The sequence below is a fragment of the Mesorhizobium hawassense genome (assembly GCF_003289945.1).
GTDB lineage: Bacteria > Pseudomonadota > Alphaproteobacteria > Rhizobiales > Rhizobiaceae > Mesorhizobium > Mesorhizobium hawassense.
On record NZ_QMBP01000002.1, the window covers coordinates 400,274 to 624,118 of the forward strand.

Sequence of the window (223,845 nt, forward strand, 5' to 3'; positions counted from 1 at the left end):
CGGAGCAGGTCCTTGACCTCGTCATCGAGATTGCGGATCGTGATGCTGGCCATGTGATTGCACTCGCTTTTTCAGACAGCGCATGCAATGATAGCAATGCAATCAAATGGCGACAAGCCGATTGCCGGTCAGAGCAACTTCCACGCAATGTAGATCAGCGTCAGCGCGATCACCCACAGCGCCACGCGGCCAGAGCGGGTGTGGCGCGCTTCGGCCTTGCCGATGGCCCGCGCGGTCGCTTCGTCGAAGCGCAGGCCGTTCTCCGCCATCAGGTCGATCTCGCGCGACAGCCGGTCGGTGCGGGCTGCCAGGTCCGGCGCCTGCCTAGCCAGCGTCAACAATGCCTTGGCACCGTCGCGCGCATCGGTAAGCAGCCCGCGCGGCCCGAGATTGCCGGCGATCCAGTCGCCGACCACCGGCTCCGCCGTCTTCCACATGTTGAAGCCAGGATCGAGCGTGCGCGCGACGCCTTCGACCACGACCATGGTCTTCTGCAGCAGGATCAGTTCCGGCCGCGTCGCCATGTCGAAGAGCTCGGTGACCTCGAACAGCAGCGTCAAGAGCTTCGCCATCGAAATGGTCTCGGCCGACTGGCCGTGGATCGGCTCGCCGATGGCGCGGATTGCCTGCGCGAAGGCCGAAACATTGTGCTGGCGCGGCACGTAGCCCGCCTCGAAATGCACCTCGGCGACGCGCTGATAGTCGCGCACGATGAAGCCGTAGAGGATCTCGGCCAGGAAGCGCCGCTCCTTCTTGCCGAGCCGGCCGGCGATGCCGAGATCGACGGCGACGATAGTGCCGTTCGCCTCGACGAACAGGTTCCCCGGATGCATGTCGGCATGGAAGAAGCCGTCGCGCAGCGTGTGCCGCAGGAACGACTGGATCAGGTTGGCGGCGATCGCCTTGAGATCGTGACCGGCGGCGGCAAGGCCGGCGATATCGTTCATCTTGACGCCGTCGATCCACTCCATGGTGAGGACGTCGCGGCCGGTACGCTCCCAGTCCACCGCCGGCACGCGGAAGCCGGGATCGTCCTTGGTGTTTTCGCCAAGCTCGGACAGAGCCGCCGCTTCGAGCCGCAGGTCCATCTCGATCCTGGTGGTCTGCGCCAAAGTCTGGGTCACCTCGACCGGCCGCAAGCGGCGCGACGAGGGGACGTATCTCTCCTGCAGGTGGGCGGCGAGGAAATAGCTTTCGAGATCCTGGAAGAAGCGGCGGCGCACGCCGGGCCGGATAACTTTCACCGCCACCCGCGACGTCGCTCCGTCACGAGTCACGTCGGCGCCATGCACCTGCGCGATCGAGGCAGCGGCAACGGGATCCCCAAAGTTGGCATAGAGATCGTCTATTCTGCGCCCGAGCGAAGCTTCGATCGCATGGACCGCCTCCGCCTTCGGGAAAGTGTGCATCTTGTCCTGCAAAAGCGCGAGGTCGAGCGCCATGTCGTTGCCGACGACATCGGGCCGTGTCGCCAGGAACTGGCCGAGCTTGACGTAGGACGGCCCGAGCCGCACCACCGCGCGCGCCAGCCGGTCGCCGCGCTGATAGCTGAGCGCCCGGCGGCGGGTAAACAGCCGCGCCACGCGCCAGCCGAATTTCGGCATGCCGGAGAGTTCTTCGCCCGGCAATGCCGCGACGACGCCCTCGCGGACCAGCACCCAGCCGGCTCTTGCGAGCCTGAAGGCGGCGGCGACGCTGCTCATTGCTCAGCCTTGGTCAAAGAGGCCTGCTTCAAAGGATCCCGCCTCAAAGCTTCCAGCCGGAATGAAGGGCGGCGATGCCGCCCGAATAGTTGCGGAAAGTCACGCGGTCGAAGCCTGCGCGGCTGATCATGGCCGCGAAATTCCGCTGGTTGGGGAACTTGCGGATGGATTCGACGAGATAGGAATAGGGCTCGCCATCGCCGGTGACCGCCTTGCCGATCTTGGGGATCGCGTTGAACGACCAGGCCTCATAGACCTTGTCGAGCAGCGGCATCTCGACCTCGGAGAATTCGAGGCAGAGCAATCGCCCGCCCCGCTTCAGCACACGGTAGGCTTCGGCAAGGGCGACCTCGATTCGCGGCACGTTGCGGATGCCGAACGCGATCGTATAGGCATCGAAGGTGTCGTCCGCGAAAGGCAGGGCCTCGGCATTGGCCTCGACGAAGTCGGTGTTTGCCGCAAGGCCCAGCTTCTCGGCGCGCTCGCGGCCGACGGCCAGCATCGAGCCGTTGATGTCGAGCACCGTGGCATGGGCCTGGCGCTGGCTGGCCTCGACGATGCGGAAGGCGATATCGCCGGTGCCGCCGGCGACGTCGAGCACTTTCCAGCCCGGCCGTTTCGGCGGGTTCAGCCAGGCGACCATCGCGTCCTTCCACAACCGATGCAACCCGGCCGACATCAGATCGTTCATGAGGTCGTATCGATTGGCCACCTTATGGAAGACGTCGTTGACGAGAGGCTGCTTCTCGCCTTCCTCGACCTTCCTGAAACCATAGGAGGTTTCCATGCCGCCCGCGGCCGTGGTTCTCTCAACTGACATTATTTTGATCCGTCATAAAACCGGCGGGACCATAGCCGATCGATGGTGCCGACGCTATTGTCCAAGGCGCGGTTTTCGGCCGCGCTTTCAAAACCCGGCCGGGAAAGGATTCGCATGATTTTCCGGCCAGAATCTGTGCGCGAGCAGCATACCGGACGGGATGACCGCATGATTTTGAAGGCCGAATTGCACTGCCACATCGAAGGGGCGGCAGCGCCCGAGCTCGTCGTCAGCCAGGCCCGCAAATACGGCAAGGACCCCTCGCCCTACATCCAGGACGGCTCCTTCGTCTGGCACGATTTCACCTCGTTTCTTGCCGCCTACGATTTCGCTTCCGACCTGTTTCGCACCGAGGAGGACTATGCCCGCCTCGCCGACTATTACCTGACCAGCCTAGCCCGCGATGGCGCCATCTATTCCGAGGTCTTCACGTCGCCGGACCATGCGACAAAGGCCGGCCTCTCGCCGAAAGCCTATACGGATGCGCTTGGCGAGGGCATGGCCCGCGCCAAGGCCAAGACCGGCATCGAGGGCCGCATGATCGTCACCGGCGTGCGCCATGTCGGGGTCGAGGCGATCGAGCAGGCGGCGCGCTTCGCGGCCCGCTGCGGCCATCCTCTGGTGACCGGCTTCGGCGTCGCCGGCGACGAGCGCATCGGTGACTTCGAGGATTATGTCCGCGCCTTCGAGATCGCGCGCGAGGCGGGCCTCGGTATCACCATCCATGCCGGCGAACTGATGGGCTGGGAAAGTGTCAAGGCGGCTCTCGACCACATCCGCCCCTCCCGCATCGGCCACGGCGTCCGCGCCATCGAGAACCCCGACCTCGTCCGCCGCATCGCCGACCAGGGCGTGGTGCTGGAATGCTGCCCGGGCTCCAACATTGCGCTGAAAGTGTTCGACAGCTTCGCCGACCATCCTTTTCCGGCGCTGCGCGCCGCCGGCTGCAAGGTGACACTCAACTCCGACGACCCGCCCTATTTCTGGACCTCCTTAAAACGGGAATACGATATCGCGACCGAGCATTTCGCGATGAACGACAAGGCATTGGCCGGCATCACCAGAACCGCCATCGAGGCGGCCTTCGTCGACAAGAAGACCAAGACGGCCCTGCTTGCCCGCGTAAATGGCGGCGGCCGGTGAATGGTGAATGGTGAATGGTGAATGGTGAATGGTGAATGGTGAATGGTGAATGGTGAATGGTGAATGGTGAATGGTGAATGGTTTGCCGGCGCGCTCGGCCTGTCAATGGTGATCACCGGCCCATCAGGACTCGCAAACCCGCTCACTATTCACTATTCACTATTCACCACTCACTGGAGCAGACCATGCAGGGCGTGACCGTCGTCGACCACCCGCTTGTCCAGCACAAGCTGACCATCATGCGCAAGAAGGAGACCTCGACGGCCGGCTTCCGGCGGCTGCTGCGCGAGATCTCGCTGCTGCTTGGCTATGAGGTGACCCGCAACCTCGAGCTGACCACGACCATGATCGAGACGCCGATCGAGGAGATGGAGGCGCCGACGCTGGAAGGCAAGAAACTGGTCTTCGCTTCGGTGCTGCGCGCCGGCAACGGCCTGCTCGAGGGTCTGCTCGACCTGGTGCCCGCGGCGCGCGTCGCCCATATCGGCCTCTACCGCGACCACGACACGCTGGAAGCGGTCGAATATTTCTTCAAGGCGCCCAGCGATCTTGCCGACCGCCTGGTGATCGTCGTCGACCCGATGCTTGCAACCGCCAATTCGGCGATCGCCGCGATCGACAAGCTGAAAGGCCGCGGCGCCACCAACATCCGCTTCCTCTGCCTGCTTGCCGCCCCGGAAGGCATCGAGCGTTTCACCAAGGCGCATCCGGATGTGCCGATCTTCACCGCCTCGATCGACCGCCAGTTGAACGACAAGGGCTATATCATGCCTGGCCTCGGCGACGCCGGCGACCGCATGTACGGGACAAAGTGAGCGGCCTTCTTTACCGCCTGTTTACGCAAAGGTGCGGTTCCGACACGCGTTAAAGTCGCAAACACCATATCGACATAAGGATGCAGCTTCGCGAAGGGGCGTCATCCATGCTGCGCAAGCTTCTCATCCTTGGCATCTTTGCCGGAACCTCGGCTTCGATTCCGATCCTTTATCAGGCGAATCCGCATCTGGTGGACGGCCTGCTGAGGTCAACCGTCGCCCCGCAGCCGGCAACGCCGGAGGCTGTGCCGCAAGTCAATCTCGCTTCGGTTCCGGACAAGCTGGCGGCGCCGTTGCCGCTCGGCCGCCAGGTGCTGGTCGATGCGGACGAGCGCGGCCACTTCACATCACAGTTCAAGCTTAACGGCCGCCAGATCGACGGCATGATCGACACCGGCGCCACGCTGGTCGCCATCAACACCTCGACGGCGCGCAGGATCGGCATATCGCTCAACCCATCCGATTTCAATCATCAGGTGAACACCGCCAACGGCGCCATCAAGGCCGCCGTGGTGTCGCTCGACCATCTGCAGATCGGCAAGATCTCCGTCGACAACGTCCAGGCGATGGTGCTCGACGACAGGGCGCTACAGACCAACCTGATCGGCATGAGCTTCCTGCAGCGGCTGCAGAAATACCAGGTCCAGGACGGCGCGCTGCTGCTCGTGCAGTAAGTCCGATCAGCGAGCCAGTATCCGCCTGAGCACGGTCTTCTCGGCGGGCGGCTTGGAAACCCCGATCGCATAGGCGGCACGCACGGCGGCGGCAGCCGCTTCGGCCTCCGCGTCGGTGCGGGCATGCACCACCGCCAGCGGCTCGCCGGAGCGCGCCTCCGCGCCGACCGGCAACAGCCGGGTCAATCCGACGGCATGATCGATCTTGTCGTCCGGATGGGAACGCCCGCCGCCCAGCGTCACGACGGCAAGCCCGATATCGCGCGTGGCAATACCGGTCACGAACCCGTCCTGTCCCGCTTTGACGGCCAGTTCGACCGGCGCCGTCGGCAAATACTTCTCCGGGTTCTCGGTGAAATCGCCAGGACCGCCGAGTGCGGACACCATCCGCGCGAAGACGGCCGCGGCCCGGCCGCCGCCAAGCGCCTCGGTGGCGCGCCTGATACCGTCCTGGTTGGACGAGACCAGTCCCGCCGACTGCAGCATCTCGGCGGCCAGCGCCAGCGTCACATCCTCCAGCCGGCGGTCGCGATAGCGGCCGGTAAGGAAATCGACGGCTTTCTTCACCTCGACCGCGTTGCCGGCGGCGGAGGCCAGCGGCTCGTTCATGCCCGTCACCAGCGCCGACGCGTTCAAGCCGGCGCCGTTGGCGACCTCGACAAGGCTGTTCGCCAGGGCGACCGCGTCGCGCGACTTTTCCATGAAGGCGCCGTTGCCGACCTTGACGTCGAGCACCAGCGAGCCGAGTCCGGCGGCAAGCTTCTTCGACAGGATCGAGGCGGTGATCAGCGGTATCGATTCGACCGAGCCGGTCACGTCGCGGATCGCGTAGAGCCTGCGGTCGGCCGGCGCCAGATCGGCGGTCTGGCCGATGATGGCGCAGCCGGTTTCGAGCACCGTCTTGCGGAAAAGCGCCACGTCCGGCTGGCTGGTGTAGCCGGGGATGGCATCCATTTTGTCCAGCGTGCCGCCGGTATGGCCGAGGCCGCGGCCCGAGATCATCGGCACATAGGCGCCGCAGGCGGCGACGATCGGCGCCAGCATGAGCGAGACATTGTCGCCGACGCCGCCGGTCGAATGCTTGTCGGTGACTGGCCCCGGCAGATCGGACCAGTCGAGCACGTCGCCGGAATCTCGCATGGCGATCGTCAGCGCCACCGCTTCCTCGCGGCTCATGCCGTTCAGGAACACGGCCATGGCGAAAGCGCCGACCTGGCCCTCGGAGATGGTGCCGGCGGTCAGCCCTTTGACGAAACCCGCGATCTCGTCGGTCGAGAGCCTGTGGCCGTCGCGCTTGCGGCGGATGATCTCCTGCGGCAGCATCAGTCGGGCAAGCCGTCCTGGAAGACGCGCCGCAGGATCGTCGCCAGCCGCGCGCCGCCGATCGGCGCCATGTCCTTGGTTTCCTGGTGCGAAAGCTCTGCTCCCGTCATTCCGGCCGCCAGGTTGGTGATGACCGAGCAGGCGGCGACCTTGAGCCCGAGGAAGCGGGCGAGAATGACTTCGGGCACCGTCGACATGCCGACCGCATTGGCACCCATGACGCGCGCCATGCGGATTTCGGCCGGCGTCTCGAAGCATGGTCCGGAGAACCACATATAGACACCCTGGTGCAGCGCCGTGCCGGTCGACTTCGCAGCCTTCTCGATCGCGCCGCGCAGGCCGGCATCATAGGCCTCGGTGAGACCGACGAAGCGGCGGTCGCTCGGTTCGCCGATCAGCGGGTTGGACCCGGAGAAATTGATGTGGTCGGTGATCAGCATCACCGAGCCCGGTCCCATTTCAGGATCGACCGAGCCGGCGGCATTGGTCAGGATCAGGTGCGAGATGCCGATGCCGGCAAGCACCTCGAGTGCCGGACGCATCGCGGCGGCATTGCCGTGCTCGTAATAATGCGCGCGACCGGACAGCATGAGCACTGGCGTGCCGGCGAAATGCCCGGCGACGACCTCGCCGGCATGGCCGGAAACGCCGCTGCGTGGAAAGCCAGGCAACTCGGCGTAGGAGATGCGCCTGGCGTCCTTGACCTGGTCGACCAGCCCGCCGAGGCCCGAGCCCAGCACGAGTGCCGCCGTGGGTGCCAGCCCGTCCAGCTTCTCGACCAGATGATCCAATGCTTCCATCATTTCAAGCTATCGCCTCTGAAGCCGTAAGGCAGCATGTCGCCCATGGTCACGGTCTCTGCAACCCCGGTGTTGTCGCAGAGATAAAGCTTGGTGTCCGGCCGGCAGAATTCCGCCAGCCGCTGCCGGCAACCGCCGCAAGGCGAGCATTTGGCCATGCGTTCGGCAATCACCGCGATCTCCACGATCCGACCGCCGCCGCCCATGACATAGTGAGCGAGCGCCGTCGTTTCGGCGCACCAGCCTTCCGGATAAGACGCCACCTCGACGTTGGCGCCGGTGAAGACGCGCCCGTCATCGGTGCGAAGTGCCGCACCCACGGGGAATTTCGAATAGGGCGCATAGGCCTTGGCCATCGCCGTCTTCGCCGCCTCGAACAGATCATGCGACATCCGGTAGTTCTCTCCCACGATCTTGTTCAAATGCCGGTCGCCGCCGGACGAAAATCCCGCCCCGGTTCTGTCCGACCTCAGCGTTCCTTGACGTAAGGCACGCCACCGGCACGCGGCGGAATGGCTTTGCCGATGAAGCCCGCGAGCAGGATGACGGTCAGCACATAGGGCAGCGCCTGCATGAATTGCGCCGGCACCTTGCCGATGATCGGCAGCGGCGAGCCCTGCAGTCGGATGGACGCCGCGTCGAGGAAGCCGAACAAGAGGCAGGCGAACATGGCGTTGACCGGCCTCCATTTGGCGAAGATCAGCGCCGCCAGCGCGATATAGCCCTTGCCTGCCGTCATGTCCTTCACGAAGCCGCCATTTTGCACCATCGACAGGTAGGCGCCGGCAATGCCGGTGAGGATGCCGGTGCAGATCAGCGCGCGATAGCGCAACCAGGCCACCGAGATGCCGGCGGTGTCGACGGCGGCCGGATTTTCGCCGACGGCGCGCATCCGCAAGCCGAAGCGGGTGCGATAGAGCACCCACCAGGTGAACGGCACCATCAGGAAGGCGATATAGACCAGAATGGAATGGCCGGAGATCAGCTCGGAATAGACCGGGCCGATGATCGGCACATCCCTGACCGCGTCGGCGCCGGGCCAGATGATCGCCTCGAACCGTTCGCCCGGCTGCAGCGCCGGCGTGCGCCCGCCCTGCTGGAACCAGGCCTGGCCGAGCATGATGGTCGAGCCGGCGGCGATGAAATTGATCGCCACGCCGGAAACGATCTGGTTGCCGCGATGCGTGATCGAGGCGAAGCCGTGCACCATGGCGAAAGCGACCGACATCAGGATCGCCATGCCGAGGCCGATGAGGGCCGAATGAAAGACCGCGGCAGCCGAGGCGCCGGCGAAGGCGCCGACCAGCATCTTGCCTTCCAGCCCGATGTCGAACACGCCGGCGCGCTCCGAATAGAGGCCGGCAAGGCAAGCGAGCAGCAACGGCACCGACAGGCGGATGGTGGAGTCGAGGATCTGGACGATGGCGATGAAGATATCCATCTCAGGCGCCCTTTCCCTTGATTGCTTCGATGCCGACCGATTTGGGGCTGAACGAGGCGAAAATCGCCTGGATATAGGGCCGGAACATGTGCTCCAGCGCGCCGGCGAACAGGATGACCAGACCCTGGATGATGACGATCATGTCGCGGGTGATCGACGGCATCTCGAAGGAAAGCTCGGCGCCGCCCTGGTAGAGCATGCCGAACAGGATCGCCGCGAGCACGATGCCGACCGGATGCAGCCGGCCCATCAGCGCCACGGCGATGCCGACATAGCCGGCGCCGGAAACGAAATCGATCGCGACATTGTGCTGGTCGCCCATCACCGGGTTGAGCGCCATCATGCCGGCCAGCGCGCCCGAGATCATCATGGCGGTCAGCACGATGCGCGTTTCCGAAATGCCGGCATAGCGCGCCGCTTTCGGGCTGTGGCCATAGGTGCGCATCTCGTAGCCGAGCCTGGTGCGCCAGATCAAAAGCCAGACCAAAAAGGCCATGACCAGCGCAAGCAGGAAGCAGATGTTGAGCGGCGCCGAGCGGATCTTGGCGCCGAACAGTTCGATCACCCAGTTGAGCTTCGGCAATTCCGCACCGCCGACGAAATTGCGCGTCTGCGGCGCCTGTGAGCCGAGCGGCTTCAGCAGGCCGACCAGCAGATAGACCATCGTCGAGGCGGCGATGAAATTGAACATGATGGTGGTGATGACGATGTGCGAGCCGCGCTTGGCCTGCAGATAGGCGGGAATGAAACCCCAGAGCGCGCCGAACGCGGCCGAGGCGACGATGGCAAGCGGGAACAGCAGCCACCAGGGCAGCGTGCTGTCCAGGCTCAGGCAGACGAGCGCGATGCCGAGGCCGCCAATATAGGCCTGGCCTTCGGTGCCGATGTTGAACAGGCTGCAATGCGCCGCCACCGCCACGGACAGGCCGGTGAAGATGAAGGTCGTGGCGTAGAACAGCGTGAACGCTATGCCTGTCCCTTTGCCGAAGGCGCCTTCGACCAGAATGACGGCGGCGCGAAACGGGTTCTCGCCGACCAGCACGACCACGAGGCCGGCGACGATGAAGGCCACGGAGAGGTTGATCAACGGAATCAACCCATAATCGGCCCAGGCCGGCAACTTTGCGTAAGGCGTGCTCATTCGGCGGCCTCCTGGTGCTCGACACCGGCCATCAAGAGGCCAAGCTCGCCTTCGGTCGCCTCCGGCCCGCGCTCGCCGACGACACGGCCGGCAAACATCACCAGGATGCGGTCGGAGAGCGAGCGGATCTCGTCGAGCTCGACCGACACCACCAGGACGGCCTTGCCCTGGTCGCGCATGGCGATCAGCCGCTTGTGGATGAATTCGATGGCGCCGACATCGACGCCACGCGTCGGCTGGCCGACGATCAGCACGCCTGGGTCCTGCTCCATTTCCCTGGCCAGCACGATCTTCTGCTGGTTGCCGCCGGAGAAATTGGCGGTCTTCAAACGCGGATTGCCCGGACGGATGTCGTATTTCTCGATCTTGTCCTTCGCGTCGGCCATGATGGCGTCAACGTCGAGAAACGGTCCCTTCAGATAGCGCTCGTCGTCGTGATAGCCGAGGATCGAATTCTCGTTCTCCTCGAAGGCAAGCACCAGCCCGACATGGTGGCGGTCCTCGGGCACATGGGCGAGACCCCGGTCGCGCAATTCGCCGGGATCGGCCTTGCCGGTGAGATCGATCGGCTTGCCGTCCAGCGTCACCTCGCCGGACACCGCGTGCCTGATGCCCGAGATCGCTTCCAGCAGCTCGGACTGGCCGTTGCCGGCAACGCCGGCGATACCGACGATCTCGCCGCCGCGCACGTCGAAGGAGACGTCGTCGACCATGGTGACGCCGCGGGAATCCTTGACCGTCAGGTTCTTGACCGAGAGTTTTATCGCGCCGGCTTCCGACTCGCCCTTCTCGACCCTGAGCAACACGCGCCGGCCGACCATCAATTCGGCCAATTCGCCGACCGTGGTTTCCTTCGTCGTCCTGGTGGCCACCATCGTGCCCTGGCGCATCACCGAAACCGTGTCCGTGATGGCCATGATCTCGCGCAGCTTGTGCGTGATCAGGACGATCGTTTTTCCCTGGTCCTTCAATTGCTTGAGGATGCGGAAGAGGTGGTCCGCCTCGGCCGGCGTCAGAACGCCCGTCGGCTCGTCGAGGATCAGGATCTCGGCGCCGCGATAGAGCGCCTTGAGGATTTCGACGCGCTGCTGCAGGCCAACCGGCAGCTCCTCGATGAGGGCGTCGGGATCGACCTCGAGGCCGTATTCGCGCTCCAGCCGGTCGAGCTCCGAGCGCGCCTTGGCGATACTGCTCTTCAACAGCGCGTCGTTTTCGGCGCCGAGGATGACGTTTTCCAGCACCGTGAAATTGTCGACCAGCATGAAATGCTGGTGCACCATGCCGATGCCGAGCGCGATGGCGTCGTTGGAGGTGTGGATCGACACAGGCTTGCCGCCGACGCGGATTTCGCCGCTGTCGGCCTGGTAGAAGCCGTAGAGGATCGACATCAGCGTCGACTTGCCGGCGCCGTTCTCGCCGACAATCCCGTGGATGGTGCCACGCGCGACTTCCAGGTTGATGTCACGGTTGGCGCGAACGGCGCCAAAGCTCTTGTTGATGCCTATGAGCTCGATTGCGGCTTGCGCCATGCAGCCTGTTCCCACTGTTATTTTTTATCGCTTGGTCAAAATGCCTAGCATGATGCCCCCGCCTATGCCAATCGGCCCTTCACTCTCGACAAATCCCCGCACGCTTGTCAATTTCGAACGTGGCCGGGAGCCTCACATTCGCTAAAGCGCGTCGCGCCTGAACGGCCCCATGTGAGGCGTTTTAGGTTGTTGTTTTTATGAACACCGTTGTCCCAAAACCGCTGCGCACTTTTGGGCGACATGCATTAATATGGCGATGCTGCAATTCGCAGCATGGCGCTGGGAGCGAGCCCTCGGATGAACACGCCCGCCGACCGGTTGACGACGCTGGAAATCCGCGCCGCCGAGCAGGAAAAGACGATCGAGGAACTGTCCGGCCAGATCGCCGAACAGTGGAAGGTGATCGAGCGCATGGAGCGCAAGCTCGCCGCCCTGACCGACCGGTTCCTGGAATTGGAGGAGCAGACCGCCCCCGATGTGCCGGTGACCAAGCCGCCGCATTGGTGAGAAGCATGGGGGTGAGGAGCATGGGGAAAGACGGCCATGTCCAGTGAAAGCGACCGTGTCGCCCGGGCCGGCGACTACGTCTTCGGCCTGATGAACGACCGGGAACGCGCCCGCGCCGAGCGCGACCTCGAGGTCGATCCCGCCTTTCGCGACACCGTGCTGCGGCTGGCCGAGCGCTTGCGCGCCCTCGATCGCGCGGCGCCCGAAGGGCGCGACGATCGCTGGGAGCTGGTCGCGCACCGCCTCGCCGCATTGCCGCAGATGCAGACGCGCCTGGCCGGAATTGCCGCCGCCGAGGCCGAGCCGCCGCCGGTGATCATCCACCGGCTCGAGCGCAGGCCCTATGGCGTCGGCCTGCATTCGCTTGGCGGCAGGCTTCGCGTCGTCATGGCGCTTGCGCTGATCGCCGCCTTCGCGCTCGGCTATCTTGCCGGCACGCTATAGAGCAATTCCAGGAAAAGTGTGAGCGGTTTTCCGTCCGGAATTGCGTAAAAACAAGGAGATAGGGCGTTTCACCGTTTCCGTGAAACGGTGAAATGCCCTAGGTCACGCGACATCAGAAGCATCGGCGCGCCGTCCTGCTCGAAAGTTTCGATCGCGGACCAGCCGAGCGCTTCGTAAAAGCCGCGCGCTTGCCAGGTGTAGAGATAGAGCTTGCCTATCCCGGCCGACGCGGCATGGGCCTCGACGGTTCCGACCAGCGCCTTGCCGACCCCGTCGCCGCGATGGTCTTCCGCGACGACCAGCCCGGCCAGCCATGGCGCCAGATCGTGCGGTGAGTCGATTTCGTTGCGGACGAGCAGGCAGCTTCCGATCGGCCTGCCCCGATCTCGCGCGACGAAGGCCGCCTCGAAGCCGTCGCCGGCGATCAGCCCGCGCAGCCCGGCAACGTCTTCGCCGAGCGTCCGCCCGGCGCCTTCAAAGAAGGCCTCGATCCGAAGCCGCGCGATCGCCTCGACATCGCCTTCAGCCATGGCTTCGATTGTCGGTCGCATCGCACCCTCTCCAAAACGAAACCGCCGGGCGTTGGCCCGGCGGTTCAAACCTCAACTCAGCTGCCGATCAATAGGGGCAGGCGTTGTCGGTGGTGTAGTCGTGCACCTGGACCTTGCCGGAGATGATGTCGGCCTTGGCCTTTTCGACCGCCGCTTTCATCTCGTCGGTCACCAGCGCCTTGTTGTTGTCGTCCATGGCGTAGTCGACGCCGCCTTCCTTGAGGCCGAGATTTTGGACGCCACCCTTGAAGGTGCCGTTCTTGCCGTCCGTGAAGGCGTTGTAGACGGCGACGTCGACGCGCTTCAGCATCGAGGTCAGCACCTTGCCGGGCTGCAGGCCGTTCTGGTTGGAATCGACGCCGACGCCGAGCTTGCCGGCATCCGCCGCGGCCTGCAGCACGCCGACGCCGGTGCCGCCGGCCGCCGCGTAGACCACGTCAGCGCCCTGGTCGATCTGCGTCTTGGCGATCTCGCCGCCCTTGGCCGGGTCGTTCCAGGCTGCCGGTGTGTCGCCGGTCATGTTCTGGATGACGTCGGTCGCACCGGCCGACTTGGCGCCGCCGACATAGCCGCATTCGAACTTGCGGATCAGCGGGATGTCCATGCCGCCGACGAAGCCGACCTTCTTCGACTTCGACGCCATCGCCGCCAGGATGCCGACGAGGTAGGAGCCTTCGTTCTCCTTGAACACCAGCGAGCGGACATTGGGCAGGTCGACGGCATCGTCGATGATGGCGAAATTCAGGTCGGGATAATCTTTCGCGACCGCTTTCAGGGCGTCCTCCCAGGCAAACCCCGCCATCACGATCGGGTTGCGGCCGTCCTCGGCGAAGCGGCGCAACGCCTGCTCGCGCTGCGAGGCGTTGGAGACTTCGAACTCGACGTAAGCAACGCCGGTTTCGGTCTTGAATTTCTCGGCGCCGTGATAGGCGGCCTCGTTGAAGGATTTGTCGAACTTGCCGCCCAGATCGTAGAGGATGGCCGGCTGCACATCCGCGGCGAAAGCCGGAAGAACCATTGCGGTTGCGGCCAGAAGGCCGAGGACGATACGTTTCATGTGATCCACACCCTGTCGGTTATTTTTCCGTTGTGCGCCGCCTATCTGCCCGGTTCTCCGGCAGGCTTGCGACGCCAGGCAGGAAGTGTCTTGCCCTCCCGCTCGCGGTCAATCTGGCACGGCGCGAAACAAAATTCACGTGGAATTTTGACCTGTTGGAAAAAGCGGTTACCGGCGATCCGCCGCGCCTCTTCCCGGCGGCTTCAGGGGCTTGGGGCGAATTCCGCGCCGCGGCGCTTGCGCCGGTAGCCGATGGCGTAGAGCAGGAAGGCAAACACCGCGAACACCGCGAAACCGGGCTGCGCAAGCACCCAGGCAACGATGCCGTCCCACACCAGCGGGCTTGCCTTGGCGCGCACGAAGGTCTCGAAAGCCGCGCGTGTGTCCGGCGAGACCGCCAGCCAGCTTGCGTTGAGCGGTGTCATCACCAGCGACGAGCCTGCCACCGAGCGTGTCGTGTCTATCACCGCCATGATGACGGCAATCGACAGCGCAACCATGGCTGCCAGCCGAAAGATGAAACGCAGCATCGACTCTCTCCCCGGGAAAGCTCCCGTCTATCCCGCAACCGACATAGAGCCTGCACAGGTCCCGCGCAATCGCGATCCCGTGAAATCAGCGGGCCGGTGCCGGCCGGCGCCGGTTGACGCGCCAGACGGCGAAAATGCCGCCGGCGATCGCTCCGACGACCAGGCCACCCAGGCCGATGAAAGCCGCGAAGAATCCGCAGGCGCCCTCGAAACAGCTCATATGGGTCAGGTCCGCGATCAGCGAGCCGGCGAAGAATCCGGCGCAAGCACCGATCGCGCCGCCGATGACGATGCCGAGCAGCGCGGCAAGGATCGAGACGAAGACCGACGGCCGTTCGGTCTCCGGATTGGCGTAGACCGTCTCGGCGCCGCCGCTGTTGCGCAGGAGGTAGATGCAGAGCAGGCCGATGGCGATCTCGGCGACGGTGAAGCCCAGCGCCTCGAGCGAGAACGCCAAGCCGTAAAACACATAGGCCTCGCGCACGACCAGCCAGATGATGACGGCGACTTGCCAGATCGTGTAATGGCGTGGGAAACGCGCCGAGCGGTTGAAGGCGAGGCCAAGCAGGTGAAGCCCCCACAGGATGGTGATGACGCCGCCTGTCAGTCCGCCATAGATCAGGAAGAGGAGGTTATCCGGCAGGCTGAAGTCGCCGATCAGCCGCCAGTTCGAGAACAGCCCGTAAGCCGCCAGCCCCATGACGATGACGAGCCAGCCCACCGGAACGAAGGAAAGCCCGCCATCCGGTCGGCCCGCGGGTTGCTGATCGATCGATGCCATCTCAGGACGGTGCCCCTCGCAAAGCCCAAGGCAATCTCGCAGGGACCGTTCCCGCGCGATATCGCCTGAAACCAAGTGCCTGGAGCGATCCGTCGAAAGTCGAAGCGCTCCAAGGGCAGTCCACAGGCAGCCACGGCCGAAGTCAAGCACCGGCGACCTTTCGGGAGCCGACGATATCAGGGCGACTCGCGCATTTGCTCCTCGACCACTTTCAGCCGGACGACGGATACAGAACAAAGGGCTCGCGCCACGACCTTGGTCGAAACGCTGCCAAGATGCCGGCGAATTGCCGAAGATGATCGGGCACCGACGACGATATGGCCGACGTCGTTGCGTTCGGCGTAACTGAGGATCGCATCGGCGGGGCTGACGGCTTCGAGCGCGTGATAGCTTATGCGATCTTCGGGCAGATGCAGCGGACGCGCCCAGTCCTTCAACGCGACCAGCCGCTGCAGATAGACCAGGCGCCCCGATTCATCGACGCTCGGCGTTTCGGCGATGATCTCGGTCTTCAGCACCGTCACGCAAGCCAGCCGGGAATCCTCGCGCGCCGCGAGGACACGCGCCGTTTCGCTGAGAACCTCGCCCGCCAGCGCATCGCTTCCGTTGGCGAGGTCGACCGCGGCGAGGACGATCGGCGGTCCGGCCTTCGAGCCCGAGTTTGCAGCCTTCCCCACGAGCGATTTCTCATCCGGCCTACGCAGGAAATTCCTGATTGCGCCCCAGGCCCCCGCGTCCGACGGCGCGCGCCGCCTGGCAACCACGACCTGGTCCGGGTTCCTGAGATCGGAGAGAACGTGCGCCGCCTCGCCATACCGCTTGGATCTGTCGACTTCCATGCAGCGCAGGATGATGGCTTCCAGCCACCGAGGAATGGTCTTGTCGATATCTCGCGGCGGCTTGGGCGCGTGGTAGAGCCTGCGCTTCATGCCGGCGAGCGTGGCGGGGCGTCCGAATGGCTCCTCCCCGGTGACGAGTTGATAGAGGATGCAGCCCAGCGCAAACAGGTCGCTCGCGGGATCGGACCTCTCGCCCAGCACCTGTTCGGGCGCGATATAGGCCGGGGTACCCATCGGCACGGAACTCTCCTCGCCGAGAAGGTCTGGAAGCTCGGCATGGCGCGAGAGGCCGAAGTCCAAAAGCACCGCGCCGCGTTCGGCCAGGATAACGTTTTCCGGCTTGAGATCGAGATGGATGACCTTCTGGCGGTGTAGGGCCGCGAGCGCCGTTGCGATCTCGGCACCGATCCTTACCACCTGGTCCGGCGGCAGCGGCGCGCGGCCGGCCCCGTCCGACAAGCCAGACCCGGCGACGAATTCCATGGCTATGAACGGGACTTTCGCCAGGCCGCCGGATGCCGCGAATCTCGGCACATGCGGACCCGACAGTCGTTTGAGGATCAGTTCCTCGGCCTCGAATCCGAGAATGACCGAGACGTCCCCTCCCGGGTCCAAAAAAGGGATCTTCAACAGAAGCGGAAAATCGAACTTCGGATTTTTCGCGCGCCAGAGCGCCGCCATGCCGCCGGACGGAAGCTTTTCGACGAGTTCGAAACCGTCGATGCTTACCCCTGCTTCGAACCTCTCCATCGATCCTCCCCGGAAAACTAGCGGCCAATCTTCAAACGCATGCCAAGCCATGCAGGCAGGCCTGCCGCCTCGATCTTGCGGGTGGTCTCTGCGTGGTCATAGGGAACGCGAACCATCGTCACCTCATGCCGGTCGGTGTCGAGAAGCGCAAAACAGGCGGCAGGGTTGCCGTCGCGCGGTTGACCGACGGCTCCAACGACGACCAGATGCCGCCGCAGTTCCGACAAGGGCGCAGCCACGTTGCCCAGCGGCGAAAAATGGATCGGCCGCCTTTCGGGCAAGGCGTAGTAGATGGCCGGGATGTGGGTATGGCCACAGAAGATGAAGCGGGCGTCGCTCGAGGACAGACAGCGTTCCGCCGCTTCGGCATCGCGCACATATAGCCATTTCTCCGGTCGTTCCGCGCTGGCGTGGACATAGAGCCGATCCTCGGACCGGAACGAAAGCGGCAGATGCGCAAGGAAATCGAAATGCGCCGCCACAAGGCGTTTGCGGGTCCACTCCATGGCGGCCCGCGCGTTCTCGGTCATGTCGGTCCGGCCAGCTACCACCGCTTCGTCATGGTTGCCCGTGATGCAGGACGCGCCGCCTTCCACCAGATCGGCGGCCTTCTCGACCACATAGGCGGGATCAGGCCCGTAGCCGACCAGGTCGCCAAGCAAAACCAGTTGGTCCGGCGCCTGCGTCCGAACGACCCCGAGGACCGCGTCGAGCGCCTCGCGGTTGGCATGGATGTCAGACAGGATCGCGACGCGCATTCGACTTTTGTCCCGGCAGCGGCGCACCATAGCAGGCGGCCGGCTGCATAGCATTTGATCCGGCTCAAGGGCTGTGCATGAACCGGCAGGCGGGCGACGACGGACCGCAAAAATCGCCGCTACGCCGATATGGCTTGGCATTCGCTTTCGGATCGACTAGATGAGCCCCGCGCCTGTTTGCCTGGACGGCTAGCGGTGCCGGGAAAGGTTGCCCGCCGGTTGAAGGCAACCAGATGATCCGTCGAGGATTTCCCATGGGAGCATCTACCCAACCCGCGCGGCGAAACCGGCCGCGCGAGATGCTAAGGACGGAGAGGTGGCCGAGTGGTTGAAGGCGCACGCCTGGAAAGTGTGTTTACGGGAAACCGTAACGCGGGTTCGAATCCCGCTCTCTCCGCCATTTGCGCATTAAGCAGCAAATAAATCAGACACTTACCTTGTCAGAGCCTCAGCCCCACCGTTGGACCCGTCAAGCGATGGAGTCACTCGAACGTCTGAAGGCTGCGAAGCAGCGAAGTCGCCCCAAATCGAGGTTCATTGAATTCGCTTTGGCGGCGTCCTATAGGTCGAGACGATGGAAACCCTGACCAGCGCCCAGAAAAACATAACTCCGCTCTCCGTCCGCGGGCCTCATGCCGGACGGGCGGCACCGTTCCTGCCGATGAGCAGCGCCGAGATGGTGGCGCTCGGCTGGAATGAATGCGACATCGTGCTGGTGACAGGCGACGCCTATGTCGATCATCCGAGCTTCGGCATGGCGATCATCGGCCGCCTGCTCGAATCCCAGGGTTTTCGGGTCGGCATCATCTCGCAGCCCGACTGGCAGTCGGCGGAGCCGTTCAAGGCGCTGGGCAGGCCGAGACTGTTCTTCGGCATCACCGGGGGCAACCTCGATTCCATGGTCAACCGCTACACCTCGGACCGCAAGCTGCGCCATGACGACGCCTACACGGCGGGCGGCGAGGGCGGCAAGCGGCCGGACCGCTGCACGATCGTCTATACGCAGCGCTGCCGCGAGGCCTACAAGGACGTGCCGGTAGTGCTGGGCGGCATCGAAGCCTCTTTGCGCCGCATCGCCCATTACGACTACTGGTCCGACAAGGTGCGCCGTTCGATCCTGGCCGACGCCAAGGCCGACCTTCTGATCTACGGCAATGCCGAGCGCGCCGTCGTCGAGGTGGCGAACCGGCTTGCCGCCGGCGACACGCCACGCGATCTCGACTCCATCAGGGGCGTCGCCCTGTTCCGCCGCGTGCCCGAGCATTTCACGGAACTGCATGCCGACGATCTCGATTCCGCCGACGAGGGCGCGACCCGCAAGCCCGGCGACACCGTGATCCGGCTGCCATCCTTCGAACAGGTCGAGGGCGATCGCGACGCCTATGCCCGCGCCTCGCGCGTGCTGCACCGCGAGGCCAACCCCGGCAATGCCCGCGCGCTCGTCCAGCGCCATGGCGACCGCGACCTGTGGCTCAATCCGCCGCCCATCCCGCTGACTTCCGACGAGATGGACGCCGTCTACGACCTGCCTTACGCGCGCGCGCCGCACCCGTCCTATGGCGATGCCAAGATCCCCGCCTGGGACATGATCAAGTTTTCGGTGACGGTGATGCGCGGCTGCTTCGGCGGCTGCACCTTCTGCTCGATCACCGAGCATGAAGGCCGCATCATCCAGAACCGCTCCGAGGGCTCGATCCTGCGCGAGATCGAGAAGATCCGCGACAAGACCCCGGGCTTCACCGGCGTCATCTCCGATATCGGCGGGCCGACCGCCAACATGTACCGGATGGCCTGCAAGGACCCGAAGATCGAGGCGGCCTGCCGCCTGCCGTCTTGCGTGTTCCCCGACATCTGCCCCAACCTCAACACCTCGCATGACGACCTGATCCGGCTCTACCGCAAGGTGCGCGAGGTCAAGGGCGTCAAGAAGGTCATGGTCGCCTCCGGCGTGCGTTACGACCTGGCCGTCAAAAGCCCCGAATATGTCAAGGAACTGGTGACCCACCACGTCGGCGGCTACCTCAAGATCGCGCCCGAGCACACCGAGCGCGGGCCGCTCGACAAGATGATGAAGCCCGGCATCGGCACCTATGACCGCTTCAAGGAGATGTTCGACGCAGCCGCCAAGGAAGCCGGCAAGAAATACTATCTCATTCCGTATTTCATCGCCGCCCATCCCGGCACGACCGACGAGGACATGCTGCATTTGGCGCTCTGGCTGAAGAAGAACCGCTACCGCGCCGACCAGGTGCAGACCTTCCTGCCCTCGCCAATGGCGACGGCGACGGCCATGTACCACACCGGCGTCAACACGCTGAAGGGCGTGCGGCGCGGCGCGACCGACAAGGTCGAGACCGTTCGCGGCGGGCGGCAGCGCCGGCTGCACAAGGCATTCCTGCGCTACCACGACCCCGACAACTGGCCGCTGCTGCGCGATGCCTTGAAGGAGATGGGTCGCGCCGACCTTATCGGTCCTCGCCCCGACCAGCTCGTGCCTGCCCACCAACCGCCCGGAACCGGCAAGGCTGCCGGCACGAAGCGCCCGTTGCGCCCCATCGGAAGAGGGCAGAGATTCACCACCAAGGGCGTGCCGCTGCCAAAGAAGTGAGCCGCCTGCAAGTCAGGCGGTCTGCTCTTTGTTGTCCTTTGCCAGCGCGTTTGGTGGGGGCGAAGCCTCGCGCTGCATGACGGCGGCGAAGAAGCCGTCGGTGTCGTGGCGCGCCGGCGTCAGCGACAGGTAGTCGGGATGGGCTGAATTCGTCAGCCGCGGCGCGGCCTCGTTGAGCGGCACGGCGCGAAAGGCAGGATGCACTGCCAGGAAAGCCGCCACCTGTTCCTCATTCTCCTCGTACAGCATGGAGCAAGTTGCGTATACCAGCCGTCCGCCGGGCTTCACCAGACGCGCCGCGCTCGCCAGAATCCGGGCTTGCAACGACACGAGATTGTCCAGGCCCTGTTCCTCCTGGGCGCGCCAGCGTGCATCGGGATTGCGTCGCCAGGTGCCGGTGCCGCTGCATGGCGCGTCGACCAGCACGCGATCGAAACCACCCTTGTGGCGCTTGACCCAGCGATCCGTTTCGTTGGCCAGAAGCCTGGTCTGGATATTGTGCAGTCCTGCCTGCCGAAAGCGCTCGGCGCCGCGCTTCAAGCGGCCTTCCATGACGTCGCAGGCGACGACGTGGCCCTTGTTGTTCATCTGCGCGGCGATGGCCAGTGTCTTGCCGCCGGCTCCGGCGCAGAAATCGACCACGCGGTCGCCCGGCCGGGCATCGACCAGCACGGCGACGAGCTGCGAGCCCTCATCCTGGATCTCGACCTCGCTGCTTTTCAGCATCGGCAGGCTGGCCAGCGAGGGGCGTTCATGCACGCGAATGCCGTAGGGAGCCATGGCAGACGGCTCAGCCCGCAAGCCAAGATCGGTCAGCGCGCCAAGCACGGCATCGCGCGTCGACTTGATCGGATTGACGCGCAGGTCGAGCGGCGCCGGCGTCAGAAGAGCTGCCATCTCGTTCGCAAACGCCTCCCCAAAACGGCGCCGCAGCGGATCGGCCGCCCAGGACGGGCATTCGAGACGCACCTCTTCCGGCATGCCGGGGTGGTCGATCGTGCATCCCTGCAACTTGACCAGCAGCGCGCGCTCGTGATCCGTCAGGATCGCAGGCGCGAATTTCGCGCCGCCGAACAAGCGGTCGACCTGATCGGGCGTCTTGGCTTCCTTCAGCGCAAGCCATGCCAGCAGCCGGCTGCGGGGCGTATCCTTGCGCCCATGCCTGACAAGCCACCAGCCAAGCCGTGCTTGATGCCGCAGAAGCGCATGGAGCAATTCCAGGATCTGACCACGGTCCCCGTCGCCAATATGGCGTCGGGCGCGAAACCAGGCCGAGACGACAGCATCCGCGGGGCGCGCGACGCTGTCGACTTCATGCATCAGGTCGATTGTGGCTTGCAGACGGGCGGCGGGGGTCACGGAACGGCGATCAGGCTGAAAAACGCCAATATAGGCGACAGAGCTCCCCCTGACCATTGCGCGTGACGGCCTACTGCCAGCGGCACTACGCCGCCCATCGCGAGAGCGCTGGCCGATCCAGCCCCCACCTTGATGTCTATCATCACTATCGTCCGGGCGCCGGCATAGGCTGGCACCGGGACAAGCCGCATTTCGAAATGGTTGCCGGCGTCTCCCTGCTGGCGCCGTGCAGCTTCCGGCTGCGCCGCAAGAACGGCGCGGCATGGGATCGTGAAACGCTCGAGATCGAACCCAGGTCCGTCTATGTCATGGCCGGGCCAGCAAGAAACGAGTGGGAACATTTCATCCCGCCTGTCGACGCGCGTCCCCTGGATTGCCGCATCGGCGACTGCCCGGGAACCATCGTCCCGCCCCAGGGGTTGTGTCGTCAGATTTCGAGATCGAAAGGAAAGATGATGCGCACATTGACGATGGCCCTGACGCTGTCGGCGATGGCATTGGCGCAGCCCGCTTCTGCTCAACTCGCCGACCCGCGGCCGCAGCCCCCGCCGCCGGCCCAGCAGCCTGTCCCCGGCCAGGCCCAGCCCGGCCAGGACGACGCCGCCCAGAACGTCACCAACATCGTCGTGGTGGCGATCGAGGACCTGCCTTCGGAAGTGAAATCGCAGGCCGAAGCCATAGTCACCAGGACGACCGCCAAGGAATTGGCAAAGCTGCAGTACTCCGTCGACGCCTCACCCGAGGCGACATCGGTCCTGCGCGCCAACGGCCTCAACTCGTCACAGGTCGTTGCCGCCAACATCGACGGCGACGGCACGCTGACGCTGATCATCCAGACGACGGCATGACGCGGCCCGCCGTTTGGGTGAGTGCGCCATCATGCCGGCGCGATAACATACATCGCGGCCACCTAATGCATGAACACCGCTCTGAGCCAGGCAAGAATCCCTGCGCCCGGAGAGATCGCGGCGCGCACGCGCGACGCCGCCCAGCGTGCCGGCATGTTGGCGCCGACATGGCAATGGCATACGACCTCATGCAGTTGCCAGTCGCTCATTTCGAAGAACCGCCTGGCTTCGCCGTAAGTGTCGTCCCGCAAGCCGTGCGCGCGAAAGACCGTATCGGCGAAAGCGACGCTGATCGCCGATCCGTCGGTGCGCATTCTTTCGCGTACGTCGGGTGAGGCGTATTCGGTGCCCGCCAGCGCCGTCAGGCGGAGGTCGGGATTCCGTTCGAGGAGCTGCGCCCAGCGCTCAAGGCGCTGGCCCCGGCTGGCGATGAGATCCGGTGCTTCGGCATGAACGTCGGCAACGGCATTGATTTGCTCAAGGGTTTGGTGCTTCACGGCCGTCTCCTGTATCGACAGATGACCACCCGCCCAACAATGGGAATTAAGGCGCCGGCCAACACCGGCAAGAGCCGGAACAGCCTTGCTGAATGATTTGATCGCTACCCGCCGCCAGCGCGCGGCGCGATCGTGTTGGAACCATCCTGGTGCGCGATCGTTCCGCCAGCTTGTGCCGCCGATCGCTCCCGACGAAGCGTCCGAGTGCGGTGATCACCTCCATCATTTCAGATGGGCAGGACGTCCCGCTTGTCGGGATCGCAGCAGAGCTTGCCGAGGCACCGAGCGGAAGGAAAACGCGATGGCCATTCTCCCCAATCCGGACCAGGTTCCCACGCCGGTTCCCACGCCGCCGCCCATCCCGGAACCCAAGCCGATGCGCGAACCGGATCCGGATCGGCTCCCCGACGAGGCGCCGATCCCCAATCCCGACGAGAACGACGCGCCGCCCAGGCATTCGGCAAGGGATGCCGCACCGGCTTTGAGGCAAGGGGATAACCTCCGATAGTCGGCCTTCAACCCCAGTCGACCAATTTGAGCGGTGTCGTCGCCTGGCGCGGTCCCAACCAAGATCCGGCATTGACGCGCCCGCCCTCTGACTGCAATGTCTATTAACCAGCTGTTAACCTTGCGGCGGCTGAGATTGGGGGGCAATTTGGAACCGTTTCTGGACGCGAACCTCCTGAATTGGGACGATCGGGCCGAACTGCACGCGACCGACAGAACGGGCAGCTACCGGATCGAGAATGTCTTGACCGGTGGATCCAATCTCTATGAGCTGGAAACACGCGAGGTCGGTGACATTTTTGGGAAGGACATCGTCCACCTGCAATGCCATATCGGGCTCGACACAATCAGCCTGAGGAATCTCGGCGCGGGCAGCGTGACGGGCCTGGACTTTTCGCCAAGGGCAGTCGCCGCGGCGCGAGATTTCGCCTCCAAGGCAGGGAGCGACGTTCGCTTCGTGGAGGCGCCGCTTTACGAGGCTGTCGAAGCGCTCGGCCGAACCTTTGACATCGTCTACGTCACTTGGGGCTCGGTGAACTGGCTTGACGACGTCTTCCGTTGGGCGCGGGTGGTCGCCGATCTTCTGCGGCCCGGCGGCCGGCTCTACATGGCCGAAGGCCATCCCCTCATGTTCCAGTGCAATCGCAAGGCTGCCGCGCTCGAGTTGAAGGACGATTGGCGAACGCCGATAGCGCGGCCGCTCGTCTGGAACGAAAAGCTGACTTATACCGGCGACGAGCGCACCTTGAAGCATCCTCGCTACTACGAATGGATACATCCGATCAGCGACGTGGTGAACGCGCTGATCGCGGCAGGACTGTCGCTCGATTTTCTCAACGAGCATGACACTGTTTCCTGGAAGCACTTTTCATTCGCGGTGAGGGCCGGCAAGGATATGTACGGCTTGCCCGAAAACGCTCCCAAGATTCCGATGGCCTATTCGATTGGGGCAACCAAGCGTGGTTTGGGGACGTATCGGATCGTCCAGAAGAAGGTCGACAGCCACTAGTTTCGTGCACGGCAAGTTCTGGCGCGTGCTCCGCGCACCAACGCGGGACGCCAAAAAATTTCAGAGATCGTGAAGGCCAAAATTAAGTTATTGCGAACTAATATTCCCTTGACGAGGCTCGCCCAGAGAGCCTGAGAAGCATAGGGAATCTCGCTTTATTGGCCTTTTTCGCCAATATGTTCGCCCGAGTGAAGGGGGGCGTCTTTTCACCGGCGAGGATTCCGGTGGCGATCGCCGTTGTGGTTATTGCCGTTTGCGCGGTGCTCGCCGACCATCAAAACAAGATCGTTTCGGATCAGGTCGACCGCGCGGACGTCCTGGCCAAGGTTAATGTCGTTCGCGCCAAGCTCGAAGGGAAGATTAACGGCAACCTTCAGCTGGCAAGAGGATTGGTCGCAGCGGTGACGACCGAACCCTACATGGGGCAGCAACGTTTCGGTGAGCTTGCCAGCAGACTGTTCAATGAAGAGTCCCAGCTTCGCAATATTGCCGGCGCGCCCGATCTGGTTATTTCCTTGATGTATCCGATGGCAGGCAACGAGAAAGCAATCGGCCTCGACTACCGCAAGAACGACCAGCAACGTGAGGCGGCGCTACGCGCGCGCGACGAGCACAAGCTTATCCTCGCCGGTCCTGTCGATCTGGCACAAGGAGGACAGGCCTTCATCGGGCGATTTCCAGTATTCGTTAAAAGCGCGGGCAACACCGAACGGTTCTGGGGCATTGTTTCCGCGGTCGTCGACGTGCAGCGTCTGTATCAGGCGAGCGGTCTTCTCGACAAGGATCTCGGGATTGACATCGCCCTCATCGGCAATGACGCCCTTGGCGCGAAAGGAGCACAGTTCTTCGGTGACGAACGGGTCGTCAAAAGCGATCCTGTAATGACCGACGTTCTTTTTCCATCAGGCTCCTGGCAAATTGCCGCGATTCCCAAGGGCGGCTGGCCCGCCACGCCCGCCAATGCCGGGCGGCTCCGAGCGATCATGGCGGTAGCAGCGGCACTGATTTTGATTCCATTCCTGGTGGCGGGCCGTCTGATCAATGAAAGGCAGCGAAATTACTGGGAACTGAATCGGCTGTCGCGACGGCTGGAGCTTGCTCTGGAGGCGTCGGCCATCGGAGTGTGGGAGCACGACCTCGAAACCAATTATCTTGCATGGGATGATCGCGTTAACGAGATATACGGCAGGGAGGCTGATGGCAGCCCGCGCGGATATTCGGACTGGGCCGGAGCCATTCATCCGGCCGATCTGCCCCGCGCGCTGGCAGATTTCGACAAAGCCGCGGCCGACCGCGGCACATATTCATCGGAATACCGGGTCGTCCGTCCGGACGGTGAAATTCGTCATGTCCGATCCAGGGCGATCTTTTACCAAACCGCGAACAATTCGCCTCGAATGGTCGGCGCGGAATGGGACGTGACGGCGGACGTTTTGCTGAACACCGATCTGGTTCGCGCAAAACAGCTTGCCGACACGAAAAATATGGAACTCGAAACTGCCAAGGTGCGCATAGAACACATCGCCCTGCACGATTCGTTGACGGACTTGCCCAATCGGCGTTACCTGGACCAGGTTCTGGAGGATTACGCGGCCAAGGCAAGACTGGGCGGCGGCTATGCGGCACTGCTTCACGTCGATCTGGACCGCTTCAAGCACATCAACGATACACTTGGCCATGCGGCGGGCGACGCAATGCTGGTGCACGCGTCATCCGTTCTCAAGTCCAATGTCGGCGACCGCGATTTCGTAGCTCGGGTCGGAGGAGACGAGTTCATCGTGCTTTGCACTGTGCACGGTGATGTCAGTCAGGCAGCTGTGCTCGCTGACCGCATCATCGAGCAGATGCGCAGACCCGTTTACTATCACGGTCACCAGTGCCGTTTTGGTGTCAGCGTCGGAATCGCGATCGACAATGGTAGCGGTGCCGATGCCAGGCAGTTGCTGGTGAATGCGGATATCGCCCTCTACCGGGCAAAGAGGCGGGGTCGCAACCGCCGTGAATTCTTCAGTGGCGAGTTGCAAAGCGAGATCGTCAACACGAAGAGAATTGCCGACGAGATTCTCGCCGGCCTCGAGCGAAACGAATTCGTCGCATTCTACCAGCCTCAATTTGACGCCAAGACGCACGAGATTGTCGGCGTTGAAGCGCTGGCGCGGTGGAGGCATCCGGACAGAGGTATTCTGGCTCCGGACGTGTTTCTGAAGACTGCCGAGGAACTGAACGTCGTCTCAACGATAGACCGCAAAATCCTCCAACAATCGCTTTTGGATTTCGAAGCGTGGTCCGCCGACAAGGTCGGCATTCCGCGCGTGTCGGTCAACGTTTCGGCTCGGCGTCTTCAGGATGAGGAACTCCTGAAAAGTTTGCGGGACCTGAACATCAGGTCGGGAACCTTTTCCTTTGAGCTCGTCGAGTCGATCTTCCTCGATGACAATGACGATCTGGTCACATGGAATGTCGAGCAGATCAAGCAACTCGGCATCGACATCGAAATTGACGATTTTGGCACCGGCTATGCGTCGATCGTCAGTTTGCTCAAGTTGCAGCCGCGCCGCCTGAAGATAGATCGCCAGTTGGTGGATCCCATCGTGAACTCACCCCAGCAAAGGCAAGTCGTTTCCTCGATCATAGAAATCGGCAAATCGCTAGGCATCGAGATCATTGCCGAAGGCGTCGAGACGATGAAGCACGCCCGTCTGCTCAAAGGGCTTGGCTGCGACATTCTGCAAGGCTACGCATTCGGGCATGCGATGGATTCCGACGCCCTCAGAAGCTTTGTTCGATCTCGTCGCTTGCGCGTCGCAAGCTGATCACCGATCCGAAATCGCATGCAGTCCGGCAAGGCATCGCTTTGCCTCAGCGAAACCTCGCTGCCGTCCACGCTCCGCTCGCCGCGTTCGACTCCACCGCCGCGGCCACGAACTTCACGCCGCGCGCGCCATCGACGACATCGGGCACCTGTGCCGCGCGCCCCGCATCGACCGTTCCGCCCGAGCGATGCGCGCGAATAATGTCCGCCGCGTCGCGGTAGAAATTGGCGAAGGCTTCGATGTAGCCTTCCGGATGCGCCGCCGGCATACGCGAGACACGCCGGGCTTCCGCCGTCGAGCCATGGCCACCGCGCACCAGCGTGCGCGTTTCCTCGCCATAGGGCGAGAAGCGCAGTTCCTCCGGGCGCGATCCAAACCATTCGAGCCCGGCCTTCTCGCCATAGATGCGCACCGAAAGGTCGTTGTAGTGGCCGGGCGAGGTCTGGCTGGCGAGGATGGTGCCGCGCGCCCCGCCCGTCCAGCGCAGCAGCACATGCGCGTTGTCGTCGAGCCGCCGCCCAGGCACCGCGGTGAACAGGTCGGCTGAAACCGCCTCGGCCTCGAAACCGGAAATGAAACTCGCCAGGTTGAAGGCATGCACGCCGATATCGGCAAGTACGGCCGATTGGCCGGCGCGCGCCGGATCGGTGCGCCATTCCGCCTGCTTCTGGCCCTCGGCGTCGATCGCCTTGGTCAGCCAGTCCTGGATATAGGCGCCGTGCACGGAGACGATGCGGCCGAGTTCACCCGCCGCCACCATTTCGCGCGCCTGGCGGACCATCGCGTAACCGGTGTTGTTGAGCGTGACGACGAAGCGGCGCTTCTTGGCTTTGGTCAGCGCCACCAGCGCCTCGGCCTCGCCGAGCGTCGTCGACAGCGGCTTGTCGCAGATCACGTCTATGCCGGCCTCGAGGAAAGCGGTCGCGATCGGCGCGTGCAGATGGTTGGGCGTTACGATGACCACCGCCTCGATGCCGTCCGGCCGCGCTGCTTCGGCTTTCGCCATGGCGTGGTAGTCGGCATAGCTGCGCTCGGGCGCGATGCCGATCTCGGCGGCCGAGGCCGCGGCATTGTCCGGATCGGAGGACAGCACGCCGGCGACCAGCTCGATCTGGTCGTCGAGCCGCATGGCCAGCCGGTGCACGGCGCCGATGAAGGCATTGCGGCCGCCGCCGACCATTCCGACCCGCAGGCGTTGGCGCGTGGTTCCGTCCGCGGTTGCATAGACCATGATTGAGATTATCCTCCCGATAGCAACGGTGTGGCGCGGACCATAGGCAGTCCACCAACGTTTTTCGAATGATATTTCTATTTTTTGTTTTGTAAAACAATCGTGCCGCGCTAGCGTTTCTCGTGGCCCAATTGATGGGCCGCATCCGGAGGGAGGGTTCGGGTGTCTCAAGTCGCCTTTGGGTACGTCGTATGAGCGGGCATCGCCGGGCGGCCAACGAACCGTCTGCGAACAGCCTGGAGACGGTGGCGAGAAAGCGGAGCCGTTCATTGGCGGCACTTGGCTACACCAAACCACAAACCTACGAGGAATTGCGGGCGGTGCTTTCGTCGGGCACCGTGCATTTCCCGAAGCGGCTTCGCCAGGTCGCGATCTTCCTCTGGCAGCACCCGAGCGAAGTGGCGCTGGGCACGATCGCGCAGGTGGCCGACCAGGCCGGCGTGCAGCCCTCGACCCTGGTGCGCTTCGCGCAGATTTTCGGCTATTCCGGCTTTTCCGATTTCCAGGCCTTGTTCAAGGACCGCATGAAAGGCTCCTGGCCGGACCCGCAAGGCAGCCAGGAGAAGGCCCCGGAGCCGAACGCGAACCTGCATTTTCTCAACGGCATGGTCGGTGCCTGCCAAGCCTCGCTCGGCCGCATCGGCACCGGGTTCGACGTCGACAGTTTCGAGACGATGATCGACCATCTGGCGGCGGCGGAGCTGATCTATGTCATTGGCAGCAAGCGCGCCTTCCCCGTCACCACCTATCTGTCGCTGACGCTCTCGCAGCAGGGCGTGCGCAACGTGCTGGTCGACAATGTCGGCTCGACCGCGCTCGACCAGGTCGGCTGCATCACGCCGCGCGACGCGGTGCTCGCCGTCTCCTTCAGCCCCTACAATTCGATCACGCCCGACCTCGTCGCCGTCGCGCATGAGCGCAGGGCGCGCATCGTCACCATCACCGACAGCACCTTTTCGCCGCTGGTAAAACTCTCCGACACCTGGCTGGAAGTGGTCGAGCAGGATTTTGGCGGTTTCCGCTCGCTTGCCGCCTCGCTTGCCGTCGGCATGGCCTTGGTCCACGGCGTCGTCGCGCAGCGGACAGGCTGACCGGCGCGGTTGACTATCGGGAACTATCGTTCCATATTTGAAAAAATAGAAACTTTGTTCCGGGAGGAGGAATGGAGGTTCGTCTCGACGGCAGGATCGTGCTGGTCACCGGCGCGACGCAAGGCATCGGCCGGGCGGTCGCCGAGGCGCTTGCGCGCTCGGGCGCCGCCGGACTGCTGATCACCGGCCGGGACCGGAAGCGCGGCGATGCGGTCGCCGCCGAGCTCTCGACTATCGGCACCGCCACCGTCTTCGCTGCCGCCGATCTCGCCGATCCCGAAGCCCCGGCGCGGCTGGCTGGGGCCTGCATCGAACGCTTCGGCCGCATCGACGGCCTGGTCAACGCAGCCGGCCTGACCGATCGCGCCTCCTTCGTCGATGCCACGCTCGACGATTGGTCGTCGCTGTTTGCGGTCAACGCGCGCGCGCCCTTCTTCCTGATGCAGGCGGCGATCGCCGACATGAAGAGGCACGGCCAGGGCGGCGCGATCGTCAACATCCTGTCGATCAACGCGCATTGCGGCTCGCCGGAGCTTGCCGTCTATTCCGCCACCAAGGGCGCGCTGGCAACGTTGACCAAGAACGCCGCCAACGCCCATCGCTTCGACCGCATCCGCGTCAACGGCATCAATGTCGGCTGGACCGACACCCCGGCCGAACGCGTCATGCAGGCCGAGACGCTCGGCCAGGGTCCGGGCTGGCTCGACGCGGCCAATGCCACGCAGCCGTTTGGCCGGCTGTTCTCCGTAACCGACATAGCCAACCTCGCCGTCTTCCTGCTCTCCGACGCGGCGGGCCCGATGACCGGCACGCTGGTCGACCAGGAGCAATGGGTGATCGGAGCCAACCGGTGAGCCCCGAGAAGCTCAGCCCCGCTTTGCTCCGCCGCCTGCAGTCCGCGGTCCGCAAGCCGGCCTATGATCGTGCAGCGCTCAAACCCGGCATTGCCCATATCGGCGTCGGCGCCTTTCATCGTTGCCATCAGGCCGAATACACAGACGACCTCCTGGCAGATCAATTCGACCGCTGGGGGCTGGTCGGCATCAACATAAGGCCGCCTTTGCTTGGCCGGTCGCTCGGCCGGCAGGACGGCCTCTACACACGGCTCATTCGCCAGAACGACGAGGTCGAAGCGCGCATCATCGGCAGCATCGTGCGCGTCGTCGACAGCCAGGAAAGTGCCGAGCCGGCGCTGGACGTGCTCGCTTCGCCCGACATCGAGACGATCACCATGACGGTGACGGAGAAAGGCTATTGCCACATCCCGTCGAGCGGCGCGCTCGACCTCGACAATCCCGACGTCGTCCACGATCTCGCCAATCCCGAAACGCCGCGCGGCGTGCCCGGCATTCTGGCACGGGCGCTGGAACTGCGTATGGCCTCGCATGGCCGGCCGGTGACGCTGCTGTCCTGCGACAACATCCCGGCCAACGGCATCATCCTCGGCAATGTCGTGCGGAAACTCGCCGAATGGCGCGGCGGGAAACTGGCCGACTGGATCGAAGCCAATGTCGCCTTCCCCTCGGCCATGGTCGACCGAATCGCGCCGGCGACGACCGCGGCCGACATCGAGACGGTCGAGCAGCGTTTCGGCTATCATGACGGCGCCGTCGTCGTCGGCGAGCGTTTCCGCCAATGGGTGATCGAGAACCGTTTTGCCGGCCGCGTGCCGCGCTGGGATCGCGTCGGCGCCAGTTTCGTCGACGACGTGACGCCATTCGAGCATCTCAAGATGAGGGTGCTGAACGGCGCCCAGACGACGCTCAGCTATCTCGGCGTTCTGGCAGGCTTCGAGCACACGTCGGACGCTATTTGCGACCCGTTTCTGGCAGGCTTTGTCCGCCGGATGCTGAGCGAGGAAACGCTGCCGACGCTGGTGCCGGTGTCCGACATTTCGCCGGCGGCCTATGTCGAGCAGAGCCTGTCGCGCCTCGCCAATACGGCTATCCGCCACCGCAACCACCAGATCGCCACCGACGGCTCGCAGAAGATCGTGCAGCGCCTGCTGAACCCGATCCGCGACCGCCTGGCGAAAGGCGGAAGCATCCGGCTTCTCTCGGTGCCTGTGGCCGGCTGGATGGCCTATCTGATCAAGGCGTCCGCGCGGTTCGGCCGTGCCTGGCAGGGATCCGACCCCTTTGCGGAGAAAATTGCGGCGATTGCCGACCGCATCGGTTCGGACAGCCAGGCACTCGCCGATGCGATCCTCGCCATCGACGCCATCTTCGATCCACAACTGGCCGCCAACGCCATATTCCGCGCGCATGTCGTCGCCGGCCTCGACGGCCTGCTCTCGAATGATCCGATGGGCTTTGTCAGACAAGTCTGTTCTGGGCCAACAGATGCGCGGTTGAAGCAGCCGGCTCGATCTGCATAGTTATGTATGGGAGGCGTCATGAAACTTGGACTGCTCACGGCACCATTTCCGGATACTGCCCTCGGCGAGGTTGCCAACTGGGCGCGCTCGGCCGGTTTCGAGGCGCTGGAAATCGCCTGCTGGCCGAAGACTTCCGGTTCCAGTCGCCGCTATGCCGGCACCAGCCACATCGACGTGGACATCCCGGCCGCGCAGGCGAAGGACATCGCCACCGAGCTTGCCGGCAAGGGCCTGACAATCTCCGGCCTCGGCTTTTACCCCAATCCCCTGCATCCCGATCAGGCGAATCGCCAGGCGGTGATCGACCATCTGAAGAAGGTGATCGTGCTGGCAAGCCGCATGGGGGTGACGCTGGTCAACACCTTTTGCGGCGGCGACGCCTCGAAGACGGTCGACGCCAATTGGGAAGATGCGCAGAAAGTCTGGCCGGCGATCATCGCCCATGCGCGCGAGCATGGCGTGAAACTCGCCTTCGAGAATTGCCCGATGATCTTCAGCTATGACGAATGGCCGGGCGGGCACAACATCGCCTACTCGCCCTATGTCTGGCGCCGCATCCTCGAGGCCTGGGGCGGCGACGTCGGCATGAACTTCGATCCCTCGCACCTCGTCTGGCAAATGATCGACAAGGAGCGCTTCATCCGCGAGTTCGGCGCAAACATGCTGCATGTGCATGCCAAGGACCTGATGATTGATCATGATGGTTTGTACGAGCGCGGAATTCTTTCGGCCGGCATAGGCTGGCAGGTGCCGCGCATGCCGGGACTTGGGGATATCGATTGGAGCAGGATTTTTTCGGGCCTCTACCGGGCCGGATATGACGGGCCGGTCATCATCGAGCATGAGGACCGGCGCTTCGAGGGAACGGATGAAAAGGTCAAGCGCGGCTTCCTGCTTGCCCGCGACGTGCTGCGCCCCTTCATCAAATGACTAAGCTTGGCGCCGACCGCGTCGGCGCCCTGGAACTGAACTGAAAAATCAATGTGGAGGAGTACAGACATGAACAAACATCTGACCGTGGCCTCGCTTCTTGCCGGCGCTGCCCTGCTTGCCTCGGTGGGCGTCTCGGCCGCCGCCGGCAAATACACGATCGGCATTTCCAACACCGTGCAGGGCAATGGCTGGCGCGAGGAGATGATCTGCGCCATGAAGGCGCAGGCGCTCGCTTCCGGCGAGGTGGCGAAGCTCAACATCGCCCACCGCAACACCGACGCCGCCGGCCAGCTCGAGGACATCCGCAACCTGATCAGCGCCAAGGTCGACGCCATCGTCGTCAACCCGGCCGATCCCGCCGGCATCAAGGCCGGCCTCGAGGAAGCCACGAAGGCCGGTATTGTCGTCGTCGCCGTCGACCAGGCGGTGACCGAGCCCTCCGCCTACATCATCTCCAACAACCAGGAACAGTACGCCTATCTCGGTGCCAAGTGGCTGTTCCAGCAGATGGGCGGCAAAGGCGAGGTATTCTACATGCGCGGCGCCGCCGGCGCTTCGGCCGACAGCGATCGCGACAAAGGCTTCAAGAAGGCGCTGGCCGAATTTCCCGACGTGAAGGTCGCGCAGGAAGTCTTCACCGGCTGGCAGCAGGACCAGGCCAAGCAGCAGATCCTCTCCTTCCTCGCCACCGGCACGCCGATCAACGGCATCTGGACCTCCGGCATCGACAACGTCATCGTCGACGCGCTGGTCGAGCAGCAGGCGCCCATGGTGCCGGTCGTCGGCGCCGACAATGCCGGCTTCGTCGGCCAGCTGAACACGGTCAAGGGTCTGGTCGGCGCTGCCGTCACCAACCCCGGCTCGATCGGCGGTGCCGGCGTGACGCTCGCTTTGCAGATCCTCGACGGCAAGAAGCCGGCGCAGCAGACCGTGCTGGTCAATCCGGAACTCTGGGAAAACGCCACCGACGCAGGCAAGGCCAAGCTGAAGTCCGCCGCCGATCCGTCGCTCAGCCCCGAATGGCCGGTCTCGATCTCGATCCCGGACTGGACCACCTACACCAAGGACCAGATCGTCGCCTGCAAGGGGCCGGGCGAATAACCACACCATTGACTTCAACCGCGAGGACGGCAGGTATCAAACCTGCCGTCCTCGATGCTTGAGCCGAGAACACCTGTTTTGACGACGAACGAATTGCCGAAAAGTCCATTGCTGGACGCCACTGGCGTCGCGAAAAACTACGGCGCGGTTGCAGCGCTGCGCAACGCCTCGCTCTCGGTGCTGCCGGGCGAAGTGCACGCGCTGATGGGCGCCAACGGCGCCGGCAAGTCGACGCTGGTGAAGATCCTGACCGGGGCGATCAACGCCGATGCCGGCCGCATCCTGATCCGCGGCCAGCTGCTCGATGTCCGCTCGCCCGCCGCCGCCCGCCGCGCCGGCCTGCTGCCGGTCTACCAGGAACCTTCGCTGATCCCCGATCTCGATGTCCTGTCCAATCTCAGGCTGACCGGCACGCCGGTCGAGCCGTTCCGCGCCTGGGTGCGCGAGCTGGGTATTCCGAACCTCGACATCCGCGATACCGCGCGCGACATCCCCTTGGCCATCCTGCGCGTGCTCGACCTGGCGCGCGCTTTAGCCGTCGAGCCCGACGTGCTTCTGCTCGACGAGATGACCGCCGCACTGCCGGCCAACCTCGCCGAGAAGGTGCTCGAGGTCGTTCGCCGACAGGGCGACGCGGGCCGCTCCGTCATCTTCATCTCGCACCGTTTCGTCGAGATCTCCGCGCTTTGCGACCGCGCCACCGTTCTGCGTGACGGCTCAACGGTCGGCGTCGTCGACATCGAGCCAGGCATCGAGGAAAAAATAGTCGAGATGATGCTCGGCACCCGCATCGAGAAGACACGTGTCGCCGCACGCGCGGCAAATGATGTCGCGGTTGTCGGCGGCAGCCGCCCTCGCCTGTCGGTCCGCAACCTGCAGCTCGGCACCAAGCTCAACGATGTCTCCTTCGATCTCGCCAATGGCGAGGTCGTCGGCGTCTTTGCGCTCGAGGGCCAGGGCCAGGACGAGCTCTTCGCAACGCTTGCCGGCTCGATCCGCCCGACCGGCGGCACCATCGACGTCGATGGCGCGCCGGTGAAGTTCTCGCATCCGAGCGATGCCATCCAGGCCGGCATCGCCTATGTACCCGGCGATCGCACCGAGGCTTTGGCCATGCAGCGTTCGGTGCGCGAGAACATTGCCCTTCCCTTCAGCGCCGGGCTGCGCAAATGGGGACCGATCCGCATGCGGCGCGAACAGGTTGTGGTTTCCGGCGCCATTGGCAGATTGCAGATCGACACCCGCGCGCAGGGCGAAGTGCAGCGCCTTTCCGGCGGCAACCAGCAGAAGGTGACCATTGCCCGCTGGATCGCGGCCAACGCCCGCACCATCCTTTGCTTCGACCCGACGCGCGGCATCGACGTCGGTACCAAGCAGGAGATCTACAAGCTGCTGCGCGAGCTCGCCGGCCAGGGCAAGTCGGTGCTGTTCTACACATCCGAAATGGAAGAGGTGCAACGTGTCTGCGACCGCGTCATCGTCATCTTCGGCGGCCGCGTCGTCGACACCTTTCCCGTCGAAGAGGCCGACGAGCCGGCGCTGATGCGCGCCGCCTACGGCCTGCCGCGCGGCGCCAGGGCCGATGTCGGCATTCTTGCCGACGTCAGGCCCGCTTCCGACGCGGAGGCCGCGTCATGAGCCGCTTCATCCGCAATCAGGGTTGGGTCGCCGGCCTGTTCGCCCTGCTGATCTTTCTCTTCGTGACCACCAAGCTGATCCAGCCGGGCTATGGCAGCGGCGACTTCGGCTCGCTGGCGCGGGCGGTTTTGCCTTACGCCTTCGCCGTCGCTGCCCAGACCGTCGTCGTCATCGCCGGCGGCATCGATCTCTCGGTCGCCGCCATGATGGCGCTGACCAGCGTGACCGCGGCCTCGATGATGAACGGCGCCAGCGAGGAATATGCGCTCTTCGTCGTCCCCTTCGTGCTCGTCTTGGGGTTCGTGCTCGGCGCGCTGAACGGCGTCCTCATCGTCGTCACCCGCGCGCCGGATATCGTGGTCACGCTCGCGACGCTGTTCGTGCTGCAGGGCGCGGCACTGCTCGTGCTCGGTGCTCCGGGCGGCGCCGCCGCCGAGTGGCTGAAGGCAAGCGTCATCGGCACCGTGCCGATCCCCGGCCTGCCGGATTGGGCAGATGCCTGGGCCCCGAAGGCGCTGGTGCTGCTGGTCGTCTGCCTGTGCATCATCTGGATACCGCTCAGGCGCTCGCGCCTCGGCCTCTCCATCTACGCCATCGGCAGCAACGAGCTCGCCGCCTTCCGCAGCGGCGTGCCGGTGGCGCGCACCAGGATCATCGCCTATGCGCTGTCCGGCCTGTTCGCCGCGATGGGCGGCCTGTCGCTCACCATCAGCACCGGCATCGGCGCGCCGATCCCCGGGCCCTATCTGCTTGCCAGCGTCGCGGCGGTGGTGCTGGGCGGCGTCGCGCTCGGCGGCGGCAAGGGCGGCCTGCTCGGACCGATCATCGCCGTCTTCGTGCTTAGGCTGGTGCGCACCGACCTGACGCTTCTGGCCATCGATCCGAACGTCACCGCGATCATCGAAGGCCTGATCATGGTTGCGGTCGTGATGTTCGGCGCCTTCATCACCATCCGCGGCCGCCCGGTGGGAGCAACGCCATGACCGACATCGCGACCATGCCCCAGCCGGTCTCGTTCGGCCGCCGCATCAAGCGCTTCATGGCGGACCGGCCGCTCATCCCGCTGATCATCCTGCTGGTCATTCTCGTGGTGATCCTGCAGATCCTGCGCCCCGGCATCGTCAACGAACGCTGGCTCGCCAACACGGCGAAATTCGCCATCCCGCTGGCGATCCTCGCCGGCTGCCAGACGATGACCATGCTCACCGGCGGCATCGACCTTTCCGTCGGCACGGTGGCGACGATGAGCGCCTTCATCATGGCCACGCAGATCGTCAACCAGGATCCGGCGGTGGCTTTCCTGCTCGCCATGCTGCCGGCCGTGCTGATCGGCCTCGTCAACGGCATCGGCGTCGGCGTGTTCCGGGTGCACCCGCTGATCATGACGCTCGGCACCAGCCTGATCGGCACCGGTTTCCTGCAGGTCTACCAGCGCACGGTCATCGCCTCCGGCGCCAAAATCCCGGATTTTCTGAACTGGCTCGGCACCGGCGTCACTTACGGCTTTCCCAACGCGCTTCTGCTGTTCGTGCCGGTGGCGGTGCTCATCGTCTTCATGCTGAACCGCACCGGCTTCGGCCGCCTGCTCTACGCCGTCGGCGACAATGAACGCGCGGCGCGGCTGTCAGGCGTCCGCTACTGGCAAGTGATCGTTGCACTGTACGTCCTCTCCAGCCTGCTCGCCGGCATCACCGGCCTGCTCTATATCGGCCTGATCAAGGCGCCATCGCTCTCGCTCGCCGAACCGCTGGTGCTGCCATCCGTGGCTGCAGCGGTGATCGGCGGCACCTCGATCTTCGGCGGTCGCGGCGGCTACACGGGAACCATCATCGGCGCGCTGATCCTGACCGTGCTGACGACGCTGCTCACAATCCTGCAGATGCCCGAGGGCGGCCGCCGCATCCTGTTCGGCTTCATCGTGCTGTTCGTGACCGCGGCCTATCTGCGGATCGTCGAGGATCGGTAGAACCGGGCAGTGACGCAACCAGCTATTCCGCCGCCTGCACCTGGCGGGCATCGATGATGGCCCTGATCTCGGAGCGGCATGAGCCGCAATTGGTGCCGGCTCGCAATGCCGAGCCGATCGCTTCGAGACTGTCGCATCCCGACGCGACCGCCGACGCGAGCTGGTTGGCTCCGATGTGGAAGCACGCGCACACGACACGGCCAATGGCCGGCATCGGAACCGGCGAGCGCCCGGACAGAAGCGCATGGCGATCGGCCATCGACAGCGGGTGGCGCGTGGCGAGCAGCGACACCAGCCAGTCCCGCGCCGGCAACTGGTCCAGGGCGGCGACCAGCAGGGCCTCGGCCATGGCTCCGCCATCGTCGATGGCCGCCGCGCGATAGGCGAGCCCGCGACGGTCGGTGTATTCGAGCAGTTGGTCCCGCCGTTGGACACCGAGCAGCTTGCGCGCCAGGAGAATGCCCTGGTCCGGCGTCTCGGTTCCGGTGAGCTCGTAGACCCAGCCGCCCTCGACCGCCAGCCTGCTCCAATGGACGAAGCCGGTCGGCCTGAGATCGCGCCGCGTGATCAGCACGCCCGCCCAGCCGGTGTTTTCGCGCTCGATCCTGACCGGGACATGCTTGAGTTCCGGCTGGCCGGAATGCGGATCGGTGATGGGCGAGGACACCAGGCCTGCCGCGGCCTTGGCCGCGAAATGGCCGCTCCAATGCATGGGCATGAAGGCCTGGCCGCGCCTTTGCGCCTCTGTCAGGTGCACTCTGGCGCGAACGAAGCCGAAGCGGGTCGAAAGATGCGCGAGGTCGCCATCCTTGAGATGATGCGCGGCCGCGTCCGCCGGATGGAGATCGACCGCCGGCTCCGGCGCGTTTGCCATCAAACGGGGCACGTTGCCGGTGCGCGTCATGGTGTGCCACTGGTCGCGCAGCCGGCCGGTGTTCAGGGCGAGCGGATAGTCGGCATCGACGGTGAAGGCCGTTGCCTCCTGCCGCACCGGCACGAAGCGCGCGCGGCCGTCTGGCGTCGGGAAGCGGCCGTCGGCGAACAATCTTGTCTGCTGCTCGCGGTTGTCGAGCGCGGGCCAGTGGCGTGGCGCGAAGGCGCCGTAGTCCGTGTCGCTGAGACCGGTCAGTCCACCAAGGTCGAACAGACGCTCGCCGTCATTCTCGAAGGCCGAAAGCGCGGCGTGTTCGCGAAAGATCTCTGCCGGTGACTGGTAGGCGAAGGCATCGCCGAAACCCATGCGGATCGCCACGTCGCAGATGATGCGCCAGTCGGCTCTCGCTTCGCCCGGCGGCGGCACGAACGGCCGCTGGCGCGAGAGGAGCCGTTCCGAATTGGTGACCGTGCCGTCCTTCTCGCCCCAGCCGGCGGCTGGCAACAGCACGTCGGCATAGCGCGTGGTGTCGGTACGGGTCACATCCGAGACGACGACGAAATCGCACTTGGAGAGAGCGGCGCGCACGCGCGAGGCGTCCGGCATACTGACGGCTGGGTTGGTGCCCATGACCCACAGTGCCTTGATGCGGCCCTCGGCCACCGCCTGGAACATGTCCACGGCCTTCAGGCCGCCGCGCCGCGCGATGTTGGGCGCGTTCCAGAAGCGGCCCACTCGGTCGATGGCCGACGGATCCGCGAAGTCCATATGCGCTGCAAGCTGGTTGGCCAGGCCGCCCACTTCGCGGCCGCCCATGGCATTCGGCTGGCCGGTCACCGAGAACGGCCCCATGCCGGGCTTGCCGATGCGGCCGGTGGCCAGATGGCAGTTGATGATGGCGTTGACCTTGTCGGTGCCATGCGCCGACTGGTTGACGCCCTGGCTGTAGACGGTGACGGTCCGCTCGGTCTCGGCGAAGAGATCGTAGAAGGCCTCGACGTCGGCCGCCGCCAATCCGCAACCCTTCGCGACGCGCGCGACCGACGGCGCGTCGGCGCCGGCGAGCGCGGTTGCGGCATCGAAGCCCGAGGTGCTGTCACGGATGAAGGCTGCGTCGATCTTTCCGGCCTGCACCAGACGCGCGAGCAGCCCGTTGAACAAAAGCACATCCGTGCCGGGATCGAGCGGCAGATGCAGGTCGCATTCATCGGCAGTCGCCGTCCGGCGCGGATCGATGACGACCAACTTGGTACCGCGCTCCCTGCGCGCCGCAAGCATGCGCTGGTAGAGCACGGGATGGCACCAGGCGGTGTTGGAGCCGGTGAGCACGATGAGATCGGCGCTCTCGAAATCCTCATAGACGCCGGGAACGATGTCCTCGCCGAAGGCGCGGCGGTGGCCGGCGACAGACGACGCCATGCAGAGCCGCGAATTGGTGTCGATGTTGGCCGAGCCGATGAACCCCTTCATCAGCTTGTTGGCGACGTAATAGTCTTCGGTGAGCAATTGCCCGGACACATAGAAAGCGACCGAGTCCGGCCCGTGCTCGGCGATCGCCCGCGAGAATTTTTCGGCCACGAGGTCGAGCGCTTCGTCCCAACCCGCCGGCTTGCCGAGAATTTCCGGCCGCAGCAAACGGCCTTCGAGGCCAAGCGTCTCGCCAAGCGCAGCGCCTTTCGAGCACAGCCGGCCGAAATTGGCCGGATGCTCGGGGTCGCCGCGGACGGTCGTCGTGCCGTCCGCGGCGACCTCGGCCAGCACGCCACAGCCCACCCCGCAATAGGGGCAGGTGGTCCTCACCTCGCGCGCTTCTTCCATGCCTCAGGCCGCTTTCGAGGCCAGCGCTTCGAGCGCGATGAACAGCCGTTCTCCCTCGACCTTGACCGGGATCGTCCTGACCAGGCCTTCATCGGCGCCGAGCGCCTTGCCGGTCTCCAGCGAGATCACCCAATTGTGCAGCGGGCAGGTCACCGCCGCGCCATGGACGATGCCCTGGCTGAGCGGCCCGCCCTTGTGCGGACAGTGGTCGTCGATGGCAAAGACCTGGTCATCCGTCGTGCGGAAGACAGCGATCTTGCCTTGCGGAGTTTCAACGCAGCGCGCACCGCGCGGCGGAATATCGGTGATGGAGCCGATGGCGATCCAATTCATGTTGATCACTCCGCCGCCTCCGCGAACCCGACCGAAGCCATTGGCCGGAACTCATGCTTGTCCTTACCGGACACGCGCTCCGACCACGGATCGACCTGGGCGAATTTCTGGCTGAAGACGAAGCGCTCGTAATAGGCCTTGCGCTTGTCGGCATCGTCCAGGATCTGCCGTTTGATCTCGGCGGTGCCGATGCGCTTGGCCCATTTGTAGATGCGCTCCAGGTAGCGGGCCTGCTCACGATACATCTGCACGAGCGCCACGATCACCTCCAGCGCCTCGTCCTCGGTCTTCACCAAGCCGAGCACTTCCGTGCCCTTGATGTCGAGGCCGGCCGCACCGGCGAAGTGGATCTCATAGCCGCTGTCGACGCAGACCACGCCAACATCCTTGCAGGTCGCCTCCGCGCAGTTGCGCGGGCATCCCGACACCGCCATCTTGACCTTGGCCGGCGTCCAGGACCCCCACATGAACTTCTCGATGCGGATGCCGAGGCCCGTCGAGTCCTGCGTGCCGAAGCGACACCAGTCGGTGCCGACGCAGGTCTTCACCGTGCGCAGGCCCTTGGCATAGGCATGGCCCGAGACGAAGCCCGCCCTGCCGAGATCGGCCCACACCGCCGGCAGGTCCTCCTTGCGGATGCCCAGCATGTCGATGCGCTGGCCGCCGGTCACCTTGACCATCGGAATTTCGAACTTGTCGACGACATCGGCAATGGCACGCAATTCGCCGGCGCTTGTCACCCCGCCCCACATGCGCGGCACCACCGAATAGGTGCCGTCCTTCTGGATGTTGGCGTGCACGCGCTCGTTGATGAAACGCGACTGATAGTCGTCGGCATATTGATCCGGCCAGTCGCAGACGAGGTAGTAATTGAGCGCCGGCCGGCACTTGGCGCAGCCGCAGGAGGTCTTCCATTCGAGCTCCTGCATGACGGCGGGGATCGTCTTCAAGCCCTTCGCCTTGATCAGGCGGCGCACGTCGTCATGGCCGAGGCTGGTGCAGCCGCACATCGGCTGCACCGCCGCCGGATTGTAGGCTTCGCCGAGCGTGAGCCTCAGCAACTGCTCGACGAGGCCCGTGCACGAGCCGCACGAGGCCGAAGCCTTGGTGTGGGCGCGCACGTCGTCGAGGCCGGTCAGGCCCTTCGTTGTGATCGCGCCGGTGATCTTGCCCTTGCAGACGCCGTTGCAGCCGCAGATTTCCGCATCATCCGCCAGTGCCGCAACGGCCGCCAAAGGGTCCGAGGAAACGCCTCCCTGGAACGCCTGGCCGAAGATTAGCGTGTCGCGCATCTCCGATATGTCGGTCGCCTTCTTCTTGAGGTCGTTGAACCAGGCGCCGTCGGCCGTCTCGCCGAACAGCACCGTGCCGATGATGCGGTTATCCTGCAGCACGACACGCTTGTAGATGCCGGCGGATGCGTCGCGCAGGATGATCTCCTCACGGTCCTCGCCATCGGCGAAGTCGCCCAGCGAATAGAGGTCGATGCCGGTGACCTTGAGCTTGGTCGGCGTGTCGGAGTGGACGAAGCGCCTTTCCTCGCTATTCGCCAAACCGGCCGCCGCGACGCGCGCCATCTCGTACAGAGGGGCGACCAGTCCATAGACATGGCCGCCGACCTCGGCGCACTCGCCGAGCGCCATGATGGCGGGATCGGACGTCCGCATGCGGTCGTCGACGACGATCCCGCGATTGACCTCCAGCCCGGCCTCCTTGGCCAGGCCGATGCTCGGACGGATGCCGACCGCCATCACCACCAGCGTCGCCGGGATGATCGTGCCGTCCATCAGTTCGACGCCCTCGACCTTGCCATTGCCGAAAATGGCCTTGGTGTTGGCCTTGGTCATGATCTTGATGCCGCGCGCCTCGACGGCCTTCTGCAGCAGATAGCCGGCGGCCGGGTCGAGCTGGCGCTCCATCAGCGTCGGCATGACGTGCAGCACGGTGACGTCCATGCCGCGCTCCTTCAGCCCGGCCGCGGCTTCGAGCCCAAGCAGGCCGCCGCCGATGACGACCGCCTTGGCGCGCGATTGCGCGGCAAGCAGCATCGCGTTGACGTCGTCGAGATCGCGATAGGTGAGCACGCCGGGCAGGTCCTTGCCGGGCACCGGAATGATGAACGGCACCGAGCCGGTGGCGATGACCAGCCTATCGTAGCTCTCGGTCACGCCGTGGTCCGAGGTGACGGTCTTGGCCTCCCTGTCGATGGCGACGATCCGGTGGCCCTTGTAGAGGGTGATGCCGTGCTTGATGTACCAGCCGTCGCCGTGGATGACGATTTCCTCGAACGCCTTCTCGCCCGACAGCACCGGCGACAGCATGATGCGGTCGTAGTTCACGCGCGGCTCGGCGTTGAAGATGGTCACGGCATAGCGGTCGGGCGCTGCCTCCAGCAGGTGCTCGAGCATCCTGCCCGGCGCCATGCCATTGCCGATGATGACGAGTTTTTCGGTCATGTCGGTCTCCGGTCTATTCGGCGGCATAGGAGAGGGACGAGGCCTTTACCTCGGCCGCGCGCTCCATTCGGCGGATGGTGAGATGCATCCAGATCAGGCACGAGACGACGATCACGAAGAGCAGCATGAAGCAGCTCGACCACACGCCGGTGAGGTCGTTCAGCGCGCCGAAGGCGATCGGCAGGATGAAACCGCCGAGGCCGCCGATCATACCGACGACGCCGCCGACCGCGCCGACGCTCTGCGGATAATAGGCCGGGATGTGCTTGTAGACGGCGGCCTTGCCGAGGCTCATGAAGAAGCCGAGCACGCAGGCGACGCCGATGAAGGCGAGCGGGCCGATCTCGAAATGGAAGGGGATCGGCCCGCTGATGCCCCGCACGACATAGTCTGCCGAGGGGAGAGACAGAACGAGCGTCGCGACGGCACAGACGCTGAAGGTCCAGTAGAGCACGGTGCGGGCGCCGACGCGGTCGGACAGCACGCCGCCATAGGCGCGGAAGATGCTGGCGGGAATGGAATAGGCGGCGCCGATCATTCCGGCCGTGGCGATGCCGAAGCCGTAGACACCGATCAGGTAGCGCGGCAGCCAGAGCGACAGCGCCACGAACGCGCCGAAGGAGAAGAAATAGTAGAAAGCGAAGCGCCAGACCTGCAGGTTTTTCAGCGGCGCGAATTCCTGCCAGAAGCTTCTCACCGGCGTCGCCTTGCCGGCACGGCGCTCGCGGATGACCGGATCATCGCCGGTGGTGAGCCAGAACACGAGGGCCATGACGACCAAAGCTGCCGCCCAGATCAGCGCGACCGACTGCCAGCCCCAGGACAGGAGCACGAACGGCGCCAGGAACTTGGTGACCGCCGCGCCGACATTGCCGACGCCGAAGATGCCGAGCGCGGTGCCTTGCTTTCCGGCCGGGAAGAAGCGCGAGACATAGGCGACGCCGACGGCGAAGGAGCCGCCGGCGAGCCCGACGCCAAGTGCTGCGACCAGCATCTGCCCGTAGGTGTGCGCGAAGGCGAGGAGGAAGGTCGCGACCGCCGCCGCGAGCATGGTCGCGGTGTAGACGAGGCGGCCGCCATAGCGGTCGGTCCAGACGCCGAGCACCATGCGCACGAGCGAACCGGTGAGGATCGGCGTGCCGACCAGCAGGCCGAATTCGGTCTCGTTCAGGCCGAGCTCCTGCTTGATGCGCACGCCGATGATGGAAAAGATCGTCCACACCGCGAAGCAGACGGTGAAGGCGATGGTGGACATGACGAGCGCCTGCCGGGGAGCACTGTCCTGGCTGGGCGCGGCTGGGAGGTTTACGGTCATGGCTGGCTCCGGTTTGCGGCGTGGGAGGCGCCGTGCGGTGTTGATATGGTCAGCGCGGGACTTGCACGGTTACTTGCGGACCCGTGCTTTCGGTTTCGTGACTGGGCGGGAACAACAGGAGTGCCGCGGCGAACAGCACCGCCGTCAGGATGCTGCTCGCCAGGAAATCGCGGCGGGTGAAATCCTTGAGCGAAGGTCCGATCCGTTTGGTCATCGTCGTCTCCGGTCCAAAACAAAAAAGCTGCCGTCCAGATCTCGCGCGTCCGTACATCCGGGATCGCGCATCGACCTGAGCGGCAGCTTTGCCTGTGGCGCCCGCCATTGGACGCCTGTTCTATTGCCCCGCGAGGGGCTCGGTTATTTCAAAGCACGAAGCGTGCCAGTTTTGCTGCGACCATGAATTTCTATTAAAATCAATATGATATGAGAATCAGCCTGCGACAGGGCCGAGCGGCGGCGCGGTCAAACATTGATCAACAGCACAGACATCGCGCATAAATTTTGTGCAGCGCACAAGAATGACGCGCAATTGATCAAGCGCGCTTCTGGCCGGCGATATAGGCCTCTATCCGGTCCGGATCGAAGATCTGGCCATCGAAGAATCCGTCCGGACCAAGCACGAGACTCGCCCCCGCCGAGCCGACCGGCGTGGCGACCTTCAGCGCCCCCTCGACCTTGGCATTGGCGCCCGGCAGTGCCACGCCGAGCGGTTTCAGCGCCGAGCGGTAAAGATCGGGCCGGTAGCAGTCGCGGGCGATGGCGAGGTTTTGCGGCGTGTGCGGCAACTGCCCCCAGCGAACCATCTGCGTGTAGAACCACAGAGCATGGCTCTTCCAGGGAAAGTTCGCCGCCTTGTCGAAGGGCAGGAAGAAATCCTCGACGCGCCGTTCCGAGCCGCCGCCGAGTTGAAGCTGTCCGGTCAGGACCGGCATCTGGATCGCTGCCGGCTGCCCGAGGAAAGCGTGCCTCGCCATCAGCGCCGCCAAGTCGCCGCGATTTGCTGGATCCTGGCACCAGCGTGCGGAATGATGCAGCGCTCGGAGCAGCGCCGCCAGCGCGTCCGGGTGCTCCTCGGCCCAGGCCTTGCGCACGCCGAGCACCTTTTCCGGGCTGTTGCGCCACAGCAGAGCCTTGACCGTGACGATGCGGCCGATGCCCGCCGCGACCGAGGCGCTGTTCCAGGGCTCGCCGACACAATAGCCGTCGATGCGGCCTGCGGAGAGCGCATCGGCCATGAAGGGCGGCGGCACGATGACGATCTCGATGTCGCGGTCGGGATCGATGCCGCAGGCGGCGAGCCAGTAGCGCAGCTCGTAATTGTGCCCGGAATGCGGATGCACGACGGCGAAGCGCAACGGCTCCCGGCCGGCGGCCGTCCGCTCGCGGACAAGCCCGCCAAGGGCGACCCCTGCCCGCGCCGGATCGAGGTCCGGCGCGGCGCCGTGGGCTGCCATGCCCTCCCACACCGCGTTGGAGACGGTGACGCAATTGCCGCCGAGCCCGAGCGAGAAGGGCACGATGGTCTCGGAGGCGAGCGGCGTGAGGCCAAGGCTGCAGGCAAGCGGCATCGGCCCCAGCATATGGGCGACGTCGAAATGGCCGATGGCGATACGGTCGCGGATGTTGGCCCAGGAGGTTTCGCGCTGCAGCTTGAGCTCGATGCCCTCGCGGGCGGCAAAGCCCATCTCGCCGGCCGCGACCAGGACGGCGCTGTCGAAGAGCGGCATGAAGCCGGCGGTGATCTGATGCGCGGCAGCCATGCTCATTCGCCCTCCAGGGGTCCCAGCAGCCCCGCCGCCGTCACCAGGCTCTGGGCGATGTCGGCGATCTTGCGGTTCTGGTTCATGGCGGTCTTGCGCAGCAGCGCGTAGGCCGCTTCCTCGCTCAAACCGCGCGACTTCATCAATATGCCCTTGGCTCGATCGATGACCTTGCGGTTCTCCAGCTCGCTGCGCGCCTCCTCCAATTCGCGCGCCATGCGCGAGAAAGCGTTGAAGCGGCTGATCGCCATGTCGAGGATCGGCTTGATGCGTTCCTTCTTCAGCCCGTCGACGACATAGGCGGACACGCCGGCATCGACCGCCGCCTCGATCGACGCCTGGTCGGAGCGGTCGACGAACATGGCGATAGGCCGCTTCACCGCGCGCGACAGCTGGAACATGTTCTCCAGCATGTCGCGGTTGGGATTTTCCAGGTCGATGACGATGACGTCCGGCTCGATCTCGGCGATCCGCCGGGCGATGCCCGCCACGTCATGGATCACCGTGACATGGCGATGGCCAGCGTCTCGCAATCCAGCCTCGATGATCGAAGCGCGGATGCGGTTCTCGTCGATAACAAGGATGGTCAACGAACCGGTGGACATGCGCCTATTGTGCAGGCGAACCGGAATTGTGCAATGCGGTAGTCGGCTGGAAGCGAATTCAGCCCAACGTTTTCCGGATCATCGAGGGTCGCCGGCCTCGACCTCACCAAAACCCGACCAGCGACCTCAGCATAGCTCTGACGCCAATCGCTTCGAGGCAGGTTTTGCGGAAACCGGCTCGCCCCGTTGCCTCGAGCACGTCGTCATCGATGCCGCGCAGAATGACGCTCGCGTTGCGCCAGCCGATCCTGGCGAGCGCTGACGCCAGTTCCGCGCGCGCGGGATCGAACCGGCTCTGATCGATGGTCGGGCTCTCGCCCCGCTCGATGTCGTTACTCGCGCCGAGCTTGTGCTCCGGCATTGCCACGACCGTGCTGGCGTCGAAGGCTCTCGAAGGATCGAGGAAGCGCGAGATCGAATTCAGGCAAGCGGCCGGCTCTGAGACGAGCTGCTCATAGCGCAGGAAATGCACCGGGATGTCGGTGCGTCGAAGCGCATCCATGGCGAAGTAGAACTGGTTCCAGTAGTCCGCGGGCGTTCGGAACCTGTACTCCATCTTGCGCGGTTCGGTAAAATCCTGCCTCAGCTCGAACGGCTTGCTGAGAAAGGCCGCGAGATTTCCGCTCGGTTTGAAGAGCGTGTCGTTCCTTGCCTGGCGGTACCATGACAAGAGCTGGGTGACCGGGTCCTTGCTGACGACGACGATCGGCAGCTCGCCATATCGCATGTCGCGGCCATCCATCAGCGCCGGAAAAATCCCGTGCTTCCAGAAGCCCCGATCGAAGACGACCGGCACTTCCAGATAGCGCGCGATCAGGTGCTTCGCGAGATTTGTTCCGGACCTCGGCGTCCCCATGACGCGAACGCCAACGGCATACTGGCCAAAGCGCGTCGGGGAGCCGATGGGCGTTGAAACATTCATGATGCTCACGGTTCCGCCCGCCGAAAAGCCGGCTGCTCGGCCATCAGCTCGCCCGGCCTCGAGCTTACCCGTGTCGCCTGGCGCTGCGGCCGACGGATCATGGGTCCTGGATCGCCGGAATCGAGAGCGGCGACATGACCGACTATGGTCGCAAAGAAATCCCGCTCGCGGATCGGGCGATAGCGCGACGCGATCGTTGCACGCAATTCGGCGAGCCAGCTCGGATCGGTGCAGGCTTTGGCGACGGCGGCGCACCAGGCTTCGACATCGTGCGCGGGAAGCGTCGGCATCAGCCCTTGCGTCGCCTCGGTCAGTGACGGGGCATCGGAGATCAGAACCGGCAGGCCGAAATCGAGGCACTCGGCGGCTCCCAGGCCCCAGCCTTCCACCGCGGACGGGTAGACGCTGAATTCGGCATCCCGATAGAGTTCCGCGAGCTGCCGATCGCTGAGATTGGAGCGGAACTGAACATGGTCGCGAAGCTGAGGATTGGCGTCCATGAAGGCCACCAACTCGTCATACATCCACCCCCAGCGACCGCAGAAAACCAGCGTCGGCAGCCGATCGCCCAGCACAGGCAGAAGCCGATGCCAAACCTTGAGCAGCAGGATGTGGTTCTTCCTGATCTCGATCGTCGAGCAGTAGAGAACGAACTTCCGGGCCGGGTTCTGTCTTTCCGGGCACATCTGTCGATCAGCGAGGCCTTCCTTGAGAAAGGCGCCGGGCGACGCGACCGCCACTTCCGGAACCCGATCGGGATTGGAGGCCCTTGCATGGCATCGCACCCTGTCGGCCGTGTATTTCGACACGCAGACGAGCAGATCGGAATTTTCCAATTGCCATGCCGTGTTGCGGACGAAGCCGCGCGCATGATGAGGCCCGACAAAGTGCGGGAAGTCGATCGGGATAAGATCGTGCATGATGGTGAAGATGCCGCAGCGGGTTTTTTCCGCGAGCTTCTTCGCTGCAATCTCATGCACGCTTGCGCTCGACAGGAAGCATACCGCGTCGTCGTCCCTCAGAGGATCTTTCGTCCCGGTCCTCCTCGCGCGCAGGCACGATTTCACGGCCTTGAAGAGACGAATGGTCGTCTTGGAGAGTTGGAACTTGATGCCGCGCCGCCTTTCCGAGCCCGAGACGAAGATCGCCGCCACCCGGTCGAACTCGCGTCCGAAATCGAAGGGCGCGTCGCGCAGGATTGACAGCACCGTCCAGAGGCGAGCCAGATACGGGCTATCCTCTCCGCCGACGACGCGCGGCAGCTCACCCTCGACCAGGCGCCTCAGATAGCGAAGCTCCGCTTCGCCCAAAATTCGGCCGCGCCCCTGCGCGTCGACGATGAAGAAGCCGACCGGCGAGGCGCGCCATCGAAGCGCCTGGCGGACAAGTGCCGTCTCGACGCGCGGTATGCCTACGGGCGGATGAGGTCCCCACCGAAAAGGCAAGCTCGCGTCTATGTACAGTTTCTTCAATGGATTACCTTCAGATCTACTTAGATTTCGCACGCAAAACGGATGACAAAAGCCGGCCGCAGCTCACCGTTGCCAAACTTGCACTCGGCGAGACCCCACGCCTGACCTCAGGGCTAGGCAAAATGTTCATTTCTGATAGGCTGAATGCTTACGTGGGAAAATTACCCACGTCATGAGAATGGGCGCAAAAATGCTATTGGGCATGCGAGCCGCTTGACATGTGGGCAATATTCCCACAATCATCGACCATTGAGTTTCAAGCCACTTCGACCGGGCCCGCCGCGCGCAGACCCGGATCGAATTTCGGCGGATCACCTGCCCCCCGCATGATCCGCGGAAAAGCAGCCGTACCGAAAAAGCTCGAACCACCCACCCCGGTACAAGAGCACGTGCGACTGCGCCGGCCGGTTCTGTCCCCTCGCAAAAGACAGACCGGCCGGATCCCTCGCCATGGCGAGACAGCGGTGATTTTCGAGAGGTGGGCGACTAGGGCAATTCCAGGAAAAGTGTGGGCGGTTGAGTTCGGCGCCTTCGCCGTAACCTTCCGTCCGGAATTGCGTCAAAACAAAGAGATAGAGCGGTTCGCCGTTCCGTGAAACGGTGAAACGCTCCAGTCGCTGAGCACTCAGCATTGCCGCTGGGCAAGGTCCCGGCGATCCTTTGCCCCTCGGCTTCTCCGAGCCCTTAAGGCGAGCCAGGGCCGCCCGGTCCACCGGGACCGCCTGGCCCACCCGGTCCGCCATTGGGTGCGCCACCCGGCGCCCCGGGAATCCCGGGAGCTCCCGGGCCGTTCGGCGGACCTGGCGGCTGACCGGGCATGCCACGCTGGCCAGGCGAGTGCGTGCCGACATTCGCCTGACGTGAGGCTGATACGATATTGCCCGACCGGTCGAATCCGACGGCAAGGAACGCGCGCACGACAGTTGTCGATTTCGAATCGTCGTCCTCGACGGAGACCCCCAGGCCCGATTCCAGCCGGCGTCCCTGACGCTGTAGGAAGGTCTCGTAGAGCACGCTGGCGACATCTGCCTGTGGAACCGGAGCTTCCGCCTCGATGCGCACCACCTTGTAGCCGCCGGTTGCCCTGGCCAGCGTCAGTTCGACGCGGCGGTTCGCAAGCTGCGACGATCGTGGCCCTACATTCAGCCGTCCCACCTGCAGCGAGCCCGACTTCAAGACCGCCAGACCGCGAACCAGGTAACGTGTCTCGGATGGCCTGGCCTCTATCAGGCTTGCGACGATTTTCCCGTCCGGCCGGCGAATGCCTTGGACGGCCACGATATCGCCCTTCCTGACCGGCGGCATTCCTACAAGGTCGCCTGTGTCCACGCTCTGTCCCAGAACCAGGATCGAGCTCCGACTTATGCGCTCCACCGGCCCGACGACCTCGCTAGTGACATGGATGCCACGGGTAACAACGCGATCCGCATCCTGTGTCACAACTACACGCACGACATGCCCTACCTTGAGGCTGCTCGCGGTCGTGGCGACGCCGTCAATCCAGACGGGCACATCCGGACCGTAGGCGACCCGCACATCGTTGACGAAAATGCTGCCGAAGCGCTGTATGGTTCCCACTATGCCGGTGCCGCCGATGCCGTGATCGTCCCCTGTTCCGGCCGTCCAGCCGGTGCCGCCGATACCCCGGTCGCCCGAACTGTCCGTCGCCCTCGCGAAAGCGCTGAACAGCACCGCTGGAAAGGCGGCGCCGAGTGCTAGGAAACTCCGCCTCGTCAACCTCCAGTCCATCAGGCGTCTCCGCCGGCAGGCTTGGAAGAGTCCTCGCCGGCGAACGATGCGCCGTCGGCCGTCAGAATGTAGACGCCGCAATTCCACCGGCTAGTCCCGCCGGGATCGCGCTTCACCGCCTGGTTCGCATGCTTGTTGAGGTACAGCAGCGTCTCGACCACGACCTTGCGGCTATAGGCTTCGAGCGACCTGGCAAGGTCCTCCGAGAGACCGTCATAGTGGACGGCCCGCTCGATGAAAGGCGGTTTGTCCGCCAGGATGTTTGCGACGGCGGCGGTGGCATGGTCCTGAAGATTGCGGGCAAAGTAATAGAGCCTGACCTCGCCGTCGTCGCGCGGCGCCATTGCCGCTTCCATCAGGACGACGCGATCCTCTTCATCGATTTCCACGAGCTTGCGATCGAGCCAATCGTCCAGAACCGCCCTCGGCCGCAAATCGCGCGTCACCGACTCCACGAGCCCAGCGAACGACGCTTCGCCGGTCTCGGCCATTCGCGGCAAGGGCAATGGCGCGCCCCTGGCGTCGGTGAACATCGGATCGGCAAGCCAGCGCGCGACGATCGCGCTCGTCCTCGAAACGGATTCGGGTATGACCCGGACCGGAGCGCCGGCGCCACGCAGGCGGCTGACCTCCTTGCGATGGACGCCCGTCAGCAGGCTTACCCTGCTGTCCGTCTGCGGCTTGTCGGGTAGCGCGAATTCATGCTCCGCCACGTTGACGTAAATCTGCCGCAACAGGTCGACGAAGGTGGGAAACGTCACCCCGCACTTGATCGCCAGTCGGACCAACGGGCGAAGCACCCGGTTCAACGCGCCTTGGACGCCCGCGGCGTCCAGATATTGTTCCGCCGATTTGCTCATCGCCGTCCTTCACCCGTCAATCAATTCACCTATGCCCCGAAAATTCCTGCCGAAAATAGCCCGTGGGAAATGCTTCCACAATAGATGGGCCGGCAACGCTGGCTGTCCACCCGATGTGCTGCAGTCGCAATGAGGGTTCATATCCAGTCGTCAACCTCCGGTTTCGCAGGTCGGCAATCCTCCTGAGGTTGACACGTGTGAAATTTTCCCACAATACTTGACCGAGGCAGAATCTCGCATCGATCATCGCCAGGACATGACCTGCAAGAGGAGAGCACTTTTGAAAAGGCCTTATGTGAAGCCGGCCATAAGCAAGGCGTCGGATGGGTTCGACCAGCCAGCGGGCAATTTTGACCGCATCGACCTCGCGCACCGCAACGGGAAGAACCTTTCGGACCAGGGCGCCATCGCCCCGAGCAAGGACGGCGTCGATTCAGCCGTCTCCCTGACCGCGAGCGTCGTATCGGCCTATATTGCAAACAACCCGCTGCCCGCGGCCGAGCTGCCGGAATTCATCGGCAAGATATATGCCTCGATCAAACTCATTTCGATCGGATCGCTCGATGTCCAGCCCGACGAAATCAAGGGCGTCGCCCGGGCGAAAAAATCCATCACGCCCGAATTCATCGTCTGCCTGGAAGACGGCAAGCGCTTCAAATCGCTGAAGCGGCACATCAAGGCTCAGTACGGCCTTACGCCGGATCAGTATCGAGCGAAATGGAACCTGCCGTCCAACTACCCGATGGTCGCGCCGAACTATTCGGCGACCCGCTCGAAACTGGCCAAATCCATGGGCCTCGGCCGAAGGATAAAATAGGCTCCGGAACGCACTGCGACGCTACGGGCGTTGCTGGCGGGCGGTGGGAACACTATAGGTGTTCCATCGTGCGCGAAGACATCCACACGGCAGGCGTCCCAGTGCTCTGCGTTTCATGCGAGGCGCGGCATCGCGGTATATGCGGCGCGCTCAATTCCGAGCAGCTTGTCGCCCTTGCCAGGTCGACGAAACGGCACAAGGCCGACGCCGGCAAGGAACTGATCGGCGATTCCATGAGCGTCGAGCGCTTCTCGAATGTGCTTTCGGGCATCGTGAAGCTCACCAAAACGCTTTCCGACGGCCGGCAGCAGATCGTCGGCTTGCAGTTCGCTCCCGACTTCCTCGGCAGGCCTTTCCGGAGCGAGAGCACGCTCACCGCCGAGGCCGCGACCGACGTCGAATTGTGCTCGTTCCCGCGCCAGGCGCTGGAACAAATGATGAAGGAGCAGCCTGACCTCGAGCATCGCCTGCTCGAACAGAAGCTGCGCGAGCTCGACCAGGCCCGCGACTGGATGGTGGCGCTCGGCCGCAAGACCGCCGCCGAGAAGATCGCGAGCTTCCTTTTGATGATCGCGCGCAATATCGATCCGGCGACCGGACCAGAGCGGCGCGGCGCCGCTTTCGATCTGCCGCTGTCGCGCGCCGAGATCGCCGATTTCCTGGGCCTCACCGTCGAGACTGTAAGCCGGCAGATCACCCGCCTGCGGGGCGAGAACGTCATCCGCATCGAGAACAACCGCCACGTCATCGTCGACGACATCGGGCGCCTCGCCGCGCGGGCCGGGGACTGATCCCCGCCGCGTCCTTTATTGATCGCCGAGAACCTCGGGCAGCACATGGTCGTGCTCGAAGGCGATGTGGCGGCGCATCGATTCGAAAAAAGCGCGCAGCATGTAGCCGAACGCCTCCGGGTTCTCGATCGGCCGCCCGTGGCCGTAGGCCAGCAGCGCCTCGCCGAGGTCCGCGGCCGCGCTTTCGTCCTCCAGATGCTCGAGCTTCAATCGCGCGACCGTGTCTTCCTCGCCGGTTCGTCGCGCAAAGGTGGGGAAGACGACCTCTTCCTCGAAGCGGTGACACTCCCGCAGCAACGGCAACAGGTCGGCCGCCACGGCGAGACATTGGAGCCGGTCGACGCGCGACGGCAGATCGTCGGCAATGCCTTCGAGAATGTGGCAGAGCGCGAGCTTCTGCACATGCGCCCGCCTCATGTCCGCCGGGCTGAGCAGCGGCTCTGGCTTTTCGCCCGTCATGATGGCTCCTCCGTCAGGCCCGGCTCAAGGCGTGGGCAGGGTGACCGTGTCCTCGACGGGTTCTTCGCGGACGGTGCGCAGTTCGTACCAGAGCGCGTTCAGGATACCGACGGAGGCGGCCAGTCCAAGGCCGAGAATCCAGGAAAAATACCACATGGTCAGAACCTCAGGTTGGATCAGTAGGCCGACGAGCCAGCTTTTTCGACGCTCTTCTCGCCGACCTTGCCCCACAGCACGCTGTAGACCCAGGCGGTATAGGCAAGGATCAGCGGCAGGAAGATCACCGTGGCGATCAGCATGTTGCGCAGTGTAGCGCGGCTCGACGAGGCGTCGAAGACCGCGAGCGAATGGCTTGGGTTGCTGCTCGACGGCAGCAGGATGGGGAACATGGCAAGCCCAACCGTTGCGATGATCATCGCAACGCCGAGCTTCGATGCAATGAAGGTCCATCCTTCGAGCCGCGCCTGGAAACCGGCAGCCGCGAGCAAAGGTGCCGCGATGCCGAGCGCGGGCACGATCCAGAGCAAGGGGTGAGCGTGGAAATTCGCCAGCCAGGCGCCGCCGTCCGCCACCACCGTCTTGACGAGCGGATTGGAAGGCCCGTCCCAGTCGATCGGCGACGTCACGCGGTAGCCGCCGAGCAGACCGAGCCAGACCAGCACGCCGCCGCCGGCAAAGAGCGCCGACGTAACGATGGCGGAGCGGGCGCCGACAGCGCGGGCGCGGTCGGCGACCGTGCCTTCCGCCTTGAAGGTTAGCCAGGCCGCGCCATGCGTCACCAGCATGGCCAGCGAAACCAGACCGCAATAGAGTGCCAGCGGGTTGAGCAGCCCGAAGAGACTGCCTTCATAGATCGGGCGCAGGTCCGGCGTGAAGTGGAACGGCACGCCCTGCAACGTGTTGCCGACGGCAACGCCGAAGATCAATGCCGGCACCGCGCCGCCCACGAACAGCGCCCAATCCCAACGCGTGCGCCAAGCCGGATCCGTCCGCTTCGACCGGTACTTGAAGCCCACCGGGCGCATGATCATCGCCAGCAGCACCAGGAACATCGCAAGGTAGAAGCCGGAGAAGCTCACCGCATAGAGCGCCGGCCATGCCGCGAAGATGGCGCCGCCGCCGAGGATGAACCATACCTGGTTGCCTTCCCAGACCGGACCGATGGTGTTGATCGCCACGCGCCGCTCGGCATCCGTCTTGGCGACGAAGGGCAGCAGCGCGCCGACGCCCATGTCGAACCCGTCGGTCGCGGCAAAGCCGATCAGAAGCACGCCGAGCAGTATCCACCAGATCACGCGCAGCGTTTCATAGTCGAAGAGATATCCGATCATCGTCGTGATCCTTTCACTCTGCCGGTTGCATTGCGGGGCCGGCGCTCGGGCGCAGATCGTCGATGACCTTCGCGATCTCCGGCCCCTTGCGGATGGCGGCCAGCATCAGCCGGACCTCGATGACGGCGAGCACGCCGTAGACCAGCGTGAAGCCTGCGATGGTGAGCAGAAGATCGCTTACGCCGAGTTCCGACGTGGCAAGGAAGGTCGGCAGCACGCCGTCGATGATCCAGGGCTGGCGACCGAACTCAGCCACGAACCAGCCAACCTCGATGGCGACCCACGGCAGCGGCATGGCGATGAGCGCGGCGCGGAACAGCCAGCGTGGCGCCTCGGTCTCGCGCGTCGTATGCCAAAGCGATACGGCAAACAGCGCCAGCAGCGCGAACCCGCAGGCGACCATCAGGCGGAAACCGAAGAAGAGCAGCGGCACGTAGGGCACCGTCGACCAGGCGGCGTCCTTGATCTGCTGCTCGTTCGCCTGCCTCGGGTCGGGCAGGTACCGCTTGAGCAGCAGCGCGTAGCCGAGATCCATGGAGCTGGCATCAAACACCGCGCGGGCGGCGGTGTCGCCGCGGTCCGACTTGATCTTCTCCAGCGCGTCATAGGCAACGATGCCGTTGCGGATGCGGGCTTCCGCATGAGCCACGAGCTCGTCGATGCCGGCGATCTGCCTGTCGAGCGAGCGGGTGCCGATGATGCCCATCACCCATGGGATGCGGATGGCGAAACGCGTCTCGCGGCTGTTCTGGCTCGGGATGCCGAAAGCCGTGAACGAAGCCGGCGCCGGCTCGGTCTCCCACATGGCCTCGATGGCCGCGAGCTTCATTTTCTGGTTGTCGGTGAGCGCATAGCCGCTCTCGTCGCCGAGCACGATGACCGACAGCGCCGATGCCACGCCAAAGGCCGACGCGATCACGAAGGAGCGCTTGGCGAGCTCGACGTGGCGTCCCCTGAGCAGATACCAGGCCGACACGCCGAGCACGAAGGTGGCGGCGCAGACATAGCCGGCGGAAACGGTGTGGACGAACTTGGCCTGCGCCACCGGATTGAAGATTACCGCCATGAAGTCCGTGACTTCCATGCGCATCGTGTCCGGGTTGAAGGCCGAGCCGACCGGGTTCTGCATCCAGCCATTGGCGATCAGGATCCACAGCGCGGAGAAGTTGGTGCCGAGCGCCATCAGCCAGGTCACGGTCATGTGCGCGCGCGACGAGAGCCGATCCCAGCCGAAGAAGAACAATCCGACGAACGTGGCTTCCAGGAAGAAGGCCATCAGCCCCTCGATGGCGAGGGGCGCCCCGAACACGTCGCCGACATAGTGCGAATAATAGGCCCAGTTCATGCCGAACTGGAATTCCATGGTGATGCCCGTGGCGACGCCAAGGGCGAAGTTGATGCCGAACAGCACGCCCCAGAATTTCGTCATATCGCGCCAGATGACGCGGCGGGTCATTACATAGACTGTCTCCATCATGGCGATCAGGATCGAAAGGCCAAGCGTCAGCGGCACGAACAGGAAGTGGTAGAGGGCCGTCAGCGCGAACTGCAGCCGCGACAGGTCGACGAGGAGAAAGTCGGACATGGGAGCATCCTTTCTGGACACCGTCTCATAGCGCCGCACGAAGATCGACGGCTTGATCTGGATCAATTCCCTTCCTTCCCAGGCATGCGAAAGACGGGCCATGAAAACGCCGGTCGTTCCCGCACCAGTTCCTGATCCCGCCGCCGCGTCGCCTGGCGCTTTCCAGGCGCTCGCCTCGGCCAGCCAACTGGCAAAACGCGGATTGCGTCGGCTGCTCTGCCTACAGATTGCCCGCTCCGCGCTGCGGCTTGGCTTCGCCGCCACGGCGGCCATGGCGGTGGGGCGGCTCGTCATGGCCGAGCCCATCGCCTCCTGGCTCGTCCCGGTCACGATTGCCCTTCTCCTGGCGGCCTGCATCGCCGGGTTTGCCGCCGACAGGGCGCAAGCCTCCACTGAGACCGCCGTATCGATCGGTCTGCGCGAACGGGCGGGCAAGCGGCTGGACGAGACGCCTGCACGCCGGTTGCAATCGCTCTCGGTCGGCGGCGTCATTATGTCGATGCAGCGTCATCCCGAAGCGATCGCCGGCCTTGTCGTCGGCCACCGCGCGGCAAGCACCATGATGGCGGCCGGGCCGCTGCTCGCGGTGGCGGCACTTTTCCTCGTCTCCTGGCAGGCGGCCCTGCTGGTCATCTGCCTGACGCCGGTGATGATCCTGTTCTTCGCGTTGATTGGGCGTGCCATCCGCCGGCGCGCCGATGCGCAGGAACGGGCCTACGGACGGTTGGCGGGCCAATTCGCCGACCGCATCCGCACCCTGCCGACGATCCTCGCCAACCATGCCACGAGCGGCGAAGAGGCCAAGCTTGCCCGGCGCCTCGAAGCCTATGCGGACAACACGATGGGCGTGCTGCGCATCGCCTTCGCCAATGCCGGCATCATCGACTTCTTCGCCTCGCTCTCGATCGCCATCCTTGCCGTCTTGCTCGGCCTCGGCCACCTCAAGCTGGCGATGGTCCCCGGCTTCTCGAATCTCGAGCTCTGGCAGAGCCTGTTCATCCTGATGATCGCGCCGGAATATTTCGCGCCGTTCCGGCGCTTCTCGGAGCAGTATCACGCCAAGGCGGAAGGACTGGCTGCGGCCGGCGCGCTCGACCGGCTGCTGGACACCGAAGAGGTCGTTGCCAAGCCCCTGCCGGTGCTCGACGTGCTTTCCCTGGAACTGCCGGCGCATGGCCTCGTCGCCATCACCGGCCCCAGCGGCTCAGGCAAATCGACCTTGCTGCGCCGTCTCGCCGGCATCGAAGCAGGCGGAATACCGGCGTTGGGTTCCCGTCGATTGACCGCTGAAGACATCGCATGGGTTTCGACGGACGCATACGTGCCCGAAGGAACACTGGCCGGAGCGATTTCGTGGAACGCCGGTGCGGTAGACCCGAACCGGCTTCAACATGTCGCCCGCGCGATCGGGCTGCTCGACGACGCACTGCTGCCGGGCGGCCTCGCTGCCAGGCTGGACAAGGGCGGCGCCAATCTTTCAGGCGGCCAGCGGCTCCGTATCGCGGTCGCCCGCGCGCAACTTTGCGGACGAACCGTGCTGGCCGACGAGCCGACGGCAAAGCTCGACCCAGGGACGGCGGGGGCCGTGCGGCGGATGCTGCTCGAGATTTCGACGAGGCGGCTGCTCGTTGTGGCGACACATGACCGAAGCCTCTCCGGCGCCGCCGACATCACTTTCGATCTGACCCACGGCGATACCGTCGAGGTGGCGGCATGAGCGCGGCAATACGGTCATCGAGCCGGACCTCGTGGCGGCTGGCGGCGGGCTTCGCCTTTGCCGCCCTGGGCTGCGCCATCTTGCTGGGCGGCGTTTCCGCATGGCTGCTCGGATCGGTGGCGATCGCCGGCCTTTCCGCCGCCGCCTTCACTTTCAACTTTCACATGGCGGCGGCTTTCATCAGACTGTTCGCCGTCGGCCGCACCGCTGCCCGCTATGGCGAGCGCCTGACCGGTCACAAGGCGGCGCTCACCGATCAGATAGCGCGTCGCGTCGAGCTCTTCGCCGCCATGGCGGCGGCGCCGGCGGTGCTCAGGACGGGATGGCAGCTTGGCGATGATGCTCGCCTTGCCGACTACCTCGACGACGTCGAGGACCTCGACTACGCCAGGCTGCGCGCCGGCCTGCCGGCGCTGACGCTCGCCTGCGGCCTCGCGATCCTGATCGCGGCCTCGGCGGTCCTCGCGCCTTTGTCCCTCCTACCGATCACCCTCTTGCTGCTTGCCATCCTGTTCGCGGGGAACCGGGTGGCCAAGGCTGGCGCCATGGCATGGGAGCGGACCAGGTCGCTGCGTCGCGGGGGCGCAAGCCGACTTGGCGCGGCCATGGCGTCAGCCGTGCCTTTGAAGGCGGAGGGCGCATGGAGCCGCGAATGCGCCGAAGCCCTCGCGGCGTTCTCCCGCGCCGATGGGGCGCTGCTTGGGCTTCGCCAGCTGCAGGCCGTGCTGGACATGATCGGCACGACCTTCGGTCCGGTTGCCGGCATCAGCGTGATGGCGGCGGCCTGGCATGCCGGCCGACAGGGCACGGAACTCCTCCCGCCCATGCTGCTCGCCTTCTCCTGGATTGCGCTGGGCGAAGCCATGAATGGCGCATCGCGCATAGCGGTTGCCATGCTTCGCCGCAACGCGGCTCGCAACGAGATCGGACATTGGATGCAAGCAGCGCCGGCCGGCAGACCCAGTTCGGCGCTGGACGAGACCTTGCCGCGCCTCCTGCGCCACGGCGCCCTGCAGCGCCGGGCACCTGACGGCCGGGCGATCGGAACGCCCATCTCCCTGCTTCTCGCGCCGGGTCAGACGACGATGCTCGTCGGAGCTAGCGGTTCGGGCAAGACCAGCCTGCTCAAGCAGATCGCCGGCTGGATCGGCGACGACGCCTTCGCGGCAGGCGACCGCATTCTTTCGGCCAGCGAGCGACGCGCGCAAGCCACCCTCGTCCTGCACGACGCGGTCATCATCGAAGACACCGTCCGCGCCAACCTGTTTGCCGGCGATGCTCCGGACGCCGCACTCTGGCGAGCGCTGGAGGCCGTCGAGATGGATGGTCGCATCCACGAGGCCGGCGGATTGGACGCCTGGATCAGGCAGGACCGGTTCTCGCTTGGCGAGGCGCAGCGCATCAATCTCGCGCGCGCCTGGCTGTCATCCCGGCCGCTCATGCTGCTCGACGAGCCGACGGAGCACCTGGACTACGAACAGGGCCAGCGCATCCTCGAGCGTCTGCTGGCGCATCTCGGCGACAGGATCGTCGTCATCTCGACCCACCGCGCATCGTCGCTTCGCGACGCCCGCACCATCGAGCTGCAACCCTAGGACGTTTCACCGTTTCACGGAAACGGCGAGCCGCTCTATCTCTTTGTTTTGACGCTATTCCGGACGGAAGGCTACGGCGAAGTCGCAGCCTACCGCTCACACTTTTCCTGGATTTGCTCTAGTCACGCCGCCGAGCTGTCCTGCTCCCCGGCGTTCGGGTCGCCTGGCGCCGTCGCCCAGGCGAGTTCGACCAGCGTCACGGTGCGCCTGCCGGTGCCGTCGACCTGGCAGACGATGAGGCCCTGCTCCTCGATATAGTCGAGCAGCCGCCGCGCGCGGCGCAGCGAATGCGATCCGTAGGCACGCGCGATCGCCGCGTCGCTCGGACAGGGCCAGCCTTCCTTGGCCGCCCGGGCGATCATCATGAACACGCCCTGCATGTCCTCCGGCAGCAGCGAGGCGCGTACGGAGACGTCGCGCCACGCATCGTCCTCGGCCATGTCCGAACCGACGCCGGCGCGCGCCCGCGTCAGCATGCGGCGGAATTCCGAAAGATCGGGCACGACCGAAGCCAGACCCTCGATGCGGCAGCGAACCACGAACTCCTGATAGAGCACGCCGATGACACGGAACCCGGCATCCGGCTCGGCCAGGATGGCGCGCAGGATGCGGTCCATGCGCTCGCGCCGCTCGGCCAGATCCTCGGCACTGGGCTGCGGCTCCGCCGGCTCGGGTCGGATATCCAACGGCGCGGCCTTGGCCGCCATCAACTGATCGAGAAGGTCCGGCGAAGGCCGGCGTTGCGGCCTGACCGTCTCCGGCGGCGGCGCCGCCAGGATGATCGAACGCGCATCCTCCAGCGTCGCCTCCGGCAGCGGCATCAGCCGCGGCGTGCCGTTGCGCGGACTGGTTTCGGTCTGGCCGATGCGCACGCCGAGCGGACGGCGCGACAGCGCCGGACCGAGCGCCATGAAATGCCCGCGCTCCAGGTCGCGAAACGCCTCGGCCTGCCGCCGTTCCATACCGAGCAGGTCTGCGGCGCGCGCCATATCGATGTCGAGGAAGGTGCGGCCCATCAGGAAGTTGGAGGCTTCCGCCGCGACGTTCTTGGCGAGCTTCGCCAGCCGCTGCGTGGCGATGATGCCGGCAAGCCCGCGCTTGCGGCCGCGGCACATCAGGTTGGTCATGGCGCCGAGCGAGAGTTTTCGCGCTTCGTCGGAAACCTCGCCGGCGGCGGCGGGCGCGAAGAGTTGCGCTTCGTCCACCACCACCAGCATCGGATACCAATGGTCGCGCGCGACCTCGAACAACCCGCCGAGGAAAGCCGCGGCGCGCCGCATCTGGTTCTCGGCGTCGAGCCCCTCGAGATTGAGCACCGTCGAGACGCGGTGGATGCGCGCCCGCTCGCCCGCCGCCTGCAGGCCGCGCTCGGTATGCTCCTCGGCGTCGATCACCAGGTGTCCGAAGCGTTCGCCGAGCGATACGAAGTCGCCTTCGGGGTCGATGATGGTCTGCTGCACCCAGGGCGCGCTCTGTTCGAGCAGCCGGCGCAGCAGATGCGACTTGCCGGAGCCCGAATTGCCCTGCACCAGCAGGCGGGTCGCAAGCAGTTCCTCAAGGTCGAGGGCCGCCGCCGCGCCTGCCGTGGTCTGGCCCATCTCGATTGCAACGGTCATGTCTCGACTCGGATCGTCTCCCTGCGCGCGACGGGCTTACCAACCCGAGCGCGGCGCGTCGAGCATGGCCTGCCACCGGCCAGGCAATGTTCCACATCTAAGGGCGGGCGTCGGCCCGTCCCTAGGCGAGCGTCAGCTCGTCCCTATGGGCGAGTGGCGGGAGCCTGTCGCCAGCGTAACTGGTCCGACCACCATTTCGCTGGCGCCGGCCGGCCATTGGCGTATCATCGTGGCGGGACAGGGTTCATGGCAGGAGGAGGCCGATGGACGTCGCTGCCGAAGTGCCCGTCGCCGAGTTGACGGTGCAAGACCTTGTTGCGTCTGCCCTTTCGAAATTTCGCGCCGGCGACACCGTCTCGACGCGCGCCATGCTCGACGCCGTTCGTCGTTCCGATCCGGCCTGCGATGACAGCGACGACCATCTCGTCGAAGTGATCGTCATGGCGGCAATTGGTAAGACCATGGGCGTTGTCTTCGACCATCGCTCACCGGACGAGCGTCTGCCGCTTCCTCAAGGTATTTCCCTGCGGGCCTAGAAAGTCACCGAGTTCTGGGTCGGGCGAGCCGCCATACGCAGGCCGGCCTCACCTGAATATCGGCAGATCTAGCTGCCCGATGGATGCGGCATATAACCGACGAAACCGGCGATCTTCCAGCGTCCGCCGACCTTGCGGCAGAAGTAGAGCGTCTGCCATTTGAGCCGGTCGACGCTGCCGTCGGCCTTGGCGATCGAGCCGTCGAACTTCTTGTGCAGCACCGCGCGGTCGCCGTCGACGTCGATATCGCGCATGTTGGTGACGCGGAAAATCGCCTCGCGCAGCGGCTCGGCGAATTTCGTCGCGGCTGTCTCCTTGGCCTGGCGCAGCCATTCGTCGCGGTAGATGTCCACCCTGGGAAATTGCAGCCGCCAGCCATCGGCATTGGGCAGGAAATGCGCATGCATACCGAAAAAACTCTCGGCGATGAAATCGTCCTCGACCATCGACCAGTCCTGTCCGAGGAAGGCATCGATGTCGCGCCGCACCAGCATTTCCCACAGCGCGTGGCGATCGGCATCGCCTTCCGGGAAAGGATTCTCGTCGAAGGTCATGTTGGTTCTCTCCTGGATGGGATGCCGACGGTCGAGCGCCGCGCACCATGCTGAGCTTCCTGTAACAAAGCAACATCAATTCTGAAATTCTGTTGCTTTCCAACAAGCCTCTATGAGGATTGCGCCGGGAGGCGTAGAGGGGCACGAGAAGCCCCGACCGCAAAGCGGTAATCCTCGATTTCCGAACAGGAGGCCTTTCTTGCCCAAGCAGTGTTTTGGAACTTCGCATGTCCCGCTGTCGCCAGCAGTGCGCGCCGGCGATTTCGTCTATGTCTCCGGCCAGGTGCCGGTGGGCAGCGACGGGCTTGTCGTAAAGGGCGGCATCGCAGACCAGGCCGAGCAGGTGCTGCAGAACATCAAGGCAGCACTTGCGCTCGCCGGCTGCACCATGGACGATGTGGTCAAGACCACCGTCTGGCTGGAGGACGCCCGCGACTTCGGCACGTTCAACGCTGTCTACGCCAAGCATTTTCCAAAAGATCCGCCGGCGCGCACCACGGTCGAGTCGCGCCTGATGATCGACATCAAGATCGAGATCGAAGCCGTCGCCTACCGGCCGGTCTGATCGCCCGGCGCAATCCCAGGAAAAGTGTATGGCGGTTTTCCGTTCGGAATTGCGTAAAACAAACAGGCAATTCCAGGAAAAGTGCTTAGCGGTATTCCGTCCGGAATTGCGTGAAACAAACAACAGGGAGGCACCGATGCAGTTCGATCTTTTGATCAAGGGCGGGCGCGTCATCGATCCCGCATCGGGCCTGGACGCGCAGTGCGACATTGCCGTCGCCGACGGCCGCGTCGCCGCGATGGACGCGGCCATCGACGCCGAAGCCGCGGCTGAAGTCGTCGACGCCAGGGACTGCATCGTCACGCCCGGCCTTGTCGACCTGCACAGCCACGTCTATTGGGGCGGCACCTCGCTCGGCGTCGATGCCGACCGGCTCGCCGCCAAGAGCGGCACCACCACCTTCATCGACGCCGGCAGTGCCGGTGCCGGCAATTTCCTTGGCTTCCGCAGGCACGTGATCGAGCGCTCGAAAGTCCGCATCCTCGCTTACGTCAACATCTCCTTTGCCGGCATATTCGGCTTCGCGAACACAGTGTCGGTCGGCGAGTGCAGCGATCTCAGGCTTTGCGAGCCGCGCGAGGCGGTTGCCGCTGTGCGTGAGCACGCCGATGTCGTCGTCGGCGTCAAGGTGCGCTCGGGCAAGCATGCCGGCGGCACTAGCGGCATCGCCCCGGTCGACCTCGCGCTCGAAGCCGCCGACAAGGCGGGCTTGCCGCTGATGGCGCATATCGACGAGCCGCCGCCCGGCCGCTCGGAGGTGCTGCCGAGGCTGCGCCGCGGCGACATCCTCACCCATTGCTTTCGTCCGTTTCCCAACGCGCCGGTCTTCGCCTCCGGCGCGGTGCGGCCGGACATGCGGCTGGCGCGCGAGCGCGGCGTCATTTTCGACATCGGCCACGGCATGGGCTCCTTCGACTTCGAGGTCGCGAAAGCGATGCTCGCCGAGGGTCTTGCACCCGACGTCATCTCGAGCGACGTGCATCTCTACTGCGTCGACGGCCCCGCCTTCGACATCCTGGTCTGCATGTCGAAGCTGATGGCGCTCGGCATGCCGCTGGTCGAGGTGCTGCGCGCCGCGACGGCGAATCCCGCGCGGGCGATTGCCCGGCCCGAGCTCGGTACGCTGAAGGTCGGCGGCATCGGCGACGTCGCGGTGCTGCGACAGCAGCCGGGCCGCTTCACCTTCGTCGATGCTGTTGGGGCATCCTTGGTTTCGGATCGGCGGCTGGTGTCCAACGGCATCGTCATCGCCGGCAAATGGTGGTCGAACGACGCGCCCGACCACAACGAGACCGAGCGCTTCGAGCAGCATGCGCATCACACGCATGTGGATGTGGCGGCCAGGCATCTTGGGCGGTGATTGGCGGCGTCACCGCCTCGCGTTGCTCGGCTCGCCATAGACCGGCGTCGCTATTCCCTCCATCCGCGCCTTGAGCTGCAGCGCCACATATTTCGAATAGAAGCGCGACAGCGCCAGGTTGCCGCCGTGGAACCACAGCGCCTCCTGCGCCGTCGGCTTCCACATGTTGCGCAACTCGCCCTGCCAGGGTCCGGGATCGCCCTTCACGCCGGAGCCGAGGCCCCAGCACGGGCCGACCTTGGTGGCCACCTCGCGCGAGACGATCCCCGCCACGGTCTCATTCATCGACTGGTAGCCGGTGCAGCAGACGATCGCGTCGACGGCCAGATCGCTGCCGTCATCGAACAGGATGCCGCTCGGCGTCAGCGACTTGATGCCGACGCCGCTCTTGACCTTGATTTCGCCGCTCAGGATCAGCTCGCAGGCGCCGACGTCGATGTAGAAGCCGGAACCCGTGCGGTAGGCCTTCATCAACAGTCCGGTCTCGTCCTCGCCGAAATCAAGGGCGAAACCGGTATCGGCGAGACGCCGGTAGAAATCCGCGTCGCGCGCCCTGATCACGTCGTAGAGCGCGCGCTGGCCCTTCGGCACCAGCGCGAACGGCGTCGAGGCGACGATCATGTCGGCCTTGTCGGTGGTGATGCCGCGCGCCAGCGCCTTTTCCGAGAATATCTCGAAGCCGACATCCATCAGCGTGTCGGACTTCACCACGGTCGTCGGCGAGCGCTGCACCATGGTGACCTTGGCGCTCGCTTCCCAGAGATCGACGCTGACATCGTGCCCGGAACTTGCCGCGCCGATCACCGCGACGCGCCTGCCGCGGAATTTCTCGCCGGTGGCATACTGGCTGGAATGCAGAAGCTCGCCCTTGAAGCTGTCGGCGCCTGGCAATTCGATCTGCCGTGGCGGCCCATAGGCGCCGGTGGCGAAGACGACGTGCTTCGGCTTCAGCGTGATGCGCTGGCCGACGCGGTCGACCACGACGGTCCAGACCTTTTCGACCTCGTCATAGGCGGCGCTGATGCATTTGGTGGCGACCCAATAGTTCAGCTCCATGACGCGGGTATACATTTCCAGCCAGTCGCCCATCTTGTCCTTGGGCGTGAAGACCGGCCAGTTTTCCGGGAACGGAACATAGGGCAGATGGTCGTACCAGACCGGGTCGTGCAGCACGAGCGAGCGGTACCGGTTGCGCCAGGAATCGCCGGCGCGCGCATTCTTCTCGATGACCAGCGTCGGAACGCCGAGTTGCCGCAGCCGGGCGCCCAGCATGATGCCGCCCTGCCCGCCGCCGATCACCAGGCAGTAGGGCTGCTCGTGCATGCCGAGATCGCGCGCCTCGCGCGCCCTTTTCTCCGCCCACGTCTCGCGCTTGGGGTCTGCCTTGTGGCGGATGCCGAGCGGGCGGGCCGGGCCCTTCTGCTCTTCGAAACCCTTGAGTTCGCTCATCGCTGTGAAAAGCGTGTAGCAGCGGCCGTCCTTGAGCCGCAGGATGCCCTCGCCCCGCGCAACTGCCGTCTCGAAGCTGAACCAGGCCTCGATGATGCCATCGTCGACGCTTGGCTCCCCGGACAGCCGCCAATGCGACGGCTGCGCCAGAGACAACGTCGCCTTCAGCATCTCGCGGATCGCGGCCTGCCCCTCCATGGTCTTGATGTTCCAGGTGAAGGTCAAAAGATCGCGCCAGTAGCAATCCTCGGCGAACAGGCCGGTCGCCGCCTCGATGTCGCCAACCTCCAGCGCCTGGCCGAAAGCGCCGAGCCAGGTTGCCGCCTGTTGCGATGATGCGATGTCGAGCATTTTTGTCTTTCTCTCCGAATATGACGAATGACATGACCACCTTTCTAGGCCTTGCCGAAAACTCGCCTTGAGGCAGTCGAGATTCAGGTCAGGCCGGGCCGAAAATGGTGACTTCCGAGAACCGGAGCGGAGCGTACTTAACGTACGTGAGCACCGGAAGCGCAGGAAGCCGCCATTTGCAGGCCGGCCTCACCTGAATATCGGCTGCCTCAATCCCCGAGCGGCTCCATCTCCTTGCCGGTCCGATGGATCTGGGCGTTGTACTTGATACGGCGCACGGTCTCGCGCGCCGGGCCGTCAATCCTGTAGGCGGTCGCCACCGCGAGCAGATCGATGGCCGCAAGGAATGCGTAGCGCGATGCGGTCGGCTTCAGCGTGTCGGGATATTCGGGCACGGCAACCGTCAGCCGCACGTCGCAGGCCCGCGCGAGCTCCGTGTCGGGCGCGGTCACGCAGATCGCGTTGGCGCGGTAGTGCTTGGCGAGCTCGACCGCCTCGATTACTTCGCGCGTGCGGCCCGTGGCCGAGATCGCGATGACCAGGTCTCCGGGCTTGAGCGTCGAGGCCGTCATGCGCATCAGGTAGGGATCGCATTGCGAGCTGATGGTGATGCCGTAGCGGAACAGGCGATACTGCGTCTCCTGCGCCAGCGACGACGAGCTGCCGCCGAGGCCGAACACCGTGACCTGCCGCGCCTTGGCGATCAACTCCGCCGCCTTCTGCAACTGCCCCGGATCGATCTGCCGCTCCGCCTCCTGCAGCGCCCGCCGCGCTTCGCCGAACACCGCGTTCCAGAACGGCATGCCGCTGTCGCTGCCGGCAGGCTGCGGCTTGGTCGCGAGGTAGAGCCCGCCGACGACCAGGCTCTGCGCCAGCTTCAGCTTGAAGTCGCGCACGCCGTCGCAGCCGATGGCGCGGCAGAAGCGGGTGACGGTAGGCTCGCTGACCCCGGCCCGCTGGGCAAGCGCGGCGTTGGAGGCATCGACCGCATATTTGACGTCGTCGAGCACGACGTCGGCGACGCGGCGCTCGGCCGGACGCAACTCCGCATAGCTGTCCTTCACCTGCGAAATGATGTCGGGAATGCGCCTGACAGAGTCATGCCGATCGCCGTCGTCGTCCGTCGTTCGCAGCACCCGGCTGTCAGCTTCGGTCATTGGCCAGTCCTCCCAGCCCGCTTCGGGAGCCATCATCTTCGCGATTATCCGCCCGCTGACCATAGGCAATCAACCGGCACGAGTATGTAGGAAAGTAACAGACATCGCAAGCGGGCAGAAAACAACATGAAATCATGGCTTTAGATAAGGTGTCTGTCTAGCTGAATCGCTTCCGTGGTTCGCCGTTTTTGGGGCAGCGAAGTAGGATAGTTACAGGCCGATTTTGCGGAGTTACAGGAGGGCGAATCCCGTCCGTTTGCGTATGACTTGTTCGCCGGGCCTGACCCAGCGAAGGCGGTGAATTGGCCGACAAGGCGATCCCATCAGAGGGAGGCGCTTCCGGCGTCAAAACCCCTATAGAATTCCTATATCTTTCCCATCCGCCCCGTCTCGAACCTTTATGGCGATCGGGTCCATATTTCTCCCGAAAACGCTTTGCCCGCCGTCACCACCAAGATGACGCGCGCCCGCGTGCAGTTTTAAACCCGCTAGGGCGGGCCGCAGACACAAGTGGAAATAAGGAATAGCTCCTATGGACATCATTGTTCTCGGGATCGAAGTTTTATTCTTCGTCCTGTCTCTCGCTTACATCAAAGTCTGCGACAGAATCTGAGCGGAAGGATCGGACCATGCTTCTCGATTATTTTCTCGGCGGCGCGGTGACTCTGTTCCTGCTGGTCTACCTGACCTACGCCCTCATTCGCCCAGAACGTTTCTGATCGCATCTGGCACTCGGCACGGAAAGCTTATTCCCATGACTCTCATCGGATGGATGCAGATCCTTCTCTACTGCGCGATCGTCCTTCTACTGGTGAAGCCGCTAGGCGGCTACATGTACCGCGTTTTCAGCGGCGATCGCACCTTCCTCTCGCCGATCCTTGGCCCCGTCGAGCGGGTGCTCTACCGCATATCCGGAACCAGTGAGAACGAGGAGCAGCACTGGACCGCATACGCGGCCGGCATCATCTTCTTCAGCCTGGTCTCCTTCCTCGCGGTCTATGTCCTGCAACGTCTGCAGGGCGTTCTGCCCTCCAATCCGGCCGGGATGCCGGCGGTGGAACAAGGACTTGCCTTCAACACCGCCGTCTCTTTCGTCACCAACACCAATTGGCAGAATTACGGTGGCGAGAGCACGATGTCCTATCTCGTGCAGATGGCCGCGCTCACCGTGCAGAATTTCATGTCGGCCGCGGTCGGCATCGCCATCGCGGTGGCGCTGATCCGTGGGTTCGCAAGGGCTTCCGGCAAGTCGATCGGCAATTTCTGGGTCGATATCACCCGCTGCACGCTCTACGTGCTCCTGCCGATGTGCATCGTGCTGACGCTGGTCTATGTCTGGCTCGGCATGCCGCAGACGCTTGGGCCCTATGTCGATGCCACCACGCTCGAGGGCGCCAAGCAGACCCTGGCGCTCGGACCCGTCGCCTCGCAGGTCGCCATCAAGATGCTCGGCACCAATGGCGGCGGCTTCTTCAACGCCAACGCCGCGCACCCGTTCGAAAATCCCGACGCGATCTCCAACCTGATCCAGATGGTGACGATCTTCGCCCTCGGCGCCGCGCTCACCAACGTCTTCGGCCGCATGGTCGGCAATCAGCGCCAGGGCTGGGCGATACTCGCCTCGATGGGCGTGCTGTTCGTCGCCGGCGTCGCAATCTGCTACTGGGCCGAGGCCGCCGGCAACCCGCTGGTGCATGCGCTGGGCATCGACGGCGGCAACATGGAAGGCAAGGAGACACGCTTCGGCATCGCCGCCTCGGCGCTGTTCGCGGTCATCACCACGGCCGCCTCCTGCGGCGCCGTCAACGCCATGCATGACAGTTTCACGGCGCTTGGCGGCCTGATCCCGCTCATCAACATGCAGCTTGGCGAGGTTATCGTCGGCGGCGTCGGCGCCGGCTTCTACGGCATCTTGATGTTCATCGTCATCGCCGTCTTCGTTGCCGGCCTGATGGTCGGCCGCACGCCGGAATATCTCGGCAAGAAGATCGAAGCCAAGGAAGTCAAGATGGCGATGCTCGCCATCCTCGCTTTGCCGCTGGTCATGCTGGTCTTCACCGCCATCGCCGTCGTGCTGCCGAGCGCCGTGGCCTCGATGGCCAATGGCGGTCCGCACGGCTTCTCCGAGGTTCTCTATGCCTATACGTCGGCGGCCGCGAACAACGGCTCGGCCTTCGGCGGCCTCTCTGGCAACACGCCCTGGTACAACCTGACGCTCGGTGTCACCATGTGGGTGGGTCGCTTCTTCGTCATAATCCCGGCACTTGCCATCGCCGGCTCGCTGGCGGCCAAGAAGACGGTTCCGGCTTCCGCCGGCACCTTCCCGACCGACAGCCCGCTGTTCGTCGGCCTGCTCGTCGGCGTCATCCTGATCGTCGTCGGCCTCACCTTCTTCCCCGCCTTGGCGATCGGCCCGATCGTCGAACATCTGGCGATGATCCATGGCCAAACCTTCTGAGATGACCATGCCCCGCCTCAACGACATCCATCGGAACGATCCTCACCAGCCTGGTGGCGGAGCGCCCGACAACGGAAGGGACGAGAAGCCTCGTCCTTTCCCCACCCTTTCAACATTCCTTGGCATGGCAGCCGTGCTGCTCGTGCTCTGGCTGCTGGCCACCGGCCTTCCGCATCTGCTGCCGAAGACCGAGCACCCGGCGCCGTCCAACATCACCGATACTGGAGCCTCAAAATGAGCCAGTCCAAATCCGCGAGCATTGTGGATGCCCGCATCCTGGTGCCCGCAATCGGCGGCGCCTTCCGCAAGCTCGACCCTCGCACGCTCATCAAGAACCCGGTGATGTTCGTCGTCGCCGTGGTGTCGCTGCTGACCAGCGTTCTTTTCATCCGTGATCTCGTAACGGGCGGCGGCGATCTCGGCTTCACCTTGCAGATCATCATCTGGCTGTGGTTCACCGTGCTGTTCGCCAATTTCGCCGAGGCCGTCGCCGAAGGCCGCGGCAAGGCGCAGGCCGACTCGCTGCGCAAGGCGCGCACCGAGACCCAGGCCAAGCTGCTCAACGGCGAGGACCGCACCAAGTTCAAGCTGGTGCCCGGCACCAGCCTGAAGGTCGGCGACATCGTGCTGGTCGAAGCCGGCGACATCATCCCGTCGGACGGCGAGGTGGTCGAGGGCGTGGCCTCGGTCAACGAGGCGGCGATCACCGGCGAGTCCGCGCCGGTCATCCGCGAATCCGGTGGCGACCGCTCGGCCGTCACCGGCGGCACCCAGGTGCTGTCCGACTGGATCCGCGTGCGCATCTCCGCCGCATCCGGCCACACCTTCCTCGACCGCATGATCTCGCTGGTCGAAGGCGCCGAACGCCAGAAGACCCCCAACGAGATCGCGCTCAACATCCTGCTCGTCGGCATGACGCTGATCTTCGTGCTGGCGACCGCGACCATCCCGAGCTTCGCCGCCTATTCGGGCGGCTATATCCCGGTGACGATCCTGGTCGCTTTGTTCGTCACGCTGATCCCGACGACGATCGGCGCCTTGCTGTCGGCCATCGGCATCGCCGGCATGGACCGCCTGGTGCGCTTCAACGTGCTTGCCATGTCGGGCCGCGCCGTCGAGGCCGCCGGCGACGTCGACACGCTGCTCCTCGACAAGACCGGCACGATCACGCTCGGCAACCGCCAGGCGACAGAGTTCCGGCCGGTCAAGGGCGTCAACGAGCAGGAGCTGGCCGACGCCGCGCAGCTTGCCTCGCTCGCCGACGAGACGCCGGAGGGACGTTCGATCGTCGTGCTGGCCAAGGAAAAATACGGCATCCGCGCCCGCGACATGGCAACGCTGCACGCGACCTTCGTGCCCTTTACGGCGCAGACCCGCATGAGCGGCGTCGACATCGACGGCTCCTCGGTGCGCAAGGGCGCGGTCGACGCGGTGCTGGCCCATGTCAACCAGGCGACGGTGGCGGCCCACGGCACGCGGCCGACGAGCGACACGAACCGCGATCTGCAGGCCATTGCCGATGAGATCGCCAAGGCCGGCGGCACGCCGCTCGCCGTCGAGCGTAACGGGCGCCTGCTCGGCGTCGTCCACCTCAAGGACATCGTCAAGGGCGGCATAGCCGAGCGTTTCGCCGAGCTGCGCAAGATGGGTATCCGCACCGTGATGATAACCGGCGACAACCCGCTGACCGCGGCAGCGATCGCGGCGGAGGCCGGCGTCGACGACTTCCTCGCCCAGGCGACACCTGAGAACAAGCTGTCGCTGATCCGCGAGGAGCAGGCCAAGGGCAAGCTGGTCGCCATGTGCGGCGACGGCACCAACGACGCGCCGGCGCTCGCCCAGGCCGATGTCGGCGTGGCCATGAACACCGGCACGGTCGCCGCGCGCGAAGCCGGCAACATGGTCGACCTCGACAGCGATCCGACCAAGCTGATCGAGATCGTCGAGATCGGCAAGGCGCTGTTGATGACGCGCGGCTCGCTGACGACCTTCTCGATCGCCAACGACGTGGCCAAATACTTCGCCATCATCCCGGCGATGTTCGCGGTCTTCTACGTCGCGCCCGGACAGAAGAACGGACCGCTGGAAGCGCTCAACATCATGCATCTGGCAACGCCGCAGAGCGCCATCCTGTCGGCCATCATCTTCAACGCGCTGATCATCATCGCGCTGATCCCGCTGTCGCTGAAGGGCGTCAAATACCGCGCCATAGGCGCCGGCGCCCTGCTCAGCCGCAATCTTCTCATCTACGGCCTTGGCGGCATCATCGTGCCGTTCGTCGGCATCAAGGCGATCGACATGATCGTCACCGCCCTTGGCCTCGCATAAGGACAGCTCCGATGCTCAAGCAACTCAGACCCGCGATCGTTATGATCCTCTTCTTCACGGTGCTGACCGGCCTGGTCTATCCGATCGGCATGACGGGCATCGCCCAGGCGCTGTTTCCGAAACAGGCCAATGGCAGCCTGATCACCAGGGACGGCAAGGTCATCGGCTCCGAGCTGATCGGCCAGGCCTTTGCCGGCGACCGTTACTTCCACGGCCGCCCTTCGGCCGCCGGCGACGGCTATAATGCCACCGCCTCAAGCGGTTCCAACCTTGGCCCGACCAATCCGAAGCTCATCGAGCGCATCAAGGGCGACGCCGAGAAGCTGAAGGCGGAGAACCCGAACGCGCCGGTGCCGATGGGCCTGTTGACCACGTCCGGCAGCGGCCTCGACCCCGACGTCAGCCCCGAGGACGCCTACTTCCAGGTGCCGCGGGTGGCCAAGGCCCGCAACATCGACGAAGCCAAGGTGAAGTCGCTGGTCGACAACCATGTCGAAGGCCGCGAGCTCGGCGTCCTTGGCGAGCCGGTGGTCAATGTGCTGGCGCTCAACCTTGCCCTCGACGACTTGAAATAATCCCAGCCGCGCGCCGGGGATCGACACGATCCCCGGCGCAATTATGATTGGACCTGATGCCCGAAGACCGTAGCAACGATTCCAGGCCCTCTCCCGACGCGCTGCTCGAGCATGCGGAGCGGGAAGGCCGTGGTCGTCTGCGCATCTTCCTCGGCGCCGCCCCGGGTGTCGGCAAGACTTACGAGATGCTGATGGCGGGCCGCGCGCGGCTGGCCGACGGGATGGATGTCGTCATCGGCATCGTCGAGACGCACGGCCGCAAGGAAACCCAGGCCCTGGTCGACGGCTATGAGGTGATTCCCCGTCGCCTCGTCGACTACCGCGGCCAGACGCTCGACGAGATGGACATCGACGCCATCCTGAAGCGGCGCCCGGCCTTGGTCCTGGTCGACGAGCTCGCCCACACCAACGCGCCCGGCAGCCGGCATCCCAAACGCTATCTCGACGTGCAGGAGATCCTTGCGCAAGGCATCGACGTCTACAGCACCCTCAACATCCAGCATGTCGAAAGCCTGAACGACGTCGTCGCGCAGATCACCCGCGTCAGGGTGCGCGAGACGGTTCCCGATTCCATCATCGACGAGGCCGACGACATCGAGATCATCGACCTCACCCCTGACGACCTGATCAAACGCCTGCAGGACGGCAAGGTCTATTTCCCCAACACCGCCCAGCGCGCCATCGAGAACTATTTTTCGCCGGGCAATCTGACGGCGCTGCGCGAGCTGGCGCTGCGCCGCACCGCCCAGCGTGTCGACGAGCAGCTGCTCAACCACATGCAGTCGCATGCCATTCCCGGGCCGTGGGCGGCGGGCGAGCGCGTGCTCGTCTGCGTCGACTCGCAGCCTGGAGGCGCGGCCCGCATCCGCTATGCGCGCCGGCTCGCCGACCGGCTGCGCGCGCCCTGGACGGCGCTGCATGTCGACACGCCACGCCTTGCCGGCCTCTCGGAAGAGGACAAGGACCGGCTGGCGGCGAACCTGCGACTTGCCGAGCAGCTCGGCGCCGAGATCACCACCATTCCGGGCCAGAACGTCGCCCAGGACATCGTGCGCCATGCGACGGCGAACAATTTCACCCATATCGTCATCGGCAGGCCGACCCGCTCGCGCTGGCGCGAGCTGATCGAGGGCTCGCTCACCTATGATCTGATCCGCAATGCCGGCGACATCAGCGTCCATGTCATTTCGGGAACGGAGCGCGACACCGACGCGCCGGCGCGCCGGGTCAAAACGGCGGAGGCGCCGAAGCCGTTCCAGGTCGGGCCCTATCTGTTCTCGACGGCCTATGTCGCCGGCGCGCTGGCCGTCAGCACGATCCTCGATCAATTCCTCGATTTCCGCAATCTCGCCAGCGTCCTGCTTCTGGCGGTGTTGAGTTCGGCGGCGACCTTCGGGCTCTGGCCGGCGCTCTATGCCTGCTTCGTGAGTGCGCTTGCCTTCAACTTCTTCTTCCTCGAGCCGCGCTATACGCTGACGATCAGGGATCCCGAAAGCATTGTTGCCTTCCTGGTCTTTCTCGTGGTCGCCATCATCGCCAGCAATCTGACGGCGCGCGTGCAGCGTCAGGCCGTCGCCGCGCGCTCGCGAGCGCGCGCAACCGAGGACATCTATTCTTTCTCCAAGAAGCTCGCCGGTGCCGGCACGCTCGACGACGTGCTGTGGGCCACCGCCTTCCAGATCGCCTCGATGCTGAAAGTCCGCGTCGTGCTGCTTCTGCCGGAAGCCGGCACCATCACCGTCAAGGCCGGCTACCCGCCGGACGACACCCTGGCCGAGGCCGATATCGCGGCCGCGCGCTGGGCCTGGGAGCACAACCGGGCGGCTGGGCGCGGCGCCGACACCTTGCCCGGCGCGAAACGTCTCTATTTGCCCTTGCGCACCGGACGGACCGCGATCGGCGTCGTCGGCCTCGACAACGACAAGCAGGGTCCGCTGCTGACGCCCGAGCAGCAGCGCCTGCTCGATGCCTTGGCCGATCAGGCCGCCGTCGCCATCGAACGCGTCCAACTCGTCGCCGATGTCGACCGCGCCCGCCTGGCGGCCGAAGCCGACCGGCTGCGCTCGGCGCTGCTCACCTCGATCTCGCATGACCTCAAGACGCCGCTTGCCGCGATCATGGGCGCGGCCGGCACGCTGAAGGAATTCGCGCCGGCGCTGCCGGAGAAGGATCGCGCCGAGCTTCTTTCGACGGTCGTCAGCGAGTCGGAGCGGCTGAACCGCTTCATCGCCAACCTGCTCGACATGACCAGGATCGAGTCGGGCGCGATGGAGCCGAATTACGCGCTGCATTATGTCGGCGATGTCGTCGGCTCGGCGCTGAACCGGGCGCAGAAGATCACCGCCGAGCACAAGATAGAGACCGACATTCCGGCTGAGCTGCCGATGCTGCGGCTCGACCCTGTGCTGTTCGAGCAGGCGCTGTTCAACCTCCTCGACAACGCCGCCAAATATGCCGCGCCCGGCTCGGCCATCCGGTTGCAGGCCTGGGTCGACAACGGCGCCGTCATCCTGCAGGTGATGGACGAAGGGCCGGGCATTCCGCCCGATGACCTGGAGCGGATATTCGACACCTTCTACCGCGTGCGCAAGCGCGACCAGGTGCGCGCCGGCACGGGTCTCGGCCTGTCGATCAGCCGCGGCTTCATCGAGGCGATGGGCGGCACGATCGCGGCCGCCAACCGCACCGACCGGGTCGGCGCGATCTTCACCATCCGCATGCCGGTGCCGGCCGACTTGCCTGCGCTCGGCGCACCCCTTACGGACGATGCGGCATGACCAACCAGACCGTCTCCATCCTGGTCGTCGACGACGAACCGCCGATCCGCAAATTGCTGCGCGTCGGCCTCGGCAGCCAGGGCTATACGGTCTCCGAGGCGCCGAATGCCAAGGTGGCGATCGACCTCATGCAGACCGAGCGGCCCGACCTGATCCTTCTCGATCTCGGCCTGCCCGGCATGACCGGCCTCGAGCTGCTCGGCAAGTGGCGCGGCGACGGCCTCGACATCCCGGTCGTGATCCTGTCCAGCCGCACCGACGAGGCCGGCATCGTTTCGGCGCTCGAGCTCGGCGCCGACGACTATGTGACAAAGCCCTTCGGCATGAACGAGCTCGTCGCCCGCATCCGCGTGGCGCTGCGCCATAAATTCCAGCAGCAGGGCGAGAAGCCGGTGTTCCATACCGGCGACCTCTCCGTCGATCTTGTGAAGCGCATCGTCAAGGTCGAGGGCAAGGAAGTGAAACTGTCGCCCAAGGAATACGATATCCTGCGCATGCTCGTGCAGTACGCCGGCAAGGTGCTGACCCATCAGTTCCTGATGAAGCATATCTGGAACGACTCGACCGACGTCCAGTACCTCAGGGTCTACGTGCGCCAACTGCGACAGAAGATCGAGAAGACCCCGGACCAGCCGCGCTACATCATCACCGAGACCGGCGTGGGGTACCGTCTGCGCGAGGTCGACGGAAACGAATAGGGCGACCGGCGTCCGCCGATCGCCCTGCTCCGGATACCTTTTTTCGCCGGTCAGTTCGCCGACAGATCCGCCGTCCTGGCCAGCGCGCTGCCGAAGCCGTTGAGCGAGATGGTGAAGGAGATCGGCTGCGTCGTGTCCGCCGCGATGGCGTTGATCTTCAGTGTGGTGCCGTTCTGCAGAAGCGGCGTGGTATCGGCATCGAACGCCACCGGCACCAGGCAACCGACCGCCTGGCAGGTGTTGAACTGCAACGTGCCATCCAGCTTCTTGTCGTCGATCTCGAGCGAGATGCCGTTGGCCAGGGCAAGCCCGAAGGGCAGCGCCAGCGTGCCGGCGGCATCCTGGCCGGTCTTGGTCGTCAGTTCGATCGCCAGCAGCCGCTGGCCGCTCTGCTTGTTGAACTGCTGATGCGACAGGCTGCAAATCTTGTTGTTGCCGGTGACCTGGCAGTTGACGGTCCAGTCGCCATGCGTTTCCGACAGCGCCGAGGCGCCGCCCGGCAGTTGCGGCTTGGCCGCCGCGTCGGCCGCCTGAGCGACAGGAGCAGCCACCTTGTCGCCCTTGTTCTGCGCGGCAACTCCGGCCGCCGGCACAACGGCGATGCAACCGGCCGCCAGCATCGCCGCGGTCAACTTGTACCTTCTTTTCATCTAATCCCTCTTCACCAGCCGGCCAGTCACGCGGACAGGGCGGGCCGCGCGATAGAGCCGCCAAACACTCGCCGCCGTCAAGTGCGATGCTGACGCAAGGGCCAGATTTTATTTGGCATGACAATCGGTCAACTAGCGCCTTGGGAAGCGGTGGACGATGGCACATCCGGGCAAACGCCCTATATTATGACGAGGTTCGGTTTTTCATGCGGGAAGGAAGCGATGTCGCACCTTCACTTGTCGGCGGTTTTGATCAAGGGGGCTATGGTGACCGCCGCCCTTTGGGGGACAGCGTCCTATGCCTCGGCGCAGGTCGTCATCCCGACGAACCGCAACGCATTGGTGGAGCAGAACCAGCTGCAGCAGTTGCGGAACAGCTTGCAGCGGCAGCAATACCAGCAGCAGCAGCAATTGTATCGCGAGCTCGACCGGCAGGCGTCGCCAAAACCCCAGCCGAATGTGCCTGTCTATGACCAGACGTGTCGGATGGAAGCGGTCGGCAACACGATTTCTCGGGTTTGCCGCTGACATTTTGGTTTTTTCGGTTTATTAGCCGACTTACTTGCTGGCAAAATGCCGGATTGCAAGGGCGGTGGTTTTAGAGCAATTCCAGGAAAAGTGTGACACGGTTTTCCGTCAGGAATTGCGTCAAGACAGAAAGATAGAGCGGTTCGCCGTTTCCACGAAACGGTGAGACGCTCTAGGGTTTGCAGGGACAGGGTTTTTGCCCGTGCGTCACGGCGTGCGGCAGGGATGCTGCTCTCACCGGAATTTGGGATGGCAACAACCAAGAAGAAAGCAGTTCGCAGGGCCAAGAAAGGGCAACGGATCCGCCAGGTGGCGGCCATTCCGTTTCGGTTGCGCGAGGATGGCGGCCTCGAAGTGTTGCTGGTCACCTCCCGCACGACGCGGCGCTTCATCGTGCCCAAGGGCTGGCCGATGAAGGGCAAGAGCGGGCGTAAGGCGGCAACGATCGAAGCCCAGGAAGAGGCGGGCGTTCTCGGCAAGGCGCTGAAGCAGCCTGCCGGCGGCTATTCCTATTGGAAACGCATGACCAACGGTTTCATCCGCGTGGACGTGGCGGTCTATCTGCTCGAGGTCACCGAGGAGCTTGCCGACTGGCGGGAAGCCGCGAACCGGCAGCGTGCATGGCTGCCGGCGGCGGACGCCGCCTTGCTCATCGACGAGCCGGAGCTTTCGACGCTGCTAAGGGATTTGACCATTCCTGCGGCTCCCCCAGCATAGATAGCCACTCTATTCAGTGTCGTTCGGGAAAGGCCGTACCGGCTTGCCGGTATAAGCCCACAGCCATTCCCTGGGCAGCGGCCCTTTGTTGCGGTCGCTTTCCTGCGACTGCTCCCATGCGTGCGCCAGGATGCCTACCGACCGCGATAGCACGAACAGGCCGCGCGTCAACGCCGGGGGAAAACCGAGCTCGCCATAGATGACGGCCGTAGCGCCGTCGATGTTGAGCGGGATCATCTTGCCCTTGCGCGCCGCGACCTCCGCCTCGATCGCACCGGCAATATCGGCAAACCGCCCGCCGACCACGCCGCGCGCGGCGAATTCCCGCGTCAGCTCGACCAGGCGCGGGGCGCGCGGATCGACCGGATGGAAGCGATGCCCAAGCCCCGGCACATAGCCTTTCTCCTCGGCGAAGAAACGATCGAGCCGCGTCTTCACTGCTTCCACGAGGGATATGCCGCCATCTATCGCAGCGGCGATATCGCCATAGAAGGAAAGCGCCTGCTCGCCGGCGCCGCCATGTACGTCGCCCAGCACGTTGATGGCGGATGCCATCGCGTTGTTGATGCCGACGCCGCAGGTGGCGGCCATGCGCGCGATCGCTATCGACGGCGCCTGCGGACCGTGGTCGACGGCCGCGCCCAGCGCAATGCCGAGCAGCGCCGCCTGCTCCTCGCTCGGCAATTCGCCGCGCAGCATCAGCCAGATCATCGCCGGAAAGCTGACGCGGCCGATCAGGTCCCGGATCTCATAGCCGCGCAGTCGGATGACGCCCGGCCGCATCTCGATGATGGACGTCTGCCACCATTCCTCCGCGCGCTCGCGGCCGGTCTTTTTGTCGCCGCTCATGCCCGCGCTCGCGGCTTGTCGCGGCCGGGCAAGGCAGCGAACACCTCGTCCATATGCTCGCCGAGGCGCGGTGGGGGCGCGGCGGGCATGGGCGCCACCCCGTCGACCATGAAGCCGCCGCGCACCACCGTCAGCGGCCGGTCCATGCCGGGAACGCCCTCGAATGCGGTCGCCATGCCGCGCTCCGTGACCTGAGGCTCCTCGAGCACCTGCGGGATCGTCAGCACCCGTCCCGCCGGCACGCCGGCCCGGTTGAGTTTCTCTTCCCAGATCGCCGCCGAAGTGCCGGCAAGCGCGTCCTCGACCAGCCCCTTCAGCGCCACCCGGTTCTGCTTGCGTGTCTCGCGCTCGGCAAAGCGTATGTCCGCCGCGAGCTCCGGCCGGCCGATCAGCCCGCAGAGGGTCACGAACTGCTCCTGCTTGTTGGCCGCGATGTTGAGCAGCCCTTCGCCGGTGCGGAAGGCGCCGGAGGGCGCCGCCGTCATGTTCTCATTGCCCATCGGCTTCGGCTCGACGCCGGCCGTCAGGTAATTCGACACCGGCCAGCCCAGCGCCGACAGCGTGCATTCGAGCATCGAGACGTCGAGGAAGGCGCCCTCGCCTTTTGTCTTCTGCTTGACCAGCGCCGCGGCAATGGCGAAAGCGCCGACCAGCCCGCCCAGCGTGTCGGCAACCGGATAGCCGACGCGCAGCGGCGCCGTTTCCGGCGTGCCGGTGATGCTCATGATCCCCGAGAGACCCTGGATGATCTGGTCATAGGCGGGATTGCCGCGCATCGGCCCGGTCTGGCCGAAGCCGGATATCGCGCAATAGACGAGGCTCGGCCGGATCTCCTTCAGCTTTTCATGGCCGAGACCGAGGCGTTCCATCACGCCAGGCCGGAAATTCTCGACCAGCGCGTCGGCCGTCGCGACGAGATCGAGGAACCGCTCACGGTCTTGCGGCTTCTTCAGGTCGAGCACGACCGATCGTTTGCCGGCGTTCTGCGCCAGGAACGATGCCCCCATGCCAGCCTGGTTGAGCTCCGGCGAGGCGCCGAGCTGGCGCGCGAGGTCGCCTCCCGGCGGCGCCTCGACCTTGATGACGTCGGCGCCGAGCAGCGCCAGCTGGTAGGCGCAGTAAGGGCCGGCCAGCACATTGGTCAGATCGAGGACGCGTATCCCGGAAAGCAGATCTGTCATGACAACTCAGGCATCGCCCGGCACATGCTCCGGCCCGCGCGTACGCTTATGCTCGATCCAGGCCCAGATATGCGGCCCGACGAGACCGACGAAGGCCAGCGTCAGAAGCGTCAGCGACAGTGGATGCCGGAAGAATACCGTCCAGTCGCCGTTCTCGATCGTCATCGCCCGGCGGAACTGCGTCTCGGCGAGCGGCCCGAGGATCATGCCGATGATCACCGGCGCGGTCGGGAAATCGAAGCGCCGCATCAGAAAGCCGGCCGCGCCCAGAAGATAGAGGATCGCGAGGTCGATCGGCGACTGCGAGATGCCATAGGTGCCGACGGTGGCGAACACCAGGATGCCGGCGTAGAGCTGCGGCGCCGGGATCTTCAAGAGCCGCACCCAAAGCCCGATCAGCGGCAGGTTGAGGACGACCAGGATGACGTTGGCGATGAACAGGCTGGCGATCAGCCCCCAAACGAGATTGGCCTGTGCCGTCAACAGCAGCGGACCAGGATTGATGCCGTAACTCTGGAAGGCCGACAGCATGATCGCGGCGGTCGCCGAGGTCGGCAGGCCGAGGGTGAGCATCGGCACCAGCACGCCGGCGGCCGAAGCGTTGTTGGCGGCTTCCGGTCCGGCGACGCCCTCAATGGCGCCCACGGTGCCGAACTCCTCCTTATGCTTCGAAAGCTTCTTCTCGATCGCGTAGGAAAGGAAGGTCGGGATCTCGGCGCCGCCGGCCGGCATCGCGCCGATCGGGAAGCCGATCGCGGCGCCCCTGAGCCAGGGCTTCCACGAGCGCGCCCATTCGGCCGCCGTCATGTAGAGCGAGCCTTTCAGCGGCACGATCTCGTCCTTGCCGGCATAGCGGCGCGAAGCCATGTACAGCGTCTCGCCGACCGCGAAGAGGCCGACCGCGACGATGATGACGTCGACACCGTCGAGCAGCTCGGCCGTGCCGAAGGTGAAGCGCGGCTGTCCAGTCTGCAGGTCGACGCCGATCATGCCGATGACGAAGCCGACGAACAGGCTGGTGAGCCCCCGCACCGACGACGAGCCGAGCACCGCCGAGACGGTGATGAAGGCCAGCACCATCAGCGAGAAATATTCCGCCGGCCCGAACTTCAGCGCATATTTGACCACCGTCGGCGCCAGGAAGGCGACGCCCATCGTGCCGAGCGTGCCGGCGACGAAGGAGCCGATCGCCGAGGTGGCGAGCGCGGCGCCGCCGCGCCCCGAACGCGCCATTCGGTTGCCTTCGAGCGCGGTGACGATCGTGGCGCTTTCGCCGGGCGTGTTGAGCAAGATCGACGTCGTCGAGCCGCCATACATGGCGCCGTAATAGATGCCGGCAAACAAAATGAACGAGGCTTCCGGCGCCACCTGGTATGTGATCGGCAAAAGCAGCGCGATGGTCAGCGCCGGGCCGAGGCCGGGCAGCACGCCGATGGCCGTTCCGAGCGTCGTGCCGACCAGACACCACAACAGGTTGGTCGGCGTGAAAGCGACCGCGAATCCATGCGCGAGATGGCTGAGCGTGTCCATCGTCTCAGCCCCTCCCCAACACGGCGCCGATCAGCGCGTTGAGCTGGTTCTCGATCAGGCCGGCGCCGATGTTGACGCCGAGCGCCTTGGCAAAGCCGAAATAGGCCGCAAGCGCCAGCACCAGGCCAAGCATTGCGTCGCGCAGCGGGTGCCGGCTGCCGAAGCCGAAGCACACCAGCACGAACATGATCACCGAGGCAGCGGTGAAGCCGAGCGGCTGGATGAGCGCGAGGTTGGCAACGAGGCCCGCCGCGACCAGACCCATCGCCTTCCAATCGGTCGGCGTTTCCTTTTCCTCCTGAGGCTGCCAGCCGCCGCGCAAAGCCGCGAGGACAAGCAGCAGCGAGAGCACGATCATCCCGGCCATGGTGATGTAGGGGAAGACCGTCGGGCCGACCTTGGAATAGAGCGGCGATACCGGGATCGCGAGCGTTTGCCAGGCTACGGCGCCGGCACAGGCGAGAAGCCCGACGCCGGTCAGCAGTTCGGGTAAGGCAAGACGCGGCGGTGACGCGTGCTGCTCGCTGGTGCTCATGATCTCCTCCCCGGATGGCCGGCTTGCGGTCGCCGGCATCGCCGCGGTTCATTTCCTGCTTGCATGCTGTCACGGAGGCGGAGCCGCCTCCGTGATCCGGTGGAAGCGGCCTCAGGCGAGGCCGAGATCCTTGAGAATGGCGCCGATGCGGGCCGTGTCCTCGGTGACGAACTTGGCGTAGTCGTCGCCGGCAAGCAGGATCGACGTCCAGTTGCGGTTCTTGCACTCGGTCGCCCAGGCGTCGCTCTTGGCCATGGTCTCGACCAGCTTGATCATCGCCGCCTTGTCGTCGTCGGATACGCCGGGCGGAGCGAAGACGCCGCGCCAGTTGAACAATTCGACATCGATGCCGGCCTCCTTCAGCGTCGGCGCGTCGATGCCGTCCTGACGCTTGTCGGCCGAGATGGCGAGCAGCCTCAGCGCGCCCGCCTTCACCTGTTCGGAGAACTCGCCATAGCCGGAGATGCCGGCCGCGACCTGGTTGCCGAGCAGCGCCGACAGCGCCTCACCGCCGCCGGCGAAGGGCACGTAGGAAAGGTTCGCCGCCGGCACGCCGGCCGTCTTGGCGATCAGGCCGAACAGGATGTGGTCGGAACCGCCGGCCGAACCGCCGGCGACCGGAACCTTGGTCGGATCCGCCTTAAGCGCGGCAACAAAATCGGCGGCCGTCTTGAACGGCGATTCCGCCGGCACCACCAGCGCCTCGAACTCACCGGTGAGGCGGGCGATCGGTGTCACCTCGGTGAGGTTGTTGGCCGCCTTGTTGGCGATGATGGCGCCGACCATGACCATGCCGGCCACCATCATCGAATTGCCCTTGCCCTTCCACTGATTGACGAATTGCGGCAGGCCGACCGTGCCGCCGGCGCCGCCGACATTGGTGATCTGCGAGCCCGAGATGAGCTTCTCGGAGCGCAGCACCTGGTCGATCGTGCGCGCCGTCTGGTCCCAGCCGCCGCCGGGCGCCGCCGGAACGAAAATCTGGATCTGCGGCGCATCCTGCGCCAGGGCGGGCGTGAAATGCAGCGCGGCGAAACCGGCGGCGCCGACCGCGGCCGTGCTCGTCAGGAATTTGCGTCTGTTCAGCATGGGGGATTCCTCCAAATCACGACACCTCCTCCAGGTGCCTGCCAAGACGAGGCCCGATCACGGGCCTTCACGTCGAGTTCAAGCAAATGTTATCGCGTTCTGTCAATAGGAATACCATTTTGCTAGACAGAACGATCTCTGCCAGACTAAATCCGCATGTCCGGATGGGCGACTGCGATGAAATCACCCTTGAAATGACCGACACACCTCCCAACTCGGCCCCGGCCGACGGCGTGGCAGCGCTCGACCGCGCCATCGCCATCCTCGATGCCTTCACCACGGCGGATCGCTCGCTCGGGCTCGCCGAAATCGCCGCCCGCACCGGCCTCTACAAGAGCACGATCCTGCGGCTCGCCAATTCGCTGATGCGCGGACAATTGCTGGAGCGCCTGGATGACGGGCGCTATCGCATCGGGCCTGCCACCTTCCGCCTCGGCGCACTCTATCAGCGCTCGGTCGTGGCGATGGATATCCTGCTGCCGATCATGCGCGACCTTTCCGAGCGGAGCTGGGAAAGCGTGGCTTTCTATGTCCGCTCCGGCGACCTGCGCACCTGCCTTTATCGCGTCGAATCCAAGCATCCGATCCGTTACACGATCCGCGAGGGCGACGTGCTTCCGCTGCTCGCGGGCTCAGGCGGCCGGGTGCTTGCCGCGTTCTCCGGTCAGGAAGGCGAGCCCTACGAGACGATCCGCAAGACCTACAATTACATCTCGATCGGTGACCGTGATCCGCAGACCGCCGGCATATCCGCACCCGTCTTCGGACCGGGGCGGACACTGCTCGGCGCGCTCACCCTCGCCGGCCCGAGCACACGCGTCGATGCGGCTTTCCTCAAGCGCATGAAACGCCCGCTGCTGGAAGCAGCCGCGCGCGCCACCCGCGCCTTCGGCGAGGATGCCTTCATGTTGGACGTGGCAGCCCTCAACGCGGACACCTCCAGCTAGGGTCAAACACATTCAAGCTTTCCGCTTGACTCACATATATCCCGGTGGTTATACGTCAATCAATAGCCAATGAGTTATCGATCTGAGATGCCGGCCACGCACGATATGCTGTTCAGGACGCTTGCCGATCCGACGCGGCGCGCCATTTTCGAACGTCTGTGCCGCCAGGGTGAGCAGACGGTCGGAGCCCTCACGGCCGAGGCCGGTGTCTCGCAGCCGGCGGTGTCGAAGCATCTTGGCGTGCTCAAGGAGGCTGGGCTGGTGCGCGACCGGCATGAAGGTCGTCAGACCCACTATAGCGCGCAGCTCAAGGCGCTCGCGCCGCTGATGGATTGGACGCGCGACATGGCGGGGTTTTGGGAAAGCCGGTTCGACGATCTGGAGGATCTGCTTAAAAGGATGGATCAATGAATGCAGTGCAGGCCGGAACGCGTTCCGTCGTCATCGAGCGCGAGATAGCTTTTCCGCCGGAAAAGATCTGGCGCGCACTTACCCAACCGCATCTCATCGAGGAGTGGCTGATGAAGAACGACTTCAAGCCGGTCGTGGACCATCGCTTCAACATGAGCGCCGAATGGGGAGGCGTCGACTGCCAGGTGCGGACGGTCGAGCCCAACAGGACCCTGTCCTACAGCTGGGACACAAAAGACCTCGAAAGCGTCGTCACCTGGACGCTCACGCCGACGAGCACGGGCACGCATCTGCGCATGGAACAGGTCGGCTTCCGCGCCGACCAGGAGCCGTACTATCGCGGCGCCACAGTGGGCTGGAAGCGCAACATCACGGCCCTGGAGCAGCTGCTTTCGCGGATCGATTGAGGTCCGCCAAAGCTTCAAACGACAGACATGGTCCTGGCGGCGTTGCAAGCCGCGGGCGTAAGCAATGGAGACACCGAAATGAAGATCAAGCTGACCAGCATCTATGTCGACGACCAGGAGAAGGCTCTCGGTTTCTACACCGACGTTCTGGGCTTCACCAAGAAGGCCGACTTCACCAACGGACCGTTCCGCTGGCTGACCGTTACCACGCCCGACGACCCCGACGGCACCGAACTGCAGCTGGCGCTCAACGACAATCCGGCCGCAAAAACCTATCAGCAGGCCATCTTCAAGCAGGGCCAGCCGGCGCTGATGCTGTTCACCGACGACATCAAGGCCGATCATGAGCGCATCAAGGCCAATGGCGGCAATTTCGCCATGGCGCCGACCGCGGTGACGGGCGCGACCATCGCGCAGCTCAACGACACCTGCGGCAACCTCATTCAGCTTTCGCAGCTGGCGCGCTGGTGACCCATCGATCTCGTCTTACAAGGGAGGCTAGAATGAACTTGAGCAAATGGATACGTCAGGCACACCGTTGGCTGTCGATGATCTTCACGCTGACCGTCATCGCCAACTTCGTCACCATGGCCTTCGGCCAGCCGCCTGCGTGGATCGTCTATTCGCCGCTCCCGCCGCTCTTCCTGCTGTTGTTCAGCGGGCTGTACATGTTCGTGTTGCCCTACACGGCAAGATCGCGCGGCCGTGTGGCGCAGGAACAGGCGGGATCGGCCTGATGGCGAAGGCGAAATCGACGCAGGCGCCTTTGAAAGCGGAGCCCGTCCTGCTTTCAGGCGGCAACCCGCGGATCGCCAAAGGCTATAGCGACGCCCCCGTCCAAGCCTATATCGCGGCGATGCCCGGCTGGAAGAGCGAGGTCGGGCGCCGTCTCGACCGGCTCATCGTGCGGGCCGTTCCCGATGTGCGGAAGGCCGTCAAATGGAACTCGCCATTCTACGGCACGGAAGGCGAAGGCTGGTTCCTCGGCATCCATTGCTTCGCCAAATACATCAAGGTGGCATTCTTCCGTGGGCTGTCGCTGAAGCCAGTGCCTCCCGTCGAGTCCAAGAGCAAGGACACGCGCTATGTCCACATCCATGAGGACGGCCGGCTCGACGAGGAGCAATTCGTCTCCTGGGTGAAACAGGCAAGCCAACTGCCCGGCGAACGGATGTAAGCGCACCGATGATCAAGCGCCGTCTCCCTGAAAGGGCCACGGTGGCAATCTCTTATTCCCAAGGAGAATGGCATATGCAGGAAAGCAGCGCACAGAACGGTAAGTCTCCGTCCGAGCTGATCGACGGACGGATCAAGGAACTGGGCGACTGGCGAGGCGACACACTTGCCCGGCTCCGCGCCCTTATCCGCCAAGCCGCGCCGGAAGCCATCGAGACATGGAAATGGCGCGGCGTCCCGGTCTGGGAGGACGCCGGCATGATCTGCACCGGCGAGACCTACAAGGCCATCGTCAAGCTGACCTTCGCCAAGGGCGCGGCGCTCCCCGATCCGAAGAAGCTCTTCAACTCCAGCCTCGAAGGCAACACTAGGCGCGCCATCGATTTCAAAGAAGGCGACGAGATCGACGACGCCGCACTGAAGGCGCTCGTTCGCGAAGCCGTGGCCCTCAACAAATCCAAGGCCAAACGGCTCTAGGCAGTCACCCCTCCCGCCTGCCGTTCCAACAGGATCGTCGGGTTGTCGTGATAGGTGGTGCGCAGGATTTCTCGATAGCCGTTCTTCTCGGCCACCTTGAGCGAAGCGCCGTTTTCCGGATCGATGATGCAGACGGTTCTCGCCTGCCCGAACGCCTGGTCGCTCCAGGCGACGATCCGCCCGACGACTTCGCTGGCGAGCCCCCGGCCGTGCGCCTCCGAAGCCAGCGCCCAGCCGGCTTCCGGAATGCCTTCGAGCGAAGGCTCGATGTCGCGCTTCAGGTCATGGAAGCCGACCTCGCCGATGAAGCGCCCCGTCGCCTTGTCCTCGATCGCCCAGAATCCGTAGCCGATCAACGACCACAGGCCGGCATGGCGCAGGAAGCGCATCCAGCTTTCCTCGCGCGTGCGCGGCTTGCCACCGATGAAACGGGTCACGGCGGGCTCCGCCCACATGGCGGCATAGGTGTCGAAATCGCCCAGCCGGTGCGGTCGCAAAATGGTGCGCGTCGTTTCCAGGATCGGCACGCCGGCTTCCTTTTCGATGCTCATGGCATTTCCTCAATTGAGGCGGCAGCGCTTAGCAAACCGACGCGTTTGAGCAAGGGCCAGAACGGCACGATGCATCTCCCAGCGCGGACAACGGACTGTCAGCAGATGGCGCCAACCGCGGCGAGCGCGGCTATGGGCTTTTCACCCGACGATGCTAGGTTGCGAACCGGGCACGGCCAGTCGACCGGAGGAGAAAGCATGGACACCACCGACCTTCTGCTGGCGATCGCCCATCACCTCCTGGTGTTCTCGCTGGCCGGCATCATCGGCGCCGAATTCGTGCTGGTGCGCGGCGATCTGGGGGCGGCCACGCTCAAGCACCTTGCCGGCATCGACCGCCATTACGGCATCATCGCCACGCTGATCGTCATCGTCGGTATGGGGCGCGTCTTCTACGGCCTGAAAGGCTGGGAATTCTACGTCTACAATTGGGTCTTCTGGGCGAAGATGATTGCCTTCGTCATCGTCGGCCTGCTGTCGATCGTCCCGACCATGCGCTTCATCTGCTGGAACAGGCAGGCGAGCGGCAATCCCTCCTTCGTGGTGCCCGCGGCGGAACTCGCTTCGGTGAAGAATTACGTCCGGGCCGAGGGCTTCATATTCCTGCTCATCCCGGTTTTTGCCGCGGCGATGGCGCGCGGCTACGGGGACTAGACAAAGCCGCTCTAAGCCTCGACCGGAAACCTCTCATCCAATGGCGCGATCGGCACCAGCGGCGCCGGTATGTCGGTGGTCTTTTCCTTCGACTTGCAGATGTCGGCGATGACGCAGGCCGGGCAATCGGGCTTGCGCGCCTTGCAGACATAGCGGCCATGCAGGATCAGCCAATGATGCGCATGGCGCATGAATTCGGCCGGGATGACCTTGAGCAGCCCCTGCTCGACCTGCTCGGGCGTCTTGCCGGGCGCCAGCCCGATCCGGTTGCCGATGCGGAAAATATGCGTGTCGACCGCCATGGTGTGCTGGCCGAAGGCGACGTTGAGCACGACATTGGCGGTCTTGCGCCCGACGCCGGGCAGCTTCACCAGCTGGTCGCGGTCCTGCGGCACCTGGCCCGCATAGTCGTCGATCAGCGCCTTCGACAGCGCGATCACGTTCTTCGCCTTGTTCCGCCACAGACCGATGGTGCGGACATGGTCGCCAACCTTGGCCTCGCCAAGCGCCAGCATCTTGGCCGGCGTGTCGGCCGCCGCGAACAGCGCCTTGGTCGCCTTGTTGACGCCGGCGTCGGTCGCCTGCGCCGACAGCACCACCGCGACCAGCAGGGTGAAGGCATTGACGTAGTCCAGCTCGCCCTTCGGCTCCTGCCGCTGCACGGAAAAGCGCCGGAATATCTCATGCACCTCGGCGGGCGTGTAGAGCGAGCGGGAAGCGGCTTTTCGCGGCCGCCTCGCACCGAGGCTGCTGCCGTCCGAGACGAGCGGTCGAGGCTTTTTGACAGCTATGGATTTTTTCGACTTGGGAGGCGCCATGTCCCTTCCTATAGTATCCCCTCATGAGCGACACAAACGCCTCATTCGAAGCCGACGAGCCATTTTTCCAGGCCCTGCTGACGCCGCACCGCTCGCTGGGCCGCACCGGCTTCCTGATCCTGATGGGCGCGCTTGTCTTCGGCTGGATCGTCACCGGCGCCTTTTTCCTGGCGCATGGCGCCTGGCCGGTGTTCGGCTTCTTCGGCCTCGACGTGATCGCCGTCTACATCGCCTTCCGCGCCAATTACCGGGCCGCGCGCGCCCGCGAGGAAATCTCGGTCTCGCGCACCAGCCTCGACATCCGCAAGACAGCACCGTCCGGCCGTTCGGAAGCGCATCGCTTTAATCCGTTCTGGACCAAGTTCTCGATCGCCCGCCACAGCGAGATCGGCATCACCAAAATGGCCGTCGAAGCGCAGGGCAAGAGCGTGGCGATCGGCGGCTTTCTTAACCCCGACGACCGCGAAAGTTTTGCCACCGCCTTTTCGCGCGCACTGGCCACCGCCAAGACGCGCTGAGCAGGCAAAGCAGGCGCCTCAGAACCGGTACCGCAGCAGCCTGCCGACCTTGCGCATCGCCGGGATGAGCTTCCAGAGGCCAACGAACAATCGCGCGGACCAGCCGAGGCGTGTCCCTCGCACCGGCTTGTAGGACGGGATCTCGCCGATGAAGCGAAGCTTCGGCACCGCGCGTTCCAGGTCGCGCGGATCCTCGATGGCCCAGTGGACTTCGGCGCCCGTCGCCTTGATGGCCGGGCTGAGCCGCATCAGCTTCAGCCCGAAATTGCTGTACGCGTCGAACATCAACTCGCCGCCGGCGAGATGCGCGACCAGCCGCGCGAACAATTGCGGCCCTTCATCGGCCGGAAGGTAAGGCGTCAGCCCTTCGGCCACCACCATCGCGGAGCGGTTGCGCGGCACGTCCGCCAGCCATCCCGATGCGGTCACAGACGAGCCGACCAGATGATAACGCTGGCGCGACGGATAGAGCCTGCGCCTGAGTTCGATGACATCAGCATAGTCGACATCGAACCAGTCCACGCCCGGCGGCGGATCGACCCGGAAAATGCGTGTGTCCAACCCGCATCCGAGATGCAGCACGATCGCATCCGGATTTCTGGCGAGGAAGTCCTCGACCTGGGCGTCCAGCGTCCTTGCCCGAATGGCGAAGCCGATACCGAGATTGCCGTCGACCTTGAGCCTGGAGAAATCGTAATCGATCTTCTTCACCGCCTCGTCGGCGAAGCGATCCTGGAGCAGCGAATGCGGCAGCCGGCTTTCCAGCGCCTTGCCGTAAAGCGTCATCAGCAAGGTTTCCTTCGCCCCGGTCAGATCGACCTTCTCGCCGGCCATGATTGTCCTTTTCGCCTCGAAGCCAGCTCTATCTGGGTACCGGCGGCAGGAAGGCAAGTTTCGGGTGGAGGCAAAACTTGGGAAGACCGATATTCGGGACCAAGGAGATATTGCCATGAACGCTCAGATGACCATGAATACGCGGATGAAACCGACCGCGATCCTGCAGAACGACATCACGCCGGAAGGCAGCGACTATGACGTCGTGCGCCGCGCCATCGAGAAGATCAGCCTCGACTACCGCGACCAGCCCTCGCTCGAGGTTTTGGCCGAGGAAGTCGGCGAGACGCCGACCGGCCTGCAGAAACTCTTCACCCGCTGGGCGGGATTGTCGCCGAAGGCCTTCCTGCAGGCGGTGACGCTCGACCATGCGCGCAGGCTGCTCGATTCCGGCATGCCGCTCTTGGAGACCTCGTTCGAGCTCGGCATGTCCGGGCCCGGCCGGCTGCACGACCTCTTCGTCACTCACGAGGCGATGTCGCCCGGCGACTACAAGACCAGGGGCGCGGGTCTCACCATCCGCTACGGCTATCATATCTCGCCTTTCGGCATCGCGCTGATCATGGTCACCGACCGGGGCCTCGCCGGTCTCGCCTTCTGTGATGCCGGCGGCGAGCGGGCTGCTTTCGCCGATATGTCCGGCCGCTGGCCGAACGCGACTTACGTCGAGGACATGTCCGCCACGCAGCCTTATGCCGCGCGAGTCTTCGACCCGACGCAATGGCGCGCCGACCAGCCGCTGCGCGTGGTGATGATCGGCACCGATTTCCAGCTGCGCGTCTGGGAAGCGTTGCTGCGCATCCCGATGGGCAGGGCCTGCACCTACTCCTCGATCGCGGCAAGCATCGGCGCGCCGAGCGCCAGCCGGGCCGTGGGCGCGGCGGTGGGCGCCAACCCGATGTCCTTCGTGGTGCCATGCCATCGCGCTCTCGGCAAGTCCGGCGCGCTCACCGGCTACCACTGGGGCCTGACGCGCAAGCGCGCCATCCTTGGCTGGGAGGCCGGGCAGGTGTCCTGAAACAATCGATTTTTTTGCACCCTATTGCGAAAAACCGTGTATCATAGTACAAATCGGTACAACCCAAATAAATAAACTGTTTTATCCGCAAAATGCAACCGGCGACAACCTGTGGTTATCGCCGGTTTTCTTTGAAGTTGCTTTCCGAAACTAGTTCACTTAACGCTAAATTAACCACGATAAAGGGAAGATGACCCCAAGATTGAGCCGCACCATCCGGCTCGAAAGAGGGGTCCAATGAAGTTCCTTCGCGCCGCCATGGCTGCGAGCCTGCTGGCCGCCTGGGCCGGCCAGACGGCATCGGCCGCCACCGGAAATGTGCTGTTCAACGGCACGATCACCGCGACCTGCACGATCACCATAAATTCCAACGGCACGATGACCGTAAGCAGCAATCTTCAGTCGCTGAGCTCGCACAATGCCGGCGGCTCGGCCGGCAGCGCTCAGGTCGATACCACCGGCGGCGTTTCGCTCAGTGTCGATCCGGTGACCACGACGACCGTGCCGGCCTCGGACACCACGGCCACGACATGGACCCCGACCTTTGCCACCTCCGGCGCACAGACGATCGCCGAAACCGGCACAGCGACCGCGCTGACGGCGCCGGGCACATCGACGGTCGCGGTCAATCTTGCCGGCACCAAGGGCGGCACGAACCGCTTCTCCGCCGGCAACTACCAGGCAACGGTGACGCTGCGCTGCGAATAGCCATCTCGCGAAAGGAGCGGTCCTTGAGAACGATTGCAATTCTGGCGGCGGGCCTGACCGCCGCGCTGTCTCCTGTCGCAGCGACCAGCCAGTCGATGACGCCGATGCGAGGCGAGGTGCGATCCTTCACCGATGCCTTCGCCGTCCGCGTTTTTCCGGGCAATCCGTACAACCAGCGCATACGCGTCGAGGTTCATGTCTACGACCAGGATTTCCAACCGGTCGCCGCCAGGATCACACCGAGCGCTTTCCTTCTGGCCGGCCAGGCGTCGCGCCCTGTCCTGGTGGTCGTCCCGTTCGACGGCGCGAACGAGCGTAAAGTGCGTATCTGTACCGAGAGTATCCCCTTTCCAAGCGAGCAGACCCAGATAAGGGCACAGATATGCGGAAAGTTCTTCGGGCATCGCAGGTTCTGACCCTGTCCTTGCTGCCCGTCCTGGCTGTCGTAAGTCAGGGGCTCGCCGAGGATATCCTGAACCTGAATCAGAACCAGACCGGTTTCAGCCTGCCCGGCGTGACCTTGCCTCAGGGCCAGGACGAAGTGCATGCCAGCGACGGCACGACCTGCCGGTCAGCCGTTTCCGGCAGCGGCGCCTATCTCGACCTCGGCATCATCCGGGGCAACAACAGCACCAGCCAGGCCAACAGCGACATCGCTACCTATGGCCGGGTGGTGATCCCGATCGGGCGGACGCCGAAACGTGTCGATTGCAGCCGCCTCTACGAGCTGGAGGTCGAGCGCCTGCAGCTGGAATTGAAGCTGCTCAAAATGGGCCTTGGCACCGACGGCCAGACGACGGGGAGCACGACGAGCACCGCTGCCACGGCTGCAGCAGCTTCAGCGGCTCCCGCGGCTCGCCCGGTGACGTCGGCAGGATGGGCCAATGAAGGCTGGAGCATCAGAGGCACGACCGGCAATGAGAAGAAAAAGAAACGCAAATAGCCGCACGCTGTTGGCAATGGCAGCGCTCGCCTGCTTCTGTCACCCGGCGCAGACGGCGATCATCGGCACCTGCACGATCATGATCGGCGCCTCGGGGACGATGAAATCGAACCCCTCCATCAACATTCTCGGCTCCAAGCAGGCGGGCGGGTCGAGCGCCGGCGCCACCATCACCGCAAGCTCGCTTCTGTGCACGATCCTCAACCTGTTGGACTGCTACTCCGTCTCCGCGCCGGCGCCGATCGCCTTCACTTCGGCGCCGAGCGGCGGCGACACCGACGTCACTTTCGCCACCGTCTTTCGTCTCGACGGCTCGGGGGTGGACGTACCAGGCAGCTCGCCGCAGCGGGTGATCAACGGCACCCACACCATCCAGGTCGACCTTACCGCCACCAAATCGCCCGGTATCTTCCCGGCAGGCAATTATCAGGGCACGGTGACGGTGCGCTGCGAATGATGCCTGTGGGCTCAAGGCGCCCGCAACCGGCATGATCTGGCAACCGTCGGTCTTTCCGGCTAGCTTCCGGCGCAATCAATTGCGTAAAAGCAAAGACTTGGAGTTGGTCGGCCCTCAATCGAAGGTTGGACCGCTCCGGCAGGAGGCGCTTCTTGATCATCGTCGTCGGCTCGATCAACCTCGACCTCATCGCCAATGTCGACCGCTTGCCGGAACCCGGTGAGACGGTCCGTGGCTCCAGCTTCGCCACCGCGCCCGGTGGCAAGGGCGCCAACCAGGCGCTGGCCGCGGCGCGCGCCGGCGCACAGGTGCGCATGGTGGGCGCGGTCGGCAAGGATAGTTTTGCCGCCGAGGCGCTCGCTTTGCTCAAGACCGGCAATGTCGATCTTTCCGGGGTCGGCCAGAGCTTCGCCTCCACCGGCACCGCCTTGATCCTGGTCGGCGCCGACGGCGAAAACGTCATCGCCGTGGTGCCGGGCGCCAATGATTCTGTGGTGCCGGGCGATGTCGCCAAGGCTTACCTCAAAAAGGGTGATGTCGTGCTTCTGCAGCACGAGATCCCGCTGCAGACGGTCGAAGCCACGCTGGACGCGGCGCGCGCGACAGGCGCCGTCAGCGTGCTGAACACCGCCCCCTTCCGCGCTGAAGCCGCCGGCTTCGTCGGCAAGGCAGACTATGCCGTCGCCAACGAAACCGAGTTCGACCTCTATGGCGAGGCGCTTGCGCTTTCCGGGCGCGACCGCCCTGCCCGCATGCGGGACTATGCCCAAAAGACCGGCCGCGCCATCGTCGTCACGCTGGGTGGCGAGGGCGTGCTCGCCGCCACGCCGGACGATTTCCTCACCATTCCAGCGCTGAAGATCACCCCGGTCGACACCGTCGGCGCAGGCGACACTTTTTGCGGCTATTTCGGCGCCGGCCTGTCGTCCGGCCTGTCGCTTCAGGATGCGCTCACCCGCGCCGCCGCGGCCGGCTCGCTCGCCTGCCTGAAGCCCGGCGCGCAGCCGGCAATCCCGCTGGGCAAGGATGTCGACGCGGCCTTGGCGGGCATGCACTAAGCCATGCGCCCCGTCACCAAACATGCCGTGCCGCCGGCCGGCGATATCTGCCACCTTTCCGCCGTCGAGCTCGCCGGCAGGATCAAGCAGCGACAATTGTCGGTGTGCGAAGTGGTCGGCGCCTTCCTCGACCGCATCGAAGCGGTGAACCCGCTGGTCAACGCCATCGTTTCGCTGCGCGAGCGCGCCGATATCCTGGCCGAGGCCGAGAGCGCCGATGCCGATCTGGCGCGGTGCGGCGAGACCGGATCGCTGTTCGGCCTGCCCATCGCGATCAAGGACCTCGCCCTGACCAAGGGGCTCAGAACCACCTTCGGCTCGCCGATCTTCGCTGATTTCGTCCCCGACATGGACGATTTCTTCGTCGAGCGCATCCGCAAGGCCGGCGCCATCATCATCGGCAAGACCAATGTTCCGGAATTCGGCCTGGGCTCCAACACCTACAATCCGGTCTTCGGACCAACCCTCAACGCCTTCGACCCGGCGCTCACCGCCGGCGGCTCCAGCGGCGGCGCGGCGGTGGCGCTGGCGCTAGACATGGTGCCGGTTGCCGACGGCAGCGACTTTGGCGGCTCGCTGCGCAATCCGGCCGCCTACAACAACGTCTATGGATTCCGCCCCTCGCAAGGCCTTGTGCCCGCCGGCCCGGACTTCGATGTCTTTCACGCCCAGATGGGCGTCGAAGGGCCGATGGGCCGAAATATTCGCGACATCGCGCTGCTGCTCGACGAACAGGCCGGCTATCACCCGCAGGCGCCGCTGTCGCATGCCAAGGAAGGCTCATTCCTCGACGGTTTGGGCGCGAAGGCATCCGGCGGCCGCGTCGCCTGGCTGGGCGACCTCGGCGGCCATCTGCCGACGGAACCGGGCGTGCTCGACCTGTGCGAGGCAGCGCTTGCCCGCTTCGCCGACGCATCGTTCCATAGCGAAGCCTTGGTGCCGGATGTCGACTTCGAGGCGCTGTGGCAGGCTTTTGTCACCTTGCGCCAGTCAAGCAGCGGCTGCGGGCTGAAGGCGCATTACGACGATCCGGTAAAACGCAAGCTCTTGAAGCCCGAGGCTGTGTGGGAAGTGGAGCAGGCGATGCGCCTGTCCGCGCCGCAGATCCATGCCGCAGCCGTCCGCCGCACCTCCTGGCACAAGACACTGCTTGCGCTGTTCGAGCGCTTCGACCTGATCGCGCTGCCCAGCGCGCAGGTCTTTCCCTTCGACGTCTCGACCCCCTGGCCGCGTGAGGTCGCGGGGCGGACCATGGACAGCTATCACCGCTGGATGCAGGTCTCGGCCTTCGCCACGCTCGGCGGTTGCCCGTCGCTCAACGTGCCGGCCGGCTTCGACGACAAAGGCCGGCCGATGGGTATGCAGTTGATCGGCCGCCCGCGCGGCGATTTGGGCGTGCTCAAAGCCGGCGCCGCTTATGAGGCGACGCTGCCCTGGCCCACGGGCGCGGCCTGAGCCGGTTGAGCGATCTTTGTCGGCAACGCGGGACGGCTTGCGCCGACAGCGGCGCCGTGCATTGATCCGCGGCCACCGCCGCATCACCTCTATCCCGTTCGAGGAAGACCATGTCGCTGGAACTCTACGCAACCTATGTCGTCGCCTGCATCGTCATCATCCTGGTGCCCGGTCCGACGGTCACGCTGATCATCGCCAACAGCATCCGCCACGGCTCGCGCGCCGGGCTTGCCAATGTCGCCGGCACGCAGGCGGGTCTCGCCATCATGATCGCCATCGTCGGCATCGGCCTCAACACGCTGATCGCCGGCATGGGCCACTGGTTTGAATGGGTACGCCTGATCGGCGCCGCCTATCTGATCTGGATGGGCGTGCAGATGTTCCGCGCCAAAGGCACACTCAACCCCGACGGATCGGCCCGCAAACCGCGCGGCGGCTTCTTCCTGCAGGGCTTCCTGGTGGCGATAAGCAATCCGAAGACGCTTGTCTTCTTTGGCGCCTTCTTCCCGCAGTTCATCGCGCCGCAGGGCAATTATACGCTGCAGATCGTGGTGATGGGCCTGACCGCGATGATCTTCGCCGCCATGTCGGACTCGACCTACGCGCTTGCCGCCGGCCGTGCCGGCCGCCTGCTGTCGGCCAGCCGCGTCAGGCTGATGTCGAGGATCAGCGGCAGTTTTCTCGTCGGCGGCGGCCTCTGGCTGGCGTTCTCCAAGGCGAAGTAACAGCAGCCGAAAGCCCAGACCACAAAGTACTTTTCCGCAAGCGGAAAGGCGGATTGAAAGTCAGCCTTTCCGTCTCCACATGACTCGCGAGCAGGGGATTCATGCTGGTGTCGTGGACTTATGCGAATGTGAAGAGAGACGTCCCTGGCGTGATCTTCATCATCGCCATGTTCGCTGCGATTTATGTATGTGGGCGCCCCAGCAACACCATCCCGATCCGGTCGGTCGACCCGGTTGACGCTACGGTCAAAAGTCTCGCTTGGGACGGTATCAAGACATATGCGCTGCTGCTCGAAAACGATTCGATGGTGTTCGTCCAGGACGATCGCCCGTATTTGCTAGGCTCGCACGTGGCAATCGAGCGCGTCACCCGCAACGACGGCTCCGTCTTCTACCGATTTCCAGAATGAGCGGCGGCGAGGATCGTTCAATGGGGCATACACGGATTTCGCTTCTGCATCGCCTGCTTCTGTTCACGGAAGTGTACCGTGACACAATTATTCGTGCCGCGTGCTTAGGCGTTTTTGCATTGGTCGCCGTTGGCTACGTCGCGCGGATGGAAGCCAATCCAGTTGTTGCGACGGAGCGCGTGACGGGCGTGGTCGAATCCATCAGAGTGCCGATCAATCCGAACGGCAGTGCCGGCCGCGCGCTTTACTACAGCTACGATGTCCGTCTCGACGACGACAAAGCGCTGATATTCATCGATGACGATGTTGGAACACCGCATCCCGTGGGCTCGGTGCTCCCTCTTGAACGCCAGCACCATAAGAGCGGCGCCGACACCTATCGATTGCTCGATGGGTGACGACGCACGCTCGGTTGGTTTGCTTTGACGTTCAGTTGAGCCGCCCGAGCCGCTCCACCAGCAGCGCGAAGAAGCCATCATGGTCGATGTCGCGCATCACCATGGCGTTCTTCTCGCGCTTGGTGACGCCCCACCAGTCGATCACCGTCATGCCCATGGTGAGCTCCGACGCAGTCTCGACGCTGACATTGCAGCGGCGTCCCTTGAACAGCTCAGGCTTGAGCAGATAGGTGATCACGCACGGATCGTGCAGCGGCCCGCCATCGGTGCCATATTTTTCCTCGTCGTAGCGCTCGAAGAATTCCAGCATCTCGGCGGTCGCGGTGCCGACCTTGGTGCCGAGCTGGCGGAAAGCCTGGATGCGCGTTGAGGTGGTCAGCGCCTTGTGGGTGACGTCGAGCGGCATCATCACGATCGGAATGCCCGATTTGAACACCAGATCGGCCGCCTGCGGGTCGACATAGATGTTGAATTCGGCGGCCGGCGTGACGTTGCCGCCTTCGAAAAAGCCGCCGCCCATCAAGACGATTTCCTTGATGCGCGGCGCGATCCTCGGCTCGCGGATCAGCGCCAGCGCGATGTTGGTGAGCGGGCCGAGCGGGCAGAGCGTGATCGTGCCGCTTTCCTCGCGCATCAGCGTCTCGACGATGAAATCGACGGCATATTGTTTCTGCAACGGCATGGTCGGCTCAGGCAGTTGCGGGCCGTTCAGCCCAGTCTTGCCATGCACTTCCTCGGCGGTGACGAGTTGGCGCGCCAGCGGGCGGATGGCGCCGGCATAGACCTTGACGTCGGGCCTGCCGGCCAACTCGCAGATCTTGCGGGCATTGTTCTGGGTCAGCTTCAGCGGCACGTTGCCTGCAACCGCGGTGATACCGAGGATCTCGAGCTCCGAACTGCCGAGCGCCAGCAATATGGCGACGGCGTCGTCCTGGCCGGGATCCGTGTCGATGATGATCTTTCTGGACTGGGGCATTTCAATTCCTTTTGGGAGTCTTTTTGGGCGGGGTCTAGGGCATGATCCCGAACCGGTTTTCGGACAAGATCATGCTCCAACTAAGAGCTGAAACAGGGTGGCGGTTCAACGAAACGTCATCCTGATTTCAGTGGCTTGAACTTGATCGCGCGGCGGACCATATCAAGACCATCGGGAAAAATGCCATCCGGGTTTTTCCAGTTTGTGTCGCTCTTCAGAGGACAGTGTAACAATGAGTCGAATGACGCCCTTCTCCAGCCCGCTTCTTCTGGGTTTCGATGCCATGGAAAAGACGCTTGAGCGTCTGGCGAAGTCGGGCGACAGCTACCCTCCCTACAACATCGAGCGCCTGAACGCTGCCGACGGCAACGCCGAGAGGCTGCGCATCACGCTCGCCGTGGCGGGTTTCGCCGAAAGCGACCTCGATGTCACCACGGAGGAAAACCAGCTCATCGTGCGCGGCCGTCAGACCGACGACACCGAGCGCGAATTCCTCCACCGCGGCATCGCCGCGCGCCAGTTCCAGCGCTGTTTCGTGCTGGCGGACGGCATGCGGGTGATCGCGGCGGAACTGAAGAACGGGCTGCTGTCTATCGATCTCGACCGGCCGGAGGCCGAGCGGCTTGTACGGAAAATAAACATATCGGTGAAAGACTGATCTTCGCCGATGGCTCTTTGCGAGGCGGCCAATCCTGGCGTCCTCGCGCCAAGGAGGCTTGTAATGACCAGAACTGACGAAGTGAACACCATGACCAGCGGCGAACTCGCCCATCTCGGCGAAGGTTCGGTCGCTTATCTCAGGAAAGTGTCGAGCGACGACCTGCGCGGCCGCTTCCCCGGCCTCGAGGAAATCGCTCCTGGCATGGAGCTGTGGGCGCTGTTTGCCGCCAACGGCCAGCCGATCCTGCTTTCCGATGCCCGTGACCGGGCGCTGGCGGGTGCGCTGGAGAACGACCTGACCACAGTCGCGATCCACTAACGCGACTTCAGGCCTTCGAAATGAAAGGGCCGCTCGCGGCGGCCCCCGAAGGATTCAATCCAAAAGACAGGAAACTTCAGGCCGCGTGCGAGGCCTGCGTGTCCGACAGGAGAGCGTGGATCGCCACCGCATCGCGCGTGCCCCTGATCTTGGCGACCGTATCGGCATCGCGCAGCACGCGCGCGATGCGCGACAGCGCCTTGAGATGGTCGGCACCCGCGCCTTCGGGCGCCAGCAGCAAAAACACAAGGTCCACCGGCTGGTCGTCCAGCGCCTCGAAATCGACCGGCGTTTCCAGCCGGGCGAAGACGCCCGCGATCCGCTTCACGCCGGCGAGCTTGCCGTGCGGAATGGCGATGCCGTTGCCGACGCCGGTCGAGCCCAGCCGTTCGCGCTGCAGGATGGTGTCGAACACCTCCCGCTCCGGAATCCCCGAAATCGCCGCGGCCCTCTCCGACAGCAATTGCAGAAGCTGCTTTTTGGAATTCGCCTTCAACGCCGGCATGATCGCCGGAACGCTGATGAGATCACTGAGATCCATGCTTGAAAAATCCCTTGCTCGCCTTGCCGCGCCAGTCGTCGCCCCCTCGCGCGGCCGGCTTCTTATCCCTGCGCGACTTTGGTCGTCGACGGATCGATCCAGCCGATGTTGCCATCCGGCCGGCGGTAGACGATGTTGAGATGGTCGTTCCCGGCATTGCGGAACAGGAAGACCGGGCTGTCGCTGTTGTCGAGCTCGATGACAGCCGACGCCACCGACATGGTCCGCAGCGTCATGCTTGATTCGGCGACGATGGCCGGAGCGAAATCCTCCGGAATGTCTTCCTCATCGTCGGTGAGAGGCGCCATCACGGTGTAGGCGATGTCGGTCGGCTCCTCGCCATTGCCGGTATTGCGCGACTTCAGCCGGCGCTTGTAGCGCCGCAGCCGCGTTTCCAGGCGATCGGCCGCCGCCTCGAAGGCGAGCGTCGGGTCCTGGGCATCGCCGGTCGCCTGCAAGGAAGCGCCGGAATCGAGCCGGATCATGCAGTCGGCGGAGAAACGCGACCCCGATTTGATGACCGTGACATGTCCTGAAAAACCCCGATCGAAATATTTCTCGATCGCTTCGCCGACACGGTCGTTGATGCGCGTGCGAAACGCATCGCCAATGTCCATGTGTTTTCCCGAAATGCGTAGATTCATCTGAAAACTGACCTTCCTTGCCCAGGCTTCAAACTGTTCCCGAGTTTATACCCGTGGTGCGCGCGCACAAGCTTCGCAGCGGCATGCGCGCCGATTTTAGACCCGAACTTTTCGGTTGATCACAAGTCGCCTTCTCGGCCGTCCATGGCCTTGTCTGACGGACCCATTCGCAAGCTGGCATTACCGCCCTGCTCATGCGGGCGGGCTTCTAGACACTTCATTGCGGCTTGTCAATGAAGCTTGAGAATTGTGGAAAATCAGCCATCCGGCGGGCTTTCAACGCCCAGCGTTAGCCAGCGCCCTTTTTTCCCGCCGCCGCTGCACCGATGATGGAATGTTCATGCCTTCGCGATATTTCGCGACGGTGCGGCGCGCGATATCGACGCCGCTTTGCTTGAGCATGTCGACGATGGCGTCGTCGGAGAGCACGTCGGCGGGCTTTTCCTCGTCGATCATCTGCTTGATGCGGTCGCGCACGGCCTCGGACGAATGCGCTTCGCCGCCTTCCGCCGAGGCGATCGACGCGGTGAAGAAATAACGCAGCTCGAAGACGCCGCGCGGCGTCAGCATATATTTGTTGGCGGTGACACGGCTGACCGTCGATTCATGCATGCCGATGGCATCGGCCACCGTGCGCAGGTTGAGCGGCTTCAGATGGCGCACGCCGTGGACGAGGAAGGCGTCCTGCTGCCGCACGATCTCGGACGCCACCTTGAGGATGGTCTTGGCCCGCTGGTCGAGGCTGCGCGTCAGCCAGTTGGCGTTCTGCAGGCATTCGGCGAGAAAGTCCTTTTCCGCCTGATCCTTGGCGTGGCTCGAAACGCGGGCGAAATAGACATTGTCCACCAGCACGCGCGGCAGCGTGTCGGCGTTGAGCTCCACCGCCCAGCTGCCGTCATTGGCGGAGCGGACCTCGACATCGGCGATGATCGCATCGCTGGCGCCGCCCGAAAACGCCAGGCCTGGCCGCGGATCGAGCGCGCGGATCTCGGCCAGCATGTCTAGAATATCCTCCTCGTCGACGCCGCAGATGCGTTTCAGCGTCTGGAAATCCCGCCGCGCTAGAAGCTCGAGATTGGCGACCAGCGCCTTCATCGCCGGATCGAGCCGGTCGCGGGCCGCCAGTTGCAGCGACAGGCATTCGGCAAGGTCGCGCGCGAAAAGTCCGGCCGGCTCGAAGGTCTGGCAGACGCCAAGCACGCGCGATACCGCCACGCCGTCCGTACCGAGCCGGGCCGCGATCTCATCGAGGTCGGTGCGCAGATAACCGGCTTCGTCGAGCCCGTCGGCGAGCTCTCCCGCGATCAGGCGCTCGCCCGGACTGAGCGAAGCAAGCGCGATCTGCTCGCCGACATGTTCGCGCAGCGTGACGACCGCCGCGGCCATGTCGCCGACATCGAACCCTTCCGATGATGCCGTGCCCGCGCCGCCGCCAGCGGCCGACTTCCACTGCGCCGTGAGATCCGGGCCCAGCCTCTCACTGGTGCCGGGATCGTCGGGAAACAGGTTCTCCAGGGAAGAATCGAGCTTTTGCGAGATCGCTTCCGCGCTCCACTCGGTCTCGCCCTCGAACCAGTCGCCATCGGCATCCTTTTCCGGGGCGGTCTCGCCCTTCTGGGATTGATCGCCGGTGGCATCGTCCTGCGGTTCTGCCCGCTCCAACAGCGGGTTACGTTCGATCTCCTCGTCGATGAAGCGTTCGAGTTCGACATGGGTGAGCTGCAGCAGCCGGATCGACTGCATCAGTTGCGGCGTCATCACCAGCGACTGGGATTGTCTGAGCTGCAGTTTGGCTGCCAGCGCCATGGTGTGATTCAAACGCCTCGTCTACGCATCGGACCCTTGCCGAAGCAGATTTTCCCGGCCAGTCATAAAAACTGGCCCGGCTTTTGCTTGTCAAGGAAAACGCTAGCAGGAGCGGCTTACCGGAGCGTTATCTGGTGCAGAATTCGCGCCAAACCAGTCGAAATTCACCCCAGGGAAACGTATTTCACGCTCAGAGCGTGAAACCCTCGCCGAGATAGAGACGCCGCACATCGGCATTGGCGACGATCTCGTCGGCCCGGCCATGCGTCAGCACCTGGCCGGCATGGATGATGTAGGCGCGGTCGATCAGGCCGAGCGTCTCGCGCACATTGTGGTCGGTGATCAGGACGCCGATGCCGCGCGCCGTGAGATGGCGCACCAGCTGCTGGATATCGGCGACGGCGATCGGATCGATGCCGGCGAAGGGCTCATCGAGCAGCATATAGGCCGGCCGCGTCGCCAGCGCCCGCGCGATCTCGAGGCGCCGCCGCTCACCGCCCGACAGCGACATCGACGGCGCCTTGCGCAGGTGGCTGATGTGGAATTCCTCGAGCAGTTCGTCGAGGTTGCGTTCGCGCACCTTGCGATCCTTTTCGACCACTTCCAATACTGCGCGGATATTCTGCTCGACATTCAGGCCGCGGAAGATCGACGCTTCCTGCGGCAGATAGCCGATGCCAAGACGGGCGCGCCGGTACATCGGCATCGAGGTGACATCGAAACCGTCGATCTCGATCGAGCCTTCGTCGACGGGCACGAGGCCGGTGACCATATAGAAACAGGTGGTCTTGCCGGCGCCGTTGGGACCGAGCAGGCCGACCGCCTCCCCCGCGCGCACGCCAATCGTGACGCCGCTCACCACCTTGCGGCCCTTGTAGCTCTTGGTCAGGCCCTTGGCGATCAGGGTGCCCTTGAACTTTTCCTTGTCGGCGCCGACCGTCGCCGACGCAGCCGGCCGAGCGGCCGCCCGCCCCGGAAGACGGGCAAGCAGCGATGTTACGCCGGCCATTAGTTGCTCGACGCTCCCTGCTGCTGCGCGTCCTGCTTCTGCGGCTTGAACATCATGATGACGCGAGGGCAACCTTCCACATTGCCGAGGCCGCTCTTCATCTGCACGGTGAGCTTGCAGCCCTTGAGCACGTTGTCGCCTTGCGACAGAACCACTTCCTTGCCCGAAAGCACCAGCACCTGCGTCTTCATGTCGAACTTCCCGGTGTCGCCGGTGGCGATCTGGTCGTTCGATTTGATGTAGACTTTGTTCTCGACCTCCAGATGGTCGATGTTGGCGGCACCCGTCATCGCCGACGCGCCGGCCGCCGCGCTTTTGTCGGCCTTGGGATCCTTGACGTAGTAAACTGTCATCTTGCCGGCCTTGAGCAGGGTCGGCCCCTGATTGACGGTCACATTGCCGCTGAACACGGCCATGCTGTCGGCCTGCCGGACCTCGAGCTTGTCGCTCTCGATCTGGATCGGCTGGTCGCCCGACAGCTTCAGCCCCGGGATCTGGCTGGTCGCGCTCGATTGCGCGAACGAATGCGCCGTTCCCAGAAACAGCAATGCGGAAGCAGCGCCCAGAAGCCATGCGGATTTACTGCGACGCATTCTGTTCTCCACTGTTCACCCCCGCTGCCTTCAGCGCAGCTGGATCGATGTTGACCCGCACCCGGTTCTCGAAGACCACGAGCCTGCCATTGTCCTCGACCGACATCGAATCCGCGGTGATGCGCGAACCGCCACGGCTGACGTCGACCGGATTGCTCGTCTTCATAGAGCCTTTGCCCATGTCTAGGAAGATCGATTTGAACTTCGCCACCAGGCCGTCCGTCGTCGTGACGCTGACCTCGCTGGTGAGGTCCATCGTGTTGGCGTCGCGGTTGTAGATGCCGTGCGCGGCATCTACCGAAACGATGTTGTCGGAGGCGACGGGCAGTTTGGCGTTGATGCCATCGAGGTCGATGACGGCCTGCTGGCCGACATCCTGCGTCGCCCTGGTCGCCGTCAGTGAATAGGGCAGCTTCTGCTTGGTGAAGCCGTTGAGCTTCGGATTGGCCATCACCAGCTTGCCGTCCGAAAACGCCGTGCCGTCAGCCTGCACGGAGATCGACACGGGCGCCTTGAGGTAGGAATAGACCGGAAAGGCGACGGCAATCGCGACCGCGAGCAGCGGCACGGCAAATTTCAGCACGCGCACGCGGCGTGAGTGCCGCTGCGCGCGGTTGAAAGCCTCGCCACGCGTGCCGCCTTCGGTCGCGGCAGCCGATACCGTTTCGGCATCGCTCGTTTCGTCAGATCGCGCCAACATGACTTTTCTAATGGACCTTTGTCCGCCCAAACACCGCCTATAGGTGGTATGCCGACACCTACAAGCAAGCACAAGCGAACGAAAACTGCAAAAATGTGACGGCTGCCGCCCGCAAAATCGGGAGCAATTTTGCGGCTCGGCCTGTACTTCATAGCAGATACGAACTGCTTGCGTTAATTTTTCGTCAAAGGTCGGAGTCAACGCCGAAGCTCGAAGCCGGGCCTTTCAGGAAACGGTAGCCGCGCGCAAAGGCTTGCTTTAAAAGCGTGCTTTCCCACGACCCATGAGGCTGAGAATGGCAATGAGAGCCGACGACCTGATCGACCGCCGCCGCTTGCGCCGCAAGCTGACCTTCTGGCGCGTGGCAGCATTTGTGGTTCTGGCGGCCGCGGTCATCGCCTTCTCTACCTGGTTCTATGACGACAATTTTACCGGCAGCGCGGTGCCCCATATAGCCAAGGTCAAGATCGAAGGCACCATCACCGAGGATGAGGAACTGCTCAAAAGGCTGGAGGCGATCCGCACCTCGCCGGAGGTCAAGGGCGTCATCCTGTCGATCGATTCGCCCGGGGGCACCACGGTCGGCGGCGAATCCATCTTCGAGGCCGTGCGCAAGCTTGCCGGCGACAAGCCGGTTGTGGCCGAAGTCGGCACTCTGGCGGCGTCGGCCGGCTATATGATCGCAAGTGCCGCCGACCATATCGTTGCCCGCAAGACCTCCATTGTCGGTTCGATTGGCGTGCTGATCCAGTATCCCGACGTCAGCGGCCTGATGGACAAGCTCGGCATCAAGCTGGAGGAAGTGAAATCATCGCCGCTCAAGGCTTCGCCGTCGCCCTTCAAGCCGACCAATGACGACGAGCGCGCCATGGTACGCAAGCTGATCCTAGACAGCTACGACTGGTTCGTCGGCATCGTCGCCGACCGCCGCAAGATGACGTATGACCAGGCGCTTGCCCTGGCCGACGGTTCGATCTTCACCGGCCGCCAGGCTTTGGCCAACCATCTCGTCGACGCCGTCGGCGGCGAGCAGGAGGCGATCGACTGGCTGGCGACCAAGGGCGTGGACGGCAAGCTCAAGGTCGTCGAATGGAAGGATAAGGACCGGCATGGCGGTTTCCTGTTCTCGCAGTCGATGGCAAAAGTGGCCGCCAAGGCGCTCGGCCTGCCGGATGCCGGCGGCGATGTCATCCACGAGCTTGGCGCCGACCGCTTGTTTCTTGACGGTCTCGTTTCGGTCTGGCACCCTTGAGGCGCCGTTGGTACGAGCCAAAAAAGCAATAAAAATCATCCTGATAATCGATAGCAGTGGTTTTACGGGGAACGTTCTATGATCAAATCGGAGCTTGTGCAGATCATTGCTGCACGCAACCCGCACCTTTTCCTGCGCGACGTCGAGAACATCGTCGGCGCGATCTTTGACGAGATCACCGACGCGCTTGCCGAGGGCAACCGGGTCGAACTGCGCGGTTTCGGCGCCTTTTCGGTGAAAAACCGCCCCGCCCGCACGGGCCGCAACCCGCGCACCGGCGAGTCCGTCGAGGTCGAGGAGAAGTGGGTACCGTTCTTCAAGACCGGCAAGGAGTTGCGCGAAAGGCTGAACGGCGGCAAATAGGCGCCGCGCCGGCGGGTTGAAACGGCGTCTCGGCGCTCAAAGCATGTCTCCCGAAAGTGGAGACCGGTTTTCGGGACAAAGACATGCGCGCTTCAAGAAGCCTCTCAGTGGAGATCTGATGTTCAATCGCTTCATCCTCGTCGTGGTCTTCGTGCCGCTGGCCATCATCCTGATCGCGCTCGCCGTCGCCAATCGCGGCTCCGTCGCCTTGACGCTCGATCCGTTCCATCCCGGCAACCCCGCGCTGACGCTGAACCTGCCGCTGTTCATCTTCCTGTTCCTGGCCCTGGCCGTCGGCATGATCGTCGGCAGCATGGCCACCTGGGTGAAGCAGGGCCGCTACCGCAAGCTCGCGCGCCAGCGCGGTCTCGAAGCCGAAAACCTGCGTCAGGCGGTGAGCCGTGCGCCGGCGGCGCCCAAGGGGCCGGCGCTGCCCAAGCCGACGAACTGACCAAACAGCGCCCAGGGAGCCATCGATGCTGACCATTTCGGCCGACGAGGTCGACCGCGCGCTGACCTTTCCAGGTCTGGTCGAGACATTGCGCACTGCATTCCGCGATGGCGCCGTGCAGCCGGTTCGCCACCACCATGGCGTCGAGCGGCCGGATGGCGCCGCCTCGACCCTGCTTTTGATGCCGGCCTGGACCGACTTCAACGCCGCGGGGACTTCCGCGGGCGGCCATATCGGCGTCAAGATCGTCACCGTGTCGCCTGACAACAACGCCATCGGCAAGCCGGCGGTGATGGGCCTCTATCTTCTGCTCGACGGCGTCACCGGCGAGCCGCAGGCGCTGATCGACGGCCAGCGGCTGACGCAGTGGCGCACGACCTGCGCCTCGGCGCTCGCTGCCTCCTATCTCGCCCGCAAGAATGCCTCGCGGCTTCTGGTGATCGGCGCCGGCGCGCTGTCGCCCTTCCTCGCCAAGGCGCATTCGGCGGTGCGGCCGATCACCTCCATCCGCATCTGGAACCGCACGCCGGCCAACGCCGAAAAGGTCGCCGCCGCCTTGCGCGCCGAAGGCCTCCCGGCAAGTGCCGCCGGCGATCTCGATGCGGAGCTTGCCGAGGCCGACATCGTCGCCTCGGCGACGATCTCGAGCACGCCGCTGGTCAAGGGCGCGCTACTGAAGCCCGGCGCGCACGTCGATCTCGTCGGCGGCTTCACACCAACGATGCGCGAGAGCGACGACGACGCGATCAAGCGCGCCCGTGTTTATGTCGACACCCGCGCCGGCGCCACCAAGGAGGCTGGCGACATCGTCCAGCCGCTGGCCTCCGGCGTGCTGAAGCCGGACGCGATCATCGCCGACCTGCACGAGCTTGCACGCGGCGAGAAGCAGGGCCGGCAGAACGACAGCGAGATCACCCTTTTCAAGTCGGTCGGCGCCGCGCTCGAAGACCTCGCCGCCGGCATCGCCGTCTACAAGGCGCTCAAGTAGCAGCCGTCTCCAGCCTTGAGCATGATCCCGAAAAGTGGGAACCGGTTTTCGGGGTCATGATCCAACGAAGAGTTAGATCAGGATGACGATTCACCGAAACGTCATCCTGATCTGGCGTCCATCGTTTCGCCGATCAGCCGGAAATCACGTTCGCTGATCTCGAGCAGGCCGAAGCGCAGCTGGTAGCCCCAGCTCGGCTTGCCGGCGGTGAAGTCCAGCCTGTCGAGCAGCGGCTTGATCGGTGCTTCCCTGGCGTCGCACCAGTCGACGTCGCGCCGCGCGGGCGTGAAACCACCGCCCATGACGCCCTCATAGACGTCCCCTTGCCGGACCGTTCCGATCGCCGTGAAGGATTGCAGCCCGTCCTTCTCGCCGAGCACGGTGCTCGGCGAGTAGTAGACGATGCCGTCGCCCGGCTTGATGCGGCGGAGCGGCGCCGCCTTGCCGTGGTTGACCTGCATGAAGCCATTCTTGCGGCCGATCCGCACATGTTCGGCCGATGCGACGGCGACCCAGGAGGCGCTCATCCCTGCACTCCCTCGAACGGCCAGTAGACGCGCAGGCGATGGTTGTCGGGATCGAGCGCGACGAAGGTGCGGCCGAAATCGAGATCGGTCGGCGCCTGCAGGATGTTCAGGCCTCTGCCGATCCAACCCGCATGCGTGGCATCGACCGCCGCCGCATTCTCGACCGCGAGCACCAGCTCGCCGCCACCGCGTGCTGCCGCCGCGGCAGGTTCAACCGTATGACGCGACCACAGGCCAAGTTTGAAGCCCTTGTCGAGCACGAACATCACGAAGGTCGGCGAGGCTTCGACCGGCTCGTGTCCAAGCAACGAGGCGTAGAACGCACCGCTCTTTTCCGGGCTGTCGACATAGAGGATGACGAAATTCGGCGTGGTCATATCTGATCTCCAAAGTCTGTCTGAACCTTGGTGACCATACGCACGACCACTGTCAAATTCTGGCAGCAGCGATCAGCCAGAAGTTTCCGTCGCGCCGTTCTGGCCGGGCGCGCCGAGCGTCGCACGCCACTCTTTCAGCATGACTTGCCGGCGGCGCGGATAGCGGATGGCGGTGGCCGTCAGGCCGGACATCCGGTCGGCGCGGAAATGCCGGAAATCCTGGCGCATCTCGCACCATGCCACCATCACCCGCACCTTGTCGAAGAAGCTGAGGGCGAAGGGCCAGACTAGGCGCTCGGAAGCCGAACCGCCGGCATCGCGATAGAGGAAGCCGAGCTTATGCTCGTCGCGGATCGCCTGCCGCACGACACCGAGGTCGATGGCTTCGGCGCTTTCCGAACGCGGCCCGACGAGCAGCGTCGTCGCGTCGAGATCCTCGCGCAGATCGTCCGGCAGCACCGCCGCGATCTTTGCCAGCGCATCCGTCGCGGCAGTGGCCAACCTTTTGTCCGGCTGCTTTGCCACCCAGCGCGAGCCGAGCACGATCGCCTCGATCTCCTCGTCGGTGAACATCAGCGGCGGCAGCATGAAGCCCGGCTTCAGCACATAACCAAGCCCGGCCTCGCCTTCGATCGGCGCGCCTTGCCCCTGCAGCGTCGCGATGTCGCGATAGAGCGTGCGGATCGACACGCCCATCTCGTCCGCGAGCGTATGGCCGCTCACCGGCCGTCGGTGGCGGCGCAGTATCTGGATCAGGTCGAGCAGGCGTTCCGAACGGGACATCGCGTTTACGATAGAGACTCGAGGGCGCGACCGGAAGCCGCGCCCTCTGCTCTCAAAGGCGGAAAACCTTCACGGCATTGCCGCGCTCCAGCGCTTTGTTTGCCATGAAGAGCTCCGTTTTCGACGCCGCGACCTCGCGGTCGGCCAGCACGCGCAGCATCGCCGCGAGCCGCTGCAAAGCGATCGCCTTGTTGCGGTGCTGCGACCGCTCGCTGCGCGCGACCACCACGATGCCGGTCGGCAAATGAACCGCACGCACGGCGCTGTCGGTGGTGTTCTGGTGCTGGCCGCCTGGGCCGCCGGCGCGAAGTGTTTCGAAGCGTACCTCGCCTGCCGCGATCGCCGGTCCGGCCTCCGGCGTGTCGGCCAGATCCACCCGCTTCACCCCGACGAACCAGTTCTGCCGCTTGTGGCCCGGGCGCACCTGGCTCTTGAAGATGAACTTCACCGAGCCGCAATATTCCGCCGCCAGGGCATTGGCGCCCTGGCCTTCCAGGCTGATCAGCGCCGATTTCGCGCCGTGGCGATCGGGTGCATGGCCGAAGGCGACTTCGGCCGCGCAGCCGCGCTGGCCGCATTCCGCCTCGATGATGCGAACCAGCGCCATCAGCGCGATGCGGCATTCGACCGGGCCGCTGCCGGAGGTGACGAGGAGGTCAACCGCGCTCATGGCGACCTCCCCTGTCACGCCCTCGATCACTTCGATAGGCGTGGCCCGGCTTTGCACGCGTGCGGTCGACGCTGCCGTCGACCGCCTTCTTGTACGTCACTAGCGGCTTCATCGCCGCCAGCGGCGAGACGAGCCCGGCATCGGCAAGGTCGCGGACCACCTGACCCGCGTCCTTGTAGGCGGTTGCGGCCTCCTCGATGACCAGATCGCGGTCGCCGCAGATCAGCTGCCCGCCCCAGGCGTTGCGGAGCAAAGCCTCGCGTTCCGACCTGTTGCGCCCGACACGGCCATGCATGGTCGCGCGGTCGTATTTGCGGCCGGCGCCATGCGAGATGCCGCCCAGCGAAGGACCGGCCCCGTCCAGCGCCTCAACCACATAGCTCAGGCTGGCGCGCGAGCCGGCGATCGGCGCGATGCTTCCCGTCTCGACCGCCGCGGAACCCTTGTGGTGGACGAAACCGCCTCCTCGCCGGCGCACCAGATTGTGCGGCACGTCGACGACGAGCTTCGCCTCGCAACGCAATGCACTCGCCGCCCGCGCGGCAATCATACCGCGGTTGAGCGATGCCCAGGCAACGCAGATATCGTGCTGGCCGAGCCACACCTTGCCCGCTTCCGACGCCGGATCGAGGCCGGTCGCGATTGCGGCCTGATGATCGACCTCGCCGAACACCTGCGCACCCAAGCCACGCGAGCCCGAGTGAACGAGCAGGTACAGGCCCTGGCGGTCGACGGCTTCCGCGTTCCCGGCATTCAACAGCTGTTCGACTGCCTGGAGCTCGCAGAAATGATTGCCGCCGCCGATCGTGCCCAGCGCCGCCGGAAACAGATCCGGTGCAAGGCCCGAAGCCGCGAGAGCCGCCTGCGGGTCGAAGCAATCCTGCGCTTCGATCTCGCCCATGCGCTCGACCGCCCCATCGACCTTGAGCTTGCGCAGCGGCATATCGAGCGCAAACAGCGACATGCCGCAGCCGATATCGTTGCCGATGAGCTGCGGATGCAACCGCTCCGACAGGACGGCGATCCCGGTCGGGCCGTATTTGCCGGGATGCAGGTCCGGAAAGGCCGCGACCGAGCTCACGCCTGGCAGCGCCGCGACGGATTTCAGCTGCTCGAGCGCGGCGCCCTCGATCCAGCTTTGCGGCGAGAAATAATGTCGGATTTGCGCTGCTTGCGCGGCGCAAGAGGAAGAGGGGCCGATGGCCCCGAACGAATTGCCCATGATGGAACACTTCTGGAAATGGTCAGGTATCCGACGCCGTCAGGCGTCAGTCGACCGGCGTCAAGACAGCAAAACCTGCCTTACGCCGGAACCCTCGAGGGGCGCGCGGTGGAGATGTTCGTCATCTGTCGCTCCCTTTCCAGAACCCAAGAATGCCGCTCCCATAGAGCAACCCTGGCAACCTGGCAAGGCTGAAGGGTTCAGCGTGGCATATCGCACCCTTTGTTGCGCCGGTGGGCTGAGCTGTGGCAGAAGCGGGCCGAACCGCCGGAGATGATCCTTCTTGAAATCTTTTCGCGACAAGCGCCGCGATAACCGACCGCAGCACGCGAGGCCGGAACAGGTCCGCCCGCGCGATGCGTTTGCGGCTGGACGGCAGCAGGCCGCGTCCGAGCGCCGCGAAGCGAACCCGGCGGACCGACAGGATGCCAAACAGGCGCCGCGCGTGCTGGCACGCCGTGAGGGCGTGTTGCCCGCCGAGCGCCTGCCGCTGATCCTCGAGGTCGCGCCCAATGCCGACTACGCGCTGCTGGACAGCGGCGCCGGCGAAAAGCTCGAGCAATACGGCCCTTACCGCATCGTTCGCCCCGAGGGCCAGGCGATCTGGCAGAGAGCCCTTCTGGCGAAGGAATGGGAGCGCGCCGACGCAATCTTCACCGGCGACACCGACGAGGAAGGCATCGGCCGCTGGCGCTTTCCAAAGCAGCCGCTCGGCGAAACCTGGCCGATGAAGCATGACGACATCGACTATCTTGGCCGCTTCACCTCGTTCCGTCATGTCGGCGTCTTTCCGGAACAGGCCTCGCACTGGGACCATATGGCGGGGCTGATTGCGGCGGCGAAGCGCCCGGTCAAGGTGCTCAACCTGTTCGGCTATACCGGCCTTGCATCGCTGGTGGCGGCCCGCGCCGGCGCCGAGGTCACTCATGTCGATGCCTCGAAGAAGGCGATCGGCTGGGCGCGCGAGAACCAGGAGATGGCCGGCCTTTCCGACAAGCCGATCCGCTGGATCGTCGAGGACGCGGTGAAATTCGCCGAGCGCGAGGAGCGTCGCGGCAGCCGCTACGACATCGTGCTGTTCGATCCGCCGGCCTATGGCCGTGGCCCGAAGGGCGAGGTCTGGCAGTTGTTCGAGGACCTGCCGAGCCTCACCGACCTTTGCCGCTCGATCCTGACGCCGAAACCGCTTGCCGTCGTTCTCACCGCCTATTCGATCCGCGCCTCCTTCTTCGCCATCCATGCGCTGATGCGCGATACTTTCGCCGGCATGGGCGGCACGGTCGAATCCGGCGAACTGATCATTCGCGAGAAATCCGCAGGCCGCGCGCTATCGACCTCGCTGTTCTCGCGCTGGGTGGCTTGAAATGAACGCACATGACGGCGCCCGCCCGGTCGGGCAGGTCAAGGAAGTCACCAGCCTTGCCAATCCGCTGGTCAAGGACATCAAGGCGCTGGCGCTCAAGAAATTCCGCGACCAGCAGAACGCCTTCATTGCCGAGGGCCTTAAGCTGGTCATCGACGCCCTCGACCTCGGCTGGTCGATCAAGACCCTGGTCTTCGCCAAGGCCGGGCGCGGCAATGCGGCCGTCGAGAAGGTCGCCGCGCGCACCGTCGCCGCCGGCGGCACCGTGCTTGAAGTCTCGGAAAAGGTACTGACCGCGATCACCCGCCGCGAAAACCCGCAAATGGTGGTCGGCGTCTTTGCGCAGCGTACCGTGCCGCTGACGGACATCCGCGCCAGGGACGGCGATGTCTGGGTGGCGCTCGACCGGGTGCGCGACCCCGGCAATCTCGGCACCGTGATCCGCACCGTCGATGCCGTCGGCGCCAAGGGCGTCATCCTGGTCGGCGACACCACCGATCCGTTCTCACTGGAGACGGTGCGCGCCACGATGGGCTCGATCTTCGCCGTGCCGGTCGCCAGGGCGACAGAGCAGGCCTTTCTCGCCTGGCGGCGCGATTTTTCGGGTCTTGTCGCTGGAACGCACCTCAAAGGCGCGGTCGACTATCGGTCTGTCGATTTCTCCAGGGGACCGGTTCTGTTGCTGATGGGCAATGAGCAGCAGGGCCTGCCGGACAGCCTTGCCGAAAGCTGCGATCGCTTGCTGAGGATCCCCCAGGCCGGCCGGGCGGATTCGCTCAATCTGGCCGTCGCCACCGGCGTTATGCTGTTCGAGATCCGGCGCGGCGCATTGAAGCTCGATCCGGCCAACGACATTCGATGAGGACTGCTTCGTGAAATCCTGGTCCCCTTATGTCGTGCTGGTCGTCATTGCCATTGCGCTCGATCAGTGGATCAAGCATTTGGTCGAAAACGGTCTCGCCTTCCAGGAGAAGGTGGACCTCTTGCCGTTTCTGGCGCTGTATCGCACCTACAACACCGGCATCGCCTTCTCGATGTTCCAGTCCTTCGGCGATACCGGCCTGGTGGTCGTCGCCGTGCTGGTCGTCGCCTTCGTGCTCTACCTCGCCACGCGCACGCCGGCCAGCCATGTCATCGCCCGCGTCGGCTTTGCCCTGATCATCGGCGGCGCGCTCGGCAACCTCATCGACCGCGCCGTCTACGGCCACGTCATCGACTACATCCTGTTCCACACCCCGGTCTGGTCCTTCGCGGTGTTCAACCTCGCCGACGCCCTCATTTCGGTCGGCGCGGCGCTGGTCGTCTTCGACGAACTGATCGGCTGGCGGCGCGAAGCCAAGCCACAGGATCCAGGCAATTGACCTCACGCGGTTGAAGCCGCAGAGTTTCTTCAGCCAGAACCGAGGAGAAAAACGTGTCAGACACTTTCAAGGCCATCCTCGTTTCGCGCGATGCGGAGAAGAAGCAGTCCGTCGATGTCGTGGACCTCACCGAGGCCGATCTGATGGAGGGTGACGTCACCGTTGCCGTCGAGGCGACGACGGTGAACTACAAGGATGGGCTGGCCATCACCGGCAAGGCGCCTGTCGTGCGCCGCTGGCCGCTGGTTCCTGGCATCGATTTCGCCGGCACGGTGATCTCCTCTTCGCATGCCGACTGGCGCAAGGGCGATCATGTCATCCTCAATGGCTGGGGCGTCGGCGAGACGCACTACGGCGCCTATGCCGGCCGCGCCCGAGTCAACGGCGACTGGCTGGTGCCGCTGCCCGAGAGCATGAGCGCGCACGACGCGATGGCCGTCGGTACGGCGGGCTACACGGCGATGCTCTCCGTCATGGCGCTGGAGCGGCATGGCATCGTGCCGGACCGCGGCCCGGTGGTGGTGACGGGCGCCGCCGGCGGCGTCGGCTCGGTCGCCATCTCGATCCTGTCGAGCCTCGGCTACCATGTCGTCGCCTCGACCGGCCGCAACGCCGAAAGCCCCTATCTGATCGACCTCGGCGCGGCCGAGGTAATCTCGCGCGAGGAGCTCAGCCAGCCGGCGAAGCCGCTTGCCAAGGAGCGCTGGGCGGGCGGCGTCGACTCGGTCGGCAGCCATACCCTGGCCAATGTGCTTTCTATGACCTCCTATGGCGGTGCGATCGCCGCCTGCGGCCTGGCCGGTGGCATGGACCTGCCCTCGAGCGTCGCGCCCTTCATCTTGCGCGGCGTGTCGCTGCTCGGCATCGATTCCGTGATGGCGCCGAAAGCCGTCCGCCTGGAGGCCTGGCGCCGCATCGGCGCCGATCTCGACTTGAAGAAGCTGTCGACATTGTCGCGCACGATCGGTTTCGAGGGCATTACGGCTGCCGCGCGCGACATCGTCGAGGGCAAGATAAGGGGCCGCATCGTCGTCGATATGTAGCCGACAACCCTTCTGGAGCGCTGGTTTCGTCCGGGCCGGAGCCCGGATTCCGCGAAGATCGCTAAAATTCGAACGATCCGCCGCAGCCTTCCATAATCTCTGTCTGGCATGGTTTACGGATGGTCGCGGACTCCGACATCAGACAGGGCAGCAAAGCCGCGGACGCTGACAGGCTCATCCTCGATGCGCCGAGGCGGCAGGTGCTCGTCGCCCCGCCGCTGGCCCCCGATTTGCCAGCCGACAGGCACGAAGGCCTGCCTTTCCTGACGATCGTCGCTATCGCCGTTCTAGCGGGTCTGGCGCATCTTACCGGCGCGCCGATCATCGTCACCGTCGGCCTCGCCGCCGCCGCTCTTGCCGGCCTTGCCATGCATCTGCGCAACCGGCGCGACGAGCGGCGCACCGCGACGCTGCTCGACGAGACCGCCGCCCGCAGCCGCGCCGAGATCGAGACCCTCGCCGACCGCATGTGGGAGATGCAGGAGAGCGAGGAGCGCTTTCGCGGCCTGATCGATGCGCTTGGCGACCTCGTCGTCCACCGCGATCGAGACGGCCATATCGTCTATGCCAACAGTGTCTTTGCCTCGCTCGTCGAGGTCGACGCGCGCGATCTCGCCGGCAAGACCTTGTCGGAGCTCGGCATCGACGTCGGCATCGTCCCCGATGCCGCCTTTTCCGATCATGAATGCCTGAGCTCAACCGACGTCGCGATCCGCACGCCGGGCGGGCCGCGCTGGTTCTCCTGGATCGAATTGTCGGTGCGCGACAAGGACAGTGGCGCGGTTTCGCACCGGGCGATCGCCCGCGACATCACCGCCCGCAAGCGCGCCGAATCCTCGCTGATCACCGCGCGCGAACGGGCCGAATATGCCAGCCAGGCCAAGTCGCGCTTCCTCGCCACCGTCAGCCATGAGATCCGCACGCCGATGAACGGCATCATGGGCATGGCGAAGCTGCTCGCCGACACCGACCTGTCGCCGGAGCAGCGCACTTATGTCGGGGCTGTTTCCACCTCGGCCAGCGCGCTGCTCGCGCTCATCGAGGACCTGCTCGACTATTCCAAGATCGAGGCCGGCCGCTTCGAGCCCGAGCCGCAGCCGACGTCGCTGCGCGAGATCGCCGACAACATCATCGAGCTCCTAGCCGCGAAAGCCTTCGCCAAGAACATCGGCCTCGGCTGCCATGTCGAGCCCGACGTGCCGCAGATGATCACAGCCGACCCCGGCCGCGTGCGCCAGGTGCTGCTCAACCTCATCGGCAATGCGGTGAAATTCACCGACACCGGCGGCGTGCTGCTCACCGTGGCGCGCGCCCGCACCGACACCACCGACCGCATCTGCTTCACCGTCGCCGACACCGGCCCGGGACTGCGTGAAAAGGACATGGAGCGCATCTTCGAGGAGTTCGAGCAGTCCGACGGCACCTCGACCAGGGTGCATGGCGGCGCGGGGCTGGGCCTTGCCATCTCGAAGCGGCTGGTGGCGGCCATGGGCGGCACGATCTCGGTTTCGAGCCGGCTCGGCGAAGGCTCCGAATTCGTGCTCGAGATCCCGGCGGTCGCGGCCACCGAACCGCCGCCGCACCGCCACAACATCCTCGCCGACCGGCGGGCGGTGATCGTCTCGAAGAACGCCATCGAGGCCGATGCCATCGCCCGCACGATCAGGGCTCATGGCGGCATCGTCGAGGTCGCGGCGACGCCGAGCCAGGCCGCCCCGTTTGCCGCCGGCTGCAACGTGCTCCTGATCGACGCGGCCCTTGAAAACGCTGACGGCAGATTGCTCAAGCGGCTACGCGAATCGGGCTTTGTCGATTGCGAAGCCATCACCCTGATCGCGCCGACCGATCGCGGCATGCTCGGCGAATTCCGCGCCAGCGGCTACGCCACCTTTCTGGCGAGACCCGTGCGCGGCGAAACCCTGTTGCGGGTGCTGCTGACCAGCCATGGCTCGACGCTCGCCCAGCCGCAACCACAGCCGCGCGGCGCCGCTTCCGCGCGCAGGCGCGATCAGGGCCTGTCGGTGCTGATCGCCGAGGACAACGACATCAACGCCATGCTGGCGCGCGCCACGCTGCTCAAGGCGGGGCATCGCGTCAAGATCGTCGGTAACGGCAAGGCTGCGGTCGATGCCGTTACCGATGCCGGCCTCAAGTTCCGCTTCGACGTGGTGCTGATGGACCTGCACATGCCTGTCATGGATGGGCTGGATGCCATCGCCGCCATCCGTCGCCATGAAGAATCCATGGCCATGCCGCCGATCCCCATCATGGTGCTTTCGGCCGACAGCCAGGAAAAGACCCGGCATGCCGTGCTCGCCCACGGCGCCAGCGGTTTCGTGACCAAGCCCCTCGATCCTGACGCGCTTGTCCAGGCGGTCGAGGGCCAGGTTGCGGCCTGAGGAAATTTTTGACGCTTGAAAGCCTTGGGTCGCTTGGCTTTGGCCGTCACAAGATAGCCGGTTGAGGGTATTGCCCAGCCGACAAAGTATTGCCCGCCACGCCGTATCACGGTACTGTCACAATCCTGTTGCACCTACACCGTATCCCCGTGCCAAGAGGGATGGCTCGAAGGAGAATCACTCGTGCATACAGTCATGCCTGAATGTGACACTCGGCCGAATGCCGGCGGCGCCCTGCTCGCCGCCCGGACCGCCGACGCCGTCGCAAGCGGTGCTCCGCTGGGCCGCATCGGCAACCTCGAAGTGCGGCTGGCCCGCAACGAGGCCGAGATCGCCGCCGCCCAGGAAGTCCGCTATCGGGTATTCTATGACGAGCTTGGCGCGCGGAAGGACCTGTTCCAGGCGCAGGACCGGCGCGACGCCGACCGCTTCGACCCGCTCTGCGATCACCTTCTCGTGTTCGACACGTCCCTCCCCGGCCCTGAACACCGCCGCATCGTCGGCACCTACCGCTTGCTGCGGCAGGAGATCGCCACGGCCGCCGGCGGCTTCTATTCCGAGGGCGAGTTCGAGTTGACCAAGCTTGTCGCGCGGCACCCCGGCCAGCGCTTCCTCGAACTGGGCCGCTCCTGTGTCCTCAAGGAATACCGTTCCAAGCGCACCATCGAGGCGCTGTGGCAGGGCATCTGGGCCTACATCAATCATTACAACATCGGTGTGATGACAGGCTGCGCTTCCTTCCACGGCATTGTGCCGGCAGCGCATGCCGAGGCGCTGACCTATCTTGCCCATCATTGCCGCACCGACTCCGCCTGGGATGTCCGCGCGGTTCCGGGGCGCTACTGCTCAATGGATCTGATGCCGATCGAAGCGGTGAACACCAAGGCGGCGATCGCCGCCATGCCGCCCCTGGTCAAGGGTTACCTGCGCGTCGGCGCCCGCATCGGCGACGGCTGCGTCATCGACCACGAATTCTCGACCGTCGACGTCTTCGTCGTCATGCCGGTCAAGGAGATCGGCGCCCGCTACGTCAACTACTACGGTGGCGAAGGCCAGCGCTTCGCGGCGTGATGCCGGTGAATGGTGAATAGTAAATGGTGAATGGCATGCAACCAGTGCTGCTGCTACTCCGCCACTGAACATTCACTATTTCACCATTCACTATTCACCATTGCTCACGGAATATCCTCGGGCCTTCGCCCAGGCCGGCTCTTATAGGCCGGAAACGACCAGCCGAATTTGAGCGCACCGCCGCGCACCACGAATGCGCCCGCGAAGCCGAGCAGGCTGGATGCCAGCGCCGGCAGGCCGGCAAGATCGCCAAGGGTGAAGATGGTGGCGCCGGCAAGGGCGGCGGTGACATAGATTTCGGGCCTGAGCAGCACCGAGGGTTCGCCGGCAAGCAAGTCGCGCAAAATACCGCCGAAGGTCGCCGTCAGCACGCCCATGATGACCGACACGACCGGCGAGCCGGTGATCGCCAGCCCCTTGGCCGCGCCCATCACGGAGAACGCGGCAAGCCCGATGGCGTCGAGCCAGAGCAGCAGCTTGTAGCGGGATTCGAAGCGGTGGGCGCTGAAGAAGACCAGCACCGCGACCACGGCGCAGATCAGCACATAGCCGCTGCTGGCGACCCAGAACACCGGCAGGTTGAGGATGACATCGCGCAGCGTACCGCCACCGATGCCGGTGACGCTGGCCAGAAACAGGAAGCCGATAATGTCGAGCTGCTTGCGCGATGCGGCAAGCGCGCCCGTCGCCGCGAAGACGGCGACGCCGGCATAGTCGAGCAACGCGATGGGGTTCATAGGATGAGGCAGTAGGAATTAGGGAATAGGCAGTAGGTCAAAATAGCACGAAGCCGCTGAATTGGTACGACCCTTACTACTGCCTACTGCCTACTGCCTACTGCCTATTCCCTAATCACGCATCCTTCTCGGCCTGCTCGTTCACCGGACCCGGCTCGACCTTCGCCTCGGCGGCCGTCTTCGGGCCACCCTTGGCGACGCCGACCATTGCCGGCCGCAGCACGCGCTCGCCGATCGAATAGCCCGGCTGCACGACCTGGACGACGGTGCCGGCCGGAACCTCCGGATTGGGCACCTCGAACATCGCCTGGTGGAAGTTCGGATCGAACTTCTCGCCTTCGGGCGCGAGCTTCTTCACCCCGTGGCGCTCCAGCGCCGAAAGCATGGCGCGCTCGGTGAGATCCACGCCTTCGATCAGCGACTTGAAGCCGGCGTCGCCGGCGGCCTTCGCCTCGGCCGGGATCGCATCCAGCGCCCGGCGCAGGTTGTCGGACACCGACAGCATGTCGCGCGCGAAATTGGCGACCGCATAGGCACGGGCGTCCTGGACGTCGCGCGCGGTGCGCCGCCGCAGATTCTCCATTTCGGCCGCGACGCGCAGCGCGCGGTCCTTCAATTCCTCATTTTCCTTCAGCAGCCGCACAAGCGCTTCATAGTCGCCGTCGACGCCACCTTCCGCACGCTCGCCGGAAGCCTGGGTGGCTTCCATATCTTCGGGCGTGCGTTCGTCTTTTGCCTGGTCGCTCATCGCGTTTCCCGTCATTCGGATTGCTCTGGATTTGCGCCCGATATCGAGGTTTGGAGGCCAAAAATCAAGGGGTAAGCGCAGCCGCGGGATATACGCGATCGTTCCAGATTAATTCAAATTTTACCCTATCACGGAGCTTTGCTTGCTCTCGAATGACGTTGCGGGAACCATAGGCGGGCTGCAGGAGTTTCGAAGCCGACACAGGATTTGGGACGATGAACGGCAAAAACGGCAACAGGCGCGCCGAACTGGCCAACGATATCAGGCGGCAGGCGGGCAGCGAGGCGACCAAGCGCTTCCTGCGCACCTTGCCGGGATTTCGCTTGGAAAAGGAGATGCCGCAGCGGTTGAGCGACCTGCTTGACCGCCTCGATGGCGCCGACGCCAAGAAAACGGGCGGCGAACGGCGTCAATAGCCGCCCGCCGCAAAGAGGGCGATCTCAGGAAAAAATGAGCGGTCTAAGCCGCTTTCCTGTCATCGCGCATCAGCGCTTCGCCGTGGCGGATTTCGGTGCCGAGCACCTTCAAGCATTCCCGCATGAAGGCGGCAAGGCCCGGCCAGCCCTTGGCCGAAACCAGATTGCCGTCGACATGCGCGCCGGTCGGGGCGACGTCGATATAGATGCCGCCGGCAAGCGTCACTTCCGGCTCGCAATAATGCAGCGCCGCGACTTGCCTGCCGCGCACCACGCCATCGACCGCGATCAGGATCTGCACGCCGTGGCAGATGGTGAAGATCGGCTTGCCGACCTCGTGGAAATGCCTGACCAGCGCCTGTACGCGCTTGTCGATGCGGATATATTCCGGTCCGCGCCCGCCCGCCGCATACACCGCGTCATATTCGGCCGGGTTCACCTCGGCGAAGGTCTTGTTGAGGATGTAATCGTGGCCAAGCTTTTCGGTATAGGTTTGGTGGCCTTCGAAGTCGTGCAACGAGGTCTTGAGCACGTCGCCCGCCTTCTTGTCCGGGCAGACGACGTGGACGGTGTGACCCACCGCGTGCATGGCCTGTTCAAAGACGAAAATCTCGTACTCCTCGCTGAACTCGCCAACGAGCATCAATATCTTCTTGCCTGCCATGCCGTTTCCTCCCTTTGCCGGCTATTTATTTCGAGGTACGAAATAATAACCCTATCCTAAGGGCAAGACGACGGAAGGGAAAGCACAAATCGCCAAATTGGTCTGACCAGATGGATTCGATCCGGTCGACTTGCAGGCAAGGGCCGCACTGCCACGACAGAACCGAAGAAGCTGGTCGGACCAAGATCAACATTAGGCAGCTGCCCGGATCATGTCCGCGGCCTTCTCGGCGATCATGATCGTCGGCGCATTGGTATTGCCGCCGATCAGGGTCGGCATCACCGAAGCATCGACCACACGCAACCCTTCCAGCCCACGAACCTTGAGCTTCGGGTCGACCACGGCCATGTCGTCGACGCCCATCTTGCAGGTGCCGGCGGGGTGATAGATCGTGTCGGCGCGCGCCCTGATATGCGCCATCAGCTCCGCATCGCTGGACGCGCCGGCGGTGTAGATTTCCCTGGCGCGATATTTCGCCAGCGCCGGCGCCTCCAATATGGCGCGCATCATCCGCACGCCTTTGAGCAGAAGGTCGCCGTCACGCTCGTCCTCGAGGAAACGCGGATCGATGCGCGGCGGCGCCAGCGGATCGGCGCTGTTCAACCCCACGTCGCCGCGCGAATGCGGCCTCAGCACGCAGACATGGCAGGAAAAGCCATAGCCCATATGCAGCTTGCGGCCATGGTCGTCGACGATGGCTATGCAGAAATGCAGTTGCAGGTCGGGACGCTCGATCGACGGGTCGGATTTGAGGAAAGCGCCGCCCTCGGCATAAGGCGTGGCGATCATGCCGCCGCCGTCCTTGCGCCAACGCAGCATGTGCCTGATCAGGCCCGGCATGCCGGTGAGGCCGATGCCCATCAGATCCGTCTGCCGCGACTTCCAGGCGAGGATGAAGTCTAAATGGTCCTGGAGGTTCCTGCCGACGCCGGGCAATTCGTGGACGAGCGGAATGCCATGCGCCGCAAGCTCGACCGCCGGACCGATGCCGGAGAGCAGGAGCAGTTGCGGCGAGCCGAACGCTCCGCCGCAAAGGACCACTTCCCGCCTGGCCTCCGCCACGGCTTCGCTCTTGCTGGTGCGATAGCGCACGCCCGTGGCGCGCTTGCCGTTGAGCACGACGCCCGTCGCATGCGCGCCGGTGATCACGGTGAGGTTCGGCCGGTTCATCGCCGGATGCAGATAGGCGGCAGCCGCCGAACAGCGCTCACCGTTGCGGCGCTCGCCCCAGAACTGCGTGACCTGATAAAGCCCCGCCCCTTCCTGCTCCGGCCCGTTGAAATCGTCGTTCAGCCTGATCTGGTTTTCGCCGCAAGCCTCGACGAAGGCCCTGGAGATCGCACGCGGCTCCTGCTGCTCGCAGACCCTCAGCGGCCCATCGCCGCCATGGAGCACATCGGCGCCGCGCTGGTTGCCCTCGGCGCGGCGGAAATAGGGCAGCACCTCGTCCCACGACCAGCCGTCGCAGCCGAGATCGGCCCATTCGTCATAGTCGCGGCGGTTGCCCCGCGTATAGAGCATGGCGTTGATGGCACTGGAGCCGCCCAGCGCCTTGCCGCGCGGCTGATAGCCCCTGCGGCCGTCGAGACCTTGCTGCGGCACCGTCTGGAAGGCCCAATTGTTGATCTTCGGCCGGCCGGGCAGCAGCGCGATGATGCCGGCCGGCGCACGGATCAAGAGATCCTTGCCGGCCCCGCCCGCCTCGAGCAGGCAAACCGTCTTCGACGGGTCTTCGGATAGCCTGGCAGCAAGGGTAGAGCCGGCGGAGCCGCCGCCGGCGATGACATAGTCGTAACGCATTCTCTCCTCCCGGCGGATGTTTCCGTCCGTTCTGCCGAGAGAATGCCTACCGATGTGGCTTGTAAAGATGCCGCTGCGTCAGTCAGAGCATGATCCCGAAAACTGGGAACCGGTTTTCGGAGAAGATCATGCTCCAACAAAGGACTGGACCACGATGACGGTTCGACCGAACGTCACTCTGTTCCAGCGCGCTTGCGCCGCCAGGAATATTTCGGACCCTTGGGCTCCGCTTCCACGGCCGGCTGGTAATAGACCGGCAGGCCGCCGGTTCGTCCCTCCTCCAGCCGCTTCAAAAGCACCGGATTGGAGACCTCGAACTCGTCGAAGCCGAGCCGCAGCATATGCGGCAGTTGGTCGACCAGCACCTGCCCCGTGGCGCGCACCGCGCCCTTGAAATTATGCCGGGCGCGCAGAAGTTCACCCTTGGAGAAGGAGCGGCCGTCATTGAAGGCCGGGAAGGCCAGCGCCACCAGCGACAACTGGTCCAGCAGGCCGACGATCTTGTCGAGCTCGTCGCCGGGCTGCAGCAGCACGCCGATGCGCTCGCGCGCCGACTTGCGGGCCTGGTCGTCGAGCCCGAGAAAGACCTGCAGCGGCAGGATGAAGCGGCCATTGCCGGCCAGCGCCTCGGCGCTTTCGGCATGCGTCCACTCATCCTCGCGAAAGCCATCCGGGGTCCAGAGGCGGGTCCCCGCTGTCGTCGATCCAGTCATCAAAAATTCCTAAAGTCCCAATTTTCTCAGCGAGCAAGCAAGCCGCCAGCGACCAGAAGCCGCTTGCGGCCCGGCATCACGTGAATAGCGATATACCCTAAAGCGAGGCGTCGGTCAGCGACTTCTCTAACCCCGACAAATGGATGCCACACTCGACCTTGGCGTGACCGGCCCAGCGGCCGCTGCGCGCGTCCTCACCCGGCTGCACCGGCTGCGTGCAGGGAAAGCAGCCGATCGACAGATAGCCATAGGCGACCAGCGGATTTTCGCGCAGCGCGTGCGCGCGCATGTAGTCGGCCTGGTCCGACGTCGTCCAGTGCGCCAGCGGGTTGATGCGGATGCGCGAGCCGACCGCCTCGAAGGCCGGTAGCGCCGCCCGGGTCGAGGCCTGGAAGCGCTTGCGCCCGGTGAACCAGGCGCGGAACGGCTCGACGCCGCGCGCCAGCGGCTCGACCTTGCGCACATTGCAGCAGGAATCGGTGTCGGTCTCGTTCAGATTGCCGGTCGGATCGACGCGTTCGAGCGCGGCCTCGTCCGGCTTGATCACGCGGACGTCGGTCAGGCCGAAATCGGCGACCAGCGCGTCGCGATAACCCAGCGTCTCCTCGAAATGCTTGCCGGTGTCGAGAAAGATCACCGGCAGGGTGCGGTCGATCTCCGAAATCATGTGCAAGAGCACTGCGGAGTCGGCGCCGAAGGACGACACGGCGGCAATCGCGCCACGGAATTCGCGCGCCGACCGCTCGATGATCTCGATCGGCTTCAGATGACCATGCAGCGCATCGAGGCCCGCCGCTTCCGCGGCGATCCCGGCCTCGACGGCTCCGGTCAGGTCAAGCGGCCTTGGTTTCGCCAGCATAGAGCGCCTCCTTGAACGGCGCGGGACCGACTCTGCGGTAGGCGTCGATAAAACGTTCTTCGGGGTTGAGCCGAAGGCCGAGATAGGTATCGACGATCTGCTCGATGGCATCGGTGATCTCTTCCGAGGAGAAGCCGCGGCCGATGATCTCGCCGACCGAGGTGTTCTCGTCGGCCGAACCGCCAAGCGTCACCTGGTAGAGCTCGGAGCCCTTCTTCTCGACACCGAGAATGCCGATATGGCCGACATGGTGGTGGCCGCAGGCATTGATGCAGCCGGAGATCTTGAGCTTCAGCTCGCCGATCTCGCGCTGACGCTCCAGCGAGGCGAAGCGCTGCGAGATTTCCTGCGCGATCGGGATCGAGCGCGCGGTCGCCAGCGCGCAATAATCGAGGCCGGGGCACGAGATGATGTCGCTGATCAGGTTCGAGTTGGCCGTCGCAAGCCCGATCTCGACCAGCGCGTCATAGACCGCCTTCAAATCGGCGCGCGCCACATGCGGCAGGATCAGGTTCTGCTCGTGGCTGACGCGCAATTCGTCGAGCGCGTATTTCTCGGCGATGTCGGCGACGGCCTCCATCTGGCTGTCGGTGGCGTCGCCGGGCACCTCGCCGATGCCCTTCAACGAGATCGTCACCGCCGCATAGTCGGGATGGCGATGCGTCACGACATTCTGGTCGAGCCACTGCGAGAAGCCTTTGGAATCGAGCCGCGCCTGCTTCACCTCAGCGTCGCCTTCAGGCCGATCCGTCAGTGCCGGCGGCGCGAAGTAAGCGTTGATGGCGTGAATGTCGGCTTCCGGCAGCTTCAGCTCGGCGTCCTTCAGCTCCTGCCATTCGGCCTCGATCTGGCGCGTGATTTCTTCTTCGCCGGTCTCGTGGACGAGGATCTTGATGCGCGCCTTGTACTTGTTGTCGCGGCGGCCATAGAGATTGTAAACGCGCAGGATCGCCGTGCAGTAGGAGAGAAGATCGGCCTCCGGCAGGAAGTCGCGGATCTTCTTCGCCACCATCGGCGTGCGGCCCTGGCCGCCGCCGACATAGACGGCGAAGCCGAGCTCGCCGGCCGCGTTCTTCTTCAGGTGCAGGCCGATGTCATGCGTCTGGATGGCGGCGCGGTCGCGCTCGGCGCCGGTCACCGCGATCTTGAACTTGCGCGGCAGGAACGAGAATTCCGGATGCACCGACGACCATTGCCGCAGGATTTCGGCATAGGGGCGCGGGTCGGCGACCTCGTCGGCGGCGGCACCGGCGAAATGATCGGCGGTGACGTTGCGGATGCAGTTGCCGCTGGTCTGGATGGCATGCATCTCGACGCTGGCGAGATCGGCCAGGATCGTCGGGATGTCCGACAGCGCCGGCCAGTTGAACTGGATGTTCTGGCGCGTGGTGAAATGGCCGTAGCCCTTGTCGTATTTGCGCGCGATATGGCCGAGCATGCGCATCTGCTTGCTGTTCAGCGTGCCGTAGGGCACCGCGATGCGCAGCATATAGGCGTGCAGCTGCAGGTAGACGCCGTTCATCAGCCGGAGCGGCCGGAACTGGTCCTCTGTGATCTCGCCGGCAAGCCGGCGCTGCACCTGGTCGCTGAACTCGGCGACACGGGCGTGAACGAAATCCTGGTCGAACTCGTCGTAACGGTACATGCTTCGTCTTTCAGGGCGCGTCCGCCCGCTGCTTTCCTTGAACCCTTAAGCCACCCCGGCCACTGCCGGGCTGGCCTGCTTGCCGAGATCGGTGCGAATGGTGGGACCGGCGGCGCGGATCTTCTCGCGCAGCCGCACCGGTTCGACCAAACCATTGACCACGGTGACGTCGATCAGGTTGACGTCGACCACCTCATTGTTGGCGCCAGCCGCGGCGCCGATCGCTTCCAGCCGGTCCTCCGCCGCCTTATCATGCGCGAGATCGGCATGACCGACCGTCTCCGCCCAGCCGCCTTCGGCGTACCAGACGGCGATGCCGTCGGAGAGCCTGTTCGCGGTCAGAACCTTCATGGTTGAACTCCTTCGGCAACGGCTGAAGCCGCGCCCTCATGCCTATGTGCCGCGAGCGGCTCGGATTGTTCAAAATTGGCGCCGGCGACCGCATCACCGATGATCGTCATCACCGGACCGGTAAGGTCGGCGCGCTCTTCCAGCGACGGCAGATCGGCCAGCGTGCCGTGGAAACGGCGGCGGCTGCCGAGGCTGGCATTCTCGACGACGGCGACGGCCGTGTCCGGCGACAGTCCCGCTTCGATCAGCCGGCCGGCGACTTCGGCGGCGACCGAACGGCCCATATAGACGGCAACGGTGGCGCCCGAGATGGCGAGCTTGGCCCAATCGGGCAGCGAGTTGCCCTTGAGGTCGTGGCCGGTGGTGAACACCATCGAGGACGACACACCGCGCAGCGTCAGCGGCAGCTCGAAATCGGCGGCGGCGGCAAAGGCGGCGGTGACGCCCGGAACCACCTCATAGGCGATGCCGGCCTCACGCAACGCCGCCATTTCCTCACCGGCGCGGCCGAACACCAGCGGGTCGCCTGACTTCAGCCGTACCACGCGCTTGCCGGCGCGGCCGAGTTCGATGAGCAGCGCGTTGATCTCTTCCTGGCTCTTGGAATGGCAGCCCTTGCGCTTGCCGACCGGCAGGCGCTCGGCGTCGCGGCGGCCCATGGCCACGATGCCTTCAGGCACCAGCGCGTCATAGAGGATTGCGTCGGCTTCCATTAGCAGGCGGTGCGCCCGCAGCGTCAGCAGATCCTCGGCGCCGGGGCCGGCGCCGACCAGCGCGATGTGCCCCGCGGCCGGCGCATTCGCGCTCAAAAGGTCGAGCGCAGCGCCATGTGCCTCGTCGAGCTCGCCGGCTTCGACTGCCTTGGCCGGCGCTCCGGCGAAGAAATCGCTCCAGAAGCGCCGGCGGCGATTGCCCTTTGGCAAGCCCTCTGCGGCGGCGCGGAACGACGCGGCCAGCGCCGCAAGCCGGCCGAGCGACGGCGACAGCATGCGGTCGATGCGTCCGCGCAGCATCTGTGCCAGAACCGGTCCAGCGCCTTCAGTTCCGATGGCGATGGCGACCGGCGCACGGTTCACCAGCGCCGGCGTGAAGAAATCGCAAAGCTCCGGACGGTCGACGGCGTTGACCGGAATGCCCAAGCGCCGCGCATCCTCGGCGACGCGGCGGTCGAGCGACTCGTCACCGCTAGCCGCGAACACCAGTGCGGCGTCTTGGAGATGCGCGGCCTCATAGGCTGCATTGACGTGAACGGCGCCGGCCGATGCGATGAAATCCAAAAGGCCGTTGCTGGCATTGTCGGCGACGATGCGCAGCACCGCGCTCGATTGCGAAAGCAGCCTTGCCTTGGCAAGCGCCTCCTCGCCATTGCCGACGATGGCTACGGCTTCGCCGTCGACCCGCATGAACACGGGAAAGGCATTGAGCTTGGCATTGGCTTGCGGCATGGCGATGAGCGATACTGGAACAGTTTGGCAGTTTTACGCGGCCACGCCAAAAACCAGAAGGTAAGCACTCGCGCGCCGCCGAACGGCAGGCAATCGCTTTTTCGCAACCGCGAAGGGCAAGAGAAAAAAATTCTACTTTGCGAGAGAGACGGTCAGAGCGGCAGGGGAAACCACCTTGATCGGCCGCAATTTTTAGCGCCAAGACCACAAAGCCGCAAAACAGTTTTTCTAAATTCTACTAAGTTAGTAGATTAAAGCCGATCTTGCCGGGTCGGCTCGGCCGGGAGCGATCGAGGCGCCCCGCCAGATCGGAACAATCATGCTTCGCGGTTCGTTTGCCTAGCAATCCATCCTGTCGATCCCAGGCTCGACGGATCGGCAACCCTGCAAGCAAGGAGGAACCCCATGGGCATCATTCTGAAACACGGATTGTGGGTCGTCGTGGCCGATGGCGAGAAGGCGCTCTTCCTGCGCAACCAGGGCGACAACAAGTTCCCGAACCTGGAAGTGGTGCAGAGATGGAGCAGGACAATCCCGCCACGCGCGACCAGGGCACGGACAAGCCGGGCCGCTATGGGAATGAGGGCCCGCGCAGCGCCATCGAAGAAACCGACTGGCACGGTCTCGGCAAGGAGCGCTTTGCGGTCGACATCGCCGACCGGCTCTACAAGCTGGCGCATGCCGGCGAGTTCGACGCGGTCGTGCTGATCGCGCCACCGCGCGCGCTTGGCGAGATGCGCCAGAGACTGCATAAGGAAGTCGGCGAGAAAGTGCAGGCTGAAATACCGAAAACGCTGACCAACCACACCATTTCCGACATCGAGAATCTGCTGCAGGCGGCATAAGCCGGCGGAAAGAAAGCGGCTTCGAGGCCGGATCGCGTCTCCAAGCCGCCTCTTTGGCGGCACGGCGCGGATTTTGCGCGGCGCGCCCTGCCTCGGCGTCGATTTCTGCGCGGCGGCGGTTGCATCATCGCCGCTCTCCCCACCATATTGCCGAGGGCGGCAGCCTCGGCGGGCGCCCATCCGACATCGCAGTTTTCGAAAGGCGCTCCATAGACAATGCCGCATGACACGCCCCTTATCGCCACCATCGTCGCCGGCCTGGGGCTTGCATTCGTCTTCGGGGCTTTAGCCAACCGTTTCCGCATCCCGCCGCTCGTCGGCTATCTGGTCGCCGGCGTGCTTGTCGGCCCCAACACGCCCGGCTTCGTCGCCGATGCCGGTCTTGCCAACGAGCTGGCCGAAATCGGCGTCATCCTCTTGATGTTCGGCGTCGGCCTGCATTTTTCGCTGAAGGACCTTCTGTCGGTGCGGGCCATCGCCGTGCCAGGCGCCATCGTGCAGATCGGCTTCGCCACGCTGCTCGGCGTTGGCCTGTCCTGGATGCTCGGCTGGTCGCTCGGCGCCGGCCTGGTCTTCGGCCTGGCCCTGTCCGTCGCCTCGACCGTCGTGCTGCTGCGCGCCTTGCAGGAACGGCGGCTCATCGAGACCGAGCGCGGCCGCATCGCCGTCGGCTGGCTGATCGTCGAGGATCTGGCCATGGTGCTGGCGCTGGTGCTTTTGCCGGCGCTGGCCGGCGTGCTGGGAGGCCAGCCGCAGGTCGACGACCATGCCAGCCTGCTTTCGCTGCCGGCCAGCTACGGCATATGGGGTGTGGTTGGCATCACGCTTGCCAAGGTCGCCGCTTTCGTCGTCGTCATGCTGGTGGTCGGCCGCAGGGTGATCCCCTGGATCCTGCACTATGTCGCCCATACCGGCTCGCGAGAGCTGTTCCGGCTGTCGGTGCTGGCCATCGCGCTCGGCGTCGCCTTCGGCGCGGCAAAGCTGTTCGGCGTCTCGCTGGCGCTCGGCGCCTTCTTCGCCGGCATGATCATGAGCGAGTCCGAGCTCAGCCATCGCGCGGCCGAGGAATCGCTGCCGCTGCGCGATGCCTTCTCGGTGCTGTTCTTCGTCTCGGTCGGCATGCTGTTCGACCCGTTCAGCCTGTTCAGCAACGGCCTGCCGATCCTGGCCACGCTCGCCATCATCGTCATCGGCAAGTCGATCGCCGCCTTCGTCATCGTCATCGTCTTCCGCTATCCGATCGCGACGGCGCTGATGATTTCGGCCAGTCTCGCCCAGATCGGCGAATTCTCCTTCATCCTGGCCGAGCTCGGCGTCGGTTTAAAACTGTTGCCCGAGCAGGGCCGCGACCTGATCCTGGCCGGCGCGATCCTGTCGATCCTGCTCAACCCGCTGATGTTCCTGGTCATCGACTGGATGAAGCCGTGGCTCGAAAAACGCGCCGGCAAGGATGCCACGCCGGCCGCGGAGCAGAAGCCGCTCGGTCCGGCCACCGAACCCGGTCAGGTCGCTTCGGTGGTGGCGGCCCCGGCGGAGAAAGACGACGGCCCGCCGCCGAAAACCGCCCTGAGCGGCCATTCCATCCTGATCGGTTACGGCCGCGTCGGCAGTCTTGTCGGTGCGGCGCTGAAAGACGCCACCCTGCCCTTCCTGGTCATCGAGGACGCCGACAAGACGCTGGCGAAGTTGAAGAGCGACGGCGTCGAAACCGTAGCCGGCAACGCCGCCAATGCCGAAGTCTTCGCGGCCGCCAATCCGGAAGGCGCCAGGCGCTTGATCCTCGCCATCCCCAACGCTTTTGAGGCGGGGCAGGTTGTGCTCAGGGCCCGCGCGGCCAATCCGGCGATCAATGTCATCGCCCGCGCGCATTCCGATGCCGAGGTCGAGCATCTGAAAGGTCTCGGCGCCGACACCGTCATCATGGGCGAGCGCGAGATCGCCCGCGGCATCGTCGAGGTGGTGACCGGCAAGGCTCCGGTCGAGCCCGCCATCGAGATCAAGCCGCAGCCTGCTTGATATCACGCCGCGAAGGCGGAACCGCCCTGCTGCGCGATATCGCTGAGATATTTCCCCGGCGGCTTGCCCAGCGCCTTCTTGAACATGGTGATGAAGGCGGTGACGGATTCGTAGCCGAGATCGCCCGAGACCTGCTGCACGCTGGCGCCCGCCGCCAATTCGCGCAGCGCGACGATCAAATGCAGTTGCTGGCGCCAGCGCCCGAAGCTCAAACCGGTCTCCTTCATCACCAGCCGCGCCAGGCTGCTCTCGCTGAGCGCCACGCGGTTCGCCCACTCCGCCAGCGTGCTGCGGTCGGCGGGATCCTCGGCCAAGGCCTCGGCGATCAGTCTCAACCGCGGCTCGGCCGAAATCGGCAAATGCAATTGCTGCACCGGCATGAGCGGCAGCTCGGCGAGCAGGACCTTGCCGAGGAACTCGCCTCGCGCATCGTCCGGCGCGCAGTCCGCCAGTTCGATGATCAGCTCGCGCAGCAGCGGCGAGATCGACAGCGTGCAGCAGCGGTCCGGCATCTGCGCCGCGCCCGGCTCGACATAGACGAAGAAAATCCGCGCGTTTGCCGTCGCGATGTTGCTGTGCTCCATGCGGCTCGGCACCCACACGCCGCAATGCGGCGGCACCATCCATAGCCCGCTCGGCACTCGGCAGGTGACGCCGCCGCCGAGCGCGAAGACGAGCTGCCCCTTGCGATGCCAATGCATCGGCACCTCGGCCTTGGTCTCGGTGACGTCGACGCCGACGGCGATCGCCGGCGCGCTCACGTCGTCGACGTCGAAGTTCAACCAGGGCCAGCGGAGCGGTTGTCTCATACTTGACTGCTTTTAGCGATCATTTGGCATTATATCTAAATTCTTCAAGCAGGGAAGTCGATAGGTTCCAGCCCCTATCGTCGCGATCGGTCGCGGCGTGGAACGTCAAAGGTGGCTTCATGCTTGCGCTTGCCATTTCGTCCGACAGCCCGAACCGGCTGAAGCTCACCGAGATCGACGAGCCAAACTGCAATGCAAATGAAGCATTGGTGGCAGTTCATGCAACATCGTTGAATCGTGGCGAGCTGCGCCTGCTCGCCATTCGGCCCGATGGCTGGATCCCCGGCCAGGATATCGTCGGCATTATCGAAAGGGCGGCGGTCGATGGCTCCGGGCCGGCCGCGGGCGCCCGCGTCGTGGCTCTGGTCGACGAGGCCGGCTGGGCCGAACGCGTCGCCGTGCCGACGGACCGGTTGGCCGTCGTGCCGGACGAGGTCGGCTTCGCCTCGGCGGCAACGCTCCCGGTTGCCGGCACGACGGCGCTGAGGACATTGCGCCATGGCGGCGACCTCGCCGGCCAACGGGTGCTGATCACTGGCGCCAGCGGCGCGGTCGGCCGTTTCCAGATCCAGATCGCCCGCGAGCAAGGCGCATCGGTGACCGCGGTCGCCGCTGCCAGGCATGCCGAGGATCTCCGCCAGCTTGGCGCCGGGCAGGTTGTCGGAGCGATCGAGCAAGCCAAGGGGCCGTTTTCGCTGATCACGGAGTCGGTCGGCGGGACAAGCCTCTCGCACGCCATTGAGCGCGTCGCGCCGGGCGGCACCATCATCATGTTCGGATCGAGCAGTGGCGAGCTGACGCCGGTCTCCTTTCGCCAGTTCGTTCCGGGTCACGAAGGCGCGAGGCTGCAGACCTTCGCCTACTACACCTCCGGCCCGGCCATCGGCGCTGATATCGCTTGGCTGCTTGGGCTGGCCGCGGCCGGCCGGCTGGAAACCCGCGTCGCCTTGACCATGCCGTGGACAGACATCGGCCAGGCCCTGGATGCGCTCAGGCAGCGCAGCTTCAGCGGCAAGGCCGTTCTCACCATGAAGGAATAAGGCGCCTTTCCGCGATCGCCGCCGCCGTGAACCGCGGCGGCATCGCGAAGCGTCGACAACACTCAGGAGCATGACATGACGGTAAGAGAAGTTATTCGCACGTCGAGCGGCCAGGGGCTCCTCATCCTCGGCATCCTGCTGATCGCCTCGACGCTGCGCGCCCCGTTTACGGCTGTCGCGCCGATGCTCGGCATGATCCGCGGAACCACCGGCATCAGCGCCGCCGAGGCGGGCGTGCTGACAACTCTTCCCCTGCTGGCGTTCGCGGCGATCTCGCCCATCGCGGCCGGCCTGGCCCGGCGATACGGCATGGAGCGGTGCCTGTTCGGCGCGCTGCTTGTCATTGCGACCGGAATTGCGATCCGCTCGACCTGTCCGACCTCAGCGCTGTTCGCCGGCACCGGCGCGATCGGCGCCGGTATTGCCGTGGCAAATGTCCTGCTGCCCGGCCTGCTCAAGCGCGATTTTCCCGACCGGGTCGCCAGCCTGACCGGCGCCTATGCCATCATGTCCGGGCTCGTCCAGGCCGTCGCATCGACGGCGGCGATCCCGCTTGCGCAATTGCCGGGATCGAGCTGGCACCTGTCGCTGGCCGCCACTCTGGTCTTGCCGGTCGCGGCGCTGATCGCGTGGGCGCCTCAGCTGGGAATGCCTTCCACCGGGGCAACACAGGCCGCGTCCGCGCAAGACCGCGGCCGCATTTGGCGCTCGGCCCTCGCCTGGCAGGTGACCGGCTTTCTCGGCCTGACCTCGGTGGTCTTCTATGTGATCGTCGGATGGCTGCCCGCCATCCTCGCCGAGGCCGGCTATCCGGCGGCGACCGCCGGCTCGCTGCATGGCCTGTTGCAGCTGGCAACCGCGATCCCCGGCGTGCTGCTTGGCGCTGCCGTGCGCCGCACCAAGGACCAGCGGGCGCTTGCCGTCGGCGTGGCGCTGACCACCTGCCTGTCGCTCTTCGGCCTGTGGCAGTTGCCGGCCCTCGCCGTGCTATGGATCGCCCTGTTCGGCTTCGGCGCTGGCGCGGCCTTCCTGCTCGGCCTTTCCTTCGTCAGCCTGAGGGCCTCTCATGCCCGAGAAGCCGCCGCACTCTCGGGGATGGCACAATGCCTGGGCTATTCGCTGGCCGCCGCGGGTCCGCCGCTGGCCGGGCTTGCGCACGACGCAACTGGAAACTGGGGCCTTGCGCTTGGAGCCTGCGCTATCGCCACCTTGCTGATGGCCGTGCTGGGCAGTTTTGCCGGCCGCGCGAGAACGATCTGACTAAACGTGCTGGCCGCCGTTGATGTGGATCTCCGAGCCGGTCACGTAGGACGATTGCCCGGAGCACAGGAAGTAGATGATGTCGGCCACTTCCGAGGTGGCGCCGAGCCGCCGCAGCGGGATCGTCTCGACGATCTTGTCGGTGCCGGGCGACAGGATCGCGGTGTCGATCTCGCCCGGCGCGATGGCGTTGACGCGGATGCCGTGCGGGCCGAAATCATGCGCCATCTCGCGCGTCAGCGAACCGAGCGCCGCCTTGGATGTCGCATAGGCCGTGCCGGCGAAAGGATGCACCCTGGTGCCGGCGATCGAGGTGACGTTGACGATCGAGCCTTTTGCCGCCGCGAGTTCCTTGAACAGGCCGCGCGCCAGCATGATCGGCGCGAAGAAATTGACCTGGAAGACGTCGCGCCAGACATGCATCGGTGTCTCGATCGAATCCATGCGGCTGCCGGTCTTCAGCTTCGGCGAGATGCCGGCATTGTTGACCAGCGCGTTGAGCTGGCCGCCATGCGCTTCCAGCCGGTGACGGATTTCCGAGACGGCGATGCCGACGTCTTCCTGGTCGGCAAGATCGACCTTGATGTGGTCCTCGGGGCCGGCCGGCCACGGGCAATCCTCGGCAAAGGCCTGGCGCGAGCAAGTGATGACGCGCCAGCCCTCGCGCGAAAAGCGCTTCACCGTCGCATGGCCGATGCCCCGGCTGGCGCCGGTGAGCACGATGGTTTTTCTGCTGTCGGTCTCGGCCATGTCGCGGTCTCCGGCGCGTGATCTAGCCGAATATGGTTACAATGGCGAGGGGTCGCTAGGAGATCGCAAGATCGGCCGCATAGCTACCGGGCAACCGCTGTTCAATAACAGGTCGGGCACTCCGCATGCAGACTGAGACTGAGAAGAAACATCAGACCTGCCAATGTCCAGAGAACCCCCAAGAACGTGCCACGCGAGCGCCCGGCTAAGCGCCCAACACCCCAGGCGATCCCATAGGGCAACAAAAGCCCCAGAATGACGGAGGCGTATATCGCGCCGATTCTTTCCTGATCGAGCTATCGAGGGTCCGGGTAATAGAGATATGGCAGATGCCGAATTGCCACGACACTGACCGTCATCCCCGCCAGCAAGAGCCACTGCCACGTGCTTAGACGCTTGTATGCTTTCCCATCAGTCGGCCCGGCCGGTTCGCCTGCCATTGTCTAACCCCCGCCGAGGATATCGAGGATCGAGGTCTGCCGCTTCTTGGTCGGACCGCCGACATTGCCGGGCGGCACCGGATGCTTGATCGAGGCGGTCGATCCGCCGTCGCTGGGCATGTCGAAGCCGCCGGCGTCCACGGTCTCGGCCGGTTGCGCCTGCCGTGCTGGGGCCGAGCGAGCCGGCGCCGGAGCCTGGGCAACAGGCTGCGATTGAGCAGCGGGCTGAGACTGGCCGACGGCTGCGGGCGGCGCAGGCGGCGGCTGCGAGGCATCAGCCGACGGGATCTCGTCCGGAACGATCGTGTCGGACGGCGTCGACTTCCAGGTGCCGGGCAGCGGCCTGACCGGCACGCCCTCATGCGCCGCCACCATGAATTCGTGCCAGGCCTGCGCCGGCAAGGCGCCGCCGGTCACCTTCTTCATCGCGCTGCCATCGTCATTGCCGAACCAGACGCCCGTGGTGAGGTTGGCGGTGTAGCCGACGAACCAGGCGTCGCGCGAGTTCTGGCTGGTGCCGGTCTTGCCGGCCGAGGGCCAGTTGAAGGCCGCTTTCTTGGCGGTGCCGACCTCGACCGTGCCGGTCATCATCGAGTTCATCATGCCGACGATATCGGCCTTGATGACGCGCGGCGCGCTGCCGGTGCTGCCCTCGTAGAGCACCTTGCCGTTGGCGGCCGTGATGCGCTGGATGAAATGGATGTCCGGCTTGTAGCCGCCATTGGCGAAGGGCACATAGGCCGAGGTCAATTCCAGCGGCGTCACTTCCGAGGTGCCGAGCGCGATCGAGGTGTTGGCCTGCAGGTCCGACTGGATCCCCATGCGATGCGCGGCTTCCACCACGGCGTCGGGCCCGACCTCCATGGTGAGCTGCGCCGCCACCGAGTTGAGCGACTTGGCCAGCGCCGTCGCCAGCGTGACCTTGCCGTAGTATTTGCCGCCGTAATTGTCCGGCGTCCATTTGCCGATCTTGATCGGCGCGTCGTTGCGGATGCTGTCCGGCGTGCGGCCGGCCTCGAGCGCCGCCATGTAGACGAAGGGCTTGAAGGCCGAGCCCGGCTGCCGCCGCGCTTCCGAGGCGCGGTCGAACTGGCTGGTCGAATAGTCGTAGCCGCCGACCATGGCGCGCACCGCGCCGGAATCGTCGATCGAGACCAGCGCGCCTTGCGTGACGTTGAGCTTCTTGCCGCTCTCGTCGATCAGCCGGCGGATCGACTGTTCGGCGAGCTTCTGCAGGTTGAGGTCGACGGTAGTGTTGATGACGATGTCGCCGCGCACGTCGCCGATGAGGTCGGGAAGCTCGTCCATGACGGTATCGGCGACGTAGTTTTCCGAGCCGGTCCAGTAGGACGGCGCGCGCGTCGCCGGCGCGCTCAGCGCGGTCTTGTATTCCTTCTCGCCGATCTTGCCTTCCTGGCGCATGGCGGCAAGCACCAGCTGCGCCCGTTCCTCGGCCGCCTTCGGGTCGCGCGCCGGCGAAAGCTTCGACGGCGCCTTGAGCAGGCCCGCCAGCAGTGCCGCCTCCGAAAGCGACACGTCGCGCGCGCTCTTGCCGAAATAGCGCCGCGAGGCCGCCTCCACGCCATAGGCGCCCGAGCCGAAATAGACCCGGTTGAGGTACATTTCGAGGATCTGGTCCTTGGTGTGCTTGTGCTCGAGCCAGAGCGCGAGCAGCACTTCCTGCACCTTGCGCTCCAGCGTGCGGTCCGGCGTCAGGAACAGGTTCTTCGCCAGCTGCTGCGTCAGCGTCGAGCCGCCCTGCGAGAAGTGACGGCCAAGCAAATTGGTGACCATGGCGCGCGACAGGCCGATCGGGTCGATGCCGAAATGCGAATAAAAGCGCCGGTCTTCGATGGCGACGACGGCTTCCGGGATGTAGGGCGACATTTCGTTCAGGCCGACTGCCTCGCCGCCCGACGCGCCGCGATTGGCGATCAGGTTGCCATCGACCGAGACGATCTTGATGTTGGGCGCGCGGTCCGGGATCGACCACGTCGTCGCCGCCGGCATTTTGGCGCCGTAATAGACGACGATGCCGGCCACCGCGATGCCGCCCCAGATGCAGAGCACGAAGCACCAATAGACGAGCCGCGTGGCGATGCCCAGCAGCCCGCGTCGGTTGCGGTCGCGGCCACGCCCACGTGATTTCGCCCTGGCGGACTTGCCCTTTGCAGCGGATTTGCGGGTGCGCGGCACGACGCGATCCTCCTCGCTCACCGAAAAGCCCTCGGAGGATTTCGCCCGCGGCGTGTCCTCGAAGCTCGGTTCGATGCGACTGTCTCTGCGGTTCGCCATGCGCTCTAGTCTGTCTGTCCCCGATGCCGATGGCGTTTGGGTTGCAGAGTAGATGCGGCGGTTTAAAGGCGCGTTAAAGCAGGGTTTATGCAGCCTTTTGAAAGTCCTGAGGATTTTCTCGATCCGCTGCCGCTTTCGACACCTCAGGGAGCGTAAGGAAGGGCCAGGAGACCGAAAGCAGCGCGTCTCGGCAATTTGCCGGCTGTGCCGCGCAACCGGTCAGGCTCAAAGCGGTTCAAAACGCACATCCGGCTGGTCCGGTCCGCCGGCCTGGCGCAACAGCGCGATGAACTGCTCGCGCCTGTCGACCTGCGGCGCTTTCCAATGCGAGGCGTTGCCGGCGTGCAGCCAGCCGTCGACGGACAGGAAATAATCCCTGAATTCATCGCGGCCGTCGCCGAAACGAAGCCATCGCTTGTCGGCAAAGCGGACCTTGTCCGGATCGCACGCGCGGTAAAGCCTTGGCCAGTTGCCGCCGCCGGAATCCATGTGGAATCGGTAACTCGGCGAAAAATCCAGCCGTCGCGGCGATACGCTGCCGTCGAAGAAACTGAAGCCGGGCCACAGGAACCAGCCGCCAGGCGTCGGCGTGTCGGTCCGCTTCCTTCCGTAAAGCAGCTTGCCCTGCATTCTTTCGCGCACGGAAAAGGGACCGGTCGGGAAGATGTCGTGGTCGAGGAAGCCGAAGAGCGACGGTCTGAAGACCACGACGAAATTCCTGGCGATCCAGTTCAGCGCCAGGCCATGCGAGGCGCTGACCAGCATCCTGTTCCTCGGCAGGCCGACATAGGGGACCTGAAGCCGCCGGCAGAGGTCGCGGATCGCCACCCGGGCTTCGTCGCGGCTGCTGTTGTCGAAGACGACATAGCCGTCCTTCTCGGCAAGATGACGCCGGATCAGATGGATCTGCCATTCGATCATATCTGGGCGGTTGAAGGCCACCGAGGCGATGACCGCATCCGAAAACGCCCTGCCGCCGCCGGGCAGCAGCGTCTCGCGTGCCGGCGAACGCAGGAAGCGAAACGTCCGCATGCGATCGCGCAACCAGTTCCTGGCCTTCGGCGGCGCGTTGAGCCTGCGCCACGCTTCGACGCTGATGTCGGGATCGTCATGGCTCTCGGGCGCGATATCATCGGGAATGATCACGCGGGCCTCGCCTGCTTCTCACCGGGCGCTCGCATCCGCCGCCGGACCGTTTAATTCTGCTGGATCGAAATACCCTTGTCATCGATCTTGAGCTCGACGCCTTTCGGCCTGGTCTGCTCGCGATAGACATAGATGCCGAGCGCGATGACCACCGCGATCAGCGCCCCGATGATGAGATAGAGCGTGTTCTGCCTCATTGCGGCCCTTTCGTGAGGTCGAGCCTCACGCTCGTTTCAGGACCTTGACGACGAGCAACAGGATGATCGCGCCGATCGTCGCATGGATGATCGATGCCAGGATGCCGCCGCCGATGGCGAAGCCGAGCCTTGGGAAAAGCCAGCCGGCGATGAACGCGCCGATGATGCCGACGACGATGTTGCCGATCAGGCCGAAGCCGAAGCCCGACACGATCAGCCCGGCAAGCCAGCCGGCGATGGCGCCGATGATGATGAAGACGAGAAGACTTTCGATACCCATGCTGATTCCCTCCAAGCAAATGGTGACCACGGAGCAAGGCTCCGAATCGGCCTTCGATATCAACGGTTTCACGCTATGCCAAAGCCGCCGGCTCCGCCAGCGACGGCGTCATTGGCCGTCGTCTTCGTCGCCCGATGCAGGCCGCCAGCTCGTCGGATCGACCTTCTTTTGCGTGTCGCTGTCGGTGTAGACCCACCAGCCGCCGTCGCGGTACTGGCCGATGGATTCATTGACGACGCCGTCGCCGTCCTTCCACGTGATCGTGACTTTCGAGCCGTCCCTCGGCGCGCTCGCTATCGGTTTGCGCTCTGTCATCTCACTGCCTCCATGGACCGGTCCCCTCCAAGAACCGGCAACGACGTCCTCCGACGCGCCGGGTTCCGTCAGCTATGCGCGAAGATGTCTTCCTCCGCCCAGCCCATCAGGTCGAGCTTGGCGCGCGTCGGCAGGAAACGGAAGCAGGCTTCCGCCTCCTTGGTGCGGTTCTCGCGCGCCAGCCGACCGGCCAGCACCTCGCGCAAGCGGTGCAGGTAAAGCACATCGGAGGCGGCATATTCGAGCTGTTCGGGCGAGAGCGTTTCCGCCGCCCAGTCCGAGGATTGCTGCGCCTTGGACAGGCCGATGCCGAGCAGCTCGTTGCACAGGTCCTTCAGACCGTGCCGGTCGGTGTAGGTGCGGACCAGCCGCGACGCGATCTTGGTGCAGAACACCGGTTCCGCCATCACGCCGAAGGCGTTGTAGAGCACGGCGATGTCGAAGCGGCCATAATGGAACAGCTTGGTGATCGCTCGGTTGCGGAGCAGACTGACGAGGTTCGGCGCTTTCTTCTGGCCAGGCGCGATCTGGATGACGTCGGCGCTGCCGTCTCCGGGCGAGATCTGCACCACGCACAGCCGGTCGCGATGCGGGTTCAAGCCCAGCGTCTCCGTGTCGATGGCCACCGCCCCGACATTGTAATGGGACAGGTCGGGCAGATCGTTCTTGTGGAAACGGATATCTGTCATTCTCTTCTCCGGTCGAGACGCGACGTTTGCCGCGCCGCGAGGTATTTGCACCAGTTGGTTCGTCCTCGCCGCGAATCCGCGAAAAATCAACAGTAAGTTGAATTCGCGCCGTTCGCGATCTCGGCCTCAGCGGGTCAGCGCATCGAGGATCCGCGCCCAGGAGCGCTGGCCCTTGTGGAAGGAGCTCAGCTCGTATTTCTCGTTCGGCGAATGGATGCGGTCGTCGTCGAGGCCAAAGCCGACCAGCAGCGATTCCATGCCGAGATAGGTCTGGAAATCGCCGACCACCGGGATCGAGCCGCCGCCGCCGGTGGTGACGGCCTGCTTCTCCCATTCATCGGATAGCGCGTCCTTGGCCTTGGCCAGGAATGGCGAGTCGTAGGAAAGCTGGATCGCCGGCGAGCCGCCATGCGGATGGAACTCCACCGAGCAGTCGCCGGGGATGCGCTCGCGCACGAAAGCCTGGAAGGCGGCGCGGATCGTCTTCGGGTCCTGCTTGTGGACCAGGCGGAACGACACTTTCGCCGACGCCTCCGCCGCGATCACCGTCTTGAAGCCCTTGCCGGTATAGCCGCCGATGATGCCGTTGAACTCGGCCGTCGGCCGCGCCCAGGTCAGCTCGAGCACCGATCGGCCCTTCTCGCCGGCCGGAATGGAAAGGCCGACCGGTCCGAGTAAGGTCTCGGCGGTCTCGTCGAGCCCCTCCCAGGACTTCAGCACCTGCGAAGGTGTCTCCTCGACGCCGTCATAAAAGCCCGGAATGGTGACATGGCCGTCCTTGTCGTGGATGTCGGCCAGAGCCTTGGCCAGGATGCGGATCGGGTTGGCGGCCGGGCCGCCATAGAGGCCCGAATGCAGGTCGCGGTTGGCCGCCTTGACGGTGACCTCCTCGCCGACCATGCCGCGCAGCGACACGCAGATCGACGGCGTCTCGCGGTTCCACATGCTGGTGTCGCAGACCAGCGCGAAATCCGCCTTCAGTTCGGCGGCGTTGGCCGCGAGGAACGGCTTCAGCGACGGCGAGCCGGACTCCTCCTCGCCTTCGAACAGGATGGTGACGCGGCACGGCAGGTTGCCGTGCACCTGCTTCCAGGCGCGGCAGGCCTCGACGAAGGTCATCAGCTGCCCCTTGTCGTCGGCCGAGCCGCGGCCGGTGATCACCGTGCGGCCAGGCTCGATCTCCTTGATCGATGGCGCGAACGGATCGGTGTCCCACAATTCGATCGGATCGACCGGCTGGACGTCGTAGTGGCCATAGAACAGCACATGCGGGGAGCCGACCGGCCCCTCGTGATGCGCCACTACCATCGGATGTCCGGGCGTGTCGCGCACACTCGCGTCGAAGCCGATCAGCTTGAGCTCTGCGACCAGCCATTCGGCGCCCTTGCGGCAGTCGGCGGCAAAGGCCGGATCGGTGGAGATCGACCTGATGCCGAGCAGGCCGAACAGCCGCTCCAGGCTCTGGTCGAGATTCTGGTCGAGACGGTCGAGGACGGGCGAGATTCTGGACATTGGCGGGCCTTTCGATTTTCCGGGCCGACCCTAAAGGCCCGGACCGGAAACGAAAAGCCGCGATTGTTGGACCAAGCCGGCAAACGCTACCGCAAAATAAAAGAAGACCGCCGTGGTGGAGGGGGAACCACGGCGGTCTTTACTCGAAACGTTGCGGCAGCCCGGAGAGGGGGGATAGGCTGCCGCAGTTGCCCGGTATAGGCGGGGGACGGGCCTTACTCCGGACTTCGGCGAAAACTGCCGATGACGTCTATTTGGGTCTTTGAACATGGCGATTCAAGGGCATGAAAATTACACTTTTGTAACATGCCCGTGAGCGGCAAATTTCCGGCTCGGACAGGATCTGTCAGGGGTGTTGCCCGAACCGGCGGGTTCCTCCGCCTTTGGCATGGACCGCGAAGGCTGGCCGCGCTATCCCTGCCGGCATGAAAAAAGGCGATCACCTCTTCCTCGTAGACGGCTCCGGCTACATTTTCCGCGCCTATCACGCTCTGCCGCCGCTCAACCGCAAATCCGACGGCCTGCCGACCAACGCCGTGCTCGGCTTCTGCAACATGGTGTGGAAGCTGATGCAGGACGCCCGCAACACCAATGTCGGTGTGGTGCCGACGCATTTCGCCGTCATCTTCGATTATTCCTCGAAAACCTTCCGGAGCGATCTCTACCCCGAATACAAGGCCAACCGCTCGGCGCCCCCGGAGGACCTGATCCCGCAATTCGGCCTGATCCGCCAGGCGACCGTCGCCTTCAACCTGCCCTGCATCGAGATGGAAGGCTTCGAGGCCGACGACATCATCGCGACCTATTCCCGGCTCGCGCGCGAAGCCGGCGCCGACGCCACCATCATCTCCTCCGACAAGGATCTGATGCAGCTGGTCGGACCGACGGTCGGCATGTACGATCCGATGAAGGACCGCCAGATCGGCATTCCGGAAGTAATCGAGAAATGGGGTGTGCCGCCCGAAAAGATGATCGATCTGCAGGCGCTGACCGGCGACTCGGTCGACAATGTGCCCGGCGTGCCCGGCATCGGCCCGAAGACCGCCGCGCAGCTTCTGGAACAGTTCGGCGATCTTGACGGGCTGCTCGCGCGTGCCTCCGAGATCAAGCAGGAAAAACGTCGCGAGACCATCATCGCCAATGCCGACAAGGCGCGCATCTCGCGCGAGCTGGTGACGTTGAAGAACGACGTGCCGATGAAGGAAGGCCTGGATGACCTCGTCCTGCATGAGCCGGACGGACCGAAGCTGATCGGCTTCCTGAAGACGATGGAATTCACCACGCTGACGCGGCGTGTCGCCGAGGCGACCGCGACCGAGATCGGCGACGTCCAGGCATCCGCCGTCACCGTCGAGCGCGCCGATACCGCGCATGGCCCCGATGTCGGCGCCGGCGCGCCGCCGCGGCAGCCGATACCTGAATCGAACGGCGCCGCGAAGCCTGCCGTGAGGGGCGAGGACGCGCCGCCGCAAGGCGATACCCCTTCCCTGCTTTCGGCGCTGCGGCTGGAACAGGGGACGGCGCGCAAGATCGACCCGTCGGCCTATACCGCCATTCGCGATGCGGCGACGCTCAAGGCCTGGATTGCCGAAGCCCGCGAAGCCGGCGCCCTCGCTCTCGATGCCGAGACCACCTCGTCCGACCCGATGCAGGCCGATCTCGTTGGCGTTTCGATCGCGATCGCGCCAGGCCGCGCAGCCTATGTGCCGCTCGCCCACACGAGCGGCAATGGCGACCTGCTCGGCGGCGGCCTGCTGGAGAACCAGATCCCGGTCCGCGAGGCGCTGGCGCTCTTGAAGCCGCTGCTCGAGGACCGGTCGGTTCTCAAGATCGTGCAGGACATGAAATACGACATCGTCGTGATGAGCCGGCACGGCATCGAGGTAGGGCCGTTCGACGATACGATGCTGATCTCCTACGTGCTCGACGCCGGCACCTCCGGCGGCCACGACCTCGCCTCGCTGTCGGAAAAATGGCTCGGCCACGCGCCGGCGGTGAAAAAGGAACTCGCAGGCTCAGGCAAGAACGCCATCGGCTTCGATCAGGTCGATATCGAGCGCGCAACGAAATACGCTGCCGAACAGGCCGACATTGCGCTGCAGCTCTGGCAGGTGCTGAAGCCCAGGCTCGCCGCCAAGGGCCTGGTTTCCGTCTACGAGCGGCTGGAACGGCCGCTGGTGCCGGTGCTTGCGCGAATGGAGCAGCGCGGAATTTCGGTCGATCGCCAGATTCTGTCGCGGCTTTCGGGCGAGCTGGCGCAGGGCGCGGCCCGCGCCGAGGAAGAAATCTATGGGATCGTTGGCGAGCGCATCAACATCGGCTCACCGAAACAGCTCGGCGACATATTGTTTGGCAAGATGGGCCTGCCCGGCGGCTCCAAGACCAAGACCGGCCAATGGTCGACCTCGGCGCAGCTTCTGGAAGACCTCGCCGCCGAAGGCCACGAGCTGCCACGCAAGATCGTCGACTGGCGCCAGCTGACCAAGCTGAAATCGACCTATACGGACGCGCTGCCCGGCTTCATCAATCCTGGCACCAACCGCGTCCACACCTCCTACGCGCTGGCCGCGACGACGACCGGGCGGCTGTCGTCCTCCGATCCCAATCTGCAGAACATCCCGGTGCGCACCGCCGAGGGGCGCAAGATCAGGACCGCCTTCATCGCCGAGAAAGGCCACAAGCTGGTCTCGGCCGACTACAGCCAGATCGAATTGCGCGTGCTTGCCCATGTCGCCGAGATCCCGCAGCTCAAGCAGGCCTTCGCCGACGGCGCCGACATCCATGCGATCACCGCTTCGGAAATGTTCAACGTGCCGGTGGAGGGCATGCCTTCGGAAGTGCGCCGGCGCGCCAAGGCGATCAATTTCGGCATCATCTACGGCATCTCGGCCTTCGGCCTCGCCAACCAGCTTTCGATCCCGCGCGACGAAGCCGGCGCCTACATCAAGCGCTATTTCGAGCGCTTCCCGGGCATCCGCGATTATATCGAGGAAACCAAGGCCTATGCGCGCGAGCACGGCTTCGTCGAGACGATCTTCGGCCGCCGGATCCACTATCCGGAGATAAGGTCCTCCAACCCGTCGATCCGCGCCTTCAACGAGCGCGCCTCGATCAACGCCAGGCTGCAGGGGACCGCCGCCGACATCATCCGCCGCGCCATGGTGCATATGGAAGAGGCGCTGGACAAGGCCAAGCTCTCGGCCCGCATGCTGTTGCAGGTGCATGACGAACTGATCTTCGAGACGGTCGACGAGGAGGTCGAAGCGACGCTCCCCGTCGTGCGCAAAGTGATGGAAAACGCGCCGATGCCGGCCGTCTCGATGTCGGTGCCGCTGCATGTCGACGCGCGGGCGGCCAACAACTGGGACGAAGCGCATTAGCCGGCACCCACGCCGGGAAGTGCGTCGAGATTCAGGTCAGGCCGAATCGGAGTCGAAGACGGGCGCGAAGCGACCAAACTGGGCGGATTCCGAGAACCGGAGCGGAGCGCACTTTTCGTCCGTGAGCACCGGAAGCGCAGGAAGCCGCCATTTGCAGGCCGGCCTCACCTGAATATCGGCGTACTTACGCCGCTTCCGCCCTGCACTTGGCGCACACGCCGCGAAATTCGATCACGGCCTTCTTGGCCGCAAATCCCGTCGAGCGCACCCACTCATCCAGCCGGTGGTCGACATCGTGGTCGGACATCTCGGTGACCTGGCCGCAATTGTCGCAGATGGCGAAGGCGGTCATCGAGTGACTGTGGTCGTGCGGCTCGGCGCAGGCGACGAAGGAGTTGAGGCTTTCCAGCCGGTGCACGAAGCCGGACTTCACCAGCGTATCGAGCGCCCGGTAGACCTGCAGCGGCGCGCGGAAGCCGCGCTCGCGCAGCTGGTCGAGCAGCGTATAGGCGCTGAGCGGCCCGCTGGACGCCTCGAGCTTCTCGAGCACGCAGAGCTGGTTCTTGGTCAGCGCATCTCTTGCCGTCATCTTGCTCGCCCAAACGACGCCCGCACGGAATCTTGCGTGCTGGCGACCTCAATTCCCTGAGATAGCGACGAACGAAGGTTTTTGCCACTGTTTCCGCAGCGCGTGCCATCTGGCGTGCGCCGCGCGGCGATGCTTCGCCGGCTAATCTCTACTTGCGCGGCGGCCCCTTGCGCTCGGCGGAAGCCGCCCAAAGGTTGATGTCGGATTCGCGCGCATAAGTATCGATCTCGGCGAGCTCGGCATCGCTGAAGTCGAGCGCCTTGAGCGCGCCGACACAATCCTCGACCTGCTCCGGCCGGCTGGCGCCGATCAGCGCCGTGGTCACCCTGCCCTTGCGCAGCACCCAGGCCAGCGCCATCTGCGCCAGCGTCTGCCCGCGCCGGCCGGCAATGGCGTTGAGCGCCTTGATGTTGGCAATCGACTTGTCGTTGATGAAAGCCGGACGCAGCGATTTGCCTTGGGATGCCCGGCTGCCTTCGGGAATGCCGCCGAGATATTTGTCGGTCAGCATGCCTTGCGCTAGAGGCGAGAACACGATCGAGCCGATGCCCAGCCCCTCCAGCGTGTCGAGCAGCCCATCGTCCTCGACCCAGCGGTTGAGCATGGAATAGCTCGGCTGGTGGATGAGGCAGGGCGTGCCGAGCTGCCGCAATATGTCGGCCGCCTCGCGCGTGCGCTGCGAATTGTAGGACGAGATGCCGGCATAGAGCGCCTTGCCCGAGCGCACCGCATGGTCGAGCGCGCCCATCGTCTCCTCCAGCGGCGTCTCCGGGTCGAAGCGGTGCGAATAGAAGATGTCGACATAGTCGAGCCCCATGCGCTTCAGGCTCTGGTCGAGGCTGGCCAGCACGTATTTGCGGCTGCCCCACTCGCCGTATGGGCCAGCCCACATCTCGTAGCCCGCCTTGGTCGAGATGATCAGCTCGTCGCGATAGGCGGCGAAATCGGTGCGCATGATCTCGCCGAACGCGGTCTCGGCCGAGCCGGGCGGCGGACCGTAATTGTTGGCGAGGTCGAAATGCGTGATGCCGAGGTCGAAGGCCTTGCGCACGATCGCCTGCTTGGTCCTGTGCGGCGTGTCGTTGCCGAAATTATGCCACAGCCCGAGCGAGATCGCCGGCAGCTTCAGGCCGGAGCGTCCACAACGGTTGTAGATCATCTTCTCGTAGCGGTTCTCGGCGGCGACATAGGGCATGGGAAATCCTCGGGATCGAACCGGCGCGACGACCGCTGCCAGGAAAATTGAATCGATGCTTGCCCCTCTTCCTTACCCTCTCCCCGGCGGGACGGGGAGAGGGAGATGGAAAAATTATCGATAATCGCTGCCGGCTATTTTTTCTTGGCCAGCAGCGCCTTCGCATCCTTGACGCCGAGCGCGGCCGGCCGTTCGCAGCTCGTCTGCATGGCGACATATTTGCCGCTCTCGCCCGAACGCAGGATGCCGGTCATGACGTCGACGGCGTGCAGCGCCAGCTCCATCGAGCAGCGGTGCGGCCGTCCTTCGGCGATCGCGATCGCCATGTCGGCAAGGCCGGCGGTGCGGTAGTTGGCCATCATGCCTTGGCCATGCATCTCGTTCGGCACACCGAAGGGATGGTTCCACTTGGGCAGCTTCTTCACCGGCTTGGCGCTGTCGGTGAAGCGCACCTCGCCGCCGAAGAAATTCGGATCCGGCACGAAGACCGTGCCCGCTTCGCCGTAGAGCTCCATCGGCGCGTGCCCGTGGCTCCAGACGTCCCAGGAGGTGTTGAGCGTGATCACCGCGCCATTCGCGAATTCGAGCAGCGCATGGATGGTGGTCGGCGTGTTCACCGGGATTTTTTCACCCGCGCGCGGTTGGGAGCTGATGGTGCGCTCCTTGGCCGGGGTCGTGGCAAAGGCCGCAACCTGTTTCACCGGCCCGATCAGCTGGATCAGGTTGGTGACGTAATACGGACCGATGTCCAGCACCGGACCGGCGCCCGGCTGGAAGAAGAAGTCGGGATTGGGGTGCCAGTGCTCCATGCCGTGGCCCATTACATGGCAGGTGCCGCTGGTGATCTTGCCGAGCTTGCCGCTGTCGATCAGCTCGCGCACCAACTGGTGCGCGCCGCCGAGGAAAGTGTCCGGCGCCGAACCGATGCGCAGGCCCTTTTTCTCGGCCCGTTTCTTCAGATCGAGCCCTTCCTCGATCGACAAGACGAACGGCTTTTCCGAATAGACATGCTTGCCGGCGTCGAGGACCGCTTTCGAAACTTCGTAGTGCACGGCCGGGATCGTCAGATTGACGATGATGTCGATCTCATCGTCCTTCAGCAGTTCGTCAACCGTCTCGGCGCGGAGCTTGAACTCCTTCGCCCGCGCCTTGGCGGCGTCCAAGTTGATATCCGCGCAGGCCCGCATCTTGATGCCGCGAAACAGCGGCGCGAGCGAGAAATACGCCTTCGAGATGTTGCCGCAGCCGATGACGCCGACGCCAAGTTTGTCTGCCATTTCGATTACTCCTGCCAGCTCTTGGCCGCTGCGATCGAGCGCCGGGCATAACGCTCGATGTCGTTGGGATTGTCCTGTTCCATGATGAAATACTTCGCCGCGCTCCTGGCGCGCAATGTCTTGAACAGGCCCGCCCAGTCGATTGTGCCGTGCCCGACATCGGACCAGCCGTCCTCGTCCAGCCCCTCGCCCGGCTTGGCCATATCCTTGACGTGGACGGCGGTGATGCGCTTGCCGTGCTTTTCGATCCAGGGCAGCGGATCGGCGCCGCCGCGCACCACCCAGGCGACGTCCATTTCCCAGCCGATATCGGGTGCGGCGGACAGGATGTGGTCCTGCGGCAGCGTGCCGTCGGCAAGCGCCTTGAACTCGAAATCGTGGTTATGCCAGGCAAAGCCGTAGCCGGCCTTTTTCGCCACCTCGCCGACCTTGGCGAGGCGTTCGCCGAAGCCGCGCCAGCCGGCCGTGTCGGTCGGGCGCTGGTCGGGCATCAGATATGGGCAGATCAAGAGCGTGATGCCGAGCGCGTCGGCGATTTTGCGCACGCCGTCAAAATCATTTTCCAGCGCGTCTATCGAGAAATGTCCGGTCGGCATCGCCAGCCCGTTGTCGTCGAGCTCGGCTCGGAACGCTTTCGGGTCGTCATAGACACCGCCGAAGCCCTCGACCTGACTGTAGCCGAGCTCGCCGAGCATCTTCACCACGCCGTTCCATGGCTGGAAATTGCGGGCGCTGTAGAGTTGGAATGACCAGTTCATCTGTCCTGTCCGTTCTGCTTGGGGGATGTCTTTCGGAGTTAGAGGCGATTGTCGGTTTGAGCGTCGAACAGCGAGGCGCGCGCCGGATCGAAGCCGATGCGGATCGCATCGCCATTGCGCAGCGTCTTGTCCGCTTCGACGCGGAAGGAGATGATCTGGCCGCCGAGCTTGGTCCACACCAGCGTGTCGGAGCCCATCGGATCGACGATCTCGACCGTCGACTCGGCGGTGAACGGCATGGCTCCGGCGGCGTCGCCGAAGGCGATGTGCTCTGGCCGGATGCCGAAGATGCAAGGCTTGGCCGCCCGGCCGCCGTCGCCGTCGAATTGATAGCGGCCGAGCGGCACCGACACGCCGTCCGCTTTGAAGACGGGGACGGCGCCCGCCTCCAACTCGCCTTTGAGGAAATTCATCGCCGGAGAACCGAGGAAGCCGGCGACGAAGCGGTTGACTGGCCGGTTGTAGATCGTTTGCGGTGCATCGAGCTGCTGGATGACCCCGCCTCTCATGACCGCGATGCGATCGGCCAGCGTCATCGCCTCGATCTGGTCGTGGGTGACGTAGATCATCGTGTTTTGCAAGCGACGGTGCAAAAGCTTGATCTCGACGCGCAGTTCCGAACGCAGCTTGGCGTCGAGATTGGAGAGCGGCTCGTCGAACAGGAAGACGTCGACGTCGCGCACCAGCGCCCGCCCGATCGCCACGCGCTGGCGCTGGCCGCCCGAAAGCGCCGACGGCTTGCGCTGCAGCAGCGGCTCGATCTGCAGGATCTCGGCGGCGCGCGCGATGCGTTTGGCGATCTCCTCCTTCGGCACGCCGGCGACGCGCAATCCGAAGGAGAGGTTCCTCTCCACCGTCATCTGCGGGTAGAGCGCGTAGGACTGGAACACCATGCCGATGCCGCGGTCCTTCGGCTCCTCCCAGGTGACGTTCTTGCCCTTGATGAAGATGCGGCCGTCCGAAATGTCGAGCAGCCCGGCAATGCAGTTGAGCAAGGTCGACTTGCCGCATCCGGATGGCCCGAGCAGCACGATGAACTCGCCCTCGGCTACATCCAGATTGAGCGTCTGCAGCACCGAGACGGCGCCGAAATTGAGCGACAGGTCCTGGATCGAAACGCTGGGATTGGCGATGTCAGCTTCCATCATCATCCTTTCACCGCGCCGGCGGCGATGCCGCGCACGAAGAGCTTGCCGGAAATGAAGTAGACGATGAGCGGAACCAGGCCGGTGAGGATCGTGGCGGCCATGTTGACGTTGTATTCCTTCACGCCTTGCACCGAGTTGACGATGTTGTTGAGCTGCACCGTCATCGGATAGGTGTCGGGGCGCGTGTAGACGACGCCGAACAGGAAGTCGTTCCAGATGCCGGTCACCTGCAGGATGATGGCGACGACGAAGATCGGCAGCGACATCGGCAGCATGATGCGCAGATAGATGCCCCAGAAGCCGGCGCCGTCGACGCGCGCGGCGCGGAACAATTCCTCGGGCATCGAGGTGAAATAGTTGCGGAAGAGCAGCGTCAGGATCGGCATTCCGAAGATCGAGTGCACGATCACCAGGCCGGTCAGCGAGCCGTAGATGCCGATTTCGCGCAGAATGATGACGATCGGATAGATCATCACCTGATAGGGGATGAAGGCCCCGACGATCAGGATGATGAAGAAGGTGTCGGCGCCCTTGAAGCGCCAGTTGGCGAGCGCATAGCCGTTCACCGAGGCGATCGCGATCGACAGGATCACCGACGGCACGGTGATGCGCACCGAATTCCAGAACCCGCGCGAGAGTCCGTCGCAGTTGAGACCGGTGCAGGCCGTCGCCCAGGCTTTCACCCAGGGCTCGAAGGTGATCTCGACCGGCGGCGAGAAGATATTGCCGAGGCGGATCTCCGGCATGCCCTTCAGCGACGTGACGATCATCACGTAGAGCGGCAACAGGTAATAGAGCGCCACGACGATCAGCGTGCCGTAAAGGAAGATATTGCGGCGCGACAGGGCGTGCCGCGGCTTCGGTCCGCTCGGGCCGGCGGCGTCGCGCCGCAGCGCTTGCGCCCCGGTGGACAGGGAGGCGACGTCAACCACGCTTGCGGCCTCCGAATTCGAGATAGGCCCATGGCACGATGACGATCACCACCGAGAGCAGCATCATGGTCGAGGCGGCGAAACCTTGGCCGAGATTCTGCGCGAAGAACATGTAGTCGTAGACATATTTCGCCGGCACTTCGGAGGCGATGCCGGGGCCGCCGCTGGTCTGCGCCACGACAAGGTCGTAGACCTTGACGATGCCGGCGGCAATGATGACCAGCGTGGTGATGAAGACTGGCCGCATCATCGGGATGACGATGAAGAGATAGGTCTTCCACATCGGTATGCCGTCCACCCGGGCGGCCTTCCAGATGTCCTCGTCTATGCCGCGCAAGCCGGCGAGCATCAGGCACATGATCAGCCCGGTGCCTTGCCAGAGCGCCGCGATCGAGATGCCATAGATGACGATGCTGGAATTGTAGAGCGGGTCGAAGCTGAAGCTCGTCCAGCCAAGGTCGCGCACGACGCGCTGCACGCCGAAATCCGGATTGAGCAGCCATTGCCAGACCAGCCCGGTGACGATGAATGACAGCGCGAAGGGATAGAGGAAGATGGTGCGGAACGTGTCCTCGAAGCGGATCTTCTGGTCGAGAAGCGCTGCAAGCACGAAGCCGATGACCAGCGAGAACACCAGCGAGATCGCGCCATAGATCAAAAGGTTCTCGATCGAGACCAGCCAGCGCGAGGTCGACCAGAGCCGGTGATACTGGTCGAGCCCGACGAAGTTGAGCCGCGGCAAAAGCTTCGAATTAGTGAAGGAATAGAGCACCGTCCACGCCGTGCCGCCGACGAAGACCACCAGCGCGGTCAGGATCATCGGGATCGATGCGATTTTCGCGTTGAGGTTGCGGAAAATCTGGTTGGGGCGTTGGCTATTGCTCATCTCGGCAGCCGGGCTGGGACAATGAGGACGTCATGCTCCCGACCCCGATAGGCAAGGGGCCGGGAACCGGCGGGGGCGCCGTGGATCAATCCGCCGAGGCGATGATGTCGGCGAAGCGCTTCTGCGCCTCTTCGAGCGTCATGTCGGGCTTGGCGAAGAATTCGGAGAACAGGTCCTCCTTCTGCTTCTGGGTATCCTGCGAGAGCAGTTGGTCCGTCCACGGCATGACGGCGCCCTTGGCCAGGATGGCGAGACCTTTCTTCATGCAATCGTTCGCCGTGCCGAGGTCGACGTCGCCGCGCACCGGCAGCGAACCCTTCTTGAGGTTGAAGGCGACCTGGGTCTTCGGGTCGAGCAGCGTCTCGGCGAGCACCACCTGCGCCTTGGACTTCGCTTCGTCCTTGAGCAGCGGGAAGTAGAAGGCATCGCCGCCGGTGGCGATGACCTCGTTCAGGCCAAGGCCGGGCAGGCAGGTGTAGTCCTTGCCGGCGGTCTTGCCGGCGACCTGGAACTCGCCCTGCGCCCAGTCGCCCATGATCTGGCCGCCGGCCTTGCCGGTGATGACCAGATTGGTCGCCTGGTTCCAGTCCTGCACATTGGTGTTCTTGGCCATCTTGCGGGCATCGTCGGCCGCCTTGAACACCTTGGCGATCTCGGGACCGGCGGCGAACTTGGCGTCCTTGTCCTTGTAGACCTTGAGGAAGGTGTCGGTGCCGCCGACCGCGGCCATCAGCACGTCGAAGGCGCCCGAGGCCTGCCAGGGCTGCCCGCCCACCGCCAGCGGAATGATGCCGGCCTTTTCCAGCGCCGGAGCGTCGGCGACGAACTCGTTCCAGTCCTTCGGCAACGGCACGCCGGCCTTCTGGAAAGCCTCGTTGGACAGCCACAGCCACTGCCAGGAATGGATGTTGACCGGCACGCAATAGATCTTGCCGCCGATGGTGCACGAGTCGAGCAGGCTCTTCGGCCGCACGACCTCCGTCCACTTGTCCTTGGTGGCGATGTCGGTGAGGTCGCGCATCAGCCCGGCTTGCACCAGTTCCTCCGCCTGGCGGCCATGGTTGAATTGGGTGGCGCCCATCGGATCGCCGCCGGTAATGCGGCTGATCATGATCGGCCGCGCCGTGCCGCCGGAGCCGGCGATGGCGCCGTCGACCCAGTGATTGCCCGTCGCGTCGAACGCCTTGGCAAGCTCGGCCACCGCCGCCGCCTCGCCGCCGGAAGTCCACCAATGGGTGACTTCCAGGTCGGTCGCGGCCGCCGGACCGGCGAAGTTGAGCGCGACCGTCGCGGCAAAGGCAGCAGTCAGGAATTTGTATCGCATTTCGGCTTCCTCCCAGAATCTGAAACGTTACAGATTTTGGATACGGCAAATGATCCGCCTAGGCAACCCCCTCGTTCAAAGCCGATCGAAGTTTTTTCGACACGCGAACAAAATACTCCTTTCGAGACTGCTAATTCAGCACTGGAGCGGTCGACTGGCGCCAAAATTACGCCGGAGCCGATATTCACCTGTGATTCCAGTGGCTTTACCTCATCTCCACACCCGGAGCACACGGGTTGCGAACCTTCCGGGACAATCACGAATATTGGCAACCTGTAACGTTTCAGTATATTGAGCTGGCCGCAGGCTGGAGGTCTCGCAAAGTCGACACTGTACGATTGCCGGCCAGCCCCGCGGCTGCTATGCGCCTGACGGGCGGGACGAATGGATAGACGGGTAACGAAGAAGGGCGACGACGCGTCGGGCAAGGAGCGGCCGACGCTGAAGACGCTTGCCTTTATGACGGGGCTTGGCGTCACCACCGTCTCGCGCGCGCTGAAGGATGCGCCGGAAATCGGCGCCGAGACCAGGCGCCGCGTACAGCTCGTCGCCAAGCAGATCGGCTATCGCCCCAACCGCGCCGGCGTGAGGTTGAGGACCGGCAAGACCAACGTCATCAGCCTGGTGCTCAATACCGAGCGCGAGATCATGAGCTTTGTCTCGGACATCATCTACGGTGTCTCGGAAGTCATTGCCGATACGCCCTACCATCTGATCGTCACGCCCTATTCGCGCTCGCAGGATCCGTTGGATCCGATACGCTACCTGGTGGAGACAGGTTCCGCCGACGGCGTCATCATTTCGCGCGCGCAACCCAACGATCCGCGCGCCCGTTATATGTTGGAGCACGGCATTCCCTTTGCCACGCATGGCCGCACCGAGATGGGGCTCGCGCACCCCTTCCATGATTTCGACAACTACGCCTTCGCTGGCGAAGCCGTGCGCCATCTCGCTCGCATCGGCCGGCGCCGCCTCGCTTTGGTGACGCCGCCGGTCGGCCTCACCTATTACGGTCACACCGTGAACGGCTTTGCCGATGCGCTGAGCGAGGTCGGCGCCAGCGAGGTGCCGTTCAACACCGTCTCCATCGACCACACGATCGAGCAGATCAGGATGCGCACCGCGCAGCTCATGCGCCGCGACGATCGCCCGGACGGCATCGTCAGCAGCGCCGCCGCAGCGACGCTCGCCATCGTCGCCGGCATCGAGGATGCCGGGCTGAAGCTCGGCCGCGACGTCGACGTGGTGTCGAAGCAGTCGTCGGAATTGCTGCATCTTTTCCGGCGGGAACTGCTCGTCGTAAACGAAGACTTCCGGCTCGCCGGCTCCGAGCTTGCCCGCGCCGTGCTCGGCTGGATCGGCGGCACGGAACCCGGCTCGCTGCAATCGCTGAGCAAGCCGAGCGAGGTTTTGCCTTACCGGGTTTAATGCCCCGCGCCGCTGCCCCACGGGCCGTGGAACGCGCCCTCTTCCCCGATGCGCTCAAAACCGTGCGCGCCGAAGAAATCGCGCTGCGCCTGGATCAGGTTCGAGGTGCCGCGCCCCTGACGGTAGCTGTCGAAATAGGCGAGCGCCGATGACAGCGCCGGCACCGGCGAGCCGGCCTCGGAAGCGCGCGCCACGATGCGCCTGAGCGACGGATGCGCCTCCTTCATCATGGCGATGAAGGCCGGCGCCATCAGAAGATTGGTCGAAGCGCTGCCCGAACCGAATGCCTCGGCCATCGTGTCCAGCATCTGCGAGCGGATGATGCAGCCGGCGCGCCAGATCTTGGCGATGGTCGGCATCGGCAGGCTCCAGTTGAATTCCTTCGAGGCGCCGCTCATCACAGCAAAACCCTGCGCGTAAGCGGCGATCTTGCCGGCGAACAAGGCCAGCTCCAGATCCTTGAGCAGCGCGGCCTTGTCGCCGGAGATCTTCTCGACCCCGATATTGCCATAGGCCTTTTCCGCCGCCTGCCGTTCCTCCTTGATCGAGGATAGAACGCGCGCCGCGACCGCAGCCTCGATCGCCGTTGCCGGAATGCCGAGCTGCTGCGCCTCGATGACCGACCATTTGCCGGTGCCCTTCTGACCGGCGCGATCGAGGATGATGTCGACCACTGGCTTGCCGGTCTTCGGATCGTCGGCGGCCAGCACCTTGGCGGTGATCTCGATCAGGTAGGAGTTGAGCCGGCCCTGGTTCCACTGTTCGAAGACCTTGCCGATCTCCTTCGGCTGCATGCCGAGGCCGTCGCGCAGGATGCCGTAGATCTCGGCGATCATCTGCATGTCGGCATATTCGATGCCGTTATGGATCGTCTTGACGAAATGGCCGGCGCCGTCATGCCCGAGCCAGGCGGCGCAAGGCTCGTCCTTGAACTTGGCGGAGATCGCCGTCAGCACGTTCTCGACGCGCTTCCAGGACTCTTCGGTGCCGCCGACCATGATCGACGGCCCGTGCCGCGCGCCTTCCTCGCCGCCCGACACGCCCATGCCGATGAAGGTAAGGCCGGATCCGGAGAGTTCCGAGAAGCGGCGCATCGTATCGCGGAAATTGGCGTTGCCGGCATCGATGACGATGTCGTTGTCGGAGAGCACGCCGCGCAGCGCCGCGATCTGCTCGTCGACCGGCTTGCCGGCCAGCACCATGATGATGATCGGCCGTGGCGGCCGGATCGCCGCGGCGAGCTCCTCAAGGCTGTAGCACGGGACGACCATGTCCTTCAGCGGACCGGCGCTCTCGACAAAGGCGTCGGTGCGCGACCGCGTGCGGTTGAAGACGGCGATGCGGTGCCCATGCTCGGCGATGTTGAGGGCGAGGTTGGAACCCATCGTGCCAAGGCCGATCAGGCCGATTTCGGCTTTTTCCATCGTTTCTTCCCTGCTTCGGATTTGTAGGACTTTTGCCCGGATGTTTGACGGGCCTTCGCGACGACGTCAACCGCCTCGACGAATTGTGTTGCGTCCGCGCTTTGTGAGGTTCAGGCCAAGCCGAGTCAGAACTTCCCCGGAGTTCCCGGAGGTCAAGTAACGTTCCGACATCGGGTAATATCCTCTTACCAAGGACGATGACTAGGGCAACTCCCCCGACGGTATGTGGCCAGGACTGCGTCCATGGCTTTTCGGTATTCGGAAAAATCTGGAATGAGCCCCAATTCTTTGGCTTGGGCGACGCATCTGTCGCCGGCAGCCGGGGATTTTGCCTGAGACAGGCAATCTCTCAACTTTGTCATTAAGACCTGAGGGGGAGGCTTGATTGAGCTATAACTGATCGAACCTGAACGAATGGATACAACCGTGACATCGCCCCTGTTCCATCGAGCAGGGTCAAAGATGTAGTTGAGCATGCGTTTGTCGTCAGGGTATTTTGACATGCCGTAGATTGCCATGACAAAGACATTTGCAAGTGCCTTGTCACCCGGATCAATTTTCATATCCGAATCTGAGGCAGGGAACTCGAGGTCTCCCCCAAGCTCCAAGGCAAGCTCTGAAAGGACTTCGCCATCGCCTTCTCGCGCCATGGGCCAAAGCAGCGCCCACTGCTTTTTACATTGGTTTTTGTAGTAGGACTCTACGGTAAACCTCAGACGCTCCTCGCGCGTCAAACTAGGCTGCATCAAGCTTGTTTTGCCTGTGAGATCGCATCCGCAGACAAGAAAAAAGACCAGAAGACCGCAACATACTTTCACAATAGACCGGGTCGACGTGACCACTGATTCAATTTTTCTTTGCCAAGAAATGCGCTCCGTCAACAGCATCGCTACGATCCCGAACACCTCAACGCATTGGTAAAAACCAGTGAGCCGCAAAAGGCAGCCCGCAGCTTATGTGGAAAATAAAAGCATAGCCATCTGGTATATTATTCGGCGCGAATATCGATCGGCGCCTCGATCTTCACCATCTCGAAATCCGAGACGAGGATGTCGAGCCGCACATTCCACCGTCCGGGCAGTGGGATGACGAGATTGTCGACCCGCCATGTGCCGTCGCCCGGCTTGGTCGCCGGCCGCTTGATCGGCTCGATGCCGGAATCCGGCTTCGACAGCACCAGCGTCACCGCCTTGGCGTCCAGCGGCCCGAAATCGCCGGTCATGATCATCACCGAGGCCGCGACCTCGCCGGCATGTCCAGGCGTGATGCTGAGATCGGCCATCGCCTGCAGTGTGTGGATGTGGATCGATACCGGCTGCGCGGCGGCGATCGCCAGCGCGCGAGGCGGCGGGGTGAAGCGCCAGCCGGCGGCGACGCCGAAGATGGCGAGCACGATCAGCATCTCGATGCCGATCGAGCGCATCAGCCGCCGTTGCACCTCGGTGTCGCCGGCCTCGGCGGGCGCCGTCAGTGTCCAGCGGTTGACCGCGGCAAGCGTGAACAGGAAGAGCAGCAGAGCGAGCTTCAGCAGCAGCAGGCGGCCATAGGCAGTGTGGACCAGCGCCGCAGGAGCCTGCACCTGGATGATCGCCAGCACGATGCCGCTGGCGGCAAGCACGGCGACGACGGGCAGGATCGCGCGCGAAAACCGGGCGAGGAACGTGCGCGCTTCGGCCGGCTGCTTCCGCAGTGCGAGGCCGAGCGGCGCCAGCGCGCCGGCCCAGAAGGCGATGGCCGCACCGTGAAGGAATACCAGCGGCCGCGTCAGCCATTGCGGTTCGGCGGCGCTGGCATGACCGCTCGCGGCAAGAGCAGCGCCGACACCGAACAGCGCAGCACTTGCCGACAGCTTGCGAAGACCCGGCGGCCCGGCAAGCGACAACAGCGCAAGACCAAGCGCGATCAGGCCGATCAGCACCGTCCAGACGAAGCTCGTCTCCAGCGCGGTCTTCCAGACCACCGGTGTCGCAAACCGCGCGAGCGGCGCGCCAAGCCCGTCCAGCCCTTGCAGGCCGAGCGACACGGGCGCCGCGACGAGGCCGAAAAGCAGTGCGACGGCAACAAAGCGTTGGCCGCAGCGCCGGTCCTTGGCCAGCCAGGCGAGCGCGAACGCGCCGCCGACGCCGAGAAGGAGGCCGGCGTAGAGAAGCAGCTTGGCTGCCCAGATCGCCGTGCGCAGCGTCCAGTCGACGGCTTCGCCCGCCACCGGTGCAGCGCTTGGCGCGCCGATGGAAAACAGCACCGACCCACCGACCGGATGGCCATCCTCTGAAATCACCCGCCAGCTCAGCACATGCGTGCCGGATTTGAGCGCCTCGGGATTGTCGATCGCGAGTGTCTGACCGTCCAGGCGATAGGAGTTCAGCGGCAGTTGCGTACCGTCCGGACGCACCAGGGTGAGCACCAGCGGCGAGACCGGCTCGCTGAAAGTCAGCGAGAACTGCGAGGGACTCTGCGCCAGCACTGCGCCGTCAGCCGGATCGGTCGCGACCAGCGCCGCATGCGCGAACGCACGGCCAGGCAGGATCAACAGCGCCATCAGCACAAAAGCAGCGAGCAGGCCGCTCGTGAGGAACCTGATGTGGACGCCGTTCAGGCGGACTGGGAAAGATGCGTTCATGCGGTCTTTGCGAGACGAAGCGGCGCGCCCTGATGGAGCGCGCCAACAGGAGATCATTTCTTGGGCAGCAATTTGATGCCGGGCGCCGGAGTTTCCAAGGCATCTTCATCCTGGCCGGCGGCCGGGATTTCGATCCAGCGATCGGTGGCGTCGCCGCATTCCTGCACCACCGGGAAATAAAGCATCTGGCCCGCCGGCAGATCGGCAGCCAGCGAAGCGCGGAAGACGAACTCGTCATAGAATTCGTCGGGCAGGTTGCCGCCGCTCCAGTCCACTTCCTTGACGCCGGTGGTCAGCGTCTCGCCATAGAGCTGGTAGGATTTCTCGTACTTGCCCTTCTTGGTCTGCAGCGTCCAGCCGGGCTTTGGCATCGGCTTCACCGAAATCACACCTTCTGGAATCTGCACGCGCAGGGCGGTCGTCGCCTTGCCCTCGCAGCCATGCGGCACGCGCAGGACCGCCTTGTAGGTCGAGCCGACAGGCGCTTCCTGCGTTTCGAGTGTGATGTGGGCGAATGCGGCGTTGGTTCCGAGCGCAAGCAGCGCGCCCGCCGCCAAAAGATATTTCTTCATGAAATGTCCCTCTGATTTCGAATTGGCGGATTACTCAGCGTGATCCATGTCCATCTCGCCGGTCTCGCCCATGCCTTCGACCAGGAACTCGACTTTGATGCTGCCGGCCTTCTCGAAGGTCAGCGTCGCGGGAAATTTCTCGCCCTGCTTCGGCTGCCGCTTCAGGCCGGTGAACATCAGGTGGTAGGCGCCCGGCTTCAGCGCGACCTTGCCGCCGGCCGGGATCTCCAGGCCGCCCTCGACCGGCCGCATGGTCATGACGCCGTCCTTGACACCCATCTCATGCAGTTCGGCCTTGTCCGAGATGTCGGAGGAAATCGACAGCAGCCGGTCCGGCGCGTTGCCCTTGTTGACCACGGTGAAATAGCCGCCGGCCACCTTGGCGCCTGGCGGCGTCGCCCGCGACCAGGGATGCTCTATCTCGAGATCGCCGATCTTGAATTCATGCGCCAGCGCGGCGGGAATGCAGGCGAAGAGGAGGAGAAGGGCGAATGCGGCAAGGCCGACAGATTGCAGGCCGAGCGTCGGCGCGCCGCGAAGGGCATAGGCCTGTGCCCTGGGAAGAAATTTGGACATGGTTGCTCCATGAATACGTGGGTCGCGCCGGGATGCGGCCGCGAACAGTCTGATCGTTGGATGGATGCGTCCGCGAAAAGGTTCCGCGGTATCAGACCATTGCCGGCGGCGCGCGCGGATTGGCGGGAGAACGGTCGCGGGCGAAATCCTGGTGTCGGAAGGCCGGAAGCTGGAAGGCGACGGTCTCAAAAACCCGGGTTCCGGCCAGTGCGCCGGCGTCCGGCGGCGGCGGATGCGCCGCCGAGACCATGTTGCAGCCAAGCGAGCAGCAGGCCGGCATATGCTGCTGGTGCGGATCGCCGCCGGGACGCTTGACGGCCCCGTCATGGGTGCAGATGACGTTGCCGAAGGCATCGAGCTGCGACGGCGCGCCGAAGGCGAAAGCGCCGAGCGAGGACTGAAGCAACAGAAGCAGCGCCGCGACGAACGCGGCCGGCATGCTCCATCGTCTCAGCCGGATATCCAACGGAAAGCTCTCCAGAAACCACATCGACCGTAGCACGGGGGGATGCGGTCGGAAAATCGGCAAAACCGCGCTGCGGCAACGCGGCGCGATTTGCCATGCTCGCTGGTCAGGCCGGCTGCGCCTGCCGCCCTTCAGGAATTGAAGTCAGCAGCGTCTGGCGCGCCGACTTCAGGTGCTTGCGGCAGGCGGCATCCACCTTGGCTGGATCGCGCGATTTCAGCGCCGCGATATAGGCGAGGTGCTCCTGCACCGCGACCGCGTTGCGCTGGCGCTCCTCGGCCTTGTTCCACTGGTAGTGATAGTGAAAGATCATCGCGATCACATCGTAGAAGTCGACGATGAAGCGGTTGTGCGAGGCGCGGTGGATCAGCCGGTGGAAGCGTTCGTCGAGCTCGGAGAACTCGTTGAAGCGCGTAGCGATTTCGCTCGCTAGCTGGCGGTGTTCGGACTCCAGCTGATCGAGATCGATCCACACCGCGCTGTCTTCCGGAAGCGCTGCGAAAGCCGCCGCCGAGCGCAGCTCGAACATCTCGCGGATCTCGGTCAGCTCCAACGCGAAGGCGCGCGTGAAACCCTTCAGCACCCAATGGCTGTTGCGCCGCTTCTCGATCAGCCCGAAGCGCGAGAAGCGGATCAGGAATTCGCGCACGCTGGTGGTACCGACACCGATCTCGCGCGCCAGCTCCAGCTCGTTGATCTGCATGCCGGCCTCGGCGCCCTCGGCAAGCAGCCGGCGCATGAAGGAGCGCTCGATGATCTCGGCCAGCGTATCGGTTTCCTCCTCGGGGAAGAAATCCTCCGGCTTCGGCGCCCGCAGCACCGTCTTGTTGCGCTTGTTCCAGTCGATCAGTCCGGTCTCTTCCATGCGCGATAGAATGCTGCGCACCGTCGTGCGGCTGACGCCGAGCAGCGTGCCGAGCTCAGGCTCGGACGGCAGGCTCTTGGTTTCGTCCAACAGCCTGAGGCAGCGGTTGAAGGCGTCCTTGTAGACATTGTTGCTCTTCGACATGCCCCGTATCCCCCAACGCTTGCGGCGGCCTGCCGGAAGCGCGATATGATCGGCGTTCCTAGAGCAGTTCGGCGTTTCCCGGAATTGCCGAACCGCTCTAAATCCTTGTCTCCGCTCAATTCCGGACGGAAAACCGCCAGGCACTTTTCCTGGAATTGCTCTAGCGCAGGCCTCCGAAAAGCGGAACGTTTCGCCAGCTTGCCAAACGGGCGGCCGCGGGCGTCTACTGAGACACGCGCCGCCCGCGACGAAAAAACAATTGACGCAAAAATGTTTTTTCCCGATAAAAGACATTACCTTTAAACGGGCGCAAGTCAATCCGCCCGCACTCCCAGGATCCACCCAGGACAGCCGCCGTGACCGTTGCAAACACCATCCTTCTCTCGCCTTCCGACAATGTCGCCGTTGCCAACGGGCGCATCGAAATCGGGACGCCATTGCCGGGCGGCGCCACTGCTGCTGCGGTGATCGAGCCGGGCCACAAGGTGGCGATCAAGCCGATCGCTGCCGGCGATGCGGTGGTGAAATACGCGCAGGCGATCGGCCGCGCGACGTTGGACATCGCGCCCGGCGAGCATGTCCATTCGCACAATCTGGTGTTCGAGAGCGGCCGCCTGCCGGTGGTGCCGCCGAGCGAGGCCGAGCACGCCACCGAGGCCGACCGCAAGCGCACCTTCATGGGCTACCGCCGCGCCGACGGCCGCGCCGGCACGCGCAACTTCATCGGCATCATCGCCAGTGTCAATTGCGCGGCCACCGTTTGCCACGCCATTGCCGACGAGGCCAACCGCACGATTCTGCCGAAATATCCCGGCATCGACGGCTTCGTGCCGATCGTTCACGGCCAGGGCTGCGGCATGAGCGGCACCGGCGACGGCATGATGGTGCTGCACCGCACGCTTGCGGGCTATGCGCGCCATCCGAATTTCGGCGGCGTGATGATGGTGGGGCTGGGCTGCGAGGTCAACCAGCTCACCCTCTACGGCCAGAAGGGCGTCGCGGCGGGAAAACGCCATTTCAACATCCAGGAAGCCGGCGGCTCGCGCAAATCGGTCGAACGGGCGATGGGCGTGCTGGCCGAGATCGCCGATGAGGTCGGCCACTTGCAGCGCGAGCCGATCCCGGTCTCGGAAATCGTCGTCGGCCTGCAATGCGGCGGCTCGGACGGCATGTCGGGCATCACGGCGAACCCGGCGCTGGGCGCCGCCGTCGATATCCTGGCCGGCTGCGGCGGCATCGGCATCCTCTCCGAGACCACCGAGATCTACGGCGCCGAGCATCTGCTTGCCTATCGCGCCGCCTCGCCCGAGATCGCCGCCAAGCTCGACGGCTATGTCAAGTGGTGGGAGGACCATACCGCCAAGCATGGCGCCTCGATCGACAACAACCCCTCGCCCGGCAACAAGCGCGGCGGCCTGACCACGATTCTGGAGAAATCGCTTGGCGCGGTCGCCAAGGGCGGCCAGACGCCGCTCAACGGCGTCTTCGGCTATGCCGAGAAGGTCTCGGGCAACGGCCTGGTGTTCATGGACACGCCCGGCTACGACCCGGTCTCGGCCACCGGCCAGGTGGCCGGCGGCGCCAATGTCATCGTCTTTACCACCGGCCGCGGTTCGTGCTTCGGCTGCCATCCGACGCCGTCGATCAAGGTCGCCACCAACTCGACCATGTATCACCAGATGGAAGAGGACATGGACGTCAATTGCGGCGTCATCGCCTCGGGCGAGAAGACCATCGCCGGCATGGGCCGCGAGCTCTTCGAGCTGATCATCGAGACGGCGTCCGGCCGCAAGACCAAGAGCGAGGCGTTCGGCTACGGCGACAACGAGTTCGTGCCCTGGCATCTCGGCGCGACCCTCTAGTCCGCAGCCATCGTCGCGTCAGGAAGGCGCCGTCGACGGGGAAGGAATCGGGCCATCACAATCGTGCGACCTCAATATGGAATGAATATTCCATATTGACAGAAAGATGAAATTAATGTTCCATCCCGATAAGGAGGAACGGAAGCACCTGTGCTGCCCGGGAGGAGCCGGCAGAGCCGAACAAATCTCACCCCGCATCACGCAAAAGGCACCAGAGACCGCTTGCATCGACCATGGCGATGCACTATCAAAAAACGGCATCTGTTTTTTATTGATAAAGTTCTGTTTGGGCCACGCCTATCCAGACGGAGCTTCCGAAACCTTCACCAGGCGACTTTAGGGAGGAACCTAATGAAATTCGTGACCAGCCTTCTCAACCGCCGCGCTTTCGTGGCTCTGGCCGCCGCTTCGATGCTTGCCGGCGCGCTGCATTCCGCACCCGCCTCGGCGGCCGACGTGACCATTCCGATCATCGTCAAGGACACCACCTCCTTCTACTGGCAGATCGTTCTGGCCGGCGCCCGCAAGGCCGGCAAGGACCTCGGCGTCAATGTGCCGGAACTCGGAGCCCAGGCTGAAACCGACGTCAACGGCCAGATCTCGATCCTCGAGAACGCCGTTGCGAGCAACCCGGCGGCAATCGTCATCTCGCCGACCGAATTCAAGGCGCTCGGCAAGCCGATCGACGAGGCGGCTTCCAAGGTCAAGGTCATCGGCATCGACTCCGGCGCCGACTCCAAGGCCTTCACCTCCTTCCTGACCACCGACAACGTTCAGGGCGGCCGCGTCGCCGCCGACGGTCTCGCCGCCGCCATCGGCGCCGCCAATGGCGGCAAGGTCGAAGGCAAGGTCGCGCTGATCACCGCGCTTCCGGGTGCCGGCTCGCTCGAGCAGCGCAAGCAGGGCTTCATCGAACAGATCAAGGCCAAGTATCCGGGCCTCGAGCTCGTCGCCGATAAATATGCCGACGGTCAGGCCACCACAGGCCTCAACATCGCGACCGACCTGATCACCGCCAATCCGGACCTCAAGGGCATCTTCGCCTCCAACCTGATCATGGCGCAGGGCGTCGGCCAGGCGATCGCCGAGAATAAGCTTGCCGGCAAGGTAGGGCTGATCGGCTTCGACAGCGACGAGAAGCTGATCAAGTTCCTCAATGACGGCGTCATCTCCGGCCTCGTCGTCCAGGATCCGTACCGGATGGGCTATGACGGCATCAAGACCGCTTTGGCCGCCTCGAAGGGCGAGAAGGTCGAAGCCAATGTCGACACCGGCGCGAACCTCGTCACCAAGGCGAACATGAAGGACCCGAAGATCGACGCGCTGCTCAACCCGAAGCTCAACTGAGCACCGTGATCCCTATCGGTTTCCGGGGCGGTCTCGCCCCGGAAACATCCCCGGGGGTGGGACGGCTTGGAAATTCGACGGCCAAAGCATTCCAGGAAAAGTGCGTAGCGGTTTTCCGTTCGGAATTGCGTGAACTTGCCTTACCTTGCCGATCAAGATGCGCACCTGAAGACGCATCGCCGCATACCCAATGGTTGAGACCAAACTGGGAGGATTGTCATGACGTCGACGGCGCAGGAACTGCACCCGGCCCCAACGCTGCAACCGGGCAGGACGATCCTCGAACTTAACGGGCTGGAAAAGCGCTATCCCGGCACGCATGCGCTGAAGCCCGTGCACCTTGCCTTCAAGGCGGGTGAGATCCACGCCATCGTCGGCGAGAACGGCGCCGGAAAATCCACCCTTATCAAGCTTCTGACCGGCGTTATGCCCCGCACCTCGGGCGAGGTCATCTGGGAAGGTCAGCCCGTGGCTTTGGCCACCCCGCACGAGGCGATGGCGCTCGGCATCAACGCCGTTCACCAGGAAGTGGTGCTGTGCCGCCATCTCACCGTCGCCGCCAATATGTTCCTCGGCGAAGAGGAGTCCCGCTTCGGCCTGCTGCAGCAGCGCGCCATGGTCAAGGACGCGCAGAAGATCATCAACGGCCTCGGCTTCGACCTGCCTGCGCATGTCGTGCTCGGCGACCTCACCATCGGCCAGCAGCAGCTGATCGCCGCTGCCCGCGCCACGGTGCGCGGCACCAAATTCCTGATCTTCGATGAGCCGACCGCCTACCTCACCCGCAAGGAGGCCGACCAGCTCTTCAAGCTGATCCGCCGGCTGAAGGGCGAAGGCGTCACCATCATCTATATCAGCCATCGCATGGAGGAAGTGTTCGAGCTCGCCGACCGCGTCTCCGTGCTGCGCGACGGCACGCTGGTAGGCACCCGCAACATCGCCGAAACCAACGAGCCCGAACTGGTCAAGCTGATGATCAACCGCTCGATCGAGCAGATCTACCACAAGGAGCATTTCACCCCCGGCGCGCCCATCGTCGAGACGAAGAACCTCTCCGGCAAAGGTTTTGAGAATGTCTCGGTGACCGTCCGCGCCGGTGAGATCGTCGGTCTCTACGGCCTGATCGGCGCCGGCCGCAGCGAGTTCGTCACCACGCTCTACGGCCGCCACAAGAAATCGGCCGGTCAGATCCTCTGGCAAGGCAAGGAGGTTCAGGTCAATTCCGAGCACGATGCGATCCGGCTCGGCATGGCGCTGGCCCCGGAAAGCCGCCGCGACCAGGGCCTGTGCCTCAATCTGCCGGTCGGCATGAACCTCAACCTGCCGATCTACAAACGCATATCGAGCAACCTGCTGATTTCCGGCGCCAAGGAAAAGACCGAGGCCGACCGCCAGATCGCCGACCTGCGCATCAAGACGCCGACGCGCAACGCGCTCGCCTCCAGCCTGTCCGGCGGCAACCAGCAGAAGATCGTCATCGGCAAATGGCTGGCGCATGGCGCCAAGCTGTTCATCTTCGACGAGCCGACGGTGGGCGTCGACGTCGGCACCAAGGCCGAGATCTACCGCCTGTTCAGCGCGCTTCTGTCGAAGGGCGCCGGCATCATCCTCATCTCGTCCTATCTGCCGGAAGTCTATGAGCTTGCCGACACGCTGCATGTGTTCCGGCGCGGCAAGCTGGTCGCCACGCATGGCTTCCGCACCGCCGATCACGAGGACATTCTCACGCAGGCGCTCGCCGAGAAACAAGAAAAGCAGGGAGGTCAGAAATGAGCACCGAGGCCATCGCCGCCGAAAGGCCCAAGCGAAATTACAACGCCCTGTTCGGGCTGACGCTGCTGGCGCTGCTGGTTCTGCTGTGGGTCATCCTGTCGTTGGCGACGACGAGCTTCGCTTCGGCCAACAACATCTCGAACCTTTTGCGCCAGGGTTCGATGATCGCCATCCTGGCGGTCGGCCAGACCTTCGTCATCATCACCGGCGGCATCGATCTTTCCGTCGGCGCGGTGGTTGGCTTCTCCACGGTCATCGCAGCCATGTTGATCAATGCGGGCGTGCCGGTCTTCGTCGCCATCCTGATCACGCTTCTGGTTGGCGTCGCCATTGGCCTGTTCCACGGTTTCGGCATCGTCAAGATGGGCCTGCCGCCCTTCATCATCACGCTGGCGACGCTGACGTCGCTGCGCGGCATCGGCCTCTTGATGACCAACGGCAATTCGATCTCGATCAACAACGACGCCTTCCAGGAATTCTCGCGCAACTCCTTTGTCGGCGTCCCCAATCTTTTCTGGATGGTGATCCTGGTCGGCATCCCGGCCTACATCTTCCTGCATCACAGCCGCTGGGGCCGTTATCTGTTCTCGGTCGGCTCCAATGCCGAGGCCTCGCGCCTGTCCGGCGTCAACGTGCAGCGCACCATCTACATGGCCTATACGCTGTCCGGTCTGTGCGCGGCCTTCGTCGGCGTGCTGCTTGCCTCGCGCATCGGCATCGGCAATCCGACGCAGGCGGAGGGCTGGGAACTGCAGGCGATCGCCTCGTCGGTGATCGGCGGCACCTCGCTGTTCGGCGCGGTGGGTTCGGTGCACGGGCCGCTGCTCGGCGCCTTCATCCTCGCTACCATCAACAACGGCGCCAACCTGCTCAACGTCAACGCCTTCTGGCAGCGCATCATCACCGGCCTGCTGATCATCGTCATCGTCTACTTCGACGGCCTGCGCCGTCGCGGCAAGTGAATCCTCCCTGACTGACGCCGGTCCGCTCAACCGAGGGACCGGCGCCTTTTTTTGAATACTGGAATTGCCCATGAAAGCCGTCGTCTGCCGCTCGCCCGGCGACCTTGTCCTCGAAGACCGCGCCAACCCCGGAGCGCCGCCACCCGGTTGGGCGCGTGTCGCCGTCAGCCATGTCGGCATCTGCGGCACCGACTACCACATCTTCGAAGGCAAGCACCCGTTCCTCGCCTATCCGCGCATCATGGGTCACGAAGTCGCGGGCACGGTCGTCGAGAGGGGTGAAGGCGTCGACCTTGCCGTCGGCGAACCGGTGATCATCAACCCCTATCTCGCCTGCGGCAAATGCATCGCCTGCCGGCACGGCAAGCCGAATTGCTGCGTGAAGATCGAGGTGCTCGGGGTCCACCGCGACGGCGCCATGTGCGACGAGATCCTGGTGCCGGAGCAGAACCTTTATCCGACGAACGGCCTTTCGCTAGCCGACGCCGCTGCGGTCGAATTCCTGGCCATCGGCGCGCATGCGGTGCGCCGCTCGCTCGGAACGCCCGGCCAGCGCACGCTGGTCATCGGCGCCGGCCCGATCGGGCTTGGCACGGCGATCTTCGCACGCATCGCGGGGCTGGATGTCGGCCTGCTCGACATGAGCTCCGAGCGCCTCGGCTTCGCTGAGAAGGAACTCGGCTTTGCTCCGCTGGACGCCTCGAAAGCGACGGCCGCCGAACTGGTGCGACAGACAACCGCCGGCGAAGGCTTCGACCTTGTTTTCGATGCCACCGGCAACACCCGGTCGGTGCAGTCGGCCTTCGCCCATGTCGCGCATGGCGGGACGCTGGTGCTGGTCAGCGTCGTCAAGGACGACATCGCCTTCTCCGACCCGGAATTCCACAAGCGCGAGATGACGCTGGTCGGCAGCCGCAATGCGCTGCGAGCCGATTTCGACCATGTCGCGGCCTCGATCCGCGACGGCGCGGTGCCATTGGACAAGCTCGTCACGCATCGCACGACGCTCACCGCAACGCCGCGTGACCTCGCCAGGTGGGCGCATGAGAAGTCCGGCCTGATCAAAGCGGTGATCGAGGTCGGCTGAGCGCGGCTAGTCGTTGGCTGAGAGTCTGAGTTCCACCCGCTCCGCTGAGAAGCGCGACTCGGCGAACTGGATAGGCTGACCGTCGAGCGTGACGTTGACGGACATCGTTACCAGCACGATGGCGCCGGGTTGCAAGTCCAGTGCCGCAAGATCGTCGGCATCGGCATGCCGGGCCGATAGCACCGTCGACTGCCTGAGATAATCGTTGATGCCGAACCGCTTGAGCGAGGCAGTGATCGATCCCGTTTCCGCCATTGCCGTTTCAATACCGGCGAAGCGCTTGGCGTCGAACCAGGTCGTCGCCCGCGACACCGGATGGCCGTCGGCCTCGCCGCGCGTCTCCAACCGGATCACGGCCGCGCCCCTGGCAATGCCCAACGCCTCGGCGATGCGCCGGCTGGCCGGTTCCGTAGATGACGACAGCAGCGCGATATGCCGCTCGGTCGTCTGCCCCTGCAGGCCGGTCGAGAAACGCGTGCGCGCGCCGATCGGATAGGACAGCCGCTTGCGCGACAAGACGAAGGTGCCGCGCCCCTGCTCGGCCTTCAGCACGCCTTCCTGCACCAGGGCTGCAATGGCGCTGCGCACCGTATGGCGGTTGACGCCGTAGCGCTCCGCCAGCGCCATCTCCGGCGGCAGCGCGGCATTCTCTGCGAAATCGCCGTTGGCAATCGCCTGCAGAATCCTGTCGGCGATCTGCCGCCACAGCGACACGCCGTTGCGCCTCTCGATACTCGCCGCCAGCCCGGTCACTTATCGCCCCCAACCATTTTTCCCGCCTTGTCATCCACCCGTCATGGACTCCCGTTAGGGGTTGAGTATAATTTGTATAGTTGTCTATATCAATAGACAAATTTATGCATGCAGGGAGCGATGCCATGCGAGGACAGGAAGCGCGCGAGCAGGCAGGGCGGAAGGCCGTGATGGCGACGCTGGCGCATACCGCGGCCGACGAGATCGTCCGCCTGTGGAGCGAGTCGGGCCTGCCTTCCGAGGCGGAGCTTTTGCGCGGCCCCGAAACCGGATTGGTGACGGTGCGCGGGCGGATCGGCGGCGGCGGCGCGCCCTTCAACGTGGGCGAGGCGACGGTCACCCGCGCCACGGTGCGGCTGCCGTCCGGACAGATCGGCCACTCCTATGCGCTGGGACGCGACAAGGGTAAGGCCAAGCTCGCGGCGATCGCCGACGCGCTCTGGCAGGACCCGGCGCAGCGCGAGGCGGTCGAGACGAAGCTGGTCGCGCCGCTGCGCGCGGCGCTCGATGCGGCGCGCGAGACGCGGCGCGTCGAAACGGCGGCTACGAAAGTGGATTTCTTCACCATGGTGCGCGGAGAAGACTGATGGACATCGCCACGCAATCGATCGACGGCGGCTTTGCCGAGCCGGTCTTCAACGCCCAGGCCGTATTCCGCGCCATCATGGACGCGATGGCGCGTCCAGGTTCCGTCCAGCCTTTGCCGCCGCTCGCCCATCCGCCGGCGCCACTTTCGGCGACGGCCGGCGCCATTGCGCTGGCACTCTGCGACAACGACACGCCGATCTGGCTCGATCCGCCGTTGCAGGCGGAAGCCACGGTCAAGACCTGGCTCGGCTTTCACACCGGCGCGCCTTTGGCCAACACGCCCGCCGACGCGCATTTCGCCCTGATCGCCAATCCGAAAGAGATGGCGGCGCTCGACGGTTTTGCGCAAGGCACGCAGGAATATCCCGACCGCTCGACGACGCTCATCCTGCTCACCAGCGATCTCGGTTCCGGCCCCACGCTTTTGCTCGAAGGCCCCGGGATCGAAAAGACGGCGATGATCGCGCCGACCGGCATGCCGCGCCATTTCGTCGAGCAATGGAAGCAAAACAACCAGCGTTTCCCGCGCGGCGTCGACATCATCCTGGCGGCACCAGGCAGCCTCGCCTGCCTGCCGCGCACCACCCGCATCAAGTCCATGGAGGCATGACATGTATGTCGCGGTGAAAGGCGGCGAGGCGGCAATCGCCAACGCCCATCGTCTGATGGCCGACCGCCGCCGCGGCGACCGCTCGGTGCCGGCGCTGCGCCTCGACCAGATCGTCGAGCAGCTGGCGCTCGGCGTCGACCGGGTGATGAGCGAAGGCTCGCTCTATGATCGCGAGCTTGCGGCTCTGGCCGTCGTCCAGGCGCGCGGCGACATGATCGAGGCGATCTTCCTGGTGCGCGCCTACCGCACCACGTTGCCGCGCTTCGGCTACACCAATCCGGTCGATACCGGCGCCATGCAGATCGAGCGGCGTGTGTCGGCCACCTATAAGGACCTGCCCGGCGGCCAGGTGCTTGGGCCGACCTTCGACTACACCCACCGCCTGCTCGATCCCGAGCTTGCCGCCGGCGCCGATGTCGAAATGCCCGCGCAGCGTCCGGTCGAGGCCGAGCCCATGCCGCGCGTCTCTGCGATCCTCGCCCATGAAGGCCTGATCGAGGCCGATGGCGAAATGCCGCTTGACCATGTGCACGGCGATATCACGCGCGAGCCGCTGCAATTCCCGATGGCGCGTGACATCCGCCTGCAGGCGCTGTCGCGCGGCGACGAGGGTTTCCTGCTGGCGCTCGGCTATTCGACGCAGCGCGGCTATGCCCGCAATCACCCCTTCGTCGGCGAGGTGCGCATCGGCGAGGTCGAGCTCGAGCTGGACGTGCCGGAACTGCCCTTCGCCGCGCCGCTCGGCTCGATCCGCGTCACCGAATGCCAGATGGTCAACCAGTTCAAGGGCTCGGCCAAGGCGCCGCCGCAGTTCACGCGCGGCTACGGCCTGGTCTTCGGCCAGAGCGAGCGCAAGGCGATGGCGATGGCGCTGTGCGATCGGGCGCTGCGCGCCTCCGAACTCGGCGAGGATGTCGTCGCCGCGGCGCAGGACGAGGAGTTCGTCATCTCGCATTCCGACAATGTCCAGGCGACCGGCTTCGTCGAGCATCTGAAGCTTCCGCACTATGTCGACTTCCAGGCCGAGCTCGGCCTGGTCCGCCGCATGCGCGCCGAATATGAAGCGCGGGAAAATGAGGACAAGGCCGCCGAGGAAAAGCGGGAGGCGGCGGAATGAGCTTAATGCCCGCCCCCGGAATGTCCGCCGCCGCCGTCGAACGAGCCGCCGCTATAGCCGCTGGCGCCGCCGACCGTCTCGCCTTGCGGCGGGTCCTTCGGCGCGGGCAGAAACATCTTGCGAAGCGCGAAGGCCGCAACGCCGGCGAACACCAGCAAAAGCACGCCGAGATGCATCCAACCGGTAGAGTCCATCAGGGTCTTCTCCCGCGTCCTGGACGCCAAATCCATAGCACGGAGCGGACGTGATCGCCATGACCGACATAGCCACCTATAACTTCGCCTATCTCGACGAGCAGACCAAGCGGATGATCCGCCGCGCCATCCTGAAGGGCATCGCCATCCCGGGCTACCAAGTGCCTTTCGCCTCGCGCGAGATGCCGATGCCCTATGGCTGGGGCACCGGCGGTGTTCAGGTCACCGCCTCGATCATCGGCCCGGATGATACATTGAAAGTCATCGACCAAGGCGCCGACGACACCACCAATGCCGTCTCGATCCGCGCCTTCTTCAAGAAGGTCGCCAAGGTCGCCGTCACCACGGAGACGGCGAAGGCGACGATCATCCAGACCCGTCACCGCATTCCGGAGCAGCCGCTCACCGCGGGCCAGGTTCTTGTCTTCCAGGTGCCGATCCCCGAGCCGCTGCGTTTCCTCGAGCCGCGCGAGACCGAAACGCGAAAAATGCATGCGCTGGAGGAATACGGCCTCATGCATGTGAAGCTTTACGAGGACATCGCCAAGCATGGCCGCATCGCCACCACCTACGCCTATCCGGTAAAGGTCGAGGGCCGCTATGTGATGGACCCTTCGCCGACGCCGAAATTCGACAATCCGAAGATGCATCGTTCGCCGGCTTTGCAGCTGTTCGGCGCCGGCCGCGAGAAGCGCATCTATGCGGTGCCGCCCTTCACCGACGTCGTCAGCCTCGACTTCGAGGACCATCCCTTCGAGGTGCAGACCTTCGACCAGCCCTGCGCGCTCTGCGGCGCCGAGAACGTCTATCTCGACGAGGTCATCCTCGACGACCATGGCGGCCACATGTTCGTCTGCTCGGATACCGACCATTGCGAGAAGCGGCGGGCTGATGGACACGGAGAGCAGCCGGCAGAGACGGTCAAGGAGCGCGCGTGATGGGCACTTCATTCGTCGCTATTGGCGACAAGGGCTTCTGGATGACGGACTCCGTCCTCTCGCTTTGGCTAAGGCTGCTGGCTCTAAATCTGGAGGGCGAAAGAGATCCAGCACATCCGCTTGCGGTGCTGCGCGACGAATGGTTATGGCAGTCGGAGGTTGCGAGCGTCGGATTTATGGACGCCAGGCTTGACCAAGTTGCTAGCGAGCCCGCCACGAAAGCATCTGTTGTCGCTGCTATCGAGAGGTTGCTCGACGAACTTTCCCGGCATCACGGCAAGCTCGCCGGACCCACCTTAAACCTTCTTGGCTTCAGAGGGGTCTCCTGGACTGGGGATTTCGAAGCGAAGGACCTGATCGAGGTCGGAAACGCTTTCCTCGCGCTGATTGCCGGAAAGATCGACTCCGAAGCCAACAGCACTGAATTCATGCCGGGATGCCGCTAATGACCGACGAACCGCTGCTGCGCGTCTCCGCGCTCTCCAAATTCTACGGCTCGCGCGTCGGCTGCGAGAACGTCTCGATCGATCTCTGGCCGGGCGAAGTACTGGCCGTAGTCGGCGAGTCCGGCTCCGGCAAGACGACGCTGCTCAACTGCCTGTCGACCCGTCTGCTGCCCTCCTCCGGCACCGCCAGTTACCGCATGCGCGACGGCCAGTGGCGCGAGCTCTACCGGATGAGCGAAGCCGAGCGCCGCTTCCTGATGCGCACCGACTGGGGCTTTGTTCACCAGAACCCCGCCGACGGGCTGCGCATGGCGGTCTCGGCCGGCGCCAATGTCGGCGAGCGGCTGATGGCGGTCGGCGACCGCCACTACGGCAGGATCCGCGCCACCGCGGTCGACTGGCTGTCGCGTGTCGAGATCGACGAGGACCGCATCGACGACGAGCCGCGCGCCTTTTCCGGCGGTATGCGCCAGCGCCTGCAGATCGCCCGCAACCTGGTGACCGGACCGCGCCTCGTCTTCATGGACGAGCCGACCGGCGGCCTCGACGTCTCGGTGCAGGCCCGCCTGCTCGACCTGTTGCGCGGGCTGGTCACCGATCTCGGCCTCGCCGCGATCGTCGTTACCCACGACCTCGCGGTGGCCAGGCTTCTGTCGCAGCGCATGATGGTGATGAAGGACGGCCGCGTCGTCGAAAGCGGCCTCACCGACCGCGTGCTCGACGATCCGCGCGCGCCTTATACCCAATTGCTTGTTTCCTCGATTTTGCAGGTATGATGATGGCCACCCCGCTTGTCGTTTCCGATGTCGCCAAGAGCTTCACCATGCATCTGCGTGACGGCGTCACGCTGCCGGTGGTGACGGGTGTCTCCTTTTCGATCCGCGCCGGCGAATGCGCGGTGCTTGGCGGCCCGTCCGGCGCCGGAAAAAGCTCGATCCTGAAGATGCTCTACGGCAACTATGCCGTCGACGAAGGCCAGATCATCGTCCAGCATGGCGGCGGGTTGATCGATCTCGCCAGCGCCAACCCACGCACCGTACTTGCCGTACGTCGGCAAACGATCGGCTATGTCAGCCAGTTCCTGCGCACCGTGCCGCGCGTCTCTGCGCTCGACGTCGTCGCCGAGCCGCTGGTCGAGCGCGGCGAGGACAGGGAAAGCGCGCGGGCGAAGGCTCGTTCGCTGCTGGCGCAGCTCAACCTGCCGGAAAAACTCTGGGCCCTGCCGCCGGCGACCTTCTCCGGCGGCGAGCAGCAGCGCGTCAACATCGCGCGCGGCTTCATCACCGATCATCCGATCCTCTTGCTCGACGAGCCGACCGCCTCGCTCGACGCCAAGAACCGCGATGTCGTGGTCGAGCTCATCGCCGCCAAGAAGGCGGCGGGCGTGGCCCTGCTCGGCATCTTCCATGACCTCGATGTGCGTGACGCGGTCGCCGATCGCGTCATCGACGTCACCGCCTTCGCCGCCGGGAAGATCGCCGCATGAGCAAAAAACTGTCGGAAGCGCCGCTGGTCCATCCGACAGCGCAGGTCGAAAACTCGACGCTCGGCCGCTGGACCGAGATCGCCGAGCGCAGCCGTGTCGCCGAATGCGAGCTTGGCGATTATTCCTACATGATGCAGGACTGCGCCGTCTGGTGCGCGACCATTGGCAAGTTCTCCAACATCGCGGCAAGTGTGCGCATCAATGCCACCAACCACCCGACATGGCGGCCGACGCTGCATCACTTCACCTACCGCGCCTCCGATTATTGGGACGACGCCGAGCATGAAAGCGAGTTCTTCGCTGAGCGTCGCGCCAAACGCGTCACCATCGGCCACGACACCTGGCTCGGCCATGGCTCGACCATTCTGCCTGGCGTGACCGTCGGCGACGGCGCTGCGGTCGGCGCCGGCGCCGTGGTGTCGAAGGACGTCGCGCCCTACACCATCGTCGGCGGCGTGCCAGCAAAGCCGATCCGCGAGCGTTTCGACCGCCGCACCGCCGAGCGCTACCAGGCGCTTGCCTGGTGGGACTGGGACCATGCCAGGCTGCGCACCGCGCTCGACGATTTTCGCGAGCTGTCGGCGGAGGCGTTCCTGGAGAAGCATGGCGGGTAAATTGTGAATAGTGAATGGTGAATGGCAACGAAGCCCTTCTTCACCATTCACCATTCACCATTCACCATTCACCATTCACCATTCACCATTCACCATTCACAACCTTGACACACGACTCGGACAGGAGGCGATCTTCCCTAGGAGATCGCCATGCTCGACACCGTCAAACCCTCGCTCGCCGGATTCTTCGAGGGCTCCAATCCGGCGCCGCCGACGCATCTTGGCACCCGCTACGACACGGCTGGCAACTTCCTGCCAGAACCCGGCAACACGGCCGTCAGCCATCTCGTCGCGGGCTCGCCCTCCGAAGCCGCGGTCATCAAGGTGCGTGAGCGCATGCTCGCCATGCCGGATGCGGATCGCCTCGCCTTTACGCCGATCTCCAGCCTGCACATGACCCTGTTCCAGGGAATCGTCGAATATCGGCGCCGCCTTCCCTACTGGCCTTCGGACGTGCCGCTCGGCACCGGCATCGACGACATGACCCGCCTCTATCTCGAACGGCTGCAAGGCTTCGAGTGCCGCGGCGCATTCAACATCAAGGTCGTCGAAGTCCTGCCGACCGGCCTGACCGTTGCTGGCGCCACCGAGGAAGATCGCCGGATTCTGAAAGCCTGGCGCGATGCGCTATCCGTGCCGTTCGGCTACCGCCATCCGGACCACGACACCTATGTCTTCCACATCACCTTCGCCTACCAGGTCCGGCGCCTCGCCGACGACCGCGCCGCGGCCTGGCAGGCATTGTTCGACGACAGCCTGTCGTTCCTCCAACGCGAGGCTCCAGTGATCGAACTCAGGCAGCCTGCATTCTGCAGCTTCAAGGACATGAAGCATTTCGAGGAATTGCTCGTGCTCGGATAGGCCGGATGCATGTCACCCGGAAGTGCGCAGCGGGTCTGGGACAATAACTGCTTCAATCGGCATTCATTGGCCTGTGACTCGTAACAAAACTGACATCAATTCGACACCCCAGCTTCATCGGCCTGCGATAGCGAAGGTCAACAGACCTTCAAACCCGCGACGGACTGGAGCCTTGGTATGTCGGCATCATCGGCCACGCTGGAAATCCGCGGCGTAACCCGACGATTTGGCAAGAACACCGCCGTCAGCGACATCAACGTCTCGATCCCGCGCGGCCAGATGGTCGGCATCATCGGCCGCTCCGGCGCCGGCAAGTCGACGCTTCTGCGCATGATCAACCGTCTCATCGATCCCAGCCAGGGGTCGATTTTTTTTGACGGCGCCGAGGTCTCCAGCCTGCATGGCTCGCCGCTGCGCCGCTGGCAGCGCGACTGCGCCATGATCTTCCAGCAGTTCAACCTCGTGCCGCGCCTCGACGTCTTGACCAACGTCCTGCTCGGCCGCCTCAACCATCGCTCCACCGTTTCCAATCTGCTCGGGATGTTCACGCACACCGAATGCGCCGAGGCGGTGGCCGCGCTCGAGCGCCTCGACATTGCACGCACCGCGCTGCAGCCCGCCGGCACGCTGTCGGGCGGCCAGCAGCAGCGCGTGGCGATCGCGCGCGCCATGATGCAGCAGCCCAAGGTGCTTCTGGCCGACGAGCCGATCGCTTCGCTCGACCCGCTCAACGCAAAGGTGGTGATGGACTCGCTGCGTGACATCAATTTGCGCGAAGGCATCACCGTCGTCACCAATCTGCACACGCTGGACACCGCGCGCGCCTATTGCAACCGCATCATCGGCATGGCCGCCGGCAAGGTCGTCTTCGACGGCGCGCCGGAAGACCTCGACCGCGACGCCGTGCGCACCGTCTATGGCGCCGATGCCAGCGGCGCCGATATCTCCGAAGCCATCACGTCGACCAGCGTGACCATCAAGCCGAAGATCATCGCATCCGCCGGACCGCTCGAGCCAGCATTCCCTGGCTACTGAACCCACCGCCCGGCCTCAGGCGGTCCGGGCAAATTGTGGATATCGGCAGAGCAACCCGGATCGCCCGCCAGCGTCAAAGGCAAAACTTGAAAAATCAGAACGCCGCCGGCGCGCAGCCGGAGCAACAGGAGAGAGACCAAAATGTTCAGGAAAATGGTTTTTGGGGCGGTTTCGCTGCTCGCCATGGCGGCAAGCGCCGCGCACGCCGCCGACATCAAGGAATTCCGCGTCGGCATCCTCGGCGGTGAGAACGAGACCGACCGTCTGCGCAACTACCAGTGCCTCGCCGACCACCTGAAGGCCGAGTTCGGCTTCGATAAGGTGTCGCTGTTCCCGGCCGCCGACTATGACGGCGTCATTCAGGGTCTGCTCGGCGGCACGCTCGACTTCGCCGAACTCGGCGCCTCCGGCTATGCCAGCGTCTATCTCAAGGATCCGAAGGCTGTCACGCCGATCCTCACCACCAAGCAGACCGACGGCTCCACCGGCTATTATTCGATCGGCCTAGCGCTCAAGACCTCCGGCATCACCGACATCAAGTCGGCCAAGGGCAAGAAGCTCGGCTATGCCGATCCGGATTCGACCTCGGGTTACCTGATCCCGCTGACCCAGATCCCGAAGGACACCGGTGCTTCCAACGAGACCTACTTCGCCTCGACGCAGTTCAACGGCGGCCACGAGAACAACGTGCTGGCCGTGCGCGACGGCAAGGTCGACGTCGCTGTCGACGATTCCTCGGGCATCGGCGACTTCAAGAACGGCTACACCTCGGGCACCTTCCACAAGGAAGTCGCCAAGGGCGCCGTCGACCCGAACGACTTCGTCGAAGTCTGGCGCTCGGGCCTGATCCCGAACGGCCCGCTGGTCGTTCGCACCGCGCTCGGCGACGACATGACCGCCAAGCTGACCGCCTTCTTCACCGCCCTGCCGGCCAAGGACAAGGCCTGCTTCGAAGGCGTCGAGGGCGGCGATTTCACCGGCTATGTCCCCGTGAAGCCGGACTTCTACAGCGTCATCGTCGAAGCCCGCAAAGCCGCTATCGGCGGCTAAAGGCAAGATCAGAAAGGGCGGTGTACCTCCAGCACCGCCCTTTTTGCATGCTCCGATCATGACATCAGCCACACTCCATTCCGACACGACCCGCCAGCAAGCCGATGCCTGGCGGCGCCAGACTTCGCTGCGCCGCTTCTACACCGCGCTTTGCGTCGGTCTGCTGCTTGTCGCCATGTGCGCTACCATGTGGTTCGCCGACGAGGCCAACGCCGGCCACTTCTTCGACCGGCTGCCGCATATCCTCGATTTCCTGAGCTGGCTGATCCCGAAGGACTGCAACGACGTCTGGCGAGCGCTGTTTGACATCGCCTCGCCCAACGACAAGGGCACGCAGGAGTTCAATTTCCCGCTCGGTCGCGTCTACATCTGGGGCGGCTTCTACATCCCAGAATATTTCGAGCTGATGCTGACCACGGTGAACGTGGCGCTGGTCTCGACCTTCATCGGCTTCGTCTTCGCGGTACCCTTCTCCTTCATCGCCGCGCGCAATTTGACGCCGAGCCCGATCCTGCGGCTCGTCGTCAAGCGCTTCATGGAACTGCTGCGCGCCTTCCCGGAAATCGTCATTGCCGGCCTGTTCGCGGCCACCGTCTCGATCGGCCCGGTCGCCGCCATCATCGCCATCGGTCTGCATTCGATCGGCGCCCTGGGCAAGCTGTTCTACGAGATCAACGAGAATATCGACATGCGCCCGGAGGAGGGCCTGCGCGCCGTCGGCGCCAACTGGTTCGAGCGCGTGCGCTTCGCCGACCTGCCGCAGGTGCTGCCTAATTTCATGTCCTATACGCTGCTCCGCATCGAGATCAACGTGCGTATCTCGACCATCATGGGCGCGGTCGGCGGCGGCGGCATCGGCGAGGAGCTGAAGCTTTCCATCTCGCGCGGCTTCGGCGCCAAGACACTGGCGCTGGTGCTCTTGCTCTTCACTACCATCTTCCTCGTCGACCAGTTCTCCGCCTGGCTGCGCCGCAAGCTCGTCGGCGAGCAGGCCTTCCTGATGAGCGCTTGATATGGCGGCGACAATGACTGTCGATCAAGTCAAGGCCATCGAAGACCGCCACCCGCAGATCTTCCAGCGGCCGGCCTACAAGCGCTTCTGGCCGCTGCTGCTGATCGCCGGCACGGTGCTCTACCTCGCTTATGCCTTGTGGTTCTTCAGCCTGCCGCAGGTGCTGCGCGAGTCGCATTGGGAGCGCCTGCCGCTCTTCCTGTCGCAATGGATCAGCTACGACCTGCAGCCCGAATTCCGGCTCGACCAGCCTGAGATCACGCCGAAATATCCGCGCTTCTCCGCGCTTGGCGAAAACCCCAATCCCGACTGGGTGATCAAGAACCCCGACGGCACCTACACGGTTCAGATCGACGGTGATGCAAAATCCGTCACCTTCGACAAGACAAGGGCCTCGATCACCGCCAATGGCGTGACCGTGCCGATAGCGCTGACCGGCGGCAAGCCCGTGGTGACCGGCCCGGTGCCGGACTGGATGACCGTGCACGACGACGAGATCGTCGCCAAGATGGGCTTTGCCGGCGAAGTGCGCGTCACCGTCGACCGCGTCAAGGTGCGCAAGCGCTTCCTCGGCTGGGCGAATTTCGTCTTCGACACCCGCTCGCCCTTCTTCGGCAAATCCGCCGGCGAGGTCTTCTCGTTGATCGTCTCGGGGCCAGAGCTCAAGCCCGGCACGTCGAACCTTGCTCTGGCCGCCGACAACATCTGGAACAACGCGCAGTGGCAGCACGGCGACGTCTGGACGAAGCTGTTGCAGACCATCGTCATGGCGTTCCTCGGCACGCTGCTCGGGGGCATCGTCGCCTTCCCGCTCGCCTTCTTCGCCGCCCGCAACATCACGCCGAGCGGCATCCTCAGCCAAGTGCTGAAACGCTTCTTCGACTTCATGCGCTCGGTCGACATGCTGATCTGGGCGCTGTTCTTCACTCGCGCCTTCGGCCCTGGACCGCTGGCCGGTAGCGCGGCGATCTTCTTCACCGAGATCGGCACATTGGGCAAAACCTATTCCGAGGCGCTGGAGAACATCGACGACAAGCCGCGCGAAGGGGTACTCTCGACCGGAGCCAACGGCTTGCTGGTGCAGCGCTACGGCGTGCTGCCGGAAGTTGTGCCGATCTTCATCAGCCAGACGCTCTACCAGTGGGAATCGAATACGCGCGGCGCCACCATCATCGGCGCCGTTGGCGCCGGCGGCATCGGCCTGAAGCTCTGGGAAGCGATGCGCACCAATTCGAACTGGGCCAACGTCTTCTACATGGTGCTTTTGACGCTGCTCGTCGTCTTCATCTTCGACAACATCTCGAACTTCCTGCGCCGTAGGCTGAGCCGCACGCTGCATGACTACAACAGGCTGCAGGCAGAGCGGAGTTAACAGGCTCAGCACGGGAGGGTGCACCGAGATTCAGGTCAGGCCGAGCCGAAAATGGCAGGTTCCGAGAACCGGAGCGGAGCGTACTTGAAGTACGTGAGCACCGGAAGCGCAGGAAGCTGCCATTTGCAGGCCGGCCTCACCTGAATATCGATGCACCCTACGCCGCCTTCCTCCACCCATCCCTGATATGCCTATACCCATCGCGATAGACAGCCTCCGGGCTCTCCGCAAAATCCCGCCAGACCTTCGTCGCCGCCGCCAGATCCTTCAGGGAGCGGCCGAAGGATTCGATCGTCAGCCAGTCGTCATAACCACTCTTACGAATGGCGGAGAACGTCTCCTTCCAGGGAATGTTGCCACGCCCCGGCACACCGCGGTCGTTCTCCGAAATATGGATATGGACGACATTGCGGCGATGCTTCGTATAGGCGGCGATCGGGTCGGCCTCCTCGATGTTGGCGTGAAAAGTGTCGTACATCGCCTTGATGTGCGGCCGGTCGATCACGTCGACATGCTCCGACAGGTCGGCCATGGTGTTGACCAGATAGCATTCGAAGCGGTTCACCGCTTCGAGCCCGATGGTGACGCCTTTCTTGCCGGCATGGTCGCCGATGGCGCGCTGCGAGGCGACCGAGCGCTTCTTTTCCGCCGCCGTCGGTCCGCTGCCGGAAAAGGCGCCGAGCGTCGAATGCAGCGGCCCGCTCAGCTTGTCCGCGCCGAGCGCGGCGCTGCAGTCGATCGCCCATTTCATGTAGTCAATGCCGGTCTTGCGGGTGGCGGCATCCGGCGAGATCAGGTTCATCGCCGGATCGCCCATCGCCGAGACCGCGGTGCGCTGCAGGCCGATGCGGTCGAGCATTTCGCCCAGCTTCCTGTAGTCATCCGGTGCGCCGGCAAAGACCGGTATCTCGACGCCGTCGAAGCCTGTCGCCTTGATGTCCTTCAGCAGCGCCTCCTGCTTCTTCGAGACGCTGGTCGTCCACAAGAACATGCACATGCCGATCTTCATCGACATCCCCTCCCCATCACCTTCGATCGAGGGGTGATGAGATTCAGGTCAGGCCGGCCTCACCTGAAGATCGTCGCCCCTAGAGTTTCGTCCACGCCCCATTCTTCTTCGACGACTTCACGCAGGCCTCGATGAAGGCCATGCCCTCGACGCCGTCGGCGATGGTCGGGAAGACGACATCCTTAGCCGGCTTTCCGCCTTTCCTGCGCGCCGCGCGGATGGCGCGGGCCGCTTCCTGGTATATGTTGGCGAAGCCTTCGAGATAGCCCTCCGGATGGCCGGGAGGCACGCGGGTGACCCGCGCCGCCGCCGCCATCGATCCGGCGCCGCCGCGGGTGAGCAACTGCTTCGGCTGACCGAACGGCGTGTACCAAAGGTAGTTCGGATCGGCCTGCACCCATTCCAGCCCGCCCTTGGAACCGTAGATGCGCAGCTTCAGCCCGTTCTCGTGGCCTGGCGCCACCTGGCTGGCCCAGATCATGCCCTTGGCCGGATGGCCCTTGCCGACCGGCTTGAAGCGCAGCATGACGTTGACATTGTCGTCGAGCTGGCGGCCCGGCACGAAGGCGTCGAGATCGGCTGAAAGAGAATCCAGCTCCAGCCCGGAAACGAAGCGGGCGAGATTGTAGGCATGCGTGCCGATATCGCCGAGCGCGCCGCCCGCACCTGCTTGCTTGGGGTCGGAGCGCCAGGCCGCTTGCTTCTGGCCGGTGGCGGCGAGGTCCTCGGTCAGCCAATCCTGCGGATATTCCGACTGCACGATGCGGATGTCGCCGAGTTGGCCCTTGGCCACCATCTCGCGCGCCTGCCTGATCATCGGATAGGCGGTGTAATTGTGGGTCAGCACGAACACCTTGCCGGTCTTCTCGACGAGGGCGGCGAGCTTCTTCGCCTCGGCCAGCGAGGTCGCCAGCGGCTTGTCGCAGATGACATGGATGCCGGCCTCGAGGAAGGCTTTTGCGGCCGGGACGTGCACGTTGTTGGGCGTGACGATCGCCACCGCCTCGATGCCGTCGGGACGCTTGGCCTCGGCCTTGGCCATCTCGGAATAGGAGCCGTAGCTGCGTGACGGATCGAGCCCGAGTTCCTCGGCCGAGGCCTTTGCCCGTTCCGGGTTCGACGACAGCGCGCCGGCCACCAGCACGAAGTCGTTGTCCATGCGCGCCGCGATGCGGTGCACCGCCCCGATGAAGGCGCCCCGCCCGCCTCCGACCATGCCATAACGGATCGGGCCGCCTCCCGTTTCCGACTTCGATGCGCCGACCATTTTTTCTCCCTCGTGTCTTGGATGTACCTCCCTCTGGGGAGGCGAAGTCGCGTCAAATCCCCATCATCGCGCGCAACAGCTTCTTGTCCGTCGTGCCGGCGGCGAAATCGTCGAAGGCTTTCTCCGTCACCCGGATGATGTGGTGCTGGATGAAGGGCGCGCCTTCGGCGGCGCCGTCCTCCGGATGCTTGAGACAGCATTCCCACTCGAGCACCGCCCAGGAATCATAATTGTACTGGGTGAGCTTGGAGAAGATGCCGCTGAAATCCACCTGCCCATCGCCCAGCGAGCGGAAGCGGCCGGCCCGGTTCACCCAGCCCTGGTAGCCGGAATAGACGCCTTGCCGTCCGGTCGGGTTGAACTCGGCATCCTTGACGTGGAACGCTTTGATCCGCTCGTGGTAGATGTCGATGAACTCCAGATAGTCGAGCTGCTGCAGCAGGAAATGTGACGGATCGTAGTTGATGTTGCAGCGCTTGTGGCCGCCGACCGCGTCGAGGAACATCTCGAAGGTCGCGCCGTCGAACACGTCCTCGGAGGGATGGATCTCGTAGCCGACATCGACGCCATTGTCCTCATAGACATCGAGGATCGGCTTCCAGCGCTTGCCTAGCTCGCCGAAGGCTTCCTCGATGAGACCAGCCGGCCGCTGCGGGAAGGGGTAGAGGTAAGGAAAAGCCAGCGAGCCGGTGAACGATACCAAGGCATTGAGCCCGAGATTGCGCGAGGCCTTGGCGCCGAACTTCATCTGTTCGACAGCCCATTTCTGGCGAGCCTTGGGATTGTCGTGCACCGATGGCGGCGCGAATCCGTCCATCTGCGCGTCATAGGCGGGATGCACCGCCACCAGTTGCCCCTGCAGATGCGTCGACAGTTCTGTGATCGCGACTCCGGCATCGGCGCAGATGCCTTTCACCTCGTCGCAATAGGCCTTCGACGACGCCGCCTTCTTGAGGTCGAACAGGCGCCCGTCCCAGGTGGGGATCTGCACGCCCTTGTAGCCGAGGCCGGCTGCCCATTTGGTGATCGAAGCCAGTGAATTGAACGGCGCGGCGTCGCCCGCGAACTGCGCTAGAAACAGGCCAGGCCCCTTCATCGTCGTCGGCATCGGCATCCTCCCTCTCTTTGTTTTCGCCACCAAGCATAGCGTCGATTGGAGCGAGGGCCACCCTGTTTGGGCGAACTTACCGGCATCTCAGCGCCATGCCATTCTGGTATTACCAAATCTCGCAACTCGGTCAAGCGCCGGAAAACCGCGGGCTAGCCATCGCACTGCGAGCAAGCACTCAAGATTATCTTATAAAATCAGTATATTGACTACGCTGCCGGGCTGCCACCGCCCAGTTCTTGCCGCGCACGAAAATTTGCTGTAGAGGTCATGATAGGCCCAATTGGTCGAACCAGTTTCCGAAGAAATGCTGGCAGCGCCTTGGGGAGGAAACGTGCGGCCGCCTCGAACCGAGGCGTCGTGGGGTAAATGTGACAGGCGAATTCTGGGAAGGATAGACCATGCATCTTTCGACGCACAATTGGATGCGGGCGGAGCCGCTCGAGGTGACGCTGAAGCGCATCAAGAAATTCGGCTACGAGTCGATCGAGATTTCCGGCGAGCCCGAGCAGTACAAGACCAAGGAGACGCGCGCGCTCCTGAAGGAGCACGGCATCCGCTGCTGGGGTTCGGTGACGCTGATGCTGGGCGAACGCAACCTCGCCGCCAAGAACCAGGGCCAGCGCGAGCGGTCGGTCCAATACGTCAAGGACGTGCTCACCATGGTGAGCGAGCTCGACGGCGAGATCATCACGCTGGTGCCCGCGACCGTCGGCAAGGTCGTGCCGGACGGCACGGAGGCTGAGGAATGGGGCTGGGTGGTCGACGCCACGCGCGAATGCTTCACCCATGCCAAGAAGGTCGGCGTCAGGATCGCCGTCGAACCGCTCAATCGCTTCGAGACCTACCTCTTCAATCGCGGCGCCCAGGCGCTGGCGCTCGCCGACGCGGTAAGCCCCGAATGCGGCGTCTGCCTCGACGCCTATCACATCCACATGGAGGAATTTAACGTCTATGACGCGATCCGCCAGGTCGGAAAGCGCCTGTTCGATTTTCATGTCGCCGACAACAACCGCTTCGCCGCCGGCCTTGGCCAGATCGACTGGCCGAAGATCGTGCGCACGCTGAAGGACATCGGCTATGACGGCGCGCTGACGAACGAATTCGTTGCTCCCGTCGACCGCACACCGGCCGCGCCCTATCCGGAGATGGTCGAGCGCAATCCGGTCGACATCTCGCCCGAGCAGCTCAAATTCATCCAGGACCACGGCTCCAGCGTGCTCACGGAGAAATTCTACACCGACCAGATGCGCATCACCGCTGAAACGCTGCTGCCGCTGATCAAGTAGACCTGCGACTGAACCATCCCTTCCGCCCGACGGGCGGACGGGGGCCGAAGGGAAAACATGCGCATCAACAGCGTTCAGGCCTGGTGGGTCCGTGTCCCGATCGAAGTCGCGAAGCAGCATCGCAGCGACTTCGGTCAGGTGACGACGTTCGACGCCGCCATTTTGCGCATCGAGACCGATGACGGCCTGGTCGGCTGGGGCGAAGGCAAGAACGCCGCCGGTAGCGCCGGCAGCTATGGCGCGCTCGTCCATATGCTCAACCATGAGATCGCACCGCAGCTCATCGGCCGCGATCCGGCCGACATCGGCGTCGTCTGGGAAATGCTTTACAACGGCGTGCGGCATGAGACGGCCGCGCATGCCGGCCACGCCATGCCGCAGCTGGCGCGGCGCGGCATGAGCGTAGCAGCGATCAGCGCCGTCGACATCGCGCTCTGGGACATCCTCGGAAAGTCGCTCGGGCAGCCGGTGTGGCGGCTGCTCGGCGGCCGCAAGGTCGAGCGCATGCGGGCCTATGCCTCAGGTGGCTGGGCCTCCACCGAGGCCATCGGCGAGCAGTTGATATCCTACATCGCCAAGGGCGGCTTCAAGGCCTTGAAGATGCGCGTCGGCGCCATGGACGGCGCGCCGCATCTTTCGGCCGCGCGCGTGCGCGCCGCGAGGCAGGCGATCGGGCCGGATGTCGAGCTGATGGTCGACGCGCACGGCACCTACACCGTCGCCGAGGCCAAGCGCTTCATCAAGCTCACCGCCGACCTCGACCTTGCCTGGTTCGAGGAACCGGTGATCGCCGACGACAAACCGGGCATGGCCGAAGTCCGCGCCTCGGGCTCGACGCCGATCGCCACCGGCGAAAGCGAGGCCACACGCTACGCGTTCCGCGATCTGGCGGTGCTGAAGTCGGCCGACATCTTCCAGCCGGATCCCGCCTTCTGCGGCGGCATCAGCGAGGCGATGAAGATCGGCACCATCGCCAGCGCCTTCAATCTGCGCTTCGCCCCGCATCTGTGGGCCGGCGCGCCCTGCTTCTTTGCCGGGCTGCATGTCTGTGCCGCCTCGCCCGCCAGCTTCATCATCGAATATTCGCTCGGCGCCAACCCGATGATCCACGACCTCGTCGAGGAGACTGTCGAAGCGAAGGACGGTATGATAGCGATCCCTGAAAAGCCTGGATTGGGATTCACCATCTCCGAGCGATTCCTGGAGGCGCACGCGCAACGTATTTGACGATGAAAGAAAAGAACCTTCTGGCGGAACTTGCCGCCTATCTCTTCTCCAACTCCGACAAGGAGTCCGGCCGCACCCCGTCCGAGCGCGAGCTGGCGGAGCATTTCGGCGTCAGCCGCGGCCAGATCCGCGAGGCGCTCGCCATCCTCGAGGCCATGCGCATCGTCGAGCGGCGCGCCAAGTCCGGCATCTATATCGACACCAAGCAGGCGAGTGTGGAAGCGTTGGCGCTTTTCGCCCGCGCCGGGCTGCCGCTCGACCCGGTGCAGATCTACGAGACCGTCGAGCTGCGCAAGATCCACGAGATCAAGGCGGCCGAGCTTGCCTGCTCGCGCGCCACGGAAGAAAACTTCGAACGCCTGCGCGAGATCCTGAAGGCTTCCGAAGAGCGCATCGCCGCCGGCGAAGGCCTCGCCAAGGAGGACCGCGAATTCCACCTCGAGATCGTGCGCGCGACCAAGAACAGCGTCTTTCACAACATCTGCAGCGTCTATTACCTGATGGGCGAGCAGCGCCTGCCGATCTATTTCAACGACCCCGAACGCAGCGTTCGCTCGCATGCCGAGCACATCCAGATCTACGAGGCGCTGCTGCGCCGCGACGGCAATCTCGCCCAGGCCTTGATGAACGCCCATTTGCAGGGCGCCGAGAGCTACTGGAAGGGGATCATCGAAGGCCGCGGAACCGAACCGAAAAGCGCTGCTCTCGAGAAGGCTTGAGCGTCTTGCGGCCAAGCCCATTCGCTTGGCGTCGCAAAAATGCGGCCCGAAAGGAACCCTGATGCGCAAGATCCTGTCGACGCATCCGCTGCACCCTCGCGCCACGGCAATGCTGGCCGGCGCCGGGCGGCTCGCGATCGCTTCCGCGCTCGATCCCGAAACACTGACCGCCGAGGCCCGCGACGCCGACATCGTCATCGTGCGCGCGCCGCTGCCGCCTGAGTTGTTTCAAGGCGCGGCGAATTTGCGCGCCGCGATCCGCCACGGCGCCGGGCTGGACATGATCCCGGTCGAGGCAGCGACCGCCGCCGGCGTGCTGGTCGCCAACGTGCCTGCCGTCAACGCCCGCTCGGTCGCCGAGCATGTGATGTTCGCCGCGCTGGCGCTCTCGCGGCGCTTCCGCGTGATGGACCGCGACCTGCGCGCCAAGGGCTGGCTTGCCGGGCGCGAGCACGCCAATTCGACCAGCGAGCTCGCCGGCAAGACGATCGGCATCGTCGGCCTCGGCGCGGTCGGCCAGGCCGTCGGCCACATCGCCGCGCATGGCTTCGACCTCAATGTCGTGGCGACGACGCGCAGTCTGCGCCCGGCGCCCGAGCGCGTTGGCTTCCTGTCGATCGACGCGCTGGTCGAGCAGAGCGACATCATCGTGCTCTGCTGCCCGCTGACGGAGGAAACACGCGGCCTGATCAGCCGCGAGCGCATCGCCCGCATGAAGCCCAATGCGCTGCTGATCAACGTCTCGCGCGGCCCGGTGGTCGACGACGAAGCGCTGATCGAAGCCTTGCGGGCGGGCCGCATCGGCGGCGCCGCGCTCGACGTCTTTTCCACCCAGCCACTGCCGTCGAACCATCCCTATTTCGGCTTCGACAATGTCATCGTCACTCCGCACATGGCCGGCATCACCGAGGAATCGATGATGCGCATGGGCGTCGGCGCGGCGAGCGAGGCTCTGCTGGTGCTGGCCGGCAAGCTGCCGGTCAATCTGCGCAACGCGGAAGTCATCGAGCACTACCGGCGGCGGTTTCCAGCTGGCTGATGCTGCCTCAATTTTCCCGGATTTGACGACGACCTTCCGGCGATGCGCAAGAGCGCCGCGAAAGTCGTGCTGATCGCTATCTGCTGCCTGTCCGCGGCAGCAACCCGCGCCGACGCGCAAGGCAGTTTCGTGCCATGCGACAACGGCCTGCGCTGCGTGGTGGCGCCCTGTCCGTCGACCAGCGCGCTCGACCTGGCCTCCGGCAAGGTCATCAAGGGTGTGTCGGTCGACATTGATGGCCTGCCGCAGCAGGACAAGGCGCTCGACCTTGCGGAAAAGCTCTATGCCGGCAACCTTGTCGTTGCCGGCATCATCGAGAACCGGCCGCATACCTTCAACGGTAAGCAATATAGCCTGCCGACGCTGGTTGCGACCGGCATCGAGCGGGTGTCCAGGGAAAGCGAGCGCGGACACTGCTCGGCGCGCTGAGGTTTTCAGTTCAGTCTCAGCCTTGCAGCAAAGTTTCCAGCGCCGCGGCGATGCCGAGAAGTCGATGATCATGCCCGTGCCTGCCCACCAGCATCAATCCGGCCGGCAGCTTCGTGCCGGGCATCGGCAGCGAGATCGCGCAGAGATCGAATTGGTTGGCGACCTGCGTGTTGCGCAAGAGCAGCCCTTCCGTCCTGTCGCGCAACGCTTCGTCGCCGGTCATGGCGGCAATCGACGGCGCGACCATCGGCACGGTCGGCAATGCCAGCACGTCGATCGTGTCAAGCCGTGCCGCCATGGTCGCCACGAGCTCGCCGCGACGGCGGATCGTGCGGATATAGGCCGAGGCGGGAACAGCCAGCGCGCGCGACAACGGCCCGGTGACGTGCGGATCGACCGGAACGGACGTGCCGCTCGCCAGCCAGTCGGCATGCACCTCGGCGCCTTCCATGGACGCGATCGTGCCGCGCCTGGTGGCCGCGCGCATCTCGGCGATGAGATCGTCGACGGGCAAATCGCCGACGCTGGCGCCGGCCTGCCCGATCCTGTCGATGCAGGCTTCGAAAGCTTCCGTAACCTCGGTTTGCGTCTCGCCGAACAGCATGCCGCGTGGAATGCCGATACGCACGCCGCCGAGCGGAACCGGCTGTAGGGCTGCCGGCTCTTCGCCCGCCATGATCGCGTCGGTGATCGCGCAGTCGGCGACGCTACGGGCAAGCGGACCGATCGAATCCAGCGTCATCGACAGCGGAAAGGCGCCCGTCAAGGGCACGCGCATCGCCGTCGGTTTGAAGCCGACGACGCCGTTGAGCGAGGCGGGGATGCGCACCGAACCACCAGTGTCCGAACCGATCGAGATGTCGCTCGTGCCCTCGCCGACCGCAACGCCCGCTCCCGACGACGAGCCGCCCGGGATCAGGCTGGCGTCGGCGGCATTGCCCGGCGTGCCGTAATGCGTGTTGTCGCCGATCGCGGTGAAGGCGAACTCGGTCATGCTGGTCTTGCCGAGGATGACGGCGCCCGCCTGGCGCAGCCTCTGCACGATTGCCGCGTCCCGGGCCGCCGGCGCGGCGTTCGTTAGGAGGAGCGAGCCGGCGGTGGTCGGCTCGCCGGCGACGTCGAACAGGTCCTTGATCGAAACGATGCGCCCGTCGAGCGGCCCGAGGCTGACACCTGCCTTGCGGCGGGCATCGGACGCATCGGCGGCCGCGTGCGCGGCCTCGACATAGAGCTTCGAGTAGACCTTCTCGTCCGCCGCGCGATTGGCAAGACGTGACAGGATGTTTTCAAGACGATCGCGGACGGATTGCATTTTCGATGTCGGGCCCTGCAAAGTTGCAACGTCTTCTAGGTACGGCCTGATGTCGGGCCGGCGAAGAGATAACCCGGCAAGCGTGCCTTTGCACCCTGCCAGCGATAGGAAGATGCTGATGCTGTACAAAGGCGGCTGCCACTGCGGCAAGGTGGCCTTCGAGGTGCAGGGCGAGCTCGGCATGGCCGTGCGCTGCAACTGCTCGATCTGCGCGCGCAAGGGCGCGCTGCTGTGGGCCGTGCCACATGAGAAGCTCAATCTGGTCGCCTGGGGCGACGACCTCGGCCGCTACACATTCGGCAAGGCTCAAATCGCGCATCGTTTCTGCCGCACCTGCGGCATCCACCCCTTCGCCGAGCATGTCGGCGAAAGCGGCGAGCGGACGGCCTATGTCAACATCAACTGCCTGGACGACGTCGACATCGCCAGCATCGAAGTGTTCGAGTTCGACGGCCGCTCGGCCTGATCTCTACCGATAGCCCGTCGCGTCGGCCGGCTTGCCGGCATCCTGGATTTCAGGGACATAGCGCCAGGCATCGGGACGCGATCCGTCGAGGTCAGTGAAGCCGTAGACTTGCGCCAGTCCGCCGCTGGACAGCGACTGGCCGTTCCAGCGCGAGTGCTCGGAGTCCGAGGCAAGTGCCACCACAGCGCGGCCGACGAAGCGCGGCGTCTCGGATATGACGAAATGCGGCACCTTGGCTGTAGCGTCGCGCCAGTTCTCCTCCCGCACGCCGAATGCCTCCAGCATCATCTCCGAGCGCAGCCAGCCCGGCGTCAGCGAGACGGACGTCGCGCCATGCTTTTCGAGGTCCTTGGCATGTGCCCAGGCCATGCGGTTCACCGCCACCTTGGCGAGATCGTAGAAGGGCGACAGCCGGTAGTGGTCGGCATTGTATTCGGCCGTGCCGTCGGTGACCTCGACGTGCAAGCCGCCCGGCTGCTCGATCATTAGCGGCAATGCGTGATGCGCGGTGATCAGATGCGTATCGATCCCAAGCCGCAGCAGCCGAAGGCCGTTTTCCAGATCGTGCTCCCAGACGGACTTGTTCCATTCGAACAGCTTCTCGCCGCCCCACAGATCGTTGACCAGTATGTCGAGCCTGCCCTGCTCGGCGCGGATACGCGCAACAAGCTGCAGAACCTCTTCGGAGACCAGATGGTCGACGCGGACGGCAATGCCCCTGCCGCCCTGCGCGGTGACCAGCTCCGCTGTCTCCTGGATGGTTTCGGGGCGCTGATAATCCGATTGCGAGGTGCGGGTCGTGCGGCCGGTGACATAGACCGTGGCGCCGGCAGCGCCCAGCTCGACCGCAATTCCACGGCCCGCGCCACGCGTTGCGCCGGCAACGAGCGCGACTTTCCCTTGAAGCCTCATGAAACCTCCAAACTTGAACTGAGCGCAATGTGAGCTGGCGTTTGCCGCGCTCATCATTTATAAATGATCGTTCGTTTATAAATGAGAGTCAAGATGACCCGGCCCAAAACCCAATCCGACGAGCAGGTGCTGGAAGCCGCGTATCGGCTGATGCATGCCGACGGACCGGAAGCATTGACCTTTGAAAGGCTGGCGCAAGCCTGCGGCCTTTCAGGCTCGACGCTGGTGCAGCGCTTCAAGAACAAGGCGCTACTTAAGCAGCGCACGCTGCTCTATGCCTGGGATGGGCTCGACCGAAAGACCGAGCAGGCGGCGGCATCGGTTCCCAGAAGCCCGGCTGGCGCCGTCGAGCTGCTGGTCGCGCTCTCGCGCGGCTATGGCGACATCGAGTCCTATGCCGAAGGTCTGCTCGTCCTGCGCGAGGATTTGCGCGACCCGGCTTTGCGGGCACGTGGCGCTGCCTGGAAGGCTCAACTGAGCAGGGCGCTTGCCGCTTGCTTTGCCAATATTCCCCGCATCCCCGAGGATATCGGCCTGCTTATGGCCGCGCACTGGCAGGGCGCGCTGCTGTGGTGGAGTTTCGGCCCCGACGACATGGAGCTTACGGCCTATGTAGAGCGTAGTTTGAGGCGCTTCGTAACCGCCGTCACAATGCCGGCTCGAAACCTGTAACTGGGCGAAGGAGGGTGTGCGGGGGTTGCCGCTCCTTCATAATCGAAGCGTCAGCCACGCCGGCACGGCCGGCCTGCGGACATGGGCACAGAGATCGGCCTGCCAAATCGGACATCAGGGTCGGCAGCCGCAAAGGCTGGTTTGCGCAATGACCTTGACGGAGATCAAGGACGATTTTCCGATTGGACCTATCCTGCCGATGCGATTGATCGTGAGGCATGATGAACAGGCGAACGATGCTCGTAGGCGCAGGCGCCGCGCTTGTCGCTACCGGCGCCGGTGCCGCCGCTTGGCAATCAGCGGTCGGGTCCATGGCCCAGTATGAGGCCTTCGCCGCCGGCTTGCGTGACCGCCTGACGCCCGATCTTGAGGCCGTCGTCCGCTACGCTACCTTGGCTGCCAATAGCCATAATACGCAGCCCTGGCGGTTCCAGCTTGAGGGGCATGCAATCGAGATCCGGCCTGACCTTCAGAGGCGGACTCCGGTCGTCGACCCTGACGATCATCATCTCTATGTCAGCCTGGGATGCGCCGCGGCCAATCTCACGCTCGCCGCGGCGGCGACTGGCCGTGCCGGCGAGGCTTCGCTTACGGCTGACGGCAACGGAATCCGTTACGATTACTTCATGGGCGCGCCGAAAGCGGACCCACTGACCGACGCCATTCCGAAACGCCAATCGACGCGAGCCGAATATGATGGCCGCGCCACCCCCTCGGCGGATCTCGCCGAACTTGAGCGCGCAGCCGCGATACCGGGTGTAAGCCTGGCGCTTGTCACGGACCGGGCGCGGATGAATCAGGTACGAGACGTTGTCCTTGCCGGCAACGAGGATCAGATGAACGACCCCGCGTTCATGCGCGAGCTGAAACAGTGGATACGATTCAATCCGCGCAGCGCGATGGCGAGCGGCGATGGGCTCTTCTCCGCCTCGAGCGGTAACCCGGCGCTGCCGACCGGCTTGGGTTGGATCGCGTTCGACCGGCTTTTTAACGTCGCGCAGGAAAACCGGAACTACGCCCGTCAAATCGACTCTTCCGCCGGGGTCGCGATCTTTTTTGGCGAGCGACCGGACCATGATCACTGGATCAGGGTCGGCCAGGCATGCCAGCGCTTCGCTTTGGCCGCGACGAAGCTGGGGCTCAAGATCGCCTTTATCAATCAGCCGATCGAGGTCGCGCGCCTGCGCGGCGACCTGGCGGCGATCGTCGGCGAGACCCGCAGACCTGATCTTGTAGTGCGGTTCGGCTATGGACCGACCTTGCCGTTTTCGCCAAGGCGGCCGGTGGCTTCGGTTATCGCATGATAGTGTCGAGCCTGGGTGTTGGCGGCGGCGGCTTTTCCAGTGTCCAGTCACCGACTTTCCGTAGCAGCCATCGCGCGGCATCGGCCCGGAGCTCTGACGGCTCCGGGCTGACACGAGGTAGATCATACCAATCAGACTACTCAGCCCGTTTCGGCCCCATCGCGAAAGTCACCAGGGCCGCGAGCAGCGTCGCCACGGCGCCGTAGGCGAAGGCGCTGGCAACGCCGGCATGATCGACCAGCAGGCCACCGACGATGGCGCCGAGCGCGATCGCCACCTGGAAGGTCGCGACCATCAACCCGCCTGCGCTCTCGGCCTGATCAGGCGCGGCGCGCACCAGCCACGTCTGCAATCCGACCGGCACGGCGCCGAAGGCAAAGCCCCAGGCGGTAACGGCCGCCGCCGCCGCGATCGGCGAGGCGCCGAGCACCAGCAGCGCCACCGCCGACAAGGCGATCAGCAGCGGCGCGAGGCCGACGGCCATCTTCAGGTTGCGCTCGGCGAGGAAGGCGCCTGCGAAATTGCCAAAGAAGCCGCCGATGCCATAGGCGAGCAGCACCAGCGAGATGGTCGCGATCGGCAGCACCGGAACAGTTTCCAGGAACGGCCGCACATAGGTGAAGCCAGCAAACTGTCCGGACGCGACCAGCAGCACAACCAGTAGCGCCACGCGGATCATCGGCCGCTTCAGCACCGCGATCAGCGTGCGGAAGCTTGCGACGGTTGTCGGCGGCAGGCTGGGAAGGGTGGCGAGCTGCACCAGCAGCGCCAGCGCGCCGACGACCGCCGCGATCATGAAGGCGGTACGCCAGCCCCAGATGTCGCCGACATAGGCGCCGACTGGAGCCGCCGTCACGGTGGCGACCGAGACGCCGGTCAGGATGATCGACATGGCGCGCGGCATCAGCCGCATCGGCACGAGCCTGAGCGCCATGGCCGCCGACATCGACCAGAAGCCGCCCAGCGCGACGCCCAGCGCGACGCGGGCAAGAAGCAGCATGGTGAGTGAGGACGCGAAGGCTGCGACGAGGTTGGAGACGATCAGGAGGACGGAGAGGATCCACATCACCAGCCGGCGGTCGAGCCGCTTGGTGATGATCGCCATGGTCGGCGCCGCGATCGCGCCGACGACGGCCGTCGCCGTCACCGCCTGGCCGGCGGCGCCTTCACTGACGCCGAGGTCCTGCGCCAACCGCGTCAACAGGCTGGCGGGCAGGAATTCGGCGGTGACTAGGCCGAAAACGCCGAGTGCCAGCGAGACCACCGCGCCCCATGCTGGTTCCGTTCGTTCCTCCGGTTCGGTTCTGTCGAGGACGGCGCCGATGGCGCCCGTGGCGGGTTCGGTCATGGCAAATTCTCCGATCTGTCTGCGGCGCCAGCTAGAGGACGACCAGCCCTGGGCTCCACCCGTTATATGCCTGGCGGGCGGCTCGTCAGTTCGGCCTGGTTGCGGCGCAACATTTGGCTGCAGTGCAACATAGGGAGTGACTGGCCGGAGTTTCCATGCTAGAAACGCCGAAATGAACTACAATTCGTCCAAAACCGTTCTACAGGCTTCCGGCGACCCGCTGACCGACATGCTGCGCGGATTGCGCCTCGACGGCGTCGATTACGGCCGCTGCGTTCTGGGCGAGCCCTGGGCGGTTTCCTTTCCCGCGCAGAAGGCGGCGCGGTTCCATTTCATCGGCCAGCAGGGCTGCTGGCTGTTTACGCCGGCCAAGGAATGGACCCAACTTTCGGTCGGCGACGCGCTGCTGATCCCGCGCGGCGACGAGCATGTGCTGGCGAGCGCGCCCGGCGTGCCGCCGGTGCCGATCGGCCGCTACACGATCGAGCCGGTTTGCGAGAATATCTACGACGTCTCCAACGGCTGCGACGGCTGCAAGACCTTGCTGTTTTGCGGCAGCATGCATTTCAACCTCGATGGCTCGCATCCGCTGCTGGAGATGATGCCCGACCTGATGCAGGCGCATAAGCTGATGGCGAACGCGCCCGGCATCCAGCATCTGCTCGACGCGATGGCGGGGGAGGTCACGATGGACCGCGTCGGCTCCGGCGGCATCCTTGCCCGACTGGCCGACGTGCTCGCCGCCACCATCATCCGCTCCTGGGTGGAAAATGGCTGCGGCGACTCCACCGGATGGATCGCCGCCGTGCGCAATCCGGATGTCGGCAAGGTGCTCGCCGCCATCCACCTGCAGCCGGAGCGCGACTGGACGGTCGAGGCGCTGGCCAGGATGATGGGCGCCTCGCGCTCCGCCTTCGCGCAGCGCTTCGCTACCGTCGTCGGCGAGACGCCGGCTAAATATGTCCTGCGCGTGCGCATGCACCAGGCACGGCAGTGGCTTACCCGCGACGGCATGCGGGTTTCGGTGGCGGCATCGAGACTGGGCTACGATTCCGAGGCCTCCTTCAGCCGCGCCTTCAAGCGGGTGATGGGCCTGGCGCCGAGCCATTTCCGCAATGCCGCCGGTGAAGAACAAGCCTAGAGCAATTCCAGGAAAAGCGCGTACCGGTTTTCCGTCCGGAATTGCGCAAAAAAAGACTAGAGCGGCTCGGGCGATTCCGTGAAACGCTGAACCGCTCTAAGCACCGGTTGCCGGGGCTGGAGGAACTGCCAAGTCTTTTGGACGCCGCGTCATTCCCCTCTGGTCGAGACGGCATAAGCTGGCTGACGGAGGAACCCGCCATGCCCAATCATCTCGCATCGCTTGCGTTCGCCGCCGCCGCCATTTTGCCGGGACGGGCTTTCGCGCTCGAAGACAGCTACTTGCCCGCCGACAAGATCCCTTACGCCGTCGAAGCGCCGGGCCAGCCGCAGCGCCTTGGTGCGCTATGGGGAGAGCGGGCGAAAGGCCCGGCCGGAACGCTGCTGAAAGTTCCCGGCAACTGGCGCGCTCCTGTCCATGCCCACACCGCCGACTACCGCGCCGTGGTCATCAAGGGTCTTTGGGCGCATTGGCAGATGCAGGACGGCGGGGCGACCAAGGTGGAATTGCCGCCCGGTTCCTACTGGACCCAGAAGGCGGACGAGATGCATGACGATGCCTGCCTCTCGGACACCGAATGCGTGATCCTTCTGATCAACGACACGCCTTACGAGACCTATCTGCCGAAATAGCCGGGTTCGAAGGTTCAATCGGCGAGCAGGTCAGGCCCACCAGCTCCCTGCCACCAACGGATCAGCGCGATCCGGTTCCTGGCCTTCGAAATTCGAAACAGACGTTCAAGGAAGGTCTTGACGGTTGCCGGCGAGATATCGAGGTCCCGGGCGATCTGCTTGTTGGTCATACCCCTGCTCACTCGCATGATGATTTCGGTCTGACGCGGTGAAAGGCTGGGCAGCGCGGGCGAGCCTTCGAGCACGGCCGCGAGTCGAAGCGGGGCGGCAAGTTGCGTCGCCACCCGCGCAAGCTCCGCCTGCTCGCGCTCACTGAAACCCCGCCTGCCGTCGACATAGAGGCCAAGCCACGCCTGCATCCGCCCGTCCCGGCAGAGCATGATGCGGCCGTAGTCTGGGGGATTGCGCGCGTCGCCCATCAGCATCATGGGCAGAGGATTGACCCGCAGGAAGTAATCCTTGCCGTGAACGCCGGCGCCGATCGGCTCGATCCAGCAATTCTGCTGCCAACCGGGCACCCGATCGAGTTTCACCACCCACCGGATGGGCTCTTGTGGGCGCGGCATGGTCTCGCGCCGCATGAGCCGGCCTTCGCGCGAAACAGCCACCGAACCGACCCCGTCGCCGCGTCGGGTGAATGCCAGCGCCAGACCGTGAGGACAGGCGGCCGAGAGCGCCTCGACCGCAAGCGACAGAACTGAGCCGGTATCGCTAAGCAAGTCCGCGGCACGTACCGCTTCCGCCACACGATCACGAAGCATTCGGTCGGCCATGGCCGCCTCCTGTCGGCCATCCGGCCGACTTTATCCTCTGCCGGACGAGCTTATCTTAACCGATCTATCGCAAGGACAGAAGCCGCGGCCACGAGCCATGGACAGTTTGCTCTCGAAATTGCCGCCACTTGTCCTGCTCCTGGCCTTCCTCGGCATCTGGATCTGGGAATGGCTGCAAGCGGCGCGGCCGGGAAAGCGCGATTGGCGCCGGGGCCGTCGAAACCTGGTCATCTCGGTTCTCGGCATCGCCGCGGGTGGGCTCACGGCGGGCGCGTTGCTGGCCTTGTCTTCCACCGTCGAAGCCAATCATTGGGGAATGGCCGCGCTCGGCTTGCCGTTCTGGATCACCTTGGTCGCCGGTATCCTTCTGCTCGATCTCGCGGATTACTGGCGCCACCGGATCAGCCATGCCGTGCCGCTTCTCTGGCGATTGCACCGCGTCCACCACAGCGATCCGCAAATGGATGTCACCACCTCGCTCAGAAGCCATCCGCTAGAGGCAGCGCTAAGGCCCGCCTTTCTCGGAACGGCAATCCTGGCCCTCGGCATTCCGCCACTTCCCGTGACGCTCTATCCAGTCATCCAACTGCCGGTCTTGATCTTCCAGCACGCCAACGTCGCCCTGCCCAAGCAGGTCGATAGCCTTCTTGCATGGCTGATCGCCACGCCGGCGATGCATGTCGTGCATCATTCCCGCTGGATGCCCGAAACCAATTCCAACTACTCGACATTTCTGACGCTTTGGGACCGTATCTTCGGCAGCTTCCGGCCATCGGTCCTACCGCGGGGAATCGGACTGGATGGCTACGACGATGAGCACAGCCAGACCGTGCTTGGTTTGCTCCTCGAGCCTCTTCGCAATCGGCCGACGGCTGCCGGCGTCCGCATCGAGCCGTCCGCCGACGAAGCCGCAAACTAGCCACGGCTTCGCTTGGACCCTATCCGGCGTGCCGCAGGCTGATGCCGCTGCCCTTGTCGAACATCACCACCTTGTCGGGGTTCCAGGCGAAGCGCACCGGCTGCTCGATCGCGACGGCGGTCCTCGCCGGCACGGTGGCCCGCAGCATCGTGTCGCCGACCCTGAGCGTCACGATCTTCTCGACGCCGTGGTTCTCGACATCGTGGACCTGCGCCTCGACCGGCGCGCCGCTTTCCAGGTAGACGTCCTCCGGACGGATGCCGAAGACGAGCGGGCGACCGTCGGTCGCACCGCCCGTCTTCTCCCCCAGAAAAGCCTTGGGTCCCCCTGACAGCGGCAGTTCGAAATTCATCGGCGCCATCACCGCGCGATTTTCGACCAGCCTACCGTCGATGAGGTTCATCGGCGGCGAGCCGACGAAGCTCGCGACATAGGTGTCGCGCGGATTGTTGTAGATCTCATGCGGCGTGCCCGTCTGGACGATGCGGCCGTGGTTGAGCACGCCGACCTTGTCGCCCATCGACATCGCCTCGATCTGGTCGTGGGTGACGAACAGAAACGTGGCGCCGAGCTGCATCTGGAGGTTCTTCAGCTCCGTGCGCAGCGCCTCGCGCAGCTTGGCGTCGAGCGCCGACAGCGGCTCGTCCATCAGGAACACGCGCGGCTTGCGCACGATGGCACGGCCGATCGAGACGCGCTGCATCTCACCGCCGGAAAGCCGGTCGGTCTTGCGGTCGAGCAGATGCTCGATCCGCAGCGTACGGGCGGCGCGCGCGACGCGGTCCTTGATCTCGGCGTCCGGCAGCCGGCGGATCTTCGGCTTCAGCGGGAATTCGAGGTTCTCGCGTACCGTGTAGCGCGGATAGAGCGAATATTGCTGCAGCACCAGCGCCACGTCACGCTCCGCCGCGCCCCAACCGGCAACGTCGACGCCGTCGATGAAGACCTGGCCCTCGGTCGGCTTCTCGAGCCCTGCGATCAATCGCAACGCCGTCGTCTTGCCGGCGCCGGTCTCGCCGAGCAGCACGAAGAACTCGCCGTCGGCAATGTCGAGGTTGAGGCCGGTCAGCGCGGTGTGGCCGCCGAACTTCTTGGTGATGTTCCTCAGTTCGATATGGGCCATTACAGCCTTACCCCCAGCGACTTGCCGCTTGCCGTGTCGAAGAAATGCGCCTGCTCCGGATCGATGCGGACATGGACCTTCTCGCCGGGACCCGAAACATAGCCGGCCTTGGTGCGCGCGCGCAGCATCGTGGAGCCGACCTTGAGGTCGACGATGTCGAAGGATCCGAGCGGTTCGATGATGTTCGCCTCGACCGGCATGTAGCCCGGCGCCGCATCGTGCCGGACGAGCACGCCCTCCGGGCGGATGCCGAGCGTCAGGCCGCCATTGGAATGCCCGTTGAGCTTGGATAGGAACTGGGACGGGAACACGAAGCCGGCCGGCGCGTCGCCGACGGTTACGGAGGCGGCGCCCGCCTGATCCGCGACGCTGGCCTCGGCGATGTTCATCACCGGGCTGCCGACGAATTGCGCCACGAACAGGTTCGCCGGGTGCGAATAGACATCGTCCGGCGAGCCGACCTGCTGGATGAAACCCTCATGCATGATGACGATGCGGTCGGCGAGGCTCATCGCCTCGATCTGGTCGTGCGTGACGTAGATCGTCGTCGACCCTTGCTTGACGTGCAGGCGCTTGATCTCGGCGCGCATCTCCTCGCGCAGTTTGGCGTCCAGCGCGCCGATCGGCTCGTCCATCAGCATGGCCTTCGGCCGTCGCACAAGCGCGCGGCCGATCGCGACCCGTTGCATGTCGCCGCCCGAAAGCGCCGACGGCCTCTTGTCGAGCAGGTCGGTGATGCGCAGCACCCGCGCGACCTCGCGCACGGACTTGTCGACCTCGCCGCTGCTCATGCGCGTGGCGCGCAGCGGAAAGGCGACGTTCTCGAACACCGTCATATGCGGGTAGAGCGAGAAGGACTGAAACACCATGGCGATGTCGCGGTCGGCGGCCTTGAGGTGCTGCACCGCCTTGCCGTCGATCAGGATGTCGCCCTTGTCGATCGTCTCCAGACCCGCGATGGCGCGCAGCGTCGTGGTCTTTCCGCAGCCGGACTGTCCGAGCAGCACGATGAACTCGTTGTCGGCGATGGCGAGGTTGAGATTGTGGATGACCTGGACGGCACCGAAGAATTTCTCGATGCCGCGAAGTTCGATCTGTGTCACTGCCGGGCTCCCTCATGCGTCGCGGCTCCGGTTTCCTCGCTACTGTCCGGCGCGATCTTCGACGTGATGTTGAAGCCGATCAGCCCGGCCAGGATGATCGTCACGCCGTAGGAATGCAGGTTGAGGCTCCATGGCTGGCAGAGCGCAACGATGCCCAGCACCATGAGGATCTGCGACGCCGGCAACAGGTATTTCTCGTTGATGGCGCGAAAACTCATTTGCGGATCGCTCCGAACGTCACGCCGCGAAGCAGATGGTTGCGCAGCAGGAACGTGAAGATCGCGACCGGCAGCAGGAACAGGAAAGTGCCTGCCGCGATCGTCGTCCAGTCCGGCAGGCCGGAGCCGATCTGCGACGGGATGAAGGGCGGCGCCGTCTGCGCCCGCCGGTTGGTCATGATCAGCGCGAAGGCGTATTCGTTCCAGGCGGTGATGAAGCAGAACACCGCGGTGGCTGCGATGCCGGTCGCCGCTTCCGGCAGCACGATCTTGAAGAAGGCCTGCATGCGCGTGTAGCCGTCGACGAGCGCCGCCTCCTCATATTCCTTCGGGATCTCGTCCATGAAGCCCTTCATCAGCCAGACCGAGAAGGACAGGTTGAAGGCGACGTAGAGAATGATCAGCCCAATATGCGAGTCGTTGAGGCCGACCATCCGGTACATCAGGAACATCGGGATGGCGACCACCACCGGCGGCAGCATGCGTGTCGACAGGATGAAGAACAAAAGATCCGCCTCGCCGGCAATCTTGAAGCGCGAGAAGCCGTAGGCGGTGAAGGTTCCCATGCCGACCGCCAGCACCGTGCTGATGACCGCCACGATCAGGCTGTTCATGAAGCGGTCGGGATATTGCGAAAGCTGCACGTCCTTGCCGACCTTGAGCACCCGCTCGCCGCCGTCATAGATGCGTTTTTCCCACCACGGCGCCGCCTCGTACGCTTGCGGGTCGACGGTCTTCTGCATCTGCACGCGCTTGGTGAACAGTCGGATGAACGGCGTGACCTCCGGCTGGAACAGCACGGTGGGCGGCACGGTGATCGCCAGTTCCTTCGGTTTGAAGGCCGTCGAGGCGATCCAGTAGATCGGCGCCAGGAAGATCAGCGTCGCGACCAGCACCGCGGCGATTGCCGCGCGGTTGAAGGCGACCTCGGAAGAAGTGCGGACGGCGGCCATCTGTCAGCGCTCCTTCACCTTGTTGAGATACTTCACGTAGAGGTTGGTGATGGCCAGCACCATGATCAGCACGATGTAGGCCAGGGCGCAGGACTTGCCCGTATCCCACTGCTGGAAAGCCTGCTTGTAGAGCCTGATCGCGATCAGCTCGGCGGTCGGCTGGGTCGTCATCGTGTAGGCGATGTCGAAAGTCTTGAAGGCTTCCATGGTGCGGAAGATCAGCGCGATCAGAAGGATCGGCGAGACCAGCGGCAAGGTGATGCGGGTGAAGGTGTACCACCATCCGGCACGGTCGATCGCGGCCGCCTCGTAGAGATGCTGCGGCACCGCCGACAGGCCGGCGAGCGACAAAAGCATGACGAAGGGCGACCACATCCAGATATCGGTGATCGCGACTGCGTAGAGCGCGCTGTCGGGATTGGAGAGCCAGGCGAAATCGCCAAGGCCGAATACGTAGTTGATCGGGCCCCAGGACGGGCTGTATAGCAGCTGCCAGAACAGGCCGACGACCGCCGCCGACATCATCATCGGCAACAGCAGGAGCGTGGTGATCAGGCCCTTCATCGGAAAGGAGCGGTTGAGCAGCAGCGCAAGGCCGAAGCCGACGATCATCTGTCCAGCCACCGAAACGATGACGTATTTCGCCGTGATGACGAAGTTCGACCAGATGTGGTCGTCGCTGAGCAGCTCGCGATAATTCTGCAAGCCGACGAACTGCCATGGCTCGCTCCGGTTCGCGGCGAAGTTCGTAAAGGAATAGCCAAGCGAGTAGATCAGCGGAAAAATGTTGAAGACGATCAGGAAAACCAGCGTCGGGATGATGAACAGGTTGCGGATGGTCAGGTCGGACCAGCCGCGCGCGGCGGCCCTGGACGCGGGATCGAGATTGGTAAGGGCTACCGAAGCCAACTTTGTCTCCTGAAAACAGGAATGCCGGAGGGGAAAACCCTCCTCCGGCATTCTGACTGTGGTGCTTACTTGTAGCGATTGTACTTGGTGAACGTCGCCTTCCAGTCGGCGGCGGTCTTGTCGAGGGCTTCCTGGGCGGTGCCCTTGCCGCCGACCACGAACGGATAGATGTTCTGGTTCAGCTGATCGAGCACTTCGGCGTATTCAGGTGTTGCCCAGAAGTCCTTGACCATGAACATCGTGTCGTAGAACGCCTTGTTGTAGGGCGTGGCGTTCTGGAAGGCATCCGACTTCAGCACGGCCTGGCTGCAGGTGTAGCCGCCGAGTTCGGCCCATTTCTTCTGCGTCTCGTCCTTGATGAACCACTCGAGGAACTTCATCGCCTCGTCCTTGTTCTTCGAATACGAGACGACCGAGATGCCCTGGCCGCCGAGAGCGGCGAAGCGCTTGCCGTCCGGACCGGCCGGATTGGCGAAGAAGCCGGTGGCGTCGGCATAGGGGTTGGTGGCCTTGTTCACCAGCGGCGGGAAGAAGGCGAAGAAGTTCATGCTCATCGCGGCGAGGCCGCCAGTGATCGCCTGATTGTCTTCCACGAAGAAGGTCTTGCCCCAGCCGGGAGGCGTGAACTTGTAGAGTTCCTTGTACATGTCAAGGCCGGCTGCGGCTTCCTTGGAATTGGTGATGCCGTCGACCTTGTAGGAGGCGTAGTCGCCGAGATCGCCGCCATAGCTGAAGATGGCGCTTTCGACGCCCATCGCCATCGCGTCATAGGAATTGTCGGTGTAGATGGCGACGCCGTAGCGCTTCTGGTCCGGACGGTGGAAGAACTCGGCGATGTCGCGCAGCTGCGCATAGGTCGTCGGCACGGCGAGGTCGTAGCCGTACTTCGCCTTGAAGGCTTCCTTCTCCTTCGGGTCCTCGAACCAGTCCTTGCGGTAGGACCAGCCGATCGCGTCGCCTTCCAGCGGGATCGCCCAGTACTTTCCGGAACCGCCGGGATATTCGGCATAGTATTTGATGGTCGCCGGCGCCATCACGTCGCCGAGCTTGTGCTGGTTGAAGAAGTCGGTCAGGTCGACATAGTGGCCCTGCGTCGAACCGGCGCCGAGCCATTGCGAGTCGCCGACCACCATGTCGTAGGCGTCGCCATGTGCGTTGAATTCGGTGAAAGCCTTGGTCTGGAAGTCAGGCCACGGCGTGGTCTGAACCGTGACCTTCACGCCGGTCTCGGCCGTGTAGTCGTTGACGAGTTCCTGCAGATAGTTCGCCGGATCCCATTCCGCCCAGAAGATGGTGAGTTCCTTGTCCTGCGCGCGGACGGATGTCCCGCAGGCAAGCGCCAGCCCGATACCAGCAATCACGCTGGTCACTATCTTGCGCATAGTTTTCCTCCCTTGTGCGCATTCTACCGTGTCAAGCGAGCCGGCAGCGAAGCCGGCCCTGGTAGTTCCTCCTGTGATGGCACCTCTCCGGTTCCGGGCCTCCTCGCCCTGCCGGAAATGGATCGCAGCCTTCACTTTTGATCCGCAATATCGGTCTTGATCTGGTATTACCAATTTCAGCGTGGCGTCAAGCGCTTTCTTGAAGCGTCAGCAGCAGCCAGACAAGCCAAACATTGCGATATCTGTCTGTTTTACCTTGTTTTTCCTACTCCTTGATATGTATGGCCCTTGCGATGGCCGGCTCACCACAGTTAACATTCAAGACTGCTTGCGTAATCTGGTCGAACCAGATTCAGGTGATTGCCGCCTTCGACGCCGCCGCCATTCCTGCCGATTCAACCCCCGATTCCGCCATCGCGGCGCGAACCAGCGCGCCCGCCGCCCATTGCGCCACCGACATCATCTCGGCGCTGTCCAGCCCCCAGATATCCTTCAGCACCGTCACCACCTCGACGCCGAACATCAGCGACAGCGCCTGGGCCAGACGTCTGAACTGGCGCGGCTTCAAGCGGCACTTGAGCGGCGCGATCGCATCTTTCAGCAAGTCGACGCGATGGCCGCGGGTGAAGGCTGGTTCGGATCCGAGCGTGCCCGCCTGGCGCCGCGCCCATTGATCGAGCGACAGCTTCAGCGCCGCCTTGAACGTCGCCTCGAAGGCCTCGATGCGCGGCATCGCTGTGGCAAACAGATCCGCGACGCGCCGCTCGGCATCGTTCGACGCGGATTTCCAGGTGAGGATAGGGCCAAGCCCCTCATCGACCACGGCCTGCACCAGCGCCGCCTGGCTCGGGAAATACCGGTAGGCGGTGGCGCGCGAAACTTCCGCCGCCTCCGCGACCTCGCTGACCGAAGGCGTCATGCCGGACTGCATCAGCCGCGTCGCCGTTTCCAGCATCAGCCGCCTGGTGCGGGCGCGCGCGCCCTTCTCGACGGCCGGCGCCCGGGCGGCTTCGTCATTGAGGGCGGCTTGTTGACGTGAGACATCCATATCAATACGATACGCGCGTCTCAAAAATTTGCAATGGCGCAATGACGGAGTCCCCACCAGCGACGAGGCTTCGCCGAGGAGCTCAAGGGTGGGGCAAGAAATAGGGTCCCCACCAGCGGCGAGGCTTTTGCCGAGGAGCTTGAGGGTGGGCAATAAGGCAAGCGGCAATGCCGGACACGCCGGATGACGGGGAACCACGGATGGGACGCATCTATGTGGTCGGCACCGCCGACACCAAAGGTGAGGAACTCGCTTTCCTGGCCGATGCCGTCGCGAGGGCCGGCGGCGCGGTCGCTCGTGTCGATATCGGCATGCGCGGCGCGACCGTCCCCGTGGATATCGCCGCGAGCGAGGTTGCCGCGCATCATCCCAAGGGAGCCAGCGCGGTTCTCGGCATCGATGATCGCGGTGCCGCCGTTGCCGGCATGGGCGCCGCCTTCGCCAATTTCATCCGGTCGCGCGACGACGTCGCCGGCGTGATCGGAATCGGCGGCGGCGGCGGCACTTCGATCATCACCGCCGGCATGCGCGCCCTGCCGCTCGGCCTGCCGAAGCTCATGATCTCGACGCTCGCCTCCGGCGATACCGCGCCTTACGTCGATGTCTCCGACATCATCATGATGCCGTCGGTCACCGACATGGCGGGGCTCAACCGGCTCTCGCGTGTCGTGCTGCACAACGCCGCCCAGGCGATCGCCGGCATGGCGGCAAAGCCGGCCCCGGCCACCGCCGGCAAACCGGCGCTTGGACTGACCATGTTCGGCGTCACCACGCCCTGCGTGACCGCGATCGTCGAGCGCCTGCGCGCCGACTATGACTGCATGGTCTTCCATGCTACCGGCACCGGCGGCCGTTCGATGGAAAAGCTCGCCGATTCAGGCCTGCTCGCCGGCGTCCTCGACATCACCACGACCGAGGTCTGCGATTTGCTGTTCGGCGGCGTGCTTCCGGCGACAGAGGATCGCTTCGGCGCCATCGCCCGCACGAAGCTTCCCTATGTCGGCTCGGTCGGCGCGCTCGACATGGTCAACTTCTGGGCACCCCCCACGATCCCCGAGCGCTACCGCGGGCGGCTGTTCTATGAACACAATCCCAATGTGACGTTGATGCGCACCACGGCCGAGGAATGCCGCCGGATCGGCGAATGGATCGGCGGCCGCCTCGCCCGTTGCGATGGCCCGGTCCGTTTCCTGATCCCGGAAAAGGGCGTGTCGGCGCTGGATATCGAAGGCGGCGCCTTTTTCGACGCTGAGGCCGATCAAGCGCTGTTCGACGCTATCGAGCGCACGATCAAGCCGACCCGGAACCGCACCGTGACGCGCCTGCCGCTGCACATCAACGATCCCGCATTCGCCACGGCCGCCGCCGAGGCTTTCCTCGACATCGCCAACACGTGAGACCGACAAGCATGGCCGCCATTCCGCGCAAAAAGATCCTTGAAAAATTCCGCAAGATGATCGCCGACGGCGTGCCGATCGTCGGCGGCGGCGCCGGCACCGGCCTGTCGGCCAAGGCCGAGGAAGCCGGCGGCATCGACCTGATCATCATCTACAATTCCGGCCGCTACCGCATGGCTGGACGCGGTTCGGCCGCCGGCCTGCTCGCCTATGGCAACGCCAACGAGATCGTCAAGGAGATGGCCTATGAGGTGCTGCCGGTGGTGAAAAAGACGCCGGTGCTGGCCGGCGTCAACGGCACCGACCCCTTCGTCATCATGCCGCTGCTTCTCGCCGAGCTGAAGACGATGGGCTTTTCCGGCGTGCAGAACTTTCCGACCGTCGGCCTGTTCGACGGCACCATGCGCCAGAGTTTCGAGGAGACCGGCATGGGCTTCGGTCTCGAGGTCGACATGATCGCCGAGGCGCACAGGCTCGACCTGTTGACGACCCCCTATGTCTTCAATCCGGACGAAGCGCGCGCCATGACCAAGGCCGGCGCCGACATCGTCGTCGCCCATATGGGCGTCACCACGGGCGGCTCGATCGGCGCCACGTCGGCGAAAACTCTCGACGCCTGCGTCAAGGAGATCGACGCCATTGCCGATGCCGCGCGCTCGGTGCGCAAAGATATCATCCTGCTTTGCCATGGTGGGCCGATCTCGATGCCGGACGACGCGCGCTACATCCTGGAGCGCTGCAAGGACCTGCACGGCTTTTATGGCGCAAGCTCGATGGAACGGCTGCCGGCCGAAGCGGCAATCGCTAGGCAGACGGCGGATTTCAAGGCGATGACGAAAAGGAAGGGATGAAGCTATGGCCGACAAGAGCAAGGTGTTCGTCTATCCGAAGGACGTCAGCGCCTTCGGCTTCGACTGGGGCAGGCTGGCCCTTACCGTTGCCCCGGAAGTGAACGGCGCCGAACGCTTTTCCGGCGGCGTCGTCGACCTGCCGCCGGGCAAGGGTCACACTCGCCACAATCACCCCGGCGCCGAGGAGATCATCTTCGTCATCTCCGGCAATGGCGAGCAAATGGTCGAGGACGAGAAGGGCAATCCGGTGGTGGCCAAGGTCGGTCCCGGCTGCACCATCTACGTGCCGGAAAGTCGCTTCCACTCGACGCTCAACACCGGCGACCAGCCGATGCAGTTATTCGTCGTCTATTCGCCGGCAGGACCCGAGCTTGCACTCCGGGAGCTACCGGATTTCAGGCTGCTGCCGGCTGGCAAGTAATCTTCAGCGTTGCAGCCCCCTCATCCGGCCGCTTCGCGGCCACCTTCTCCCCGAAGGGAGAAGAGACTGGGCGCCAGCGCTGGCACCCACCTCTCCCCCCGGGGAGAGGTCGGATTGCCCCGAATTGCCCTTCGCAATTTGGTTGGCAATCCGGGTGAGGGGGAGCGCCGTTGAGGCTAAGCTGCTACCCCACCCCGGTTCCAGCCTCTGCCCCGATCGCCAAACATCACATAGCCGGCGTCGGTCACCGCGACCGTGTCCTCCAGCTTGATGAAGCCGCGCGTCGGGTGGAGCATGGTCGTCTCGACCGACAGCACCATGTTCTTTTCCAGCGGCTTTGCCGCATAGGTGCCCTCATAGGCGACCGGATGGTTCGTCATCAGGAACGGCGCCTCATGCGTGATCAGCCCCATGCCGTGGGCGAAGAAATCCGTATAGGGCGCCACCTTGGAGGCCTTCAGCACACCCTCCGCATGCGAAATCATGTCGCCGCCCAGCGCACCGGCCTGGACCTTGGAAAAGGCCGCCTGCTGCACGGTCTCGACTTCGGCCAGCAGATCTTCCAGTTCGGCATCCGGCTCGCCGAGCACGCCCATGCGGCAGAGATCGCCGATATAGCCGTGATAATTGCCGCCGGAATCGATCGACAGCACCTCGCCCTTCTTCCACGCCTGGCCTGACGAAGCGCGGTTGTGGCTGGAGCCCAGCGTCAGCAGGCAATATTCGAAATGCGCGCCGCGATTGGTCTCCTCGCGCCTGAGCTGCTCGATGATATCGGCCTTGGTCGTGCCCTCGCGCGCCCATTGAATGGTCGCCAGCATGGAATCGGTGATCAATTCGGAAGCGATGCGCAGCTGTTCCAGTTCGGCCTCGGACTTGATGGCGCGCATGGTCTCCAGCATGCCGGTGGCGTCGATCAGCTTCGCATCCGGCAGCGCCTTGCGGATCAACGTATAGGCGTCCGACGGCAGGAAGCCGGGTTCGATGCCGATGCGGGCGGCCGACTTGCCGATCTTGCGCAAATGCTCCACCGCAAGATTGGCGGCGTCGAGCGTGCCCCAGCAGGCGGCGTGCAAGGTCGGAGTCCAGAACGGATGGTTCTGGTGCTCGCCGCCTTCCATCTTGTTGCCGATATAGGCGGCGTGTTCCGGCCCGCCCTTTTCATAAAGAACGATCGGCAGATAGCGGCTGTGGCCGATCGCGTCCATGGCGGCAAAGAAGATGAACTTGTAGCCGCCGAGCAGATATTGCGTGTTGTGCTTGGAGGTGGCGAAGAGCACGTCGATGCCGGCTTCTTCCATCAGCCGGTCCACCCGCGCCTGGTCGAACGGAACGCTGCTGACTTCGGTTTTGCCCGGAGCGATGTTCATCTGCCTCTCCCTATCTTCATCGGCCGCCCCTATCTTCATCGGCCGCAAGAGCGCCGAAAGTCATGATTGATGGCTGTCACTCAAATCTGCATCATTTTGGCCACTCTGGTCCAGCCAGAACCGATCACTTTCGCGCTGAGCGCGCTTTCATGAACCAACTTAGCTACAATCTGGTCTTACCAGATAATGAGATGGCGCCTGTTTCAGCTAGCTGATCCAGCGGACGGAAATTTCAAAGCCAAGCCATGATGCGCCAAATCCGTCTCTGGCGAAACCGTTGCCAAGGGCCATAATTACACGCGATTGCCGCGCCTGCCACGGCGCGAAGAGGGGAGTTTTAGCAATGTCCGAATTGACGATTTCACGCCGCGGCCTGCTGGCCGGCTCGGCGCTGCTGCTGGCCTCGACCGCGCTGCCGACCATCGGCTTTGCGCAGACGCCGAAGAAGGGCGGCCGGCTGATCGTCGCCGCAGACTCCGAGCCGCGCAACCTCAACCCGGCGATCGTCGCCTCCAACGGCGTGTTCTTCATCTCAAGCAAGGTCGTCGAGACGCTGGCCGAAGCCTCCTTCGACGGCAAGGACGGGCTCGAGCCGCGCCTCGCGCTCTCCTGGGAAGGCGCCGCCGACGGATTGTCGGTGACCTTCAAATTGCGCGACGGCGTCAAATGGCATGACGGCAAGCCCTTCACTTCGGCCGACGTCGCCTTCTCGGCGCTGCAGGTCTGGAAGCCGCTGCAAAATCTCGGCCGCACCGTGTTCAACGACCTGACCGCCGTCGACACGCCGAACGAGCTGACCGCCATCTTCAAATTCGCTAAGCCGACGCCATTTCAGCTGATCCGCAACGCGTTGCCGGCGCTGTCGAGCGTCGTGCCGAAGCACGTCTATGAGGTTGGCAAGATCGAGGAAAACCCGGCCAACAACGCCCCGGTCGGCACTGGCCCGTTCAAATTCGCCGAGTACAAGGCCGGCCAATATTACCGATTGACGAAGAACGACGCCTATTGGGGCAAGGACGAGCCTTATCTCGACGAGATCATCTACCAGGTGCTGCCGGACCGTACCTCGGCCGCAGCGGCACTCGAGGCCGAAGAGATCCAGCTCGCCGCCTTCTCCGCCGTGCCGCTCGCCGACCTCGAGCGGATTTCCAAAGTGCCCGGCCTGAAGGTCATCACCAAGGGCTATGAGGGGCTGACTTACCAGCTCGTCGTCGAGATCAACCACCGCCGCAAGGAGCTCGCCGACCTGAAAGTGCGCCAGGCTATCGCGCATGCCATCGACAAGGATTTCGTCGTCAAGACGATCTTCCTCGGCTATGCCGCCACCGCCACCGGCCCGGTGCCGAAGAACGATCCGCAATTCTACACCGCCGACGTACCGACCTATCCCTTCGACGTCGCCAAGGCCAACGCGCTGCTCGACGAAGCCGGCTACAAGCGCGCCGACGACGGCAAGCGCTTTGCGCTGAAGCTTTTGCCGGCGCCCTATTTCAACGAGACGAAGCAGTTCGGCGACTATCTGCGCCAGGCGCTGGCCGCCATCGGCATCGACGCCGAGATCGTCAACAACGACTCGGCCGCGCACATCAAGGCCGTCTACACCGACCATGCCTTCGACCTCGCCGTCGGCCCGCCGGTGTTCCGCGGCGACCCGGCGATCTCGACCACCATCCTGGTGCAGAGCGGCATCCCGGACGGCGTGCCCTTCTCCAACCAGGGCGGCTACAGGAACGCCGACCTCGACGCGCTGATCGCCAAGGCCTCGGAGACGCTCGACACAGCCGCCCGCACGGAGCTTTACAAGGAGTTCCAGAAGAAGGTCGCGGCCGACCTGCCGCTGATCAACGTCGCCGAATGGAGCTTCATTTCCGTCGCGCGCGATACGGTCGGCAACATCGCCGACAACCCGCGCTGGGCAGTGTCGAACTGGGCGGACACCTATTTGGCGGGTTGATGCCGCACTTGCGGATCAACAGTCGGGGTGCTCAGCTTCCAGAATGAGAGTTCCTTCGCGCCCCCCTCTGTCCTGCCGGACATCTCCCCCACAAGGGGGGAGATTGGCAGTTTCGTCCCCATCGCACTTCTCGCAACGTTGGAGATTGGCGAAAGCAGCGATGACAGCTGATCTCCCCCCAAGTGGGGGAAATGTCCGGCAGGACAGAGGGGGGCGCCGTAGAGCGCGGCGCCCAAGGCTTGGCCCTCATATAGCTTCGCCATGACCCGCGCCCTCCCCCTTCTGCGCCGCCGTCTCGTCGGCAGCATCTTCGTCCTCCTGATCGTCATTATCGGCAGCTTCCTCCTGCTCGAAGCCGCCCCCGGCGATGCCGTCGACGCCTATATCGTCTCGACCGGCGGCGATGCCGGCATGATCGAATTGCTGCGCCATCGCTGGGGCTTGGACCAATCCGAACTGACGCGCCTCGCCAACTACCTCTGGGCACTGCTGCATCTCGACCTCGGCCAATCGGTCACCTTCTCGCGACCGATCCGCGACATCATCCTCGAACGCCTGCCGACCACGCTGATCCTGATGGGCAGCGCCACCGCGCTCTCCTTCGGCCTTGGCTCGGCACTCGGCATCTATGCCGGCGCCAGGCCCGGCAGCGTCCGCGACCGTTTCCTGTCGATCGGCTCGCTGGCGCTTTATGCCGTGCCCGGCTTCTGGCTTGGCCTTGTGCTGATCGTCGTCTTTGCTGTCGACCTGCGCTGGCTGCCGATCGGCGGCATCGAGACCATCGCCTCTGCCAAGACCGGGCTGCCGCGGGCCGCCGACATCGCCACCCATCTCGTGCTGCCGGTCTCCGCGCTCGGCTTCATCTATCTTGCGCTTTATCTGCGCATGATGCGCGCCGGCATGGCCGAAGCCTGGCGGCAAGAATTCGTGCTCGCCGCTCGCGCCAGGGGCCTGACGCGCCGCCGCATCGTGTTTGCCCATGTCGCCCGCAACGCCCTGCTGCCGCTGGTCACCATGCTCGGCCTGCAATCGGCGCAGATGCTGGGCGGCAGCGTCGTCATCGAAAGCGTCTTTGCCGTGCCCGGCCTCGGCCGTCTGGCGCAGGAAGCGGTCGCCGGGCGCGACACGCCGCTGCTGCTTGGCATCATCCTGGTCAGCGCCGTCCTGGTCATAGCAATCAATCTTCTGGTCGATCTCGCCTACGCTTTTCTCGACCCGCGTGTCGGTGCCGGCGAGGCAAGCGCATGAACCGGCTGCGCCGCTTCTTTTGCACACCGGAGGCGGTCGCCGGCGCGGCAATCCTCGCATCGCTGATCGCCATGGCGCTGGCGGCGCCGTTGATCTTTCCCGGTGACCCGCAGGCGATCGCCGGCCCGGCACTGCTGCCGCCGTTCCACGACTGGTCGTTGCCGCTCGGCACCGACCGGCTCGGCCGCGACGTGCTGGCGGAGTTGTTCCATGGCGCCCGCACCTCGCTGGCCGTCGGGCTGGCGGCCGCCGCTGCGGCGCTTCTGATCGGCGCTATTGTGGGCACCTTAGCCGGCTTTGCCGGCGGCCTGATCGATGAAGTGCTGATGCGCGTCACCGACGCCTTCCAGACCGTACCGAGCTTCCTGCTCGCGCTCGCCTTCGTCAGCATTGTCGGCCCCTCACTGGGGGTCGTCGTCGCCGCGATCGCGCTCGGCGCCTGGACCGGACCCGCGCGGGTGGCGCGTGCGGAAGTGCTGTCGATCCGCGAACGCGACTATGTCGCCGGCGCCCGCGTCATCGGCATGTATCCGCTCGAAATCGCCTTTCGCGAGGTGCTCCCCAACGCGCTGCCGCCAGTGCTGGCGCTGTCTTCCGTGATCGTCGCTGCGGCGATCCTTACCGAGGCAGCACTTTCCTTCCTCGGCCTTGGCGACCCCAATCGCGTCACCTGGGGCGGCATGATCGCCGAGGGGCGCACCGTGCTGCGAACCGCGCCGTTTCTGTCGATCGTTCCCGGCGTCGCACTCGTGCTGACGGTGCTCGGCGTCTACCTCGCAGGCGAAGGCGTCGTGGAGAGCACGGCGGTGCGCAGGAGCCTGTCGTGACGGTGCTGCTTTCCATTCGCGATCTTGCGGTGCGGTATCAACGCGACGGTGTGGAGGTGGCAGCGCTAAAAGGTGTCAGCCTGGATGTTCTCGCAGGAGAGCGCCTGGCGATCATCGGCGAAAGCGGTTCGGGCAAGAGCACGCTTGCGCTGGCGATCGCGGGGTTATTGGCCAAGTCGGCCCTTGTGGATGGCACGATCGAATGGCCGCCAGGCCAACTTCAGCCGTCTCGTTTCTTCGCACCCCCCTCTGTCCTGCCGGACATCTCCCCCGCAAGGGGGGAGATCAGCAGTTCCGCTGGCGGCTTTCCTCCTGCAACGCCAGAGATTGGCGAAAGCGACCGCGACGGCTCAATCTCCCCCCTTGTGGGGGAGATGTCCGGCAGGACAGAGGGGGGCGCCGTAGAGCACCGGCGTTCTAATGTTCGTGGTGAATTGCCCCGCCTCGGCCGCGATATCGGCTTCGTCTTCCAGGACCCATCCTCCAGCCTCGACCCGGTGATGCCGATTGGGAGGCAGATCGCGGAGGTCGTGCACACTCATCTCCACCTCACTTGGCGAGACGCCTACGCCAAAGCCAAAACCCTGCTCGAACGCGTCCGCCTCCCCGACCCGGAAGCCACGCTGCGCTGCTACCCGCACCAGCTTTCCGGCGGCCAGAAGCAGCGCGTGGCGATCGCAGCGGCAATCGCGGCCGGACCAAAACTCCTGATCGCCGACGAAGCGACCAGCGCGCTCGACACCATCGTCCAGGCGGAGGTCGTCACCCTGATCCGCGGGCTCGTCGCCGAGGACGGCATGACGCTGCTCTTCATCAGCCACGACATCGCACTCGCAGCCTCGCTTGCCGACCGCATCGCTGTGCTGCGCCACGGCGAACTGATCGAGCTCGGCCAGACCGATCAGATCATCAACGCGCCGCGCCAGAGCTACACGCGCGCGTTGCTCGATGCTCATCTCGGCCTCGACGCGAAGCCTTTGCTTGACCGGAAAGGCGCGTCCGCATGACCGTGCTTGCCGTCTCCAATCTCGCCAAGCGCTACCGTCGCGGCGGTAAGCCTTTCGCGGCAGTCGACGAGGTGTCCTTCGAGATCGGTCCGGCCGAAACGCTGGCGCTCGCCGGCCCGTCCGGCAGCGGCAAATCGACAATCGCAAAGCTGGTGCTGCGGCTGATCGAGCCCGATGCCGGCCGCATCGACTTCGAAGGCGGCGACTTCCTCGCGCTGTCAGGTGGCTCGCTGCGCGCGCGCCGCGCCCGTCTGCAGATGGTGTTCCAGGACCCGCTTGCCGCCTTCAATCCGCGCGCCACCGTGGCGCGCGTGCTGGATGATCCGTTGCGCATCCACGCCATCGCCTCGCGCGCCGAGCGCCCGCTCCGGATAGCGGCGCTGCTGGAGCGCGTCGGCCTCGAGACCAACCTTGCCACGCGCGCCATTCATGAGATCTCCGGCGGCCAGCGCCAGCGCGTGGCGATCGCCCGCGCCATCGCCACGCGACCGTCGCTGATCGTGCTCGACGAAGCGGTTTCGGCGCTCGACGTCTCGGTGCGCGGACAGATCCTGGAATTGTTGCTCGACCTGCAACGGCAGGAACGGATTGCCTATCTGTTCATCTCGCATGATCTCGGCGTCATCCGCGCAATCGCCCATCGCGTCGTCATCCTCGATGCCGGCAAGATCGCCGAGAGCGGCGATGCCCGCACGGTCATCGCCAATCCGCAGTCGGCGGTCGGCAAGGCGCTTGTGGCGGCGACGCCGAAGCTTGTCAGAACCAGTCAGGAGGCATCATGACCGACCCCGAAGCCGTCAGAGCCGAAAAACTGTCGAACGAGCTCGACTCCGCCTTTCGAAATCGCGCCGACCCTCTACCGCCTCTTCCTCGACGAACTGACCGCCGAACTCGGCGCAGACAAGGCCGAGGCGGTTATGGTCCGCACCATCGAGAAGCGCGGCCGGGAAGTCGCTGCGGCTGCCTTCGCCGGTTTCGGCCCCAATGACGCGCCGGCGATCGGCGAAGCATTCCTCTCCGTCAGTCCGGATGGCGGCCGCATGTATCCGACCGACGTCGATCGCGGCCCGGACCATATAGCCTTCAAGGTGAAGCGCTGCCCGCTGAAAGACGCCTGGGTCGAAGCCGGCGTCGGCGAGGAAAAACTCGCCACGCTCTGCCGCATCGCCGGCGCCTTCGACCGCGGCCTGTTCGAGGCCACCGGCGTGCGCTTCGCCAATGTCACCTGGACACCCGGCCATGGCTCCGCCTGCTGTCACATCGCGCTCACCAATCGGGATGCTTAGCCGGACAAGTGTTCAACCGTCGGCAAAGACGTGCAGCTCGCCGCCGGCCTCGTCGATCGCGGCGCGCAGCTCCGCCGCCGGTTCGCTGTCGGTGACGACATCGGAAATCTCACTCAGCGCGCAGACGCGCTCCAGGCCGCTGCGGCCGAACTTGTCGTTGGTGACGACCAGCATCGTCGAGAGCGACCGCCGCATCATCGCCCGCTTCACCGCCGCCGCGCCCGAGATCATGTCGCTCGGCCCCTCGGTGTTCAGCGCCGAGGCGCCGATGATGGCGACGTCGGCATTGTAGCGGCGGATGAATTCCACCGTGTCCTCGCCGAGCACGGCCGCTTCGCGGCTGTCATAGGTGCCTGGACAAAGGATGACGCGAAAGCCGGGATTGGCGCCGGCCACCGAGGCGACGCCGAGGGAGTTGGTGATGATCGTCAGGTCCCGGCCGTGCTGCGACAGGCTGCGCGCCACCTCATAGGCGGTCGACCCGCCGTCGATCATCACGATGCTGCCCTTCTCGATCAGTCCGGCAGCACCTCGCCCGATACGGGCCCGCTCCTCGACCATGGTGAGGCCGCGTTCGGCGATCACCGGCTCCGACGTCACCAGCGAAATGGTTGCGCCACCATATGTGCGGTTGAGCAGCCCCGCCTCGCCGAGCTCGATGAGATCGCGGCGGATGGTCTCGCCGGCGACGCCGATGCGGCGCGCCAGCTTCGAGATGCGGATCGACGCCGAGCGCCGGACCTCCGACAGGATCAGCTCATGTCGCTCCTTCTTCGTCAGCCGGCTCGGCTCGATGTTCATCGGTCTTCCTTCTCGGGGTCCCCGGCGTGGACATTAGCCACGCAGGGGACGGGAAGCCAGTGTCAGTGTCGGAGCCGGTCGCGCATCGCATACCACAGCATGCCGAGCACATAGAGCGGTCCGCGCAGCGCCGTGCCGCCGGGGAACGGCAGCGGCGTCAGTGTCGAGAACAGGTCGAGCCGCGAGGCATCGCCGGTGATCGCTTCCGCCAGGAGCTTGCCCGACAGCGTCGACAGGATGACGCCCTTGCCGGAATAGCCATGCGCGAAATAGACCTCGCCGTAATGCCCGACATGCGGCAGGCGCGACGTGGTCACCGACACCAGCCCGCCCCAGGCATGGTCGATGCGGCAGCCCCTGAGCTGCGGAAACGTCTTTTCCATATGCGGCCGAACGAAAGCCGCGATGTCGGCCGGCGGCGAGGGCGTATAGCGCTCGCCGCCGCCGAACAGCAGGCGGCCGTCCGCCGACATGCGGTAGTAGTTGACGACGAACAGCGTGTCCGACACCGCGACATTTGCCGGGACGACGTTGCGCTCGCCCAGGGGCTCGGTGGCAACGATATAGTTGCCGACCGGCATGATGCGGCTGTTGACGCGCGGCTCGAGACCCTTGAGCAGCGCATCCCCGGCCAGCACCACATGCCTGGCGCGGACCGAGCCCTTGTCGGTGAACACCCGAATGGAGGGCTCGCGCTCCAGCCGCACGGCGACCGAGTTCTCGTGGATGATAACCCCCGCGCTGACCGCGGCGCGGGCGAGCCCCAGCGTGTAGTTTAGTGGATGCATGTGGCCGCCGAGCGGCTCGAAGACCGCGCCCTGATAGGGTGTGTCAACCTTCTGTCGCGCCTGAGCCGCCGAAAGGATCTCGACATCGGTGAACTTCATCATCTTGGCGAGGCATTCGGCTTCGTCCTCGAAGTCGCGCATGTCGGAGTTGTTGACGGCGCCGACCAAATGACCGGTTAGGCGTAGGTCGCAGTCGATGGCATGGCGTTCGATGATGTCGAGCACCAGCCCGCGCGCCTCGAAGGCCAGGTCGAACAGCGCCTTCGCCCGTTCCGGCCCGAAGCTTTTGACCAGGCCCCTGGCGCCTTTGCGCAGGCCCGGGATCATCTGGCCGCCATTGCGCCCGGAGGCGCCCCAGCCGATTTTGCCGCCTTCGAGCAGCACCACTTTCAGCCCACGCTCGGCCGCATGCAGTGCCGCCGAAAGACCGGTGCAGCCGCCACCGACGACCACCAGATCGGCCTCGACATCTGAGGCTAACTCAGGATGGTCGGGCGCCGGATTGGCGGTGGCGACATAATAGGATTTGCCGACATCGAGGCCGGAATTGAAACCTGTTGAATGAGCCATGATCACACCTTGAGCAGCAGGTGGTCGCGTTCCCAGGCCGTCACGACGCTCTGGAACAGGTCGAGCTCCACGCTCTTCACGCGCAGGTAGGTCTGGAAGAAATCCTCGCCGAGCAGTGCCCGCACGGGCTCGCAGGCGGCGAAGCGATCGAGCGCCTCCTCCATGGTTTTCGGCAGCGTGCTCTTGCTCTTGTAGGCATTGCCGGATGCCTCGGCGGATCGCGCCAGCTTCTCCTCGATGCCGAGATAGCCGGCGATCAGCGAGCCGGCCATGGCCAGGTAGGGATTGGCGTCGGCCCCAGGCAACCGATTCTCGATGCGACGCGCGGCCCGGCCGCCCAGCGGCACGCGCAAGCCGCAGGAGCGGTTGTCATGCGACCATTCGATGTTGGCCGGCGCGCTGTGGTTCGGCCGGATGCGCCGGTACGAATTCACGTTGGGCGCAAACAGCGGCATGATTTCGGGGACGTATTTCTGCAGGCCACCGATGAACTGCGCGAACATTGCGCTGTCTTCACCGTCTGTACCGGCAAACAAGGGCTCGCCCGCTTCATCGACGATCGACATGTGCAGATGCATCGAGCTGCCGGCCTGCGCGGCGATTGGCTTGGCCATGAAGGTGGCGTGCATGCCGTTGGCTTGTGCCGCCTGTCTGGCGAGGCGCTTGAACAGCAGCACCTTGTCGGCGAGCGCCAGCGGATCGCCATGCAGGAAGTTGATCTCCAGCTGCGCCGTGCCGGATTCATGGATCAGCGTCTCGAGCGGCAGCCCCGCGGCCGCCGAATGCGCGTAGATGCGCTGGATGACCGGTTCGAATTCCTCCAGCGCCTGCATGTCGTAGGGATGTTGCACGCTTTCCGGCCGGCCGTTGCGCCCGGTTGGCGCGATGATCGGGCGATCCGGATCCGGATTTGGCGCCGTCAGATAGAATTCGAGTTCCGGCGCCATCACCGCGCGCCAGCCACGCTGCTCATAAAGGTCGAGCACGGCTTTCAGCACATGGCGCGGCGAAGCCATCCACGGCCGGTCGTCCATGTGGAACGTGTCGGCGAAAACATAGGCTCTGCCGGCGCTGCCCGGCGCGAGACACAGGCTGGAAACGTCCGGCACCATGCGCATGTCCGGATCGGAATAAGCAAAGCCTTCGTCGATGGAGCCGGAATAGCGCCCGTCTATTGCGACCAGGAAGGCGCTGCTCGGCAGATAGAGCGCGCGGTCATCGAGCGACTTGAGGAACTTGGCCGCCGGCAGGGTCTTGCCGCGCAGCACGCCATTGACGTCGGGCACGAAGCACTCGACCTCGTTGATCGCATGCGTTTGCAACCAGCTTTGCGTGTCCGCGCCGGGGAATGAAGTGTTCAGATTGTCAGGCATTGGTCATGTCCGTACGAAGGAGGAATCGCTTCGGCGGGCATGTCCGTTCCGGTAGGGCGTTATCTAAGCTGCGTTATCCGAGGACGGACGCCCGCCTGATGGCCGGCCGAAAGGCCGGGTGCGGAGCGCCTTGCACCCCTTCGGTCCAGCCGTCACGAACGACATGCGAGCCGACCTTGGTCTCCTCCGCGCGCTGCAAATTCTCGAAGCGGCAGCAACGCATGATCAGCGATACCCCGCGCGCGCAAAAGAAATACCGCAGGCAAAAAACGGATGCCTTTCGCGGTATCGCTGTTTTGCAGCTTGCATGACGGGGTCTCATCAAGGTTCGGAGTTGATGGTTTGACCGATCATCGTTGCCGAAGCAAGTCCGCTTCGCTGGACCAGATCAGCCAATGCTCTCGCCGCCATCCACCACCAGCGCCTGTCCTGTCATGAACGATGAGCGGTCGGAGACCAGGAACAGGATGGCTTCGGCGATCTCCTCCGCGCTTGCCCAGCGCCCCATCGGGATCTTGGTGCGGACATAGTTTTCGATCGCGTCGCGCCCACCCATCTGGGCGATGAACGGCTCATTGAACGGCGTGTCGACCCAGCCGGGGCAGAGCGCGTTGATGCGCACATTGTGCCTGGCGTAGTCGAGCGACATCTGCCGGGTCATCGCCACCACGGCATGCTTGGACGTGGCATAGGCGATCATTTCGCGATCGTAGAAGACGCCGGAATTGGACGCCGTGTTGAGGATGACGCCGCCGCCTTGCGCGATCATCGCCGGCATGACGGTCTTCGCCGCGAGGAACTGCGCCCGCACGTTGATGCGCCACGAGGCATCCATGCCATCGGTACCCACATCGGTCAGCGTGCCGCCGACCTGGATGCCGGCATGGCTGTGCAGGATGTCGATCCGGCCATGCCTGCCGAGCGTTCCCTCAATCAGCCCTTCGACGGCCTTATCATCGCCGACATCGGTGGCGATCGCCTCGGCGCGGCCGCCGGCGTCGCGGATGTCGGACGCGGTCGCCTCGCCGGTCGTCGGATCGCGGTCGGCGATGACCACGACCGCCCCTTCCCTGGCCATGATTATGGCGCCGGCGCGCCCGATCCCCGACCCAGCGCCCGTCACCACGGCGATTCGGTCTTTCAAAATCATGGATGTGTCTTTCAAGGCGATGGCTTTCGCCGGCCGAGCTGCCATTGCGCGAGCAGGACGAGCAGGACCGACGCGCAGAGCACGATCGTCGCGATGGCGTTGATCTCCGGCGTCACGCCGCGCCGGATCGAGGCGAAGACATAGATCGGTAATGTCGTCTGGGCGCCGGCGACGAAGAAGGCGATGATGAAATCGTCGAAGGAGAAGGTGAAGGCGAGCAGGAATCCCGCGATCACCGCCGGCATGATCTGCGGCAGCACGATCGAGCGGAATGTCGTCAGCGGCGTCGCGTAGAGATCGCTCGAGGCCTCGACCAGATTGCGGTCGAGACTCGCGAGCCGCGTGCCGACGATCATCGTCACCAGCGCCATGGAAAACAGGCCGTGCGCGGCGATGATCGAGCCGTAGCCGAGCGAAAGCCGTGGCGGCTGGTCGGTCGGCCACAACTCAGCCAGGAACGGATTGACGACGGCGAAGAGCTGCACCAGCGCGACAAGCGTCGAGATGCCGATGACGACGCCCGGAACGACGATCGCCGCACCCAGAAGCGCGTCGAAGAGAGCCCGCGTCCGGGCGCCGACGCGCTGCAGCCCGAGCGCCGCGGCCGTGCCGCAGAACGCCGCAAGAAGCGCACTGGTGGTGGCGATGAAGAGGCTGTTCTTCAGCGCCTCGACCAGGAAGGGATTGGACAGCGCCTTGCCATACCATTGCACCGAGAAGCCGGTGAACTCGCTGGCATGATGGCCGGCATTGAAGGAGAACAGCACGACCAGCGCGATCGGCAGATAGAGGAAGGCAAAGACGGCAACGACGAAGGCGCGCATCAGATGAGGTCCACCCGGCGTGCGCCCGACAACCGGGTCGAGATGCGGTTGGCGACGATCAGCACCACGACCGAGACCAGCACCAATGTGATGGCGATGGCCGATCCGAACGGCCAGTTGCGCGACTGCAGGAAGAGATCGACCAGCGCGTTACCGATGAAGAACACCTTGCCGCCGCCGAGCAGTGTCGGGATCAGATATTCGCCCAGCAGCAGGATCATCACCAGCGAGAAGCCAGTCATGACGCCGGGCAGCGACAGCCTGAGCGTCACGCCGAGGAAGGTCGACAGCGGCGTCGCGCCGAGATCGGCGGAGGCTTCCAGCAGGCGCCGATCGAGCCGTTCCAGGCTGACATAGATCGGCAGGATCATCAGCGGCAGGTAGCCGTAGACGATGCCGAGCAACACCGCGCCCGGCGTGTTGATCAGCCTGAGATCCTCGATCCCGACATAGGCGAGCAGCGCCGGGATGCCGCGCCCGCCGAGGATGTACATCCAGGCATAGGTGCGCATCAGAAGGCTGGTCCAGAACGGGATGACGATCAGCGCGAGCAGGATCAGCCGCCAGCGCTGCGGCGCGCGCAGCGCCAGATAATAGGCGACCGGATAGGCGACGAGCAGGCAGGCCAAGGCGCCGACCGGCGCCAGCAGCATCGTGTTCCAGAACGCGGTCGCCCGCGCCGGCAGGTTGGCATATTGCGCGAAGGTCAGTGCGGCCTGATATCCGCCCTCCGGCGCCCGCTCGCCGACGCTGAAGATGGCGATGGCGACGAAGGGCAGCACCAGGAAGACGACCAGCCACAGCGCCGCCGGGGCGAGCAGCAGCGCCGTCATGAGGTTTTTGCGAAAGAGACTGCCGCGCATCGGGAAAGCCGGTTGGGAGCCGGCGGACTTTCGTCCGCCGGTCGCATTGTCTTGATCGGGTTTGTCGCCGGTCTCGCTCAAGCCGACTTGAAGCGCGCCATCAGCTCGGCGCGGCCCGGATCGGTCAGCGTGGCCGCGGCGCCGAATTCGAGCGGCTTCAACAGATCGGCGGCCGGATAGAGGATCGGGTTGTCGAGCACTTCCTTCGGCAGCAGCGCATTGACCCGCGCATCGGTCGAGGGCGCGCCATTGGCCAGATGCTCCTTCACCGCGACCTTCGGGTTCATCAGGTAATTGAGCAATGCATAGCCGGCCGGCTTGTTCGGCGCGTCCTTCGGGATGGCATAGAAGTCGGTCCATATCTCGCCACCTTCCTTGCCGAGCACATAGGCGATCTCGGGGATGTCGCGATGAAGCTGCGCCCCGTCATTGGTCCAGCACATCGTCATCCAGGCATCGCCGGCGCGCATTCCCGGCTGGTAGTCGCTCGACACCGCGAACAGATGCGGCTTGACCTTGAGCAGCAGTTCCTCGGCCTTGGCGAGCTCGTCCTGCTTCAGCGAGTTGAACGAATAGCCGTAATATTTCAGCGCGTTGCCGATCGTGGTCAGCTGGTAGTCGTGCACCATGGTGCGGCCGTCGCCTTCCGCCATGGCGGTGTCCCAGAACTCCTTCCAGCTCGACATCGGCTTGGCGAGCTTCTTGGTGTTGACGGCGAAACCGGTGGTGCCCCAGTTCTTCGGCACGGCGTAAGTCGTCCCGTCGATCGTGCCTTCCGCGGTGAAGCGCGCGTCTTCCGACTTGCCGTCGAAGTTGCCGAGCTTGGCCATGTCGAGCGCTTCGATGATACCGAGCTTCTTGTAGGTCGAGATCGTGTAGTTGGTCGGCACGAACAGGCTCCAGCCCGAGCCGCCGGCCTGCAGCTTGGCCAGCATCTCCTCGTTCGACCCGAAGACGTTGACTTCGACGGCGACGCCCGTATCGGCCTTGAAGTTCTCGAAGGTCTGCGGGTCGTGGTAGTTCGGCCAGGTGGCGATCGACATGCGGTCGCCGAGGCTTTCGGCGGCGAAGGCCGGCGTCGGCATGATACCGAGCTCGCGCGCCATGACCGCAGTGGCAACGCCAAGGCCGGTGAGGCCGAGGAAGTCGCGCCGGCTGATCGAGCCGCGCTTAAGGCGCATCAACTGGTCGACGAATTTATCGGGGCTTATCGGCAGTCCGTCACGATAGGATTTCGGCATTTTGGTCTTCCCTCTGGTTGGTCCCGTTGTTTTTGGCGTGTGGAAACGCCAGCGGCGCTCCGGCGGCAAAGCCGATGGCGACGGGTTCGCCCGGCTTGAAGAGATTGCCCTGGCCGATCACGTGATCGGCCTTGGCGAGCAGCGATCCGATGCCCGGGACCTCGATCGCGTATTCCGCGGTCGATCCCAGGAAAATCCGGTTGCGGACGATGCCTTTCAAAGCACCGTTTCCGGATGCCGACAGGCTGAGCGATTCTGGCCGCAGGCTGACGGACACCGCCTCGCCCCGGTCGAGCGGCACTCGCTTGCGCGCCGAAATTACCGTGCCGTCGGCAAGCGCGACGTCGACGAGATCGCCCGAAAGGCCGGCCACCTTGCCGCTCAGAAGATTAGTCTTGCCGACGAAATCGGCCACGAACAGATCGGCCGGCTCGTCATAGATCTCACTTGGCTGTCCGAGCTGGACGACGCGACCGCCATTCATGACGCAGACGAAGTCGCTCATCGACAGCGCCTCCTCCTGGTCATGGGTGACCAGCACGAAGGTGATGCCGATCTCGCGCTGCAGGTTCTGCAGCTCGATCTGCATATCGGTGCGCAGCTTCTTGTCGAGCGCCGCCAGCGGCTCGTCGAGCAACAGCACCGCCGGCTTGTTGACCAGTGCCCGGGCGAGCGCCACGCGTTGCTGCTGGCCGCCGGAAAGCTCGTGGATCTTGCGGCGGCCATAGCCGGCGAGTTGCACCATGGCGAGCGCCTCGCCTGCCCTCGAGGAGATGTCGCGCGACGACAGTCGCGGCCTTGCCTGGCGCAGCCCGTAGGAGATGTTGTCCTCGACATCGAGATGCGGGAACAGCGCATATTGCTGGAACACCATGTTGACCGGCCGCCGGTAGGGCGGCGTTCCCGCCATGTCGCGGCCGCGGATCAGCACCTGGCCCTCGCTCGGCTGCTCGAAGCCGCCGATCATGCGCAGGCACGTCGTCTTGCCGCAGCCGGAGGGGCCGAGCAGCGCGACGAAAGCCGAAGGCGGGATGGCGAGGTCGATGCCGCTCACCGCGGTGACCGCGCCATAGCGCTTGGTGACCGCGCGAAATTCGATATCGGGCACAGCAGTCAAGCCACGGGCTCCAGCGACAGCGTGAGGCAATATCGCGACGCTAGCAGAGCCAATGCCGGCTAGTATATACCTCGCAGGTGGTATATTTAGCCGATTTTATCGTTTAGAGGGGTATGGATTGGCCGCCTCCCGCAGTGACGACTACAACGCCCTAGCGGCCGTG

226 protein-coding genes, 1 tRNA gene and 2 pseudogenes (2 of these 229 only partly in view) are annotated in these 223,845 nt (G+C 64.5%); 113 read left to right on the forward strand and 116 right to left on the reverse strand.

What is annotated here, in order from left to right:
* The 3 genes from coaBC to ubiE form a co-directional block, all read right to left on the reverse strand.
* Positions 1-53, reverse strand: the start of a protein-coding gene (coaBC, locus tag DPM33_RS06135) for a bifunctional phosphopantothenoylcysteine decarboxylase/phosphopantothenate--cysteine ligase CoaBC (RefSeq protein ID WP_208648366.1). The gene continues 1,423 nt to the left of window position 1, outside the view; only the first 53 of its 1,476 coding nucleotides appear in the window; the start codon lies at positions 51-53; its stop codon lies beyond the left edge, outside the window.
* Between the two features lie 75 nt (positions 54-128).
* Positions 129-1,703, reverse strand: a complete 1,575-nt coding sequence (ubiB, locus tag DPM33_RS06140) for a 2-polyprenylphenol 6-hydroxylase (RefSeq protein ID WP_112096507.1) — start codon at positions 1,701-1,703, stop codon at positions 129-131.
* A 43-nt stretch (positions 1,704-1,746) separates the two neighbouring features.
* A complete protein-coding gene (gene ubiE / locus DPM33_RS06145) occupies positions 1,747-2,523 on the reverse strand; it encodes a bifunctional demethylmenaquinone methyltransferase/2-methoxy-6-polyprenyl-1,4-benzoquinol methylase UbiE (RefSeq protein WP_112096508.1) in 777 nt (258 codons plus the stop codon).
* Between the two features lie 168 nt (positions 2,524-2,691).
* Here ubiE and DPM33_RS06150 point away from each other — a divergent pair, with 168 nt between their 5' ends.
* The 3 genes from DPM33_RS06150 (at position 2,692) to DPM33_RS06165 (ending at position 5,155) form a co-directional block, all read left to right on the forward strand.
* Entirely contained in the window at positions 2,692-3,666 is a 975-nt protein-coding gene (locus DPM33_RS06150; protein ID WP_112096738.1) for an adenosine deaminase, read from the forward strand.
* A 185-nt stretch (positions 3,667-3,851) separates the two neighbouring features.
* Positions 3,852-4,481 carry a uracil phosphoribosyltransferase gene (gene upp, locus DPM33_RS06160; RefSeq protein ID WP_112096510.1) on the forward strand — a complete coding sequence of 210 codons (630 nt, stop codon included), beginning with the start codon at positions 3,852-3,854 and terminating at the stop codon, positions 4,479-4,481.
* A 107-nt stretch (positions 4,482-4,588) separates the two neighbouring features.
* Complete coding sequence (locus tag DPM33_RS06165; protein WP_112096511.1) at positions 4,589-5,155, forward strand: TIGR02281 family clan AA aspartic protease; 567 nt, start codon at positions 4,589-4,591, stop codon at positions 5,153-5,155.
* A gap of 6 nt (positions 5,156-5,161) precedes the next feature.
* On the opposite strand, the gene deoA is transcribed toward DPM33_RS06165, so the two are convergent.
* From deoA to DPM33_RS06195, 6 genes are all read right to left on the reverse strand, one after another.
* Positions 5,162-6,478, reverse strand: coding sequence for a thymidine phosphorylase (gene deoA / locus DPM33_RS06170; RefSeq protein WP_112096512.1), 1,317 nt, complete (start codon positions 6,476-6,478; stop codon positions 5,162-5,164).
* The gene (locus tag DPM33_RS06175; protein ID WP_112096513.1) at positions 6,478-7,281 is read right to left on the reverse strand and encodes a purine-nucleoside phosphorylase; all 804 of its coding nucleotides are present in this window, start codon (positions 7,279-7,281) and stop codon (positions 6,478-6,480) included. Before DPM33_RS06175 ends, deoA begins: the two co-directional genes overlap by 1 nt.
* Entirely contained in the window at positions 7,278-7,670 is a 393-nt protein-coding gene (gene cdd / locus DPM33_RS06180) for a cytidine deaminase (RefSeq protein WP_112096514.1), read from the reverse strand. The genes DPM33_RS06175 and cdd overlap by 4 nt, the downstream gene beginning before the upstream one ends.
* Before the next feature lie 77 nt (positions 7,671-7,747).
* Entirely contained in the window at positions 7,748-8,719 is a 972-nt protein-coding gene (locus DPM33_RS06185) for an ABC transporter permease (RefSeq protein ID WP_112096515.1), read from the reverse strand.
* A gap of 1 nt (position 8,720) precedes the next feature.
* Positions 8,721-9,860 carry an ABC transporter permease gene (locus DPM33_RS06190; protein WP_112096516.1) on the reverse strand — a complete coding sequence of 380 codons (1,140 nt, stop codon included), beginning with the start codon at positions 9,858-9,860 and terminating at the stop codon, positions 8,721-8,723.
* Positions 9,857-11,389, reverse strand: coding sequence for an ABC transporter ATP-binding protein (locus DPM33_RS06195; protein WP_112096517.1), 1,533 nt, complete (start codon positions 11,387-11,389; stop codon positions 9,857-9,859). Before DPM33_RS06195 ends, DPM33_RS06190 begins: the two co-directional genes overlap by 4 nt.
* 297 nt (positions 11,390-11,686) lie before the next feature.
* Here DPM33_RS06195 and DPM33_RS06205 point away from each other — a divergent pair, with 297 nt between their 5' ends.
* Together DPM33_RS06205 and DPM33_RS06210 are read left to right on the forward strand one after the other, a co-directional pair.
* Entirely contained in the window at positions 11,687-11,896 is a 210-nt protein-coding gene (locus DPM33_RS06205) for a SlyX family protein (protein ID WP_112096518.1), read from the forward strand.
* Positions 11,897-11,932: 36 nt separating this feature from the next.
* Positions 11,933-12,340 carry a hypothetical protein gene (locus tag DPM33_RS06210; RefSeq protein ID WP_112096519.1) on the forward strand — a complete coding sequence of 136 codons (408 nt, stop codon included), beginning with the start codon at positions 11,933-11,935 and terminating at the stop codon, positions 12,338-12,340.
* 68 nt (positions 12,341-12,408) lie between these two features.
* Here DPM33_RS06210 and DPM33_RS06215 read toward each other — a convergent pair whose 3' ends face one another.
* The 6 genes from DPM33_RS06215 to DPM33_RS06240 form a co-directional block, all read right to left on the reverse strand.
* Entirely contained in the window at positions 12,409-12,891 is a 483-nt protein-coding gene (locus DPM33_RS06215; protein WP_112096520.1) for a GNAT family N-acetyltransferase, read from the reverse strand.
* Between the two features lie 67 nt (positions 12,892-12,958).
* On the reverse strand, positions 12,959-13,948 hold the full coding sequence (locus DPM33_RS06220) for a BMP family lipoprotein (protein WP_112096521.1): 990 nt from the start codon (positions 13,946-13,948) through the stop codon (positions 12,959-12,961).
* Between the two features lie 203 nt (positions 13,949-14,151).
* Entirely contained in the window at positions 14,152-14,478 is a 327-nt protein-coding gene (locus tag DPM33_RS06225; RefSeq protein WP_112096522.1) for a hypothetical protein, read from the reverse strand.
* Positions 14,479-14,563: 85 nt separating this feature from the next.
* Positions 14,564-15,259 (reverse strand): hypothetical protein, encoded by a 696-nt coding sequence (locus DPM33_RS06230; RefSeq protein WP_112096523.1) that lies wholly within the window; start codon positions 15,257-15,259, stop codon positions 14,564-14,566.
* Positions 15,260-15,435: 176 nt separating this feature from the next.
* Complete coding sequence (locus DPM33_RS06235) at positions 15,436-16,848, reverse strand: bifunctional serine/threonine-protein kinase/universal stress protein (protein WP_245442019.1); 1,413 nt, start codon at positions 16,846-16,848, stop codon at positions 15,436-15,438.
* Between the two features lie 17 nt (positions 16,849-16,865).
* Positions 16,866-17,606 carry a metallophosphoesterase family protein gene (locus DPM33_RS06240; RefSeq protein WP_112096525.1) on the reverse strand — a complete coding sequence of 247 codons (741 nt, stop codon included), beginning with the start codon at positions 17,604-17,606 and terminating at the stop codon, positions 16,866-16,868.
* A 310-nt stretch (positions 17,607-17,916) separates the two neighbouring features.
* Here DPM33_RS06240 and DPM33_RS06245 point away from each other — a divergent pair.
* Together DPM33_RS06245 and DPM33_RS06250 are read left to right on the forward strand one after the other, a co-directional pair.
* A tRNA-Ser gene (locus DPM33_RS06245) sits at positions 17,917-18,006 on the forward strand.
* A 174-nt stretch (positions 18,007-18,180) separates the two neighbouring features.
* Entirely contained in the window at positions 18,181-20,214 is a 2,034-nt protein-coding gene (locus DPM33_RS06250) for a YgiQ family radical SAM protein (RefSeq protein ID WP_112096526.1), read from the forward strand.
* Between the two features lie 12 nt (positions 20,215-20,226).
* Here the strand turns inward: DPM33_RS06250 and DPM33_RS06255 are convergent, their stop codons facing one another.
* Positions 20,227-21,534 carry an RsmB/NOP family class I SAM-dependent RNA methyltransferase gene (locus DPM33_RS06255; RefSeq protein WP_245442020.1) on the reverse strand — a complete coding sequence of 436 codons (1,308 nt, stop codon included), beginning with the start codon at positions 21,532-21,534 and terminating at the stop codon, positions 20,227-20,229.
* 179 nt (positions 21,535-21,713) lie between these two features.
* On the opposite strand from DPM33_RS06255, the pseudogene DPM33_RS06260 reads away from it, so the two are divergent.
* Positions 21,714-21,932 (forward strand): annotated as a pseudogene (locus DPM33_RS06260) (alpha-ketoglutarate-dependent dioxygenase AlkB); the annotation flags it as partial.
* A 551-nt stretch (positions 21,933-22,483) separates the two neighbouring features.
* On the opposite strand, the gene DPM33_RS06270 reads toward DPM33_RS06260, so the two are convergent.
* Positions 22,484-22,918 (reverse strand): hypothetical protein, encoded by a 435-nt coding sequence (locus DPM33_RS06270; protein ID WP_112096527.1) that lies wholly within the window; start codon positions 22,916-22,918, stop codon positions 22,484-22,486.
* A gap of 301 nt (positions 22,919-23,219) precedes the next feature.
* Here DPM33_RS06270 and DPM33_RS06275 point away from each other — a divergent pair, with 301 nt between their 5' ends.
* The 3 genes from DPM33_RS06275 (at position 23,220) to DPM33_RS06285 (ending at position 27,247) form a co-directional block, all read left to right on the forward strand.
* Positions 23,220-23,426: a hypothetical protein gene (locus tag DPM33_RS06275; protein WP_112096528.1), complete on the forward strand. Its 207-nt coding sequence runs from the start codon at positions 23,220-23,222 to the stop codon at positions 23,424-23,426.
* A 147-nt stretch (positions 23,427-23,573) separates the two neighbouring features.
* Entirely contained in the window at positions 23,574-24,434 is an 861-nt protein-coding gene (locus tag DPM33_RS06280; RefSeq protein ID WP_112096529.1) for a class I SAM-dependent methyltransferase, read from the forward strand.
* A gap of 176 nt (positions 24,435-24,610) precedes the next feature.
* On the forward strand, positions 24,611-27,247 hold the full coding sequence (locus DPM33_RS06285; protein ID WP_208648373.1) for a bifunctional diguanylate cyclase/phosphodiesterase: 2,637 nt from the start codon (positions 24,611-24,613) through the stop codon (positions 27,245-27,247).
* A 46-nt stretch (positions 27,248-27,293) separates the two neighbouring features.
* Here DPM33_RS06285 and DPM33_RS06290 read toward each other — a convergent pair whose 3' ends face one another.
* Positions 27,294-28,478: a Gfo/Idh/MocA family protein gene (locus DPM33_RS06290; RefSeq protein WP_112096530.1), complete on the reverse strand. Its 1,185-nt coding sequence runs from the start codon at positions 28,476-28,478 to the stop codon at positions 27,294-27,296.
* A 191-nt stretch (positions 28,479-28,669) separates the two neighbouring features.
* Between DPM33_RS06290 and DPM33_RS06295 the strand changes: the two genes are divergently transcribed.
* The 8 genes from DPM33_RS06295 to DPM33_RS06330 all read left to right on the forward strand — a co-directional run bounded on the left by DPM33_RS06295 (position 28,670) and on the right by DPM33_RS06330 (position 37,584).
* Positions 28,670-29,569, forward strand: coding sequence for a MurR/RpiR family transcriptional regulator (locus DPM33_RS06295; RefSeq protein WP_112096531.1), 900 nt, complete (start codon positions 28,670-28,672; stop codon positions 29,567-29,569).
* Positions 29,570-29,640: 71 nt separating this feature from the next.
* Positions 29,641-30,423, forward strand: coding sequence for an SDR family oxidoreductase (locus DPM33_RS06300; protein WP_112096532.1), 783 nt, complete (start codon positions 29,641-29,643; stop codon positions 30,421-30,423).
* Positions 30,420-31,946 carry a mannitol dehydrogenase family protein gene (locus DPM33_RS06305; protein ID WP_425373473.1) on the forward strand — a complete coding sequence of 509 codons (1,527 nt, stop codon included), beginning with the start codon at positions 30,420-30,422 and terminating at the stop codon, positions 31,944-31,946. The genes DPM33_RS06300 and DPM33_RS06305 overlap by 4 nt, the downstream gene beginning before the upstream one ends.
* An 18-nt stretch (positions 31,947-31,964) precedes the next feature.
* Positions 31,965-32,876, forward strand: coding sequence for a sugar phosphate isomerase/epimerase family protein (locus tag DPM33_RS06310; protein ID WP_112096534.1), 912 nt, complete (start codon positions 31,965-31,967; stop codon positions 32,874-32,876).
* A 69-nt stretch (positions 32,877-32,945) separates the two neighbouring features.
* Positions 32,946-33,980, forward strand: a complete 1,035-nt coding sequence (locus DPM33_RS06315) for an ABC transporter substrate-binding protein (RefSeq protein WP_112096535.1) — start codon at positions 32,946-32,948, stop codon at positions 33,978-33,980.
* A gap of 93 nt (positions 33,981-34,073) precedes the next feature.
* Positions 34,074-35,618, forward strand: a complete 1,545-nt coding sequence (locus DPM33_RS06320; RefSeq protein WP_112096742.1) for a sugar ABC transporter ATP-binding protein — start codon at positions 34,074-34,076, stop codon at positions 35,616-35,618.
* Entirely contained in the window at positions 35,615-36,601 is a 987-nt protein-coding gene (locus DPM33_RS06325; protein WP_112096536.1) for an ABC transporter permease, read from the forward strand. The genes DPM33_RS06320 and DPM33_RS06325 overlap by 4 nt, the downstream gene beginning before the upstream one ends.
* On the forward strand, positions 36,598-37,584 hold the full coding sequence (locus DPM33_RS06330; RefSeq protein WP_112096537.1) for an ABC transporter permease: 987 nt from the start codon (positions 36,598-36,600) through the stop codon (positions 37,582-37,584). The genes DPM33_RS06325 and DPM33_RS06330 overlap by 4 nt, the downstream gene beginning before the upstream one ends.
* A gap of 22 nt (positions 37,585-37,606) precedes the next feature.
* On the opposite strand, the gene DPM33_RS06335 is transcribed toward DPM33_RS06330, so the two are convergent.
* The 9 genes from DPM33_RS06335 to DPM33_RS06370 form a co-directional block, all read right to left on the reverse strand.
* Positions 37,607-40,276 (reverse strand): nitrate reductase, encoded by a 2,670-nt coding sequence (locus tag DPM33_RS06335; RefSeq protein ID WP_112096538.1) that lies wholly within the window; start codon positions 40,274-40,276, stop codon positions 37,607-37,609.
* 3 nt (positions 40,277-40,279) lie between these two features.
* Entirely contained in the window at positions 40,280-40,609 is a 330-nt protein-coding gene (nirD, locus tag DPM33_RS06340) for a nitrite reductase small subunit NirD (RefSeq protein ID WP_112096743.1), read from the reverse strand.
* A 5-nt stretch (positions 40,610-40,614) separates the two neighbouring features.
* Positions 40,615-43,065, reverse strand: coding sequence for a nitrite reductase large subunit NirB (nirB, locus tag DPM33_RS06345; RefSeq protein WP_112096539.1), 2,451 nt, complete (start codon positions 43,063-43,065; stop codon positions 40,615-40,617).
* 13 nt (positions 43,066-43,078) lie between these two features.
* Positions 43,079-44,380, reverse strand: coding sequence for an MFS transporter (locus DPM33_RS06350; RefSeq protein WP_112096540.1), 1,302 nt, complete (start codon positions 44,378-44,380; stop codon positions 43,079-43,081).
* Positions 44,381-44,429: 49 nt separating this feature from the next.
* Positions 44,430-44,594: a hypothetical protein gene (locus DPM33_RS36130; RefSeq protein WP_167448967.1), complete on the reverse strand. Its 165-nt coding sequence runs from the start codon at positions 44,592-44,594 to the stop codon at positions 44,430-44,432.
* 319 nt (positions 44,595-44,913) lie between these two features.
* Positions 44,914-46,140: a CmpA/NrtA family ABC transporter substrate-binding protein gene (locus DPM33_RS06355; RefSeq protein WP_167448982.1), complete on the reverse strand. Its 1,227-nt coding sequence runs from the start codon at positions 46,138-46,140 to the stop codon at positions 44,914-44,916.
* Between the two features lie 2 nt (positions 46,141-46,142).
* Entirely contained in the window at positions 46,143-46,745 is a 603-nt protein-coding gene (locus DPM33_RS06360; RefSeq protein WP_112096542.1) for an ANTAR domain-containing response regulator, read from the reverse strand.
* Between the two features lie 103 nt (positions 46,746-46,848).
* Positions 46,849-47,667 carry a sulfotransferase domain-containing protein gene (locus tag DPM33_RS06365; RefSeq protein ID WP_146770210.1) on the reverse strand — a complete coding sequence of 273 codons (819 nt, stop codon included), beginning with the start codon at positions 47,665-47,667 and terminating at the stop codon, positions 46,849-46,851.
* Positions 47,668-47,672: 5 nt separating this feature from the next.
* The gene (locus DPM33_RS06370; RefSeq protein ID WP_167448968.1) at positions 47,673-49,112 is read right to left on the reverse strand and encodes a glycosyltransferase; all 1,440 of its coding nucleotides are present in this window, start codon (positions 49,110-49,112) and stop codon (positions 47,673-47,675) included.
* A 26-nt stretch (positions 49,113-49,138) separates the two neighbouring features.
* On the opposite strand from DPM33_RS06370, the gene DPM33_RS36135 reads away from it, so the two are divergent.
* Positions 49,139-49,315, forward strand: coding sequence for a hypothetical protein (locus DPM33_RS36135; protein ID WP_167448969.1), 177 nt, complete (start codon positions 49,139-49,141; stop codon positions 49,313-49,315).
* Between the two features lie 508 nt (positions 49,316-49,823).
* Here the strand turns inward: DPM33_RS36135 and DPM33_RS36640 are convergent.
* Positions 49,824-50,888 carry a DUF5666 domain-containing protein gene (locus DPM33_RS36640; RefSeq protein WP_208648368.1) on the reverse strand — a complete coding sequence of 355 codons (1,065 nt, stop codon included), beginning with the start codon at positions 50,886-50,888 and terminating at the stop codon, positions 49,824-49,826.
* Positions 50,888-51,748, reverse strand: coding sequence for a DUF6502 family protein (locus DPM33_RS06385; RefSeq protein ID WP_167448970.1), 861 nt, complete (start codon positions 51,746-51,748; stop codon positions 50,888-50,890). Before DPM33_RS06385 ends, DPM33_RS36640 begins: the two co-directional genes overlap by 1 nt.
* A gap of 406 nt (positions 51,749-52,154) precedes the next feature.
* Between DPM33_RS06385 and DPM33_RS06390 the strand changes: the two genes are divergently transcribed.
* Positions 52,155-52,565 carry a Ros/MucR family transcriptional regulator gene (locus DPM33_RS06390; protein ID WP_245442036.1) on the forward strand — a complete coding sequence of 137 codons (411 nt, stop codon included), beginning with the start codon at positions 52,155-52,157 and terminating at the stop codon, positions 52,563-52,565.
* Between the two features lie 68 nt (positions 52,566-52,633).
* Positions 52,634-53,356, forward strand: a complete 723-nt coding sequence (locus DPM33_RS06395; RefSeq protein WP_342634321.1) for a Crp/Fnr family transcriptional regulator — start codon at positions 52,634-52,636, stop codon at positions 53,354-53,356.
* Positions 53,357-53,371: 15 nt separating this feature from the next.
* On the opposite strand, the gene DPM33_RS06400 is transcribed toward DPM33_RS06395, so the two are convergent.
* From DPM33_RS06400 to DPM33_RS06415, 4 genes are read right to left on the reverse strand one after another with little or no spacing between them, the layout of a single operon-like run.
* Positions 53,372-53,815, reverse strand: a complete 444-nt coding sequence (locus DPM33_RS06400) for a hemerythrin domain-containing protein (protein ID WP_245442021.1) — start codon at positions 53,813-53,815, stop codon at positions 53,372-53,374.
* A gap of 24 nt (positions 53,816-53,839) precedes the next feature.
* The gene (cydX, locus tag DPM33_RS06405) at positions 53,840-53,971 is read right to left on the reverse strand and encodes a cytochrome bd-I oxidase subunit CydX (protein WP_112096546.1); all 132 of its coding nucleotides are present in this window, start codon (positions 53,969-53,971) and stop codon (positions 53,840-53,842) included.
* A gap of 20 nt (positions 53,972-53,991) precedes the next feature.
* Positions 53,992-55,146, reverse strand: a complete 1,155-nt coding sequence (cydB, locus tag DPM33_RS06410; RefSeq protein ID WP_112096547.1) for a cytochrome d ubiquinol oxidase subunit II — start codon at positions 55,144-55,146, stop codon at positions 53,992-53,994.
* A gap of 13 nt (positions 55,147-55,159) precedes the next feature.
* Positions 55,160-56,731: a cytochrome ubiquinol oxidase subunit I gene (locus tag DPM33_RS06415; protein WP_112096748.1), complete on the reverse strand. Its 1,572-nt coding sequence runs from the start codon at positions 56,729-56,731 to the stop codon at positions 55,160-55,162.
* Positions 56,732-56,831: 100 nt separating this feature from the next.
* On the opposite strand from DPM33_RS06415, the gene DPM33_RS06420 reads away from it, so the two are divergent.
* Both DPM33_RS06420 and DPM33_RS06425 read left to right on the forward strand, forming a co-directional pair.
* Positions 56,832-58,448, forward strand: coding sequence for an ATP-binding cassette domain-containing protein (locus DPM33_RS06420; RefSeq protein ID WP_112096548.1), 1,617 nt, complete (start codon positions 56,832-56,834; stop codon positions 58,446-58,448).
* A complete protein-coding gene (locus tag DPM33_RS06425) occupies positions 58,445-60,043 on the forward strand; it encodes an ATP-binding cassette domain-containing protein (protein ID WP_112096549.1) in 1,599 nt (532 codons plus the stop codon). The genes DPM33_RS06420 and DPM33_RS06425 overlap by 4 nt, the downstream gene beginning before the upstream one ends.
* Before the next feature lie 122 nt (positions 60,044-60,165).
* Here the strand turns inward: DPM33_RS06425 and DPM33_RS06430 are convergent, their stop codons facing one another.
* Complete coding sequence (locus DPM33_RS06430) at positions 60,166-61,659, reverse strand: helicase HerA domain-containing protein (protein WP_112096550.1); 1,494 nt, start codon at positions 61,657-61,659, stop codon at positions 60,166-60,168.
* Between the two features lie 263 nt (positions 61,660-61,922).
* Here DPM33_RS06430 and DPM33_RS06435 point away from each other — a divergent pair, with 263 nt between their 5' ends.
* The gene (locus tag DPM33_RS06435) at positions 61,923-62,195 is read left to right on the forward strand and encodes a hypothetical protein (protein ID WP_112096551.1); all 273 of its coding nucleotides are present in this window, start codon (positions 61,923-61,925) and stop codon (positions 62,193-62,195) included.
* A 68-nt stretch (positions 62,196-62,263) separates the two neighbouring features.
* Here DPM33_RS06435 and DPM33_RS06440 read toward each other — a convergent pair whose 3' ends face one another.
* A complete protein-coding gene (locus DPM33_RS06440) occupies positions 62,264-62,749 on the reverse strand; it encodes a hypothetical protein (RefSeq protein WP_112096552.1) in 486 nt (161 codons plus the stop codon).
* 199 nt (positions 62,750-62,948) lie between these two features.
* On the opposite strand from DPM33_RS06440, the gene DPM33_RS06445 reads away from it, so the two are divergent.
* A complete protein-coding gene (locus DPM33_RS06445) occupies positions 62,949-63,314 on the forward strand; it encodes a RidA family protein (protein WP_112096553.1) in 366 nt (121 codons plus the stop codon).
* A 136-nt stretch (positions 63,315-63,450) separates the two neighbouring features.
* Positions 63,451-64,674: an amidohydrolase/deacetylase family metallohydrolase gene (locus DPM33_RS06450; protein ID WP_112096554.1), complete on the forward strand. Its 1,224-nt coding sequence runs from the start codon at positions 63,451-63,453 to the stop codon at positions 64,672-64,674.
* Between the two features lie 9 nt (positions 64,675-64,683).
* On the opposite strand, the gene DPM33_RS06455 is transcribed toward DPM33_RS06450, so the two are convergent.
* Positions 64,684-66,474: an NAD(P)/FAD-dependent oxidoreductase gene (locus DPM33_RS06455; protein ID WP_112096555.1), complete on the reverse strand. Its 1,791-nt coding sequence runs from the start codon at positions 66,472-66,474 to the stop codon at positions 64,684-64,686.
* Between the two features lie 209 nt (positions 66,475-66,683).
* Positions 66,684-67,631 (reverse strand): MurR/RpiR family transcriptional regulator, encoded by a 948-nt coding sequence (locus DPM33_RS06460; RefSeq protein WP_112096556.1) that lies wholly within the window; start codon positions 67,629-67,631, stop codon positions 66,684-66,686.
* Between the two features lie 629 nt (positions 67,632-68,260).
* Here DPM33_RS06460 and DPM33_RS06465 point away from each other — a divergent pair.
* Genes DPM33_RS06465 through DPM33_RS06495 form a run of 7 tightly spaced genes read left to right on the forward strand, consistent with a single transcriptional unit; the run spans position 68,261 to position 76,467 of the window.
* A complete protein-coding gene (locus DPM33_RS06465; protein WP_112096557.1) occupies positions 68,261-68,350 on the forward strand; it encodes a K(+)-transporting ATPase subunit F in 90 nt (29 codons plus the stop codon).
* 35 nt (positions 68,351-68,385) lie between these two features.
* Positions 68,386-70,089: a potassium-transporting ATPase subunit KdpA gene (gene kdpA, locus DPM33_RS06470; RefSeq protein WP_112096558.1), complete on the forward strand. Its 1,704-nt coding sequence runs from the start codon at positions 68,386-68,388 to the stop codon at positions 70,087-70,089.
* Positions 70,073-70,327: a hypothetical protein gene (locus DPM33_RS06475; protein WP_245442022.1), complete on the forward strand. Its 255-nt coding sequence runs from the start codon at positions 70,073-70,075 to the stop codon at positions 70,325-70,327. Before kdpA ends, DPM33_RS06475 begins: the two co-directional genes overlap by 17 nt.
* A complete protein-coding gene (gene kdpB, locus DPM33_RS06480; protein ID WP_112096559.1) occupies positions 70,324-72,417 on the forward strand; it encodes a potassium-transporting ATPase subunit KdpB in 2,094 nt (697 codons plus the stop codon). Before DPM33_RS06475 ends, kdpB begins: the two co-directional genes overlap by 4 nt.
* 11 nt (positions 72,418-72,428) lie before the next feature.
* Complete coding sequence (kdpC, locus tag DPM33_RS06485; RefSeq protein ID WP_112096560.1) at positions 72,429-72,992, forward strand: potassium-transporting ATPase subunit KdpC; 564 nt, start codon at positions 72,429-72,431, stop codon at positions 72,990-72,992.
* Between the two features lie 56 nt (positions 72,993-73,048).
* Positions 73,049-75,769, forward strand: coding sequence for a sensor histidine kinase (locus DPM33_RS06490; RefSeq protein ID WP_112096750.1), 2,721 nt, complete (start codon positions 73,049-73,051; stop codon positions 75,767-75,769).
* Positions 75,766-76,467 (forward strand): response regulator transcription factor, encoded by a 702-nt coding sequence (locus tag DPM33_RS06495; RefSeq protein WP_112096561.1) that lies wholly within the window; start codon positions 75,766-75,768, stop codon positions 76,465-76,467. The genes DPM33_RS06490 and DPM33_RS06495 overlap by 4 nt, the downstream gene beginning before the upstream one ends.
* Positions 76,468-76,517: 50 nt before the next feature.
* Here the strand turns inward: DPM33_RS06495 and DPM33_RS06500 are convergent, their stop codons facing one another.
* The gene (locus DPM33_RS06500; protein ID WP_245442023.1) at positions 76,518-77,117 is read right to left on the reverse strand and encodes an invasion associated locus B family protein; all 600 of its coding nucleotides are present in this window, start codon (positions 77,115-77,117) and stop codon (positions 76,518-76,520) included.
* 150 nt (positions 77,118-77,267) lie between these two features.
* Between DPM33_RS06500 and DPM33_RS06505 the strand changes: the two genes are divergently transcribed.
* Positions 77,268-77,645, forward strand: coding sequence for a hypothetical protein (locus DPM33_RS06505; RefSeq protein ID WP_245442024.1), 378 nt, complete (start codon positions 77,268-77,270; stop codon positions 77,643-77,645).
* Positions 77,646-77,894: 249 nt separating this feature from the next.
* On the forward strand, positions 77,895-78,362 hold the full coding sequence (locus DPM33_RS06515) for an NUDIX hydrolase (RefSeq protein WP_112096753.1): 468 nt from the start codon (positions 77,895-77,897) through the stop codon (positions 78,360-78,362).
* 9 nt (positions 78,363-78,371) lie between these two features.
* Here the strand turns inward: DPM33_RS06515 and DPM33_RS06520 are convergent, their stop codons facing one another.
* The 5 genes from DPM33_RS06520 to DPM33_RS06540 form a co-directional block, all read right to left on the reverse strand.
* A complete protein-coding gene (locus DPM33_RS06520; protein WP_112096563.1) occupies positions 78,372-79,211 on the reverse strand; it encodes a citryl-CoA lyase in 840 nt (279 codons plus the stop codon).
* On the reverse strand, positions 79,208-80,392 hold the full coding sequence (locus DPM33_RS06525) for a CaiB/BaiF CoA transferase family protein (protein WP_112096564.1): 1,185 nt from the start codon (positions 80,390-80,392) through the stop codon (positions 79,208-79,210). Before DPM33_RS06525 ends, DPM33_RS06520 begins: the two co-directional genes overlap by 4 nt.
* A gap of 6 nt (positions 80,393-80,398) precedes the next feature.
* Positions 80,399-81,922 (reverse strand): tripartite tricarboxylate transporter permease, encoded by a 1,524-nt coding sequence (locus tag DPM33_RS06530; RefSeq protein WP_112096565.1) that lies wholly within the window; start codon positions 81,920-81,922, stop codon positions 80,399-80,401.
* Between the two features lie 4 nt (positions 81,923-81,926).
* Positions 81,927-82,457: a tripartite tricarboxylate transporter TctB family protein gene (locus tag DPM33_RS06535; RefSeq protein WP_112096754.1), complete on the reverse strand. Its 531-nt coding sequence runs from the start codon at positions 82,455-82,457 to the stop codon at positions 81,927-81,929.
* A gap of 111 nt (positions 82,458-82,568) precedes the next feature.
* Entirely contained in the window at positions 82,569-83,546 is a 978-nt protein-coding gene (locus tag DPM33_RS06540) for a Bug family tripartite tricarboxylate transporter substrate binding protein (RefSeq protein WP_112096566.1), read from the reverse strand.
* Between the two features lie 194 nt (positions 83,547-83,740).
* Here DPM33_RS06540 and DPM33_RS06545 point away from each other — a divergent pair, with 194 nt between their 5' ends.
* The 7 genes from DPM33_RS06545 (at position 83,741) to DPM33_RS06575 (ending at position 86,964) form a co-directional block, all read left to right on the forward strand.
* The gene (locus tag DPM33_RS06545) at positions 83,741-84,493 is read left to right on the forward strand and encodes an IclR family transcriptional regulator (RefSeq protein WP_112096755.1); all 753 of its coding nucleotides are present in this window, start codon (positions 83,741-83,743) and stop codon (positions 84,491-84,493) included.
* An 87-nt stretch (positions 84,494-84,580) separates the two neighbouring features.
* Entirely contained in the window at positions 84,581-84,904 is a 324-nt protein-coding gene (locus tag DPM33_RS06550; RefSeq protein WP_112096567.1) for an ArsR/SmtB family transcription factor, read from the forward strand.
* Positions 84,901-85,311 carry an SRPBCC family protein gene (locus DPM33_RS06555; protein ID WP_112096568.1) on the forward strand — a complete coding sequence of 137 codons (411 nt, stop codon included), beginning with the start codon at positions 84,901-84,903 and terminating at the stop codon, positions 85,309-85,311. Before DPM33_RS06550 ends, DPM33_RS06555 begins: the two co-directional genes overlap by 4 nt.
* 78 nt (positions 85,312-85,389) lie before the next feature.
* Positions 85,390-85,782, forward strand: a complete 393-nt coding sequence (locus DPM33_RS06560) for a VOC family protein (protein ID WP_112096756.1) — start codon at positions 85,390-85,392, stop codon at positions 85,780-85,782.
* A 32-nt stretch (positions 85,783-85,814) separates the two neighbouring features.
* Positions 85,815-86,048 carry a hypothetical protein gene (locus tag DPM33_RS06565; protein ID WP_112096569.1) on the forward strand — a complete coding sequence of 78 codons (234 nt, stop codon included), beginning with the start codon at positions 85,815-85,817 and terminating at the stop codon, positions 86,046-86,048.
* Complete coding sequence (locus DPM33_RS06570) at positions 86,048-86,488, forward strand: DUF1801 domain-containing protein (protein WP_112096570.1); 441 nt, start codon at positions 86,048-86,050, stop codon at positions 86,486-86,488. The genes DPM33_RS06565 and DPM33_RS06570 overlap by 1 nt, the downstream gene beginning before the upstream one ends.
* A 74-nt stretch (positions 86,489-86,562) precedes the next feature.
* Complete coding sequence (locus tag DPM33_RS06575) at positions 86,563-86,964, forward strand: DUF1801 domain-containing protein (RefSeq protein ID WP_112096571.1); 402 nt, start codon at positions 86,563-86,565, stop codon at positions 86,962-86,964.
* Here the strand turns inward: DPM33_RS06575 and DPM33_RS06580 are convergent.
* Positions 86,961-87,515: a GNAT family N-acetyltransferase gene (locus tag DPM33_RS06580; protein ID WP_112096572.1), complete on the reverse strand. Its 555-nt coding sequence runs from the start codon at positions 87,513-87,515 to the stop codon at positions 86,961-86,963. The two genes, DPM33_RS06575 and DPM33_RS06580, sit on opposite strands and share 4 nt — an antisense overlap.
* Positions 87,516-87,713: 198 nt before the next feature.
* Between DPM33_RS06580 and DPM33_RS06585 the strand changes: the two genes are divergently transcribed.
* A complete protein-coding gene (locus tag DPM33_RS06585; protein WP_112096573.1) occupies positions 87,714-88,169 on the forward strand; it encodes a DUF2214 family protein in 456 nt (151 codons plus the stop codon).
* A gap of 11 nt (positions 88,170-88,180) precedes the next feature.
* Here the strand turns inward: DPM33_RS06585 and nth are convergent, their stop codons facing one another.
* The gene (gene nth / locus DPM33_RS06590; protein ID WP_112096574.1) at positions 88,181-88,987 is read right to left on the reverse strand and encodes an endonuclease III; all 807 of its coding nucleotides are present in this window, start codon (positions 88,985-88,987) and stop codon (positions 88,181-88,183) included.
* A 23-nt stretch (positions 88,988-89,010) separates the two neighbouring features.
* Here nth and DPM33_RS06595 point away from each other — a divergent pair, with 23 nt between their 5' ends.
* On the forward strand, positions 89,011-89,505 hold the full coding sequence (locus DPM33_RS06595) for a DUF2244 domain-containing protein (RefSeq protein ID WP_112096575.1): 495 nt from the start codon (positions 89,011-89,013) through the stop codon (positions 89,503-89,505).
* 18 nt (positions 89,506-89,523) lie between these two features.
* Here the strand turns inward: DPM33_RS06595 and DPM33_RS06600 are convergent, their stop codons facing one another.
* Positions 89,524-90,339: a class I SAM-dependent methyltransferase gene (locus DPM33_RS06600; RefSeq protein ID WP_112096576.1), complete on the reverse strand. Its 816-nt coding sequence runs from the start codon at positions 90,337-90,339 to the stop codon at positions 89,524-89,526.
* A 115-nt stretch (positions 90,340-90,454) separates the two neighbouring features.
* On the opposite strand from DPM33_RS06600, the gene DPM33_RS06605 reads away from it, so the two are divergent.
* The 10 genes from DPM33_RS06605 to DPM33_RS06650 all read left to right on the forward strand — a co-directional run bounded on the left by DPM33_RS06605 (position 90,455) and on the right by DPM33_RS06650 (position 97,511).
* The gene (locus DPM33_RS06605) at positions 90,455-91,357 is read left to right on the forward strand and encodes a methylated-DNA--[protein]-cysteine S-methyltransferase (protein WP_167448971.1); all 903 of its coding nucleotides are present in this window, start codon (positions 90,455-90,457) and stop codon (positions 91,355-91,357) included.
* Positions 91,358-91,594: 237 nt separating this feature from the next.
* A complete protein-coding gene (locus tag DPM33_RS06610) occupies positions 91,595-92,065 on the forward strand; it encodes a hypothetical protein (RefSeq protein ID WP_112096577.1) in 471 nt (156 codons plus the stop codon).
* Between the two features lie 23 nt (positions 92,066-92,088).
* Positions 92,089-92,481 (forward strand): PDZ domain-containing protein, encoded by a 393-nt coding sequence (locus DPM33_RS06615; RefSeq protein WP_112096578.1) that lies wholly within the window; start codon positions 92,089-92,091, stop codon positions 92,479-92,481.
* Complete coding sequence (locus DPM33_RS06620; protein ID WP_112096579.1) at positions 92,448-93,008, forward strand: hypothetical protein; 561 nt, start codon at positions 92,448-92,450, stop codon at positions 93,006-93,008. The genes DPM33_RS06615 and DPM33_RS06620 overlap by 34 nt, the downstream gene beginning before the upstream one ends.
* The gene (locus DPM33_RS06625; RefSeq protein ID WP_167448972.1) at positions 92,983-93,465 is read left to right on the forward strand and encodes a hypothetical protein; all 483 of its coding nucleotides are present in this window, start codon (positions 92,983-92,985) and stop codon (positions 93,463-93,465) included. The genes DPM33_RS06620 and DPM33_RS06625 overlap by 26 nt, the downstream gene beginning before the upstream one ends.
* A gap of 152 nt (positions 93,466-93,617) precedes the next feature.
* Complete coding sequence (locus tag DPM33_RS06630) at positions 93,618-94,523, forward strand: ribokinase (RefSeq protein ID WP_112096581.1); 906 nt, start codon at positions 93,618-93,620, stop codon at positions 94,521-94,523.
* A 3-nt stretch (positions 94,524-94,526) separates the two neighbouring features.
* A complete protein-coding gene (locus tag DPM33_RS06635) occupies positions 94,527-95,978 on the forward strand; it encodes an amidase (RefSeq protein WP_112096582.1) in 1,452 nt (483 codons plus the stop codon).
* Positions 95,979-96,088: 110 nt separating this feature from the next.
* Entirely contained in the window at positions 96,089-96,703 is a 615-nt protein-coding gene (locus DPM33_RS06640; protein ID WP_112096583.1) for a LysE family translocator, read from the forward strand.
* Between the two features lie 101 nt (positions 96,704-96,804).
* Positions 96,805-97,113, forward strand: a complete 309-nt coding sequence (locus DPM33_RS06645) for a hypothetical protein (RefSeq protein WP_112096584.1) — start codon at positions 96,805-96,807, stop codon at positions 97,111-97,113.
* The gene (locus DPM33_RS06650) at positions 97,110-97,511 is read left to right on the forward strand and encodes a hypothetical protein (protein ID WP_167448973.1); all 402 of its coding nucleotides are present in this window, start codon (positions 97,110-97,112) and stop codon (positions 97,509-97,511) included. The genes DPM33_RS06645 and DPM33_RS06650 overlap by 4 nt, the downstream gene beginning before the upstream one ends.
* 31 nt (positions 97,512-97,542) lie before the next feature.
* Here DPM33_RS06650 and DPM33_RS06655 read toward each other — a convergent pair whose 3' ends face one another.
* Positions 97,543-98,487: a nucleoside hydrolase gene (locus DPM33_RS06655; protein WP_112096585.1), complete on the reverse strand. Its 945-nt coding sequence runs from the start codon at positions 98,485-98,487 to the stop codon at positions 97,543-97,545.
* A 232-nt stretch (positions 98,488-98,719) separates the two neighbouring features.
* On the opposite strand from DPM33_RS06655, the gene DPM33_RS06660 reads away from it, so the two are divergent.
* Both DPM33_RS06660 and DPM33_RS06665 read left to right on the forward strand, forming a co-directional pair.
* Entirely contained in the window at positions 98,720-99,145 is a 426-nt protein-coding gene (locus tag DPM33_RS06660) for an Hsp20 family protein (protein WP_112096586.1), read from the forward strand.
* A 63-nt stretch (positions 99,146-99,208) separates the two neighbouring features.
* The gene (locus tag DPM33_RS06665; protein ID WP_112096587.1) at positions 99,209-99,466 is read left to right on the forward strand and encodes a BQ00720 family protein; all 258 of its coding nucleotides are present in this window, start codon (positions 99,209-99,211) and stop codon (positions 99,464-99,466) included.
* A 76-nt stretch (positions 99,467-99,542) separates the two neighbouring features.
* Here DPM33_RS06665 and ptsN read toward each other — a convergent pair whose 3' ends face one another.
* The 6 genes from ptsN to lptC all read right to left on the reverse strand — a co-directional run bounded on the left by ptsN (position 99,543) and on the right by lptC (position 104,759).
* Entirely contained in the window at positions 99,543-100,007 is a 465-nt protein-coding gene (ptsN, locus tag DPM33_RS06670) for a PTS IIA-like nitrogen regulatory protein PtsN (RefSeq protein ID WP_042641064.1), read from the reverse strand.
* A 62-nt stretch (positions 100,008-100,069) separates the two neighbouring features.
* Positions 100,070-100,651 (reverse strand): ribosome hibernation-promoting factor, HPF/YfiA family, encoded by a 582-nt coding sequence (hpf, locus tag DPM33_RS06675; RefSeq protein WP_112096588.1) that lies wholly within the window; start codon positions 100,649-100,651, stop codon positions 100,070-100,072.
* 276 nt (positions 100,652-100,927) lie between these two features.
* A complete protein-coding gene (gene rpoN, locus DPM33_RS06680) occupies positions 100,928-102,457 on the reverse strand; it encodes an RNA polymerase factor sigma-54 (protein WP_112096589.1) in 1,530 nt (509 codons plus the stop codon).
* Between the two features lie 190 nt (positions 102,458-102,647).
* On the reverse strand, positions 102,648-103,466 hold the full coding sequence (gene lptB, locus DPM33_RS06685; protein WP_112096590.1) for an LPS export ABC transporter ATP-binding protein: 819 nt from the start codon (positions 103,464-103,466) through the stop codon (positions 102,648-102,650).
* Entirely contained in the window at positions 103,466-104,059 is a 594-nt protein-coding gene (locus DPM33_RS06690; RefSeq protein ID WP_112096591.1) for an LptA/OstA family protein, read from the reverse strand. Before DPM33_RS06690 ends, lptB begins: the two co-directional genes overlap by 1 nt.
* Positions 104,046-104,759: an LPS export ABC transporter periplasmic protein LptC gene (gene lptC, locus DPM33_RS06695; protein WP_112096592.1), complete on the reverse strand. Its 714-nt coding sequence runs from the start codon at positions 104,757-104,759 to the stop codon at positions 104,046-104,048. Before lptC ends, DPM33_RS06690 begins: the two co-directional genes overlap by 14 nt.
* 295 nt (positions 104,760-105,054) lie before the next feature.
* Here lptC and sppA point away from each other — a divergent pair, with 295 nt between their 5' ends.
* The 4 genes from sppA (at position 105,055) to lhpI (ending at position 107,813) form a co-directional block, all read left to right on the forward strand.
* Positions 105,055-106,011 carry a signal peptide peptidase SppA gene (gene sppA / locus DPM33_RS06700; RefSeq protein ID WP_112096593.1) on the forward strand — a complete coding sequence of 319 codons (957 nt, stop codon included), beginning with the start codon at positions 105,055-105,057 and terminating at the stop codon, positions 106,009-106,011.
* A gap of 78 nt (positions 106,012-106,089) precedes the next feature.
* On the forward strand, positions 106,090-106,374 hold the full coding sequence (locus DPM33_RS06705) for an integration host factor subunit beta (protein WP_027165368.1): 285 nt from the start codon (positions 106,090-106,092) through the stop codon (positions 106,372-106,374).
* Positions 106,375-106,492: 118 nt separating this feature from the next.
* A complete protein-coding gene (locus DPM33_RS06710) occupies positions 106,493-106,825 on the forward strand; it encodes a DUF1049 domain-containing protein (protein WP_112096594.1) in 333 nt (110 codons plus the stop codon).
* A 25-nt stretch (positions 106,826-106,850) separates the two neighbouring features.
* Positions 106,851-107,813, forward strand: a complete 963-nt coding sequence (gene lhpI, locus DPM33_RS06715) for a bifunctional Delta(1)-pyrroline-2-carboxylate/Delta(1)-piperideine-2-carboxylate reductase (RefSeq protein ID WP_112096595.1) — start codon at positions 106,851-106,853, stop codon at positions 107,811-107,813.
* A 101-nt stretch (positions 107,814-107,914) separates the two neighbouring features.
* Here lhpI and DPM33_RS06720 read toward each other — a convergent pair whose 3' ends face one another.
* The 5 genes from DPM33_RS06720 to DPM33_RS06740 all read right to left on the reverse strand — a co-directional run bounded on the left by DPM33_RS06720 (position 107,915) and on the right by DPM33_RS06740 (position 111,392).
* Entirely contained in the window at positions 107,915-108,340 is a 426-nt protein-coding gene (locus DPM33_RS06720; protein WP_112096596.1) for an EVE domain-containing protein, read from the reverse strand.
* Positions 108,337-108,717, reverse strand: coding sequence for a VOC family protein (locus DPM33_RS06725; RefSeq protein ID WP_112096597.1), 381 nt, complete (start codon positions 108,715-108,717; stop codon positions 108,337-108,339). The genes DPM33_RS06720 and DPM33_RS06725 overlap by 4 nt, the downstream gene beginning before the upstream one ends.
* 72 nt (positions 108,718-108,789) lie before the next feature.
* On the reverse strand, positions 108,790-109,500 hold the full coding sequence (locus DPM33_RS06730) for a helix-turn-helix transcriptional regulator (RefSeq protein WP_112096598.1): 711 nt from the start codon (positions 109,498-109,500) through the stop codon (positions 108,790-108,792).
* Between the two features lie 52 nt (positions 109,501-109,552).
* Positions 109,553-110,170 (reverse strand): peptide chain release factor H, encoded by a 618-nt coding sequence (gene prfH, locus DPM33_RS06735; protein WP_112096599.1) that lies wholly within the window; start codon positions 110,168-110,170, stop codon positions 109,553-109,555.
* Positions 110,157-111,392, reverse strand: coding sequence for an RNA ligase RtcB family protein (locus tag DPM33_RS06740; protein WP_112096600.1), 1,236 nt, complete (start codon positions 111,390-111,392; stop codon positions 110,157-110,159). The genes prfH and DPM33_RS06740 overlap by 14 nt, the downstream gene beginning before the upstream one ends.
* A 445-nt stretch (positions 111,393-111,837) precedes the next feature.
* Here DPM33_RS06740 and DPM33_RS06745 point away from each other — a divergent pair, with 445 nt between their 5' ends.
* The 6 genes from DPM33_RS06745 to olsB all read left to right on the forward strand — a co-directional run bounded on the left by DPM33_RS06745 (position 111,838) and on the right by olsB (position 118,629).
* Positions 111,838-112,755 (forward strand): RsmD family RNA methyltransferase, encoded by a 918-nt coding sequence (locus DPM33_RS06745; RefSeq protein ID WP_425373475.1) that lies wholly within the window; start codon positions 111,838-111,840, stop codon positions 112,753-112,755.
* Position 112,756: 1 nt separating this feature from the next.
* Positions 112,757-113,617, forward strand: coding sequence for a TrmH family RNA methyltransferase (locus DPM33_RS06750; protein ID WP_112096602.1), 861 nt, complete (start codon positions 112,757-112,759; stop codon positions 113,615-113,617).
* A 10-nt stretch (positions 113,618-113,627) separates the two neighbouring features.
* Positions 113,628-114,116 carry a signal peptidase II gene (gene lspA, locus DPM33_RS06755; RefSeq protein ID WP_112096603.1) on the forward strand — a complete coding sequence of 163 codons (489 nt, stop codon included), beginning with the start codon at positions 113,628-113,630 and terminating at the stop codon, positions 114,114-114,116.
* 53 nt (positions 114,117-114,169) lie between these two features.
* A complete protein-coding gene (gene acuI / locus DPM33_RS06760) occupies positions 114,170-115,159 on the forward strand; it encodes an acrylyl-CoA reductase (NADPH) (protein ID WP_112096604.1) in 990 nt (329 codons plus the stop codon).
* Positions 115,160-115,278: 119 nt separating this feature from the next.
* The gene (locus tag DPM33_RS06765) at positions 115,279-117,558 is read left to right on the forward strand and encodes a hybrid sensor histidine kinase/response regulator (RefSeq protein WP_112096605.1); all 2,280 of its coding nucleotides are present in this window, start codon (positions 115,279-115,281) and stop codon (positions 117,556-117,558) included.
* 195 nt (positions 117,559-117,753) lie between these two features.
* Entirely contained in the window at positions 117,754-118,629 is an 876-nt protein-coding gene (olsB, locus tag DPM33_RS06770; RefSeq protein WP_167448983.1) for a l-ornithine N(alpha)-acyltransferase, read from the forward strand.
* A 104-nt stretch (positions 118,630-118,733) separates the two neighbouring features.
* Here the strand turns inward: olsB and DPM33_RS06775 are convergent, their stop codons facing one another.
* Positions 118,734-119,366, reverse strand: a complete 633-nt coding sequence (locus tag DPM33_RS06775) for a trimeric intracellular cation channel family protein (protein ID WP_112096607.1) — start codon at positions 119,364-119,366, stop codon at positions 118,734-118,736.
* 115 nt (positions 119,367-119,481) lie between these two features.
* Positions 119,482-120,114 carry a nucleotide exchange factor GrpE gene (grpE, locus tag DPM33_RS06780; protein ID WP_112096608.1) on the reverse strand — a complete coding sequence of 211 codons (633 nt, stop codon included), beginning with the start codon at positions 120,112-120,114 and terminating at the stop codon, positions 119,482-119,484.
* Positions 120,115-120,329: 215 nt separating this feature from the next.
* Between grpE and DPM33_RS06785 the strand changes: the two genes are divergently transcribed.
* The gene (locus DPM33_RS06785; RefSeq protein WP_112096609.1) at positions 120,330-120,530 is read left to right on the forward strand and encodes a hypothetical protein; all 201 of its coding nucleotides are present in this window, start codon (positions 120,330-120,332) and stop codon (positions 120,528-120,530) included.
* Between the two features lie 43 nt (positions 120,531-120,573).
* Here DPM33_RS06785 and DPM33_RS06790 read toward each other — a convergent pair whose 3' ends face one another.
* The 7 genes from DPM33_RS06790 to cysG all read right to left on the reverse strand — a co-directional run bounded on the left by DPM33_RS06790 (position 120,574) and on the right by cysG (position 128,007).
* Positions 120,574-121,194, reverse strand: coding sequence for a DJ-1/PfpI family protein (locus tag DPM33_RS06790; protein WP_112096610.1), 621 nt, complete (start codon positions 121,192-121,194; stop codon positions 120,574-120,576).
* Positions 121,195-121,386: 192 nt separating this feature from the next.
* Positions 121,387-122,994 carry a GMC family oxidoreductase gene (locus DPM33_RS06795; protein WP_112096611.1) on the reverse strand — a complete coding sequence of 536 codons (1,608 nt, stop codon included), beginning with the start codon at positions 122,992-122,994 and terminating at the stop codon, positions 121,387-121,389.
* A gap of 173 nt (positions 122,995-123,167) precedes the next feature.
* A complete protein-coding gene (locus tag DPM33_RS06800; RefSeq protein ID WP_112096612.1) occupies positions 123,168-123,707 on the reverse strand; it encodes a DUF934 domain-containing protein in 540 nt (179 codons plus the stop codon).
* A 97-nt stretch (positions 123,708-123,804) separates the two neighbouring features.
* Positions 123,805-124,566, reverse strand: coding sequence for a phosphoadenylyl-sulfate reductase (locus DPM33_RS06805; RefSeq protein WP_112096613.1), 762 nt, complete (start codon positions 124,564-124,566; stop codon positions 123,805-123,807).
* A complete protein-coding gene (locus DPM33_RS06810) occupies positions 124,541-126,211 on the reverse strand; it encodes a nitrite/sulfite reductase (protein ID WP_112096614.1) in 1,671 nt (556 codons plus the stop codon). The genes DPM33_RS06805 and DPM33_RS06810 overlap by 26 nt, the downstream gene beginning before the upstream one ends.
* 45 nt (positions 126,212-126,256) lie before the next feature.
* Entirely contained in the window at positions 126,257-126,562 is a 306-nt protein-coding gene (locus DPM33_RS06815) for a DUF2849 domain-containing protein (RefSeq protein ID WP_112096615.1), read from the reverse strand.
* Entirely contained in the window at positions 126,559-128,007 is a 1,449-nt protein-coding gene (cysG, locus tag DPM33_RS06820) for a siroheme synthase CysG (protein WP_112096616.1), read from the reverse strand. Before cysG ends, DPM33_RS06815 begins: the two co-directional genes overlap by 4 nt.
* Before the next feature lie 405 nt (positions 128,008-128,412).
* Between cysG and DPM33_RS06825 the strand changes: the two are divergent.
* Together DPM33_RS06825 and DPM33_RS06830 are read left to right on the forward strand one after the other, a co-directional pair.
* Positions 128,413-128,852 (forward strand): annotated as a pseudogene (locus tag DPM33_RS06825) (baeRF12 domain-containing protein).
* A gap of 216 nt (positions 128,853-129,068) precedes the next feature.
* Entirely contained in the window at positions 129,069-130,868 is a 1,800-nt protein-coding gene (locus DPM33_RS06830) for a cation:proton antiporter domain-containing protein (protein ID WP_112096617.1), read from the forward strand.
* Positions 130,869-130,870: 2 nt separating this feature from the next.
* Here the strand turns inward: DPM33_RS06830 and DPM33_RS06835 are convergent, their stop codons facing one another.
* Positions 130,871-131,677, reverse strand: a complete 807-nt coding sequence (locus DPM33_RS06835; RefSeq protein WP_112096618.1) for an AraC family transcriptional regulator — start codon at positions 131,675-131,677, stop codon at positions 130,871-130,873.
* Positions 131,678-131,796: 119 nt separating this feature from the next.
* On the opposite strand from DPM33_RS06835, the gene DPM33_RS06840 reads away from it, so the two are divergent.
* Together DPM33_RS06840 and DPM33_RS06845 are read left to right on the forward strand one after the other, a co-directional pair.
* Positions 131,797-132,717 carry a zinc-binding dehydrogenase gene (locus DPM33_RS06840; protein WP_112096619.1) on the forward strand — a complete coding sequence of 307 codons (921 nt, stop codon included), beginning with the start codon at positions 131,797-131,799 and terminating at the stop codon, positions 132,715-132,717.
* A 75-nt stretch (positions 132,718-132,792) separates the two neighbouring features.
* Complete coding sequence (locus tag DPM33_RS06845) at positions 132,793-133,977, forward strand: MFS transporter (protein WP_112096620.1); 1,185 nt, start codon at positions 132,793-132,795, stop codon at positions 133,975-133,977.
* On the opposite strand, the gene DPM33_RS06850 is transcribed toward DPM33_RS06845, so the two are convergent.
* The 8 genes from DPM33_RS06850 to DPM33_RS06885 all read right to left on the reverse strand — a co-directional run bounded on the left by DPM33_RS06850 (position 133,978) and on the right by DPM33_RS06885 (position 141,601).
* Positions 133,978-134,727, reverse strand: coding sequence for an SDR family NAD(P)-dependent oxidoreductase (locus tag DPM33_RS06850; RefSeq protein WP_112096621.1), 750 nt, complete (start codon positions 134,725-134,727; stop codon positions 133,978-133,980). It lies immediately after the preceding gene.
* A gap of 443 nt (positions 134,728-135,170) precedes the next feature.
* Entirely contained in the window at positions 135,171-137,462 is a 2,292-nt protein-coding gene (locus tag DPM33_RS06855; protein ID WP_112096622.1) for a transglycosylase domain-containing protein, read from the reverse strand.
* A 225-nt stretch (positions 137,463-137,687) separates the two neighbouring features.
* Entirely contained in the window at positions 137,688-138,608 is a 921-nt protein-coding gene (locus DPM33_RS06860; RefSeq protein ID WP_245442026.1) for a hypothetical protein, read from the reverse strand.
* Positions 138,609-138,658: 50 nt separating this feature from the next.
* A complete protein-coding gene (locus DPM33_RS06865; RefSeq protein ID WP_112096623.1) occupies positions 138,659-138,805 on the reverse strand; it encodes a hypothetical protein in 147 nt (48 codons plus the stop codon).
* Positions 138,806-138,830: 25 nt separating this feature from the next.
* Positions 138,831-139,085, reverse strand: coding sequence for a GlsB/YeaQ/YmgE family stress response membrane protein (locus tag DPM33_RS06870; protein ID WP_112096624.1), 255 nt, complete (start codon positions 139,083-139,085; stop codon positions 138,831-138,833).
* Between the two features lie 108 nt (positions 139,086-139,193).
* A complete protein-coding gene (locus DPM33_RS06875) occupies positions 139,194-139,400 on the reverse strand; it encodes a hypothetical protein (RefSeq protein WP_112096625.1) in 207 nt (68 codons plus the stop codon).
* A gap of 68 nt (positions 139,401-139,468) precedes the next feature.
* Entirely contained in the window at positions 139,469-140,089 is a 621-nt protein-coding gene (locus tag DPM33_RS06880) for a ribonuclease D (RefSeq protein WP_112096626.1), read from the reverse strand.
* Positions 140,090-140,215: 126 nt separating this feature from the next.
* Complete coding sequence (locus tag DPM33_RS06885; RefSeq protein WP_112096627.1) at positions 140,216-141,601, reverse strand: M20/M25/M40 family metallo-hydrolase; 1,386 nt, start codon at positions 141,599-141,601, stop codon at positions 140,216-140,218.
* A 425-nt stretch (positions 141,602-142,026) separates the two neighbouring features.
* Between DPM33_RS06885 and polA the strand changes: the two genes are divergently transcribed.
* Positions 142,027-144,981 carry a DNA polymerase I gene (gene polA, locus DPM33_RS06890; RefSeq protein ID WP_167448974.1) on the forward strand — a complete coding sequence of 985 codons (2,955 nt, stop codon included), beginning with the start codon at positions 142,027-142,029 and terminating at the stop codon, positions 144,979-144,981.
* Positions 144,982-145,165: 184 nt separating this feature from the next.
* Here polA and DPM33_RS06895 read toward each other — a convergent pair whose 3' ends face one another.
* From DPM33_RS06895 to DPM33_RS06930, 8 genes are all read right to left on the reverse strand, one after another.
* Positions 145,166-145,570: a Fur family transcriptional regulator gene (locus DPM33_RS06895; RefSeq protein ID WP_041003614.1), complete on the reverse strand. Its 405-nt coding sequence runs from the start codon at positions 145,568-145,570 to the stop codon at positions 145,166-145,168.
* A gap of 148 nt (positions 145,571-145,718) precedes the next feature.
* Positions 145,719-146,765 (reverse strand): L-glyceraldehyde 3-phosphate reductase, encoded by a 1,047-nt coding sequence (gene mgrA, locus DPM33_RS06900; RefSeq protein ID WP_112096629.1) that lies wholly within the window; start codon positions 146,763-146,765, stop codon positions 145,719-145,721.
* Between the two features lie 134 nt (positions 146,766-146,899).
* Positions 146,900-148,042, reverse strand: a complete 1,143-nt coding sequence (locus DPM33_RS06905) for a Gfo/Idh/MocA family protein (protein WP_112096630.1) — start codon at positions 148,040-148,042, stop codon at positions 146,900-146,902.
* A gap of 5 nt (positions 148,043-148,047) precedes the next feature.
* Positions 148,048-148,800 carry a sugar phosphate isomerase/epimerase family protein gene (locus DPM33_RS06910; RefSeq protein ID WP_112096631.1) on the reverse strand — a complete coding sequence of 251 codons (753 nt, stop codon included), beginning with the start codon at positions 148,798-148,800 and terminating at the stop codon, positions 148,048-148,050.
* 38 nt (positions 148,801-148,838) lie between these two features.
* Positions 148,839-149,948: an ABC transporter ATP-binding protein gene (locus DPM33_RS06915; protein WP_112096632.1), complete on the reverse strand. Its 1,110-nt coding sequence runs from the start codon at positions 149,946-149,948 to the stop codon at positions 148,839-148,841.
* Complete coding sequence (locus DPM33_RS06920) at positions 149,948-150,880, reverse strand: carbohydrate ABC transporter permease (RefSeq protein WP_112096633.1); 933 nt, start codon at positions 150,878-150,880, stop codon at positions 149,948-149,950. Before DPM33_RS06920 ends, DPM33_RS06915 begins: the two co-directional genes overlap by 1 nt.
* On the reverse strand, positions 150,873-151,766 hold the full coding sequence (locus DPM33_RS06925; RefSeq protein WP_112096634.1) for a carbohydrate ABC transporter permease: 894 nt from the start codon (positions 151,764-151,766) through the stop codon (positions 150,873-150,875). Before DPM33_RS06925 ends, DPM33_RS06920 begins: the two co-directional genes overlap by 8 nt.
* Positions 151,767-151,851: 85 nt before the next feature.
* A complete protein-coding gene (locus DPM33_RS06930; RefSeq protein WP_112096635.1) occupies positions 151,852-153,090 on the reverse strand; it encodes an ABC transporter substrate-binding protein in 1,239 nt (412 codons plus the stop codon).
* A 384-nt stretch (positions 153,091-153,474) separates the two neighbouring features.
* Here DPM33_RS06930 and DPM33_RS06935 point away from each other — a divergent pair, with 384 nt between their 5' ends.
* A complete protein-coding gene (locus DPM33_RS06935; RefSeq protein WP_112096636.1) occupies positions 153,475-154,518 on the forward strand; it encodes a LacI family transcriptional regulator in 1,044 nt (347 codons plus the stop codon).
* Here the strand turns inward: DPM33_RS06935 and gndA are convergent.
* The 7 genes from gndA to DPM33_RS06970 form a co-directional block, all read right to left on the reverse strand.
* The gene (gene gndA / locus DPM33_RS06940; RefSeq protein ID WP_112096637.1) at positions 154,515-155,942 is read right to left on the reverse strand and encodes an NADP-dependent phosphogluconate dehydrogenase; all 1,428 of its coding nucleotides are present in this window, start codon (positions 155,940-155,942) and stop codon (positions 154,515-154,517) included. The genes DPM33_RS06935 and gndA overlap by 4 nt on opposite strands.
* A 185-nt stretch (positions 155,943-156,127) precedes the next feature.
* On the reverse strand, positions 156,128-156,829 hold the full coding sequence (locus DPM33_RS06945; protein ID WP_146770212.1) for a hypothetical protein: 702 nt from the start codon (positions 156,827-156,829) through the stop codon (positions 156,128-156,130).
* A 101-nt stretch (positions 156,830-156,930) separates the two neighbouring features.
* On the reverse strand, positions 156,931-158,562 hold the full coding sequence (locus DPM33_RS06950; RefSeq protein ID WP_112096639.1) for a copper resistance CopC/CopD family protein: 1,632 nt from the start codon (positions 158,560-158,562) through the stop codon (positions 156,931-156,933).
* Positions 158,563-158,615: 53 nt separating this feature from the next.
* Positions 158,616-159,134 (reverse strand): YcnI family copper-binding membrane protein, encoded by a 519-nt coding sequence (locus DPM33_RS06955; RefSeq protein WP_112096640.1) that lies wholly within the window; start codon positions 159,132-159,134, stop codon positions 158,616-158,618.
* A gap of 30 nt (positions 159,135-159,164) precedes the next feature.
* The gene (locus DPM33_RS06960) at positions 159,165-159,710 is read right to left on the reverse strand and encodes a copper chaperone PCu(A)C (protein ID WP_112096641.1); all 546 of its coding nucleotides are present in this window, start codon (positions 159,708-159,710) and stop codon (positions 159,165-159,167) included.
* Positions 159,711-159,801: 91 nt separating this feature from the next.
* On the reverse strand, positions 159,802-160,149 hold the full coding sequence (locus DPM33_RS06965) for a DUF2946 family protein (RefSeq protein WP_112096642.1): 348 nt from the start codon (positions 160,147-160,149) through the stop codon (positions 159,802-159,804).
* A 133-nt stretch (positions 160,150-160,282) separates the two neighbouring features.
* On the reverse strand, positions 160,283-161,185 hold the full coding sequence (locus tag DPM33_RS06970) for a GntR family transcriptional regulator (RefSeq protein ID WP_112096643.1): 903 nt from the start codon (positions 161,183-161,185) through the stop codon (positions 160,283-160,285).
* Positions 161,186-161,541: 356 nt separating this feature from the next.
* Here DPM33_RS06970 and DPM33_RS06975 point away from each other — a divergent pair, with 356 nt between their 5' ends.
* From DPM33_RS06975 to DPM33_RS06995, 5 genes are all read left to right on the forward strand, one after another.
* On the forward strand, positions 161,542-163,047 hold the full coding sequence (locus DPM33_RS06975) for a UxaA family hydrolase (RefSeq protein WP_112096644.1): 1,506 nt from the start codon (positions 161,542-161,544) through the stop codon (positions 163,045-163,047).
* A 351-nt stretch (positions 163,048-163,398) separates the two neighbouring features.
* Entirely contained in the window at positions 163,399-164,394 is a 996-nt protein-coding gene (locus DPM33_RS06980; RefSeq protein WP_112096645.1) for an ABC transporter substrate-binding protein, read from the forward strand.
* Between the two features lie 219 nt (positions 164,395-164,613).
* Positions 164,614-166,167, forward strand: a complete 1,554-nt coding sequence (locus DPM33_RS06985) for a sugar ABC transporter ATP-binding protein (RefSeq protein WP_112096646.1) — start codon at positions 164,614-164,616, stop codon at positions 166,165-166,167.
* The gene (locus DPM33_RS06990) at positions 166,164-167,129 is read left to right on the forward strand and encodes an ABC transporter permease (protein WP_112096647.1); all 966 of its coding nucleotides are present in this window, start codon (positions 166,164-166,166) and stop codon (positions 167,127-167,129) included. Before DPM33_RS06985 ends, DPM33_RS06990 begins: the two co-directional genes overlap by 4 nt.
* A 70-nt stretch (positions 167,130-167,199) precedes the next feature.
* Positions 167,200-168,216 (forward strand): zinc-binding alcohol dehydrogenase family protein, encoded by a 1,017-nt coding sequence (locus DPM33_RS06995; protein ID WP_112096648.1) that lies wholly within the window; start codon positions 167,200-167,202, stop codon positions 168,214-168,216.
* Between the two features lie 6 nt (positions 168,217-168,222).
* On the opposite strand, the gene phnF is transcribed toward DPM33_RS06995, so the two are convergent.
* On the reverse strand, positions 168,223-168,969 hold the full coding sequence (gene phnF, locus DPM33_RS07000; protein WP_112096649.1) for a phosphonate metabolism transcriptional regulator PhnF: 747 nt from the start codon (positions 168,967-168,969) through the stop codon (positions 168,223-168,225).
* 125 nt (positions 168,970-169,094) lie between these two features.
* Here phnF and phnG point away from each other — a divergent pair, with 125 nt between their 5' ends.
* The 3 genes from phnG to DPM33_RS07015 are packed head-to-tail and all read left to right on the forward strand — an operon-like array spanning position 169,095 to position 171,284.
* Positions 169,095-169,556: a phosphonate C-P lyase system protein PhnG gene (gene phnG, locus DPM33_RS07005; protein WP_112096650.1), complete on the forward strand. Its 462-nt coding sequence runs from the start codon at positions 169,095-169,097 to the stop codon at positions 169,554-169,556.
* Positions 169,556-170,167, forward strand: a complete 612-nt coding sequence (gene phnH, locus DPM33_RS07010) for a phosphonate C-P lyase system protein PhnH (protein ID WP_112096651.1) — start codon at positions 169,556-169,558, stop codon at positions 170,165-170,167. Before phnG ends, phnH begins: the two co-directional genes overlap by 1 nt.
* Position 170,168: 1 nt before the next feature.
* Complete coding sequence (locus DPM33_RS07015; RefSeq protein ID WP_112096652.1) at positions 170,169-171,284, forward strand: carbon-phosphorus lyase complex subunit; 1,116 nt, start codon at positions 170,169-170,171, stop codon at positions 171,282-171,284.
* Between the two features lie 2 nt (positions 171,285-171,286).
* Here the strand turns inward: DPM33_RS07015 and DPM33_RS35775 are convergent, their stop codons facing one another.
* Positions 171,287-171,478: a hypothetical protein gene (locus tag DPM33_RS35775; protein WP_146770214.1), complete on the reverse strand. Its 192-nt coding sequence runs from the start codon at positions 171,476-171,478 to the stop codon at positions 171,287-171,289.
* A gap of 59 nt (positions 171,479-171,537) precedes the next feature.
* On the opposite strand from DPM33_RS35775, the gene DPM33_RS07020 reads away from it, so the two are divergent.
* The 10 genes from DPM33_RS07020 to phnE (DPM33_RS07065) all read left to right on the forward strand — a co-directional run bounded on the left by DPM33_RS07020 (position 171,538) and on the right by phnE (DPM33_RS07065) (position 180,292).
* Entirely contained in the window at positions 171,538-172,416 is an 879-nt protein-coding gene (locus DPM33_RS07020; RefSeq protein ID WP_112096760.1) for an alpha-D-ribose 1-methylphosphonate 5-phosphate C-P-lyase PhnJ, read from the forward strand.
* On the forward strand, positions 172,416-172,862 hold the full coding sequence (locus DPM33_RS07025; RefSeq protein WP_112096653.1) for a hypothetical protein: 447 nt from the start codon (positions 172,416-172,418) through the stop codon (positions 172,860-172,862). Before DPM33_RS07020 ends, DPM33_RS07025 begins: the two co-directional genes overlap by 1 nt.
* Positions 172,862-173,638, forward strand: coding sequence for a phosphonate C-P lyase system protein PhnK (phnK, locus tag DPM33_RS07030; RefSeq protein ID WP_112096654.1), 777 nt, complete (start codon positions 172,862-172,864; stop codon positions 173,636-173,638). The genes DPM33_RS07025 and phnK overlap by 1 nt, the downstream gene beginning before the upstream one ends.
* Before the next feature lie 2 nt (positions 173,639-173,640).
* Positions 173,641-174,348, forward strand: a complete 708-nt coding sequence (gene phnL, locus DPM33_RS07035; protein ID WP_112096761.1) for a phosphonate C-P lyase system protein PhnL — start codon at positions 173,641-173,643, stop codon at positions 174,346-174,348.
* Complete coding sequence (locus DPM33_RS07040) at positions 174,345-174,962, forward strand: DapH/DapD/GlmU-related protein (protein WP_112096655.1); 618 nt, start codon at positions 174,345-174,347, stop codon at positions 174,960-174,962. The genes phnL and DPM33_RS07040 overlap by 4 nt, the downstream gene beginning before the upstream one ends.
* A 150-nt stretch (positions 174,963-175,112) precedes the next feature.
* Positions 175,113-175,823 (forward strand): DUF1868 domain-containing protein, encoded by a 711-nt coding sequence (locus tag DPM33_RS07045; protein WP_112096656.1) that lies wholly within the window; start codon positions 175,113-175,115, stop codon positions 175,821-175,823.
* A 177-nt stretch (positions 175,824-176,000) separates the two neighbouring features.
* Entirely contained in the window at positions 176,001-176,858 is an 858-nt protein-coding gene (gene phnC / locus DPM33_RS07050) for a phosphonate ABC transporter ATP-binding protein (RefSeq protein WP_112096657.1), read from the forward strand.
* A gap of 141 nt (positions 176,859-176,999) precedes the next feature.
* Complete coding sequence (phnD, locus tag DPM33_RS07055; RefSeq protein ID WP_112096658.1) at positions 177,000-177,908, forward strand: phosphonate ABC transporter substrate-binding protein; 909 nt, start codon at positions 177,000-177,002, stop codon at positions 177,906-177,908.
* Between the two features lie 58 nt (positions 177,909-177,966).
* A complete protein-coding gene (gene phnE, locus DPM33_RS07060; protein WP_112096762.1) occupies positions 177,967-178,920 on the forward strand; it encodes a phosphonate ABC transporter, permease protein PhnE in 954 nt (317 codons plus the stop codon).
* A gap of 13 nt (positions 178,921-178,933) precedes the next feature.
* Complete coding sequence (gene phnE, locus DPM33_RS07065) at positions 178,934-180,292, forward strand: phosphonate ABC transporter, permease protein PhnE (protein ID WP_167448975.1); 1,359 nt, start codon at positions 178,934-178,936, stop codon at positions 180,290-180,292.
* 157 nt (positions 180,293-180,449) lie between these two features.
* On the opposite strand, the gene DPM33_RS07070 is transcribed toward phnE (DPM33_RS07065), so the two are convergent.
* The 3 genes from DPM33_RS07070 to DPM33_RS07080 all read right to left on the reverse strand — a co-directional run bounded on the left by DPM33_RS07070 (position 180,450) and on the right by DPM33_RS07080 (position 183,676).
* Entirely contained in the window at positions 180,450-181,301 is an 852-nt protein-coding gene (locus DPM33_RS07070; protein ID WP_112096763.1) for a sugar phosphate isomerase/epimerase family protein, read from the reverse strand.
* 79 nt (positions 181,302-181,380) lie between these two features.
* Positions 181,381-182,568: a Gfo/Idh/MocA family protein gene (locus DPM33_RS07075; RefSeq protein WP_112096660.1), complete on the reverse strand. Its 1,188-nt coding sequence runs from the start codon at positions 182,566-182,568 to the stop codon at positions 181,381-181,383.
* 52 nt (positions 182,569-182,620) lie between these two features.
* Positions 182,621-183,676, reverse strand: coding sequence for a sugar phosphate isomerase/epimerase family protein (locus tag DPM33_RS07080; protein ID WP_112096764.1), 1,056 nt, complete (start codon positions 183,674-183,676; stop codon positions 182,621-182,623).
* 401 nt (positions 183,677-184,077) lie between these two features.
* On the opposite strand from DPM33_RS07080, the gene DPM33_RS07085 reads away from it, so the two are divergent.
* The 5 genes from DPM33_RS07085 (at position 184,078) to DPM33_RS07105 (ending at position 188,379) form a co-directional block, all read left to right on the forward strand.
* Entirely contained in the window at positions 184,078-184,965 is an 888-nt protein-coding gene (locus tag DPM33_RS07085; protein ID WP_112096661.1) for a sugar phosphate isomerase/epimerase family protein, read from the forward strand.
* A 57-nt stretch (positions 184,966-185,022) separates the two neighbouring features.
* Positions 185,023-186,192, forward strand: coding sequence for a mandelate racemase/muconate lactonizing enzyme family protein (locus tag DPM33_RS07090; protein ID WP_112096662.1), 1,170 nt, complete (start codon positions 185,023-185,025; stop codon positions 186,190-186,192).
* Between the two features lie 2 nt (positions 186,193-186,194).
* Positions 186,195-186,911, forward strand: coding sequence for a FadR/GntR family transcriptional regulator (locus DPM33_RS07095; RefSeq protein ID WP_112096663.1), 717 nt, complete (start codon positions 186,195-186,197; stop codon positions 186,909-186,911).
* A gap of 61 nt (positions 186,912-186,972) precedes the next feature.
* The gene (locus DPM33_RS07100; RefSeq protein ID WP_112096664.1) at positions 186,973-187,950 is read left to right on the forward strand and encodes a hydroxyacid dehydrogenase; all 978 of its coding nucleotides are present in this window, start codon (positions 186,973-186,975) and stop codon (positions 187,948-187,950) included.
* Between the two features lie 42 nt (positions 187,951-187,992).
* Positions 187,993-188,379, forward strand: a complete 387-nt coding sequence (locus DPM33_RS07105) for a DUF6748 domain-containing protein (protein WP_245442027.1) — start codon at positions 187,993-187,995, stop codon at positions 188,377-188,379.
* Between the two features lie 16 nt (positions 188,380-188,395).
* On the opposite strand, the gene DPM33_RS07110 is transcribed toward DPM33_RS07105, so the two are convergent.
* Positions 188,396-189,691: an amidase gene (locus DPM33_RS07110; RefSeq protein WP_112096665.1), complete on the reverse strand. Its 1,296-nt coding sequence runs from the start codon at positions 189,689-189,691 to the stop codon at positions 188,396-188,398.
* Positions 189,692-189,809: 118 nt separating this feature from the next.
* On the opposite strand from DPM33_RS07110, the gene DPM33_RS07115 reads away from it, so the two are divergent.
* Positions 189,810-190,157: a GFA family protein gene (locus tag DPM33_RS07115; protein WP_112096666.1), complete on the forward strand. Its 348-nt coding sequence runs from the start codon at positions 189,810-189,812 to the stop codon at positions 190,155-190,157.
* A gap of 3 nt (positions 190,158-190,160) precedes the next feature.
* On the opposite strand, the gene DPM33_RS07120 is transcribed toward DPM33_RS07115, so the two are convergent.
* A complete protein-coding gene (locus DPM33_RS07120) occupies positions 190,161-191,069 on the reverse strand; it encodes an SDR family oxidoreductase (protein WP_112096667.1) in 909 nt (302 codons plus the stop codon).
* Between the two features lie 93 nt (positions 191,070-191,162).
* Between DPM33_RS07120 and DPM33_RS07125 the strand changes: the two genes are divergently transcribed.
* Both DPM33_RS07125 and DPM33_RS07130 read left to right on the forward strand, forming a co-directional pair.
* Positions 191,163-191,741: a TetR/AcrR family transcriptional regulator gene (locus DPM33_RS07125; protein ID WP_112096668.1), complete on the forward strand. Its 579-nt coding sequence runs from the start codon at positions 191,163-191,165 to the stop codon at positions 191,739-191,741.
* Between the two features lie 311 nt (positions 191,742-192,052).
* Positions 192,053-193,045 (forward strand): Acg family FMN-binding oxidoreductase, encoded by a 993-nt coding sequence (locus DPM33_RS07130; protein WP_342634323.1) that lies wholly within the window; start codon positions 192,053-192,055, stop codon positions 193,043-193,045.
* 136 nt (positions 193,046-193,181) lie between these two features.
* Here DPM33_RS07130 and DPM33_RS07135 read toward each other — a convergent pair whose 3' ends face one another.
* Positions 193,182-194,393, reverse strand: a complete 1,212-nt coding sequence (locus DPM33_RS07135) for an MFS transporter (RefSeq protein ID WP_112096669.1) — start codon at positions 194,391-194,393, stop codon at positions 193,182-193,184.
* 172 nt (positions 194,394-194,565) lie between these two features.
* Between DPM33_RS07135 and DPM33_RS07140 the strand changes: the two genes are divergently transcribed.
* Complete coding sequence (locus DPM33_RS07140; protein ID WP_112096670.1) at positions 194,566-195,534, forward strand: AraC family transcriptional regulator; 969 nt, start codon at positions 194,566-194,568, stop codon at positions 195,532-195,534.
* 200 nt (positions 195,535-195,734) lie between these two features.
* The gene (locus tag DPM33_RS07145) at positions 195,735-196,166 is read left to right on the forward strand and encodes a DUF4437 domain-containing protein (RefSeq protein WP_112096671.1); all 432 of its coding nucleotides are present in this window, start codon (positions 195,735-195,737) and stop codon (positions 196,164-196,166) included.
* A gap of 14 nt (positions 196,167-196,180) precedes the next feature.
* Here the strand turns inward: DPM33_RS07145 and DPM33_RS07150 are convergent, their stop codons facing one another.
* Entirely contained in the window at positions 196,181-196,939 is a 759-nt protein-coding gene (locus tag DPM33_RS07150; protein WP_208648369.1) for a helix-turn-helix transcriptional regulator, read from the reverse strand.
* A gap of 97 nt (positions 196,940-197,036) precedes the next feature.
* Between DPM33_RS07150 and DPM33_RS07155 the strand changes: the two genes are divergently transcribed.
* Positions 197,037-197,858: a sterol desaturase family protein gene (locus tag DPM33_RS07155; RefSeq protein WP_167448976.1), complete on the forward strand. Its 822-nt coding sequence runs from the start codon at positions 197,037-197,039 to the stop codon at positions 197,856-197,858.
* A 19-nt stretch (positions 197,859-197,877) separates the two neighbouring features.
* Here DPM33_RS07155 and DPM33_RS07160 read toward each other — a convergent pair whose 3' ends face one another.
* The 7 genes from DPM33_RS07160 to DPM33_RS07190 form a co-directional block, all read right to left on the reverse strand.
* Positions 197,878-198,981 carry an ABC transporter ATP-binding protein gene (locus DPM33_RS07160; protein WP_112096673.1) on the reverse strand — a complete coding sequence of 368 codons (1,104 nt, stop codon included), beginning with the start codon at positions 198,979-198,981 and terminating at the stop codon, positions 197,878-197,880.
* Positions 198,981-200,084: an ABC transporter ATP-binding protein gene (locus DPM33_RS07165; protein WP_112096674.1), complete on the reverse strand. Its 1,104-nt coding sequence runs from the start codon at positions 200,082-200,084 to the stop codon at positions 198,981-198,983. Before DPM33_RS07165 ends, DPM33_RS07160 begins: the two co-directional genes overlap by 1 nt.
* Complete coding sequence (locus DPM33_RS07170) at positions 200,081-200,302, reverse strand: hypothetical protein (RefSeq protein WP_112096675.1); 222 nt, start codon at positions 200,300-200,302, stop codon at positions 200,081-200,083. The genes DPM33_RS07165 and DPM33_RS07170 overlap by 4 nt, the downstream gene beginning before the upstream one ends.
* Positions 200,299-201,255, reverse strand: coding sequence for a carbohydrate ABC transporter permease (locus DPM33_RS07175; protein WP_112096676.1), 957 nt, complete (start codon positions 201,253-201,255; stop codon positions 200,299-200,301). The genes DPM33_RS07170 and DPM33_RS07175 overlap by 4 nt, the downstream gene beginning before the upstream one ends.
* A 3-nt stretch (positions 201,256-201,258) precedes the next feature.
* Entirely contained in the window at positions 201,259-202,164 is a 906-nt protein-coding gene (locus DPM33_RS07180) for a carbohydrate ABC transporter permease (protein WP_095769195.1), read from the reverse strand.
* A 65-nt stretch (positions 202,165-202,229) separates the two neighbouring features.
* The gene (locus DPM33_RS07185; RefSeq protein ID WP_112096677.1) at positions 202,230-203,546 is read right to left on the reverse strand and encodes an ABC transporter substrate-binding protein; all 1,317 of its coding nucleotides are present in this window, start codon (positions 203,544-203,546) and stop codon (positions 202,230-202,232) included.
* 352 nt (positions 203,547-203,898) lie between these two features.
* Positions 203,899-204,594 (reverse strand): TetR/AcrR family transcriptional regulator, encoded by a 696-nt coding sequence (locus DPM33_RS07190; protein WP_112096678.1) that lies wholly within the window; start codon positions 204,592-204,594, stop codon positions 203,899-203,901.
* Between the two features lie 200 nt (positions 204,595-204,794).
* Between DPM33_RS07190 and DPM33_RS07195 the strand changes: the two genes are divergently transcribed.
* From DPM33_RS07195 to DPM33_RS07205, 3 genes are read left to right on the forward strand one after another with little or no spacing between them, the layout of a single operon-like run.
* On the forward strand, positions 204,795-205,991 hold the full coding sequence (locus DPM33_RS07195) for a Tm-1-like ATP-binding domain-containing protein (protein ID WP_112096679.1): 1,197 nt from the start codon (positions 204,795-204,797) through the stop codon (positions 205,989-205,991).
* Between the two features lie 11 nt (positions 205,992-206,002).
* Positions 206,003-206,842 (forward strand): phosphoenolpyruvate hydrolase family protein, encoded by an 840-nt coding sequence (locus tag DPM33_RS07200; protein WP_112096680.1) that lies wholly within the window; start codon positions 206,003-206,005, stop codon positions 206,840-206,842.
* A gap of 4 nt (positions 206,843-206,846) precedes the next feature.
* On the forward strand, positions 206,847-207,263 hold the full coding sequence (locus tag DPM33_RS07205) for a cupin domain-containing protein (protein ID WP_112096681.1): 417 nt from the start codon (positions 206,847-206,849) through the stop codon (positions 207,261-207,263).
* A 176-nt stretch (positions 207,264-207,439) separates the two neighbouring features.
* On the opposite strand, the gene DPM33_RS07210 is transcribed toward DPM33_RS07205, so the two are convergent.
* Positions 207,440-208,633 carry a M24 family metallopeptidase gene (locus DPM33_RS07210; protein WP_112096682.1) on the reverse strand — a complete coding sequence of 398 codons (1,194 nt, stop codon included), beginning with the start codon at positions 208,631-208,633 and terminating at the stop codon, positions 207,440-207,442.
* A gap of 343 nt (positions 208,634-208,976) precedes the next feature.
* Here DPM33_RS07210 and DPM33_RS07215 point away from each other — a divergent pair, with 343 nt between their 5' ends.
* The 6 genes from DPM33_RS07215 (at position 208,977) to DPM33_RS07245 (ending at position 214,955) form a co-directional block, all read left to right on the forward strand.
* The gene (locus DPM33_RS07215; protein ID WP_112096683.1) at positions 208,977-210,587 is read left to right on the forward strand and encodes an ABC transporter substrate-binding protein; all 1,611 of its coding nucleotides are present in this window, start codon (positions 208,977-208,979) and stop codon (positions 210,585-210,587) included.
* Between the two features lie 261 nt (positions 210,588-210,848).
* Positions 210,849-211,835, forward strand: coding sequence for an ABC transporter permease (locus DPM33_RS07225; RefSeq protein ID WP_112096684.1), 987 nt, complete (start codon positions 210,849-210,851; stop codon positions 211,833-211,835).
* Positions 211,832-212,662: an ABC transporter permease gene (locus DPM33_RS07230; protein WP_112096685.1), complete on the forward strand. Its 831-nt coding sequence runs from the start codon at positions 211,832-211,834 to the stop codon at positions 212,660-212,662. Before DPM33_RS07225 ends, DPM33_RS07230 begins: the two co-directional genes overlap by 4 nt.
* On the forward strand, positions 212,659-213,669 hold the full coding sequence (locus tag DPM33_RS07235) for an ATP-binding cassette domain-containing protein (RefSeq protein WP_167448977.1): 1,011 nt from the start codon (positions 212,659-212,661) through the stop codon (positions 213,667-213,669). Before DPM33_RS07230 ends, DPM33_RS07235 begins: the two co-directional genes overlap by 4 nt.
* Entirely contained in the window at positions 213,666-214,451 is a 786-nt protein-coding gene (locus tag DPM33_RS07240) for an ABC transporter ATP-binding protein (protein ID WP_112096686.1), read from the forward strand. The genes DPM33_RS07235 and DPM33_RS07240 overlap by 4 nt, the downstream gene beginning before the upstream one ends.
* A gap of 135 nt (positions 214,452-214,586) precedes the next feature.
* Positions 214,587-214,955 carry an L-2-amino-thiazoline-4-carboxylic acid hydrolase gene (locus DPM33_RS07245; RefSeq protein ID WP_245442028.1) on the forward strand — a complete coding sequence of 123 codons (369 nt, stop codon included), beginning with the start codon at positions 214,587-214,589 and terminating at the stop codon, positions 214,953-214,955.
* 12 nt (positions 214,956-214,967) lie between these two features.
* Here DPM33_RS07245 and DPM33_RS07250 read toward each other — a convergent pair whose 3' ends face one another.
* From DPM33_RS07250 to DPM33_RS07290, 8 genes are all read right to left on the reverse strand, one after another.
* A complete protein-coding gene (locus DPM33_RS07250) occupies positions 214,968-215,756 on the reverse strand; it encodes a DeoR/GlpR family DNA-binding transcription regulator (protein WP_245442029.1) in 789 nt (262 codons plus the stop codon).
* A 62-nt stretch (positions 215,757-215,818) separates the two neighbouring features.
* Entirely contained in the window at positions 215,819-217,114 is a 1,296-nt protein-coding gene (locus DPM33_RS07255; protein WP_167448978.1) for an NAD(P)/FAD-dependent oxidoreductase, read from the reverse strand.
* 2 nt (positions 217,115-217,116) lie between these two features.
* Positions 217,117-218,487, reverse strand: a complete 1,371-nt coding sequence (locus DPM33_RS07260; RefSeq protein WP_112096687.1) for a glutamine synthetase family protein — start codon at positions 218,485-218,487, stop codon at positions 217,117-217,119.
* Positions 218,488-218,875: 388 nt separating this feature from the next.
* On the reverse strand, positions 218,876-219,637 hold the full coding sequence (locus DPM33_RS07270; RefSeq protein WP_112096689.1) for an SDR family NAD(P)-dependent oxidoreductase: 762 nt from the start codon (positions 219,635-219,637) through the stop codon (positions 218,876-218,878).
* A gap of 11 nt (positions 219,638-219,648) precedes the next feature.
* The gene (locus DPM33_RS07275) at positions 219,649-220,461 is read right to left on the reverse strand and encodes an ABC transporter permease (protein WP_112096690.1); all 813 of its coding nucleotides are present in this window, start codon (positions 220,459-220,461) and stop codon (positions 219,649-219,651) included.
* Complete coding sequence (locus DPM33_RS07280) at positions 220,461-221,324, reverse strand: ABC transporter permease (protein ID WP_112096771.1); 864 nt, start codon at positions 221,322-221,324, stop codon at positions 220,461-220,463. The genes DPM33_RS07275 and DPM33_RS07280 overlap by 1 nt, the downstream gene beginning before the upstream one ends.
* A gap of 77 nt (positions 221,325-221,401) precedes the next feature.
* Positions 221,402-222,565, reverse strand: coding sequence for an ABC transporter substrate-binding protein (locus tag DPM33_RS07285; protein ID WP_112096691.1), 1,164 nt, complete (start codon positions 222,563-222,565; stop codon positions 221,402-221,404).
* A complete protein-coding gene (locus DPM33_RS07290; protein ID WP_112096692.1) occupies positions 222,546-223,682 on the reverse strand; it encodes an ABC transporter ATP-binding protein in 1,137 nt (378 codons plus the stop codon). Before DPM33_RS07290 ends, DPM33_RS07285 begins: the two co-directional genes overlap by 20 nt.
* A gap of 118 nt (positions 223,683-223,800) precedes the next feature.
* Between DPM33_RS07290 and DPM33_RS07295 the strand changes: the two genes are divergently transcribed.
* On the forward strand, positions 223,801-223,845 hold the start of the coding sequence (locus tag DPM33_RS07295) for a helix-turn-helix transcriptional regulator (protein WP_245442030.1). Its footprint extends 768 nt past the window's final position; 45 of the gene's 813 nt are visible here — the first part of the coding sequence; it begins with the start codon at positions 223,801-223,803; its stop codon lies off the right edge, out of view.

Bases quoted from the DNA above. Each gene is read 5' to 3' on its own strand.
- ubiB (WP_112096507.1), bottom strand. From the start codon at position 1,703: ATGAGCAGCGTCGCCGCCGCCTTCAGGCTCGCAAGAGCCGGCTGGGTG.
- ubiE (WP_112096508.1), bottom strand. From the start codon at position 2,523: ATGTCAGTTGAGAGAACCACGGCCGCGGGCGGCATGGAAACCTCCTAT.
- DPM33_RS06150 (WP_112096738.1), top strand. From the start codon at position 2,692: ATGATTTTGAAGGCCGAATTGCACTGCCACATCGAAGGGGCGGCAGCG.
- upp (WP_112096510.1), top strand. From the start codon at position 3,852: ATGCAGGGCGTGACCGTCGTCGACCACCCGCTTGTCCAGCACAAGCTG.
- DPM33_RS06165 (WP_112096511.1), top strand. From the start codon at position 4,589: ATGCTGCGCAAGCTTCTCATCCTTGGCATCTTTGCCGGAACCTCGGCT.
- deoA (WP_112096512.1), bottom strand. From the start codon at position 6,478: ATGCTGCCGCAGGAGATCATCCGCCGCAAGCGCGACGGCCACAGGCTC.
- DPM33_RS06175 (WP_112096513.1), bottom strand. From the start codon at position 7,281: ATGATGGAAGCATTGGATCATCTGGTCGAGAAGCTGGACGGGCTGGCA.
- cdd (WP_112096514.1), bottom strand. From the start codon at position 7,670: ATGTCGCATGATCTGTTCGAGGCGGCGAAGACGGCGATGGCCAAGGCC.
- DPM33_RS06185 (WP_112096515.1), bottom strand. From the start codon at position 8,719: ATGGATATCTTCATCGCCATCGTCCAGATCCTCGACTCCACCATCCGC.
- DPM33_RS06190 (WP_112096516.1), bottom strand. From the start codon at position 9,860: ATGAGCACGCCTTACGCAAAGTTGCCGGCCTGGGCCGATTATGGGTTG.
- DPM33_RS06195 (WP_112096517.1), bottom strand. From the start codon at position 11,389: ATGGCGCAAGCCGCAATCGAGCTCATAGGCATCAACAAGAGCTTTGGC.
- DPM33_RS06205 (WP_112096518.1), top strand. From the start codon at position 11,687: ATGAACACGCCCGCCGACCGGTTGACGACGCTGGAAATCCGCGCCGCC.
- DPM33_RS06210 (WP_112096519.1), top strand. From the start codon at position 11,933: ATGTCCAGTGAAAGCGACCGTGTCGCCCGGGCCGGCGACTACGTCTTC.
- DPM33_RS06215 (WP_112096520.1), bottom strand. From the start codon at position 12,891: ATGCGACCGACAATCGAAGCCATGGCTGAAGGCGATGTCGAGGCGATC.
- DPM33_RS06220 (WP_112096521.1), bottom strand. From the start codon at position 13,948: ATGAAACGTATCGTCCTCGGCCTTCTGGCCGCAACCGCAATGGTTCTT.
- DPM33_RS06225 (WP_112096522.1), bottom strand. From the start codon at position 14,478: ATGCTGCGTTTCATCTTTCGGCTGGCAGCCATGGTTGCGCTGTCGATT.
- DPM33_RS06230 (WP_112096523.1), bottom strand. From the start codon at position 15,259: ATGGCATCGATCGATCAGCAACCCGCGGGCCGACCGGATGGCGGGCTT.
- DPM33_RS06235 (WP_245442019.1), bottom strand. From the start codon at position 16,848: ATGGAGAGGTTCGAAGCAGGGGTAAGCATCGACGGTTTCGAACTCGTC.
- DPM33_RS06240 (WP_112096525.1), bottom strand. From the start codon at position 17,606: ATGCGCGTCGCGATCCTGTCTGACATCCATGCCAACCGCGAGGCGCTC.
- DPM33_RS06250 (WP_112096526.1), top strand. From the start codon at position 18,181: ATGGAAACCCTGACCAGCGCCCAGAAAAACATAACTCCGCTCTCCGTC.
- DPM33_RS06255 (WP_245442020.1), bottom strand. From the start codon at position 21,534: ATGCATGAAGTCGACAGCGTCGCGCGCCCCGCGGATGCTGTCGTCTCG.
- DPM33_RS06275 (WP_112096528.1), top strand. From the start codon at position 23,220: ATGGCCATTCTCCCCAATCCGGACCAGGTTCCCACGCCGGTTCCCACG.
- DPM33_RS06285 (WP_208648373.1), top strand. From the start codon at position 24,611: ATGTTCGCCCGAGTGAAGGGGGGCGTCTTTTCACCGGCGAGGATTCCG.
- DPM33_RS06290 (WP_112096530.1), bottom strand. From the start codon at position 28,478: ATGGTCTATGCAACCGCGGACGGAACCACGCGCCAACGCCTGCGGGTC.
- DPM33_RS06295 (WP_112096531.1), top strand. From the start codon at position 28,670: ATGAGCGGGCATCGCCGGGCGGCCAACGAACCGTCTGCGAACAGCCTG.
- DPM33_RS06300 (WP_112096532.1), top strand. From the start codon at position 29,641: ATGGAGGTTCGTCTCGACGGCAGGATCGTGCTGGTCACCGGCGCGACG.
- DPM33_RS06310 (WP_112096534.1), top strand. From the start codon at position 31,965: ATGAAACTTGGACTGCTCACGGCACCATTTCCGGATACTGCCCTCGGC.
- DPM33_RS06315 (WP_112096535.1), top strand. From the start codon at position 32,946: ATGAACAAACATCTGACCGTGGCCTCGCTTCTTGCCGGCGCTGCCCTG.
- DPM33_RS06325 (WP_112096536.1), top strand. From the start codon at position 35,615: ATGAGCCGCTTCATCCGCAATCAGGGTTGGGTCGCCGGCCTGTTCGCC.
- DPM33_RS06330 (WP_112096537.1), top strand. From the start codon at position 36,598: ATGACCGACATCGCGACCATGCCCCAGCCGGTCTCGTTCGGCCGCCGC.
- DPM33_RS06335 (WP_112096538.1), bottom strand. From the start codon at position 40,276: ATGGAAGAAGCGCGCGAGGTGAGGACCACCTGCCCCTATTGCGGGGTG.
- nirD (WP_112096743.1), bottom strand. From the start codon at position 40,609: ATGAATTGGATCGCCATCGGCTCCATCACCGATATTCCGCCGCGCGGT.
- nirB (WP_112096539.1), bottom strand. From the start codon at position 43,065: ATGACCGAAAAACTCGTCATCATCGGCAATGGCATGGCGCCGGGCAGG.
- DPM33_RS06350 (WP_112096540.1), bottom strand. From the start codon at position 44,380: ATGACCGTAAACCTCCCAGCCGCGCCCAGCCAGGACAGTGCTCCCCGG.
- DPM33_RS36130 (WP_167448967.1), bottom strand. From the start codon at position 44,594: ATGACCAAACGGATCGGACCTTCGCTCAAGGATTTCACCCGCCGCGAT.
- DPM33_RS06355 (WP_167448982.1), bottom strand. From the start codon at position 46,140: ATGGCTGCCGCGCATCAGATCACCGCCGGCTTCATGCCGCTCTTCGAC.
- DPM33_RS06360 (WP_112096542.1), bottom strand. From the start codon at position 46,745: ATGTCCACCGGTTCGTTGACCATCCTTGTTATCGACGAGAACCGCATC.
- DPM33_RS06365 (WP_146770210.1), bottom strand. From the start codon at position 47,667: ATGAATGTTTCAACGCCCATCGGCTCCCCGACGCGCTTTGGCCAGTAT.
- DPM33_RS36135 (WP_167448969.1), top strand. From the start codon at position 49,139: ATGGATTACCTTCAGATCTACTTAGATTTCGCACGCAAAACGGATGAC.
- DPM33_RS36640 (WP_208648368.1), bottom strand. From the start codon at position 50,888: ATGGACTGGAGGTTGACGAGGCGGAGTTTCCTAGCACTCGGCGCCGCC.
- DPM33_RS06385 (WP_167448970.1), bottom strand. From the start codon at position 51,748: ATGAGCAAATCGGCGGAACAATATCTGGACGCCGCGGGCGTCCAAGGC.
- DPM33_RS06400 (WP_245442021.1), bottom strand. From the start codon at position 53,815: ATGACGGGCGAAAAGCCAGAGCCGCTGCTCAGCCCGGCGGACATGAGG.
- cydX (WP_112096546.1), bottom strand. From the start codon at position 53,971: ATGTGGTATTTTTCCTGGATTCTCGGCCTTGGACTGGCCGCCTCCGTC.
- cydB (WP_112096547.1), bottom strand. From the start codon at position 55,146: ATGATCGGATATCTCTTCGACTATGAAACGCTGCGCGTGATCTGGTGG.
- DPM33_RS06415 (WP_112096748.1), bottom strand. From the start codon at position 56,731: ATGTCCGACTTTCTCCTCGTCGACCTGTCGCGGCTGCAGTTCGCGCTG.
- DPM33_RS06420 (WP_112096548.1), top strand. From the start codon at position 56,832: ATGAAAACGCCGGTCGTTCCCGCACCAGTTCCTGATCCCGCCGCCGCG.
- DPM33_RS06425 (WP_112096549.1), top strand. From the start codon at position 58,445: ATGAGCGCGGCAATACGGTCATCGAGCCGGACCTCGTGGCGGCTGGCG.
- DPM33_RS06430 (WP_112096550.1), bottom strand. From the start codon at position 61,659: ATGACCGTTGCAATCGAGATGGGCCAGACCACGGCAGGCGCGGCGGCG.
- DPM33_RS06435 (WP_112096551.1), top strand. From the start codon at position 61,923: ATGGACGTCGCTGCCGAAGTGCCCGTCGCCGAGTTGACGGTGCAAGAC.
- DPM33_RS06440 (WP_112096552.1), bottom strand. From the start codon at position 62,749: ATGACCTTCGACGAGAATCCTTTCCCGGAAGGCGATGCCGATCGCCAC.
- DPM33_RS06450 (WP_112096554.1), top strand. From the start codon at position 63,451: ATGCAGTTCGATCTTTTGATCAAGGGCGGGCGCGTCATCGATCCCGCA.
- DPM33_RS06455 (WP_112096555.1), bottom strand. From the start codon at position 66,474: ATGCTCGACATCGCATCATCGCAACAGGCGGCAACCTGGCTCGGCGCT.
- DPM33_RS06460 (WP_112096556.1), bottom strand. From the start codon at position 67,631: ATGACCGAAGCTGACAGCCGGGTGCTGCGAACGACGGACGACGACGGC.
- DPM33_RS06465 (WP_112096557.1), top strand. From the start codon at position 68,261: ATGCTTCTCGATTATTTTCTCGGCGGCGCGGTGACTCTGTTCCTGCTG.
- kdpA (WP_112096558.1), top strand. From the start codon at position 68,386: ATGACTCTCATCGGATGGATGCAGATCCTTCTCTACTGCGCGATCGTC.
- DPM33_RS06475 (WP_245442022.1), top strand. From the start codon at position 70,073: ATGGCCAAACCTTCTGAGATGACCATGCCCCGCCTCAACGACATCCAT.
- kdpB (WP_112096559.1), top strand. From the start codon at position 70,324: ATGAGCCAGTCCAAATCCGCGAGCATTGTGGATGCCCGCATCCTGGTG.
- kdpC (WP_112096560.1), top strand. From the start codon at position 72,429: ATGCTCAAGCAACTCAGACCCGCGATCGTTATGATCCTCTTCTTCACG.
- DPM33_RS06490 (WP_112096750.1), top strand. From the start codon at position 73,049: ATGCCCGAAGACCGTAGCAACGATTCCAGGCCCTCTCCCGACGCGCTG.
- DPM33_RS06495 (WP_112096561.1), top strand. From the start codon at position 75,766: ATGACCAACCAGACCGTCTCCATCCTGGTCGTCGACGACGAACCGCCG.
- DPM33_RS06500 (WP_245442023.1), bottom strand. From the start codon at position 77,117: ATGAAAAGAAGGTACAAGTTGACCGCGGCGATGCTGGCGGCCGGTTGC.
- DPM33_RS06515 (WP_112096753.1), top strand. From the start codon at position 77,895: ATGGCAACAACCAAGAAGAAAGCAGTTCGCAGGGCCAAGAAAGGGCAA.
- DPM33_RS06520 (WP_112096563.1), bottom strand. From the start codon at position 79,211: ATGAGCGGCGACAAAAAGACCGGCCGCGAGCGCGCGGAGGAATGGTGG.
- DPM33_RS06525 (WP_112096564.1), bottom strand. From the start codon at position 80,392: ATGACAGATCTGCTTTCCGGGATACGCGTCCTCGATCTGACCAATGTG.
- DPM33_RS06530 (WP_112096565.1), bottom strand. From the start codon at position 81,922: ATGGACACGCTCAGCCATCTCGCGCATGGATTCGCGGTCGCTTTCACG.
- DPM33_RS06535 (WP_112096754.1), bottom strand. From the start codon at position 82,457: ATGAGCACCAGCGAGCAGCACGCGTCACCGCCGCGTCTTGCCTTACCC.
- DPM33_RS06540 (WP_112096566.1), bottom strand. From the start codon at position 83,546: ATGCTGAACAGACGCAAATTCCTGACGAGCACGGCCGCGGTCGGCGCC.
- DPM33_RS06545 (WP_112096755.1), top strand. From the start codon at position 83,741: ATGACCGACACACCTCCCAACTCGGCCCCGGCCGACGGCGTGGCAGCG.
- DPM33_RS06550 (WP_112096567.1), top strand. From the start codon at position 84,581: ATGCCGGCCACGCACGATATGCTGTTCAGGACGCTTGCCGATCCGACG.
- DPM33_RS06555 (WP_112096568.1), top strand. From the start codon at position 84,901: ATGAATGCAGTGCAGGCCGGAACGCGTTCCGTCGTCATCGAGCGCGAG.
- DPM33_RS06560 (WP_112096756.1), top strand. From the start codon at position 85,390: ATGAAGATCAAGCTGACCAGCATCTATGTCGACGACCAGGAGAAGGCT.
- DPM33_RS06565 (WP_112096569.1), top strand. From the start codon at position 85,815: ATGAACTTGAGCAAATGGATACGTCAGGCACACCGTTGGCTGTCGATG.
- DPM33_RS06570 (WP_112096570.1), top strand. From the start codon at position 86,048: ATGGCGAAGGCGAAATCGACGCAGGCGCCTTTGAAAGCGGAGCCCGTC.
- DPM33_RS06575 (WP_112096571.1), top strand. From the start codon at position 86,563: ATGCAGGAAAGCAGCGCACAGAACGGTAAGTCTCCGTCCGAGCTGATC.
- DPM33_RS06580 (WP_112096572.1), bottom strand. From the start codon at position 87,515: ATGAGCATCGAAAAGGAAGCCGGCGTGCCGATCCTGGAAACGACGCGC.
- DPM33_RS06585 (WP_112096573.1), top strand. From the start codon at position 87,714: ATGGACACCACCGACCTTCTGCTGGCGATCGCCCATCACCTCCTGGTG.
- nth (WP_112096574.1), bottom strand. From the start codon at position 88,987: ATGGCGCCTCCCAAGTCGAAAAAATCCATAGCTGTCAAAAAGCCTCGA.
- DPM33_RS06595 (WP_112096575.1), top strand. From the start codon at position 89,011: ATGAGCGACACAAACGCCTCATTCGAAGCCGACGAGCCATTTTTCCAG.
- DPM33_RS06600 (WP_112096576.1), bottom strand. From the start codon at position 90,339: ATGGCCGGCGAGAAGGTCGATCTGACCGGGGCGAAGGAAACCTTGCTG.
- DPM33_RS06605 (WP_167448971.1), top strand. From the start codon at position 90,455: ATGAACGCTCAGATGACCATGAATACGCGGATGAAACCGACCGCGATC.
- DPM33_RS06610 (WP_112096577.1), top strand. From the start codon at position 91,595: ATGAAGTTCCTTCGCGCCGCCATGGCTGCGAGCCTGCTGGCCGCCTGG.
- DPM33_RS06620 (WP_112096579.1), top strand. From the start codon at position 92,448: ATGCGGAAAGTTCTTCGGGCATCGCAGGTTCTGACCCTGTCCTTGCTG.
- DPM33_RS06625 (WP_167448972.1), top strand. From the start codon at position 92,983: ATGAGAAGAAAAAGAAACGCAAATAGCCGCACGCTGTTGGCAATGGCA.
- DPM33_RS06635 (WP_112096582.1), top strand. From the start codon at position 94,527: ATGCGCCCCGTCACCAAACATGCCGTGCCGCCGGCCGGCGATATCTGC.
- DPM33_RS06640 (WP_112096583.1), top strand. From the start codon at position 96,089: ATGTCGCTGGAACTCTACGCAACCTATGTCGTCGCCTGCATCGTCATC.
- DPM33_RS06645 (WP_112096584.1), top strand. From the start codon at position 96,805: ATGCTGGTGTCGTGGACTTATGCGAATGTGAAGAGAGACGTCCCTGGC.
- DPM33_RS06650 (WP_167448973.1), top strand. From the start codon at position 97,110: ATGAGCGGCGGCGAGGATCGTTCAATGGGGCATACACGGATTTCGCTT.
- DPM33_RS06655 (WP_112096585.1), bottom strand. From the start codon at position 98,487: ATGCCCCAGTCCAGAAAGATCATCATCGACACGGATCCCGGCCAGGAC.
- DPM33_RS06660 (WP_112096586.1), top strand. From the start codon at position 98,720: ATGAGTCGAATGACGCCCTTCTCCAGCCCGCTTCTTCTGGGTTTCGAT.
- DPM33_RS06665 (WP_112096587.1), top strand. From the start codon at position 99,209: ATGACCAGAACTGACGAAGTGAACACCATGACCAGCGGCGAACTCGCC.
- ptsN (WP_042641064.1), bottom strand. From the start codon at position 100,007: ATGGATCTCAGTGATCTCATCAGCGTTCCGGCGATCATGCCGGCGTTG.
- hpf (WP_112096588.1), bottom strand. From the start codon at position 100,651: ATGAATCTACGCATTTCGGGAAAACACATGGACATTGGCGATGCGTTT.
- rpoN (WP_112096589.1), bottom strand. From the start codon at position 102,457: ATGGCGCTGGCAGCCAAACTGCAGCTCAGACAATCCCAGTCGCTGGTG.
- lptB (WP_112096590.1), bottom strand. From the start codon at position 103,466: ATGGCCGGCGTAACATCGCTGCTTGCCCGTCTTCCGGGGCGGGCGGCC.
- DPM33_RS06690 (WP_112096591.1), bottom strand. From the start codon at position 104,059: ATGCGTCGCAGTAAATCCGCATGGCTTCTGGGCGCTGCTTCCGCATTG.
- lptC (WP_112096592.1), bottom strand. From the start codon at position 104,759: ATGTTGGCGCGATCTGACGAAACGAGCGATGCCGAAACGGTATCGGCT.
- sppA (WP_112096593.1), top strand. From the start codon at position 105,055: ATGGCAATGAGAGCCGACGACCTGATCGACCGCCGCCGCTTGCGCCGC.
- DPM33_RS06705 (WP_027165368.1), top strand. From the start codon at position 106,090: ATGATCAAATCGGAGCTTGTGCAGATCATTGCTGCACGCAACCCGCAC.
- DPM33_RS06710 (WP_112096594.1), top strand. From the start codon at position 106,493: ATGTTCAATCGCTTCATCCTCGTCGTGGTCTTCGTGCCGCTGGCCATC.
- lhpI (WP_112096595.1), top strand. From the start codon at position 106,851: ATGCTGACCATTTCGGCCGACGAGGTCGACCGCGCGCTGACCTTTCCA.
- DPM33_RS06720 (WP_112096596.1), bottom strand. From the start codon at position 108,340: ATGAGCGCCTCCTGGGTCGCCGTCGCATCGGCCGAACATGTGCGGATC.
- DPM33_RS06725 (WP_112096597.1), bottom strand. From the start codon at position 108,717: ATGACCACGCCGAATTTCGTCATCCTCTATGTCGACAGCCCGGAAAAG.
- DPM33_RS06730 (WP_112096598.1), bottom strand. From the start codon at position 109,500: ATGTCCCGTTCGGAACGCCTGCTCGACCTGATCCAGATACTGCGCCGC.
- prfH (WP_112096599.1), bottom strand. From the start codon at position 110,170: ATGAGCGCGGTTGACCTCCTCGTCACCTCCGGCAGCGGCCCGGTCGAA.
- DPM33_RS06740 (WP_112096600.1), bottom strand. From the start codon at position 111,392: ATGGGCAATTCGTTCGGGGCCATCGGCCCCTCTTCCTCTTGCGCCGCG.
- DPM33_RS06750 (WP_112096602.1), top strand. From the start codon at position 112,757: ATGAACGCACATGACGGCGCCCGCCCGGTCGGGCAGGTCAAGGAAGTC.
- DPM33_RS06765 (WP_112096605.1), top strand. From the start codon at position 115,279: ATGGTCGCGGACTCCGACATCAGACAGGGCAGCAAAGCCGCGGACGCT.
- olsB (WP_167448983.1), top strand. From the start codon at position 117,754: ATGCCTGAATGTGACACTCGGCCGAATGCCGGCGGCGCCCTGCTCGCC.
- DPM33_RS06775 (WP_112096607.1), bottom strand. From the start codon at position 119,366: ATGAACCCCATCGCGTTGCTCGACTATGCCGGCGTCGCCGTCTTCGCG.
- grpE (WP_112096608.1), bottom strand. From the start codon at position 120,114: ATGAGCGACCAGGCAAAAGACGAACGCACGCCCGAAGATATGGAAGCC.
- DPM33_RS06785 (WP_112096609.1), top strand. From the start codon at position 120,330: ATGAACGGCAAAAACGGCAACAGGCGCGCCGAACTGGCCAACGATATC.
- DPM33_RS06790 (WP_112096610.1), bottom strand. From the start codon at position 121,194: ATGGCAGGCAAGAAGATATTGATGCTCGTTGGCGAGTTCAGCGAGGAG.
- DPM33_RS06795 (WP_112096611.1), bottom strand. From the start codon at position 122,994: ATGCGTTACGACTATGTCATCGCCGGCGGCGGCTCCGCCGGCTCTACC.
- DPM33_RS06800 (WP_112096612.1), bottom strand. From the start codon at position 123,707: ATGACTGGATCGACGACAGCGGGGACCCGCCTCTGGACCCCGGATGGC.
- DPM33_RS06805 (WP_112096613.1), bottom strand. From the start codon at position 124,566: ATGCTGGCGAAACCAAGGCCGCTTGACCTGACCGGAGCCGTCGAGGCC.
- DPM33_RS06810 (WP_112096614.1), bottom strand. From the start codon at position 126,211: ATGTACCGTTACGACGAGTTCGACCAGGATTTCGTTCACGCCCGTGTC.
- DPM33_RS06815 (WP_112096615.1), bottom strand. From the start codon at position 126,562: ATGAAGGTTCTGACCGCGAACAGGCTCTCCGACGGCATCGCCGTCTGG.
- cysG (WP_112096616.1), bottom strand. From the start codon at position 128,007: ATGCCGCAAGCCAATGCCAAGCTCAATGCCTTTCCCGTGTTCATGCGG.
- DPM33_RS06830 (WP_112096617.1), top strand. From the start codon at position 129,069: ATGCCGCATGACACGCCCCTTATCGCCACCATCGTCGCCGGCCTGGGG.
- DPM33_RS06835 (WP_112096618.1), bottom strand. From the start codon at position 131,677: ATGAGACAACCGCTCCGCTGGCCCTGGTTGAACTTCGACGTCGACGAC.
- DPM33_RS06840 (WP_112096619.1), top strand. From the start codon at position 131,797: ATGCTTGCGCTTGCCATTTCGTCCGACAGCCCGAACCGGCTGAAGCTC.
- DPM33_RS06845 (WP_112096620.1), top strand. From the start codon at position 132,793: ATGACGGTAAGAGAAGTTATTCGCACGTCGAGCGGCCAGGGGCTCCTC.
- DPM33_RS06850 (WP_112096621.1), bottom strand. From the start codon at position 134,727: ATGGCCGAGACCGACAGCAGAAAAACCATCGTGCTCACCGGCGCCAGC.
- DPM33_RS06855 (WP_112096622.1), bottom strand. From the start codon at position 137,462: ATGGCGAACCGCAGAGACAGTCGCATCGAACCGAGCTTCGAGGACACG.
- DPM33_RS06865 (WP_112096623.1), bottom strand. From the start codon at position 138,805: ATGAGGCAGAACACGCTCTATCTCATCATCGGGGCGCTGATCGCGGTG.
- DPM33_RS06870 (WP_112096624.1), bottom strand. From the start codon at position 139,085: ATGGGTATCGAAAGTCTTCTCGTCTTCATCATCATCGGCGCCATCGCC.
- DPM33_RS06875 (WP_112096625.1), bottom strand. From the start codon at position 139,400: ATGACAGAGCGCAAACCGATAGCGAGCGCGCCGAGGGACGGCTCGAAA.
- DPM33_RS06880 (WP_112096626.1), bottom strand. From the start codon at position 140,089: ATGACAGATATCCGTTTCCACAAGAACGATCTGCCCGACCTGTCCCAT.
- DPM33_RS06885 (WP_112096627.1), bottom strand. From the start codon at position 141,601: ATGTCCAGAATCTCGCCCGTCCTCGACCGTCTCGACCAGAATCTCGAC.
- polA (WP_167448974.1), top strand. From the start codon at position 142,027: ATGAAAAAAGGCGATCACCTCTTCCTCGTAGACGGCTCCGGCTACATT.
- DPM33_RS06895 (WP_041003614.1), bottom strand. From the start codon at position 145,570: ATGACGGCAAGAGATGCGCTGACCAAGAACCAGCTCTGCGTGCTCGAG.
- mgrA (WP_112096629.1), bottom strand. From the start codon at position 146,765: ATGCCCTATGTCGCCGCCGAGAACCGCTACGAGAAGATGATCTACAAC.
- DPM33_RS06905 (WP_112096630.1), bottom strand. From the start codon at position 148,042: ATGGCAGACAAACTTGGCGTCGGCGTCATCGGCTGCGGCAACATCTCG.
- DPM33_RS06910 (WP_112096631.1), bottom strand. From the start codon at position 148,800: ATGAACTGGTCATTCCAACTCTACAGCGCCCGCAATTTCCAGCCATGG.
- DPM33_RS06915 (WP_112096632.1), bottom strand. From the start codon at position 149,948: ATGATGGAAGCTGACATCGCCAATCCCAGCGTTTCGATCCAGGACCTG.
- DPM33_RS06925 (WP_112096634.1), bottom strand. From the start codon at position 151,766: ATGAGCAATAGCCAACGCCCCAACCAGATTTTCCGCAACCTCAACGCG.
- DPM33_RS06930 (WP_112096635.1), bottom strand. From the start codon at position 153,090: ATGCGATACAAATTCCTGACTGCTGCCTTTGCCGCGACGGTCGCGCTC.
- DPM33_RS06935 (WP_112096636.1), top strand. From the start codon at position 153,475: ATGGATAGACGGGTAACGAAGAAGGGCGACGACGCGTCGGGCAAGGAG.
- gndA (WP_112096637.1), bottom strand. From the start codon at position 155,942: ATGGAAAAAGCCGAAATCGGCCTGATCGGCCTTGGCACGATGGGTTCC.
- DPM33_RS06945 (WP_146770212.1), bottom strand. From the start codon at position 156,829: ATGCTGTTGACGGAGCGCATTTCTTGGCAAAGAAAAATTGAATCAGTG.
- DPM33_RS06950 (WP_112096639.1), bottom strand. From the start codon at position 158,562: ATGAACGCATCTTTCCCAGTCCGCCTGAACGGCGTCCACATCAGGTTC.
- DPM33_RS06955 (WP_112096640.1), bottom strand. From the start codon at position 159,134: ATGAAGAAATATCTTTTGGCGGCGGGCGCGCTGCTTGCGCTCGGAACC.
- DPM33_RS06960 (WP_112096641.1), bottom strand. From the start codon at position 159,710: ATGTCCAAATTTCTTCCCAGGGCACAGGCCTATGCCCTTCGCGGCGCG.
- DPM33_RS06965 (WP_112096642.1), bottom strand. From the start codon at position 160,149: ATGCCGGCCGCGTTCGTCGCGGCGCTGCTTCTGTTGCTTCAGTCCTCG.
- DPM33_RS06970 (WP_112096643.1), bottom strand. From the start codon at position 161,185: ATGTCGAAGAGCAACAATGTCTACAAGGACGCCTTCAACCGCTGCCTC.
- DPM33_RS06980 (WP_112096645.1), top strand. From the start codon at position 163,399: ATGAAATTCGTGACCAGCCTTCTCAACCGCCGCGCTTTCGTGGCTCTG.
- DPM33_RS06985 (WP_112096646.1), top strand. From the start codon at position 164,614: ATGACGTCGACGGCGCAGGAACTGCACCCGGCCCCAACGCTGCAACCG.
- DPM33_RS06990 (WP_112096647.1), top strand. From the start codon at position 166,164: ATGAGCACCGAGGCCATCGCCGCCGAAAGGCCCAAGCGAAATTACAAC.
- DPM33_RS06995 (WP_112096648.1), top strand. From the start codon at position 167,200: ATGAAAGCCGTCGTCTGCCGCTCGCCCGGCGACCTTGTCCTCGAAGAC.
- phnG (WP_112096650.1), top strand. From the start codon at position 169,095: ATGCGAGGACAGGAAGCGCGCGAGCAGGCAGGGCGGAAGGCCGTGATG.
- phnH (WP_112096651.1), top strand. From the start codon at position 169,556: ATGGACATCGCCACGCAATCGATCGACGGCGGCTTTGCCGAGCCGGTC.
- DPM33_RS07015 (WP_112096652.1), top strand. From the start codon at position 170,169: ATGTATGTCGCGGTGAAAGGCGGCGAGGCGGCAATCGCCAACGCCCAT.
- DPM33_RS35775 (WP_146770214.1), bottom strand. From the start codon at position 171,478: ATGGACTCTACCGGTTGGATGCATCTCGGCGTGCTTTTGCTGGTGTTC.
- DPM33_RS07020 (WP_112096760.1), top strand. From the start codon at position 171,538: ATGACCGACATAGCCACCTATAACTTCGCCTATCTCGACGAGCAGACC.
- DPM33_RS07025 (WP_112096653.1), top strand. From the start codon at position 172,416: ATGGGCACTTCATTCGTCGCTATTGGCGACAAGGGCTTCTGGATGACG.
- phnK (WP_112096654.1), top strand. From the start codon at position 172,862: ATGACCGACGAACCGCTGCTGCGCGTCTCCGCGCTCTCCAAATTCTAC.
- phnL (WP_112096761.1), top strand. From the start codon at position 173,641: ATGGCCACCCCGCTTGTCGTTTCCGATGTCGCCAAGAGCTTCACCATG.
- DPM33_RS07040 (WP_112096655.1), top strand. From the start codon at position 174,345: ATGAGCAAAAAACTGTCGGAAGCGCCGCTGGTCCATCCGACAGCGCAG.
- DPM33_RS07045 (WP_112096656.1), top strand. From the start codon at position 175,113: ATGCTCGACACCGTCAAACCCTCGCTCGCCGGATTCTTCGAGGGCTCC.
- phnC (WP_112096657.1), top strand. From the start codon at position 176,001: ATGTCGGCATCATCGGCCACGCTGGAAATCCGCGGCGTAACCCGACGA.
- phnD (WP_112096658.1), top strand. From the start codon at position 177,000: ATGTTCAGGAAAATGGTTTTTGGGGCGGTTTCGCTGCTCGCCATGGCG.
- phnE (WP_112096762.1), top strand. From the start codon at position 177,967: ATGACATCAGCCACACTCCATTCCGACACGACCCGCCAGCAAGCCGAT.
- phnE (WP_167448975.1), top strand. From the start codon at position 178,934: ATGACTGTCGATCAAGTCAAGGCCATCGAAGACCGCCACCCGCAGATC.
- DPM33_RS07070 (WP_112096763.1), bottom strand. From the start codon at position 181,301: ATGAAGATCGGCATGTGCATGTTCTTGTGGACGACCAGCGTCTCGAAG.
- DPM33_RS07075 (WP_112096660.1), bottom strand. From the start codon at position 182,568: ATGGTCGGCGCATCGAAGTCGGAAACGGGAGGCGGCCCGATCCGTTAT.
- DPM33_RS07080 (WP_112096764.1), bottom strand. From the start codon at position 183,676: ATGCCGACGACGATGAAGGGGCCTGGCCTGTTTCTAGCGCAGTTCGCG.
- DPM33_RS07085 (WP_112096661.1), top strand. From the start codon at position 184,078: ATGCATCTTTCGACGCACAATTGGATGCGGGCGGAGCCGCTCGAGGTG.
- DPM33_RS07090 (WP_112096662.1), top strand. From the start codon at position 185,023: ATGCGCATCAACAGCGTTCAGGCCTGGTGGGTCCGTGTCCCGATCGAA.
- DPM33_RS07095 (WP_112096663.1), top strand. From the start codon at position 186,195: ATGAAAGAAAAGAACCTTCTGGCGGAACTTGCCGCCTATCTCTTCTCC.
- DPM33_RS07100 (WP_112096664.1), top strand. From the start codon at position 186,973: ATGCGCAAGATCCTGTCGACGCATCCGCTGCACCCTCGCGCCACGGCA.
- DPM33_RS07105 (WP_245442027.1), top strand. From the start codon at position 187,993: ATGCGCAAGAGCGCCGCGAAAGTCGTGCTGATCGCTATCTGCTGCCTG.
- DPM33_RS07110 (WP_112096665.1), bottom strand. From the start codon at position 189,691: ATGCAATCCGTCCGCGATCGTCTTGAAAACATCCTGTCACGTCTTGCC.
- DPM33_RS07115 (WP_112096666.1), top strand. From the start codon at position 189,810: ATGCTGTACAAAGGCGGCTGCCACTGCGGCAAGGTGGCCTTCGAGGTG.
- DPM33_RS07120 (WP_112096667.1), bottom strand. From the start codon at position 191,069: ATGAGGCTTCAAGGGAAAGTCGCGCTCGTTGCCGGCGCAACGCGTGGC.
- DPM33_RS07125 (WP_112096668.1), top strand. From the start codon at position 191,163: ATGACCCGGCCCAAAACCCAATCCGACGAGCAGGTGCTGGAAGCCGCG.
- DPM33_RS07130 (WP_342634323.1), top strand. From the start codon at position 192,053: ATGGCCCAGTATGAGGCCTTCGCCGCCGGCTTGCGTGACCGCCTGACG.
- DPM33_RS07135 (WP_112096669.1), bottom strand. From the start codon at position 194,393: ATGACCGAACCCGCCACGGGCGCCATCGGCGCCGTCCTCGACAGAACC.
- DPM33_RS07140 (WP_112096670.1), top strand. From the start codon at position 194,566: ATGAACTACAATTCGTCCAAAACCGTTCTACAGGCTTCCGGCGACCCG.
- DPM33_RS07145 (WP_112096671.1), top strand. From the start codon at position 195,735: ATGCCCAATCATCTCGCATCGCTTGCGTTCGCCGCCGCCGCCATTTTG.
- DPM33_RS07150 (WP_208648369.1), bottom strand. From the start codon at position 196,939: ATGGCCGACCGAATGCTTCGTGATCGTGTGGCGGAAGCGGTACGTGCC.
- DPM33_RS07155 (WP_167448976.1), top strand. From the start codon at position 197,037: ATGGACAGTTTGCTCTCGAAATTGCCGCCACTTGTCCTGCTCCTGGCC.
- DPM33_RS07160 (WP_112096673.1), bottom strand. From the start codon at position 198,981: ATGGCCCATATCGAACTGAGGAACATCACCAAGAAGTTCGGCGGCCAC.
- DPM33_RS07170 (WP_112096675.1), bottom strand. From the start codon at position 200,302: ATGAGTTTTCGCGCCATCAACGAGAAATACCTGTTGCCGGCGTCGCAG.
- DPM33_RS07175 (WP_112096676.1), bottom strand. From the start codon at position 201,255: ATGGCCGCCGTCCGCACTTCTTCCGAGGTCGCCTTCAACCGCGCGGCA.
- DPM33_RS07185 (WP_112096677.1), bottom strand. From the start codon at position 203,546: ATGCGCAAGATAGTGACCAGCGTGATTGCTGGTATCGGGCTGGCGCTT.
- DPM33_RS07190 (WP_112096678.1), bottom strand. From the start codon at position 204,594: ATGGATGTCTCACGTCAACAAGCCGCCCTCAATGACGAAGCCGCCCGG.
- DPM33_RS07195 (WP_112096679.1), top strand. From the start codon at position 204,795: ATGGGACGCATCTATGTGGTCGGCACCGCCGACACCAAAGGTGAGGAA.
- DPM33_RS07200 (WP_112096680.1), top strand. From the start codon at position 206,003: ATGGCCGCCATTCCGCGCAAAAAGATCCTTGAAAAATTCCGCAAGATG.
- DPM33_RS07205 (WP_112096681.1), top strand. From the start codon at position 206,847: ATGGCCGACAAGAGCAAGGTGTTCGTCTATCCGAAGGACGTCAGCGCC.
- DPM33_RS07210 (WP_112096682.1), bottom strand. From the start codon at position 208,633: ATGAACATCGCTCCGGGCAAAACCGAAGTCAGCAGCGTTCCGTTCGAC.
- DPM33_RS07215 (WP_112096683.1), top strand. From the start codon at position 208,977: ATGTCCGAATTGACGATTTCACGCCGCGGCCTGCTGGCCGGCTCGGCG.
- DPM33_RS07225 (WP_112096684.1), top strand. From the start codon at position 210,849: ATGACCCGCGCCCTCCCCCTTCTGCGCCGCCGTCTCGTCGGCAGCATC.
- DPM33_RS07230 (WP_112096685.1), top strand. From the start codon at position 211,832: ATGAACCGGCTGCGCCGCTTCTTTTGCACACCGGAGGCGGTCGCCGGC.
- DPM33_RS07240 (WP_112096686.1), top strand. From the start codon at position 213,666: ATGACCGTGCTTGCCGTCTCCAATCTCGCCAAGCGCTACCGTCGCGGC.
- DPM33_RS07245 (WP_245442028.1), top strand. From the start codon at position 214,587: ATGGTCCGCACCATCGAGAAGCGCGGCCGGGAAGTCGCTGCGGCTGCC.
- DPM33_RS07250 (WP_245442029.1), bottom strand. From the start codon at position 215,756: ATGAACATCGAGCCGAGCCGGCTGACGAAGAAGGAGCGACATGAGCTG.
- DPM33_RS07255 (WP_167448978.1), bottom strand. From the start codon at position 217,114: ATGGCTCATTCAACAGGTTTCAATTCCGGCCTCGATGTCGGCAAATCC.
- DPM33_RS07260 (WP_112096687.1), bottom strand. From the start codon at position 218,487: ATGCCTGACAATCTGAACACTTCATTCCCCGGCGCGGACACGCAAAGC.
- DPM33_RS07270 (WP_112096689.1), bottom strand. From the start codon at position 219,637: ATGATTTTGAAAGACCGAATCGCCGTGGTGACGGGCGCTGGGTCGGGG.
- DPM33_RS07275 (WP_112096690.1), bottom strand. From the start codon at position 220,461: ATGCGCGCCTTCGTCGTTGCCGTCTTTGCCTTCCTCTATCTGCCGATC.
- DPM33_RS07280 (WP_112096771.1), bottom strand. From the start codon at position 221,324: ATGCGCGGCAGTCTCTTTCGCAAAAACCTCATGACGGCGCTGCTGCTC.
- DPM33_RS07285 (WP_112096691.1), bottom strand. From the start codon at position 222,565: ATGCCGAAATCCTATCGTGACGGACTGCCGATAAGCCCCGATAAATTC.